Source organism: Lentilitoribacter sp. JB5-8 (genome assembly GCF_055693385.1).
The window spans coordinates 525,695-756,380 of record NZ_CM146332.1; the positions used below are offsets into that span (position 1 = coordinate 525,695).

Annotated in this window: 217 protein-coding genes, 1 tRNA gene, 1 other RNA gene and 2 pseudogenes (2 of these 221 cut by a window edge); 103 read left to right on the forward strand and 118 right to left on the reverse strand. The window is 44.5% G+C overall.

Annotated features, from left to right (window positions below; genetic code table 11):
* From ACZ1GZ_RS02520 to ACZ1GZ_RS02535, 4 genes are all read right to left on the reverse strand, one after another.
* Positions 1-442, reverse strand: the 5' portion of a protein-coding gene (locus ACZ1GZ_RS02520; RefSeq protein ID WP_472666852.1) for a branched-chain amino acid ABC transporter permease. Its footprint begins 485 nt before the window's first position; 442 of the gene's 927 nt are visible here — the first part of the coding sequence; its start codon is at positions 440-442; its stop codon lies beyond the left edge, outside the window.
* Positions 443-476: 34 nt separating this feature from the next.
* On the reverse strand, positions 477-1,775 hold the full coding sequence (locus ACZ1GZ_RS02525) for an ABC transporter substrate-binding protein (protein WP_472666853.1): 1,299 nt from the start codon (positions 1,773-1,775) through the stop codon (positions 477-479).
* A gap of 108 nt (positions 1,776-1,883) precedes the next feature.
* Positions 1,884-2,342, reverse strand: a complete 459-nt coding sequence (locus ACZ1GZ_RS02530) for a hypothetical protein (RefSeq protein WP_472666854.1) — start codon at positions 2,340-2,342, stop codon at positions 1,884-1,886.
* Between the two features lie 17 nt (positions 2,343-2,359).
* A complete protein-coding gene (locus ACZ1GZ_RS02535) occupies positions 2,360-3,340 on the reverse strand; it encodes a hypothetical protein (protein ID WP_472666855.1) in 981 nt (326 codons plus the stop codon).
* A 77-nt stretch (positions 3,341-3,417) separates the two neighbouring features.
* On the opposite strand from ACZ1GZ_RS02535, the gene ACZ1GZ_RS02540 reads away from it, so the two are divergent.
* Positions 3,418-4,242, forward strand: a complete 825-nt coding sequence (locus ACZ1GZ_RS02540) for a hypothetical protein (RefSeq protein ID WP_472666856.1) — start codon at positions 3,418-3,420, stop codon at positions 4,240-4,242.
* 20 nt (positions 4,243-4,262) lie between these two features.
* Positions 4,263-5,636, forward strand: a complete 1,374-nt coding sequence (gene hglS / locus ACZ1GZ_RS02545) for a 2-oxoadipate dioxygenase/decarboxylase HglS (protein WP_472666857.1) — start codon at positions 4,263-4,265, stop codon at positions 5,634-5,636.
* Here hglS and ACZ1GZ_RS02550 read toward each other — a convergent pair.
* On the reverse strand, positions 5,626-6,675 hold the full coding sequence (locus ACZ1GZ_RS02550) for an AraC family transcriptional regulator (protein WP_472666858.1): 1,050 nt from the start codon (positions 6,673-6,675) through the stop codon (positions 5,626-5,628). The two genes, hglS and ACZ1GZ_RS02550, sit on opposite strands and share 11 nt — an antisense overlap.
* Positions 6,676-6,788: 113 nt before the next feature.
* Here ACZ1GZ_RS02550 and ACZ1GZ_RS02555 point away from each other — a divergent pair, with 113 nt between their 5' ends.
* The 6 genes from ACZ1GZ_RS02555 to ACZ1GZ_RS02580 all read left to right on the forward strand — a co-directional run bounded on the left by ACZ1GZ_RS02555 (position 6,789) and on the right by ACZ1GZ_RS02580 (position 13,575).
* Positions 6,789-8,573, forward strand: a complete 1,785-nt coding sequence (locus ACZ1GZ_RS02555) for an acyl-CoA dehydrogenase (RefSeq protein ID WP_472666859.1) — start codon at positions 6,789-6,791, stop codon at positions 8,571-8,573.
* Between the two features lie 45 nt (positions 8,574-8,618).
* Positions 8,619-9,416: a methylthioacryloyl-CoA hydratase gene (gene dmdD / locus ACZ1GZ_RS02560; RefSeq protein ID WP_472668213.1), complete on the forward strand. Its 798-nt coding sequence runs from the start codon at positions 8,619-8,621 to the stop codon at positions 9,414-9,416.
* A gap of 52 nt (positions 9,417-9,468) precedes the next feature.
* The gene (locus ACZ1GZ_RS02565; RefSeq protein WP_472666860.1) at positions 9,469-11,094 is read left to right on the forward strand and encodes an AMP-binding protein; all 1,626 of its coding nucleotides are present in this window, start codon (positions 9,469-9,471) and stop codon (positions 11,092-11,094) included.
* A 4-nt stretch (positions 11,095-11,098) separates the two neighbouring features.
* Complete coding sequence (locus ACZ1GZ_RS02570) at positions 11,099-12,205, forward strand: dimethylsulfoniopropionate demethylase (protein ID WP_472666861.1); 1,107 nt, start codon at positions 11,099-11,101, stop codon at positions 12,203-12,205.
* Positions 12,206-12,281: 76 nt separating this feature from the next.
* A complete protein-coding gene (locus tag ACZ1GZ_RS02575) occupies positions 12,282-12,569 on the forward strand; it encodes a hypothetical protein (protein WP_472666862.1) in 288 nt (95 codons plus the stop codon).
* 100 nt (positions 12,570-12,669) lie between these two features.
* Complete coding sequence (locus ACZ1GZ_RS02580; RefSeq protein WP_472666863.1) at positions 12,670-13,575, forward strand: SMP-30/gluconolactonase/LRE family protein; 906 nt, start codon at positions 12,670-12,672, stop codon at positions 13,573-13,575.
* A 27-nt stretch (positions 13,576-13,602) separates the two neighbouring features.
* Here the strand turns inward: ACZ1GZ_RS02580 and ACZ1GZ_RS02585 are convergent, their stop codons facing one another.
* The 13 genes and pseudogenes from ACZ1GZ_RS02585 to ACZ1GZ_RS02645 form a co-directional block, all read right to left on the reverse strand.
* Positions 13,603-13,908 carry a hypothetical protein gene (locus ACZ1GZ_RS02585; RefSeq protein ID WP_472668364.1) on the reverse strand — a complete coding sequence of 102 codons (306 nt, stop codon included), beginning with the start codon at positions 13,906-13,908 and terminating at the stop codon, positions 13,603-13,605.
* Positions 13,909-13,977: 69 nt separating this feature from the next.
* Positions 13,978-14,100, reverse strand: a pseudogene (locus tag ACZ1GZ_RS02590) (hypothetical protein); the annotation flags it as partial.
* 627 nt (positions 14,101-14,727) lie between these two features.
* Positions 14,728-15,123: a BlaI/MecI/CopY family transcriptional regulator gene (locus tag ACZ1GZ_RS02595; protein WP_472666864.1), complete on the reverse strand. Its 396-nt coding sequence runs from the start codon at positions 15,121-15,123 to the stop codon at positions 14,728-14,730.
* An 84-nt stretch (positions 15,124-15,207) separates the two neighbouring features.
* Positions 15,208-15,483 carry a DUF2160 domain-containing protein gene (locus tag ACZ1GZ_RS02600; protein ID WP_472666865.1) on the reverse strand — a complete coding sequence of 92 codons (276 nt, stop codon included), beginning with the start codon at positions 15,481-15,483 and terminating at the stop codon, positions 15,208-15,210.
* 2 nt (positions 15,484-15,485) lie between these two features.
* On the reverse strand, positions 15,486-16,283 hold the full coding sequence (locus tag ACZ1GZ_RS02605; RefSeq protein ID WP_472666866.1) for a carbohydrate ABC transporter permease: 798 nt from the start codon (positions 16,281-16,283) through the stop codon (positions 15,486-15,488).
* Complete coding sequence (locus ACZ1GZ_RS02610; protein ID WP_472666867.1) at positions 16,283-17,161, reverse strand: carbohydrate ABC transporter permease; 879 nt, start codon at positions 17,159-17,161, stop codon at positions 16,283-16,285. Before ACZ1GZ_RS02610 ends, ACZ1GZ_RS02605 begins: the two co-directional genes overlap by 1 nt.
* Positions 17,161-18,243: an ABC transporter ATP-binding protein gene (locus tag ACZ1GZ_RS02615; RefSeq protein WP_472666868.1), complete on the reverse strand. Its 1,083-nt coding sequence runs from the start codon at positions 18,241-18,243 to the stop codon at positions 17,161-17,163. The genes ACZ1GZ_RS02610 and ACZ1GZ_RS02615 overlap by 1 nt, the downstream gene beginning before the upstream one ends.
* A 9-nt stretch (positions 18,244-18,252) precedes the next feature.
* Positions 18,253-19,314: an ABC transporter ATP-binding protein gene (locus ACZ1GZ_RS02620; protein ID WP_472666869.1), complete on the reverse strand. Its 1,062-nt coding sequence runs from the start codon at positions 19,312-19,314 to the stop codon at positions 18,253-18,255.
* 107 nt (positions 19,315-19,421) lie between these two features.
* Complete coding sequence (locus ACZ1GZ_RS02625; RefSeq protein ID WP_472666870.1) at positions 19,422-21,158, reverse strand: ABC transporter substrate-binding protein; 1,737 nt, start codon at positions 21,156-21,158, stop codon at positions 19,422-19,424.
* Positions 21,159-21,508: 350 nt separating this feature from the next.
* Complete coding sequence (cueR, locus tag ACZ1GZ_RS02630) at positions 21,509-21,904, reverse strand: Cu(I)-responsive transcriptional regulator (protein ID WP_472666871.1); 396 nt, start codon at positions 21,902-21,904, stop codon at positions 21,509-21,511.
* Entirely contained in the window at positions 21,901-22,062 is a 162-nt protein-coding gene (locus tag ACZ1GZ_RS02635) for a hypothetical protein (protein WP_472666872.1), read from the reverse strand. The genes cueR and ACZ1GZ_RS02635 overlap by 4 nt, the downstream gene beginning before the upstream one ends.
* 61 nt (positions 22,063-22,123) lie before the next feature.
* Entirely contained in the window at positions 22,124-24,550 is a 2,427-nt protein-coding gene (locus ACZ1GZ_RS02640) for a heavy metal translocating P-type ATPase (RefSeq protein ID WP_472666873.1), read from the reverse strand.
* Positions 24,551-24,624: 74 nt separating this feature from the next.
* The gene (locus ACZ1GZ_RS02645; protein ID WP_472666874.1) at positions 24,625-26,154 is read right to left on the reverse strand and encodes a trimethylamine methyltransferase family protein; all 1,530 of its coding nucleotides are present in this window, start codon (positions 26,152-26,154) and stop codon (positions 24,625-24,627) included.
* A gap of 97 nt (positions 26,155-26,251) precedes the next feature.
* Here ACZ1GZ_RS02645 and ACZ1GZ_RS02650 point away from each other — a divergent pair, with 97 nt between their 5' ends.
* Both ACZ1GZ_RS02650 and ACZ1GZ_RS02655 read left to right on the forward strand, forming a co-directional pair.
* Positions 26,252-27,226: a LysR family transcriptional regulator gene (locus tag ACZ1GZ_RS02650; RefSeq protein ID WP_472666875.1), complete on the forward strand. Its 975-nt coding sequence runs from the start codon at positions 26,252-26,254 to the stop codon at positions 27,224-27,226.
* Between the two features lie 108 nt (positions 27,227-27,334).
* The gene (locus ACZ1GZ_RS02655) at positions 27,335-29,761 is read left to right on the forward strand and encodes a GcvT family protein (RefSeq protein ID WP_472666876.1); all 2,427 of its coding nucleotides are present in this window, start codon (positions 27,335-27,337) and stop codon (positions 29,759-29,761) included.
* Here the strand turns inward: ACZ1GZ_RS02655 and ACZ1GZ_RS02660 are convergent.
* From ACZ1GZ_RS02660 to ACZ1GZ_RS02675, 4 genes are all read right to left on the reverse strand, one after another.
* Complete coding sequence (locus ACZ1GZ_RS02660) at positions 29,758-31,026, reverse strand: sensor histidine kinase (protein WP_472666877.1); 1,269 nt, start codon at positions 31,024-31,026, stop codon at positions 29,758-29,760. The two genes, ACZ1GZ_RS02655 and ACZ1GZ_RS02660, sit on opposite strands and share 4 nt — an antisense overlap.
* 3 nt (positions 31,027-31,029) lie before the next feature.
* Positions 31,030-31,719 carry a response regulator gene (locus ACZ1GZ_RS02665; protein ID WP_472666878.1) on the reverse strand — a complete coding sequence of 230 codons (690 nt, stop codon included), beginning with the start codon at positions 31,717-31,719 and terminating at the stop codon, positions 31,030-31,032.
* Positions 31,720-31,868: 149 nt separating this feature from the next.
* Positions 31,869-32,453, reverse strand: coding sequence for a Spy/CpxP family protein refolding chaperone (locus ACZ1GZ_RS02670; protein WP_472666879.1), 585 nt, complete (start codon positions 32,451-32,453; stop codon positions 31,869-31,871).
* A 173-nt stretch (positions 32,454-32,626) separates the two neighbouring features.
* Positions 32,627-32,800, reverse strand: a complete 174-nt coding sequence (locus ACZ1GZ_RS02675) for a hypothetical protein (RefSeq protein WP_472666880.1) — start codon at positions 32,798-32,800, stop codon at positions 32,627-32,629.
* Positions 32,801-32,966: 166 nt separating this feature from the next.
* Here ACZ1GZ_RS02675 and ACZ1GZ_RS02680 point away from each other — a divergent pair, with 166 nt between their 5' ends.
* Positions 32,967-33,290: a TraR/DksA family transcriptional regulator gene (locus ACZ1GZ_RS02680; RefSeq protein ID WP_472666881.1), complete on the forward strand. Its 324-nt coding sequence runs from the start codon at positions 32,967-32,969 to the stop codon at positions 33,288-33,290.
* A 6-nt stretch (positions 33,291-33,296) separates the two neighbouring features.
* Here the strand turns inward: ACZ1GZ_RS02680 and uxaC are convergent, their stop codons facing one another.
* On the reverse strand, positions 33,297-34,703 hold the full coding sequence (gene uxaC, locus ACZ1GZ_RS02685; protein WP_472666882.1) for a glucuronate isomerase: 1,407 nt from the start codon (positions 34,701-34,703) through the stop codon (positions 33,297-33,299).
* Positions 34,704-34,819: 116 nt separating this feature from the next.
* Between uxaC and ACZ1GZ_RS02690 the strand changes: the two genes are divergently transcribed.
* Complete coding sequence (locus tag ACZ1GZ_RS02690; protein ID WP_472666883.1) at positions 34,820-35,653, forward strand: alpha/beta hydrolase; 834 nt, start codon at positions 34,820-34,822, stop codon at positions 35,651-35,653.
* Positions 35,654-35,673: 20 nt separating this feature from the next.
* Here ACZ1GZ_RS02690 and ACZ1GZ_RS02695 read toward each other — a convergent pair whose 3' ends face one another.
* The 5 genes from ACZ1GZ_RS02695 to ACZ1GZ_RS02715 form a co-directional block, all read right to left on the reverse strand.
* Positions 35,674-36,273: a pyridoxamine 5'-phosphate oxidase family protein gene (locus tag ACZ1GZ_RS02695; RefSeq protein ID WP_472666884.1), complete on the reverse strand. Its 600-nt coding sequence runs from the start codon at positions 36,271-36,273 to the stop codon at positions 35,674-35,676.
* 42 nt (positions 36,274-36,315) lie between these two features.
* The gene (locus ACZ1GZ_RS02700) at positions 36,316-38,037 is read right to left on the reverse strand and encodes a SulP family inorganic anion transporter (RefSeq protein WP_472666885.1); all 1,722 of its coding nucleotides are present in this window, start codon (positions 38,035-38,037) and stop codon (positions 36,316-36,318) included.
* A 103-nt stretch (positions 38,038-38,140) separates the two neighbouring features.
* Positions 38,141-39,025 carry an MBL fold metallo-hydrolase gene (locus tag ACZ1GZ_RS02705; RefSeq protein WP_472666886.1) on the reverse strand — a complete coding sequence of 295 codons (885 nt, stop codon included), beginning with the start codon at positions 39,023-39,025 and terminating at the stop codon, positions 38,141-38,143.
* Between the two features lie 57 nt (positions 39,026-39,082).
* Complete coding sequence (locus tag ACZ1GZ_RS02710) at positions 39,083-39,514, reverse strand: DUF6691 family protein (protein WP_472666887.1); 432 nt, start codon at positions 39,512-39,514, stop codon at positions 39,083-39,085.
* A 4-nt stretch (positions 39,515-39,518) separates the two neighbouring features.
* Positions 39,519-39,950 (reverse strand): YeeE/YedE family protein, encoded by a 432-nt coding sequence (locus ACZ1GZ_RS02715; protein WP_472666888.1) that lies wholly within the window; start codon positions 39,948-39,950, stop codon positions 39,519-39,521.
* Between the two features lie 101 nt (positions 39,951-40,051).
* On the opposite strand from ACZ1GZ_RS02715, the gene ACZ1GZ_RS02720 reads away from it, so the two are divergent.
* Positions 40,052-40,351, forward strand: a complete 300-nt coding sequence (locus ACZ1GZ_RS02720) for an ArsR/SmtB family transcription factor (protein WP_472666889.1) — start codon at positions 40,052-40,054, stop codon at positions 40,349-40,351.
* Positions 40,352-40,379: 28 nt separating this feature from the next.
* Here ACZ1GZ_RS02720 and ACZ1GZ_RS02725 read toward each other — a convergent pair whose 3' ends face one another.
* The 5 genes from ACZ1GZ_RS02725 to ACZ1GZ_RS02745 form a co-directional block, all read right to left on the reverse strand.
* Positions 40,380-41,207 carry a sulfite exporter TauE/SafE family protein gene (locus ACZ1GZ_RS02725; protein WP_472666890.1) on the reverse strand — a complete coding sequence of 276 codons (828 nt, stop codon included), beginning with the start codon at positions 41,205-41,207 and terminating at the stop codon, positions 40,380-40,382.
* Positions 41,208-41,241: 34 nt separating this feature from the next.
* Entirely contained in the window at positions 41,242-41,478 is a 237-nt protein-coding gene (locus ACZ1GZ_RS02730) for an Lrp/AsnC ligand binding domain-containing protein (protein ID WP_472666891.1), read from the reverse strand.
* 69 nt (positions 41,479-41,547) lie between these two features.
* On the reverse strand, positions 41,548-41,805 hold the full coding sequence (locus ACZ1GZ_RS02735) for a hypothetical protein (protein ID WP_472666892.1): 258 nt from the start codon (positions 41,803-41,805) through the stop codon (positions 41,548-41,550).
* 35 nt (positions 41,806-41,840) lie between these two features.
* Entirely contained in the window at positions 41,841-43,238 is a 1,398-nt protein-coding gene (locus ACZ1GZ_RS02740; RefSeq protein WP_472666893.1) for a sensor histidine kinase, read from the reverse strand.
* 1 nt (position 43,239) lies between these two features.
* The gene (locus ACZ1GZ_RS02745; protein ID WP_472666894.1) at positions 43,240-43,911 is read right to left on the reverse strand and encodes a response regulator transcription factor; all 672 of its coding nucleotides are present in this window, start codon (positions 43,909-43,911) and stop codon (positions 43,240-43,242) included.
* A gap of 69 nt (positions 43,912-43,980) precedes the next feature.
* Here ACZ1GZ_RS02745 and ACZ1GZ_RS02750 point away from each other — a divergent pair, with 69 nt between their 5' ends.
* The 7 genes from ACZ1GZ_RS02750 (at position 43,981) to ACZ1GZ_RS02780 (ending at position 50,564) form a co-directional block, all read left to right on the forward strand.
* A complete protein-coding gene (locus tag ACZ1GZ_RS02750; RefSeq protein WP_472666895.1) occupies positions 43,981-45,048 on the forward strand; it encodes an ABC transporter substrate-binding protein in 1,068 nt (355 codons plus the stop codon).
* A 123-nt stretch (positions 45,049-45,171) separates the two neighbouring features.
* Positions 45,172-46,140 (forward strand): Bug family tripartite tricarboxylate transporter substrate binding protein, encoded by a 969-nt coding sequence (locus tag ACZ1GZ_RS02755; protein ID WP_472666896.1) that lies wholly within the window; start codon positions 45,172-45,174, stop codon positions 46,138-46,140.
* A complete protein-coding gene (locus tag ACZ1GZ_RS02760; protein ID WP_472666897.1) occupies positions 46,140-46,631 on the forward strand; it encodes a tripartite tricarboxylate transporter TctB family protein in 492 nt (163 codons plus the stop codon). The genes ACZ1GZ_RS02755 and ACZ1GZ_RS02760 overlap by 1 nt, the downstream gene beginning before the upstream one ends.
* A gap of 1 nt (position 46,632) precedes the next feature.
* On the forward strand, positions 46,633-48,138 hold the full coding sequence (locus ACZ1GZ_RS02765) for a tripartite tricarboxylate transporter permease (RefSeq protein WP_472666898.1): 1,506 nt from the start codon (positions 46,633-46,635) through the stop codon (positions 48,136-48,138).
* A 3-nt stretch (positions 48,139-48,141) separates the two neighbouring features.
* A complete protein-coding gene (locus tag ACZ1GZ_RS02770) occupies positions 48,142-49,509 on the forward strand; it encodes an acyclic terpene utilization AtuA family protein (RefSeq protein WP_472666899.1) in 1,368 nt (455 codons plus the stop codon).
* Entirely contained in the window at positions 49,496-49,795 is a 300-nt protein-coding gene (locus tag ACZ1GZ_RS02775; RefSeq protein ID WP_472666900.1) for a DUF4387 family protein, read from the forward strand. The genes ACZ1GZ_RS02770 and ACZ1GZ_RS02775 overlap by 14 nt, the downstream gene beginning before the upstream one ends.
* Before the next feature lie 82 nt (positions 49,796-49,877).
* Positions 49,878-50,564: a fumarylacetoacetate hydrolase family protein gene (locus ACZ1GZ_RS02780; RefSeq protein ID WP_472668214.1), complete on the forward strand. Its 687-nt coding sequence runs from the start codon at positions 49,878-49,880 to the stop codon at positions 50,562-50,564.
* 6 nt (positions 50,565-50,570) lie between these two features.
* On the opposite strand, the gene ACZ1GZ_RS02785 is transcribed toward ACZ1GZ_RS02780, so the two are convergent.
* The 4 genes from ACZ1GZ_RS02785 to ACZ1GZ_RS02800 form a co-directional block, all read right to left on the reverse strand.
* Positions 50,571-51,374: an ABC transporter permease gene (locus ACZ1GZ_RS02785; protein ID WP_472666901.1), complete on the reverse strand. Its 804-nt coding sequence runs from the start codon at positions 51,372-51,374 to the stop codon at positions 50,571-50,573.
* Positions 51,371-52,156, reverse strand: a complete 786-nt coding sequence (locus ACZ1GZ_RS02790; RefSeq protein WP_472666902.1) for an ABC transporter permease — start codon at positions 52,154-52,156, stop codon at positions 51,371-51,373. Before ACZ1GZ_RS02790 ends, ACZ1GZ_RS02785 begins: the two co-directional genes overlap by 4 nt.
* 136 nt (positions 52,157-52,292) lie before the next feature.
* Entirely contained in the window at positions 52,293-53,030 is a 738-nt protein-coding gene (locus ACZ1GZ_RS02795) for a transporter substrate-binding domain-containing protein (RefSeq protein ID WP_472666903.1), read from the reverse strand.
* A 25-nt stretch (positions 53,031-53,055) separates the two neighbouring features.
* Positions 53,056-53,829, reverse strand: a complete 774-nt coding sequence (locus tag ACZ1GZ_RS02800) for an ABC transporter ATP-binding protein (protein ID WP_472666904.1) — start codon at positions 53,827-53,829, stop codon at positions 53,056-53,058.
* A gap of 272 nt (positions 53,830-54,101) precedes the next feature.
* Here ACZ1GZ_RS02800 and ACZ1GZ_RS02805 point away from each other — a divergent pair, with 272 nt between their 5' ends.
* On the forward strand, positions 54,102-54,704 hold the full coding sequence (locus ACZ1GZ_RS02805) for an HAD family hydrolase (RefSeq protein ID WP_472666905.1): 603 nt from the start codon (positions 54,102-54,104) through the stop codon (positions 54,702-54,704).
* 2 nt (positions 54,705-54,706) lie between these two features.
* Here the strand turns inward: ACZ1GZ_RS02805 and ACZ1GZ_RS02810 are convergent, their stop codons facing one another.
* The 5 genes from ACZ1GZ_RS02810 to ACZ1GZ_RS02830 all read right to left on the reverse strand — a co-directional run bounded on the left by ACZ1GZ_RS02810 (position 54,707) and on the right by ACZ1GZ_RS02830 (position 62,303).
* Positions 54,707-58,024 carry an error-prone DNA polymerase gene (locus tag ACZ1GZ_RS02810; RefSeq protein ID WP_472666906.1) on the reverse strand — a complete coding sequence of 1,106 codons (3,318 nt, stop codon included), beginning with the start codon at positions 58,022-58,024 and terminating at the stop codon, positions 54,707-54,709.
* Complete coding sequence (locus ACZ1GZ_RS02815) at positions 58,021-59,631, reverse strand: Y-family DNA polymerase (protein WP_472666907.1); 1,611 nt, start codon at positions 59,629-59,631, stop codon at positions 58,021-58,023. The genes ACZ1GZ_RS02810 and ACZ1GZ_RS02815 overlap by 4 nt, the downstream gene beginning before the upstream one ends.
* Positions 59,561-60,559 (reverse strand): ImuA family protein, encoded by a 999-nt coding sequence (locus tag ACZ1GZ_RS02820; protein ID WP_472666908.1) that lies wholly within the window; start codon positions 60,557-60,559, stop codon positions 59,561-59,563. The genes ACZ1GZ_RS02815 and ACZ1GZ_RS02820 overlap by 71 nt, the downstream gene beginning before the upstream one ends.
* A 114-nt stretch (positions 60,560-60,673) precedes the next feature.
* Positions 60,674-60,910 (reverse strand): DUF2164 domain-containing protein, encoded by a 237-nt coding sequence (locus tag ACZ1GZ_RS02825; protein ID WP_472666909.1) that lies wholly within the window; start codon positions 60,908-60,910, stop codon positions 60,674-60,676.
* 37 nt (positions 60,911-60,947) lie between these two features.
* Positions 60,948-62,303 (reverse strand): CoA transferase, encoded by a 1,356-nt coding sequence (locus tag ACZ1GZ_RS02830; RefSeq protein WP_472666910.1) that lies wholly within the window; start codon positions 62,301-62,303, stop codon positions 60,948-60,950.
* Positions 62,304-62,386: 83 nt separating this feature from the next.
* Here ACZ1GZ_RS02830 and ACZ1GZ_RS02835 point away from each other — a divergent pair, with 83 nt between their 5' ends.
* Positions 62,387-63,511 (forward strand): citrate/2-methylcitrate synthase, encoded by a 1,125-nt coding sequence (locus ACZ1GZ_RS02835; protein WP_472666911.1) that lies wholly within the window; start codon positions 62,387-62,389, stop codon positions 63,509-63,511.
* A 10-nt stretch (positions 63,512-63,521) separates the two neighbouring features.
* Here the strand turns inward: ACZ1GZ_RS02835 and ACZ1GZ_RS02840 are convergent, their stop codons facing one another.
* Entirely contained in the window at positions 63,522-64,115 is a 594-nt protein-coding gene (locus ACZ1GZ_RS02840; protein ID WP_472666912.1) for a TetR/AcrR family transcriptional regulator, read from the reverse strand.
* Between the two features lie 81 nt (positions 64,116-64,196).
* On the opposite strand from ACZ1GZ_RS02840, the gene ACZ1GZ_RS02845 reads away from it, so the two are divergent.
* Positions 64,197-64,709: an anthrone oxygenase family protein gene (locus tag ACZ1GZ_RS02845; protein ID WP_472666913.1), complete on the forward strand. Its 513-nt coding sequence runs from the start codon at positions 64,197-64,199 to the stop codon at positions 64,707-64,709.
* Here ACZ1GZ_RS02845 and ACZ1GZ_RS02850 read toward each other — a convergent pair.
* The 4 genes from ACZ1GZ_RS02850 to ACZ1GZ_RS02865 all read right to left on the reverse strand — a co-directional run bounded on the left by ACZ1GZ_RS02850 (position 64,706) and on the right by ACZ1GZ_RS02865 (position 67,241).
* Positions 64,706-65,125, reverse strand: coding sequence for a hypothetical protein (locus tag ACZ1GZ_RS02850; RefSeq protein ID WP_472666914.1), 420 nt, complete (start codon positions 65,123-65,125; stop codon positions 64,706-64,708). The genes ACZ1GZ_RS02845 and ACZ1GZ_RS02850 overlap by 4 nt on opposite strands.
* A gap of 15 nt (positions 65,126-65,140) precedes the next feature.
* Positions 65,141-66,007 (reverse strand): AraC family transcriptional regulator, encoded by an 867-nt coding sequence (locus ACZ1GZ_RS02855; protein ID WP_472666915.1) that lies wholly within the window; start codon positions 66,005-66,007, stop codon positions 65,141-65,143.
* An 84-nt stretch (positions 66,008-66,091) separates the two neighbouring features.
* Entirely contained in the window at positions 66,092-66,298 is a 207-nt protein-coding gene (locus tag ACZ1GZ_RS02860; protein ID WP_472666916.1) for a DUF1737 domain-containing protein, read from the reverse strand.
* Between the two features lie 10 nt (positions 66,299-66,308).
* Complete coding sequence (locus ACZ1GZ_RS02865) at positions 66,309-67,241, reverse strand: HpcH/HpaI aldolase/citrate lyase family protein (protein ID WP_472666918.1); 933 nt, start codon at positions 67,239-67,241, stop codon at positions 66,309-66,311.
* Positions 67,242-67,367: 126 nt separating this feature from the next.
* Here ACZ1GZ_RS02865 and leuD point away from each other — a divergent pair, with 126 nt between their 5' ends.
* The 5 genes from leuD to ACZ1GZ_RS02890 all read left to right on the forward strand — a co-directional run bounded on the left by leuD (position 67,368) and on the right by ACZ1GZ_RS02890 (position 71,832).
* Positions 67,368-67,973 carry a 3-isopropylmalate dehydratase small subunit gene (gene leuD, locus ACZ1GZ_RS02870; RefSeq protein ID WP_472666919.1) on the forward strand — a complete coding sequence of 202 codons (606 nt, stop codon included), beginning with the start codon at positions 67,368-67,370 and terminating at the stop codon, positions 67,971-67,973.
* Between the two features lie 55 nt (positions 67,974-68,028).
* Positions 68,029-68,415: a RidA family protein gene (locus tag ACZ1GZ_RS02875; protein ID WP_472666920.1), complete on the forward strand. Its 387-nt coding sequence runs from the start codon at positions 68,029-68,031 to the stop codon at positions 68,413-68,415.
* A gap of 36 nt (positions 68,416-68,451) precedes the next feature.
* A complete protein-coding gene (gene leuB, locus ACZ1GZ_RS02880) occupies positions 68,452-69,561 on the forward strand; it encodes a 3-isopropylmalate dehydrogenase (protein WP_472666921.1) in 1,110 nt (369 codons plus the stop codon).
* A 301-nt stretch (positions 69,562-69,862) separates the two neighbouring features.
* Complete coding sequence (locus ACZ1GZ_RS02885; RefSeq protein ID WP_472666922.1) at positions 69,863-70,888, forward strand: aspartate-semialdehyde dehydrogenase; 1,026 nt, start codon at positions 69,863-69,865, stop codon at positions 70,886-70,888.
* 137 nt (positions 70,889-71,025) lie between these two features.
* Positions 71,026-71,832 (forward strand): lytic murein transglycosylase, encoded by an 807-nt coding sequence (locus tag ACZ1GZ_RS02890; protein WP_472666923.1) that lies wholly within the window; start codon positions 71,026-71,028, stop codon positions 71,830-71,832.
* Positions 71,833-71,847: 15 nt separating this feature from the next.
* On the opposite strand, the gene ACZ1GZ_RS02895 is transcribed toward ACZ1GZ_RS02890, so the two are convergent.
* The 3 genes from ACZ1GZ_RS02895 to ACZ1GZ_RS02905 form a co-directional block, all read right to left on the reverse strand.
* Positions 71,848-72,270, reverse strand: a complete 423-nt coding sequence (locus ACZ1GZ_RS02895) for a hypothetical protein (RefSeq protein ID WP_472666924.1) — start codon at positions 72,268-72,270, stop codon at positions 71,848-71,850.
* Between the two features lie 153 nt (positions 72,271-72,423).
* Positions 72,424-73,323, reverse strand: coding sequence for a pyridoxal kinase PdxY (gene pdxY, locus ACZ1GZ_RS02900; protein ID WP_472666925.1), 900 nt, complete (start codon positions 73,321-73,323; stop codon positions 72,424-72,426).
* Between the two features lie 9 nt (positions 73,324-73,332).
* The gene (locus ACZ1GZ_RS02905) at positions 73,333-73,608 is read right to left on the reverse strand and encodes a hypothetical protein (RefSeq protein WP_472666926.1); all 276 of its coding nucleotides are present in this window, start codon (positions 73,606-73,608) and stop codon (positions 73,333-73,335) included.
* Positions 73,609-73,851: 243 nt separating this feature from the next.
* Between ACZ1GZ_RS02905 and ACZ1GZ_RS02910 the strand changes: the two genes are divergently transcribed.
* Positions 73,852-78,624, forward strand: a complete 4,773-nt coding sequence (locus ACZ1GZ_RS02910; protein ID WP_472668215.1) for an NAD-glutamate dehydrogenase — start codon at positions 73,852-73,854, stop codon at positions 78,622-78,624.
* A 61-nt stretch (positions 78,625-78,685) separates the two neighbouring features.
* Here ACZ1GZ_RS02910 and purH read toward each other — a convergent pair whose 3' ends face one another.
* The 4 genes from purH to htpX form a co-directional block, all read right to left on the reverse strand.
* Positions 78,686-80,302: a bifunctional phosphoribosylaminoimidazolecarboxamide formyltransferase/IMP cyclohydrolase gene (purH, locus tag ACZ1GZ_RS02915; protein WP_472666927.1), complete on the reverse strand. Its 1,617-nt coding sequence runs from the start codon at positions 80,300-80,302 to the stop codon at positions 78,686-78,688.
* Positions 80,303-80,452: 150 nt separating this feature from the next.
* On the reverse strand, positions 80,453-82,144 hold the full coding sequence (locus ACZ1GZ_RS02920; RefSeq protein WP_472666928.1) for a heparinase II/III family protein: 1,692 nt from the start codon (positions 82,142-82,144) through the stop codon (positions 80,453-80,455).
* Between the two features lie 147 nt (positions 82,145-82,291).
* Entirely contained in the window at positions 82,292-83,638 is a 1,347-nt protein-coding gene (locus tag ACZ1GZ_RS02925) for an RsmB/NOP family class I SAM-dependent RNA methyltransferase (RefSeq protein WP_472666929.1), read from the reverse strand.
* A 12-nt stretch (positions 83,639-83,650) separates the two neighbouring features.
* Positions 83,651-84,703, reverse strand: a complete 1,053-nt coding sequence (htpX, locus tag ACZ1GZ_RS02930; protein ID WP_472666930.1) for a zinc metalloprotease HtpX — start codon at positions 84,701-84,703, stop codon at positions 83,651-83,653.
* Between the two features lie 115 nt (positions 84,704-84,818).
* Between htpX and ACZ1GZ_RS02935 the strand changes: the two genes are divergently transcribed.
* Both ACZ1GZ_RS02935 and ACZ1GZ_RS02940 read left to right on the forward strand, forming a co-directional pair.
* Positions 84,819-85,061 (forward strand): DUF1674 domain-containing protein, encoded by a 243-nt coding sequence (locus ACZ1GZ_RS02935; RefSeq protein ID WP_315946373.1) that lies wholly within the window; start codon positions 84,819-84,821, stop codon positions 85,059-85,061.
* 182 nt (positions 85,062-85,243) lie between these two features.
* Entirely contained in the window at positions 85,244-85,963 is a 720-nt protein-coding gene (locus ACZ1GZ_RS02940) for a DUF1013 domain-containing protein (RefSeq protein ID WP_472666931.1), read from the forward strand.
* A gap of 76 nt (positions 85,964-86,039) precedes the next feature.
* Here ACZ1GZ_RS02940 and ACZ1GZ_RS02945 read toward each other — a convergent pair whose 3' ends face one another.
* The 3 genes from ACZ1GZ_RS02945 to ACZ1GZ_RS02955 form a co-directional block, all read right to left on the reverse strand.
* Positions 86,040-86,822, reverse strand: coding sequence for an SDR family NAD(P)-dependent oxidoreductase (locus tag ACZ1GZ_RS02945; protein WP_315946375.1), 783 nt, complete (start codon positions 86,820-86,822; stop codon positions 86,040-86,042).
* Positions 86,823-86,882: 60 nt separating this feature from the next.
* Positions 86,883-88,778, reverse strand: coding sequence for a propionyl-CoA synthetase (locus ACZ1GZ_RS02950; protein ID WP_472666932.1), 1,896 nt, complete (start codon positions 88,776-88,778; stop codon positions 86,883-86,885).
* Positions 88,779-88,870: 92 nt separating this feature from the next.
* Positions 88,871-89,539: a YggS family pyridoxal phosphate-dependent enzyme gene (locus ACZ1GZ_RS02955; RefSeq protein WP_472666933.1), complete on the reverse strand. Its 669-nt coding sequence runs from the start codon at positions 89,537-89,539 to the stop codon at positions 88,871-88,873.
* A 218-nt stretch (positions 89,540-89,757) separates the two neighbouring features.
* Here ACZ1GZ_RS02955 and leuS point away from each other — a divergent pair, with 218 nt between their 5' ends.
* Genes leuS through holA form a run of 3 tightly spaced genes read left to right on the forward strand, consistent with a single transcriptional unit; the run spans position 89,758 to position 93,919 of the window.
* The gene (gene leuS, locus ACZ1GZ_RS02960) at positions 89,758-92,376 is read left to right on the forward strand and encodes a leucine--tRNA ligase (protein ID WP_472666934.1); all 2,619 of its coding nucleotides are present in this window, start codon (positions 89,758-89,760) and stop codon (positions 92,374-92,376) included.
* A complete protein-coding gene (locus ACZ1GZ_RS02965; protein WP_472666935.1) occupies positions 92,366-92,875 on the forward strand; it encodes a hypothetical protein in 510 nt (169 codons plus the stop codon). The genes leuS and ACZ1GZ_RS02965 overlap by 11 nt, the downstream gene beginning before the upstream one ends.
* 15 nt (positions 92,876-92,890) lie before the next feature.
* Positions 92,891-93,919: a DNA polymerase III subunit delta gene (gene holA / locus ACZ1GZ_RS02970; RefSeq protein WP_472666937.1), complete on the forward strand. Its 1,029-nt coding sequence runs from the start codon at positions 92,891-92,893 to the stop codon at positions 93,917-93,919.
* 9 nt (positions 93,920-93,928) lie between these two features.
* Here holA and ACZ1GZ_RS02975 read toward each other — a convergent pair whose 3' ends face one another.
* The 8 genes from ACZ1GZ_RS02975 to hemE all read right to left on the reverse strand — a co-directional run bounded on the left by ACZ1GZ_RS02975 (position 93,929) and on the right by hemE (position 102,603).
* On the reverse strand, positions 93,929-94,813 hold the full coding sequence (locus ACZ1GZ_RS02975; protein ID WP_472666938.1) for a ParB/RepB/Spo0J family partition protein: 885 nt from the start codon (positions 94,811-94,813) through the stop codon (positions 93,929-93,931).
* Positions 94,814-94,845: 32 nt separating this feature from the next.
* Positions 94,846-95,640, reverse strand: coding sequence for a ParA family protein (locus ACZ1GZ_RS02980; RefSeq protein WP_472666939.1), 795 nt, complete (start codon positions 95,638-95,640; stop codon positions 94,846-94,848).
* 37 nt (positions 95,641-95,677) lie between these two features.
* Entirely contained in the window at positions 95,678-96,301 is a 624-nt protein-coding gene (rsmG, locus tag ACZ1GZ_RS02985; RefSeq protein WP_472666940.1) for a 16S rRNA (guanine(527)-N(7))-methyltransferase RsmG, read from the reverse strand.
* Between the two features lie 10 nt (positions 96,302-96,311).
* Complete coding sequence (gene mnmG, locus ACZ1GZ_RS02990) at positions 96,312-98,180, reverse strand: tRNA uridine-5-carboxymethylaminomethyl(34) synthesis enzyme MnmG (RefSeq protein ID WP_472666941.1); 1,869 nt, start codon at positions 98,178-98,180, stop codon at positions 96,312-96,314.
* 99 nt (positions 98,181-98,279) lie between these two features.
* Positions 98,280-99,605, reverse strand: coding sequence for a tRNA uridine-5-carboxymethylaminomethyl(34) synthesis GTPase MnmE (mnmE, locus tag ACZ1GZ_RS02995; protein WP_472666942.1), 1,326 nt, complete (start codon positions 99,603-99,605; stop codon positions 98,280-98,282).
* A gap of 38 nt (positions 99,606-99,643) precedes the next feature.
* Positions 99,644-100,909: a transcription termination factor Rho gene (gene rho / locus ACZ1GZ_RS03000; protein ID WP_472666943.1), complete on the reverse strand. Its 1,266-nt coding sequence runs from the start codon at positions 100,907-100,909 to the stop codon at positions 99,644-99,646.
* Positions 100,910-101,053: 144 nt separating this feature from the next.
* Positions 101,054-101,575 carry a protoporphyrinogen oxidase HemJ gene (hemJ, locus tag ACZ1GZ_RS03005; protein WP_472666945.1) on the reverse strand — a complete coding sequence of 174 codons (522 nt, stop codon included), beginning with the start codon at positions 101,573-101,575 and terminating at the stop codon, positions 101,054-101,056.
* A complete protein-coding gene (gene hemE, locus ACZ1GZ_RS03010) occupies positions 101,572-102,603 on the reverse strand; it encodes a uroporphyrinogen decarboxylase (RefSeq protein WP_472666946.1) in 1,032 nt (343 codons plus the stop codon). The genes hemJ and hemE overlap by 4 nt, the downstream gene beginning before the upstream one ends.
* 448 nt (positions 102,604-103,051) lie before the next feature.
* On the opposite strand from hemE, the gene ACZ1GZ_RS03015 reads away from it, so the two are divergent.
* The 4 genes from ACZ1GZ_RS03015 to dnaQ are packed head-to-tail and all read left to right on the forward strand — an operon-like array spanning position 103,052 to position 105,827.
* The gene (locus ACZ1GZ_RS03015; RefSeq protein WP_472666947.1) at positions 103,052-103,651 is read left to right on the forward strand and encodes a Maf-like protein; all 600 of its coding nucleotides are present in this window, start codon (positions 103,052-103,054) and stop codon (positions 103,649-103,651) included.
* A 3-nt stretch (positions 103,652-103,654) separates the two neighbouring features.
* Positions 103,655-104,500 (forward strand): shikimate dehydrogenase, encoded by an 846-nt coding sequence (locus ACZ1GZ_RS03020; RefSeq protein ID WP_472666948.1) that lies wholly within the window; start codon positions 103,655-103,657, stop codon positions 104,498-104,500.
* 7 nt (positions 104,501-104,507) lie between these two features.
* Positions 104,508-105,092 (forward strand): dephospho-CoA kinase, encoded by a 585-nt coding sequence (gene coaE / locus ACZ1GZ_RS03025; protein ID WP_472668216.1) that lies wholly within the window; start codon positions 104,508-104,510, stop codon positions 105,090-105,092.
* Between the two features lie 30 nt (positions 105,093-105,122).
* Positions 105,123-105,827 (forward strand): DNA polymerase III subunit epsilon, encoded by a 705-nt coding sequence (gene dnaQ, locus ACZ1GZ_RS03030; protein WP_472666949.1) that lies wholly within the window; start codon positions 105,123-105,125, stop codon positions 105,825-105,827.
* A 59-nt stretch (positions 105,828-105,886) separates the two neighbouring features.
* On the opposite strand, the gene secB is transcribed toward dnaQ, so the two are convergent.
* Positions 105,887-106,393, reverse strand: a complete 507-nt coding sequence (secB, locus tag ACZ1GZ_RS03035; RefSeq protein ID WP_472666951.1) for a protein-export chaperone SecB — start codon at positions 106,391-106,393, stop codon at positions 105,887-105,889.
* A 118-nt stretch (positions 106,394-106,511) separates the two neighbouring features.
* Positions 106,512-107,048 carry an FxsA family protein gene (locus tag ACZ1GZ_RS03040; RefSeq protein WP_472666952.1) on the reverse strand — a complete coding sequence of 179 codons (537 nt, stop codon included), beginning with the start codon at positions 107,046-107,048 and terminating at the stop codon, positions 106,512-106,514.
* Between the two features lie 188 nt (positions 107,049-107,236).
* On the opposite strand from ACZ1GZ_RS03040, the gene ACZ1GZ_RS03045 reads away from it, so the two are divergent.
* Genes ACZ1GZ_RS03045 through ACZ1GZ_RS03060 form a run of 4 tightly spaced genes read left to right on the forward strand, consistent with a single transcriptional unit; the run spans position 107,237 to position 110,007 of the window.
* Positions 107,237-107,947 carry a Tim44/TimA family putative adaptor protein gene (locus ACZ1GZ_RS03045; RefSeq protein WP_472666953.1) on the forward strand — a complete coding sequence of 237 codons (711 nt, stop codon included), beginning with the start codon at positions 107,237-107,239 and terminating at the stop codon, positions 107,945-107,947.
* Between the two features lie 15 nt (positions 107,948-107,962).
* Positions 107,963-109,045, forward strand: a complete 1,083-nt coding sequence (gene mltA, locus ACZ1GZ_RS03050; RefSeq protein ID WP_472666954.1) for a murein transglycosylase A — start codon at positions 107,963-107,965, stop codon at positions 109,043-109,045.
* Between the two features lie 17 nt (positions 109,046-109,062).
* A complete protein-coding gene (locus ACZ1GZ_RS03055) occupies positions 109,063-109,635 on the forward strand; it encodes a Smr/MutS family protein (protein ID WP_472666955.1) in 573 nt (190 codons plus the stop codon).
* An 18-nt stretch (positions 109,636-109,653) separates the two neighbouring features.
* Positions 109,654-110,007 carry a helix-turn-helix domain-containing protein gene (locus ACZ1GZ_RS03060; RefSeq protein ID WP_472666956.1) on the forward strand — a complete coding sequence of 118 codons (354 nt, stop codon included), beginning with the start codon at positions 109,654-109,656 and terminating at the stop codon, positions 110,005-110,007.
* Between the two features lie 26 nt (positions 110,008-110,033).
* Here the strand turns inward: ACZ1GZ_RS03060 and ACZ1GZ_RS03065 are convergent, their stop codons facing one another.
* The 3 genes from ACZ1GZ_RS03065 to hslV are packed head-to-tail and all read right to left on the reverse strand — an operon-like array spanning position 110,034 to position 112,954.
* On the reverse strand, positions 110,034-110,978 hold the full coding sequence (locus tag ACZ1GZ_RS03065; RefSeq protein ID WP_472666957.1) for a DUF1402 family protein: 945 nt from the start codon (positions 110,976-110,978) through the stop codon (positions 110,034-110,036).
* Positions 110,979-111,015: 37 nt separating this feature from the next.
* Positions 111,016-112,323, reverse strand: a complete 1,308-nt coding sequence (gene hslU / locus ACZ1GZ_RS03070; RefSeq protein WP_472666958.1) for an ATP-dependent protease ATPase subunit HslU — start codon at positions 112,321-112,323, stop codon at positions 111,016-111,018.
* Between the two features lie 55 nt (positions 112,324-112,378).
* Entirely contained in the window at positions 112,379-112,954 is a 576-nt protein-coding gene (gene hslV / locus ACZ1GZ_RS03075) for an ATP-dependent protease subunit HslV (RefSeq protein ID WP_472666960.1), read from the reverse strand.
* Positions 112,955-113,137: 183 nt separating this feature from the next.
* On the opposite strand from hslV, the gene hisB reads away from it, so the two are divergent.
* From hisB to coaA, 7 genes are all read left to right on the forward strand, one after another.
* The gene (gene hisB / locus ACZ1GZ_RS03080; protein ID WP_472666961.1) at positions 113,138-113,746 is read left to right on the forward strand and encodes an imidazoleglycerol-phosphate dehydratase HisB; all 609 of its coding nucleotides are present in this window, start codon (positions 113,138-113,140) and stop codon (positions 113,744-113,746) included.
* Positions 113,747-113,758: 12 nt separating this feature from the next.
* Complete coding sequence (locus tag ACZ1GZ_RS03085; RefSeq protein ID WP_472666962.1) at positions 113,759-114,208, forward strand: DUF2628 domain-containing protein; 450 nt, start codon at positions 113,759-113,761, stop codon at positions 114,206-114,208.
* Between the two features lie 8 nt (positions 114,209-114,216).
* The gene (gene hisH / locus ACZ1GZ_RS03090; RefSeq protein ID WP_472666963.1) at positions 114,217-114,867 is read left to right on the forward strand and encodes an imidazole glycerol phosphate synthase subunit HisH; all 651 of its coding nucleotides are present in this window, start codon (positions 114,217-114,219) and stop codon (positions 114,865-114,867) included.
* 1 nt (position 114,868) lies between these two features.
* A complete protein-coding gene (gene hisA, locus ACZ1GZ_RS03095; protein WP_472666964.1) occupies positions 114,869-115,609 on the forward strand; it encodes a 1-(5-phosphoribosyl)-5-[(5-phosphoribosylamino)methylideneamino]imidazole-4-carboxamide isomerase in 741 nt (246 codons plus the stop codon).
* A gap of 3 nt (positions 115,610-115,612) precedes the next feature.
* Complete coding sequence (gene hisF / locus ACZ1GZ_RS03100; RefSeq protein ID WP_472666966.1) at positions 115,613-116,386, forward strand: imidazole glycerol phosphate synthase subunit HisF; 774 nt, start codon at positions 115,613-115,615, stop codon at positions 116,384-116,386.
* An 83-nt stretch (positions 116,387-116,469) separates the two neighbouring features.
* Complete coding sequence (locus ACZ1GZ_RS03105) at positions 116,470-116,793, forward strand: phosphoribosyl-ATP diphosphatase (protein WP_472666967.1); 324 nt, start codon at positions 116,470-116,472, stop codon at positions 116,791-116,793.
* A gap of 27 nt (positions 116,794-116,820) precedes the next feature.
* Positions 116,821-117,798, forward strand: a complete 978-nt coding sequence (gene coaA / locus ACZ1GZ_RS03110) for a type I pantothenate kinase (RefSeq protein WP_472668217.1) — start codon at positions 116,821-116,823, stop codon at positions 117,796-117,798.
* A 1-nt stretch (position 117,799) separates the two neighbouring features.
* Here coaA and ACZ1GZ_RS03115 read toward each other — a convergent pair whose 3' ends face one another.
* From ACZ1GZ_RS03115 to arfB, 3 genes are all read right to left on the reverse strand, one after another.
* On the reverse strand, positions 117,800-118,417 hold the full coding sequence (locus ACZ1GZ_RS03115) for an alpha-ketoglutarate-dependent dioxygenase AlkB (RefSeq protein WP_472666968.1): 618 nt from the start codon (positions 118,415-118,417) through the stop codon (positions 117,800-117,802).
* A 30-nt stretch (positions 118,418-118,447) separates the two neighbouring features.
* Positions 118,448-118,897 carry a peptidoglycan-binding protein LysM gene (lysM, locus tag ACZ1GZ_RS03120; RefSeq protein WP_472666969.1) on the reverse strand — a complete coding sequence of 150 codons (450 nt, stop codon included), beginning with the start codon at positions 118,895-118,897 and terminating at the stop codon, positions 118,448-118,450.
* A 105-nt stretch (positions 118,898-119,002) separates the two neighbouring features.
* Entirely contained in the window at positions 119,003-119,437 is a 435-nt protein-coding gene (gene arfB, locus ACZ1GZ_RS03125; RefSeq protein WP_472666970.1) for an alternative ribosome rescue aminoacyl-tRNA hydrolase ArfB, read from the reverse strand.
* Between the two features lie 146 nt (positions 119,438-119,583).
* On the opposite strand from arfB, the gene ACZ1GZ_RS03130 reads away from it, so the two are divergent.
* On the forward strand, positions 119,584-119,958 hold the full coding sequence (locus tag ACZ1GZ_RS03130) for a response regulator (RefSeq protein ID WP_472666971.1): 375 nt from the start codon (positions 119,584-119,586) through the stop codon (positions 119,956-119,958).
* A gap of 79 nt (positions 119,959-120,037) precedes the next feature.
* Here ACZ1GZ_RS03130 and ACZ1GZ_RS03135 read toward each other — a convergent pair whose 3' ends face one another.
* Complete coding sequence (locus tag ACZ1GZ_RS03135; protein WP_472666972.1) at positions 120,038-121,651, reverse strand: phosphoenolpyruvate carboxykinase; 1,614 nt, start codon at positions 121,649-121,651, stop codon at positions 120,038-120,040.
* A gap of 326 nt (positions 121,652-121,977) precedes the next feature.
* Here ACZ1GZ_RS03135 and ACZ1GZ_RS03140 point away from each other — a divergent pair, with 326 nt between their 5' ends.
* The 11 genes from ACZ1GZ_RS03140 (at position 121,978) to trxA (ending at position 139,156) form a co-directional block, all read left to right on the forward strand.
* Positions 121,978-122,685, forward strand: a complete 708-nt coding sequence (locus tag ACZ1GZ_RS03140) for a response regulator transcription factor (protein WP_472666973.1) — start codon at positions 121,978-121,980, stop codon at positions 122,683-122,685.
* Between the two features lie 140 nt (positions 122,686-122,825).
* Positions 122,826-124,574: a stimulus-sensing domain-containing protein gene (locus ACZ1GZ_RS03145; protein ID WP_472668218.1), complete on the forward strand. Its 1,749-nt coding sequence runs from the start codon at positions 122,826-122,828 to the stop codon at positions 124,572-124,574.
* A 171-nt stretch (positions 124,575-124,745) separates the two neighbouring features.
* On the forward strand, positions 124,746-125,147 hold the full coding sequence (locus tag ACZ1GZ_RS03150; RefSeq protein ID WP_472666974.1) for a PTS sugar transporter subunit IIA: 402 nt from the start codon (positions 124,746-124,748) through the stop codon (positions 125,145-125,147).
* A gap of 3 nt (positions 125,148-125,150) precedes the next feature.
* Complete coding sequence (locus ACZ1GZ_RS03155) at positions 125,151-125,423, forward strand: HPr family phosphocarrier protein (protein ID WP_472666975.1); 273 nt, start codon at positions 125,151-125,153, stop codon at positions 125,421-125,423.
* A gap of 118 nt (positions 125,424-125,541) precedes the next feature.
* The gene (gene ahcY / locus ACZ1GZ_RS03160; RefSeq protein WP_472666976.1) at positions 125,542-126,942 is read left to right on the forward strand and encodes an adenosylhomocysteinase; all 1,401 of its coding nucleotides are present in this window, start codon (positions 125,542-125,544) and stop codon (positions 126,940-126,942) included.
* Between the two features lie 193 nt (positions 126,943-127,135).
* The gene (locus tag ACZ1GZ_RS03165) at positions 127,136-129,715 is read left to right on the forward strand and encodes a sensor histidine kinase (protein ID WP_472666977.1); all 2,580 of its coding nucleotides are present in this window, start codon (positions 127,136-127,138) and stop codon (positions 129,713-129,715) included.
* 12 nt (positions 129,716-129,727) lie between these two features.
* Positions 129,728-131,233, forward strand: coding sequence for a tRNA (adenosine(37)-N6)-threonylcarbamoyltransferase complex ATPase subunit type 1 TsaE (tsaE, locus tag ACZ1GZ_RS03170; RefSeq protein WP_472666978.1), 1,506 nt, complete (start codon positions 129,728-129,730; stop codon positions 131,231-131,233).
* 38 nt (positions 131,234-131,271) lie between these two features.
* A complete protein-coding gene (locus tag ACZ1GZ_RS03175; RefSeq protein WP_472666979.1) occupies positions 131,272-131,997 on the forward strand; it encodes a nucleotidyltransferase family protein in 726 nt (241 codons plus the stop codon).
* On the forward strand, positions 131,990-135,223 hold the full coding sequence (gene addB / locus ACZ1GZ_RS03180; protein WP_472666980.1) for a double-strand break repair protein AddB: 3,234 nt from the start codon (positions 131,990-131,992) through the stop codon (positions 135,221-135,223). Before ACZ1GZ_RS03175 ends, addB begins: the two co-directional genes overlap by 8 nt.
* A complete protein-coding gene (gene addA / locus ACZ1GZ_RS03185) occupies positions 135,216-138,764 on the forward strand; it encodes a double-strand break repair helicase AddA (protein ID WP_472666981.1) in 3,549 nt (1,182 codons plus the stop codon). The genes addB and addA overlap by 8 nt, the downstream gene beginning before the upstream one ends.
* Positions 138,765-138,835: 71 nt before the next feature.
* The gene (gene trxA / locus ACZ1GZ_RS03190) at positions 138,836-139,156 is read left to right on the forward strand and encodes a thioredoxin (protein ID WP_472666982.1); all 321 of its coding nucleotides are present in this window, start codon (positions 138,836-138,838) and stop codon (positions 139,154-139,156) included.
* Between the two features lie 56 nt (positions 139,157-139,212).
* Here the strand turns inward: trxA and ACZ1GZ_RS03195 are convergent, their stop codons facing one another.
* The 8 genes from ACZ1GZ_RS03195 to ACZ1GZ_RS03230 form a co-directional block, all read right to left on the reverse strand.
* Positions 139,213-140,553 carry a bifunctional folylpolyglutamate synthase/dihydrofolate synthase gene (locus tag ACZ1GZ_RS03195; protein WP_472666983.1) on the reverse strand — a complete coding sequence of 447 codons (1,341 nt, stop codon included), beginning with the start codon at positions 140,551-140,553 and terminating at the stop codon, positions 139,213-139,215.
* 3 nt (positions 140,554-140,556) lie between these two features.
* On the reverse strand, positions 140,557-141,549 hold the full coding sequence (gene accD / locus ACZ1GZ_RS03200) for an acetyl-CoA carboxylase, carboxyltransferase subunit beta (RefSeq protein ID WP_472666984.1): 993 nt from the start codon (positions 141,547-141,549) through the stop codon (positions 140,557-140,559).
* A 38-nt stretch (positions 141,550-141,587) separates the two neighbouring features.
* On the reverse strand, positions 141,588-142,427 hold the full coding sequence (gene trpA, locus ACZ1GZ_RS03205; protein ID WP_472666985.1) for a tryptophan synthase subunit alpha: 840 nt from the start codon (positions 142,425-142,427) through the stop codon (positions 141,588-141,590).
* A 2-nt stretch (positions 142,428-142,429) separates the two neighbouring features.
* Positions 142,430-143,650, reverse strand: a complete 1,221-nt coding sequence (gene trpB / locus ACZ1GZ_RS03210; protein WP_472666986.1) for a tryptophan synthase subunit beta — start codon at positions 143,648-143,650, stop codon at positions 142,430-142,432.
* Positions 143,651-143,671: 21 nt separating this feature from the next.
* Entirely contained in the window at positions 143,672-144,316 is a 645-nt protein-coding gene (locus tag ACZ1GZ_RS03215; protein ID WP_472666987.1) for a phosphoribosylanthranilate isomerase, read from the reverse strand.
* 87 nt (positions 144,317-144,403) lie between these two features.
* Entirely contained in the window at positions 144,404-145,150 is a 747-nt protein-coding gene (locus ACZ1GZ_RS03220; protein ID WP_472666988.1) for a M48 family metallopeptidase, read from the reverse strand.
* Between the two features lie 98 nt (positions 145,151-145,248).
* The gene (locus ACZ1GZ_RS03225) at positions 145,249-145,698 is read right to left on the reverse strand and encodes a DUF2852 domain-containing protein (protein WP_472666989.1); all 450 of its coding nucleotides are present in this window, start codon (positions 145,696-145,698) and stop codon (positions 145,249-145,251) included.
* Positions 145,699-145,896: 198 nt separating this feature from the next.
* On the reverse strand, positions 145,897-147,135 hold the full coding sequence (locus tag ACZ1GZ_RS03230) for a polyhydroxyalkanoate depolymerase (protein ID WP_472666990.1): 1,239 nt from the start codon (positions 147,133-147,135) through the stop codon (positions 145,897-145,899).
* Between the two features lie 300 nt (positions 147,136-147,435).
* Here ACZ1GZ_RS03230 and grpE point away from each other — a divergent pair, with 300 nt between their 5' ends.
* Complete coding sequence (grpE, locus tag ACZ1GZ_RS03235; protein WP_472666991.1) at positions 147,436-148,101, forward strand: nucleotide exchange factor GrpE; 666 nt, start codon at positions 147,436-147,438, stop codon at positions 148,099-148,101.
* A 70-nt stretch (positions 148,102-148,171) separates the two neighbouring features.
* On the opposite strand, the gene ACZ1GZ_RS03240 is transcribed toward grpE, so the two are convergent.
* Both ACZ1GZ_RS03240 and mutS read right to left on the reverse strand, forming a co-directional pair.
* Complete coding sequence (locus tag ACZ1GZ_RS03240) at positions 148,172-149,167, reverse strand: adenosine kinase (RefSeq protein WP_472666992.1); 996 nt, start codon at positions 149,165-149,167, stop codon at positions 148,172-148,174.
* A gap of 1 nt (position 149,168) precedes the next feature.
* Positions 149,169-151,829, reverse strand: a complete 2,661-nt coding sequence (mutS, locus tag ACZ1GZ_RS03245; protein ID WP_472668219.1) for a DNA mismatch repair protein MutS — start codon at positions 151,827-151,829, stop codon at positions 149,169-149,171.
* Positions 151,830-152,087: 258 nt separating this feature from the next.
* On the opposite strand from mutS, the gene ACZ1GZ_RS03250 reads away from it, so the two are divergent.
* The gene (locus ACZ1GZ_RS03250) at positions 152,088-154,373 is read left to right on the forward strand and encodes an NADP-dependent malic enzyme (RefSeq protein WP_472666993.1); all 2,286 of its coding nucleotides are present in this window, start codon (positions 152,088-152,090) and stop codon (positions 154,371-154,373) included.
* 15 nt (positions 154,374-154,388) lie between these two features.
* On the opposite strand, the gene msrA is transcribed toward ACZ1GZ_RS03250, so the two are convergent.
* A complete protein-coding gene (gene msrA / locus ACZ1GZ_RS03255) occupies positions 154,389-155,045 on the reverse strand; it encodes a peptide-methionine (S)-S-oxide reductase MsrA (protein ID WP_472666994.1) in 657 nt (218 codons plus the stop codon).
* Between the two features lie 28 nt (positions 155,046-155,073).
* Entirely contained in the window at positions 155,074-155,394 is a 321-nt protein-coding gene (locus ACZ1GZ_RS03260; RefSeq protein WP_472666995.1) for a hypothetical protein, read from the reverse strand.
* Positions 155,395-155,618: 224 nt separating this feature from the next.
* Between ACZ1GZ_RS03260 and ACZ1GZ_RS03265 the strand changes: the two genes are divergently transcribed.
* The 4 genes from ACZ1GZ_RS03265 to ACZ1GZ_RS03280 all read left to right on the forward strand — a co-directional run bounded on the left by ACZ1GZ_RS03265 (position 155,619) and on the right by ACZ1GZ_RS03280 (position 157,707).
* Positions 155,619-155,708: transfer RNA gene (locus ACZ1GZ_RS03265), tRNA-Ser, on the forward strand.
* Between the two features lie 84 nt (positions 155,709-155,792).
* Positions 155,793-156,005 (forward strand): DUF6538 domain-containing protein, encoded by a 213-nt coding sequence (locus ACZ1GZ_RS03270; protein ID WP_472666996.1) that lies wholly within the window; start codon positions 155,793-155,795, stop codon positions 156,003-156,005.
* A gap of 39 nt (positions 156,006-156,044) precedes the next feature.
* Positions 156,045-157,121 (forward strand): phage integrase SAM-like domain-containing protein, encoded by a 1,077-nt coding sequence (locus ACZ1GZ_RS03275; protein WP_472666997.1) that lies wholly within the window; start codon positions 156,045-156,047, stop codon positions 157,119-157,121.
* Positions 157,122-157,203: 82 nt separating this feature from the next.
* Complete coding sequence (locus ACZ1GZ_RS03280) at positions 157,204-157,707, forward strand: hypothetical protein (protein ID WP_472666998.1); 504 nt, start codon at positions 157,204-157,206, stop codon at positions 157,705-157,707.
* Positions 157,708-157,760: 53 nt separating this feature from the next.
* On the opposite strand, the gene ACZ1GZ_RS03285 is transcribed toward ACZ1GZ_RS03280, so the two are convergent.
* Complete coding sequence (locus ACZ1GZ_RS03285) at positions 157,761-158,195, reverse strand: helix-turn-helix domain-containing protein (protein ID WP_472667000.1); 435 nt, start codon at positions 158,193-158,195, stop codon at positions 157,761-157,763.
* Positions 158,196-158,424: 229 nt separating this feature from the next.
* Between ACZ1GZ_RS03285 and ACZ1GZ_RS03290 the strand changes: the two genes are divergently transcribed.
* From ACZ1GZ_RS03290 to ACZ1GZ_RS03310, 5 genes and pseudogenes are all read left to right on the forward strand, one after another.
* Positions 158,425-159,141 (forward strand): hypothetical protein, encoded by a 717-nt coding sequence (locus tag ACZ1GZ_RS03290; protein WP_472667001.1) that lies wholly within the window; start codon positions 158,425-158,427, stop codon positions 159,139-159,141.
* A 427-nt stretch (positions 159,142-159,568) separates the two neighbouring features.
* Positions 159,569-160,450 (forward strand): annotated as a pseudogene (locus ACZ1GZ_RS03295) (FAD-dependent oxidoreductase); the annotation flags it as partial.
* A gap of 9 nt (positions 160,451-160,459) precedes the next feature.
* Complete coding sequence (locus ACZ1GZ_RS03300; RefSeq protein WP_472667002.1) at positions 160,460-160,744, forward strand: sarcosine oxidase subunit delta; 285 nt, start codon at positions 160,460-160,462, stop codon at positions 160,742-160,744.
* Positions 160,741-163,719: a sarcosine oxidase subunit alpha family protein gene (locus ACZ1GZ_RS03305; RefSeq protein WP_472667004.1), complete on the forward strand. Its 2,979-nt coding sequence runs from the start codon at positions 160,741-160,743 to the stop codon at positions 163,717-163,719. The genes ACZ1GZ_RS03300 and ACZ1GZ_RS03305 overlap by 4 nt, the downstream gene beginning before the upstream one ends.
* Positions 163,712-164,284, forward strand: coding sequence for a sarcosine oxidase subunit gamma (locus ACZ1GZ_RS03310; RefSeq protein ID WP_472667005.1), 573 nt, complete (start codon positions 163,712-163,714; stop codon positions 164,282-164,284). Before ACZ1GZ_RS03305 ends, ACZ1GZ_RS03310 begins: the two co-directional genes overlap by 8 nt.
* A 170-nt stretch (positions 164,285-164,454) precedes the next feature.
* Here ACZ1GZ_RS03310 and ACZ1GZ_RS03315 read toward each other — a convergent pair whose 3' ends face one another.
* Positions 164,455-164,928, reverse strand: a complete 474-nt coding sequence (locus ACZ1GZ_RS03315; protein WP_472667006.1) for an MmcB family DNA repair protein — start codon at positions 164,926-164,928, stop codon at positions 164,455-164,457.
* A 68-nt stretch (positions 164,929-164,996) separates the two neighbouring features.
* Positions 164,997-165,094: signal recognition particle sRNA small type (gene ffs / locus ACZ1GZ_RS03320), an RNA gene on the reverse strand.
* 136 nt (positions 165,095-165,230) lie between these two features.
* Here ffs and nudC point away from each other — a divergent pair.
* The gene (gene nudC / locus ACZ1GZ_RS03325; RefSeq protein ID WP_472667007.1) at positions 165,231-166,175 is read left to right on the forward strand and encodes an NAD(+) diphosphatase; all 945 of its coding nucleotides are present in this window, start codon (positions 165,231-165,233) and stop codon (positions 166,173-166,175) included.
* Between the two features lie 21 nt (positions 166,176-166,196).
* Here nudC and ACZ1GZ_RS03330 read toward each other — a convergent pair whose 3' ends face one another.
* Positions 166,197-167,045, reverse strand: coding sequence for a prephenate dehydratase (locus tag ACZ1GZ_RS03330; RefSeq protein WP_472668220.1), 849 nt, complete (start codon positions 167,043-167,045; stop codon positions 166,197-166,199).
* Between the two features lie 253 nt (positions 167,046-167,298).
* Here ACZ1GZ_RS03330 and ACZ1GZ_RS03335 point away from each other — a divergent pair, with 253 nt between their 5' ends.
* Entirely contained in the window at positions 167,299-167,847 is a 549-nt protein-coding gene (locus ACZ1GZ_RS03335) for a c-type cytochrome (RefSeq protein ID WP_472667008.1), read from the forward strand.
* Between the two features lie 102 nt (positions 167,848-167,949).
* Here ACZ1GZ_RS03335 and ACZ1GZ_RS03340 read toward each other — a convergent pair whose 3' ends face one another.
* Complete coding sequence (locus ACZ1GZ_RS03340) at positions 167,950-168,501, reverse strand: DUF924 family protein (protein WP_472667010.1); 552 nt, start codon at positions 168,499-168,501, stop codon at positions 167,950-167,952.
* Positions 168,502-168,596: 95 nt separating this feature from the next.
* Here ACZ1GZ_RS03340 and ACZ1GZ_RS03345 point away from each other — a divergent pair, with 95 nt between their 5' ends.
* The 5 genes from ACZ1GZ_RS03345 (at position 168,597) to ACZ1GZ_RS03365 (ending at position 175,384) form a co-directional block, all read left to right on the forward strand.
* Positions 168,597-170,444 (forward strand): extracellular solute-binding protein, encoded by a 1,848-nt coding sequence (locus tag ACZ1GZ_RS03345; protein WP_472667012.1) that lies wholly within the window; start codon positions 168,597-168,599, stop codon positions 170,442-170,444.
* A gap of 123 nt (positions 170,445-170,567) precedes the next feature.
* Positions 170,568-171,665: a microcin C ABC transporter permease YejB gene (locus ACZ1GZ_RS03350; protein WP_472667013.1), complete on the forward strand. Its 1,098-nt coding sequence runs from the start codon at positions 170,568-170,570 to the stop codon at positions 171,663-171,665.
* A gap of 5 nt (positions 171,666-171,670) precedes the next feature.
* Positions 171,671-172,807 carry an ABC transporter permease gene (locus ACZ1GZ_RS03355; protein WP_472668221.1) on the forward strand — a complete coding sequence of 379 codons (1,137 nt, stop codon included), beginning with the start codon at positions 171,671-171,673 and terminating at the stop codon, positions 172,805-172,807.
* On the forward strand, positions 172,804-174,438 hold the full coding sequence (locus ACZ1GZ_RS03360; protein WP_472667014.1) for an ABC transporter ATP-binding protein: 1,635 nt from the start codon (positions 172,804-172,806) through the stop codon (positions 174,436-174,438). The genes ACZ1GZ_RS03355 and ACZ1GZ_RS03360 overlap by 4 nt, the downstream gene beginning before the upstream one ends.
* Positions 174,431-175,384, forward strand: a complete 954-nt coding sequence (locus tag ACZ1GZ_RS03365) for a 2-hydroxyacid dehydrogenase (protein ID WP_472667015.1) — start codon at positions 174,431-174,433, stop codon at positions 175,382-175,384. The genes ACZ1GZ_RS03360 and ACZ1GZ_RS03365 overlap by 8 nt, the downstream gene beginning before the upstream one ends.
* Here ACZ1GZ_RS03365 and ACZ1GZ_RS03370 read toward each other — a convergent pair.
* The 3 genes from ACZ1GZ_RS03370 to ACZ1GZ_RS03380 all read right to left on the reverse strand — a co-directional run bounded on the left by ACZ1GZ_RS03370 (position 175,381) and on the right by ACZ1GZ_RS03380 (position 178,075).
* Positions 175,381-176,247 carry a C40 family peptidase gene (locus ACZ1GZ_RS03370; RefSeq protein ID WP_472667016.1) on the reverse strand — a complete coding sequence of 289 codons (867 nt, stop codon included), beginning with the start codon at positions 176,245-176,247 and terminating at the stop codon, positions 175,381-175,383. The genes ACZ1GZ_RS03365 and ACZ1GZ_RS03370 overlap by 4 nt on opposite strands.
* An 11-nt stretch (positions 176,248-176,258) precedes the next feature.
* Positions 176,259-176,609: a MarR family transcriptional regulator gene (locus tag ACZ1GZ_RS03375; protein WP_472667017.1), complete on the reverse strand. Its 351-nt coding sequence runs from the start codon at positions 176,607-176,609 to the stop codon at positions 176,259-176,261.
* 68 nt (positions 176,610-176,677) lie between these two features.
* The gene (locus ACZ1GZ_RS03380; RefSeq protein WP_472667018.1) at positions 176,678-178,075 is read right to left on the reverse strand and encodes a leucyl aminopeptidase family protein; all 1,398 of its coding nucleotides are present in this window, start codon (positions 178,073-178,075) and stop codon (positions 176,678-176,680) included.
* A gap of 165 nt (positions 178,076-178,240) precedes the next feature.
* Here ACZ1GZ_RS03380 and ACZ1GZ_RS03385 point away from each other — a divergent pair, with 165 nt between their 5' ends.
* Positions 178,241-179,038: a tetratricopeptide repeat protein gene (locus ACZ1GZ_RS03385; RefSeq protein ID WP_472667019.1), complete on the forward strand. Its 798-nt coding sequence runs from the start codon at positions 178,241-178,243 to the stop codon at positions 179,036-179,038.
* 11 nt (positions 179,039-179,049) lie between these two features.
* On the opposite strand, the gene ACZ1GZ_RS03390 is transcribed toward ACZ1GZ_RS03385, so the two are convergent.
* Positions 179,050-180,465, reverse strand: a complete 1,416-nt coding sequence (locus tag ACZ1GZ_RS03390) for a helix-turn-helix domain-containing protein (RefSeq protein ID WP_472667020.1) — start codon at positions 180,463-180,465, stop codon at positions 179,050-179,052.
* A 116-nt stretch (positions 180,466-180,581) separates the two neighbouring features.
* Here ACZ1GZ_RS03390 and ACZ1GZ_RS03395 point away from each other — a divergent pair, with 116 nt between their 5' ends.
* The 6 genes from ACZ1GZ_RS03395 to ACZ1GZ_RS03420 all read left to right on the forward strand — a co-directional run bounded on the left by ACZ1GZ_RS03395 (position 180,582) and on the right by ACZ1GZ_RS03420 (position 188,485).
* Entirely contained in the window at positions 180,582-182,114 is a 1,533-nt protein-coding gene (locus ACZ1GZ_RS03395; RefSeq protein WP_472667021.1) for an acyl-CoA carboxylase subunit beta, read from the forward strand.
* 424 nt (positions 182,115-182,538) lie between these two features.
* Positions 182,539-182,913 carry a hypothetical protein gene (locus ACZ1GZ_RS03400; protein WP_472667022.1) on the forward strand — a complete coding sequence of 125 codons (375 nt, stop codon included), beginning with the start codon at positions 182,539-182,541 and terminating at the stop codon, positions 182,911-182,913.
* Positions 182,910-184,943: an acetyl-CoA carboxylase biotin carboxylase subunit gene (locus ACZ1GZ_RS03405; protein WP_472667023.1), complete on the forward strand. Its 2,034-nt coding sequence runs from the start codon at positions 182,910-182,912 to the stop codon at positions 184,941-184,943. The genes ACZ1GZ_RS03400 and ACZ1GZ_RS03405 overlap by 4 nt, the downstream gene beginning before the upstream one ends.
* A complete protein-coding gene (scpA, locus tag ACZ1GZ_RS03410) occupies positions 184,943-187,087 on the forward strand; it encodes a methylmalonyl-CoA mutase (RefSeq protein WP_472668222.1) in 2,145 nt (714 codons plus the stop codon). The genes ACZ1GZ_RS03405 and scpA overlap by 1 nt, the downstream gene beginning before the upstream one ends.
* A gap of 118 nt (positions 187,088-187,205) precedes the next feature.
* Positions 187,206-187,625, forward strand: a complete 420-nt coding sequence (locus ACZ1GZ_RS03415) for a PilZ domain-containing protein (protein WP_472667024.1) — start codon at positions 187,206-187,208, stop codon at positions 187,623-187,625.
* Positions 187,626-187,804: 179 nt separating this feature from the next.
* Complete coding sequence (locus ACZ1GZ_RS03420; RefSeq protein ID WP_472667025.1) at positions 187,805-188,485, forward strand: L,D-transpeptidase; 681 nt, start codon at positions 187,805-187,807, stop codon at positions 188,483-188,485.
* A gap of 78 nt (positions 188,486-188,563) precedes the next feature.
* Here the strand turns inward: ACZ1GZ_RS03420 and ACZ1GZ_RS03425 are convergent, their stop codons facing one another.
* Positions 188,564-190,723, reverse strand: coding sequence for a malate synthase G (locus ACZ1GZ_RS03425; protein WP_472667026.1), 2,160 nt, complete (start codon positions 190,721-190,723; stop codon positions 188,564-188,566).
* 118 nt (positions 190,724-190,841) lie between these two features.
* A complete protein-coding gene (locus tag ACZ1GZ_RS03430) occupies positions 190,842-192,251 on the reverse strand; it encodes a cytochrome P450 (RefSeq protein WP_472668223.1) in 1,410 nt (469 codons plus the stop codon).
* Positions 192,252-192,450: 199 nt separating this feature from the next.
* Between ACZ1GZ_RS03430 and gyrB the strand changes: the two genes are divergently transcribed.
* Both gyrB and xseA read left to right on the forward strand, forming a co-directional pair.
* Entirely contained in the window at positions 192,451-194,883 is a 2,433-nt protein-coding gene (gene gyrB, locus ACZ1GZ_RS03435) for a DNA topoisomerase (ATP-hydrolyzing) subunit B (protein WP_472667027.1), read from the forward strand.
* A gap of 61 nt (positions 194,884-194,944) precedes the next feature.
* Positions 194,945-196,528 (forward strand): exodeoxyribonuclease VII large subunit, encoded by a 1,584-nt coding sequence (xseA, locus tag ACZ1GZ_RS03440; protein WP_472668224.1) that lies wholly within the window; start codon positions 194,945-194,947, stop codon positions 196,526-196,528.
* 18 nt (positions 196,529-196,546) lie between these two features.
* On the opposite strand, the gene ACZ1GZ_RS03445 is transcribed toward xseA, so the two are convergent.
* From ACZ1GZ_RS03445 to ACZ1GZ_RS03500, 12 genes are all read right to left on the reverse strand, one after another.
* Positions 196,547-197,119 (reverse strand): cysteine hydrolase family protein, encoded by a 573-nt coding sequence (locus tag ACZ1GZ_RS03445; protein ID WP_472667028.1) that lies wholly within the window; start codon positions 197,117-197,119, stop codon positions 196,547-196,549.
* Between the two features lie 13 nt (positions 197,120-197,132).
* On the reverse strand, positions 197,133-198,092 hold the full coding sequence (locus tag ACZ1GZ_RS03450; RefSeq protein WP_472667029.1) for a class I SAM-dependent methyltransferase: 960 nt from the start codon (positions 198,090-198,092) through the stop codon (positions 197,133-197,135).
* Positions 198,093-198,134: 42 nt separating this feature from the next.
* Positions 198,135-199,703, reverse strand: a complete 1,569-nt coding sequence (gene guaA / locus ACZ1GZ_RS03455) for a glutamine-hydrolyzing GMP synthase (protein WP_472667030.1) — start codon at positions 199,701-199,703, stop codon at positions 198,135-198,137.
* Between the two features lie 82 nt (positions 199,704-199,785).
* Positions 199,786-200,766, reverse strand: coding sequence for a type II secretion system F family protein (locus tag ACZ1GZ_RS03460; protein ID WP_472667031.1), 981 nt, complete (start codon positions 200,764-200,766; stop codon positions 199,786-199,788).
* A 17-nt stretch (positions 200,767-200,783) separates the two neighbouring features.
* Entirely contained in the window at positions 200,784-201,791 is a 1,008-nt protein-coding gene (locus tag ACZ1GZ_RS03465; RefSeq protein ID WP_472667032.1) for a type II secretion system F family protein, read from the reverse strand.
* A 31-nt stretch (positions 201,792-201,822) separates the two neighbouring features.
* Positions 201,823-203,307 (reverse strand): CpaF family protein, encoded by a 1,485-nt coding sequence (locus ACZ1GZ_RS03470; RefSeq protein WP_472667033.1) that lies wholly within the window; start codon positions 203,305-203,307, stop codon positions 201,823-201,825.
* A 35-nt stretch (positions 203,308-203,342) separates the two neighbouring features.
* Positions 203,343-204,632, reverse strand: a complete 1,290-nt coding sequence (locus tag ACZ1GZ_RS03475) for an AAA family ATPase (protein WP_472667034.1) — start codon at positions 204,630-204,632, stop codon at positions 203,343-203,345.
* 42 nt (positions 204,633-204,674) lie between these two features.
* Positions 204,675-205,382, reverse strand: coding sequence for a CpaD family pilus assembly protein (locus ACZ1GZ_RS03480; RefSeq protein WP_472667036.1), 708 nt, complete (start codon positions 205,380-205,382; stop codon positions 204,675-204,677).
* 10 nt (positions 205,383-205,392) lie between these two features.
* On the reverse strand, positions 205,393-206,934 hold the full coding sequence (locus ACZ1GZ_RS03485; RefSeq protein ID WP_472667038.1) for a type II and III secretion system protein family protein: 1,542 nt from the start codon (positions 206,932-206,934) through the stop codon (positions 205,393-205,395).
* A 13-nt stretch (positions 206,935-206,947) separates the two neighbouring features.
* On the reverse strand, positions 206,948-207,760 hold the full coding sequence (cpaB, locus tag ACZ1GZ_RS03490) for a Flp pilus assembly protein CpaB (protein WP_472667040.1): 813 nt from the start codon (positions 207,758-207,760) through the stop codon (positions 206,948-206,950).
* A 206-nt stretch (positions 207,761-207,966) separates the two neighbouring features.
* A complete protein-coding gene (locus ACZ1GZ_RS03495) occupies positions 207,967-208,476 on the reverse strand; it encodes an A24 family peptidase (RefSeq protein WP_472667042.1) in 510 nt (169 codons plus the stop codon).
* Positions 208,477-208,614: 138 nt separating this feature from the next.
* Positions 208,615-208,818: a Flp family type IVb pilin gene (locus ACZ1GZ_RS03500; RefSeq protein WP_472667044.1), complete on the reverse strand. Its 204-nt coding sequence runs from the start codon at positions 208,816-208,818 to the stop codon at positions 208,615-208,617.
* A 307-nt stretch (positions 208,819-209,125) separates the two neighbouring features.
* On the opposite strand from ACZ1GZ_RS03500, the gene ACZ1GZ_RS03505 reads away from it, so the two are divergent.
* The 3 genes from ACZ1GZ_RS03505 (at position 209,126) to ACZ1GZ_RS03515 (ending at position 210,878) form a co-directional block, all read left to right on the forward strand.
* Positions 209,126-209,515 (forward strand): pilus assembly protein N-terminal domain-containing protein, encoded by a 390-nt coding sequence (locus ACZ1GZ_RS03505; protein ID WP_472667046.1) that lies wholly within the window; start codon positions 209,126-209,128, stop codon positions 209,513-209,515.
* Positions 209,516-209,643: 128 nt separating this feature from the next.
* Positions 209,644-210,246, forward strand: coding sequence for a TadE/TadG family type IV pilus assembly protein (locus tag ACZ1GZ_RS03510; protein WP_472667048.1), 603 nt, complete (start codon positions 209,644-209,646; stop codon positions 210,244-210,246).
* Positions 210,243-210,878, forward strand: coding sequence for a TadE/TadG family type IV pilus assembly protein (locus ACZ1GZ_RS03515; protein WP_472667050.1), 636 nt, complete (start codon positions 210,243-210,245; stop codon positions 210,876-210,878). The genes ACZ1GZ_RS03510 and ACZ1GZ_RS03515 overlap by 4 nt, the downstream gene beginning before the upstream one ends.
* Before the next feature lie 70 nt (positions 210,879-210,948).
* Here the strand turns inward: ACZ1GZ_RS03515 and ACZ1GZ_RS03520 are convergent, their stop codons facing one another.
* Positions 210,949-211,902, reverse strand: coding sequence for a PhnD/SsuA/transferrin family substrate-binding protein (locus tag ACZ1GZ_RS03520; RefSeq protein WP_472667052.1), 954 nt, complete (start codon positions 211,900-211,902; stop codon positions 210,949-210,951).
* Positions 211,903-212,065: 163 nt separating this feature from the next.
* Here ACZ1GZ_RS03520 and ACZ1GZ_RS03525 point away from each other — a divergent pair, with 163 nt between their 5' ends.
* From ACZ1GZ_RS03525 to ACZ1GZ_RS03540, 4 genes are all read left to right on the forward strand, one after another.
* On the forward strand, positions 212,066-213,262 hold the full coding sequence (locus tag ACZ1GZ_RS03525; RefSeq protein ID WP_472667054.1) for a phosphopentomutase: 1,197 nt from the start codon (positions 212,066-212,068) through the stop codon (positions 213,260-213,262).
* Positions 213,259-214,236, forward strand: coding sequence for an adenosine deaminase (locus tag ACZ1GZ_RS03530; protein WP_472667056.1), 978 nt, complete (start codon positions 213,259-213,261; stop codon positions 214,234-214,236). Before ACZ1GZ_RS03525 ends, ACZ1GZ_RS03530 begins: the two co-directional genes overlap by 4 nt.
* 43 nt (positions 214,237-214,279) lie before the next feature.
* Positions 214,280-214,909 (forward strand): uracil phosphoribosyltransferase, encoded by a 630-nt coding sequence (gene upp / locus ACZ1GZ_RS03535; protein ID WP_472667058.1) that lies wholly within the window; start codon positions 214,280-214,282, stop codon positions 214,907-214,909.
* Between the two features lie 172 nt (positions 214,910-215,081).
* Positions 215,082-215,633, forward strand: a complete 552-nt coding sequence (locus ACZ1GZ_RS03540) for an EF-hand domain-containing protein (RefSeq protein ID WP_472667060.1) — start codon at positions 215,082-215,084, stop codon at positions 215,631-215,633.
* Between the two features lie 68 nt (positions 215,634-215,701).
* On the opposite strand, the gene ACZ1GZ_RS03545 is transcribed toward ACZ1GZ_RS03540, so the two are convergent.
* Positions 215,702-216,544: an LOG family protein gene (locus ACZ1GZ_RS03545; protein ID WP_472667062.1), complete on the reverse strand. Its 843-nt coding sequence runs from the start codon at positions 216,542-216,544 to the stop codon at positions 215,702-215,704.
* Between the two features lie 148 nt (positions 216,545-216,692).
* Here ACZ1GZ_RS03545 and dapD point away from each other — a divergent pair, with 148 nt between their 5' ends.
* From dapD to ACZ1GZ_RS03560, 3 genes are read left to right on the forward strand one after another with little or no spacing between them, the layout of a single operon-like run.
* On the forward strand, positions 216,693-217,547 hold the full coding sequence (gene dapD, locus ACZ1GZ_RS03550; RefSeq protein ID WP_472667064.1) for a 2,3,4,5-tetrahydropyridine-2,6-dicarboxylate N-succinyltransferase: 855 nt from the start codon (positions 216,693-216,695) through the stop codon (positions 217,545-217,547).
* A 1-nt stretch (position 217,548) separates the two neighbouring features.
* Positions 217,549-218,730: a succinyl-diaminopimelate desuccinylase gene (gene dapE / locus ACZ1GZ_RS03555; RefSeq protein WP_472667066.1), complete on the forward strand. Its 1,182-nt coding sequence runs from the start codon at positions 217,549-217,551 to the stop codon at positions 218,728-218,730.
* A gap of 1 nt (position 218,731) precedes the next feature.
* Complete coding sequence (locus ACZ1GZ_RS03560) at positions 218,732-219,346, forward strand: hypothetical protein (RefSeq protein ID WP_472667068.1); 615 nt, start codon at positions 218,732-218,734, stop codon at positions 219,344-219,346.
* Positions 219,347-219,392: 46 nt separating this feature from the next.
* On the opposite strand, the gene ACZ1GZ_RS03565 is transcribed toward ACZ1GZ_RS03560, so the two are convergent.
* On the reverse strand, positions 219,393-219,860 hold the full coding sequence (locus tag ACZ1GZ_RS03565; protein WP_472667070.1) for a chemotaxis protein CheW: 468 nt from the start codon (positions 219,858-219,860) through the stop codon (positions 219,393-219,395).
* Between the two features lie 291 nt (positions 219,861-220,151).
* The gene (locus ACZ1GZ_RS03570) at positions 220,152-220,751 is read right to left on the reverse strand and encodes a TetR/AcrR family transcriptional regulator (protein WP_472667072.1); all 600 of its coding nucleotides are present in this window, start codon (positions 220,749-220,751) and stop codon (positions 220,152-220,154) included.
* Positions 220,752-220,936: 185 nt separating this feature from the next.
* On the opposite strand from ACZ1GZ_RS03570, the gene ACZ1GZ_RS03575 reads away from it, so the two are divergent.
* Entirely contained in the window at positions 220,937-224,338 is a 3,402-nt protein-coding gene (locus ACZ1GZ_RS03575; RefSeq protein WP_472668225.1) for an acyl-[ACP]--phospholipid O-acyltransferase, read from the forward strand.
* Here ACZ1GZ_RS03575 and truA read toward each other — a convergent pair.
* Genes truA through def form a run of 3 tightly spaced genes read right to left on the reverse strand, consistent with a single transcriptional unit; the run spans position 224,335 to position 226,584 of the window.
* Complete coding sequence (truA, locus tag ACZ1GZ_RS03580) at positions 224,335-225,084, reverse strand: tRNA pseudouridine(38-40) synthase TruA (RefSeq protein ID WP_472667073.1); 750 nt, start codon at positions 225,082-225,084, stop codon at positions 224,335-224,337. The genes ACZ1GZ_RS03575 and truA overlap by 4 nt on opposite strands.
* A gap of 9 nt (positions 225,085-225,093) precedes the next feature.
* Complete coding sequence (gene fmt / locus ACZ1GZ_RS03585; RefSeq protein WP_472667075.1) at positions 225,094-226,029, reverse strand: methionyl-tRNA formyltransferase; 936 nt, start codon at positions 226,027-226,029, stop codon at positions 225,094-225,096.
* A 33-nt stretch (positions 226,030-226,062) separates the two neighbouring features.
* Positions 226,063-226,584 (reverse strand): peptide deformylase, encoded by a 522-nt coding sequence (def, locus tag ACZ1GZ_RS03590; RefSeq protein ID WP_472667077.1) that lies wholly within the window; start codon positions 226,582-226,584, stop codon positions 226,063-226,065.
* Positions 226,585-226,707: 123 nt separating this feature from the next.
* On the opposite strand from def, the gene rmuC reads away from it, so the two are divergent.
* From rmuC to ACZ1GZ_RS03610, 4 genes are all read left to right on the forward strand, one after another.
* Complete coding sequence (gene rmuC / locus ACZ1GZ_RS03595; RefSeq protein WP_472667079.1) at positions 226,708-227,952, forward strand: DNA recombination protein RmuC; 1,245 nt, start codon at positions 226,708-226,710, stop codon at positions 227,950-227,952.
* Between the two features lie 32 nt (positions 227,953-227,984).
* Positions 227,985-228,890 (forward strand): ribokinase, encoded by a 906-nt coding sequence (locus ACZ1GZ_RS03600; RefSeq protein ID WP_472667081.1) that lies wholly within the window; start codon positions 227,985-227,987, stop codon positions 228,888-228,890.
* A gap of 120 nt (positions 228,891-229,010) precedes the next feature.
* Complete coding sequence (locus ACZ1GZ_RS03605; RefSeq protein WP_472667082.1) at positions 229,011-229,442, forward strand: Hsp20 family protein; 432 nt, start codon at positions 229,011-229,013, stop codon at positions 229,440-229,442.
* A gap of 101 nt (positions 229,443-229,543) precedes the next feature.
* Positions 229,544-229,801: a BQ00720 family protein gene (locus ACZ1GZ_RS03610; protein WP_472667084.1), complete on the forward strand. Its 258-nt coding sequence runs from the start codon at positions 229,544-229,546 to the stop codon at positions 229,799-229,801.
* Between the two features lie 17 nt (positions 229,802-229,818).
* Here the strand turns inward: ACZ1GZ_RS03610 and ptsN are convergent, their stop codons facing one another.
* Both ptsN and hpf read right to left on the reverse strand, forming a co-directional pair.
* Entirely contained in the window at positions 229,819-230,283 is a 465-nt protein-coding gene (ptsN, locus tag ACZ1GZ_RS03615; RefSeq protein WP_472667085.1) for a PTS IIA-like nitrogen regulatory protein PtsN, read from the reverse strand.
* Between the two features lie 32 nt (positions 230,284-230,315).
* On the reverse strand, positions 230,316-230,686 hold the 3' portion of the coding sequence (gene hpf, locus ACZ1GZ_RS03620; RefSeq protein WP_472667087.1) for a ribosome hibernation-promoting factor, HPF/YfiA family. 205 nt of this gene lie beyond the right edge of the window; only the last 371 of its 576 coding nucleotides appear in the window; its start codon lies beyond the right edge, outside the window; the stop codon is at positions 230,316-230,318.

The window sequence follows — 230,686 nt, forward strand, 5'->3', positions numbered from 1 at the left end:
CAAAACCATTTTCGCCAAACTCAAACCAAGGGATCGCCAAGCGCTGATTAAATGGTGCTTCAACGGGACGCGCCTCAGGACCAAAGGTCATAAGTGTGACTTGCTGAATAATATACAAAAGCCCGATTGTGCCAACGATCGTGCGATCCGGATCATAATCAATCCTTTGCAAAACAAGCCGGTCTGCAACAGCTGCAATGACACCAACCAGGATCGGGGCAAAGATTAAAGCGGCGATAAAGCCAACTGCCGAGTGACCGCCAAGTAGGTGGGCAACCCACCAAGCAATAACTGCGCCCAACATAAAAAATTCACCATGCGCGACATTCACGACGCGCATGATGCCAAATACGATACTTAGGCCCATCGCTGTCATCGCCAAAACTGCGGCAATAACAGCACCCTCAAGGGAGGCAAGAATTAAATGCGGCCCAAATTCCATTTTGTTTTCTCAGTCTAAATTTCAAGCTCTGCGATTAGAATGGTTGTGTTGTGTAATCCACTTCGTCCTCATACAACGTGTCTTCAATTGATGTTGTATGCGACACCACAAGTTTTCCATCTGTTACTTTTGAAATGTATTGAGATCCAAATGTTTGGTGAGTTTTACCGTTAAAGCGCTTCGCACCTTGCGGATGATCATCTGACATCGGCATATCTGACATGGCTTCCACAGCTTCAATCAGTTTGGCACGATCTTCAGGGCCTTTATAGCCTGCAGATTCCATGCCTGCTTTAACGATGTTGAGTGTTTCCCAACAACCGAACATATGGGCAAATGTAGAGACGTCTTTAGCATCGGATGTCGAAGCACCGTTTTCATCAACGCCCACAGCTTCACGATAAAGCTTGTCATGCGATGTTTGATCGGCTTGCGCGTAACGCGGCATGCCTTCCCAGAAATATGTACCTTCCAAGAATTCAAGACCAGGACTGTTGATATCAACGGCTTCAAGACTGTCGATAAAGCCGAAGATTTCCGGGCGGCTTGGTCCGAAGAATTCACCCAATTCTTTCACAAATGTGAGAACAGCTGGGCCTACCATCACGTGATAAACAACTTCAGTGTCACGCGGGATTTTCGGGAAGTATTTTGTAAATGATGTTTCCGCCGGTGGCACTGCAATTTTTGCAACAACATTACCGCCCTGACGTTCAATCGCTTCACTGAAGAAATCGCGGTGATCATGACCAAACGCAAAGTCCGGATAGATCATAGTGACTTTCTTACCCAGATTGTCGCCAACAAATGGCGCCATTGCTTGCACCTGACTTTTCACATCTGTGATACCTGGCTGAAGCGTATATCTGTTGAGCTTACCACTGGCGACATGGTGTCCCTCGGACACAACAAAATACGGCAGCTTTAATTCACCCGCACGAGGGGCGGATCCGAAAACAACGTGACTGAACAATGTACCAAACGCGATATCGCAATTGTGCTGTGATGCAAATTTCTCAACCACTTCCGCGCCGCGCTTTGGATCTGTGCCATCGTCCTCAGCAACGATTTCGACCGGACGTCCATTGATACCACCCATATCGTTGATCCGCTTAACAGCAGCTTGTGTTGTACGATCATACCAACGGCCATAGGCTGCGCCGATGCCGGTTCTATGAACCTGGAAACCAATCTTGATCGGCTCTGATGTTTGCGCTTGCGCGTAGCCCATCATCTTTGGCAAACCGGTTGTTGCCAAGAGTGCACCTGCACCAATTCCCTTTAATGTATTGCGGCGGGAGATCAGTTTAGATCCCTTCTTCTTATCAGTCATTTTCGTTCCTCTCTGGAGCTAATATGGATAATCCTGCACTGGCAGTTTGTATGTATACTAATGAATTGTCCAGCCCTTTTTTTACAAAACCAAATACCGAACGAGCTGCTAAGCACCCTTCGGAGCTGCCAATAACCAAAGACCAAACCATGTATAAGTTGCCATAAATATGGCAATGGGAATATGAAAAATAACTACGTCTTTCCACGCATTAAAGTGTTTTGCGATTGCATAATGAGCCATTAACACTGCAATGATGTGACCAAAAACAACGAGGCTGGCCTGCGAAAGCCAAATACGCCTCACACTCGATATCTCATTTAGATAACCTGTTGTAACTTGATAGTTTTCCAATCCCAAAAAGTTCGATCCATTGCCCAACGGATCCGACAAAGCGGCAACTAAATACTGTCCATTGACCATTAAAGTCGTAAGATAATGCGATGCGTGATAAACCGCAGCAATAGGCAAAACAGAAATCGCCAACATTGTAAAAAGTTCTAAAAAATTTGTCCGACGTCCATCCTTGCTTTGATCGGTTAAATCAAAGCGATGAGTGAGTTTCATACCCGCCCAAATACAGGCTACAAATATACCATATAGGAGTAAATTTGCCCCCAAAATTCCGAAAGTCGACTGCCAAACCACTGCTGATCGCCCCGGAAATGCGAGCGGATTAACGTCAATTTGAACCAACCACCAGAAGGTTTCATTGACCCCATCAAAGCTACCAGAACCCAAAACTGAAAGTAAAAAAAGGCTTGCGATACAGAAATATTGCGAGCCTGCAGCGCTTGCCAGCCAGGCAATCCTATGCGCCAGCCCCTGCCATTTGGTAAAATCTTTAAAGGTGACAAATGCGATAAAAGCGAGAATAAAATGGTGAAGCATTCCACCTGATGAAGCCAGGCCTTTGCACCAAAAATAATCATGCCGATAAAGGTAAAAATCACATAGCCTAGAACAAAATTGGATAGTCGCGCCGGATCATCGGGAGCAATATCTGCAATTATAAATGCGTAAAACGCGACAAAGACGATTATAGCTGGCCAACATCCAATCCCCTTTGGAAACGAAACATTTAAACAAACATTGTGGAGGAGCCGATTAAATAAACCGCTCCATGGGTTAATCCATGCCCAAATATTTCCAAAGACACTGTGCATCATGAAAATTGCGATCCACCAAAAGGTCCAAATGGACAAGGGCAACATATTGACCAAAGGATCACGTGAACCAATTGCACCAATCACAATCAGAAACATAACCAATGCCAAGGAGAAAATACTGATAATATCTTTCAACAGAGCATTTTGAAAAATTGCATCAAATGACGGCCAAGAGATGTGAATAGGCTTAAAGAACGAAAACACCCGATCATGGGGTAAAAAAGTGACAAGCAGCATGGATGAGATAACAGCAAGACACCCGCTAATAATGTAAATATTAGTGGGAAGAAGAAGCACAATACCCTGTTCGGAAACATGGGCTGCGGCAATTTTTGTTGTCGACAAAATCACAAACCATGCCATTATGAGCACATTCAACAATGCTCTAACTCTCATTGCATTTATCCCCTTAAGCTTGACACTGATTTGCCAAAGAATAGTGACTGCTTATTTACAACAACGGATCGAGACTAATGTCAAATAGCCGAAAACTCACGATAATCGCTATATTAATTCTCGGTGCTGTTGCTTTGTTCTGGTCGCTAAACACGGTAACTTCACCAATACTGGTTTCAAACGTCAAAGCGGTAAAAATGACCGACACCATGTTTTCAGTTTATCTAAACATGCAAAATGACGGCGAGGCTGATTTCATTACCGAAATAAAAGCATCGGATCAAAATAGTGCCTTTATAATGGGCGCGCATTCAGAATTTGGAGTTGCGATACCAAAAGGTTCATCACCTAGCTTCTCATCTGACGGTGCACATATCATGGTCAATGTTCAAGGTAATACATATCACCCAGGTGAGTTTATTCCGCTTACCGTTGCCTTTAAAAATTCGGGCTCACAACAAATCAAAGCAGTTGTACAAGACCCAAATGCAAACAAAATGAACATGGGTGATGACAATAAGGAGATGGATCACTCGCAAATGGATCACTCCATGCATCAAATGGGTGCGGCGATTGAATTAAACGCAAACCAAAACCCACCAGCCATCGAAATGAACGTTTCACAGAACACCGACGAAACTTGGTCCGTTCAACTGACAACTCAGAATTTTGAATTTTTTGAGCCAGAAACAGAACCGCTTGCCCATGAAGACGGTCAAGGACACGGGCATCTTTATTTGAATGGACTAAAACTTCAACGCATGTATTCCAATACTGCAACAATCGGAAAATTACCCGAAGGACAGCATATGATTTCTGTTACATTAAACAGCAACGATCACCGGGCATTTTCAGTTAACGGAAAATCCGTTTCAGTATCATTCGAAGTCAACGTGCAATAAACTGAATCATGGGAAAAGCTATGTCAGAGTTATCATTTATTCATCCAAGTGATTTACGCGCAAAATTTTCATCAGCCATGTCACTCATGTATCGAGATGAAGTTCCTGCCTATGGCACATTGATGGATTTGGTTGCTGAGGTAAATTCATCAACACTTGGTGCAGACCAAGAACTCGCACAAACACTTAAATCAACCAATGGACTTTCTCGCATATCAGATGAAAGACACGGCGCAATCCGCCTTGGTACTGAGGCCGAATTAAAGCTCATTCGCCGGGCATATTTTCAAATGGGTATGTTCCCCGTTGGCTATTATGATTTAAGCGTTGCAGGCATTCCTGTTCATTCAACTGCATTTAGACCCATTGAGGGCGAAGCACTTTCCATCAACCCGTTTCGCGTCTTCACGTCTTTGTTGCGGTTAGATCTAATAGAAAATCAAGCTTTGAAAAAAGATGCTGAAGCCGTTCTTGCCGCGCGAAATATCTTCACCGATAGACTAATCGAAATGATCGGTCAGGCCGAAGCTCAAGGTGGTATTTATAACAAGGATGCGGATGAATTTATCACAGAAATTCTCATCACATTTAAGTGGCATCCAAAGGCTAGTATCACCCAGGAACTTTATGACCGTTTGCATCAAGAACATCGTCTGATTGCCGATGTCGTGTCGTTCAAAGGCCCGCATATTAATCACCTAACACCACGCACGCTTGATATCGATCAAGTTCAAAATTTAATGCCTTCGCGCAATATTACACCGAAGGCTGTCATCGAAGGTCCGCCCAACCGCAAATGTCCAATTTTATTGCGCCAGACATCATTTAAGGCGCTTGAAGAATCTGTCGATTTTTTAGATGTTAAAGATGGCAAACACACCGCGCGATTTGGTGAAATTGAACAACGCGGCATCGCGCTTACACCCAAAGGCCGTGCGCTCTATGATCATCTGCTAAACGAAACAAGAGCGAAATGCACCCCCGCACCTGATGGTTCTAATGCGCAAGAATATGTTCAGACTTTGCAGGAAACATTCTCAGCATTTCCCGATGATTGGGCAACAATACGCAAACAGGAACTTGGCTATTTTCACTATCAGCTTGCTGAAAACCACATTGGAACAACTAATGATCAGTCGTTTGAAGGCATGGTTGAAACCGGTCAAATTCAGTTCAGTCCCATTGTATATGAGGACTTTTTGCCCGTCAGTGCAGCCGGTATTTTTCAGTCCAATTTAGGCGATAAGAAAGCTGCCAATATCGTGCATAATTCCAATCAGGAATTATTTGAAACCCAGCTCGGCGCCAAAGTGTTGGATGAATTTGCACATTATGCAGCTTTAGAGAACGCATCAAAAGAACAATGTCTAAAGCAGTTAAAGGTCAATAATTGACTTTAAAACGGTTGGGCAAAGTTTGTTGGGAAACGGCAAATAATCGAGGTGTCGTTCCGGTCCAGCGCTTAAAGGCAATGTGAAAATTAGCAGCTGATGAGAAGCCTGTTTTTTGTGAAACTTCTTCAATGGTTTTATGGCCATTATGCAATTCACGAATGGCAATGTCGCGCCGCAATCCATCTTTTATTTCCTGAAATGATGTACCGTCATCCTTTAATCGGCGCATTAAGGTTCTGGGTTCAAGGTTTAACTCATCGGCGACATATGCCAGATTACAATTTTCCCAAGTGGAACGATACAATATCTCACGAATTTGCAATGTGCGCGTATTCTCATGCAGATTGGTAAAAATCCAGTCACGCGGTGCGCGTTTTAGAAATTCAACAAACTCTGTATCCGTACGACCAACCGGACGTTGATGTTTGGCAAGTTCAAATGAGATTGCGGAATATGGGTTGCCAAAATCAATCTGCGTTGGGAAAACCACATTATAATCTTCGACGAATTCCGGTTCATCAAACGCAAATTGAACGGACTTAACAGCAACCTCTCGTCCAGCCATCCAGGATAACAATCCATGGGCCAGTTTTAAAATCAGCATATGCCCAAATCGTTGCACGTCTTGTTCACCAACTGGCTTGAGCATAAGTGTATAAAGATCTTCATCATTATCTAACTCAAACTGATAATCATCGAGTAACAAATTCCAAAAGGTTGAAAACTTATAAAGCGCTGAAGGCAATGACTTGGCTTGACGCACAGCTGTCAAAAGATGTTGGAGTGCACGCACCCGTACCGGTCTTGACCAAAGCCCCATCATCTCATCGCTGGTTTCAATCGCAGCAATGGCATAGAGCCAAACAATTTGGTCAAGGGTAACACGTTGAAACGGCTGACCATCGCCGTCAATAAGTCCCGCTCGCTGCAGAAAAGAATCCAGCTGCTGCTTGGAACAAACCCCCTTTAAGGCATCCAGCCAATCATCAATAAATAGATATGATACTGTTGCAACGCGTGCAGATTGATAGACTTTCATACACCGATGATAATCAAATTTGTCACTTTATAAAAGGATTTTGTCACATAGAGTGTATTTTTGATTCATTACATTGATAGTATGACATTATAGAATAATTGAAGAGGTTTCACATGCCATATAAAGCGCCAATTGAAGATATCATGTTCAATATTGAGCATTTATCATCTTGGGCTGATGTTACAGCGCTTGAAACCTATTCTGATATTACCAGCCAAGATGCTGAAGCGGTTCTCGATGGCTTCGGTCGTTTTTGCTCTGAAACCATTGCTGATCTCACATCAATTGGCGACACCAAAGGTTCCAAATTTGACGGTGAAAAGGTCATCTTGCCGGATGAATTTCAAACCGCCTATGATCAGTTTGTTGAAATGGGTTGGCAAAGTCTGCCACACGATACGTCTCATGGTGGCATGGGCCTGCCGCGCGCATTGGGTGCAGCGGCAACCGAAATATTAAATTCCTCTGATCTAAGTTTCGGACTATGTCCTCTTTTAACAGACGGCGCGGTGGATGCCTTAATGCTCGCAGGGTCTGAAGCGCAAAAAGCGCTTTATCTTGAAAAGCTCATTTCCGGTCGCTGGACAGGAACTATGAACCTCACCGAACCACAAGCAGGTAGTGACCTCGGTCGGGTTCGAACCAAGGCAGTGCAAAACAACGATGGCACCTATGCTGTCAGTGGCACCAAAATTTACATCACCTATGGTGAACATGAATTATCAGAAAACATTATTCATCTGGTTCTAGCGCGTACGCCTGATGCACCTCCCGGCCCAAAAGGCCTCAGTCTCTTTATTGTGCCGAAATATCTCGTTATGGATGATGGTACACCCGGCGAGCGCAATGGTGTGAACTGCATCAGCATTGAACATAAGCTTGGCATTAAAGCGAGCCCAACAGCTGTACTTGAATATGACAACGCCACAGGCTTTCTGATCGGCGAGGAAAATCGCGGACTTCAATACATGTTTATCATGATGATGAGCGCCCGATTCTTGGTCGGCATTCAAGGTGTTGCAGTTTCTGAGCGTGCTTACCAACATGCGCTTGCATATGCCAAAGACCGCGAACAAAGCCCTCCGGTTGATCGTTCAAAAAATGAAGCAGTAACCATCGCACACCACCCGGATGTTCGTCGCATGCTCTTGCGCATGAAGGCACTGGTTGAGGGTGGCCGAGCATTGTCGGTTGCCACCGCTGGCCTGTTAGATCTGGCGAAAAACGGTAGTGAAGAACAAGCCGCAACCGCAAAACCCATGGCCGAATTTCTTGTCCCACTTGTGAAAAGCTTTTGTACTGAACGTGCATTGGAAGTTACTTCACTTGGTGTCCAAATCCACGGCGGGATGGGCTTTATTGAAGAAACTGGTGTAGCGCAGTTCTATCGCGACGCGCGCATCTTACCGATTTATGAGGGCACAACAGCCATTCAAGCCAATGATCTCTTGGGTCGGAAAATTCTGCGCGACAAAGGCGCGCTTGCCAAAGAGATCATGGCTCAGATCAAAGAGACAGAAACTAAATTGAAATCTGGAAGCGCACAGGCCGTTAGCTTTGCAAACAGTTTAGAGAAAGCCCGTGGGGCGTTTGAGACGAGTATTAATTGGCTTATTGAAAATGCCAATGACGATGTAAACGGTGTTTATTCTGGAAGTGTCCCGGTCCTTATGTTGGCAGGAAACTTGGCTGTAGGATGGCAATTCGGCAAATCGATATTAGCAGCCGAAGCAAACATGGCACGCGGCAAGAACACAGCTTTCCATGCAGAAAAAATCGCCACCGCATGTTTTTACGCGCAACATATTTTAGCGGAATGCGAGTTGGAAAAAACACGCATCGTTGAAGGTGCTGACAGCATCTATGCGGATGCGTTCAAAGACTTTGCAATCACATAAGCAGTAAAAGAGTTTGAGTTTAGAAAGGCGACATAAATGTCCGACATGAAACCACTACCAGAATATGAAAGGCTCAAACTTGAAGCTCAGGATAATGATGTTGTTATCCTCACGCTCAATCGCCCAGATAAACGCAATGCGCTTGATGTCCAATCAATCGAAGAATTGGTTGATTTCTTTTCCAACACGTCAAAGCTCGGCGTTAAAGCTGTGGTGCTAGCTGGCGCTGGCGATCATTTTTGCGCCGGTCTTGACCTTATTGAACACTGGAAGGCAGATCGCAGCCCGGACGAGTTTATGCATGTTTGCATGCGCTGGCACGAAGCTTTTAACAAAATGGAATATGGTGGTGTTCCAATCATCGCAGCACTAAAAGGTGCTGTTGTTGGCGGTGGCCTTGAGCTCGCAAGCGCAGCTCATATCCGAGTGATCGACGACACAACTTATTTTGCATTGCCTGAAGGACAACGCGGCATTTTCACAGGTGGCGGTGCCACTATTCGCGTCTCTGATATGATCGGTAAATCTCGCATGATCGATATGATCCTCATGGGGCGTGTTTATCAGGGCCAGGAAGCTGTTGATTTGGGTTTGGCTCAATATATGACCGAAGGTTCAAGCTTCGACAAAGCTATTGAACTCGCCAATAAAGCTGCCCAAAACTTGCCGCTCACAAATTTCGCTATTTGCTCAGCCATCAGCCACCTCAACAATATGTCTGGCATGGATGCAGCTTATGCAGAAGCTGTGGTCGCCGGTGTGGTCAACACGCAACCAGAAGCACGCGCACGGCTGGAAGCTTTTGCCAATAAATCAGCCGCAAGGGTGAGACCCAACGACTAAAAGGTCACGAATTAATTCAAGATAGTCATGTTTATATCGGGAGGTAACGGGCATGCAAAAAAATTTCGATGCATTCGACAAAACAAGCGCCAATTATGTGCCGCTTTCCCCAGTCTCATTTTTAAATCATGCTGAAACACTTCACCGCCAGCGCACCGCCGTTATCTACGGCGATATCAAACGAAGCTGGGCAGAAACTGCAATTCGCATACGTGGGTTCGCCAAAGGACTTGCAGCTATGGGAATTAAAAAAGGCGACACGGTCTCCGTCCTTTGTCCGAACATTCCTGAAATGCTCGAAATGCATTTTGCGCTGCCAATTTCCGGTGCTGTTTTAAATACGCTCAACACGCGATTAGAACCGGAAACAATCGCCTATATTCTTGGTCACGCCGATACGCAGCTCCTCATTGTTGATCAGGAATTGATCCCCGTGGTGGAGAAGGTGTTTGAGATCATGGGGTATTCCGTGCCTTTAATTGAAATTAGTGATCCCAATGCACCAAGTTCAAACACACTTGGCGGGAAAAACTACAATGATGTGATTGAAACAATTACCGAAGCTAACAAACAAAATGATCATCCAAATGACGAATGGAATGCCATTTGTCTCAACTATACCTCTGGTACATCTGGGCGACCAAAGGGTGTTGTCTATCACCATCGTGGCGCATATCTCATGGCATTGGGCACCATCGCCGCATGGCAAACACCGCATTACCCGATTTACCTCTCTGTCGTTCCGATGTTTCATTGCAACGGTTGGGGACACCCTTGGGTTATGGCCATGTTGGGCGGCACAGTAGTTTTCACCCGCACGATGGCCGCAGACATATTGCTCGATGCCATTGGCAAATATTCAGTCACCCATTTTGGTGCAGCACCGATTATTTTGCAGATGCTGACTGATGCGAAATCTGACGACATGAAGCCTTTTGACCCGAAGGTCAAAGTGCTAACCGCTGGTGCGCCTCCGCCCCCATCTGTTCTAGAAAAAACCAAATCAATGGGACTTGAAGTCATGCAAGTCTATGGGTTGACGGAAACTTACGGGCACATTTCTCAATGTTTATGGCAAGAAAGTTGGGATAACCTTGATGATGCCAAACAAGCACAACTGCAGGCCCAGCAGGGTATAGCCATGCCGATGGTTGATGCTGTTACCGTCATCGATAGAACTACAGGTTCACCTGTTGCATCAGACAGTCAAACTCAAGGTGAAATCGCCATTCGCGGCAACACTGTTATGAAAGGCTACTACAAAGATGTAAGAGCCACAGAAGACGCATTCGTTGGTGGCTATTTTTGGTCAGGCGACGGCGCTGTTGTTGACGAAAAAGGCTATATTCAAATCAAAGATCGCCTAAAGGATGTCATCATCTCCGGTGGTGAGAATATCTCGTCCGTTGAAGTAGAGGCTGTGCTCTTTAGGCACCCATCCGTTCAGGCCGCCGCGATTGTTGCAAAACCCGATCCAAAATGGGGTGAAGTACCCTGCGCATTTGTAGAGCTCAGGGAAGATACTGAGGCCACTGAAGATGAAATTATTGACTTTTGTCGAGAACATTTAGCTGGGTTTAAAACGCCCAAGAAAATTGTTTTTGCAGAACTACCAAAAACCTCAACAGGAAAAATTCAGAAGTTTAAGCTTCGCGAAACAGCAAAGTCACTGGACTAGAACAATGAACCAAATCATCGCACGATCATCACGCCTTCGCGCCACACCATTTACCCCACGAGTAGAAGCTGCTGGTGTGAAGGGATATTCCGTTTATAACCGGATGCTATTGCCGACAGCTTTTGTATCAATGGAAGCTGATTATCATCATTTAAAATCCCATGTGCAGGTATGGGATGTAGCAGTTGAACGGCAGGTTGAACTCAATGGCCCAGATGCGACGAAACTCATGCAAGTGTTAACACCACGTGATTTAAGCAAGATGCAGTCTGACCAATGTTATTATGTGCCAATTGTCGATGATAATGGCAAAATGCTCAATGATCCGGTCGCGCTAAAACATAGTGATACACGCTGGTGGATTTCAATTGCAGATAGCGACTTGCTACTTTGGGTCAAAGGTCTTGCTGTTGGCATGAACCTCAATGTGGATGTCTTTGAACCGGATGTCTCGCCATTAGCCGTCCAAGGGCCGAAATCAGATGAACTTATGGAACGCGTCTTTGGTTCAGAGGTCAAAGATATTCGCTTTTTCCGCAAAAAACGCCTTAAATTCGGCAATACATCCTTCATCGTCGCCCGATCAGGATATTCCAAACAAGGTGGATTTGAGATCTATGTCGAAGGTAGTCAACACGGTGTTTACATCTGGGATACATTATTTGAAGCAGGTGAAGATCTTAATGTTCGAGCTGGTTGCCCAAATCTTATTGAGCGCGTTGAAGGAGGCCTGTTAAGCTATGGCGGCGATATGAATATGAACAATACGCCACTTGAATGTGGGTTGGAAAAATTCTGCAGTCTGACACAAAACGTCGACTATATTGGTAAAGCTGCGCTTTTGCGCGAAGCCAAAAATGGCCCCTCTAAACAAATCCGGCCGATATCTATTCACGGTGATCCGATCACACCATTACAATCCCCCCACTCGATCATTAATGGCAACCGCGAAGTTGGTCAGATCACAGCTGCAGTGTGGTCTCCCGATTTTAACACAAATGTTGCAATCGGAATGGTAGACAAAGATCATTGGAATCCAGGAACAGAATTTGACATTTATACGCATGACGGCAGACGAACAGCAAGAATAGAGGAAAAATTCTGGAATTAGTTGCAATTTTGTTAAGCTTCGGGAAACTTTCGGTTTTTAAGGTCGTTGGAAAAACTCTTACGATGGGTGTTGAATAATGGTTTTACCAAGTAAACAGAATAACATCTCTAAGTTTTTAAATCCCGAAGCTGAAGAAGACAGCTATATCGATATGTATAATGCTGCTTTAGAGCTCGAACCATTTCAAAGAGCAATGATGGCGCAATATTATTATCAGCGCGTACATCTCAGGGAACTCGGACTTCGGATTTCAGCCACATGCGAATTTCATATTCTGCAACGTGTTTTCGGTAGTGGCGCAGAGATCATTTTTGAACAATCCGAAAAATATCTCAGCGATCCGGAAGCACCTACAGAAATCTAATTCCCCACAAAGCTGATAATATAATTTACTCGTAAGTGATATTGCATTAGAAAACGCGCTCGTTATCCCTTAATGACGCTTTCTTAAAATGTTGAATATCATGACGAACAATACAGACCATAGCTTTTCACTTCAGTCTTCTGACCTAAACGTGTTTTCGGACATAAAATGCCAATTGGGCGAAGGTCCTTTATGGCATCCATTGCGAGATGAATTACTTTGGTTTGATATCACCAATAACACATTGCATGCCCAAAGCGCCTCCAATCATCAGAGCTTTGAATTTGATGAAAATGTTTCTGCGGTTGCATGGATTGATGAGACTTCAGTGCTCATCAGTGGTGAAAACGGTCTTCAAACTTTATCTTTGGATAATAACACAAGACAAACCGTCATAGATATCGACAATGATAATTCCATCACCCGATCCAATGACGGTCGCGCGGATCGTCAAAATGGTTTTTGGGTCAGTACCATGGGGAAGAATGCCGAACAGGGCGCGGGTGCCATCTATAGATTTTACAAAGGTGAAGTTCGCCGTCTGCACAACAACATCACAATCCCCAACGCAATATGTTTTTCACCCGATGGTGAAACCGCATATTTCGCAGATTCAATGAATAAATGTGTCTTCAAACAAAAACTAGATCTCGAAACAGGCTGGCCAATTGCAGATGCTGAGATATTTATCGATTTTACCTCAATCGACAAAACACCTGATGGTGCGGTTGTTGATGCATTGGGCAATATCTGGATCGCTTTTTGGGGTAAAAGCATGGTGGAAGGCTATACGCGAAATGGGCAAAACATCGGTCAAATAAAGCTCCCAACACCGCACACGACTTGCCCAGCTTTTGGTGGTAGTGACACATCAACCTTGTTTGTCACAACTGCCATGCAAGGGCTTGATGATGAAGCTTTGGCAAAAGATGAAAATGCTGGCAAAACCTTTTCAGCTAAAACCAATATCCAAGGTCTTTCAGAGCCAAGCGTACTCCTGAAATAAAAGCAAAAGTACAAAGCTTATTTGGTCTTAGTAAGCTGTATAAAGATTAGCGCTACCTTGGTTACGCTTCTCCAACCGTTCAAGGTTTATGATCGTTGATAGCATTAAACGATCATGGCTCCAGTCAGCAGGTTTTTGAACCGTGAACGAAAACATGCCAGCAAACACCACCATCAAAATTGCCAATAGCGCCAAACGGATCTTGGAAAATCCTGTATCCCAACCAGTCACGGCAGATAGCAAACGATTTTCTAATAACTTTTTCGGGCGCGCAGAAAAGAAACCTGCTTGTGTTTGAATAAGAGCAACTTCCGGAACTCTTACCTTGAACAAGCTTGCACGTTTAAAACGGCCATTACATACACGTAGCAGGCATTCGCAATAGTCCCGAGCTGAGAACAATCCCCGTTTAAGAACATTCTGGTCACAGGACAACTCGCGAAGTTCTTCAATCTCGCGCTTGAAATAATGAAAAGCAGGGTTCCAAAAAATACAGGTGTAAGCAATGCAAATGCAAATTCCCAATCGACATCTTTTTGACGTAGATGCTGCAACTCATGCGCAATCGACACCTTAAGGTCCATGCTGTTCCCAAGCATGCTGGACGGTAAAACAACGTAATGATAACGCAAAGTACGCGTTGAGAACGGAATGCGAATTTTATCCGCCAAAACCAACTTTAATTGACCACAACTGCGCCAATCATGCGCTTCCTCTAAAATTCTTGATAGTTTGAACATAGTGAAGACCGCGCGCGCCAGCATCAAAAAGGCGGTTGCTGCACCTCCATATAAAACCATGGTCACAAAAATATGGTTCGGATTGGATAATTCGGTCATCATATTCTGTCTAAAGGTCAAAACGCTTTCAAGGAAACTGGCATTTAGCTCAATATTACCTTGTAAAAACTGCGCCAAGACAAGCTCGGAAAGCGTCACTGGTACAGGTAGAGCGGATGCGAAGAAATGACTATAAAGTGTAAGAACAATCGGGAATAAAAAGGTCACCAACAGGAGCGTTTTGACCAAACTGAGCTGTACGGCGAAAGCGCGTGCCGTATCAGAATTTTTGATAATTTTGCGACCCAAGAACCAAATCAGGGCCGAACCCAGCATGAGTAGATTTACATCGATATAGCTGGTTACGAGTGTTTCAACCTGAATCATCCCCCAGTTTCCTCCCTAGAAGCACCCTCAACTCCTCCAAAGCATCTTGCGTTAAATGGTCGTCATTTACAAGTGTGGCGACCAACGCTGCGGGTGTATTATCGAATAGTTTGGCTGACACATCCTTCAAAAGTCGTGATTGGTACTCATTTTTTGACAAAATTGCGGAGTAAATTAATGATTTTCCGTCTTTTTTGCTTGAAACAAACCCCTTTTGCTCCAAAATTCTTAAAATGGTTGCAGCTGAAGTATAAGCTAGGTCCCGGTCCTCATCCATTTTGGAAAGGACGTCTCGGACACTGGCATCACCCAGCTCCCAAAGTAACGTCATGAATTCCAATTCAACCTCGGTTAGGAGCTCATGCGTCTTACGTTTTCTCATATTGCGCCACCAATTTATTGTTTAACATTTGTGTTCTATCTCAATATGTCGCCACTTACTAGTAAATTAATAGATGAGTTATCATCACACCTTTAAAAAGCAAAATACAAACCAACAAATTCCCAAAAACAATGGAATCCATAACGGCATTCCAACCAATCCTAACCACGCAAGGAAGATGTATACTGTACCCAAAATGCTCAGGAACAAACGATCACCTCGGGTCGTGACAATACGCAATGCACCCATGCGTTCATCACCACCTGGTCGTTTTATTTCAATAATTGTTAGCAGAATAATTGCGGAAAAAATTCCGATAAAGATTAGCGCAGTGGGCCAAGTCCAAGCCATCCAACTCATAATTACACTCTCCCCATGGCAAAGCCTTTGGCAATATAGTTTCGAACGAAGTAGATCACGATCGCACCAGGCACAATTGTAAGCGTTCCAGCTGCCGCCAACAAACCAAGCTCATATCCAGCACTCGATGCTGTTTTAGTCATGGTCGCAGCAATCGGTTTTGCAGCAACGGCTGTGAGCGTTTTTGCAAGCAGCAGTTCAACCCATGAAAACATGAAGCAGAAAAAGGCAGTCACACCAACACCGGCTTTAATCGTTGGCAAAAAGATCTTCACAAAGAAATGCGGGAATGAATAACCATCGACATAGGCGGTTTCATCAAGCTCTTTGGGCACCCCGCCCATAAAGCCTTCTAAGATCCATACGGCGAGTGGAATATTAAACAAACAATGTGCCAACGCGACAGCTAAATGGGTATCAAACAATCCAACCGCTGAATAAAGCTGGAAGAATGGCAATGCAAAAACCGCAGCTGGTGCCATCCGGTTTGTTAAAAGCCAGAAGAATAATTGCTTATCACCCAAGAACCGATAGCGAGAGAACGCATAGGCCGCAGGTAGTGCAACACAGACCGAAATAACGGTATTGAGCGACACATAAATAATTGAATTAATGTAACCCCAATACCAAGTTGGATCCGTAAAAATCGTTACATAAGCTTCGATTGTAAACGTCTGAGGAAAGAGTGAAAATCCAGCTAGAATTTCATTCGTAGTCTTAAAACTCATCGCAACAAGCCAGTAAATTGGCAGCATTAGGAAAAGGATATAGACGATGGGAACGATAGATCGCTTTTGCATTAGCGTTCTCCCTCAGTGTTTAAATCTTCTCGGTTCATAAGTGTGTAGAACAGCCAAGAAACCAATAGTGTGATTGCAAAATAGATAAGCGACATCGCAGCGGCCGGACCTAGATCAAACTGACCCAAAGCGATTTTCACTAGATCAATAGACAACAAGGTTGTCGAGTTGCCCGGCCCGCCACCGGTAAGCACAAAAGGCTCGGTATAGATGTTAAAACTATCCATAAAGCGCAGTAGAATTGCGATCGTTAAAACGTTCTTCATTTTAGGCAATTGAATAAATCTAAAGACTGACCAGTTCGATGCGCCATCAATTTTTGCAGCTTGATAATAAGCTTCTGGAATTGACACCAAGCCGGCATATGAGAGCAACACAACAAGCGATGTCCAGTGCCAGACGTCCATGGTGATAATGGTGAACCAAGCGGCAATTGGATCCTGCGTCATATCATAATTGATACCCAAAACATGGTTGAGCGTATATCCCAACAACCCGATATCCGGCAGCGCAAAAATATTCCACATTGCGCCAACAACATTCCAAGGAATAAGCATTGGAAGTGACATCAAGACAAGACATACAGGTACCCAAAAACCTTTGCGTGGCATTGCAAGCGCAATGGCAATTCCCAATGGAACTTCGATGATTAAAATTAAGAACGTGAATAAAAATTGCCGTCCCAGCGCATTGTAAAATCGCTCGGAATTTAGCAATTGCTCGAACCAGGTCAGACCTTCCCAAAAGAACAAATTGTCTCCAAAAGTCTCCTGAACAGAGTAATTGACCACCGTCATCATGGGGATGATGGCGTTAAATGCCACCAGCAGCAAAACTGGTAAGACAAAGAACCAAGCCTTTTGATTTTCAGTTTTCATCAGCTTGCCCCTCCCATTTCGGTCGCTAACCAACCATCTCGATAAAGCCGTGTTTGATTTTGTTGAAATGACAGCTTCACATCATCGCCTTTATTTGGCAGCGCGCCTTCAATAATCGACATCACGCTAAGATCACCGATTAAAGCTTCAACAACACTATGGCGGCCAATATCGGAAACTTTCTTCACTTTAGCATCGAGACCTTTGTCGCTTAGGGACACAAATTCAGGTCGGATACCAATTTCAGATTTACCAGACATCCCAGCTTTCAATGGACCTTCCAGATCAACCTTCTGGCCATTTACAAAAGCTGCGCCATCCTTCATTTCACACGGCAAAACATTCATTCCGGGCGAGCCGATAAAATGACCAACGAATGTGTGCGCTGGGCGTTCAAAAAGTTCAACCGGAGTTCCGATCTGAACGACCTCACCTAAATCCATCACCACAACTTGGTCGGCAAAGGTCAGCGCTTCTGTCTGATCGTGCGTAACATAAATCATCGTGTGGCGAACTTTTTGGTGAAGCTCTTTAAGCTTGCTACGCAGCTTCCATTTTAGATGCGGGTCAATCACGGTGAGCGGTTCATCGAACATGACAACATTCACATCATCACGCACCAAACCGCGACCCATGGAAATTTTTTGCTTGTTGTCCGGTGTGAGGCCAGCAGCTTTGCGACCCAACATATCTGTGACTTCAAGCATATCCGCGATCTCGCGCACGCGCTTATCGATTGTCGCTTCATCCACTTTGCGATTGCGAAGTGGAAACGCTAGATTGTCATAAACCGTCATCGTGTCATAGATCACTGGGAATTGGAAAACCTGCGCGATATTACGTTGATCCGGCGGTAAAGACGTCACATCATCCTCACCAAACAAGATCTTGCCTTCAGTTGGAACAACCAGTCCGGAAATAATATTGAGTAGTGTAGATTTACCGCAACCAGATGGTCCTAAAAGCGCATATGCACCACCATCTTGCCACTCAAGATCAATCTCTTTAAGGGCAAAATCTTCAGGTCCTTTGGGATTTTGCATATAGCTGTGTCTGAGCTTTGATAAAGTAATTTTAGCCATGATCTTACCTCACGCAGCCCGGCTTCCATCAGGAGCGAAATATAAGCACTCCGATGGGTTCATATAAAATGTGTGGTCTTCACCAACCTGATAAGGATGAACGCCGTGCGAGAGCGAAACCCAAGCATGATCACCAAAGACAAAATGCGCAGAACTTTCAGATCCACTTAGTTCCGTAACACCAACTTGGCCGATAATTGCGATATTGGCCTTATCGGTTTTCATTGGCAAAATATGATGCGGGCGAATGGCGACTTGGTAATTACCATCAGCTAAGTTTGAAGCCGTCTTGCCTGCGTTCCAGGACACGTTACCCATTTCAATCTTGTCGCCTTTTTTAACAACATCAGCATGGTTGATCGGCGGATCAGAAAAGACCCTCGCAGCGATCAGACTTTCAGGATTTCTATAAAGATCGGCTGTGTTTCCGAATTGACGCACATAACCATCCTGCATCAATGCGGTTTGCCCACCCAGCAACAATGCTTCTTCAGGTTCTGATGTGGCATAAACAACAACAGCACCACGACCGGCAAAAAGCTCAGGTAGTAACTCGCGCAATTCTTCGCGCAATTTATAATCAAGGTTCGCGAGCGGCTCATCTAAAAACACCGCCTGGCTGTCCTTAGCAATCGCACGCGCAAGCGCTGTACGTTGTTGCTGACCACCGGATAATTCATGGGGTCTGCGATGAAGCATGGGGCGCAATTTTAAAATATCAGCAGCTTCTTCTACCCGGCCTTCAATTTCTGATGCAGGCATCTTTGCAACACGCAAGGGTGAAGCGATATTATCAAATACAGTCATATGCGGGTAATTGACAAAGAACTGGTGTACAAGACTAATGCGGCGCATTTGTGTGGATTGTTCGGTAATATCAACACCGTCCATGACTATGCTGCCAGAAGCAACCGAATCCAATCCTGCCATGAGCTTAATCAACGATGTTTTTCCAGCGCCTGTCTCGCCAAGCAAAACATTGAAATGACCGGATTCTAACTTAAGATTTGTCGGCTTAATATGCGTCTTGCCCTGAACGACTTTAGTTATATTTTTTAGCTCGAGCGCCATGGAGCACCATTTTCTGTAATTTGAAATCAGGAATTTTTACGGAATTGCTAGGGCCGATTTCGGCCCTAGCTCTTGTCGGAATTTATGTTTCCAACTTCGGGAGGAACTTAGTTTGCACTCCAACGTGCGACTAGCTCATCATAATTAACGGTCTCACCCTGTGGCTTCTCGTTATCAAGCTTAGCTTTCGCGCCGCCTTTACCCAGCCATTCAGAAGGGTCTTTTTCTTCGTTCAAGCGAGGACCACAACCACCGTATACATTTGCACCTTCATCAGCGCGCTGCATACGAGCCATAGTGATGTCCATTTCTTCAGCAAGACGATCCATAGCTTCTTGTGGTGTAAAGGCACCTGAGTTCACGTCACCAATTTGCTGCCACCAAATTTGAGCAAGCTTCGGATAATCAGGAACGTTAACACCTGTTGGAGACCAAGCCACACGATCTGGTGAACGATAGAACTCTACCAAACCACCAAGTTTTGATGCGCGTTCGGTGAAGCTTTCGTGGTTCACAGATGAATCACGGATAAACGTCAGACCAACATGTGATTTCTTCACATCAACAGTTTTAGATGTCACGAACTGAGCATAAAGCCATGCAGCTTGCGCACGATCTGTTGGTGTTGATTTTAAGAATGTCCACGAACCCACATCCTGGTAGCCAACTTTTTGGCCTTTTTCCCAATAAGGACCATGTGGTGATGGAGCCATGCGCCATAATGGGTTGCCCTCATCATCGACAGTGTTATTGCCTTCAGATTTTGGCTTCACCATGTCAGCTGTAAAGGCTGTGTACCAGAAGATCTGCTGAGCAACATTACCTTGGCTTAGAGCCGGTAGTGACTGATAAAAGTCAAAGCTCGCAGCACCAGGAGGCGCATAGTTACGTAGCCATTCATCCCATTTACGGATCGCATAAACCGCAGCTGGACCGTTGGCAGCACCACCGCGTGATACGGATGCACCTGCAGGGTTACAAGAACCTTGCTCCATGCGAATGCCCCATTCATCAATCGGCACACCATTTGGCTCGCCTTTTGAACCAGCACCGGCCATTGATAGCCAAGCATCCGTCATGCGCCAGCCCAAATCAGGTGCACGCTTGCCGTAATCCATGTGACCATAGATATCGACGCCATCGATGTTTTTAACGTCTTTTGAGAAGAAGTCAGCGATATCTTCATAAGCTGACCAGTTCACTGGAACACCAAGATCATAGCCATATTTCGCTTTAAAGGCTTCTTGCAGATCAGGGCGATCGAACCAGTCTTTGCGGAACCAATAAAGGTTAGCAAACTGCTGATCAGGCAACTGATAAAGTTTGCCGTCTGGACCAGTTGTAAATTGTGTGCCCATGAAATCTTCAAGATCAAGCGTCGGTGACGTCGTCCCAGACCATTCACCTGCCATTTGATCTGTTAGGTTATAAGCCAATTGCAAACGCGAGTGTGTACCGATCAAATCAGAATCGTTCACATAACCATCATATAGGTTACGTTTCGTCTGCATTTGTGTTTGCACAGCCTGCACCACTTCACCTTCGCCCAGAATCTGGTGATTAACTTTGATGCCTGTGATTTCTTCAAAAGCTTTCGTGAGAACTTCTGATTCGTATGAGTGTGTTGGAATACCTTCCGACAGTACATTAATTTCCATGCCCTTGAAAGGCTCAGCTGCGGAGATAAACCATTCCATTTCAGACATCTGCTGATCTTTTGACAGCGAAGATGGTTGAAACTCCTGGTCAATCCATTTTTTTGCAGCAGCAGAATCAGCGAATGCTGAGTTCATTCCACTCAACAATCCGATTGATGCTACCGTGCATAGCAATAATTTTTGCATTCTTTCCTCCAATCAATATGAGTCAGCCCAAACTGACCTTTATATTGAAACACCGATTGTCTCATTTATGTCAACTAATTTTTTAGTAGGTAATAGCAAAATCGAATTTTTGAGCATTTAAACTATTGTTTAATTTGAGAAATTTTATTTCGAAAAATGTTACATAGTGTAATTTTTCATCGCTTAAATTTTCTAAAGCTAATTTAAACTATGAAAAAATAGTCATACTCTAAAAAAAGAAATTTATATGTTTTATTTGCAAATCTACAACTCAATATGATCGATTATTTTAAAGAGTATCGGATAGGTGGCAAACGCTAGCGCTGCTTCTCAACCGTACAAACTCGATGCTACTGCGTGGGCTGACCGGCCAAATTATCGATGATTGGGCAATCAGGCTTATCATCGCCGTGACAGTTTTTCACCAAAGTCTTCAGCGTATTTTTAAGCGCTTGAAGCTCGTCAATCTTTCGATCGATTTCAGCTAATTTATCATTCGCAATCGTTTTAACATCTCGGCTTGAACGGTGATCATCTTCGTACAAAGACAACAACAAACGACATTCTTCAATTGTAAAACCTAATCCGCGAGCACGTTGCAAAAATATCAAACAATGAATATCAGCGTCAGAATAATCTCGATAACCATTTTCGAGGCGCTCAGGTCTTACCAATTCAATATCTTCATAATACCGGATTGTTTTCACTGATAAAGCTGAGAGCTTGGCTGCCTGCCCAATATTCATTTCTCGTCCTGATCCTCATCACAACGATACATCATCTCTAAAAGAGCGATTTCTTTTTGAGAAAATCCAATAGACTTGGCTTTTAAAAACATAGCTTCTCGGCACGAGAGTTTTTCATCTCGAGTTGCCTCTTTGCCTAGTTCTATATCGTCAGTCATTTTCTTTGTCATTTCATTATTACATAAAGTGATCAATGCCTTTAGGATCAAGTATTGTGCGTTATTTTTCAATCAACGCTTTATCAAGATTAAGTGATCTTAAGCGCAATGCATTAGAGATAACAGATACAGATGATAGACTCATTGCCGCAGCAGCCAGCATAGGTGAAAGCAATAGTCCTGTTATTGGATATAATATCCCAGCCGCAATCGGCACACCAAGGCTGTTATAAGCAAATGCGAAAAATAAGTTCTGTTTAATATTACTAATTGTTGACTGAGATAATATTCGCGCATGAGCCACGCCCATCAAATCTCCATAAAGCAAGGTAATCGATGCGCTTTCAACCGCAACATCCGCACCGGTTCCCATGGCGATCCCAACTTCAGAGGCCGCCAATGCAGGTGCGTCATTAATCCCATCACCGGCCATTGCGACCTTAAAGCCTTTGGCATGTAGTTCATCCACCAGAGCTTTCTTATCCTCTGGCAATATTTCTGCACGAATATCTGAAATGCCAAGTTTTGTGGCAACAGATTCCGCTGTCACACGGTTATCACCCGTTGCCATAATGACATTTATGCCAAGGTTTTGAATACGCGAAACAGCCTCATGTGCGTTTGATTTAATCGGATCCGCGACAGATAAAAGACCAGCTAGCTCGCCAGCAATAGCGATAAACATCACAGTATTCCCACCTTCGCGCAACTTATTGGCCTGATCTGAGACATGCGCAACATCGATCGCATGGGCTTGCATCATAGCCATATTCCCAATTGCTACGTCCTTGCCATTAATTTGCGCCTTCACACCTTTTCCTGTGACAGAGGAAAATCCGTTAATTTGCGCAGGTTTTATCCCGCGGTCCTGCGCTGCGCTCACAATCGATTCTGCCAAAGGGTGCTCGGATGCATATTCTAACCCAGCGGCAAATTCCAAAATTTTATCTTCATCGATCTTCTCGCTTAAAACGAGGATCTGATTTAGCTCTGGATTACCCAATGTCAGTGTACCGGTTTTATCAACGACCAACACATCTACGTTTGCTAGCCGTTCAAGCGCCTCAGCGTCCTTTATCAAAATGCCCGCCTGTGCACCGCGCCCTGTTGCCGTCATAATCGACATAGGAGTAGCCAGTCCCAGAGCACATGGACAGGCAATAATAAGAACAGACACCGCTGAAACAATTGCAAAAACAAACGAAGGTTCCGGTCCGACGATGAGCCAGATCACAAACGCAATAATTGCGACCAGTACCACTGTCGGCACAAAATAAGAGGCAACCTTATCGGCAAGGCCCTGAATTGGTGCACGTGATCTTTGCGCTGAAGCAACCATGGACACAATCTTAGCCAGAACGGTTTCATCACCCACTTTCATGGCCTTTATAATCATCGTACCATTTTTATTAATAGTGCCGCCGGTGACATGATCACCGATAGATTTTTCAACTGGTATAGCTTCACCGGTCATCATGCTTTCATCTATACTTGATTGTCCATCGGTGATGACACCATCGACCGGTATGGCCTCGCCTGGACGAACACGCAGCACGTCACCTTGTATGATATTCTCTAGCGGTGCATCATATTCTTCGCCATTTTCTAACACGCGACGCGCAGTTTTAGGAGACAAATCAAGCAGCGCTTTAATTGCATCACCTGTTCGTTCACGCGCACGCAATTCCAAAACTTGCCCGACAAAAACAAGCGCGATAATGACCACTGAGGCTTCAAAATAGACCGGCAAATGCCCACCTTGCATCTGCAAACCATCGGGGAACAGATTTGGGAAAAAGGTTGCAATTGTGGAATATAGGTAAGCGGCACCCACCCCGATCATAATCAGGGTCCACATATTTAAGTTCCATGTTTTAATCGAGGTCAAACCACGTGCAAAAAACGGAAACGCTGCCCATAGCACAACAGGTGTTGCGAGCAAAAATTCCAAATAAAGCGAGTTTTGTTCCCCAAAAAATTGACGAATTGGAAGCCCTAGCATTGGCCCCATAGTTAAAATCATCAGTGGTACAGCCGCGATTAAACTCACCCACAATCGCCTGGTGAAATCTATCAATTCATGATTGGGACCATCAGATATTCCATCCGCCGGTTCAAGCGCCATCCCACAAATTGGGCAGGTTCCTGGTCCTTCCTGAACAATTTCAGGATCCATTGGGCAAGTATATATCGCGTTTTTTGGAGCAGATTGAGATTGTTTGGCTTTGTTGCCAGAGAGATAAAAATATGGATCAACCTCAAATTTATCGTGGCATTTTGGATTACAAAAATGAAACTCATCACCATTATATTTAAGCGATGGTTTGTTATTCCCCAGCTTAACACTCATGCCACACACAGGGTCTCTCACAGTCCCATCAACTGCAATTGTTGCTGCTTCAAAAAGATCCGTAACGGTTTGTGAAACCGAGCCGTCATCATGATGGTGGTGATCACATGTATGTTCTGAGGAATTTATATCTGTCATATCCAATTATCCAGTTTCTTAACCCCGTTATAAGGGTTACAGTGACTGGAAGGTCAAGCAGATTTTAAATCATCCTAATCAAGCAGGATATTAAAACGTTCGCGAATTTTCTGATCCGCCTCAAACGATAGATAATCCGGGTGATGGCTATCTAAAATCGATAGAGCTTTTTGTTTTGCAGCACACCAAGCATCAACGCGTCCATTATCTGCCCAACTGCGAGGGTCATCGCGGTTGGCTATTTTTGGATAGTAATAATCTCGTTGCATCGCATCCATCGTGTGAGAGCCACCCAGAAAATGCCCCTCTCCGTAAACGGCTTCTTTGATAGCCTCAAAGCCCAGCGTTTCTTCATTAACTTCAATGCCACGTATCGTGCGATGCACATGGCTGAGCATTTCATTATCAAGCACGAATGCCTCAAATGAAGCACCTAAAAGACTGGCCATCATGCCAGAGCTTTCATAAACCATATTCGCACCTGATAACCCCGCAGCTAATGCGCTCAACGCTTTTTCAGCACCCATCTGAGCATCTACAGATTTTGCATCACTCATCGAAGATGCAACACCCGATGGCAAACCAAGGTAATTTGAAATCTGTGCTGCTGCAGCATTCATAACTGAGATCTCGCCACCACCACCACAAAAAGCACCAGTACGCAAATCAATCACCAACGGCCAGTTTGAAAAGATCATCGGATAACCAGGTTCAAGCAAATTCACCAGCGCAAGACCAGCAAGTGTTTCTGCGGTTGTTTGCGCAAGCATTCCTGCAAGCGTTGCCGGTGCAGTGGCACCAGATTGTGCCGCGATGATCGAATTAATTGGAACACCACGTTTTATGCAAGCAATCGTCACATCAACAGCATCTTCGCCATAGCGCAAAGGCGAAATCACCGGAGAAATATGCGCTTTACAAAATGGCCGTTTTGCAAATGCACCTTCACCACCCATCGCAATATCAAACATATCAATGATGGGGTCTACGCTGTTTGCAAGCGTAAAACTTGTTCCAACTGGCTTGGTTGTGCCGCGCAGCAAGGCATAGGCCGTATTGATATCAAGATCGAAATTATCTGGCACATCTGTTGCCACACAGCAGCGTGTAAACCAGCTGACATTTTCGAGCGTGTCGATCAGCCGTGTAAAATCATAAAGATCATTGAGCGTCGAAGGACGGTATACCCCCTCCTGCAGATCAAGCGTCTGAACAGCTGCGCCGCCCGTTCCGAAATAGACTTTATCGCCGCCAACCTCAAAATCGTGTTTTGGATCCCGACCGCAATATATGAAGCTTTTAGCCGCGCCAACAATAATGTCTTCCATCATCGATCTGGAAAAACATAAACGTCCGCGATCATTAAGGTAAGCACCCTTTGATAGGGCCAAGTCTTCGATGACTTGTGGCACCTCAGCCATGCCAATTTCGGCGAGTATCTTATAAGCCGTATTAAGGGTTTGAAGGAGCTGGTGCTCATTTAGGGGTCGATATTGCCCACCGATTTGACCGGGTGCGCTTGGATCAAATTCTGATTGCGGTGCCTGCCGTGCCGCAACGCGGCTTGCACGACCACCTGCTCGTTTGAGTTTGCGTTCAACCATCATTACTCCTTGGTCAAAACTATTACGCTTGCGCTTTGTTTCGACAAGCGCAATAAATATGGTTCAAGTAATTCGATTTTTAGATTTGAGAAAACCGATGCAAAAGAACGATAAATCACGATTATCATTCAGAGCCGTTGAAGTGTTTGTGGCCGCAATTGAAGAGCAATCGATTTCAAAGGCAGCGAAACGATTGGGCTCAAGTCCATCATCTGTTTCGTTACAACTCTCAAATCTAGAACAAATACTCGACGCCCGGCTTATTGAGCGATCAGCAAGGCGGTTTCAATTAACAGCTGCTGGTGAAATTTTTGCGCCACGTGCTCGGGCAATTTTAGACGAAGTGACTGTTGCTAAAGTCGAATTATCCAGCGCCAAACATGCACCAAAAATGGATATTCGCATTGGCGCTATTGAAGACTTTGATAATGAAGTTTTGCCAACTCTACTTGCCAAATTGCGAAAGACATATCCGCAATCCAATTTTTATATCAATAGCGGCGCAAGCCATGAAAGCCATGCGACCTTATCAAGCCGCGGTGCCGACATAATCATCGCTGCGGACAAAACCAGTGATATAGATTGGGTAGAGGCCCATACCATCTTGCATGATCCTTTTATTCTGGTGACCGCATCTGAAAAACTCGCCAAGGCTCCAATTGATGAGCTTATGCAGCATCCATTTATGCGGTATTCGCAAGAACAATTAATCGGACGCCAAATCGAAGCACAGTTAAGGCGGACAAAAAATGTTCCGAAATTTGGCTTTGAATGCTCAACAAATCATGCCTTGCTTTCAATGATTAAACAGTTTGACGGTTGGGCGATCACCACTGCGATGGCTTATCTTGGTTCATTCAAACAAGACTATCCTGTAGATGATTGTTTTATCGCTTCACCCTTGCCCATACCAAATTTTGCACGGACGATATCGGTCTATGCAAGACGCGATACGCTCGGTGAAATACCTTTGGCATTTACCAATCATCTTAAAGCGACCTTGACGGATATTATGCTGGAACGCGTCGCGAAAGAATTGGCTTTTGCCGATGGTGCAGTGCGCGTTTTATAATTCTATTTTCCTTAAACTTAAATTTAGTTATTCTAAATAAAGAGCAATCCAATTGACCTTATCAGGTCGTCTCTTCAATAGTTTTTGTAACAAATTTTGGAGATTGACATGAAGCAACATACTCAAGTTGTCGTAATTGGTGGTGGCATTGGCGGATGTTCAACACTTTATCACCTAACGCAAGAAGGTATTACCGATTGTGTGATGGTCGAACGGGATGAACTCACATCAGGAACAACTTGGCATTCTGCAGCCCAAGTGACCAATTTCGGTGCCAACCAAACAATGATCGGTCTGAAGACGCATTCGATAAATCTATACAAAGAAATGGCGGATGATCCAGATTATCCGATCAATTATCATCACGGTACAGGCGGATTGCGCCTCGCATCTACACAAGATCACATGGATGGCTATGCGCATTTTTTATCGGTCGCAAAAGGCATGGATGTCGACTGGGAAATTATCGATCCGGAAGAATGTAAAAAACGACATCCACTCATAACCACTGACAATTTATTAGGTGCATTATGGGATCCGCTTGATGGCGATATCGATCCGGCACAATTATGTCAGGCGCTGGCACGACGTGCGCGCAATGCAGGGGCGGAGATCTATCGATTTAACCCCGTGGAAGATCTCACGCAAAAAGACGACGGGACTTGGATTGTTCATACCAAAGATGGTGACATTTCCTGTGAGATGATCGTCAATGCTGGCGGCTATCGCTGCAACGAAATCGGCAAAATGATGGGCGTCGAGCATCCGGTCGCATCGATGGAACATCAATATATGCTCACCGAAGACATCCCGGAAATCGTTGCGCTTGGCGATGAATTCCGCACACCACTCATTCGTTGCCCTACAGATGATTTTTATCAAAGAGCAGAAAAGAAAGGTCTTCTGATCGGGTTTTATGAGCAAGACTGCCGGACCTGGGGTCTTGATGGTATTGATCCAAATTTCACAATGGCTTTATGCCCGGATGATCTAGATCGTGTGGTTGATGTGATGGAAGGCGCGTTTGCACGACTACCGTGCTTACAAACCGCGGGCATTAAATCCATCGTCAATGGACCGATCACCTATACACCAGATGGTCTGCCGCTTGTGGGTAAAATCCCAGGCAAAAGAAACGCCTATTGTATTACTGGTCTCAGAGCCGGTCTTGGCGAAGGTGGTGGGCATGGCTGGCTACTTGCGCAGATCATCGCCCATGGTGAAGCATGCTATGACACATGGTGCCTCGATCCGCGCCGCTTTACACGTTATGCAACCGAAGAATATACAGCCCTGAAATCTATTGAAGACTATCAAAACGAATTTCGTTTCCACATGCCGCACGAACATCGACCAGCAGGGCGACCAATCAAGACAACACAACTTACCTCCAAGCTTGCAGACATGGGTGCTGAATTTGGAACGGTTAATGGTTGGGAACGCGCGCTTTTTTACAAACCAGAAGGTGATTTTGTTGAAAAGCACTCATTTAAGTTCACCAACGCATTTGATATTGTGCGCAGTGAAATTGAAAACCTGCAAGATAATGTCGGCATTATGGAAGTATGCGGCTTTAACCGATATGAAATCTGCGGTGAGGATGCTCACGAATGGTTGGATAAAATCATGTGCAGCCGCGTTCCCAAAAAAGTTGGCCGGGTTGGTTTGACATATTTCCTCAATCACGATGGGAATGTAAAAGGTGAAGCTACGCTCGCTAATATTGAAGACAACAAAATTTGGTATGGATCGGCTGCCGCATCTGAATACCATGACTGGGATTGGCTTCATGAACACTTGCCAGAAAACAGTGATATTACGATCAAAAGCCTGACAAACACGCACAATATTCTTGTCGTGGCAGGACCGAAATCGCGAAATGTTTTGCAAAAAGCTGCCCCGCGCACCGACTGGTCAAAAGATAGTTTTAAATGGCTCTCCTGTCAGAAAGTTCATATCGGACATGTCGAAGCCATTGCCATGGCAGTTTCATTTTCCGGTGAACTTGCATGGGAGCTTCATATTGCCAATGAACAATTAGCCTATGCCTTTGATGTCCTGCAGAACGCAGGACAAGAGTTTGGCATGAAACCATTCGGCCTTTACGCAACAGAGAGCATGCGATTGGAAAAGGGTTATCGTCACTGGAAAGCGGACTTAATTACTGAGTTTGACCCAATGGAAAGCGATTTGGCCAGATTTGTGAAAATGGACAAGGAGTTCATCGGCAAAGAGGGGCTTGAGAAGAATATGAAACAAGGCCCACGCCGTGAATTCGTTTCGCTCACAATCGACGATTATAAAGCACCTGCCCAACCCGGCGATTCAATCATTTACAATGATAAGGTTGTTGGCACAATCACATCAGCTGCCTGGGGGTATCGTACTGGTGAGAACATAGCACTTGGCTTTATAAACCCTGAACATAATAAGCCGGATGCTGAGCTAATCGTTCAACATATTGATAAGTTGTCACCTGCGAAAATTGCCGACATGTGCCGTTATGATCCGCAAAATGAGAAGGTGCGCAGTTAAGCTTTAACGTGGTTGATCGGCAAGGTGACCTTGATCACAAAACCCTTGCCATCAACAACCTCAATCGTGCCCTTATGTGCATCGATGATCTGCTTCACCAGCGATAGACCCAAACCATAGCCTTCGACATTTTGCCGATCAGCACCGCGATAAAAGCGCTCGAAAATCTTCTGCTTATCAGCTTGAGAAACCCCGTCTCCATGATCGGTAACAATAAACATCACATGATTATCTGATTGACCAAGTTCGACAATCACGGGTGGCTTGCCATGTTTAAATGCATTACCGATCAGATTTCGGACAACACGCTTGAGCAAACCGGCATTGCCATCAATCATCGGCGCAGAGCCATTTAATTTGATATCCGTGTACCGCTCGCATTCCTCATCGATAATTTGTTCTAAATCGACAGCCTCGGTCACAAGCGTTGAATTGGCGCTATCAAGACGGCTCATCAACAAGATCTCTTCAATCAAACCATCAAGTTCTTCAATATCTGAGCGCAAGGCATCAAGACGTTTTTGCTCATGGCCGGATTGATACATTTCAAGACCTAAGCGAATACGAGACAACGGCGTACGCAATTCATGCGATGCATTGGCAAGGAGTGTTTTGTGGGAAGCAACAAGGTTTTCGATCTGCGCCGTTGCATGATTAAAACTCTCAGCAAGGCTAGCAATCTCGTCTTTGCCCTCAACGACCACGCGGGTTTTCAGATCACCCATTCCCACTTGCTCAACACCAGTTTTGAGATTTTCCAACCGGCGCGTTAAGCGCTTGACTAAAGGATAAGATGCCAAACCAATGCCCAACGCAATTGAACTTAGTACCAAAAGCAATTTCACAAAACCATTGTCAGAAAATCGCTCACTTTGACGACCGGTAAATAGCCAGCGGCCATCTGGTAATTTTGCTAAAAAACCTTGATTAGTTCCCTGATGATGCATGCCTTGTTTATCATCTTCATCAAACGGAAATTCAAATGCTTCGCCAATAGAGGTCACAAGCTGACCATCTTCGTTAAACAGGCTCACATTCACATCAATATCTTTAAACAACTCCTGCAAAGCACTATTTTGCTGTGCGACAGGCTGATCTGCATGCGGCAAAATATTAATCGCGAGCTGACCTGCAGCGCGTTTAAACTCAAAATCAGTATCATCGCGATTACCAATCCAAAAGAACATGGATGTCAGCAAAACAACGAGAATCAAACTGAAGATAATCGTTGCGTAAATCTGTAAATGAAGGCGGCGTCTGATCATGGCTTAATCCTGCTTCAACGCAAACACATAGCCCGCACCACGTATTGTTAGAATACGTTTGGGATGTTTAGGATCATCTTCAATCTGGTTGCGAATGCGCGAAATATGAACGTCAATCGAACGATCAAAAGCATCAAATTCTTGTCCCTTTAAACGATCAATCAGCATATCACGCGAAAGAACTCGACCAGCGGATTCAGCCAATGTGTGCAAAAGCGTAAATTGATGAGAGGTCAATTCACATGGTTTTTGATCAAGTGAGCAAATCATTGCATCAGGGTCAATTTCAAGACGTCCAAATTGCAAACTGTTTTGGGTCGTTTGTTTGGTTTGACCACGGCGCATAACCGCTTTAATTCGGGCCAAAAGTTCACGTGGCTCAAACGGCTTACCCATATAGTCATCGGCGCCAAGTTCTAATCCAACAACTCGATCCATAGGGTCACCTTTGGCAGTGAGCATGATAATGGGTATGTCCGAGCGCGCTTTTATCACCCGGCAAATATCTAAACCATCCATATCCGGCAGCATGAGATCTAAAATGATCACGTCAAAATTCTTATCACCTTCAAGCTGAATACCGCTCGCGCCATTGGGAGCAATCTGCACATGATAACCATTGCTTTGCAGATAATCACTGACCATATCCGCCAAGCGGTTGTCATCTTCAATTAAGAGAATGGATTGTGACATATCAAGCCTTTGATTTTGATTTATATTCAACATGGACTGTTACATAAAATGACCAGCCAACGGAACCCTTTGAGCGGATAATTCGCTTTCAGAGTGCCCGTTGGTTAGTCTTGGGAGAGAGATAAATGATCTGTTTTTAACCAGTTAAACTAGTCGTTAAAACGCTTTTGCATACGCTCAACACGCTCAGCCAATCCTTGACGTTGTTCAACTGTTAGGATTTCTGATACTTCGGACACAGCATCCAACATCGTTTTACTAATTGTATCAGCTGCCGCTAGGCGTTCTGCTCGAAGCGCTTCAATCGCAGCACGATCAACTGTGTCCGATGTCAGCAAGTTTACAAGTTCAAATCCTGCAGCTTTAAACTCGTCACGCAATGGCTGCATCTCTTTTGCTGTTGCGAGAGCAATCTCGATGATCTGCTTTTCCTGCGCATCTGTTGCATCAATTTCAACTGACATATGACGTGCGATTTTTGTAACACGTTTTTCAAGTTCAGCTTCGCTCATTTGCGAAAAGCCTGATCTCTTGCCACCCCAACCCGCTTTATAAACATCATTGCTGTCCATATCGGTCATCGCGATTTTTGCATGCTGTGCAACATTGCTATTCGCAATCGCTGGAACAGCAATTGCTGATCCTAAAATGGCAACCGCGCCAACACTCAGCGCGATGATTTTACCGCGTGTCATTTCAAATGCGTTCTTTTGTGTTTCATTTTCCTTCGTCATAATAAGCTCCTTTTTAAATTTCATTTACGAGATTTGGAGAGCTCTTTTTCCTGTTTGCCGCTGCTCCGTGGTCTCAACATGATGAGAATTTAGCAAGGCATTGTTTCTGACGTTTGTCGTTTATGTAAAGAATTGTAAAGGATATAAAATATATAAAAATCAATATCTTATTACTAGCTAATCTTCTTAGAAACAAGATAGGTAACGGGAATTGCAATGATAATACCTATCAGAAAACACCCAATGAGATAAGGCCATGAAAACATATCGGCGACAATGATTGCAATCAAGCCAACCCACGTAATCAGCATTGCCACAAGCGAGTGTATAATCAGATGAAGTGTCATGACATGTCCTATCCGTCTTCAGTTCACGCTTATAATAAAGACTATTTTCGGCAAATTCATTGAGCTGAATCAAATACAGCGACTTTTCTGATCTTTATGATTTTCTCATCAAATAATCGTGCAGGTTCTAACAAGATCCGCACATTAAATATGAAGGGACCTCACAATGGTTGATATCGCACATTTTAAATCTCGCCTTCAAAAGCGTCGCCGTGAATTAGCAAACATGATCGAGACTTATGAAGATCGCCTAGATGATCCAAAACCAAATGACAGCGAAGATCGCGCAACAGCCAGTGAGGGTGATGAAGTGATGGAAGCGCAGATTGAAGCAGAATACACTGAGATCAAAGCAATAGACACCGCACTCAGCCGCATCGACAATGATGTCTATGGCATTTGTCTGTCTTGCGAAGGTCCAATCTCAGATGAACGCTTGGAAGCTGTATTACACACAACTTTATGCCGGCGTTGTATGGAAGCAGCATAACAAGACCTAAAGACGATAGGCTTCCTTGGCCAATCGATAAGTTAGATCATGCGCGAGTTCAAATGCGTCTGCCTTGCGAAGGCGACCAGTTAAAACAAGTTCGGCGAGATACGCACAATCAGACCTGCGCGCCACATCATGACGTGCAGGTATGGAACAAAATGCCCGCGTGTCATCATTAAACCCAACCGTATTATAAAAACCGCAAGTTTCAGTCACAGCTTCACGATATCGCTTCATGCCCTCATAGCTATCAAAGAACCACCATGCAGGACCCAGCTTTAGCGCCGGATAGGCACCTGCAAGTGGCGCTAATTCGCGGCTATAAACCGTTTCATCCAGTGTAAATATGATGATTGTAAGATCAGGCTCCATGCCAACAGCGTCGAGCATCGGCTTAAGTGCTGTAACATAGTTTGTTGACGTTGGGATATCAAAACCTTTATCGCGACCATGTGTTTGAAAAACTGTTTTAGAATGATTGCGATAAGAGCCAGCATGAATTTGCATCACCAATCCATCTTCCAAACTCATCCGTGCCATTTCTGTTAGCATATGTCCTCTGAAACAATCCGCTTCATCAGCAGTAAATTTGCCCGACATGATTTTATCAAACAACGCTTCAATCTCAGCCAATGGCAGATCTTCAGTTCTCGCCGTTACATGACCATGATCTGTTGCTGTTGCACCGATTTCTTTAAAGTAAGCGCGTCTTAATTGATGCGCTTTTAAGTAACCCTGCCAGCTTGTTGCATCTTGCCCGGTGAGTTGACCCAATTGGCGCACATTATCCGCAAAGCCTTCAAACTCGGGATCCACCGTTGCATCGGGTCGATAGGTGGTGATCACCCTTCCATTCCAATCACTGTCATTGATTTGTTGATGCCATTTAAGATCATCAAGCGCGGATTCCGTTGTGGCAATCGCCTCAATGCCAAAGCGCTCAAATAATTGTCTTGGGCGGTAAGCATCATCCTTAAGCTTTGCATCAATGTGATCATAATATTGATCGGCGGTATCTTCTGACAAGACTTCATCAATTCCAAAAACATGCTCAAACGAATGATCAAGCCACATTTGCGATGGCGTACCACGAAACAGATGATAGTTTTTAGCAAAAAGCTGCCAGATATCGCGCGGGTCTTTGTTTTCTGATGCGCCATCTGAATATGGCACCCCGAGATCAGGCAATTTGACACCTTGCGACACTAGCATGCGAAACACATAGTGATCAGGCACGACAAAAAGCTGTGCTGGATCAATAAAATGTTCGTTCAGTGCAAACCAGCTGGGATCGGTGTGCCCATGCGGACTAATAATGGGAAGATCACTAATCGCCTCATAAAGTTCGCGCGTTAGTTTTCGCGCAGAAGATTCGATCGGGAATAAGCGGTCAGGATCAGTCAATGCCATTGAGATAATTCTTTTCATGTCTGTAATTTACACAAGTAACTTGTTCTATGTTGTTGCCAATAATTGGTCAACAACGCTAATTTGACTATGAATTCTTCAAGGAGGCAGTGTGAATTATGTCAACACATCACAAAATCCAGTTTCCAATTCTTGATTGGGATCAGGCTTATGACAATCGTGGATATGTGCCAAATGTTGACGATTTAGTTGCTAATCTGCCAATTGAAGCGGCTGAATATCGTTCCAAAACCATCTGCAAATTGGATGTGTCCTACGGCCCATCAGAACGCATGGTCTACGATGTTTTCTTGCCCGACAGCGTACCAAAAGGACTCGTGGTTTTTGTTCACGGCGGGTATTGGCACCGAACCAGTAAATCGGTCTGGTCACATCTCGCCGAAGGTGCGGTCAAACGAGGTTGGGCGGTTTGTATGCCAAGCTACGAATTATGCCCCGATGTAACCATCAACGAGATAACTCAAATGATCGGGCAAGCCATAAATCAGGTTGCCAAAGAAATAGAAGGCCCCATTATCTTGTCAGGACATTCCGCTGGTGGTCATCTTGTATGTGAAATGATGAGTGAAGGTTCACCACTTGAAGAAAGCGTGCGTTTACGCCTTCAAAAAGTGGTATCTATTTCGGGATTAAGTGATCTGCGCCCACTCTTAAACACCAAAATGAATGAGATTTTAGGTCTTGATCTGATTAGCGCGAGCGCTGCAAGCCCAGCACTTAAAAGACCCTATCAAAATATTCCATTGGTCGCGTGGGTGGGCGGTGCAGAACTGTCAGAGTTTCTGCGCCAAAATGCGCTAATAGCCAATATGTGGTACGGATTAGGCGCCAAAGTTACCATCGTCGAAGAACCCGACAAAAACCACTTCAATGTGATCGATGGATTAAAGGTTCCCAACTCACCACTCATTGATACATTACTTGCGATCTAAATACAGATTTTCACGACTCGCTACGGGTTAATCCATTTAGACGATTTTGTATCGCCTTGATCAGCATAGAAGAAGATCGCCCTTCGATTGTCCGAACGCTTAAGCTGGAACCAATCCAAGCTGTCGGCTTTAAACAAAATCACCCCAAATCGCGCTCGACCTTTTACCAATTGTTCTGGTGTTGGCGACATTGCTTCCTTGGCATTTTCACCAGATTGGGGCGCCCGTGTTTCTTCGCCAGGTGGGCCACCACAATAGGTATTTTTGGTCCATACAGACAACTTATCCCATTCAATCTGATTGATATCAGAATTTGGCGCTAGCAATTCCGCGTGGCCATTAAAGCGATATTGCTGACCAGCTCGTTCGCTAAATCCCAAAATGGATGCTTTGGGATGCGCAGTAAGTTCCGCCCATTTGTCGCTTTTAATATCGGTGTGAAACATTAGCTGGCGTTCTTGCACATTCACGCCGCGCAACACAAGCAAGCGGCTGACAGGCACTTGATCATGGGACAAAGTTGCAAGCGATAAATAGCGTAGATCATGATCACGCTCTTCGCAGGCATTCTTAAAACACTGCCAAACATCTTTGTCGATCAATGCTAAATCAAGATCCATAAAACCCTCTGCAATCAGACAGTATAATAGAGCATAAATATATCAAGTTACGCCCATGCGTCTTAGTTCTTTAACAGCGCAATGTTGCGAAAGATATATCTTTCCAGTTAAGTGCGATGTGAAATCTGTCCGCTCCAAACGATCCATCACCGGACCTTTTACTTCCGTTAGATGAAACGTCACACCATTATCTTTTAGACGTTCATTCAAGGCTTCCATCGATTCAAATGCACTCATATCGATTGCGTTAATTGCTGAGCATTGCAGCAAGACATGGCGGATGTCTTCATTTTGCGCCACTAAATCATAAACCGCATCTTCTAAAAATCGCGCATTGGCAAAATATAAGCTTTCATCAACGCGTACAGAAAGAATATGCGGATCAGTGATTACCTCATGCCGAAGCACATTTCTGTAATGTTCCGAACCGGGCACCTGACCCACAACCGCCATATGAGGGCGCGATGATTTATAAAGATGGATAAAAATAGAAATCACCACGCCTGCGGTCACACCTGCTTCAATACCCAAAACAAGCGTGATCAGAATTGTTGTTAAAACGGCAATGAAATCAGCTTTTGAATAATTCCAGGTTTTCTTCAAAATCGAAAAATCTACTAAGGATAAAACCGCGATGATAATCGTTGCGGCCAGCGTCGCCTTTGGAAGAAAGAAAATCAGTGGCGTGAGAAAAATAGACGCAAAGGCCAATCCAAGTGCTGTAAACGCACCAGCGGCTGGGGTATCTGCACCCGCATCAAAGTTCACCACAGATCGAGAAAATCCACCTGTCACAGGAAATCCACCCGAGAAAGATGCACCGATATTGGCAGCGCCTAATCCCACCAATTCCTGATCAGGTGAAATGCGCTGACGTTTTTTTGCTGCAAGGGTTTGCGCAACGGAAATCGATTCAACAAATCCAATCACAGAAATCAGCATTGCAGAACCAATGAGCGATATCCAAAGATCGAGAGAAAATGACGGCGCAGTAAGCGGTGGCAAGCCTTGCGGCACGTTGCCAACCAGCGCAACGTCATAACGCGACAGATCAAAAACCCATGCGACAACAATCGTTGCAATAACCGCAAAGACTGGACCAATCTTGGCGCTCACGTCAGCAATTCTAGGCGATACTCCGAGCTTAACCAAATAAGGTTTGAGATAACCACGCATCAAAAACAAAAAAGCCAGCACGAAAATACCGATAGAAAATGTGTACCAATTCATTTGATGTAAATTGTCGCCAAGTGAGATCAGCAACTCAACGAAATTATGCCCTTCAGCTGAAATCCCAAATATGTGCTTAAGTTGACTGGCAGCAATGATCGTACCTGATGCTGTGATAAAGCCCGCAATCACGGGATGCGATAAGAAATTCACCAAAAAACCCAAACGGAACATTCCCATAAAAACCAGAAACACACCGGATAAGAATGCCAGCGTGATCGCCGCTATGATATAATCTGCTGACCCAGGGTCAGCAATCCGGCTAACAGCTGCTGCGGTCATAAGCGATACGACTGCAACCGGCCCAACAGCCAATGCATTACTGGTGCCAAAAATAGCGTATAAAACAATGGGAATGATCGATGCATAAAGACCCATTTCCGCAGGCAGTCCTGCCAACAAAGCATAGGCCAACGATTGCGGAATGAGCATGATCGTCACAATCACCGCCGCCATCATATCATTGGTAAAATTTGTCGAATTATAGGTTCTACCCCATTTTAAAATGGGTAGATATTTAGATAGTCCAAGCATCAAAAATCACAACATTCAGAAAGATATTATTCGACAAGACAAAGCCGTTTGGGTGACTATGCCACCACAAAGCCTTTTAAACTATAAAAATTAGCTTTGTCGGCTAAAGCTTGTTAACTGGCACTTTGATAATGGGGTCACCATCATCATCACGCGGGATTTCACCAGCACGCATGTTGACCTGCAAGGAAGGAATAATCAGTTTTGGCATGGCCAATTGCGCGTCTCGTTCGGTCCGAAACTTCACAAATTCTTCTTTTGTTTTGCCACTCCCGACATGAATGTTATCACGCTTCTCATCGCCAACAGTTGTTTCCCACATAATCTCGCGACCATTGGGACCGTAATCATGACACATAAAGAGCCGCGTTTCTTCAGGAAGGCTCAGAACTTTCATGATTGAATCATAAAGTTCACCAGCATCACCGCCCGGGAAATCTGCCCGCGCGGAACCGCCATCAGGCATAAACAACGTATCACCCACAAAGGCTGCATCACCCATGACATGAACCATACAAGCCGGCGTATGGCCGGGCGTATAGATAGTGAATGCCTGCATGTTTCCTATTGTGTAAGTATCGCCATCTTTAAACAAAGCATCAAATTGCGAGCCGTCTCTTTGAAACTCAGTGCCTTCATTAAAGACCTTGCCGAACGTTTCCTGAACGACCATGATCTTATCACCGATACCAACCTTGCCGCCCAATTTATTTTGAATATAAGGCGCAGCTGATAGATGATCCGCATGCACATGGGTTTCGATAATCCATTCAAGCTGCAGCGAGTTTTCTTCAATATATGATATCATCCTATCGGCATGTTCATAGGTGATACGCCCGGCCGCATAATCAATATCCATAACCGAATCGACAATCGCACATGATGAGGACGAGGGATCTTTCACCACATAGCTGATCGTATTCGTCGCCTCATCAAAAAACGCCTTAACCTCAGGCTTAATGCTGATATCAATCGGGTATGAACTCATTTATCTGTCCTCAATTCGTCAATTTTACGTCGACTTACGAATAGTTTATCGCAAGGTTTAAGCAGCCTGTGCAGTTATTTTAGTGTTGAGCAATCTGGCAACAAAAATACCAGCAATTAAAGCAAACATGAACATAAATGTTTCGCTATAGCCAAGACCAATTGCCGGGATTGCGCCGCCCGGGCAAAATCCCGCAATACCCCAACCAACACCAAATGTGGCTGAGCCAATGACAAGACGCGTGTCGATATCCTTACTTGATGGCACCATATAAGCGACATCCAATAATGGCGATGTACGCGTTTTAAAGATGATTTGATAGCCAATGGCTGTCGTGATCAGCGCGCCACCCATGACAAAAATCAAACTTGGATCCCAAGTTCCAGCCAGATCGAAAAAGTTTAAGACCTTCGCTGGATTTGCCATGCCAGAAATAGCAATCCCCAAGCCGAAAATCATTCCAATAAGTAAAGTGATAAATAGTTTCATGACATTAACCCCCAAGCACGTGGCGAATAACAAAAACGGTGATGAAACAGGCGATCATGAAAACAACGGTTGCCGCTATGGATCGCGGAGATAAACGCGCCATACCGCACACACCATGCCCTGATGTACAGCCGGATCCATAATAAACCCCAACGCCTACAATGAACCCACCAAAGGCAAGCGCTGTAGTTGAGACCGGAACTGCAAATGGCACAATACCGCCTGCTAATATATATCCCATTGGTGCAATGATAGCCCCGATGAGAAAAGCAGCACGCCAAGACCAGTCCGATGAAAATGGAGGAATGAGGCCTGATAATATGCCGGTCATACCAGCAATTCGTCCTCGAACGGCCATCAATAATACGGCGGAAATTCCAATGAGAACACCACCGCCTAGTGATGCCCATGGTGTAAATTCTGTTGAGTAATCCAATATGCACCTATAATAAATCTAAAACGCAAATACAAAATTGTTGTTGCCAATATATAAAACATCTTTTATATAAACAATCACAAATATGCAAGGGATTTTTTATGCAGTTCGACATGACCGAAATGGAGCCCAAATTTGAACAGGCGTCCAAACTCATGGAAATGCTATCGCAACCCGCGCGATTGCGAATTTTGTGCATCTTATTGTCGGGTGAAAAAAGTGTACTCGAATTATCTCGAGAGGTCGGCATGTCGCAACCTGGCATGTCACATCATTTAAAAAAATTACGTGACGCGGAACTTGTTGAAACAAGGCGTGACGGCCAAACAATATATTATTCGCTGCAAGGACGCGAAGTCTCTGCCGTTATGCAAACGCTTTACGAATTGTACTGCGCTTAATACGTATCTAAGTTTGACTTTGAGCTCATTAGCTCAACCCAACCCACAACATGCGTAGTGACGTGATGAACAAAAACAGCGCAAAAGCTTTTTTCAAATTGGCTGGATTAAGGCTGTGAGCAAGTTTTGCACCCAAAGGTGCGGTAAATACGCTTACCGAAAAGATCAAAACAGCCGCTGGAATGCTGACATATCCAAACGAATAGGGTGGTCGGAGATCTGCTGACCAACCGGACCAAATAAATCCAATCACGGCCGGGATTGCAATCACCAAACCAAAAGCAGATGCAGTGCCCACCGCCCGGTGAATTGGAAATGAAAACGCCGATAAGATCGGTACAGACAATGTCCCTCCACCAATTCCCATAAGGGCTGAAAACCCGCCAATAAAACTCGGTAACAATCCCTTACCCAAAACACCTTTTGGCAGAGTTTCTGAAATTACGAGCTTCTTGGGTAAAGCCATATTAATGGATACCAGCAATGCGATCACGCCAAAAATCAGCGTCAAACTGGATGAGGCCAAATATTTAGACAAGATCCCACCGATCGCAGCGCCGATGAAAATCAATGGTGCCCATGATTTTAACATATCGATATCGATCGAGCCCTTTTTATGGTGAGACCTGGCCGAAGAAATCGAAGTAGGAATAATAGTCGCAAGCGACGTTGCAACAGCAACATGCATGCTGATCTGCGCTGGAATATCCAAATAATCGAATAAAATAAATAAAACTGGCACGATGACAATTCCGCCACCAACACCCAATAAACCCGCCAGAACGCCTGCAATCGCACCCGTGCACAACATGGCAACAGCCAAAACGAGGAGAAAGGCCAGAGTATAATCAGCCATTACATAAAGCCTTTATTTTGTTGGATGCCTAGAATTAAAACGTCTTGAACGTCAGCGTTGTTAAGGTGCGTTCGATACCTTCAATGTCGAGCAAATTATCATTGATATATTTACCAATATCGACATCTTTATCGACATAGAGTTTGACGAGTAGGTCATAATCACCACTGGTCGAATATAACTCCGAATGAACCTCTCGAGCGACAATTTCGTCAGCCACTTTGTACCCCGTACCGGGCTTGCATCTAATTTGCACAAAGACACACTGCATCTATTTGCTCCTCAAAAAGTCCATCTGATTATTTCTTTGTCTCACCCATAAATCGGATTGACCCGCGCATCAAGTCAAAGCGGACTTTATCTCAAGCCATTCTTCGTCGAAACTGCCATCAAACGGCGGCTTGCCAGCACGTTTATACCAATAATCAGCATTGAAGCTATCGCCTTCAATTCGGTGAACATAAGCATGAACCCAATCATATTCTGCCATGCCTTCCCCAGCCTGACAGATCGCATGGGCCGCCTCAAGATCAGCACCCGTTTGATAATTTCCAGATTTTATAAAATCCAGCGCTTTCAAAAGGTCCGTATTCACCATGATTTATTCCTTAAAGATTTTACCAAGCCCTTATATCAAGCCTCAGTATAAAGCGGAAATTTAAGCGCTACAACGAGACCTGATCCCATATCGCGATCCTTAAGCTCCATCACTCCACCAAACAAGTGAGCAATATCTCGGGCAATGGGCAAACCCAAACCCGATCCATTTTTCGAATATTCGCCACTTGAAAAGCGTTGCATTAAATCAATTTTTTGCTGCGCCGACATGCCGATACCATCATCTTCAATATCAAGGTGGCACGTTCCCTCAACATTAAGGCACCGCACGGTGATATGAATATCATTACCGCCATATTTTACCGCATTTTCCACCAAATTACGGAGCATTTCGCGATATAATACCGGATCACCTTTGATTAAAAGATGATCGATACCTTCATAACCTAAATCGATATTGCCGATATTCTGCAGGGCAATAATATCAGCACAAACCATTTTACAGGTTTCAGCAATATCGCAATTAAGATCTGGCAAGTTCTCCAACTCACCGGAATCAATGCGCGCTAAAACCATAAGGCGTGAAATCATTTTTTCAGAATCTTTAATCGCATCATCCACCTGGGTAAGCGCCTTATCCCGATCAACTTCTGATTTTGCGCGACGCGCAATTTCAGCCTGCGTTCGCATAACAGCAAGTGGTGTGCGCAATTGATGACTGGCATTGGAAGTAAAATTTCGCATCGCGGAAATACTTGTGCCAATCCGGCTCAAAAGATCGTTTGTTGTTGTCACCAACCCTTTAATCTCGTTTGGCACTGCATGTAATATTGGCCGCAAGTCATCGGAGCTGCGCCGCCCTATTGCATCGCGAACTGTGTAAAGCGGCCGTAACGCACGGGTCACCGCAAACCAAACCGCTATTGCTGCGGTTAGGATAAGAAACCCTTGGCGGATCGCTGATCTTATTAAAATTTCCTGCGCCATTTTATTGCGTGCATTGGTCGTTTCAGCAATCGCCAACCGATAACCAAGCGAATGTTGACTTGAAGATGCAGCCCCTTCCAAAACTGCAATTCTAATTGGGAAATTTCGAAATTCTGCATCTGAAAATTTAAGACTGCTCTCCGAACTATCGACAGATTGCGGCAAATCTAAATTTCTGTATCCGGTAATAAAATCTCCAGCTTCACCTTCAATTTTATAAAACACCCGATCATCTTCTGCCGATGTGAGCATCTCTAAGGCAACATATGGGATGTCGACATCTAAATCGCCATCATCATTGACGAAAATACGTTCAGCAATAGCAAGCGCGGAACCTGCAAGCACCCTGTCGGAAATATCATCCGCGGTAAGGCGTGCGGAATTATAAGCATCAATCAACGAAATAAGGCCAATGATTAACAGCGGTAGTAGCAGCCAAACCAACAACCTTTGACGCAGTGAATATGCTTTCGATTGCCCGCTCATATTATTCGTCTAGCGTCTGCAAGTAATAGCCCAACCCGCGCGCTGCCTTGATGGTCAACCGGTATGTCACCAGACGCTTTCTCAAACGTGAAATATATTGTTCAATAGCGTTTTCGCTGATGTCTTCATCAAAACTTGATAGCGTTTCGATCAAGCGGGACTTAGATAAAATTCGCCCGTTTGCAATCAACAATTCACGCAAGACATTGGTTTCACGAGCGGGTAACTCAATGGATTTTTCATTGGCAAATACCTGATTAGTTTTTAAATCTAGACTGATTTGACCAAATTCTAACTGCGAGGTTTTAACGGCCTGCGCCCGACGCAACAAGGCGCGGATACGAGCCTCTAACTCACTCCATTCAAACGGCTTTGACATATAATCGTCTGCACCTATATCAAGCCCTTTAATGCGATCATCAAGCCCGCCTCTTGCAGTTAATATAAGCACAGGAACGAGGCTTCTTTTCGCACGAATTTCTTTCAAAACCTGCAAACCATCGATATCAGGCAAGCTCAAATCTAATATAATTAGATCATAATTAAACGCAGCTGCAGCTGATAAAGCCCCATCGCCATCCTCCACCAGATCCGCAACAAAACTGCTATCATTGAGCAAGTGTTTTAAACCTTGTCCAAGTTTTTTATTGTCTTCAACGACTAAAATACGCATTCTCTCTCCCGAACTTGCAATAAAACACATATTTTTTGAATGTAAAATTGATTTTTGAAGGGGTTTTTCTTGAAAACCAAATTTTTATTCGTCATCGCGAGCCTTCTTGCTTTTTCACCTGCAGCAGCTCAAACCTTGTTTCCAGCCGTCAGTGAAAGCCCCAATGTTCAGACACTTGTTGTGTATTCGTCTTTGGATGAAGATGCCTCCAAGCCTTTGATTGCGGCATTTCAACAACAAAACCCAAACGTTGCCATCTTGTATGAAGACCTACAATCTCTTGATATTTATGAGCGCGTTATTCGCGAGACCGATAATGGTGAGAAAACCGCTGATCTGGTCTTATCTTCTGCAATGGATCTTCAAGTGAAATTGGTCAATGACGGATATGCACAAACCAGTTTTAATGCAGATACCGAGAATTGGCCAAGCTGGGCGAAATGGCGAAATTCAGCGTTCGGGTTAACATATGAACCATCGGTGCTTGTTTATCACAAGCCAAGCTTTGAAGAAATTTCCCCACCAAAAAATAGATCCGATCTTGTTGCCTTGCTTAAAAACAATGATGATAAAATCTACGGTAAAATCGCAACCTATGACATTGAACGATCTGGATTTGGATTTTTGATCCTCGCCCGTGATCAAGAACATAATCGCAATATCTGGGATCTGGTCAGCGCAATGGGTTCAACGGGGGTCAAACTATATTCAAACTCTTCATCTATCTTAGAGCGCGTATCAGATGGTCGATTTGTTTTAGGCTATAACATTGTAGGCTCTTACGCAGAGAATTGGGTGCGGCAAAATCCTGATCTGGGTATCATTATGCTAGAAGACTACACAATCGTTATGTCACGCATTGCGCTCATTCCTCAAGCTGCTGCAAATCCAGAACTTGGCAAGACGCTTTTGTCTTTTTTAATGTCCAAAGACGGACAAACTGTCATGGCAAGTGATGTGAAACTACCTGCATTACATCCAGATGTATTCGGCAACAACACAGCAACAACGCTGCGAGAAAAGATGGGAAGCCAACTTAGACCAATATCAATTGGGCCGGGCTTAATCGCCTATCTCGATCAGGTCAAACGCTCTCGCTTCATCTCCCAATGGAACACAGCCCTGCGCGGAAACTGACATATAGACCCCGACAATTTTCTTCAAAATGATTCTTTTGGGTCTTGTCAGCTAGATGACAGTTTTGTGTGTTTAGCTTCGTCAGCTCCGCGAAACCGCGGTGCCTATCATTGGGAGGAAACAATGAACCTTAAATTTATGAAAACCGCGGCATACGGCGCGGTTCTAAGTGCTGCAATGCTAACAACTTCAATTGCAGCTGAATGTATTGCTCCAGCTAACCCAGGTGGTGGTTGGGATTTCACATGTCGCCAAATCGGTAAGATCATGTATGACATCAAAGCTGTCGATAAACCTGTTCAAGTCACCAATATGCCTGGTGCCGGTGGTGGTTTGGCTTACAACCACGTTGTGGGTGAGCGCGGAAGCGATGCAGATTTGATCGTTGCTGCATCTTCTGCAACAACAACACGCCTCGCACAAAACGCATATGCTGGTATGACAGCTGACCAAGTTCGCTTCGTTGGTGCTATCGGTGCTGACCCGGGGGTAATTGCAGTTGCTGCTGATAGCAAATACCAGTCTTTAAACGATCTTGTAGACGCTATTTTGGCAGATCCGGGTTCTGTGGCCTTTGCTGGCGGTTCAGCTGTTGGCGGATTTGACCACCTAAAACCACTTATGGTTCTTAAAGAAGCTGGCTTCACTGACATCACCAAAGTCAAATATATCGGTGTTGATGGTGGTGCAGATGCGATCACGCAAACAGTTGGTGGCTTTACACAAGCAATGACTGGTGACATGTCTGAAATCGTAAGCTTCCTTGCAAATGGCGACATTCGTGTGATTGCTGTTCTAACAGACGAGCGCGTTCCTGGTTTTGAGGACATCCCAACAGCGAAAGAACAAGGTTATGACGTTGTTGCTGTGAACTGGCGTGGTCTTTATGTGCCAAAAGGCATCTCTGATGACCAGTTCAATGATTGGGCAGGGAAATTGCAACAAGTTGCTGACAGCCCAGAATGGGCAGAAGCTATGGCTGCAAATGGTCTAGCACCATTTACAAAAGTTGGTGGCGACTTCCAGTCCTATGTTGACGGTCTGGTTTCTGACATCAATGCAATGTCCAAAGAATTGGGAGTTATCCAGTAATGGCCTCAGACCGTATTTTTGGTCTGATAACCCTGATCACTGCAGTCGCGTATATCGCGGCTGCCACTCAGATTCAGACAAATCTGTTTTCGGGTCAGTTTCTTCCGAAACTTTTTCCATTCTTAATCGGTGCAGTTGCCGCTATCTCATCTTTGGTATTGATCTTTAAGCCAGATCCCAATCCAGAATGGCCGCAATCTCAAACATGGATAAATATGGCAATCGCGGTCGCAGTGCTTTCTGTTTATGCTGTTATGATTACGCCTTTAGGATTTATTTTACCAACCATCTTCGCGGCCGGAATTATCAGCTATCAAATTTCTCCTAACGCTAAAAACGCAATTTTGAGCGGCATCGGCTTGGCACTGGTATTATTTGCGCTGTTTAAATACGCATTAGGACTTGGCAACATCGTGGCATATAAGATTCCCACGCTTGCTGGTCTTTGGGACGCACTGACAATTCTCATTCCATTTGTAGGCGGACACTAGCATGGATATTCTTTCCAATCTCGCGCTTGGATTCTCAGTAGCGCTCTCGCCCTATACGCTTATGTTGGCGATTATTGGTTGCTTCTTGGGAACCATTATCGGCGCACTTCCTGGCTTAGGGCCATCAAATGGTGTGGCCATTCTCATACCGATCACATTTACCCTGGGTCTTGACGCCACAGCCGCGCTTGTCCTTATGACATCAGTTTATTATGGCGCCATGTATGGTGGTCGCATCAGCTCCATTCTTTTAAACATTCCCGGTGACGAACCGGCATTGATGACCACGCTAGATGGTTACCCTATGGCCAAAGCAGGCCGCGCGGGAGATGCGCTTGTGCTGTCAGGTGTTGCATCTTTTGTGGGTGCATTTTTGGCAACCATTGGCTTGATGCTGCTTGCACCAGTTCTAGCGCGTGTCGCATTTTTGTTTGGGCCAGCTGAATATTTTGCACTTTATCTTTTGGCCTTTTGTACCTTGGGTGGCATGGCATCCAACAATCAGGCAAAAAGCGCGATCGCTGCCTGTATTGGTCTAGGTATCGCAATGATTGGCGTTGATAGCTCATCTGGTTTACCACGTTTAACCGGGGGCAATCTGCACCTATTTGATGGAATTGACTTCCTTGTTGCAATTGTTGGTTTGTTCGCAATTGCAGAAGTATTCTTCTTCATTGAAAGCCACGGCAAAGGTTCAGCCATTGGTGTTGTGTTAGATAAAGTCCGCATTCCGTGGAAAGACATCATGGCGACACGATGGACCATGTTACGTGCATCACTTGTTGGCTTTATCGCGGGTGTGCTCCCGGGCGCAGGTGCATCATTAGGCTCTTTCATGGCCTATATGTCGGAAAAATCAATCGCTGGCGAAAAAGGTGGATTTGGCACCGGGGTTCCAAAAGGTGTTGCCGCTCCTGAAGCTGGTAACAACTCCGCAGCGGGCGGTGCATTGGTACCTATGTTGACGTTGGGTGTACCGGGCTCAGGCACAACGGCCGTATTGCTCGCGCTGCTTATGACGCTCAACATTACACCCGGACCAACACTCTTCCGCGAAAATCCAGATGTAGTTTGGGGTCTGATCGCATCACTCCTCATCGCCAATATTGTATTGCTCTTGATGAATGTCCCAATGGTGAAAATATTCGTCAAAGTGCTCACGGTTCCGGCATGGGTTCTGTTGCCAGGCGTTACGATGATTTCTTTCGTCGGGATCTACTCGCTATCTGGAAGCTATTTTGATCTGTTGCTGATGATTGGCTTTGGTGTCCTTGGATATTTCCTACGAAAACTCGATGTACCAACGGTACCTGTGATCCTCGGTATTCTGCTTGGCGGAAACATGGAAGATGCATTGCGTCGCGCCATGACATTGTCTGATGGCGATGCCACTTACCTCTTCTCAAGTTGGATCGCAATTGGTCTTTGGGTTGCAGCCTTTGCAGGTTTCATTGCACCCATGTTCCTACGCAATATCTTGAAAAAACCACAGGCGGTTACGGATTAAATTATGACAAAAGTCGTCGTACCATCAGGTGCACTAGGCCTGAATTATGACAAAGAGGCCCTGCAGCGCGCGATCGCTGCAGGGCCTGATATTATCGCTATTGATGGCGGATCTACTGATTCCGGCCCTTCTTATTTAGGGCGCGGTATCTCAAAATATTCCAGAAGCTCGACCAAGATCGAATGGAAAGGTTTGATGGAGGCACGCGCAAAAGCCAATGTGCCGCTTGTCATCGGAACTGCAGGCACTTGCGGTGCAGATAGCGCTGTCGATTGGCTGGTTGATATTACCAAAGAAATCGCTCAAGAACTCGGCCAGAACGTTAAAATCGCTGTTTTAAAATCATCTCAAGATAAAGACAAAATTCAAAACGCCTTTACCGACAATAAAATTTCACCCCTCGAACACGCACCAGATTTAAACGCAAACGACATAAGTTCGTTTGAAAACATCGTGGCACTAGCTGGTGTTGAACAGATCACCGAAGCACTCAACACTGGCGCTGATATCATCATTGCTGGGCGCACAACCGATACGGCCATCATCGCCGCATTGCCGATCAAAAATAATTGCCATACCGGCGCTGCTTGGCATGGAGCCAAAATTGCCGAATGCGGTGCGCTTTGCGCAACCAACCCACAATCGGGTGTCATTCTCGTTGACTTTGATCATGAAGGTTTCACCGTCACACCAATGGCAGACAACGCAAAAGCAACACCTCATACAGTGTCAGCGCATATGCTTTATGAAAATTCAAACCCATTTATCCTTTATGAACCCGGTGGGCATTTGGATGTGACAGACGCAGGCTATTCGGCCATTGATCAAAAGTCCGTGCGGGTTGAAGGTGCCAAATGGGTGCCGTCTGAAGACTATACAGTTAAGCTCGAAGGCTCGCGCATTACCGGTTATCAAGTCATGATCATGGCGTTGGTTAGAGACAGTCACTATGTGGAACATGTTGAGCAATGGACATCAGATATTCACGATTTATGCACGTCAAAGGTAAAAGATCGCTTGGCTTTAAGCGATGCTGATTTTGATATTGAACTTCGACTAATCGGCAAAAATGCAACCCTTGGCGCAATTGATAAAAACACCAAAGATGCTTCTGAAATCGGTGTAATGGGGATTGTCACAGCCAAAACGTCAGAGCTCGCCAAAGAAATCGGCAAAATTTTAAATCCCTATCTCTTGCATCACCCACTCACCAAAGAAGAAGAAGTGCCAACATTTGCATTTCCATTTTCACCGGCTGAAATCGAGGTTGGTCCAATTTACGAATTTGGCCTCAATCATGTTCTCCAACTCGATCATCCAATGGATGCGTTTTCGCTTGATGTTATTGAGGTGAAAAATGGCACGGCTTAGAGATAAGGTTGAAAAGGTCCGTTCGAAAAACGCAGGACCTTTTTGGCTGACAATTGATATTTTTTGTGGCGAGAAATCAGTCTATCAAGACGTTTGCGAAAAGTTGAACAATCTCGATATTGCAAAGGTTCTAGACGTTGACGAAGCCAATTTGAAAAGATTTGAAATCGCTTCGCTCAACGTATTGAAAATAAGCCTGCCACGTCCACAGATCCAGGGTTCAATGCGCGATCGCGATATGCATGGTGCAGGTTGGGCAGCGATCATCGGCGAGATGGAAATCTAAACCTACAGCGACTTGATTGTTTTCCTAATCTTGAATTGATGCTATGGCAGCAGATATTACCAACAAGGACTTATCTGCATTCATGGATTACATTTTCGAACCCGCGCCACAGAGCTTTATTCCTATCAAAGGATCGGATCAAAAATTTCCAATCCGGCGTATTTATTGTGTGGGTCGAAATTATGCAGATCACGCGCGCGAGATGGGTCATGATCCTGATCGCGATCCTCCGTTCTTTTTCCAAAAGAACCCAAACAACGTTCTTCTTGGGAATGCAGATTTTCCCTATCCAGATAAGACCTCAGATGTTCATCACGAGATCGAACTCGTAGTCGCACTCAAACAAGGCGGCAAGGATATTTCATTAAGCGACGCGAAATCCTGCATCTTTGGTTATGCAGTTGGCATTGATATGACACGGCGAGATTTACAAGGCGAGATGAAAAAGCTCGGCCGCCCTTGGGAAATTGGCAAAGCTTTTGAACATTCAGCCCCTTGCTCAGATTTGGTTCCAGTTGAAAAAAGCAGGCTCATTGAAAAGGGTGAGATCTGGCTTGATGTAAACGGAGAGCGAAAGCAATCTGGCGACGTGAACCAGATGATCTGGAATATTGAAGAAACAATTTCCTATCTGTCAGGCCTATTTGAACTAACCGCCGGCGACATCATTATGACAGGGACCCCTGCCGGTGTTGGCCCGGTCAACAAAGGCGATGAGATGCGTGGTCATGTCGAAGGTGTTGGCAGCATCACCTGCAAAGTGGTTTAAACTCTGCTAGTGATTTTTGCTGATATGACGATTTAATCGACGGTTGAACCACCCAAAAATGAAAATCACAATCAGCGTTAAAACGATAAAGTAACCTGCGATAATCGGATAAGGCACAAACGGGTTGAACGTTTTATCGGCGAAATAACTCGCGAAATAAAGCGCGTCACCTTGTTGGCGCCAAGCGGGAAAACTCGAAAAGAACACCAGCGCCGTGGCATGGAGCAAAAATATCGCTTCATTGGTATAAGATGCCCATGACAAACGTAGCATTGTCGGCCAGATAATCCGCTTGTTAATTTGCGATTTGGTCATGCCAATGGCTTTGCCTGCCTCAATCTCCCCTTTGGGAACTGATCGTAATGCTCCGTAGAAAATCTGCGCTGTATATGCCGTTGTGTTTAAAAACAGCACAATAGTTGCGCCAAGCCAGGCGCGTGTGAGCCAGCGTGTTTCTATCGTTATTTCGATGAACCCCAAATTGATGTCAAAGCCAAGTTTTGGCAATAAAACGAACGCTTCATATAAAAGGAAGAATTGAATGAATAATGGTGAACCGCGAATGACAAAAATGAAAAACGCGGCGGGCCGCCAAACATAAGGATTGGAACTATTGCGGGCAAAAGCCACAGACGAGGCTAGAAAGAAACCCAAGCCCAATGCGATCACCGCAAAATAAACATTCCAGATGAGCCCCGAACCGATCAACACCACTTGTTCGCAAAGCGTAATATCGGCACGCGGCAAGGCGCGCTCACCCAAACCAATCGCACGTAATCCATAATCGGTAATCGTTTGCGCACAACTCATGCTTGGCCTCCAATCATGGCCTGACCTTTTGATACTCTAAAGTTTAGCCGTGCAAAAACCTTTTCGCTGACCCATGACAGCAACAAGTAAAAAACAAGTAATACGAGGAAATAACCCAAGCGCCAGTCGCCATGGGGATAATCAAAACGTTCGGTTTTTGAACCGCCTAACTCGCGCGCCCAATAAACAATATCTTCCACACCAAGCAAGAACAAAAGCGGCGTCGCCTTGATCAATATCATCCAGAGATTGGATAAACCCGGTAACGCATAAACCCACATTTGTGGCAAGTGAATGCGCCAGAATATCTGCTTTCGCGACATGCCGAAGGCAGCAGCTGTTTCCAACTGATTTTTGGGTACCGCGCCCATTGCACCATGGAGAGTGTTGGCTGCAAATGCGCCAAACACAATTGAAAAAGCCAAGGCAGCAAGAAAAAACCCGTAAGTTTCGTGCACCCATTGCGGGGATGGACCAAGCGGCATTTTTGCCGCCGCACACACAACAAAATCATTTCCCTGCCGAATGGGTTCAGTCCATTCCGAGCATTTTGCATGGTGACGTAAATATTCAATGCCTTGATCGAGCGCGATCGGAACAAATAAGAAAAAGATGATATCTGGAATGCCGCGCACCATTGATGTGTATGCAAGGCCAAACCAGCGAAAGGGTGCAATTCGCGAACGTCGCGCTAAAGCACCGGTAAATCCAAATAATAAAATAAACGGCACGCAAATGGCCAAAAGCGAAAAGACCACTAAAAAACTGAAATAGAAATTCATGTGTTTTCCGGTTGTCAAATAACAGGACCACCAGGAGAAACCTTCTAGAATTTTAGGATCTGCGCAGTATTCAAACATAAAAGCGAGCCATTTTAGAAGAAAGGCCGCTAAAATAGCGGCCCATCAATTCGTTATATTAGTATTTGACCATACGGCCATCGAACCATTTGGCAATCATTGTCGACAATGTGCCATCAGCTTTGATGGAATCAATTGCAGCATTCAGCTTATCCTTCAATTCAGTGTCAGACTCGCGAATACCCATGCCGATACCGCCGCCAATTGCAATTGGTTCACCGATAAAGACAAGCTCACCATTTGAAGCTTTCACAATGTCCTGCCAGAAAGCATCATCAGCAAGTGCTGCATCAACTTCACCGTTTTTCACAGCTGCAACAACTTCATCCGGTGTTGAAAATTCAACAAGTGTTGCACCGCTATCAGACACATAGCTTGCTTGGATAGTTGCTGTTTGTGCAGCAACGCTGCCTTTGATCGCATCCATGCTTGCACCAGCAGCTGCAACATATGTTGATGGATCCGGTGGGAAATATTCCTGCGTGAAGTCAATCACTTCATCACGTTCTGCAGTGATAGACATACCAGCGATAATCGCATCATAGTTACCAGATACAAGGTTTGGAATAATGCTATCCCACTCATTGGTCACCCATGTGCAATCAAGTTCGGCGCGCTTACAAAGCTCATCACCAACTTCACGCTCAAAACCATCAACTTCGCCAGCATCATTGATGAAGTTATATGGTGCATAAGCGCCTTCTGTTCCCAAACGAACTGCATGGCCATCAGCCATTGCAGATGTTGTAAATGCCGCAGCAAGTGCAACTCCGCCCAAAAGTTTAATCAATTTCATGTTTTTCTCCTTTATTATTTTCCCGTTAATAAGAGCTCGCCAGAAATTCTCTGCATCGCTCCGATTTCGGATTATTAAACACCTCTTCAGGTGATCCTTCTTCTTCAACCATCCCTTTGTGAAGAAATAATACTCTGTTACTCACATCTCGTGCAAAACCCATTTCATGGGTCACAACAATCATGGTTCGACCTTCCTCGGCCAAACCCTGCATGACATGCAGAACTTCACCAACCAGTTCAGGATCAAGCGCTGATGTCGGCTCATCAAACAATAAAGCTTTCGGCTCCATCGCCAGCGCACGGGCTATCGCCACACGTTGTTGTTGGCCGCCTGACAATTGACTGGCATATGAATTGGCTTTGTCGGCGATACCAACTTTGCTCAAATAGTCCATCGCTCGCGCTTCAGCTTCATCTTTGTCCACTTTTAGCACTTGAACCGGACCTTCAATCAGGTTTTGCAAAACAGTCATATGCGACCACAAATTAAAGCCCTGAAACACCATGCCCAATTGGCTGCGCAATCTTTGAATTTGTTTCTCATCCACACCAAGCGCTTTGTTGTTCTTATCTTTGCGGATGATCACCTCTTCACCATCCAAAACAACGCGTCCTTTATCCGGCATTTCCAAGAAATTGATACAGCGCAAAAATGTACTTTTGCCGGAACCCGAACTGCCTATGATCGACACTACATCACCAAGTTTGGCATGAAGTGAAATGCCTTTCAGCACATCTAATTTTCCAAAGCTTTTGTGAATGTTGTCAGCGATTAAGCTGTAGTCCGCGTCGCTCATATATAGGCATGCCCATTTCTATGAGGTTCATTTAAGTAAAGGCACATGACTAGAACTCCGTACAAGATATATCGCAGCATCATAAATACATAGCATCTTGTCAATAGGAACTTGTGCTACAGATCTGTCGAGACGCGAAATTGATATACCATTGTTTCAAGCGCTACCAGCATATTTTACTTGTGATTACGTATTTTTTCGAAATTGTTTTATATCTGACACATGATAGTGATAGTTGATCCTATCTTTTTGTCTTTATTATTTGGTCTTTCATGAAAAACATTATCTTTGACGTCGGCAAGGTTCTCATCCAATGGGATGTGCGCCCTTTCTTCTTAAAACACTTTAATAATCAAGAAGCGGTTGAAACCTTCCTTGAGGAAGTTGATTTCTTTAGTTGGAATCTTGAGCTGGATCGTGGCCTAAGTTTTATAGATGGTGTTAAAGAACATAGCGCCAAATTTCCGCATTATACAGAAGCCTTCAAAGTGTTTAACGAAAATTGGTCTGATACGGTTCCCGGTCCAATTGCTGGAACTGTTGATATATTATCCGAACTTAAATCAAAGAATGTCCCGCTTTATGCAATTACCAATTTCTCTCATGAAAAATGGCCCATCGCGTGCGAAAGGTTCCCTTATCTTGGCGACAGCTTTATTGACACAATCGTCTCCGGTGAACACAAAATGATCAAACCCAATCCTGCTATTTACCAGCTTCTGCTTGATCGCAATCAACTCAAACCAGAGGATTGTATTTTCATCGACGACACTTTGGACAATGTCAAAGCTGCGAACGACCTTGGTATTGACGGTTTATTGTTCACTTCGCCCGAGCAATTTGCCAAAGACCTAAAAGAGCGAGACATCCTTTAAGCTTAATGGAAATTTCGACCCTTTGGCATAACCTGACCAGCTTGCTTTGAACGCAAGCCATGATGTTGTGCTAAGGCAGTGCTGGTGACGCCTTTTAAGTTTCGCCGTCTAATAAAGTCGAGATCCTTTTCACCATCTTCATCATGGTTTGTTTCAAGACTTTCCATTTCAAATGTCAGGTCTTCAATTTTATGAGCAACAATGTGAATAACACCTGATTCATTTTGTAACTTGCCATGAACCCGTAAAAGCCTACCGCCTAAAATCAACTTTCGAAAACGCTCAAAAACCTTGGGCCAGACAATCACATTGGCAACACCGGTTTCATCTTCCAGCGTTAAAAAGATAACCCCCTTAGCTGAACCCGGACGCTGGCGCACAAGCACCAGACCCGACACAGAAATATTCCGCCCGCTTCTCACCTGCGGCAAGTCTTCATGCAGCACAGCATTCTTAACCGCCAATCGATGGCGAATAAACGAAAGCGGATGGGCTTTCAGTGATAATTTTAGATAGCGATAATCATTGATAACCTGCTCGCTTAACCGCATGCGTGGCAGATTAAGTTCGGCCTCTTTATCGATTAACGCATGGTCTTTCTTAAAGAGCGACCCTTCATCATCAAGCACAGTTGGATCAAGCGCTTTAACAGCCCATAACGCTTCGCGCCGATCAAGACCAATAGATCGAAATGCATCCGCTTCTGCCAGACGCTCTATGATTTTGGGTGAAAGCCCGGTGCGTAACCACAAGTCTCGCACTGAATCATACGGACCCTGATCAGCACCATCACGACATTCAGATATCTTATCCATATCATTTTCGCGCAAGCCTTTAATCTGCTTAAACCCTAAACGAAGCGCATAGTCTGTCCGAATGGTTTTGGCCATTGATCGCCGCGGTTTTGCCATGGCCGATGGCTCAAATGAACCCTCTTCTAAGATCGAATTCCAAGTGGAATAATTGATATCGATCGGCCTTATATCAACACCATGTTCGCGCGCGTCCCGAATAAGCTGTGATGGTGCATAAAACCCCATGGGTTGGGAGTTCAAAATAGCGGCGCCAAAAATATCCGGGTAATAGGCTTTAAACCAGCAAGACGCGTAAACCAGTAACGCAAAAGATGCAGCATGGCTTTCGGGAAATCCATATTCGCCAAAGCCTTCAATTTGCTTGAAACATCGCTCGGCAAATTCCTCTTCATATCCATTTCTAACCATGCCTTTAATCATCTTCATCTTAAAAGTATGGATGGTTCCAACCCGGCGGAACGTTGCCATAGCGCGCCGTAATTTATCCGCTTCTCCGGGGGTAAAATCAGCCGCAACAATGGCGATTTTCATCGCTTGTTCTTGGAAAAGTGGCACGCCTAATGTGCGACCCAAAACCTCTTCCAATTCTTTCTTTGGGAAAGTTACCGGCTCTAACCCCTGCCGACGACGCAAATATGGGTGAACCATGTCACCCTGAATAGGACCGGGCCTGACAATCGCAACCTCAATCACAAGGTCATAAAACTCACGTGGTTTTAATCGCGGCAACATGGTCATTTGCGCCCGGCTCTCAATTTGGAAAACACCAATTGTATCCGCCGCACAGATCATGTCGTAAACTGTTTGATCTTCATCTTGCAGATCCGCCAGCGTTTTATGAATACCGTATTTGGTCCTTAATAGATCAAATGCTTTGGCCAGACACGACAGCATACCAAGCGCCAAAATATCAATTTTTAATATGCCCAAAGCTTCCAGATCATCTTTGTCCCATTCCACCATCGTCCGGCCTTCCATGGCCGTATTCATCAATGGCACCACCTCATCAAGTCGGTCTTTGGTAATAACAAAACCGCCGACATGTTGTGATAAATGACGCGGGAAACCAATCAGCTGCGAGGCATAATCAAGCACCCGCCGCGTCGTCATATCTCTGATATCAAGCCCTGCTTCTTTAGCTTCGCGCTCGGTGAGACTTTTCGACGACCAACCCCAAACAAGACCGGACAATCCTGAAATGGCGTCATCCGACAAACCAAATGCTTTGCCGGCTTCGCGCGCGGCCATACGTGCACGATAGGTGACAACTGTTGCAGCAAGTCCTGCGCGGTCATGACCGTATTTGCGATAGATATATTGAATAACCTCTTCGCGTCGTTCATGTTCAAAATCAACATCAATATCGGGTGGTTCATTGCGCTCTGGTGAAATAAAACGTTCAAACAGAAGATCAACTTTGTTGGGGTTCACATCGGTGATCTGTAGGCAATAGCAAACGGTGGAATTTGCAGCAGAACCGCGTCCCTGACATAGAATATTTTGGCTGCGCGCATAACGCACAATATCCCATACGGTCAGAAAGTAAGGTGCATAATCAAGCTCTTTGATCAATGCCAATTCATGTTTGATCTGATCGATAATGCTTTGCGGAACTTTGTCAGGATAACGCTCTTGAGCGCCTTGATAGGCAAGTTCTGTCAAAGTTTCTTGTGGTGTCCCCTTACCAAATTTCTCATCCGGATATTGGTATTTCAATTCATCAAGCGAAAAACTTAACTGCTCCGCAAATTGAATTGAATGCGCAATAGCTTCAGGATAAGCTTTTAAAATATGGCTCATTTCCGAATTTGGTTTTAGATGGCGCTCTGCATTTTTTGCCAATAAAAATCCCATATCGTAAACGGGTTGGTGATGCTCAATCGATGATAAAACATCGCGCAATGGGCGCCGACCATGCTCATGCATAAACACATCATTTGTCGCCATTAAAAAAGCTGACACCTGAATAGATAATTCAGATAAACAGGCAAAGCGATAAGTATCATGCCCATCATAATATGGGATAAGCGCTAGGTATAACCTGTCATCGAAATGCTCTTTTAAAAAGGTTAGCTCATCACTCAATCGCACGGGATCATTATGCGCTTCTGGACAGGGCAATACACATATCAATAAATCAGATGACCAATCTGCTAAATCTTCTCGCGTTAGCTGACAATCACCCTTCTCAGATCGCAAATTCCCCACTGTTAAAAGACGGCATAAATTGCCCCAACCTTTACGGTTTTTTGGGTAAGCTAAAATATCAGATGTGCCATCGCTAAACACAATGCGAGATCCGGGATGGTAGATAATGTCAGCTTCTTTAGCCGCCATATGCGCACGCACCACACCCGCAACCGTATTTTGATCTGCCAAACCAATATGCGTTAACCCAAGCTTAGCTGCACGAACAATAAATTCCTCTGGGTGCGAAGCACCTTTTAGAAAGGAAAAATTACTCGCAACACCAAGTTCTGCATAAGGGGTGGTGGTGCTATTCACGCAAACAATCCATGCATAAACCACTTTGGCAAAAGGCCTTGTGACAAATGCGTTTCACGCTCATAAAGACCCTGACGGAAAATCCAGAAGCGACGCCCTGATTTATCTTCAACGCGATAATAGTCGCGCGTTTGCGCGCTTTCGCCATCAATCCACCATTCAGCACCAATACGCTCTGGTCCTTCCGCGCGCGCCACCTGATATTGACTGCGGCGCCATTTAAAACGGATAGGTGGCCCTTCAGGAACTTCCGCAATTGCAGTAACAGGTTCAGGGTTTGAAAATAACCGAATTGGACGGTCGCAATATTGGTTTTGAGCAATCTGATCATCATATTTGAAATGTCGGATCACCGGCATAAAAGATGCAGCACGCTCAGGGATAAAACTCTGATGAAACACAGATTTGACCACACTATCTTCACCCAATCGCGCAGTAATTTGGTCGGCTAATTGATGCATGCTTGTTTGCACATTCCGACCATCAACAAATGAATCTTGAACATCGGATTTTAAAACAGCCTGCAAAACGCAAAGTCTGATTGTTTCAAACCCCATACCCGCATCTGCCTCATCATAGATCGCGGCTAACTTTTGCGAAAATAAAGCTCTTATGCGTTTAGCATCGCGAGACGGAGCAGAAAGGCCAATCATAATTTTGCGCACAACGCCATCCATGCGAAACAACATGAGCATAAATTCTTGCCCCGCCTGACCTCGCTTTTCCAAATCCGATCGCAGCGCATTTGATAATTGCTCAATACAAGTTTCAATATCCTCCTGCCGCCCAATAGGTTCAGCCAATCGCCGCTCAACTGATAAATCAGAGACAGGCAAACGCGGAGAGACCGGTTCTTCTTCCTGCCCCAAAGCCTGATCAAGACGTTTTAAAAGCAAAGGACCAAATCGGCGCATCAAGGGTTTGCGCGGCGCGGATAATATATCTTTAACTTTTTTGAGCCCAACACGATCAAGCGCTAACAACATATCAAGCGGTAAACGCAAAGCGGCCATTGGAAACTGACGAAATCGCGCTTCAAAATTATCCCAATTCATGATCGCAGTTTCTGCTTTATGCTCATGCAGCGCATATTGACTGCTAAATTCTCGGGCCATTTCTCGAGCAAGCCCCCACGCTAAACCAGGCGTGGGAGCAATCGAGCCTTGGGCGTAAATTCCCATTTGATCAAACCGCGAAATAATATCTTTCAGCATCTCAGCTTCACCGCCAAATAAATGCGCGCAGCCAGTAATATCCAAGAACAACCCTTGCGGCTTTCCAAAGGGTGCATCAAGACCAATGAGAGGCGTATAGCGATCCGCCCAATCAGCCAACGCATTTAGAAAGGCTAAATCCGCCGCATCATCGCTGGCAATGATATCAAGGTCGGGGCATATCGCCCGTGCTTCGGTGACACCTTGGCCTTCGCGCAATTTATGCGCCTGAGCAGTCATATCAAGAGCTGCCAACCGCATGGCACCCTTTTGCTTTGCCACACATACCATGGGCGCAAATTTGGCTATCTCACTTTGTGTTTTATCCGAACGCCACGACGCGCCCCATCTCAGCCGCTTGATCCGATCCGTTGCCAGATAGGGAAATGCCACCGCCAATATCCGGCGGTTGCTCTTGATAAAAATCGACTGGGTTGGAAGAGATGTCCTTGGGTCTTGCGGTGAAAGAGTGGCTGTCATTGTTCCATTCCAAAATGAATGATTGCGGTGCTGGGTTTTTGCTTTTTTCTAAGGTGATCTGAAAGGCTGGGTTTGAAAGACTGTTTGAAAACGCCCTTTTTGATGGCAGAGCCCGCAATGCTGCCGGTGCGGATTGCACACCAATGCGCAAACGCGCAGCTGTTGCCTCTTCTTCTCCGGCTTGCCGCAATAAGAAAAACGGACGTCCCGAACTTTGTGCGCGTAAATGCAAACGCCGCGTACCGGCCATATCAAGACTTTGCGGATTGCCCCTCACTTCCAAAATGGTTGCCGCAACAGATTTTTGTTTAGCCGTCAATTCAGCAACCCAAAGCGCATCATGTAATGAGCGCGGCTGGATAAAAAGACATGTCGCAGGGTTAATGCCGAGCGAGATCAAACCTGGTGGATATATTTGCCCACCTTCAAGACGCGATGATGTTTCGCTGATAAAGATAATCGGCAAATCTTCATTATGCTTTTGCTTTAAAAAGCTCTGCATTTGATGCGCCAAAATCCAGGTAAAGGCACTTGCCGCACCTGTTTGTCGCGTTTCCTGGGATCTAAGTTCTGTTAACGCACCAAGATTAATTCCACCTGATAAAGCGGTATCTAAAGCTGGGTCATCAAATTTAAGAATGTCCTCATTATGCCTATTACTTTCATATTGTTTTGGTAGCGTAACGAGATTTTGTGCATTATCTTTGTCTGACTTAACGGATTGCGCAAACGAGGTATTATCAAAGCGAGCTGTAGATCGCTTTTCAATTTTAGCTATCTTGTGTCGAAGACAATTTAAATCTTCACGCGCCAGACTTTCGCGCATTTGATGCTGTCGCATTGCACGTTCACCCCGTTTTATAATGTTCACTATTTGTTCTAATATAGATTCCAGAAGATCAAAAAAGAGTCAAGCATATTTTAAGGAATAAATTCCTTGCTGTATTTTGCGAACTTAGCGGATCTCAGGTTCATAAAGCGTGACATCAAGCTCTTCGATCTTCTCCATCAGAAAGTTTCGCGCATCCCCAATAGCTTGATTATATTGACTGGGACCAATGTGTTTAAGCATGAAATCAACAACTTCTGATGATTGAAATTCGCTCAACTCATGATCAAACTCATCTGCGAAAAACCCACATAAGGCACGCGCAATATCTGTTTTCCGCTCATCGCTTAATTCTAAGCCCATATCATTCACTCCCTGAGATCAACCATCAAAACGCTACTTAAAACTCAGCGCGTGATTGATGCAAGAGGCCAGTAGGTTTTGACCAGAAAGGTTTGATCTCATCTATATGAAGCGGCGATTTTAATCGTCTAACAGGACCCAAAGGTGTTTTTTCAATATCAGGCGAAAAATCTTCAATGGTCTCAGTCATCGGATCAGCACCAAACTGATCTTGTGCTGTGGTTTTCAAAAGTTCCGCTGTACGCGCTAGGGATAAACGCGCAGAAGAGGCTTCACCAAAATCGCGCAATCGAGACAAACCACGTAAGGCACTAGCCGCAATGAGATAGCCCGTCGCATGATCAAGTGCCTGCACGCTCATAGGACGAGGTTTAGGACCATGAGATATTTCCATGCCTTTTGCAGCTATTCCGCAACTCATCTGCACCAAACTGTCAAATCCGCGCCTGTTGCGCCAAGGGCCTGACCAGCCATAAGCATTGTGAGCAATATCAATCAAAGACGGATTAAGCGCTCTTAAGCTTGGTCCATCAAGACCAAGACGTTCCAGTGCATCCGCGCGATAACCATGAATAAACACATCGGCCTGTGAAAGCAGAGTTTTTAAATGCGTAAGATCTTCCAAAGACTTCAAATCTAACGTTGCGCAATTTTTCCCCGGGATCATATCAATAATATGTTCGCCCTCATCCCAACCTTTGGGGTCAATGCGCAAAACATTGGCGCCATAATGAGCCAAAAAACGCGTCGCCACTGGCCCGGCAATGATCCGCGTTAGATCAAGAACCTTTAAACCTTCCAATGGGCGCGCTGGACGTGGTTTATGATCAAGTTCACCACCGATAAAATGCTGCCAAGCGATTAACGGCTCTTCAGACAATGCCACACCTTGCGGATGGATTGCCCAATCGTCAGAACTCATCATCCTTGCCGCCGCACCGCCATTTTCAACAATCATGGTTTCAAGTTCATCGCCTTGATAATTTGCAACCTTATTCGCAATCCCTGCGCGATCCAAATCACCCAGAACTTTTGTAACGACCTGGCGATGATGCGGCGCATTGGTATGTAAACGAATAAATCCACCGCGGGTTTGATAATCTCCCGCCAAATCATCCCAAGGCGATGACAACGCCCAACCCTTTGGTCGCACAGAACTCGAAAACCAGCGATAGGCCAGATGCTGATCAACATGAATTCGACCCCGATATTGCGCGCCAAAAGCATAATGCGCGAGTGCAAGACCAGCCGCAGCAATAGAACTGGAGGCAAGGGATGTCACCGAAAACACGTCAGATGACATGGCATGAGCGTTTTTCACGTGAATCATTTCGCCTTGTCGCCAATCATCGGCAAAATTCAAAGCATCTAAAATGGGTTTCATCAGAGCCATGAGAGCACCTTTCATAAACTGAACTGTTGATGAAAAAATCGTCGTAACTTGACAGATCGTCAAGATTGATCAACATAATCAACATGAAAAAAGATCAAGATGTCTTTACACTCAGCGCCAAAGAGGTGTGTGAAACCCTTAATATTTCACGCCAAACGCTCTATGCATATGTGAGCCGCGGCAAGGTGCGGGCCAATGCGCAACAAGGCGATGCACGCAAAAGTCTTTATCACGCGCATGATGTTGAAACACTGCTAGCGAGCAAAAAACGTGGTCGATCACGCAGGGCAATTGCAAAATCAACCCAAAGCTGGGGTGAACCGGTTCTGCGATCAGAGATTAGTCACATTGATCAGGGAAAGCTCTATTACAGAGGGTATGATGCGATAGAGATGTCCAAAGAGGCAACTTATGAAAATGTCGCCAAGCTCTTAATCAACACTGATCTGAAATTTGATCCAGACTTCAAATTTGTCCCTATCGAGGGCAAAAATGCCTTTGTGCGGATGTTAGCGGCAGCGACACATATTTTAACGACGAATTATCCGCTAGAAGAAACAGAGCGCAACGGGTTTATCCTTAAATCTCTGCTTGCAGCCATTTGCCAGATCGAAACGCTGGCAGACGAACCATTTCATGTTCAACTCGCAAAATATTTCTCTCAAGATGATGATTTTGCTGACATTGCACGGCGTTGCCTGGTTTTATGCGCCGATCACGAGCTTAATCCCTCAGCTTACACCGCACGTGTTGCAGCCTCAGCACATGCAAGCACCGAAGCCTGTATCTTAGCAGCGCTAGCAAGTTTTTCTGGAACACGGCATGGGTCCATGACCTCAATGACAAGATGGTGGGTGGGGCGAGCTGCGATGAAAACCGGCGACGAAAAGGCTGAATTTATCAAAACCATCAAAAACCCACCGGGTTTTGGTCATCCGATTTATCCCAAAACAGATCCGCGCGCTGAGGAATTGCTTAAATATTTTGATTTGCCAGAAGGTTGGGGTGAGATCGTATCAGAAGTTGAAAAAACATATGGGCTATATCCTAATATTGATTTCGCACTGGCCGCCATGGAAAAAAGCCTCGGATTGCGACCCAAAACCGGCCAAACACTGTTTGGCTTTGGGCGCGTGATCGGCTGGATCGCACATACCGAAGAACAGCGCGAAAGCGGCAAGCTCATCCGGCCACGCGCATGGCGTTAGCGTTGATAGTTCAAGCAAATTTGAGAAGATGATCCAAGGCCTTTCGCGTTGTGGTCTTCAATTCTGTTTCATTTGGTGCAGGCATCACACCAATGGCACGCCGAATTTGTAGATCTCCAATGAGCAAATTCATGTAAAGACGTGTAACTTCATCTAAAGATAGATCACCGAATGTGCCCTGATCTTTGATCTGACCAAGGACCTTTGAGATCAGCGGCAAAACACGTTCGCGCCCAACCTTTGATAAGGCAATTCCAAGTTCTCCGCTCGCATCCGCAGCCGCAGCACGATTGAGCGCAATCGCACGATCACTTGTTACAAGCCTTACAAGTTTGAGGCTGATATCTTCTAATATTTGCATAGGATCGCGATGGGCTTCGAGGTCTTGGGTCAAACTCGCATAAACATCATCTGCATTGCGGATCACCATCGCCTGAAATAAGCCTTTCTTATCACCATACCAGCGATAGAGCGTTTCGTTTGATGCTTTTGCACGTTTGGCAATCGCGAGCATTGAAATATTATCATAGCCTTTTTCATCAATTAGCGCATAAGCCGCTTCTTCAATTAATCGCCGTCGTTCTTTTTGTGCACTTTCACGCATAATCACCTCGCTTGACAATTATCGTACACTAAATTACGGATATGTAAATACGTACATATAATTACGCTTTTTGAGGAAATTATGAAACATCTATTGAAAACTACGGCTTTCACATCCACGCTTTTATCCGCCGCAATATTTGGATTTTTCTATGCCTGGGTCAGCTCAACTATGTGGGGGCTCGACCAAATTGACAGCGAAGTTGCCATTCAAGCTATGCAAGGCATGAACGCATCCGTCCGAAATGCCATATTCGGCCTCATCTTTTTCGGAACAACGCCAGCTTTGCTCATCACATCTGGCATTGCTGCCTCTCTAAAACTCAAAAAACTTGCGCTGATATTCGCGTTATCAGGCATGATCTATTTATTCGGTGGTGCAGTGCTCACATTTACAATCAACGTGCCGATGAATGAGCAGCTTGCGCTGCTTCAAATGCCGCTTGCACCACAGGAAGCGCAGGAAATCTGGAAAGATTACTCAAACGAATGGCAATTCTGGAACCAGACACGCACAATATTTTCAGGGTTAGCATGTCTGATCGCCTGCTACGGAATTTATGTTCTGGGGCAGATAAATGCGACGAAAGCCTAAGCAGCTTCTAACGATTGCTGCGTTAAATAAGGCTCAAGATCAAAAGACAGTTTTTTGCGGATTGGAGCCTTTTCACCCAAAACCCGCCAGAAAGGTACAAGATCGGATAAATTAGCACCATTTTGGTAATCTTCATTTGAGGCTTCACAGATAATTCTGACAAAAATTCCAGTAGTGACTGGGCATGTCACATCAGTCTCGGATTGCTTGGCAAGTTCAGCGCGTAAAAATCCCGTGTCTTTGATCTCACCTTCGGGGATGGTGGCAATAATATCTGCCACCATTTTAGGTGTAGCAATGAGCATTAACTGACCAGCCTTCATACCCATCATGTCCTTGTTGACGCGTTTGATTTCATGACCTTTCGCATTGGCGATGTCATATTTTTCATTCCAGCTTTTTGTTGATTTACTCATTGCATTAATTCCAATCTAGTTCTTCAACGGCACATGAATCTCAGTGATCAAATCACCAGGTGCTGTGTCTCTTGGACTATTAAGATATTTCTCAAATGGGGGTGCATCAGCAAATTCATGCCCGGCTTCTGGGATCCAACTCCCATAGAACCAGGTATAAGCTTTGGACAATTCACCATATGGACCTTTATGGGTCAAAACAGCGTATTTCCCGCCATCAATTTTCGAAATCTCAAGCGGCGCCTCAACGCTTTGGTCATCATTTACTACTGCGCCGGCAAAAGACCGCAATTCATCAACGGCAACAGAGCCCGGATCATCGTAATAAATACCAACCATGGCAATCATATCTTTAATCGCGCCCTGGCCAATACAAAGCCCAACCGCTTGTTCAAACTTACCTCCGATTTCCATATAGGACCCTTTATGCGGAAGGCCCGCAAGGGTTACAGGGTCAATTGATTTAATCTCTACATCATACATTTTTGCATCTCTTTCAGTACTTGGAACATCATAAACCGTATGATAGCCACGATGACGATATTCGCCCGGCGGCATTTCAAAATGGTCTGCGAAAATGCGCGTGAAAGATTGCAAATTTGGATAGCCGCAACGCTTACCAATTTCGTCAATCGGCAAATCGGTTGAAATCAATTGTTGACCAGCAAGCTGCAACCGAAGCCGTTTAACAGTTTGCGTAATCGTTTCGCCGGTCATACCAGCGTATACCCGGTGCCAATGATAGGGTGATAAACACGCAATATCTGCTAACACCATCAAATCCAGATCTTTATCAAGATTGTGAAGGATGTAATCGGTGACCCGCTCCATCCGATCATGATAATTAACCCACAAATGTTGAGCATTTTTTCGTTTGTTCATAGCAATTATCCTATCGCAATTTTCACACGCAAATAAGATGTAACATCACCCGGTTTGACAAATCTTGTTGACTTGAAGATAGGTTTATTGTTCACCGAGCTTCATATCCGGCGAATAGGTTTTACCTTCAACTTCTTTGCAAACCGCTTGCCCGCATTGCATACGATTTTCTGCCTGATTAAATGTATAAACAGGCGATCCGTGAAGGGTCCATCCCTTATTCAAGGCATCGGTTATACGATGGCAAAAGCTTGAATCATCCGGTCCGGACAAAAAACGGTAAAGTTTCATAATAATAACCCTAATTTGATATCAATTTCGATTTTTCAACGAGTTTCTCAGCCATTTCTAAGTGAAGGCGCTCAACCATTTTGCCATTCACTTGGATAACGCCCGCATCTTTGTTTATAGCATCAGCGAATGCATCGATAATCTCATGCGCTTCGCTCAAAGCATCGGCTTTAATCCCAAATGCTTCATTTGCAAAGTCGATCTGGTTGGGATGAATAAGCGATTTGCCATCAAAACCCATCGCGCGCCCATCTAAGCTTTCAAGCTCAAACCCAGATGCATCTTTAAAATCATTATAAACGCCATCGATCACATCAAGGCCGTAAGCGCGCGCCGAGAGCACAATTTGACTAAGCCAATTGGACAAATATGGGCGCCCTTTTTGCGGCATCACGCCTGTTTCCTTGACCAGATCATTCGTTCCGGCAACAAAACAATCTAGTCTTGTGCCTGGTGTTCGGGCATATCTAGCAATCGAAGCAACATTTAAAATACCGCGTGGGGTTTCGATCATCGCCCATAGACGTAGCTCATGCGGAGTATCCATTTCAACCAAAGCATCATTGACCTCGATAATATCATCGGCTTCTGAAACCTTTGGCAGCAATATACCAGACGGCATGATGGCGCGCACGGCCATAAGGTCTTCACTACCCCATACACTTGAAAGTGCATTTATCCGGATTAAGATCTCTTTCTTGCTGTCTTTTATGCCGTTTGGAAACTTTTCCTTTAAAAAAGCCCGCAAAGTCTCACGCGCATTTTCCTTTTGTGCGGGTAAGATCGCATCTTCCAAATCATAGATAATGACATCGGACAACAATGTGAGCGACTTCTCTAAAGCGCGTTCATTATTTGCCGGAACATATAAGACCGACCTTCTTGGCCGCACAGGCCTGATAGCTTCCGGGATTTTAATATTAGACAGGTCTTTATCACTCATATCGCTCTATTTCTTTGGTTCTTGGCGGCATCAAAACGCAGCAAATCGCTATTTCTTACAAAAAACACTTCTTTTTCTCACATATGTTTGGTAAACGCAGCTACAAACTTCATATGGATGAAAATAATGGAAAAATTCACAACGCTCACAGGTGTTGCAGCACCTTATCCTGTCATCAACATTGACACGGACATGATCATTCCAAAAGACTACCTTAAAACTATCAAGCGCACTGGCCTTTCTGTTGGTCTTTTTGCAGAATCTCGTTTTAACGAAGATGGTTCTGAAAAACCTGATTTTGTGCTCAATAAACCAGCCTATCGCAATGCAGAGATTTTGGTTGCTGGTGATAATTTTGGTTGCGGTTCATCACGTGAACATGCGCCATGGGCCTTGCTCGACTTCGGTATCCGCTGCGTAATCTCAACCAGCTTCGCTGATATTTTCTATAACAATTGCTTCAAAAACGGCATTTTGCCGATTGTTGTCACACCTGAAGAACTTGAAAAACTTCTTGATGATGCTGATCGCGGTTCTAACTCAACAATGACAATTGATTTGGAAAATCAAGAAATCAAGGGGCCTGATGGCGGCGTGATCTCATTTGATATCGACCCATTCCGCAAGCATTGTTTGCTCAACGGTCTCGACGATATTGCCCTTACCCTGGAAAAAGCAGCCGCAATCGACACATATGAAGGCAAATTGGATGACACGCGTCCTTGGGCGTAAGCAAGCAAAATTGATCCAACAACTTCATGTAAGACAATCACCTTGAGGACTTAAGATGCGAAATCTCATCTCAACAGGATCGGATTTTGAGAAAACAGCAGGTTATTCACGTGCTGTCGTTCAAGGTGATTTTTGCTTTGTTTCTGGCACCACCGGGTATGACTACAAAACTATGGTCATGCCGGATGAGGTGTCTAAACAAACCGCCAATTGCCTAGCAACAATTGATAAAGCAATCATTGATGCAGGTTTTAAACGCTCAGACATCATCAAAGCCAATTACATTATCACCAAGGCCGAATATTCAGACATTGTATTCCCGATACTGGGAAACTTCTTCAAAGGCATTCAACCTGCCGCAACGATGATAGTCGCCGGCCTTATTAAACCCGAGATGAAAGTTGAAATTGAGGTTACAGCCTTACGCCAGATAAACTCTTAATCAACTTAATCAATCAAAAAAGAACAGGTATTTTCCATGACACGCAAACTATTCCTTCTGCCCGGTGACGGCATTGGCCCAGAAGCCATGAACGAAGTTCGTAAGCTCATTGCTTTTATGAACGAAAAGCAAAATTCAGGCTTTGAAACAGATGAAGGTCTTGTTGGCGGATCCGCCTATGATGCGCATGGCGAATCTATCTCAGATGCTGACATGGAAAAAGCTATGGCAGCTGATGCTGTGCTATTTGGTGCTGTTGGCGGACCAAAATGGGATGATGTTCCTTATGAAGCGCGCCCTGAAGCTGGTTTGTTACGTTTGCGTAAAGATATGGAGCTTTTCGCCAATCTTCGCCCTGCTATTTGCTACCCAGCGCTAGCTAATTCATCTTCCTTGAAGCCTGAAGTCGTTGAAGGCTTGGATATTTTGATTGTTCGCGAATTGACCGGTGGTGTTTATTTCGGTGAGCCAAAAGAAATCATCGATCTTGGTAACGGCCAGAAACGCGGCATTGATACGCAAGTTTACGACACTTACGAAATCGAGCGTATTTCAGGTGTGGCATTTGAGATGGCACGCACACGCCAAAACAAAGTTTGCTCGATGGAAAAACGCAATGTGATGAAATCCGGCGTTCTTTGGAACGAAGTGGTCACTGCAACACACGGTGCAAACTATTCAGACGTTGAACTAAGCCACATGTTAGCCGACGCAGGCGGCATGCAGCTCGTTCGCTGGCCAAAACAGTTTGACGTAATTGTCTGTGATAACCTGTTTGGTGATATGTTGTCTGATATCGCTGCAATGCTCACAGGTTCACTTGGCATGTTGCCATCTGCATCATTGGGTGCACCGGATGCAAAAACTGGCAGTCGCAAAGCGCTATATGAACCAGTTCACGGTTCAGCACCTGATATTGCAGGCCAAGGCATTGCCAACCCGATTGCGATGATCTCATCTTTTGCCATGTGTCTTCGTTATTCGTTCAACATGGTTGATGAAGCAAACATGGTTGAAAAAGCCATTGCCAACGTTCTAGACACTGGCAAACGTACTGGCGACATCATGTCAGATGGCTGCACACAAATCTCAACAAGCGAGATGGGTGATGCAATTTTGGCTGAATATTCAGCTCTATTGGGTTAATCGTTCATTTAACGCATTAAGCTAGATTGACTCTTGGGAAAAATCGGGGCATTAACCGCCCCGATAGATCCAAATTGGAATTGTAATGATTTTTAGTGAATTGCAAAATTTAAGTTTGATGAATGCGGCGGGTGTAAACCTGTCTGCAGCGCAATTCGCATATGCAAATTCTATCGCCAAAACGGCAATCAAGACGACAAAAACAACGTAACACCTCTCGTCTGCCGCACTCTCCCCGGTAGTCGGGGATGAGGCCACGTTGAAAGTGGTCAAAAATGCGGAGAGAGACAGGACATTCAAAATGAGTTTTAAAATTGCAATCGCCGGTGCAACTGGCAATGTTGGGCGCGAAATGCTCAATATTCTCGAAGAGCGCGGCTTTCCCGCATCTGAAATTATCCCGCTAGCGTCTTCGCGTTCAGTAGGCCGAGAAGTTTCTTACGGCGATAAGACGCTTGTTGTAAAAAATCTTGAAGCTCACGACTTTTCAACAACAGACATCTGTTTGATGTCAGCTGGTGGTTCTGTATCTAAAAAGATGTCGCCAAAAATTGGTGCGCAGGGTTGCGTAGTCATCGATAACTCTTCTGCTTGGCGTTATGATGCTGAAGTTCCTTTGATTGTGCCGGAAGTAAACCCGGAAGCTATCGACGGATTTACCAAAAAGAACATTATCGCTAATCCAAACTGTTCGACAGCACAATTGGTTGTGGCATTAAAACCACTTCACGACAAAGCAAATATCAAACGTATTGTGGTTTCAACTTACCAGTCTGTATCGGGCGCAGGTAAAGACGGCATGGACGAGTTATTCAACCAAAGCCGCGCTGTATTCGTTGCAGATCCGATTGAAAACAACGTGTTTACAAAACGCATTGCATTCAACGCCATTCCGCATATCGATGTCTTCATGGAAGATGGATATACCAAAGAAGAATGGAAAGTTCTGGCAGAAACTAAAAAGATGCTGGACCCGAAAATCAAAGTGACTTGCACAGCGGTTCGCGTTCCGGTCTTCATTGGTCATGCTGAATCTGTCAACATTGAGTTTGAAAACGAAATCACAGCCGATGAAGCGCGCGATATCCTGCGCGAAGCTCCAGGTTGTTTGGTCGTTGATAAGCATGAAGATGGTGGCTATGTCACACCATATGAATGCGCTGGTGAAGATGCGACCTACATCTCTCGTATTCGCGAAGATGCAACCGTTGAAAATGGTCTAAACATCTGGGTTGTCTCAGACAACTTGCGCAAAGGTGCTGCATTGAACACAGTGCAAATTGCCGAACTATTGGTCAATCGCGGTTTGATTAAAGCAAAATCATAAAACCAATTAATTCTGAATTTACATCAAAACGACACCTTTTATCAATCAGATGGAGGTGTCGTTTTTTTATTTTCTAGGTTAGGTTATGCTCGTTCCAAATTGATTCGATAAGATTTAGACCTCGCGGGGAGCGTTCGATGATGAAGAAATCTACCATTACAGTTGCAGTTTTGGCCGCATTAACATTTTCAACACCGGCATTGGCGTTAAGTTGCTCAAATACATCTGGCAATTTTTCAAAATGGGTTGGTGAATTTAAAAAGGAAGCAGCCAAGAAGGGCGTTTCCAAAAGAACGTTGGATCGCGCTTTTGCAAATGCATCCTATGCGAAGAAAACAATTAGCCTTGATCGCAACCAGCGCAGCTTCAAGCTATCATTCAATCAGTTCATGCAAAAACGCGGCGCACCTGCAATAATCTCGCGCGGCAAAAAACTAAAGAAGACCAATGCTGCTTTGTTTAATCGCCTGGAGAAAAAATATGGTGTTCCCGCAGGCGTGTTAATCGCGATTTGGGGTATGGAATCCGGATTTGGTCGCTTTAGCGGCAATCAACATACCGTGTCAGCTGTTGCGACGCTTGCTTATGATTGCCGACGTTCCGAATTTTTCACGACACAACTCTACGCACTTTTAAAATTGATCGATAAGGGTTGGCTGGATCCAAACTTTAAAGGTGCAGCACATGGTGAAATTGGTCAAACGCAATTTCTCCCAGCGAATGTTTTAAAATATGGTGCAAATGGTGATGGCAATCGTCGCCTAAACCTTGGCACAAAAGCAGATGCGCTTGCCTCAACTGCAAACTTTTTAAAAGGAAAAGGTTGGAAACGTGGCGCCGGATACCAAGTTGGCCAAACAAACTTCCGCGCCATTAAAGCTTGGAATGCAGCCGGGGTTTACCAAAAAGCTATTGCCGCAATCGGTGCTGAAATCGATAAATAAAGGCGGCACTACCTTTTAAAAATCAGCACAATTTTCAGCGACGGTTTTCTGAATAGATTTTACAATCATACCGTCGTTGAATTCAAAAGTTTCAACAGTCATCAGCTCATTTGATGGAAATTTATAACATACAGTTGTTGTTATGTTTTCTTCACTTGATGCGTCTTCATCAATTTTATAGGCGATAGATCCATTTTCGATTGCTTCTTCCCAATTGTCCAAAGCTTCAACAAACTCATCCTTAGACTGGGTAATATCAAAGTCTTTCAACTCAATTTGAGCATTATCCGCCAATAATTCTGAAATAACTTCGCGATCAACAGGCGATAAAGCCTGAAACCACGGCTTAATAGCGGTTTTATTATTTTGTGCGAAAGCAGTCATACAAACACTACTCAATGCACTCGCTAAAACAATTGTATTAATAGTGCGGCGCATAAGTTTTCCCCTCAAACTATTTAACGCTAATCATATACTAAAAGGTTAGGACTTCTTTTAGACCATATTAGGGCGATGAGCAGTGCAATAATTCCATCCATAAGGAAGATCAATTAAAAACGTGTTCTCCCACAATATTTCTACAAATCAGCGTTAATTTTTGTCATGAAGCTTACGCATTTGAACCATAGCTTGTGGACGAACAAGGCTCGAAATATCTTGTTCAAGCACCAATTCATTGTGACCAAGCTTATTTGTCTGGCTTAAAATTTCAAAAACACTCGACGTAACCCACTGCAAAGTCATCTCATCATCAAAACCTGAAAGCGTCCGCGCAAGCAACAATGCTGCGGTCAAATCACCAGCACCGTTAATCGCTGTATTAAACAATCTATGCTCTGAAAGGATATTATCATTTTCATGGTGCAATAAATTAGCCATCGAATTTCGCATCATTGCAAAAGCTGATGTCGTTAATACGGTATTTGGCCCCAAATTTTTAGATGCATCGATAATATCCTGATTATCGGAAATCTCTTGCCCACTCAGCCAAGCCAATTCATATTGATTTGGCGTTGTGATATCCGCCAATGGCAACAATTCATCTTTAATTGCATGTGCTGTTGCTTCCGGCACATAAAGACCACCTAAATCTCCGATTACCGGATCACAAACATAAAGTGCATCATCTGTTTTTGCTTTGACTGCGTTCACAAGCTTCCCAATTGAGGCCGCCTGAGACGCTTCACCTAAATACCCTGATAAAATCGCACCCACTTCATGAAGCCATGGTACTGAGCAAAGATCATCTATAACTGCATCAAACTGCTGAGCATCTGGAACAATTCGAGTTGAGGGACCATGACCAGGATGCCAGGGAAGGGTAACAGTTTGTAAAGCCCAAACAGGAAACCCAAGCGCTTCCAACGCAAAAACTGCAGCACGGTTGCCAACAGATCCCCGAACCACATGACTGGAAATCACTATGACAGCTTTTTTAGCCGCTGGATTTTGAAAAGATTGAGCATTGGTATTAGCTGAGCGATCGGACACTTAACCCACCTAGTTCTGGAAATATTTAAGATAAAGCCATATCGCTAGCGCAATAAAAGCAATCAATGATAAACTGCGCGCTATTCTTGTTCCCCACAATTCAACCGGGTCATCGGCATCAACATCATCGGCACTGAAGTGACCGGCTACAGTTTTTGATTTCTTCTTTAAACGAGGCGCATTTAATAACCCGCCATCTTCAGATAATTTCTCAAGCTCTCGTTTGGCTTTACGCGATACGTCATCATCTTCCATCATAAACTCCCAACGGTTCTGGATGATCATGAGTTTATCTACGCTGAAGCCGAAGTGAATACCAATAAAAAATTTGATTCGAAATTAGTCAGAAGAAGACTAACTCGATAATTTTGACGCAAAAATTACCTCATTTTGATCAAAAATACCCATTTCGAAACTAAAAATCCTCAAGAAGTGAAAAAAACACAAAGTTTGTGAGGAATAGGGTCGCCATTTTCATATCTTTTGTTAGGCTCTGATTTGTCGGTCGCAGATTGGGAGATTGCAAAAATGACATCGGGCACGAGCTTCAAACAGTTAATCTTAGAAACTGAAAAAGCACTCAGGTCAAAAAAAGCCAAACGCCACTTACCAATAGAAATTTTTGCCCCCACAAACAGCGACGATATATCATTATTTTTACCGAAAATGCTTGCCGACATTGCCATATTTGGGGCTGCCGAAATTGATAACTGGTCAGGCAAAGCACCCAAGGTCAATATTCGCCAAAGTGACGATATCCATGTTGATGGAAAACCAACGTCTATAATCTCTATCACTTCGGTCAACAAACCGTTTTTATATGATTCCATAATCTCGGAGGTCACTGCGGGCGGGCGCCAGATCTATATGTCCCTGCATCCAATTATCCTTTGGGATGAGAAGGGTAATTTAAAGCTACGCAATGCCAATAATAAAGAAGGTGACGAACTACAGGTTAGCCACATTCAAATTGTCTTGCCGCAGTTTACAAAATCAGAAGCCGCTGAGTTTAAGTCGCGCATCGCCAATGTTCTTAAACAAGTCAACAATGCCGTTCGTGATTGGCGCCCAATGCTATCTGCAATTGATAAAGCCATTGCCGATATTGAAAATATTCCAAGCAAGAAAGACTACAAAGGCCGCCAAGAAGCAATTGCTTATCTTGAATGGTTGAAAGATCGGAACTTCACCTTTTTGGGCATGCGAGAATACACCTATTCAAGCACTGCCAAAGTTTCAAAACTCAAACATGATGGTAAAAAAGGACTAGGTATTCTTTCAGACCCAGATCTGGCTGTATTGCGTTTAGGCAAAGAAAAGGTCACCACAACGCCCGAGATCATTGCTTTCTTGGAAGGCAAAGACCATATCATCGTTACAAAAGCCAATATGCGTTCGGTCGTCCATCGCCGCACATATATGGATTACATTGGGGTTAAAAGATACAATTCTAAAGGCGAAGTGACCGGTGAATTGCGTATTATAGGCCTGTTTACATCCAGCGCATATGCAACATCGGTCACAAAAATTCCGTTGCTTCGCACAAAAATCAACAAAGTTATTGCCAAATTTGGCTTTGATGAAGACAGTCATTCCGGTAAAAACCTGCTCAATACGCTTGAATCTTACCCACGTGATGACCTGTTTCAAATCGATACAAAATTGCTATACGAGTTTTGTGTTCAGATTAATGATATGGAAGATAGACCGCGCGTAAGGGTTCTGCCGCGGATCGACCGTTTTGATCGTTATGTCTCAATTTTAGTTTACGTTCCCCGTCATCAATATAACTCGATTGTCCGCGAAAAAATCGGCCATTACTTAAAATCCGTTTATGGTGACCGGGTCTCAGCGTTTTATCCAGCTTTCCCAAATGAAAGCATTACGCGCGTTCATTTCATCATCGGTCGTTCAGGCGGCAAAACACCAAAATTTGACCAAAAACAGCTCGAACATGATGTTCAAATTATCGTAACCCGCTGGGAAGATCAATTTAACGAGTTAGCTGGATTAGACGCTGCGCGTTTAACAGTCAATCAATCTTACAAAGAACATTTCTCCGCCGATGAAAGCTATGCGGATTTAGAAAATTTGATTGCCTGCACCAAAACAGATGAGATGCGCATTACGTTTTTAAAACGTGATGATAACCTGGATGATCACATCTCAATGAAGATTTTCCATGCGCGCGAAACACTTAGTTTATCGCGTCGCGTACCATTGTTGGAAAATTTGGGCTTTGGTGTCATCAGCGAACAAACCTACGAGGTAGATGTAAAAAATGACAACGGCACACCTAAACCCGTTATCATCCACGATATGGAATTAAATCTTCCTGCAAACACTGATCTTGATCTTGAACGCGACCACGATCGCCTTGAAGCAGCATTTAAAAATGTATGGCGCGGTTTAAGCGATAATGACCTTTATAACCATCTCGTCGTTTCTAGCGGTCTTACAGTGCGCGAAGCAAAAGTTATGCGCGCCTATGCCCGATATTTGCGTCAAGCCGGTATCACATATTCGCAACGCTATATCGCTGAAACTTTAGTGAAATATCCTGACATTTCCAAAAATCTGTTCGAACTATTCCAAAACAGGTTTGATCCTCAACTCAGCGAAGAAGATCGGGCCAGCGTTCAAAATAATATTCTGACAGAAATTAATTCTGCGCTTGAAAATGTTCCGAGCCTTGATGACGACCGTATTATCACACGCATGTCCAATGCGATTTTAGGAACTCTGCGCTGCAACTATTTCCAAATTATGGAAAACGGCCGGCCAAATCCTATTTTAGCATTTAAATTCAATCCACGCGAACTCGATGGATTACCTGAGCCTGTACCTTTCCGCGAGATCTTTGTATATGGCGCGGATGTGGAAGGGGTTCACTTACGCTTTGGCCCCGTTGCCCGCGGCGGTTTGCGCTGGTCTGATCGAGCAGAGGATTATCGAACGGAAGTTTTGGGACTTGTAAAAGCACAACAGGTCAAAAATGCGGTGATTGTTCCGGTGGGATCAAAAGGTGGTTTTTATCCAAAACAATTGCCAACAGGCGGAGATCGTGAAGCCTTTATCCACGCTGGTCGTGAAGCTTACAAACTGTTCATCGGCACGATGTTGTCGATCACTGACAATTTGCGCGGTGATGATGTTATCCCGCCGCAAAATACTGTGCGTCATGATGGCGATGATCCATATTTTGTGGTTGCAGCGGACAAAGGCACTGCAACATTTTCAGATACTGCCAATGCGATCAGTCAGGATCAGGGTTTCTGGCTTGATGACGCCTTTGCATCCGGTGGATCTGCTGGTTACGACCATAAGAAAATGGGCATTACCGCAAAAGGTGGCTGGGAGGCTGTAAAACGACACTTCCGCGAGATGAATATCGACATTCAAAACGAGCCATTTACGGTCGCAGGTGTTGGCGATATGTCTGGCGATGTTTTTGGTAATGGTATGTTGCTGTCAGAAAAGATCAAACTTGTTGCAGCATTTGATCATCGAGATATTTTCATCGATCCAGATCCCGATTGTGCAACAAGCTTTGCTGAACGCAAACGCCTATTTGAACTCGATCGCTCATCCTGGCAATCCTATAATAAAGAGCTGATGTCTCAGGGCGGCATGATTATTTCTCGTCAGGAAAAATCCGTCACGCTAACCTCGGAAGTCGCAAAATTATTGGGTATGGACGCAAAAATAGCGTCACCTCATCAAATCCTAACGGCAATCTTAAAGGCACAAGTTGACCTTTTATGGTTTGGCGGTATCGGCACTTATATCCGAGATGAAAGCGAAAGTGATGCGGATGTTGGCGATCGTGCCAATGACCCAATTCGTGTGACAGCAAAACAAGTTGGTGCAAAAGTAATTGGCGAAGGTGCAAATTTAGGGATCACCCAAAGCGCACGTATTTCCTACGCACAAAATGGCGGTAGATGTAACTCTGATGCGATCGATAATTCCGCTGGGGTAAATTCATCCGATGTGGAAGTAAATATTAAGATCGCACTTGCAAATGCAATCCGTGATGACCGTCTTGATCTGCCAAAACGCAATAGACTGTTGTCTTCCATGACCAATGACGTGTCTAAACTGGTTTTGCGCAATAACTACCTGCAAACACTTGCAATCTCACTGGTACAACAACAAGGAGTGACGGCCGGTGGCGAACTTGCGCGCCTCATGACGATTTTGGAAGGCAATGGTCAATTAAATCGCCAAGTGGAAACACTTCCTGATGATGTGACGCTGCAAGAAAGACTGGCAAGTGGCAATTCGCTTACAAGACCAGAGATCGGTGTCTTATTATCATATGCTAAGATCGTGCTGTTTGACGATGTTATTGATAGCTCACTACCAGATGAAGACTATTTCAAAGATACGCTGGTGAGCTATTTCCCAGGTAAAATGCTCAAAGCACATGAGCAAGATATCATGTCGCATCGATTGCGCCGCGAAATTATCTCAACACTAATCGTCAATGACGCAATAAACCGCGGCGGACCTGCAACAATCGTTCAGATGCAGGATAAAACCGGCGCATCACCAGATGACATTGTCAAAGCCTATATCTTATCCCGTGATGGATTGTTTTTTGATACAATTTTCAATGCGATTGATGGCTTGGACAATAAGATCGATGGTGCGCTTCAAAACCAATTATATGGCAAAACCTGTGACGCGTTGATTAAAACCACAGGGTGGGCACTTAAAACCAACGCCATCCATAGTGATTTGTCATCGTCCGTTCCGCGATTGCAAAGCGCATGTGAGGAATTAAGCCCAAAACTTGGTCATTACCTACCTCAGTTTATGCAAAACCACATCAACCAGGTGCAGGAACAGTTAATCGAACAATCTGTTCCCAAAAAGCTCGCCAAAGATATTGCAGAACTTAACATCCGCACCTTGATCCCTGAGATCAACCAGATTTCAGCACTAACTCAGACGAGCCTTGATGAAGCATCTACTGCCTTCTTCCGGGTGACAGAAGCTTTGATCATTGGTCGATTACTCAACGCTGCGGATCAAGTCGTGGTTTCAGACTTTTATGATAAACTTGCACTTTCTCGTAGCTTGGATGAAATCTCTCAGGCACGACGGGTATTATCAACGTCTGCATTGGTGAAATTTAGAGATAGTGATAACCCGGTGGATGCTTGGCAAAGCGAGAACAATCTTCGAATTGCTCAGGTTCAAAGCCAGGTAAATGATTTAATCAGCTCAAGCGATGCAAGTGTTGCAAAACTCACCATTGCAGCTGGATTAATCACAGATCTTTCCCGCGGATAAACAAACAGGCGAGGCAAATATCACATTGCCTCGTCCTTATCATTTTGAAATAATTAGCCGACTAATGACGGAAGTGGCGCATTCCGGTAAAGACCATTGCAATGCCTGCTTTATCAGCAGCTTCGATCACTTCATCATCGCGCATAGAACCACCTGGTTGAATAACAGCGGTTGCACCAGCTTCAACTGCTGAGATCAAGCCATCAGCAAATGGGAAAAACGCATCAGATGCAACAACGCTGCCATTGGTTAGAACATTATCTGATCCGATAGCATCGGCTGCATCCTGCGCTTTTCGTGCTGCGATACGAGATGAATCAACACGGCTCATTTGACCCGCGCCAACACCAACTGTCGCACCATCTTTTACATAAACAATCGCATTTGACTTAACATGTTTGGCAACACGGAATGCAAATTTTAAATCATTTAGTTCAGCTTCACTTGGCGCACGTTTGGTAACAACCTTAAGATCTAAGTCATCCACACAACCATTATCGCGGTTTTGAACAAGCATGCCGCCAGCAACAGTTTTAGCTGTCATGCCATCCGCACGCGGATCAGGTAAACCGCCTGTCACAAGAAGTCTTAGGTTTTTCTTTGCTGATATAATCTCACGGGCCTCATCACTTACAGATGGCGCGATGATAACTTCGGTAAAGATTTTAATCACAGCTTGTGCTGTTTCAGCATCCAATTCGCGGTTAAATGCAACAATGCCACCGAACGCTGATGTAGAATCGCAAGCAAATGCTTTTTCATAAGCGTCTTTAAGATTATCACCCTCTGCAACACCGCAAGGATTGGCATGTTTGATAATTGCACATGCCGCAACTCGGGTCGGATCAAATTCACCGACAAGTTCAAATGCTGCATCAGTATCATTGATGTTGTTGTAAGATAATTGCTTACCTTGCAATAGCTCAGCTGTCGCAACACCTGGGCGTTTTTCACCCGTGACATAAAAACCAGCAGATTGATGTGGGTTTTCACCATAACGCATAACATCTTTTAGCGTGCCACCTACCGCGCGATAACGCGGATTTTCAAGTCCAAGTTCTGATGCAAACCATGTCGCAATCGCCGCATCATAAGAAGCTGTGCGTGCGTATGCCAATGCTGCTAGTTCCTGGCGCAATTTATAGGGTGTTTGGCCATCATTTTCGCTGATAGCATCTGCAACCCGATCATAATCATCAGGATGCGTCACAATAGTAACATAAGCATGATTTTTTGATGCTGCTCGGATCATAGCAGGACCACCGATGTCGATATTTTCAACAATGGATGGATAATCTCCACCTGAAAAGCGGACCTCTTCGAACGGATAAAGATTAATCACGGCTAGATCGATATCTGGGATATTATGTTCTGATTGTGCCTGTTGATGCTCTTCATCATCACGAATGGACAAAAGACCGCCATGCACACTTGGATGTAATGTTTTAACCCGTCCATCCATAACTTCCGGGAATTTAGTAATATCGGAAACATCAGAACACGCTAAGCCTGCATCCTTCAAGGCTTTAGCTGTTCCGCCCGTGGAAATAAGTTCAACACCTTGTTCGGTCAGTTTTTTAGCAAAATCAATAAGACCAGTTTTATCAAAAACAGACAACAATGCGCGCTTAATTTTAACTTGATCGGGTGCAGGATATTTTTTGGATTGAATGCTCATCGCTATTCCAGACTACTTGAGATTTCGTTCGGTACCAGCGCCGATAAATTCAAAAATCTGGCGGAACCGGTAAAATATGAAGGTGATGGCGATCCGTTAACATGAAAACATGCAGAAAGAAAACAGCTGGACTTATAAAAGGGGTAAAAACTAGCTGACTTCAACAGCCTTTAAGATCCAAGCTATGCGGTGATGTTCGCTGGAATTGAAAGAAACACAAATTTGTTCGCTTCTGCGCGTGCCTAAGACATCAGCAAAAAAGATGTCCTGCTCTATCTTCGGCTTAACCGTTGCATTAAATATCCAGCGATCTCCATCATGGGTATTAAGTAAAATGGAACCATCGGTAAGTTGTTCAAGTTGAACTGAGGGGTGGATATGAAAACGAATATCAACTTCGCGTCCAATAGAAGCCTTATGTTCAGCACCGCCTGCCGCCTCTAAAATATCGAGCCCAGAAAGCAATTTTCCATCTCGATCTAGCCTGATCTGTCTTTGATGAACAAGACCAAAAGCATTTCGGTACCCATCATGAGACGCACGAATACCCATATGATCTTCATTACTAAGATCTTCTAAAACAATCTCTTTGGGACCATGCACAAAAATAGGTCCCAAATAATCCGATCCAGACACGCGCGAAGAGGATGTGTTTTCGATAACCAGCGCTGAATGTGCAGCTGTTAATCGCGCAAATTCTCCAAATCGTGAGACTTGAAATCTTGGCGCACCTGAATTGACAATTAATCGATTGGCACCATTTGAAAATTCAAATGACAAACAACCCGCATGTGCTTTGCGCGAAACGGTACCCTTTGGACTATAGCCATTATCCATAAGCACAATACTTTTAGCGGCTTCTAAGCGCGTAAATCCGCTTTGTGATAGGTTGACCGGCAATTGCGCACCTGTTTCATCATTTTGCAAAATAGACATCAAAAAATTTGCTGATGTATGTGTTGCGCCATTAAACAGCGCTATTTCGCCACTGGAATGACGGAAAAAGCGCAATGCAACAAACATACGGTCAATTGCAGGCAGCATCGACAATGGCAATGCTGACCCCAGATTGATATAAGTTTGGCGCAACGGCAACAGATCAGCTAAGATGTTTAAGACCACTTGCGGGTTTCGCGACACATGACCACCATCTGCAAAGATCTGATTATCCAACTCCTCGTCAAGTGCATTGGAGGCTGATTTAAGCAAAGTATTTGATGAGGGTAGGCAAAGGCTCGCCATTGCAACGGCGATACGCGCTTGTAATCGCCAGGTCGGATTTCTATGAGAAGGTGCTGAACGCCGTAAGAACCTGATATGAAGCGCAATGTTTGCCATAAATCTTCTATAAAAATCATGATCTGCATCAGCCAAAATAATTGGCGAATGAGATAGCCAAGATATCAAACGTTTTGAAGCGATATCCAATTCCCACGCCGGCCCTTTTAAACGCTTTGAATGGTGAACCATCCAGCTGGCAACTAGTCTTTGGGCCAGAAATCTTGTGTCCTCATCATCACTGGCACGCAAATGTCGAAGCCATCTAAAACCATGCAGTTCGTTGAAAAATTCATCGTGAGGCAGCTGTATTTCAAAAGGGGATTTATCCTCGATCTCAAAAACCTTATCGGCCAAGGGATAACGGCCTGACGCCATTTCCTTTGCAATGAACGCATCAGATGTGCGAAGATCAACCGGCGCAAGCATAAGCCTATCAGGCGATGCCCCACTAAATCTAAGTGGCGACATCCATCCCAACATAATCCGCCGATTAAACCGTTTCCACGTTTCCGTAAAATACAGTCTGAACGGCGCTCCGACATTTGTCGATTTTGCGACCAATCCCATCCCCTATCGGTTTTGTCCGATATTTCCCAAATTACTGGCCTTGTTCAAAAGCCAGCAACTCATCCAGAGGGTAAGCTTAACGAATTACCAAATGTTTTAAAATAGCCCTAAATAGTGATTGGAATATAAAAATCTGATGATTTAGTGTTTTTTACGAAGAATTGCAGCAAAAAAGCCGTCGACCCCCTGCAATTGAGCATCTTCTTTCACACAAAAGTCGGGTGTCGTGCGCACAAAACCTTCTTGAGTAATTGCTGTTTCAAAGCCCTGACAGTTTTCACGATCAGCTGGCACAAGCTCAACTTTATCTAAGTTTTCTTCAATATAGCGTAAGATCATGTCTTCGCCTTCATCAGGTTCAAGAGAACAGTTTGAAAAGACAACCACACCGCCAGGCTTAATCAAACTAATCGCATGGTCAAGCAGACCCTTTTGAACACCTGCAAGATAGGTAATATCATCTAAGTCTTTGGTCCAAACGACGTCTGGATGCCGCCTTATCGTACCTGTCGATGAACATGGCGCATCTAACAACGCCATATCAAATAATTCTTCAACTTCGTATTTTTCCATGCGGGACAATTGTGTATCGGCTTTGAGTTTAAGGCGCGCTAAATTTTCGTTTAAGCGGTTCAAGCGACTTTTTGAGCGATCAAGAGCCGTCACATCAGCGCCAGCAAGAATTAGCTGAGCTGTTTTCCCACCTGGTGCCGCGCAAAGGTCAATCACACGTTTATTACTCAGATCACCAAATAAACGCGCTGGCAAAGAGGCCGCGGCATCCTGCACCCACCATTCACCATCCTCAAAACCTTCTAGAGACTGAATTGGTCCTTCAAGCTTTTCTAGTCTCACAGACCAATCTGTGAGTTTCGTTCCACCTAGTTTTTCAGCCCATTTATCTGCATCTGATTTAACCGTGATATCGACAGGTGCTGGTTTGGACATTAATGCCATCATACCGCGCGCTCGGTTAAAACCATATGATTTTGATAATTTCTTAGCATACCAATCTGGCAGCATTGCTGTCTTTTCGCCAAGCTTTGGCAGCATTTTGTCTTTCTCACGCGCCATACGGCGCAAGATCGCGTTGACCAGATTAGCAAATCTTCTATTACGAGGATCGATATTGGCCTGCTCAACCGCCAAATCTACTGCTGAATGATCTGGAACATCGAGATATAAAATCTGTGCGGCACCAATTCGCAAAATGTGACGAAGCGATACAGCCCCCGATGGCAACGGCTTTTCCAATAAATGGTCCAGGAACTTTTCAATGATCTGATAGTTCCGCAACGTGCTCAGCAATATTGCTTTTACTAACAAACGGTCTTGATCTGTAAGATCCAGATATGCGGGATTGCCACCTTTTAAATCTAGCAAGCCATCCATAGATGTTTTCTTATCAATGATAGCTGATAATAACTTACTTGCAGCCTGGCGCGAAGATAACCCGGGCTTATCATAACGTCTTTGGTGATCAGTCAAAAAATCCGAACCTTATTTTTTAGCGCCCTTTCGGCCCCAAGGTCCGGGTAGATCAGTTGATTTTGGCGCGGGCTCAGGTTTTACATCCTTTTCCGGGCGCTTATTCTCATACTGCTCACGCTGGTGTTCCCAAGGTGTCGTTGTAGATGGCGTCGTTGTAGATCGCATATGCGCGTCTCGATCGGAATTGTCAAATCTATCATCTTCATATTGATCATATTGGCTTGAAAACTCTGCTTCCATCTGACGAAGTGCTTTAATTCGGTTCTCTGTTGCAGGGTGCGTTGAAAATAGATTATCAGCCCGCTGACCATTAAGCGGATTGATAATAAACATATGAGCTGTTGCGGGATTACGTTCCGCATCCTCATTGACTGTGCGACCGCTCGCGGCTGCAATCTTTTCCAGCGCTGAGGCCAACCACATCGGATTATCGCAAATTTCTGCACCTCGACGATCCGCTGAATACTCACGCGTGCGGCTGATCGCCATTTGAACGATCATCGCAGCAAATGGTGCGACAATCATCGCAGCCAAGACGCCGATAAATCCAAGTGGGTTATTTCTATTGCCACCAAAGAACATGGCAAAATTCCCAAGCATCGAAATCGCACCTGCAAGCGTTGCCGTTATCGTCATCGTCAACGTGTCTCGATTTTGAATATGGGCCAATTCATGCGCCATAACCCCGGCGACTTCTTCGCGAGTTAAGGCGTTTAAAAGTCCGGTTGTTGCGGCAACAGCTGAATTTTCTGGATTGCGACCGGTGGCAAATGCATTGGGTTGCGGATTATCAATGATATAAACCTTAGGCATCGGCAATCCAGCACGTTGAGCCAATTGTTCAACAATCCCATAATATTCAGGCGCGTTCTTGCGGTTCACCTCTTTAGCGCGGTGCATGGAAAGCACCATTTTATCCGATTTCCAATAGGAGAACAGGTTCATACAAGCCGCAATCACCAGCGCGATCATCATGCCGCCAGTTCCACCAATCATGAAACCAACACCCATAAAGAGTGCCGTCATAAAAGCGATCAGCATTGCTGTTTTGACCATATTCATTTCAATTTTACTCCATTGATCGATCTAGACGATGATATATATACGTAAAGATGGTAGTAAATTACGTCAGTTTCAACATTAATATGACAAACACGGATTACGAAAGGTCAGATCCATGAGTGCCGATCAGCAAGATCACAGCAATGAAGAAAACGCTAAACCTTCTGAACAAGAAGCCGTTGTTGTGAAAAAAGAATTGTCTGATGTTGCTAAACGCGCATTGGCTGAGGCTGAAGAACGCCGCAAGTTAGCCGATGAAAAACGCGAAGAAATAGCCAAAGAATATGGTGGCCGTGGCGGGGCTGATCCTTCACGATTTGGCGACTGGGAAATTGATGGCAGAGCCATCGATTTTTGATCTATTGGCTCAGCGATGAATTAGAAGTTTTAACGTAGCAAGAAGCGAAAACTTTTCTTTAATTCTGCACAATTGCATTTTGTTAAAAATCTAGCTATAAGCTCAAACAATTCTCCGGAAATTGTGGTAAACTACCCCACGGCTCGCGTAACCGGCGCGATGCTTAAGAAAAGGATTCGTCTATGGCACAGCAGCTACTCATGCCAAAAGCAACAGCGATTTGGCTCGTTGATAACACGGCACTAACATTTGATCAGATTGCGCTTTTTTGTAAGCTTCATCCGCTCGAAGTTAAAGCGATTGCTGACGGCGAAGCTTCACAAGGCATTAAGGGTTTGGATCCAATCTCAACGGGTCAGCTGACACGTGAAGAGATTAAAAAAGGTGAAGAAACGCCAACACATAAATTGGTGCTTTCAACATCGAAAGTTCACTTGCCTGAGAAAAAGCGCAAAGGCCCACGTTACACACCATTGTCAAAACGTCAGGATCGCCCAAATGCGATTTTGTGGTTGGTACGTAATCACCCAGAACTTAAAGACGCTCAAATCTCTCGTCTGGCTGGAACAACCAAAAACACAATTGCTCAAATTCGCGATCGTACACACTGGAACTCAGCTAACCTTACACCAATGGATCCGGTATCTCTTGGTTTGTGTTCGCAGATTGATCTGGACATGGAAGTTGAGAAAGCTGCGAAAAACCGTCCTGCAATGGAACCTGCAGCTCAAGGTGAAACACTAATGCCTGCTGAGCAGACACAAACATTTGCTGGTGATTTGAACACACCTGCAGAACCTGCTGAAAATGATATGGACAAAGAATACGATGCTGATTCGGTCTTTGCGAGCCTCTCATCCCTTAAAGGCGATGAAGATGAAGCTGGTGAAGAAAACAGCTAATCAGCTGGCACGATTCACGTGAAACATTTAAGGCTGGTATTCAATAAGAGTACCAGCCTTTTTCTATTGTGCTATACTAACTATCGTCATCCATCTGCATGGAATAGCCAAGTGGCATCCGACCGCCATCTGTATAGATAATCTCACCCGTAATATAACTTGCATCTTTAGACGCCAGAAAAGCTGCAACAGAAGCGATCTCAGATGGATCACCAATACGGCCCATCGGTGTGCGTTCTAAAATTCGTTTCTCAGCTGACTTATCAGCCAGAACAGTAGCAAGCATTTCAGTTTTAATCGAACCAGGTCCGATGCCATTAACGCGAATACCATAAGGCGCAAGAGCCACGGCCATCACGCGGGTTAACTGTTTCACGGCACCTTTAGAGACGGTGTAAGCGATCTGCGAAGGCAAAACCATAGTGTCATTCACAGATGAAATATTGATGATAGAGCCCGGGTTCTCCCCCTGCTCCACACGTGAGACAAGATGCTTTGCAACGGCTTGGCTTGCTAAGAACATACCCTTGATATTGATATCCATGACCTGATCAAAATCTTCTTCGGTCATTTCAAGAAACTCGCCAGCTTTAACAACACCGGCATTATTGACCAACAGATCAATCTTGCCAAAGGCACTTAGTGTTTCAGCTATCAAATTATGCACATCGATGCGATCACCAATATTGCCAACAAAGACCTCGACCTCTCCCAAAGGGGATAGCTTGGTTTGAGCCTCAAGGACTTTTGCCTCATTGATGTCACTGATCATGACCTGAGCGCCATCTTTAATAAATCGCTCGGCAATAGCAAAACCGATGCCTTGTGCGGCACCGGTAACGATAACTGACTTTACCAAGGTATTCTCCCTTTGGTGTGTTTAGCAATGAAGTGGGTCTGGTTAGACCCAATTTAGACCCTAGCTGCGATAAACATCAATGGCTGATTTGATCTCATCCAAGATCGCAGGATCATCAATCGTTGCTGGCATCTTCCACTCAAGACCATCATAGATCTTCTGCATGGTGCCTCGCAGAATTTTACCTGATCTGGTTTTCGGCAAACGCGGCACCAGAATAACAGATTTAAACGCAGCAACCGGACCAATCAAAGATCGAACCTGCGCGACAATTTCTGCTTCAACTTCCTGAGCTGATTTTTCAACGGCTGAATTTACGACAACAAATCCAATTGGCAATTGACCCTTGAGCTTATCGGTCACACCAACAACTGCGCATTCAGCAACGCTTTCATGAGAGGCAATCGCCTCTTCGATACCGCCCGTTGAAAGTCTGTGGCCTGCAACATTAATAATGTCATCCGTACGAGCCATAATATAAAGATAGCCGTCTTCATCGATGTAGCCCGCATCCGCCGTTTTATAATAGCCAGGGAATTCAGCCATATAGGCATCAATGAAGCGTTCTTCCGCATTCCATAATGTCGGCATAGAACCCGGTGGCAATGGCAATTTTACAACAATGTTACCAAGCTCATTTGCCTCAATCTGCTCACCTTCGTCATTAACGATCTGAACGTCATAACCTGGCATCGGAACCGCCGGCGATCCATATTTAACTGGCAAGAAACCAAGACCCATTGGGTTACCCGCAATTGTCCAACCCGTTTCGGTTTGCCACCAATGATCAATCACTGGAACTTTTAGAACATCTTCCGCCCATTTAATTGTATCAGGGTCTGCGCGCTCACCTGCAAGGAACAAAGCCTCAAAATGCGAGAGGTCATATTTCTTGATGAACTCTGCATTAGGATCTTCTTTCCGAATAGCGCGAAATGCGGTTGGCGCTGTAAACAGCGATTTAACTTTATGCTCTGAGATAATGCGCCAGAACGTCCCTGCATCAGGTGTTCCAATTGGCTTGCCTTCAAACAGGATACCAGGATTTCCTGATAGGAGCGGACCGTAGATAATATATGAGTGGCCAACCACCCAACCCACATCAGACGCTGCCCAGAAAACTTCACCAGGTTTCACGCCGTAAATATTATGCATCGTCCAATTTAGCGCAACAAGGTGTCCACCATTATCGCGAACCACACCTTTAGGCTGACCAGTCGTGCCAGACGTATAAAGGATATAAAGCGGGTCGGTTGCCTTCATCGGCTCGCACGGAACTTCAGCACCTTTGTTGTCTAATAGCGCCTGATCGAAATCAAAGTCGCGCCCTTCAACCATATCTGCAGCTAGCTGTTCGCGCTGATAAATGATCGTCGCTTCTGGCTTATGTTTGGAAAGCTCAATCGCATCATCAAGCAAAGGCTTATACGCAATCGTACGTGCGCCTTCGATACCGCATGATGCAGAGACAACAAGTTTTGCTTCGCAATCATCAATACGCGTTGCCAATTCATTTGCTGCAAATCCGCCAAACACCACAGAGTGGATCGCACCGATGCGCGCGCATGCAAGAACCGCGACAACTGTTTGCGGGATCATCGGCATGTAAATGATAACGCGATCACCCTTGCCAATACCTTTAGCTTTTAGCGCAGCTGAGAATGCTGATACATCGGCCAACAAATCATTATAGGTAAATTTCTTAACTGTGTTGGTAACGGGGCTGTCGTAGATTAGCGCAACATTATCACCCTTGTTATCTTGAACATGTCGATCGAGACAATTGTAACAAGTATTGACCACACCATCGGTGAACCAACGGCCATAGACACCCATGTCTTCATCAAAGATTTTCGTCGGCTCTTCAAACCAATCAATGGCTTTACTTTCTTCCGCCCAAAAGCCCTCAGGGTCTTTTTTCCACGCCTCGTAAACTGAGTGATACATACTAGTCAAATGCTCTCTCCCGCAATTCATGCTCATTTAATCTTATGTTGCAGCACACAATTGAACGAAAATGAGAACGGTTTCAAGCTTTGATATGGAATTTAGGTATAGTCGCGCGCGCCAAAAATAGCTGATCCAACACGCACATGTGTTGCACCAAAAGCAATTGCCGTTTCATAATCACCGCTCATTCCCATAGAGATTGCTGGTAATTCAGCCTTTTGCGCAAGCTTATGCAGCAGAGCAAAATGTGGCCCAGGATTTTCATCAGCTGGCGGAATACACATAAGACCAATGACAGGCAGCGACAATTCGTCTTTGCAAAATTGCACAAACTCAACCGCTTTTGCTGGTTCGATACCCGCCTTTTGAGGCTCTAACCCCGTATTGACCTGAACAAACAATTTCGGACATTTGCCGATCTTTTGAGATTCTTTTGCAATGGAGCGCGCTATCTTTTCGCGGTCTACACTTTCAATCACGTCGAATAATTCGAGCGCATCTGCTGTTTTATTAGATTGCAAGGGTCCTATGAGATGAAGCTCAATACCTGCATTTTTGGATTTTAGTTCTGGCCATTTGCCCTGTGCTTCTTGGACACGGTTTTCACCGAAAACACGCTGACCTTCATCAATCACCTCTTGAATGATCTCAGCGCCATATGTTTTAGAAACTGCAACAAGCTCAAGACTATCAGATGGTTTAAGGGCACCCGCTTTGGCTTTATCAATGTTCTGGCGAACGGTTTGCAGATTTTCCTGAACAGACATTTAAGACCTCATAAGCGATTCACGTGAAACATTTAGCAAATCTACACGTGGGGCATGACAATAGATATTCAGCTATTTAGCGCATCTTTTATCAAATATGAACCGCTTAGCTGTTGACGATTGGAAAGTTTCACGGCTATTGCTCGACAAAATATTTTCAGCAATTGCGCTGAAACAATATCTAAGCCGAATAATACGAGATACTACAGGACAATTTAATGGCCGTTGAACGTTATAATCCGCGACAATCCGAACCGCATTGGCAAAAGGTTTGGGACGAGCATAAAATCTATGAAACAGATAATGCTGACAAGCGCGAAAAATATTATGTCCTGGAAATGTTCCCCTACCCGTCAGGGCGCATCCATATGGGGCATGTTCGCAACTATGCTATGGGCGATGTTGTCGCGCGTTATCGTCGCGCCAAAGGTTTTAATGTTCTTCACCCGATGGGTTGGGATGCGTTTGGTATGCCAGCGGAAAACGCTGCAATGCAAAACAAAACACATCCAAAATCCTGGACCTATGAAAATATCGACACCATGCGTCGCCAGCTTAAATCTATGGGCTTGTCATTGGATTGGTCGCGTGAATTTGCCACTTGCGATGTTGAATATTATCACAAGCAACAACAGCTTTTTGTCGACTTCTTAGACAAAGGTTTGGTTTACCGCAAAAACGCGAAAGTAAACTGGGATCCGGAAGACATGACCGTGCTTGCCAATGAGCAAGTGATCGATGGTCGTGGCTGGCGTTCAGGCGCGCTTGTTGAGCAACGCGATTTGACCCAGTGGTTCTTTAACATCACTGATTATTCGCAGGATTTATTGGACTCTCTTGAAACGCTAGATAACTGGCCTGACAAAGTTCGCCTTATGCAAAAGAACTGGATCGGCAAATCTGAAGGCTTGCAAATTCGCTGGGAGTTGGATGCGCAAACAGCCCCTGAAGGCTTCACCGAATTGGAAGTTTATACAACGCGTCCCGATACCTTGTTTGGCGCATCCTTTATGGCAATCGCCGCTGATCATCCATTGGCGCTTGAAGCAGCCAAGTCAAATCCAGAATTACATGAATTCTGCGAAGAATGTCGCCGAGTTGGTACATCAGCCGCTGCATTGGAAACGATTGAAAAGCATGGGTTTGATACAGGCTTTGAAGTTGTTCATCCGTTTAACAAAGACTGGAAACTAAAAGTCTTCGTCGCAAACTTCGTGTTGATGGAATACGGAACAGGCGCGATCTTTGGTTGCCCATCAGGTGACCAGCGCGATTTGGACTTTGCCAACAAATATGGTCTGCAGGTCACACCTGTTGTCATGCCAGAAGATGGCGATGCAGCAAGCTTCCAAATCACGGAAGAGGCCTATACCGGCGACGGCATCATGATCAATTCCGAGTTCTTAAATGGCATGAAGCCAAAAGAGGCATTTGACACAGTTGCAAAGAAGCTAGATGAAATCGAGTTTAATGGTGCGCCACAAGCTGAATTGAAAACTCAGTTCAAGCTGCGTGACTGGGGCGTTTCGCGCCAACGCTATTGGGGTTGTCCTATTCCGGTTATTCATTGCGATGATTGCGGAGCGGTTCCTGTACCTAAAGCTGATCTTCCGGTCATTCTTCCAGATGATATCAATTTCGATAAACCTGGTAATCCGCTTGATCGCCACCCAACATGGCGTCATGTCGCCTGCCCGTCATGCGGAAAAGATGCAAGACGTGAAACGGATACGATGGATACATTTGTAGATTCATCGTGGTATTTCGCGCGCTTTACCGATCCAAACAACGACAATCCAACGGATCCTGATATGGCAAACCATTGGTTGCCTGTTGATCAATATATCGGCGGTATCGAACACGCGATCTTGCATTTGCTATATTCACGCTTCTTTACCAGAGCGATGCAAAAAGCTGGACATTTGGATATCAAAGAACCTTTTAAAGGTCTGTTCACCCAAGGCATGGTGGTTCACGAAACTTATAAAGGTCCTAATGGATGGATCACACCAGCTGAAATCAACATTAAAGATAACGATGGTATTCGTTCAGCAACAATGATCGACACGGGTGAAACCGTAGAGATTGGCTCCATTGAAAAAATGTCTAAATCTAAAAAGAATGTTGTTGATCCAGATGATATTATTGCATCTTACGGCGCTGATACTGCTCGTTTCTTTATGTTGTCAGATTCGCCACCTGAGCGTGATGTAATTTGGACGGAAGCTGGCGTTGAAGCTGCGCATAAATTCGTTCAACGTATTTGGCGTATTATTGCTGAAGCTGCACCGGAACTGAGCGATGTAAAAGCAGCTTCCGCTATGGAAGGGGAAGCTAATGCAGTTTCAAAAGCAGCGCACAAAACACTTAAACTTGTTGGCGAAGATCTTGAAAAACTCGGGTTTAATAAATCCGTCGCGCGTATTTACGAATATGTGAACACCATCTCACCGATGCTTGCCAAAGTTTCCAAGGGTGAAGCGGATGACACTGTTAAATCAGCATGTCGCGAAGCGAGTGAAATCCTAATTCAATTGATCGCACCGATGATGCCACATTTGGCGGAAGCATGTTGGAGTGAGTTAAATTGTGAAGGAATGGTCGCAAATGCAGCTTGGCCTCAATTTAATCCTGATCTTGTGGCAGAAAATTCGTTTACCTACCCTGTGCAAATTAATGGTAAGAGGCGTGGTGAATTAACCATAGCTGTCGATGCGGACAAAGAGACAATCGAAAAAGCTGTTCTGGCACTTGATTTTGTTGCCGATAAAATCAATGGTCAACCAGTACGAAAATTGATTGTCGTTCCAAAGAGGATTGTGAATATTGTTATTTAGTATCCAAAAGATCAAATCAATCGTTAAGCCGCTTGCTTTGGCGGCGGTTATACCTGTGGCTTTGGCCGGTTGTCAGGTAAAGCCGCTCTATAGTTCGGTATCAACAAACCCAATTGCAGTTTTAGATATTTCACAAGCTGACTCGCGCATTGAACAGGTCACACGAAATCAATTGGTGTTCTTAAATGGTGGTGCACAGCCAGGTGCAGCAGAATATCGTTTGGATTTGAATGTGAGCAGATCTGCTGCGGGCGTGCTTGGGTCTGGCACAGATAATTTGTTCACGGCCGGACGTATGACTGTTTCAGGAAGTTTTACGCTTACAAGATTGTCTGATGGTGAAGTTATTCGCAAAGCAAAGCGTCAAGTGACATCGCAATATGACCTCTCTAATCAGGAATTTTCTAAAATTCGGGCCCTGCAAGATGCAGAAAACCGCGCTGGTCGAGAGCTGGCTGAAGTTATTTACGCTGATATTTCTGCAGCATTACGAAAATAGCCTCACAAATCGCTTATGGGACAGATAAAAGCTCACGAATTTGACGGATTTATTAAAAGGGCCGATCTGCCTTATCGTGTTTTTCTTATATATGGACTAGACACAGGTTTAGTTTCAGAACGTGCATCTGAGATTTCTAAAATATCCGGCGTAGATCTAACAGATGATTTCAATCTTGTTCGTCTCGACGCCGGTGAAATTTCAGCTGATCCAGGACGCTTAGCCGATGAAGCTGGGTCCATCGGGCTTTTTGGAGGCTCCAGGCTGATTTGGATTAAAAATGCCGCCAACGACAAGAAGCTTGTTAGCGCTCTGGATGGCATTTTAGAAGACGTTAGCGACAGTGTTAGTATCATCATTGAGGCTGGCGATCTTAAAAAATCATCCTCTTTACGCAAAACGGTAGAAAAATCTGGTCCGGCTGTTGCCATTCCTTGTTATGCGGATGATGGGCGAGCGTTACAAAACCTTATAGATCAAGAGCTTACCCAAGCAAATATGCGTATAGATATAGATGCGCGCCAATTATTGTTGACATTCTTAGGTGGTGATCGATTGGCAAGTCGCGGTGAGATTCAAAAACTCATCCTTTACTGCCACGGTCAGGAACAAATCCATATTGATGATGTAATTGCTGCTATTGGGGATGCGTCCTCTATATCTGTTGATGAAACAGTCGATGCTATTTTATCTGGAAATATCAATGAGTTAGACAATTCTTTCAATCGAATTATCTCATCAAAAACACCAGTATTCCTAATTCTAAGGTCCTGTCTAATTCAGCTCCAACAGCTAGATTTGATGCGGTCTGAAGTTGAAACTAAGAATAAACGCGCAAGTCAGGTAATGGCCGAACAAGGTCGGTTTATTCATTTCAAACGCAAACCCGTGTTTGAAAAAGCTTTAAATAAATGGAATTGCCAAAAACTCAGGCTAGAAATGGACAAGATATCAAACGCAATTTTAGAGACACGACGAAACGCAACACTTGAAACAAGCATTGCTCGCCAAGCTTTGATGCGCGTTTGTTTGTTAAGTAGATAAAAGCCTTAATTAACCGGCTACGCCAAGCAGTTTACAAATAGAATCAAGCTGTTCTAAAGATTTATAACTAATTTGCAACTTTCCCTTTTCACCCTTGTGATCAAGCTGAACTTTTAGTCCTAGAACATCTGTTAAGCTTTTTTCCAACGCAAGAGTATCAGCATCTTTCTGCACTGGGTCTTTTTTAGAAGTTTGAGTAACGCCATTGATGTCTTCTTGTGCTAATCGTTCTGCATCGCGAACAGATAAACCTTTTTCGACGATAAGTTTTGCAAGTGCGAGCGGATCCGATGTCGAAACCAGCGCACGCGCATGACCCGCTGATAAACTCCCATCAACCAGCATTTCGCGAACACTATCTGGTAGTTTTAACAAGCGAAGGCTATTTGCGACATGTGAACGGCTTTTACCAATCACTTCACCCAAATCATTTTGGGTATAACCGTAATGCGACATTAACTGCTCATAACCAAGTGCTTCTTCAAGCGGATTAAGATCAGCACGTTGAACATTTTCAACAATTGCAATCTCAAGCGCAGTTTTATCATCAACATCACGAACCAGAACCGGAATTTCAGTTAATTCAGCTTGTTGAGCCGCACGCCAACGACGTTCACCAGCAATAATTTCAAATCGATCATTGTTCAATTTACGCACTACAATTGGCTGCACGATACCGTGTTTGCGAATTGAACGCGCTAGATCGACCAGATCGTCATGATCAAAGTTTTGGCGCGGATTTTCTGCATTTCGTACGACAAACTCAATCGGAACCTTTTGGTCAGGATTAATTTTTGGCTCACTTGCTGGCTTATTATTATCGACGTTATCCATCTCGCCAATTAGTGCCGCCAAGCCCCGACCTAAACGTTTTTTTGATTGTTCATCACTCATAAAACAAACCTATCTCTATCAATGGCGCAAAACTATGCAGCTTTGTGGCTTCTTTCTCGTTGAATAACTTCGGATGCCAATTTTAAGTAAGCTTGACTGCCTGAACAGGCCAAATCATACAAAATGGCTGGCTTACCGTAAGATGGCGCCTCTGAAACACGAACATTTCGTGGAATAAGGGTGTGGTAAACCTTTTCTCCCAAGTTTTCTCGCACATCAGCGACAACCTGGTGAGCAAGTTTGTTACGCGAATCATACATCGTCATAACAATACCCTGTATTTCAAGGTCCGGATTGAGGGTATCACGTACTTGTCCAACAGTTTCAAGCAGTTGACTTAAACCTTCAAGCGCAAAAAACTCGCATTGAAGCGGAACCAACACAGAATGTGCTGCTGCCATCGCATTCATTGTCAAAAGGTTTAATGATGGCGGACAATCTATCAATATATAATCATATTGGCTCGCATCTGGCGTATTGAGCACTTTTTTCAATCGAAAAGCTCGCTGACTATCATTTGATATTTCCATCTCAAGACCCAGCAAATCCATTGTAGACGGCACGATATCTAAATTTGGCACCGCTGTTTTCTTGCAAGCTTGGGAAAGCTCAGCTTCATACATAAGTACATCATAAGAAGATAGATCACGATTCGCCCGCTCGATGCCCAAGCCAGTACTTGCATTGCCTTGAGGATCAAGATCCACAATCAGTACATTCTCGCCAATCGCAGCCAAAGCCGTTGCCAAATTGATTGCTGTCGTTGTTTTACCAACTCCACCCTTTTGATTGGCAACTGTAATAATCCGGTTCTTAATCTGAGACATTGCACCCAACTTTTATCAAAAACCACAAAATACTAATCTAAAGTCTCTTGAGGTTATCAATTTGCAAAACAACTGATCCATCCTGAATCTGACTATCATATTTTACCAGATTAAAGTCCCACCGACTACGGGCAAGTTCAATTTCCGACTGATAATCCCGACCTTTATGAAGGTATGTGGATAAATTTTTGTTCTGATGAAACCAAGGTTCCGACATCTCGAGCAAATCATCCAAAGACGCCAGTGCACGGGCTGAAATTGCCTCAATTTCCGGTGCAATATCAAAGGCATCTGCGACTCGAACCGGGTGAACACTTGCTCTCGCCCCAGTTTCAACAATAGCGCTTCGCAAAAATGCAGCTTTCTTTTGATTGCTTTCAATCAAATGCACCCAGCCATCGCCATGTTCCGCCAAACAAATACCTGTCACAATACCTGGAAAGCCAGCACCGCTGCCCATATCTAACCAAACCTTGGGACGTGGGTTTAATGTCCATATTTGAAGACTATCGAGAACATGGCGCTCCCATAGATTGGTCACAGTGGTCGGGGAAACAAGATTGATGGTTTTTTGCCATTTTCGAACGATATCGCCATACTGGCGCAATCTCGCCCATGTTTCACGTGAAACATTCACGGACTCTTCAAAACTTTTAGACATAAGTAACTCGTTAAGACGCAATAGTTGCGCTCTTCCCATTGTGTCTTTTTAAGTAAGTTAAAATCAATGCAATAGCAGCTGGCGTCATACCATCTATCTTATTTGCATGAGCGATAGATTTCGGACGATTAGACTTTAATTTCTGCTTCAGTTCATTAGATAAACCAGGAAGCACGTCAAAATCAAAGTCCCCAGGGATCAATCGCCCCTCCTCGCGTTGCTGTATACGAATATCATTCTTCTGACGATCCATGTAAACTGCATAAGTCGCGTCAATTTCAACTGTTTCTAAAACATTGCGATCAAATTCGGTCAATTCTGGCCAAATCTTCAAAATATCGTCCAATTTAATTTGAGGGTAAGACAAAAGCTTGAACGCTGAGCGACGAATTCCGTCCTTATTCAACTTAAATCCATAAGTTTCTGCCTCATTCGGTGTGAGCGAAAGAGATTCGAAAGATTTTTTACAATCTTCGATGCCTCTCTGCCAGTTTTCAAACCGTGCGCGACGTTCATCTGAGACACAACCGATTTCAATACCTAACGGTGTTAAACGCAAATCAGCATTATCAGCTCGCAAAGTTAGACGAAATTCAGCGCGCGACGTAAACATACGATAAGGCTCTGTTACGCCATGGGTTGTTAAATCATCAATCATCACACCGATATATGATGTACTACGACTGAAAACAATTTCGTCACCGCCCACCGCCTTACGCGCAGCGTTAAGGCCAGCGACTAGCCCTTGAGCACCGGCTTCTTCATACCCGGTGGTACCATTAATTTGACCTGCCAAAAAGAAATTCGGTAGTTTCTTTAATTCTAAAGTTTGCTTCAACTCTCTTGGATCAACATAATCATATTCAATCGCATATCCTGGCTGCAAAATGGTGACATTCTCCAAACCAGGGATCGTACGAATGAAACTATCCTGCACATCTTCCGGTAAAGACGTGGAAATACCGTTTGGATAAACCGTATCATCATCCAAACCCTCAGGCTCCAAAAAGATCTGATGACCGTCGCGATCACCAAATTTAACGATCTTATCCTCAATTGATGGGCAATAACGGGGTCCAACACCTTCGATTTGGCCTGAATACATCGCAGATTTTGAGATATTTTCTTCAATTATCTTATGAGTTGCCATGGTCGTGCGGGTAATCCCACAAGGAATTTGTTTTTGCTTAATCCCATCGGTCATGAAAGAAAATGGCACTGGATCTTCATCTGGTCCCTGTTCCTCAAGTTGGTCCCATGCAATGGTCTTTCCATCTAGCCGAGCTGGTGTACCGGTTTTAAGCCGCTCAAGCTTTAATCCCAAAGCTTCTAGCCTATCAGATAACCCTAATGCCGGCGCTTCATTCATCCGCCCTGCTGGTATTTTTTTATCACCAATATGGATCAATCCGCGTAAAAATGTGCCAGTGGTCAAAACCACGGCTTTACATTTAAAAGAGCGACCGTCTTTGGTTTTTACGCCTGATATTTCATCATTAGACAATTCAAGATCATCAACCTCACCCTCAATAACATCTAAATTATTGATAAGGCTGATATTTTTCTGCATTGATTCTCGATAAAGACGACGATCTGCTTGCGTTCTGGGGCCGCGAACAGCTGGGCCTTTACGTCGATTGAGCATCCGATATTGAATAGCTGCGTCATCAGTGACACGACCCATCAGACCATCCATAGCGTCAATTTCACGAACAAGATGGCCTTTGCCTAAGCCGCCAATGGCAGGATTACACGACATGACACCGATGGTATCAAATTTGTGAGTGATTAAAGCAGTTTTTACACCCAAACGCGCTGAAGCTGACGCAGCTTCACAGCCTGCATGTCCACCACCAATAACGATCACATCGTAACCCATAAATCACCTAATATAATAATGATACTTGTGTTTCACGTGGAACTCTTCTTCAATGTTTCACGTGAGTCATTCATTAAGTACTAAATTGTTTCACGTGAATCATTTACCCACACAAAACTCATTAAAAATAACTCCGAGTAGGTCTTCTACATCAACGCGCCCTGTAATTCTACCCAAATTATGTTGAGATATTCGCAAGTGCTCGCTTCTTAACTCAATGGGTAAATCAGAACTTGAAAGTGCGTATTCAAGCTCTGACACAGCAGACTTTAACAGCTCAACATGCCTACGCCGAGTTGGAACAACCAAATCATCTCGAATACCAGATAATGCTAATTTAGATTTGATAAGGTCTAACAAAGCATCAACATCAGCCGTAGATCGAGTGGAAAGGGAAATATCCGTCTCTTTCTGCCAATGTGCGCCTGAAATATCAGACTTCGTGCCGATAGTAATCAAACTAGAAACATCAACAAAATCATTGGCATATGTATTCGCCACCCGCCCGGGTTCAATCAGATAAAGCACCAGATCAGCTTGAGCAAGTTCACTCTTAGCTTTTCTAATCCCCTCGCGTTCAACTTTACTTTCCGTCTCCCGCAGACCCGCGGTATCCTTTAAAACAACTAGAAACCCTTCAAGATCAAGACGAACTTCCAGAATATCACGGGTCGTACCTTGTTCATCTGATACAATAGCTACTTCTCGACCTGCAATCGCATTCATTAAGGACGACTTTCCCGCGTTAGGCGCGCCAGCAATAACGATAGAAAACCCCGAGCGAGAAATTTCACCAATTTTAGATTTCACAAGATGGTCATTCATTTCATCGATTAATGACGAAATATCACTCCAAATCTGATCAGATACAGATCCCGGTATATCTTCTTCATCCGAAAAGTCGAGCTCAGCCTCAATTAGTGCACGAGATCGCAATATTTGAGCGTTCCATTGCTCATAGAGCCGGCGCAAACCACCATCTGCCTGTTCAACAGCGAGTTTTCGCTGCATTTCGGTTTCAGAAGATAATAGATCTGCTAAACCCTCGGTCTCTGTAAGATCCATTTTTCCATTGTCATAAGCGCGTTTTGTAAATTCGCCCGCTTCCGCAAAACGAAATCCATCTAACGCGCCTAATTCATCAAAAATTGAATCAACAACAGCCCGGCCGCCATGAATATGCAGCTCAGCGCAATCTTCTCCAGTGAATGAATGTGGATCTGGGAAAAATAGCACCAAACCCTTATCAATTAACTGATTGTTTTGTTTCCGAATCGATTTAAGAGAAGCCATCCGCGGCTCCAATTCACCAATTCCAAGCGTTTCGAGAGCGAATCGAACTTGCGAACCCGAAATGCGTATAACCGCTACACCTGCAGGAACAGACCCAGATGATAAGGCAAAGATTGTGTCAAATTCATTCAATTTCACACGCCTTTACATAAAAATAAAGCTAAGCCATTCTAAGTATTCATAGAATCGAAGAATTCTTGGTTGCTTTTCGTCTGTTTGAACTTATCAATTAGGAATTCAATCGCATCGGTTGTTCCCATTGGAGACAGAATACGGCGCAATACAAAGATTTTCTGCAGATCTTGTTTTGGAACAAGCAAATCTTCTTTCCGCGTACCTGATTTCAAGATATCCATTGAAGGATAAATACGTTTATCGGAAACCTTACGATCAAGAACCATCTCTGAGTTACCAGTACCTTTAAACTCTTCAAAGATAACTTCGTCCATACGAGACCCTGTATCAATCAGCGCTGTAGCGATGATTGTGAGCGAACCGCCTTCTTCGATATTACGCGCTGCACCAAAGAAACGTTTCGGGCGTTGCAATGCATTGGCATCAACACCACCTGTTAGAACCTTACCTGATGACGGAACCACTGTGTTATATGCTCGGCCAAGTCTGGTAATTGAATCAAGCAGGATCACCACATCGCGGCCATGCTCGACAAGGCGTTTCGCCTTTTCGATAACCATTTCAGCTACTTGCACGTGACGAACAGCCGGTTCATCAAAAGTTGAAGACACAACTTCACCCTTCACCGAACGCTGCATATCTGTAACTTCTTCAGGACGCTCGTCGATAAGCAGCACAATGAGGTAACATTCAGGATGATTTGCTGTGATAGAATGTGCGATATTCTGTAAAAGAACTGTTTTACCCGTACGAGGCGGCGCAACAATCAAGCCACGCTGACCTTTGCCAAGTGGTGCTACCAGATCAATCACACGACCAGACATGTCTTTATTGGTCGGATCATTAAGCTCCATATTAAAGCGTTCGTCTGGATATAAAGGTGTCAGATTATCAAAATGCACTTTGTGTCTGATCTTTTCAGGATCATCAAAGTTAATTGTGCTGACTTTTAGCAAAGCAAAATAACGTTCGCCGTCTTTTGGGCTGCGAATTGGACCCTCAACAGTATCACCGGTTTTTAATGAAAACTTACGGATCTGCGATGGTGAGATATAAATATCATCAGGACCAGGAAGATAGTTCGCACTTGCTGAGCGCATAAATCCAAAACCATCCTGAAGAACTTCAACAACGCCCTGACCAATGATTTCAACATCTTGTTCAGCGAGTTTCTTCAAAATAGCAAACATCAATTCCTGTTTGCGCATTACACTCGCATTTTCAACTTCAACGCTTTCAGCGAATTCCAAAAGTTCTGTTGGTGTTTTGCTTTTAAGCTCTTGCAGCTTCATTTCTTGCATGAAAAATCCAGATAATATGAATGAGAACGCATCCGCGAGGTAAAACCGAAGGACTCGGGCGGATAAATATAGCTTCTAAATAGCCATTATTGTTCAAAACTGCAAGGGGTTAGCATATTTTAGCTGATCACGTTTCAATTCAGACTAAAACGGTCGGACGATAACCATTACAACGATACCAACCATCAATACAGTTGGTATTTCATTTGCCATGCGCCACTGCTTTTCAGAAAGTTGGTTTTCATCAGCTGCAAAACGCTTTTGCGATTTAGATAACCAACCATGTGCACCTGACATAGCTAAAACCAAAATAAACTTAACCCAGAACCACCCAGCTAGATCAACCAGACCACTGAACATAAGCCATAAACCCGCACCCCAAGTCACCATCATTGCGGGATTTATAATAACTTTCAGTAACTTAAACTCCATGGTCTTCAATTTTTCCGAAACAGGAGAACCCGCTTCTTCACTTGCGTGATACACAAATAATCTGGGTAGATATAACATCCCGGCCATCCAGGAAATGACGGCAATTATATGAAGGGCCTTGATCCAGAGATAGAAGTTCTCATTTTTCCAGGTAAGAGCCAGAAATGCCACAAACAAAATGGAAGCAATTGCCATTAAAGGTTTTTTCGATGATTTAGCTGTAGCTTCACTCATTTTTTAAAGTTCCTAACACGTTCAATCAAACGGGTAACATTTTCAGGATCAGCCTGCGGGGTAATCCCATGACCAAGATTAAAGATCAGCGGTCCATCTGACAAAGTTTCCATAATCCGATCAATACCATCATCGAGCGCCTTACCACCAGTAATCATAAGCATTGGATCTAAATTGCCTTGCACGGCACCTTGTTTTTGCAATTCCTTGGCAAAGCTTAATGGAACAGACCAATCAAGGCCAATCCCGTCTGAACCGACAGCCGTCCGATAATTTCGCAATAAAATTCCAGCACCCTTCGCAAACGCGATGATTTTCGCATTTGGTCTTTGAGCTCTAACTAGATCAATAATTCGCTTCACCGGCCGGATAGCAAACTTTTCAAACTCTGTTTCACCCAAGACACCAGCCCAAGAGTCAAAGATTTGCACAGCATCCGCACCTGCATCTATTTGAGCAATAAGATATTCAGCTGACATATCAGCGAGCAGATCGAGTAGCTTTACAAAAGAAGCTTCATGCTCATAAGCAAATAAACGTGCTGGTGCTTGGTCAGGTGTCCCATGGCCGGCAATCATATAAGTCGCAACCGTCCAAGGCGCACCGCAAAAGCCTAATAAAGTTGTTTCAGCAGGTAATTCAGCTCGTAAACGACGAACTGTCTCAAATACAGGTGCTAGATGCTCTAAAAATCCATCAGCTTGCAACTCTTCAATGCCTTTCACATCTATAGGATCCATTTTTGGACCTTCACCTGCTACAAATCTTACATTACGATCTAAAGCATCAGGAATGACCAAAATATCAGAAAATAAGATAGATGCATCAAATCCATAGCGTCTTATGGGCTGCATAGTTACCTCAACCGCTAAGTCAGGTGTGTAGCACAAATCTAAAAAGTTCGGAGCTTTGGTTCTTGTGGCACGATATTCCGGTAAATAACGTCCTGCTTGTCTCATTAGCCATATGGGTGGTGGGAAAACGGTTTCACCGTCTAATACTCTTAGCAATTTACGCGTTTCGGACACTTATCCACCCCTGCCTATATATAAGAAATGTTTGTATATTTATTTATTGTTATTAGAGTCTGTGAAGATCGGTTATTATATATAACGCACAATCTATCAACAGCCTATCCACATTCTTGTCGCATGACATTTGTAATCTAGATTTGAAAACTATCTGCAAAACAATATATTTTTCAATGTCTTGCTAGAATCCATAAATTTATCCCCAAAACCAGATGATAATTTCAAATTCAAAGCTGATTTAATTCACAGCTATGCCAATTGTGTATAACTTCCGACTTATTCATACGAGTTTTCCAAAATTTTTTCGAAATCTAAGTTATCCAAAGCGGTCAACAGGTGATAAAGAAAAGTGTGGTTAAGAAACTGTTAAAAATTGACTCTGTCAAAGAATCAGATGCGGGAGAAGAATCACACAAGCGGATATAAAACTTGGGTATTCTAAACTATGAATAACAAAATCATACTTGCCTCTCAAAGCATTCACCGCAGTAACTTGATGGAAAATGCAGGCCTAACTTTCATCTCTCAACCGGCTGAGATTGATGAACGCGCAATCGAACTAGCTGTAAAAGGTACCGGCACAACGCCTAAGGAATTAGCGCTTATTCTTGCAAGCGCCAAAGCACTTGATGTGTCGCAGAAAAACCCGGATGCATATGTGATCGGATCAGATCAGACTTTGTCGTTAGATGATGAATTATTTCACAAACCCAAAGATATGGAAGCGGCCCGCCGAACATTGCTAAAATTATCGGGTAAAACGCATGAACTTAATAGCGGAATTTCAATTGCGAAAAATGGTGAAAGTATCTGGCAACATGTTTCTATTGCGGAACTCACGATGCGAGATTTAAGCCCTGAATTTATTGGCAGGCAGTTATCAGATGCAGGCGATGATGTTTTATCTTCAGTGGGCGCTTATCAACTTGAAAAAACTGGTGTGCAATTATTTGAAAAAATCGACGGTGATTTCTTTACAATAGTTGGTCTTCCTATGTTGCCTCTGCTGGCCAAACTCCGCGAACTTAAAGTGATTGAGACTTAATCCATGAAAAATGCATCGAAAAACGCTTTTGTTACCGGGTTTCCCATAAAGCAGTCCAAATCGCCTTTAATACATGGCTTTTGGCTTAACGAACTTAAAATAGATGGATCTTATGACGCCGTCGAACTTGCAGAAGATGGCTTTTCAGAATTTATCGCGCAGCTCAAATCAGGCGAAGCTGATTTTGAAGGCGGTAATGTCACCATGCCTTTTAAAGAAGAAGCTTTTCAATTGGTCGATGAACGCGATGCCATTGCTGAAAAAATCGGTGCGGTGAATACCATCTATCGCAAAGAATGCAAATTGTATGGAACCAATACCGATGCTTATGGTTTTGCCGCAAATCTGGATGATTTGGTACCGCAATGGCGCCCCAAAAAAGATATTGAAAGTAAAGCTGTGGTTTTTGGTGCAGGTGGGGCAAGCCGCGCCATTTTATATGCATTAATAGAGGCTGGGTTTAATGAAATCGCGCTCTATAATCGTACGTTATCACGCGCTGAAACATTGGCTGAAGAATTTGGACGCAGTGTTACAGCATATCAGATTAATGATGTTGATCATGGGCTTAAAAATGCAAACCTTTTCGTCAATACGTCTTCATTAGGAATGCATGGTACGCCTGTTCCTGATTTAAACTTTGCTGCAATGGCAGATGGCGCAATAGCAACAGATATTGTTTACCACCCATTAAAGACCAAATTTTTAGAAAATGCTGAGCTGCAGGGCATAATGATTGCCGACGGTTTTGGCATGTTGTTACACCAAGCCGTGCCTGGTTTTGAGCATTGGTTTGGCAAACGACCAAATGTGACGAAAATCCTGCGTGAAAAGATTCTCAATGGATAATCACGATATGAAAATCATTGGATTAACTGGCTCAATTGGAATGGGGAAAACCACAACAGCGCAAATGTTTGAAAAACACGGTGTTCCCACCATTGATGCAGATGAAATAGTTCATGATCTTTATCAAAATGAAGCGGTTGCTCTGATTGAAGAGGCGTTTCCTGGAACCACAGATGCAAACAGTGTTGATCGGGTAAAATTATCGCAAGCAGTAATCGGAAAATCAGACAATTTTGCAAAACTTGAAGCGATCATCCATCCGCTTGTGCGTCAAAAACAAAATGAATTTATAGATTACCATCGAAAGCAAGGAACGGATCTGGTTTTACTGGATATACCGCTTTTATTTGAGACAAATGCACAGTCGCGTGTAGATATTATTGTCGTTGTCACATGTGATGCAGATATTCAAAAACAACGTGTTTTAGCGCGCAAAAATATGAGCGAGGAAAAATTCGCGGCAATTTTAGAAAAACAGATACCGGACGCAGAAAAACGCAAATTAGCTGACCATATTGTGGATACTTCGGAGAGTTTTGAAAAAACCGAAGCGCAAGTTGTGGCGTTGTTAGAGACCTTAAGGCTAAACTGAGAAACCAAATCACATCTTTAAAGGTACGATATGCGTGAAATTATCTTCGATACTGAAACGACCGGACTTAGCAACAAAGATGATCGGATAGTTGAATTCGGCGGTGTTGAACTTGAAAATAAGTTTCCGACAGGGAAGTTTCTGCATATTTATATTAATCCAGAAGGCAAAAAAGTGCATCCAGATGCATTGGAAGTGCACGGGATTACAGATGAATTTTTGCTCGATAAACCAGCCTTTAAAGAGATAGCAGATGAATTGCTGGAATTTGTGCAAGGTGCAAAACTGGTCGCGCATAACGCAAATTTTGATATGGGCTTCTTAAACGCAGAGCTTGCCAGATTGGATAAATTACCAATCGGCAATGAACATGTCATAGATACATTGGCCATCGCTCGGCGCAAACACCCAATGGGTCCTAACAGCCTTGATGCCTTGTGTCGTCGCTATGGCATCGATAATTCCAAGCGTGAAAAACACGGCGCATTGCTTGATGCGGAATTGTTGGCTGAAGTTTACATCGAACTATCTGGTGGTAAACAAACAGCGTTGAGTTTAGTGAATAATAATGGGAATTCTGATAAAGAAAATTCAGATGTTACGGTGCAAACAGCGCGGATTAAAGAGCGTGCAAACCCATTGCCAGCGCGCATAACCGAAGCAGAAAAGTTAGCTCATGAAAAACTGGTTGCCGATCTTGGTGAAGATTCGATCTGGGCTAAATCAGCAACATAAAAAACCGGCCTAAATCAACAAAGATCTAAGCCGGCTCTAAAAATTAAAATCTAACGCTATTAGTTAGTTTTCGGTGCTTCGACCTTAGCTTTTGCTTGCTCTTCAGCCATACGCTGTTGGAACATTTGCGCAAAATCGATTGGGTCGATCATCAATGGTGGGAAGCCACCGTTGCGTGTAGCATCTGCAACGATTTGACGTGCAAATGGGAATAGCAAACGTGGGCATTCAATAAATAGAACAGGTAAAACGTGTTCTTGTGGGAAGTTTGCCACACGGAAGATACCGCCATAAACCAATTCGATATGGAAAAGCTGCTCGTCGCCATTTTTAGCATCAGCTGTTAGGTTCAACACAACATCAAAATCTGTTTGTGACATTGGGTTTGCGTTGACATTCACGTTGATATTGATGTCAGGAGCTTTTTCTTTTGGTCCAAGGGATTTAGGTGCACCTGGATTTTCAAAAGAAAGATCTTTGATATATTGCGTTAGAATATTCAAAGAAGGTGGTGCAGAAGCTTCGCCGTTTGATCCCGCAGCGTTGTTATCAGCTTTATCTGACATATTAATTTCCTTTATTTCCTCGAAGGCTGTGATTTCTCTGACAGCCGATAAATTGAAAAATCTTGTCGGTGAGCTAGCATCTCAAACCATGGCTTACAACCAAAAAAAGGTAAAAACTCTATTTCGGCTTGTTTTCGCCCTCAATCCATGGCGAATCTGGATTGGGTTCTGTGCTGGGGTTTGGTTCTGGATCGCGTGAATATTCATCTTCATTAAGGTCCACAAACGGTTCTCCCTGATAGTTTGGACCTCTTGGTGAGCCTTGACCCTGACCAAAACCGTTGCCACCAACATTGATAACGTTGATGCGTGTTTTCATAAAATTCCAAGCCAAATCTCGAAACGGGGGAAAAAAGAGCAAAAACCCTATTGAGTCAGTTACAAAACCAGGCGTTAACAACAAAACACCAGCAATCATGATCATGGCGCCATGCACCAGTTCCCGACCTGGAATATTTCCTGAGCGACTTTCAGCCTGCAGTTTTTGCAAAATTGATAAGCCCTGTTGCCGTAAGAAAAATGTACCTAAAATTGCTGTGACCAAAATCATGCCTAAAGTTGGAAATACGCCTATCTGCCCTCCAACAAGTATGAAAACGGTGATTTCCAGGATAGGAACAACCAATAAAAGAAATGGGATGAGTGAAAAGGGCATAATTGCGGGTTCGTTCTAATGTGATTAAACTTTAGTGATGGTCAAATAAATGCAAATTAACGATCTGAAATGACGTTGTTTCGTATAGATAATGCATGTTCTTGCATTTTTAAAGGTAAATGGATTTGAATGCGCGGCATAAGCACTCTATATGCTAGTATAGACAAATAATTTAGATGGCGATTCTGATGGGTTCTTTTGATTTTACAACTTTGTTCTTTTTTGTTGTCGCAGTGATTGTATTCATTCAGCTGCGCGGCGTTTTGGGTAAACGGACTGGACATGAGAAAGAGCATCATCAACATCAGCGTGAAATTAATGATATGTATTCAGAACCTGAATCAGATTCAGATTCAAATGTTGTTACGCTGCCACGTCGCGATGATAATGAAGAACCAATCAATAAATATCTTAATGTTGATAGCTATGCCGAACCCGGTACGCCGCTGAATAATCAATTGCGCGATGTTATCCAGGCAGATCCAAATTTTGCACCAAAGCAATTTGTAGATGGTGCCAAAATGGCTTATGAAATGATTGTTACAGCTTATGCATATGGTAATCGCAAAGAACTTAAAAATCTTTTATCCCGCGATGTATATGATAGCTATGTTGCAGCAATTAATGAGCGCGAGTCGCGTAAGGAAACAGTCAGATTTGATTTCGTCGGTGTTGATAAAGCGGAAATTGTTCAAGCCGAAGTTATTGGCCGCGATGTAAACGTCACGGTGCGTCTCGTCAGTCAGATTATTTCTGCTACTTTAGACAGTGGTGAAGATGTAATCGAAGGCGATTTAGAAGAAATAGCCGAAGTGATCGATATCTGGACCTTCTCTCGAGATGTTAAATCACGTGATCCGAACTGGCGTTTGGTGGCATCAGAGCCAGATAACGGCTAATTCAATAATCTGTTTATGATGGATAAGTTTCAGCCGGTTCCGTATTCCAAAGTACCCGGCTGGACAACAGATGATCATAAATTTGCTTTTAAAGCATTTCTTCAAACAGCAAAATTTCATCTTGATGTTAAATCCTATCGAGAAAAATTATTACCAGTTGATCAAAAAAACTTCCAACAGGTTTGTTCAGATGCGTTGCGCCTTATGGATAATGTTGATTTTTCCAACACCGATGCGCGCGCGTTTTTTGAACAAAATTTCTCCCCGTTTTCAGTTGAAGAAACAGGCTTTGTGACAGGCTATTATGAGCCTGAAGTGGATGTTCGTTATGAAAAAGATGAACAATACAAATATCCATTTTACAAAAGACCGATCGATTTAGTTGATATTGACGACCCCGCAAACCCGCCAAATGGGGTATCAGTGGGATATGCATTTGCGAAAAAAACAGCGCAAGGTTATTCCAGTTATCCAACACGACAGGACATCGATCAGGGATATTTAGATCAAGACTTGCTTGAAATAGCCTACGCAAAAAACAAAGCAGATGTTTATTTTACGCATATTCAAGGCTCAGCGAGACTAAAAGATGCCAAGGATCATATCAAACGCATTTCTTATGCGGCAAAATCTGGTCATCCTTACACGTCTATCGGAAAGATCCTAATTAAACGCGGTGATATTGCACAAAGTGACATGTCAATGGATAGAATTCGGCAATGGATGGAAGAAAATCCTTCATTGGTGGATGAACTTTTATGGCAAAATGAATCCTATATCTTTTTTAAAGAGCTTGACGAGTTAGACCCAACATTTGGGCCAGTTGGCGCTGCAAAAGTGCAGCTAACCAATGAGCGCTCGCTGGCTGTCGATAAGTCAATTTACCAGTTTGGATTACCTATTTTTATTTCAGCGAAAGACCTAGATATATCATCAACACAAAAACAGTTTCAAAAACTGATGATTGCGCAAGACACTGGATCGGCAATTTTAGGTGCTTCAAGGGGTGATATTTTTGTCGGATCTGGTTTAAAAGCAGGGCGAACAGCCGGTAGCATTTCTCACAAAGCAAAGTTTTATGTACTGTTACCAAAATAAGAGATCTAACAAGTGCAATGTCTAAACGGGTAAAAAAACTATCTTTAGATGATCAAAAGGTTTGGCGTCATGTGACGCAAACCGTGATTCCGTATGGCGATCCGTTAGAATTCGATGAATTTGAAGATGAGAGCGAACAAGAAGAAGCGCTAAAGAGCGTGAAGCCCGAAAAAGCGAGACTTCGATCAACGGCGGATAGTTATTCACCGCCTGTGCAAACACCTAAATCAAAAGTGAAATCGACCGATTTACACCCTATTGAACGGCCGGTGCACAAAAAAATATCTAAAGGTCGCGTCGCCATTGATGCGCGTATTGACCTTCATGGAATGACACAGCAGATTGCCCATCGGGCACTTTATAATTTTCTAACCGACGCATATTTGTGTGGTGATCGCCATGTTTTGGTTATCACAGGTAAAGGAAACTCATCAGGAGGACGCGGAATATTGCGTCAGGTCGTACCCGAATGGTTTAAAAACCCCGAATTTAAAGAGTTGGTGTCCGGGTTTCGTTCGTCAGCACAACATCATGGTGGCGATGGGGCGTTATATGTCCGCTTGCGACGAAAACATGATCCGCGTAGTTAGATAATGGTTGAATAAGCAATGACACCTTTTGGAAAAGCTATTCGAGACCTTCGAAATGAGCGAGGGATTACACAAAAGCAAATGGCGCAAGCGCTAAATGTAACACCGGCATATCTATCTGCGTTGGAACATGGACATAGATCAAAACCAAACTGGCATTTCGTGCAACGTATCATTGGCTATTTTAACATTATTTGGGATGACGCTGAAGAATTGATGAAACTGGCAGGCTTGTCCGATCCAAAAATAAGTATCGATACATCTGGATTATCACCGCAGGCGACAGAGACAGCTAATCAATTAGCTAAGAAGATCGCAAAGCTTTCCGATGACGATTTAAACCAGATTAAGAAAATTATCGATGACGCTTAAAAATGTCATCTATGCGATGTTCAGCATTACCACTTAGCAATGATGCTGCGCAGCTCTTTTTCATGCTCATTTACAAACCAGCCGTAGTAATTTTCGCGCGGATATTTGCGTCCGCTACGACGGAACTTGCGCGCACGTTCATCCGGCTTGCCCAAATTATATAAAGTAGCTGTTAAACCAGGGTTTTTTGAAATATCAACCCGGCCTGCTTTCTTATATTCATCGATCGCAACGCGAATGGAAGCGGCCATATAGGTAAGCGTTGTATTAGGATCCATAATGGCTTCGTAAACACCGCGCGCATCAGACGCTTTGATCTTTTTATGCTTGGTTGTCGCATTAACTTTGTCAGTCAATTTCAGCGCTGTGAGCGGATTGATTTGTCCTAGACCAAAAGTTTGACCGGCATAAAATGGTTGGAAAAAGATCGCGCTAAAACGGCCCTTTGGATATTTTTTACCATCGACTTTTTTCCCGCTAAATTTCTTGTTCCATACATTTTCACGGCAGGACCAGAGTTCAAATGAACCGTTTGCTTTGCCACAAGTTTCAAACTCGTCGCGTTGGACAAAATCCACCACATTTTCACCATCATATTTAAAATCAAATTTCGTATTGGTATAAGCAGCTACTTTGACCAAATAGGATTGAAAAGTATCGTAAATATCAACGTTAAATGTGTGCTCTCCAACGATCGCACCAACCATATGCATGGGATCAATTTTATACGCGGCAGAATATTTTTTAATGCCGCGCTGTAATTTTCGGTCTCGCTCAAGTAGTTTTTTGACCTTTTCATACTTCGCGTCAAATGAGGTTTTTTTAGCAGAAGTACGACGACTAGATGCAGACGGTATTTTTGGTTGCTTGGAATAACGATTTCCACTGGGCACAACGCGGGTCGAAGCCGCAGCAGCAATGTCTACTGACAATAGACCAAATATTGCCCCAATAGCGATCAGTCCCCGCATCTCACCAAATTCCTGTCTGCCCATTTCTATGATTTGTTTATAGTATGAATTTAGACAAATCTGTGTCTTGTGCAAGATCGCCAACGTTTTTTCGGACATATTCTGCATCAATTGTGACAGTTGTGCCACTGGTATCGGGTGCAGAGAACGAAATTTCGTCCAAAACGCGCTCCATAACCGTTTGCAAACGACGCGCACCGATGTTTTCAACGGTTGAATTTAGATGAACAGCAACATCAGCTAATTCGTCAATTGCATCATCGGTAAACTCAAGTGTTACCTCCTCAGTTTTCATCAGAGCAACATATTGCTTGATTAAACTGGCCTCTGTTTCTGTTAAAATACGGCGGAAATCATCTTTTTCCAGTGCGCGTAATTCAACGCGAATCGGTAAGCGACCCTGCAATTCAGGTAAGAGGTCCGATGGCTTGGCCACATGGAACGCGCCCGATGCCACAAACAAAATGTGATCCGTTTTTATAGGTCCATATTTTGTTGAGACCGTCGTGCCTTCCACAAGTGGCAACAAATCTCGTTGCACACCTTCGCGAGAAACACCAACACCTGCTCCACCATCTTTCGCTGCGATCTTATCGATCTCGTCAATGAATACGATTCCATCATTTTGTGCCGAACGCATGGCTTCTTGCTGGATTTGCTCATCGTCAAGCAGCTTGTCGGATTCATCGTTGATCAACTGTTCATAAGAATCTTTCACCGTGGTTTTGACCTTTTTGGTCTGGCCACCCATAGCTTTGCCAAACATATCGCTCAGGTTTAGAACGCCAACATTGGCTCCGGGCATGCCTGGGATTTCAAAATTTGGCATGCCTGATTGGTTGTCAGACAATTCAATCTCAATCTCGGTGTCGTCAATCAAACCTTCACGCAATTTTTTGCGGAATGAATCGCGTGTTTTGGGTGATGCTGTGTTGCCGCAAAGTGCATCAAGCACGCGTTCTTCGGCATTTAAATGCGCTTTTGCTTTCACTTCAGCTCGTTTTTTCTCTTTGACGATTGAAATACCTGCTTCAACAAGATCACGGATGATTTGCTCAACATCGCGTCCGACATAACCCACTTCGGTAAATTTAGTTGCTTCAACTTTGATGAAGGGCGCGCCGGCTAATTTTGCTAAACGGCGTGAAATTTCGGTTTTACCCACACCAGTTGGTCCAATCATCAAAATATTTTTCGGCATCACTTCGTCGCGAAGATCTTCAGGCAGTTGTTGACGACGCCAGCGATTTCGCATGGCAATAGCAACAGCGCGTTTCGCATCTTTTTGCCCGATGATATAGCGATCAAGTTCTGATACGGTTTCACGTGGTGAAAATGTGGTCATTTATTTATTATTCCATATTCTTAAGTTTGTTGTGAAAAGCAGAGTTTCTCTAAAACTAGTTTTCAGTTTTAAGCGTTTCCACAACGAAATTCTGATTGGTGTATACACAAATATCACCAGCAATTTCCATTGCCTTTCTGGCAATTTCTTCCGCGGACATATCTGTATCCATTAAAGCGCGTGCCGCTGCATAGGCATAATTTCCACCAGAACCGATGGCCATCGTGCCATGTTCAGGTTCTAAAACATCACCATTACCGGTTATCGCAAGCGTAACGTCTTTATCTGCAACCAGCATCATAGCTTCCAGGCGACGCAAGTAGCGATCCGTGCGCCAATCTTTGGCGAGTTCTACAGACGCGCGCATTAATTGACCCGGATATTGTTCAAGCTTAGCTTCAAGACGTTCAAGCAGTGTAAAAGCATCAGCTGTTGCACCTGCAAAACCAGCAATCACATTACCGCCTTTACCAATACGGCGCACTTTGCGAGCATTTCCCTTCATCACAGTCTGGCCAAGGCTCACTTGCCCGTCACCTGCCATAACAGAAACACCGTCTTTTTTAACCGTGATAATTGTGGTTGCGTGCATTGGCGCATAAGGCGCAGCGGCTGGGTTTTGATCACTCATAAATATTCCTAACTTCCTGCCAATATTGAGATTTGGCGCATAAAAGCAATTCATTGATCCCATATGTAGGTGCGAAATGTAGAAAATCAAAAGGTAATTTTTATAAAACCATCATCTCACTTATGGAAATTTGTGCCTTGGCCTGTTATTGAGCACATATTATTTTATCACTTGGAGCGGCCTATGGCTCAAGATATATCAAAAAGATCAGCGTCCATTGAACGTAAAACCAATGAAACGGATATCTCTGTTTCAGTGAACATCGATGGCACAGGCGTTAACAATATCAAAACAGGCGTTGGTTTTTTCGACCATATGCTTGATCAATTATCACGCCATTCTTTGATTGATATGGATATACATGCAGACGGCGATCTGCATATTGATGATCACCACACAGTAGAAGATGTTGGTATCGCGATTGGTCAGGCTTTGTCGAAAGCCCTTGGTGATCGCAAGGGGATTACCCGCTATGCAAGTTTGGACCTTGTGATGGATGAAACCATGACAAAAGCTGGCATTGATATTTCAGGTCGACCATTTTTGGTTTGGAATGTAGAGTTTTCAGCACCAAAAATTGGAACCTTTGATACAGAACTCGTACGTGAGTTTTTCCAAGCTCTTGCGCAAAACTCTGGCATGACATTACATGTGAAAAACTATTATGGTGCAAATAACCACCATATTGCCGAAACCTGTTTTAAAGCCGTTGCGCGCGTATTGCGCACAGCGTGCGAGATTGATCCCCGTCAGGCGGATAAAATCCCGTCGACCAAGGGAACATTGGGTTAAACGAGGAACCAAATGAAACCGTATTTAATACTCGGTTCAAAAGCTGCCAATAACGTGGGCGAACTTATGGTGGTGGGCGATAAGTTCTCTTGGCTTGCCGCTCTTTTTGCGCCATTTTGGTTTTTATGGCGCGGAATGTGGTTGCATGCCTTGTTATCGTTTGTAGCCTTTACGGTGATCGGCGGCGCGCTGTCCGAATTGGAAAACCCTGCGATATCAATCATTGTTCAACTAGCAATGTCGTTATCGTTTGGATTGGAAGCGCGATATTTTTATATCGAGCATTTAAAAAGACAAGGCGCTTCTGTCTTGGGCATTCATATGGCATTTGATGAGCAAATGGCGATGGAATTGCATTTAGATGCACATCCGTTTCCAAGTCAGGATCCAAAGCAGGCATCCAATATCATCACCTCTTACGATAAAGCATATCATGCAGACATGATATTTGGCAGTAATTAGGAAAAATCATGAAAGTTGCTGTAATTGATTATGGATCGGGCAATCTTCGGTCCGCGGTAAAATCATTTGAGCGCGCAGCGCGTGAATCTAATATTTCAGCTGAAATTAATTTGGTTGATACACCTGAAGCTGTGCTCGCCGCTGATCGTATTGTCCTACCTGGTGTTGGCGCATATGCAGATTGTCGCCGTGGCCTAGGCGCTGTGCCGGGCATGGTTGACGCTTTGCATGAAGCTGTAATTAAAAAAGCCAAGCCGTTTTTTGGGATTTGTGTTGGAATGCAGCTTATGTCCACGCGTGGATTAGAGAAAGAGACCATCGATGGCCTTAATTGGGTTTCAGGGGATGTTGCTGAGATTAAGATCGATGATCCAAATCTTAAAATCCCGCAAATGGGTTGGAACACAATCGATCTAACACGTGAACATCCATTATTTGATGGTATAAAAACAGGTGCCGATGGCAAACACGCTTATTTCGTTCACTCCTATCATTTTGTGCCTGAAAATCCCGATGATGTTTTGGCCACGGTCCAATATGGCGGCACTGTGACGGCCGTTATTGCCAAAGACAATATGATTGGTACGCAATTTCACCCTGAGAAAAGCCAGGAACTTGGTCTTTCACTGATAACAAACTTTCTAAAATGGTCCGTGTAATATGATCCTGTTTCCTGCAATTGATTTAAAAGACGGCCAATGTGTGCGTTTAAAACTGGGTGATATGGATCAGGCTACTGTCTATAATGATAGCCCAGGTGCACAGGCAAAAGCCTTTGAAGAGCAAGGCTTTGATTGGCTCCATGTTGTAGATCTTAACGGCGCGTTTGCGGGTGAAAGTGTCAATGGTGCTGCCGTTGAGGAAATTTTGGCATCAACCAAAAATCCCGTGCAGCTTGGTGGCGGCATTCGTAATCTTGATCATATCGCTTCCTGGCTGGATAAAGGTTTGGCGCGCGTGATCTTGGGAACAGTTGCGGTTCGCGAACCCGAACTGGTCAAGCAAGCCTGTCGAGAATTTCCAGGTAAGATCGCCGTTGGTATCGATGCGAAAGGCGGCAAAGTAGCCGTTGAAGGTTGGGCAGAAGCATCAGAGCTTGGCGTTGTCGAATTGGCAAAAGAGTTTGAAGGTGCGGGTGTATCCGCCATTATCTATACAGATATTGATCGCGACGGCGTGCTTAAAGGCATTAATTGGGAATCAACGCTTCATCTTGCTCAATCTGTCTCCATTCCGGTCATCGCTTCAGGCGGTTTAGCCTCCATGGATGATATTAACATGATGGCAAGCGATGAAGCGCAGATCCTTGAGGGCGCTATTTCTGGTCGTGCGCTTTATGATGGTCGTATTGATCCCAATGAAGCACTTAGCGTGTTAAAAAATGCGAAAAACAAAGGATAAAACATGCTGAAATCTCGTGTCATTCCATGTTTAGACGTAAAAGACGGCCGCGTCGTAAAAGGCGTCAACTTTGTTGATCTTGTTGATGCAGGTGATCCGGTTGAAGCTGCAAAAGCCTATGATGCCGCAGGCGCGGATGAATTGTGCTTCTTAGATATCACAGCATCTTCGGGCAATCGTGAGACGATTTACGATGTTGTTGCGCAAACAGCAGAACATTGCTTCATGCCGCTCACAGTTGGCGGCGGTGTACGTGAAGTAAAAGACATCCGCAAACTTTTGCTATCGGGTGCTGATAAAGTGTCGATCAATACGGCAGCGGTTAATAATCCCGATTTTGTCGGAGAAGCAGCAGATAAATTTGGAAATCAGTGCATTGTGGTCTCAATTGATGCGAAAAAGACATCCAAGCCCGGCGAAGAGAACCGTTGGGAGATCTTTACCCATGGTGGTCGCAATGAAACGGGTATCAACGCCATTGAATTTGCCATTCGGATGACTAAATTGGGTGCGGGTGAACTTTTAGTCACGTCAATGGATCGCGATGGATCCAAAATTGGCTATGATATTGAGTTAACACGCGCAATTGCTGATGCAACATCCGTTCCGGTCATTGCGTCTGGCGGTGTAGGTGATCTTGATCACTTGGTTGAAGGTATCCGAGATGGTCATGCAACAGCGGTTCTTGCAGCTTCCATTTTCCATTTTGGAACCTATACAATTGGTGAGGCTAAACAATACATGGCTGACGCTGGGCTCGCCATGCGACTTGATTAACAGAAGATAATCCTCACTTTGCAGCTGACTTGACCGAAGAGGCGCAGGCTGCTTAAAGGTATTATACGAGGGGAAGATCGATCATGAGTGAATTTGATCTCAAAGATCTTGAAAAGATAGTAAGCGCGCGCGCTAATGCGTCGCCGGATGAATCTTGGACAGCAAAGCTCGTCTCCAAAGGACAGGAAAAAGCTGCAAAAAAGCTGGGTGAAGAAGCTGTTGAAGCTGTAATAGCTGCTGTGAGCAATGATCGGGGTGAACTGATTAAAGAGTCAGCCGATGTTTTGTTCCACCTTTTAGTTGTTTTAAAAATAGCAGACATTCCGCTTTCAGACGTTATGGCAGAGCTTGAAAATCGCACATCGCAATCAGGTATTGTTGAAAAAGCATCGAGACCGAGTGGATAAGCGCTTTTGGATATCATTAACCGCATGATGAACGAAGACTTAGATAGCCAAGATCACATTGGTCGAGAAAAGTATTCTCCGTTTCGGGCGTTTAGTGCTGAAAGATGGTCCGAATTTCGCGCCAATACTCCACTGACACTTTCAGAAGATGATGTAAAACGCCTTCGCTCTCTCAATGATCCGGTGGATCTCAATGAGATCGAGCGTATTTATCTGTCTTTATCACGTATGTTATCTGCGCATGTTGAAATGTCACAGGGGCTTTTTGCACAGCGCCGTCAGTTTCTTAACTTAGAACGTGCAACGCAAAGCCCGTTTATCATCGGAATTGCTGGTTCGGTTGCGGTGGGTAAGTCGACCACAGCACGTGTTTTGAAAGAACTGTTAAGCCGTTGGCCGTCCCATCCAAAGGTGGATCTCGTCACAACAGACGGGTTTTTGCATTCAAATGCATATTTAAATGAACATGGCATTATGGACCGGAAAGGCTTTCCAGATAGCTATGATATCGGTGCTGTCCTGCGGTTTTTATCAGATATTAAGTCGGGAAAAAAACGCGTTGATGCGCCTTTATATTCTCATATGGTGTACGATGTTTTGCCGGGTAAGTATCAAACGATCGAAAAACCAGATATTCTTATTTTTGAGGGAATTAATGTACTTCAAGTAAGAGATTTGCCGGCTCATGGTCGAATGGTTCCATTCGTATCTGACTTCTTTGATTTTTCAATCTATATCGATGCTGAAGAAGAAAAAATCGAGCAATGGTATATCGAACGATTTTTGCGCTTAAGGGAAACCGCTTTTAAAAGTCCGGAATCATTTTTCCATCGTTATTCTGAAATCTCCGAAGACGAAGCGTTGGAGATTGCAAAGGGTCTTTGGCAGAATATCAATATGAAAAATCTCTATGAGAATATCTTGCCAACGCGTCCACGTGCAGATTTGATACTCCGAAAAGGCGATAATCATTTAATTGAAGAAGTATTGCTGCGCCGACTTTGAATTAAGTAAGCGGTGTAACGCGCCTTAACGTTAAATTTATCCGACCGCCATTTTTCAAAAGCGGTGATGTGTCAGGATAAATCTTATCAACACCATGATAAATTAAACGGGACTCGCCTCCCAGGACAACGATATCGCCAGAATTCAATTTAAAGCTCTTGGTTTGACCACCGCGTGTTGTTTGGCCAACTCGAAATAAACAGGTATCCCCCAAGGATATGGACACAACAGGCGCATCAAAAGTGGCTTCATCTTTATCCTGGTGCAAACCCATGCGGGCTGATTGATCATAAAAATTGATCAAACAGGCTTCAGGTTGCTGATCAATTCCAGATGTTTCATTCCAGATTGTTAAAAGTTCTTGCGGAATTTCAGGCCAAGGCAAACTGGTTTTTGGATGGGTGTTTTGATACCGATAACCGCTTTTTTGATCAGATACCCAGCCCAATGGGCCGCAATTGGTCATTCTGACAGAAAATGGTTTGCCATTATTGGGCATTTCGGGCCTAAAAAGCGGCGCTTGTTCAACAACAGAACGTATGGTTTCAACCAGCGCTTTTTGTGCGGAAAAATCGAGGAAATTTGGAATGTGTTGGAAGCCCTTGGGGAGCACCTGCATTGGATTTTACCTTCCCAAGGGCAGTTTTAATTAATCAAGCGGCGGAATACGAAGAACTTGACCTGGATAGATAAGGTCAGGGTCTTTCAACATTGGCTTATTGGCTTCGAAAATGACGGTATATTTGCCGCCTTTACCTTTGCCATATGCAGCTTCTGCGACTTTCCATAGATTGTCACCTTTTTGCACAGTGTGGAATGTGGGTTCCGCAGCTGGTGTTTCAGCAACTTTAAGCTCGGCAGCTTCCACTTTTGAAATACCAAGAGTGTTGCCGACAGCAAGAATAGCTTTTTCAAACACGGATTGGTCTTCAACTGTACCTTCTAGTACAATGGTATCGCCTTTAACGGCGACTTTCACGTCGTCTGTACCTAGTTTGTGCGACGCAAGTTCTTCTTTCACTGCTTCTTCCGTTGGTTCTTCATCATCACCAATTCCGAGTTTTTTACCCGCAGATTTAATAAAATCAAAAAAGCTCATTCTATGCTCCCAAATTGAGTTTCTTTCCAACAAAACTGTTGGTTGGTTGAGATATAGGAATTTTAAGACACTTTGACAAAGGTTTTCATCAAATTAGAGGATAATTTAATCATCAACGACGCGATTACGCATCTTCTTAATCCCGGATCTGTTGGCTTTTTCTTTTAAGCGACGTTCTATCGACCCCCGTGTGGGTTTTGTTTTTCGCCGCGGTGGTGGCGGTGGTTTGCACGCTTCTTTTAACAGCTCAGCAAGCCGTTTACGTGCATCTTCACGGTTTCGCTCTTGTGACCGATGTTTGCTCGCTTCCAACACGATGACCCCGTCTTTATTGATGCGGCGCCCGGCAATTTTTTTGGCGCGGGATTTTATGTGAGGCGGGACGGATGGTGAGTTTAATAAATCAAACCGAAGTTGAACGCTTGTAGCAACTTTATTGACATTCTGGCCGCCAGGTCCTGCAGAATGGATAAACTGCTCGATAAGTTCCCACGGCTCGATCATGATTTTGTCATTGATGTAAAGCCGTTTGTCGACCACTTTTCATTCCTTTAGGTGTAAATCGCCCAGCGCTTTTACACTTTTTTCATAAAAGTTAACAAAGTATTAAGAAATCGTAAATTTCTCAAGTTTCGCGCAAGGCGCGACATATTAAACAAAGTCATACATAAATTAGGAGCTAAGTCATGCCTGGTTCAAAAGTATTACTCATTGATGACAATGTACATCAACACGAATTGTTTAATTGTTATGCCGCAACAGCTGAAAAAATTGAGTTAAAATCAGCTATGGATATTAATGAGGGAATGGTGTCCATGATGGACAAGCAGCCTGATGTCATCCTTTTAGATAATCAGCTAGAGTTTGATGAGACTTATAAAGACAGTGTCCCGCAACTCAGAGCGTTTGGATATAACGGTCCCATTGTTGTGATATCATCTGATACGAGCACTTTATCTAAAGAAGAGCTTGAAGATTATTCTGTGATCAATTGTGCAGATAAGTTTGATTTTGATCTGAACAACTTTGAAAACAAGATTAACGAGCTTATTGCGGCTTAATTTTGCCCATTTAAAACTAATAAACCCGCTAAGCACATAGCCTAGCGGGTTTTTGTTAACTGGAGGAAATTAACGTCATTTATTCTGCAGCAAGTCTAACGCCTGGGGCAGCGTCACGAACCGTGCCATCAACATGATTTTCGAACTTCTCAAAATTGGAAACAAACATATCAACAAGACGTATCGCCATTTGATCGTAAGCTTCTTTGTCATCCCAAGTTGAACGTGGGTCCAATATAGAGCTTTCAACACCTTCAACAGCAACCGGAACCTGGAAGCCAAAGTTTGTATCTGGTCGGAAGTCAGCATCATTTAATGTGCCATCAAGTGCAGCCGTTAAAAGTGCGCGCGTGGCTTTAATTGGCATGCGAATTCCAACACCGTATGCACCGCCAGTCCAACCAGTGTTAACCAACCAGCAATTTACACCGTGTTCTGCAATAAGCTTGCGCAACAGATTACCGTAAACGGCAGGGTGACGCGGCATAAATGGTGCACCAAAGCAAGTTGAGAAAGTAGCTTCGGGTTCGGTTACGCCTTTTTCAGTACCAGCAACTTTTGCAGTGTAGCCCGACAAGAAATGGTACATCGCTTGATCAGGTGTCAGTTTTGCAATTGGAGGTAAGATACCAAATGCATCAGCTGTTAGCATGATGATGTTTAGCGGGTGTCCAGATTTACCTGTTTCACTTGCATTAGGGATGAAATGCAGTGGGTATGCACAGCGCGTATTTTCGGTAAGCGAGCCATCGTCAAAATCAGGCTCACGGTTATCGTTTAAGACAACATTTTCAAGCACTGTGCCGAAACGGGTTGTTGTGCCGTAAATTTCCGGCTCAGCTTCCTGTGAAAGACGGATAGTTTTCGCATAGCATCCACCTTCGAAGTTAAAGATACCATCTTCACCCCAACCGTGTTCATCGTCTCCAATAAGCGTGCGGTTTGGATCAGCTGACAAGGTTGTTTTACCTGTGCCTGATAGACCAAAGAATACTGCTGAATCGCCATTTGGACCCACATTAGCTGAACAATGCATTGGCATAACGTCTTTACCAGGCAGAAGGTAGTTCAACATTGTAAAGACTGATTTCTTCATCTCACCAGCGTATGAAGTTCCGCCAATAAGAACGATACCTTTACTTACATTCAGCGCGATGACAGTTTCAGAGCGACATTCGTGACGCTCAGGATCAGCGCGGAAACTTGGCAGATCAATAATTGTGAGCTTTGCAGCAAACTCCTCAAGATCTTCGCGGCTTGGGCGAATAAGCAAATTTCGAATAAAGAGTGAGTGCCATGCAAATTCAGTCACAACGCGCGTCGGAAGCGCATTATCGCTATCAGCACCGCCAACCAGGTCTTGTACAAATAAATCCCGACCTTCAGCATGTGAGATCATATCATCGTAAAGACGCTCAAACGCTGCAGATGACATACCTTTATTATTATCCCACCAAATTTGATCTTCAGTGGTTGCATCTCGAACAGTAAATTTATCTGCCGCAGAACGACCAGTATGCTGTCCGGTAATCGCGCGCAACGCGCCATGCGCAGTCAGGGTCGCTTCTTTGCGTTGGAGGGCTTGCTCATAAAGCGCGCCTTCGGTCAAGTTGTAATAAACAGACGAATTCGTCGTTAGTCCACATTGATCGATGCCGAACGCTTTATTGCGTAAACCAAATTCCTGGGTCATAGCAGGAGCCTTTCCAATTTCAAATGACGCTTTAAACTAAGCACCGGAACATACATTTGTTTTTAAAATACACAAGGATAATCTAAAAAAAATTAATAAAAACAATAATTTAATCGTTTTAAATAAATTAAAAAAATCTAAATCGTTTTAAATCACTGAAAAATAACAATTGACAACCGCGTGCAAAAAATCAGCTTTTTTTCGCAAAAATTTAATTTGATGACTTTAATTTGCGCCTGTGCCACATTTTGTTCTCTTTTTATCCGCATTACGGCACGGCATGCAAAACGCGTGTGGGTGTAAATAATTCAATTTTGGAGATATCGATGCAGACAATTGCTTTGGTGGACGACGACAAAAATATTCTAACTTCGGTATCGATTGCTTTGGAAGCGGAAGGCTATCGGGTTGAAACTTATACCGATGGAGCATCCGCATTAGATGGCTTATTGGCCCGCCCACCGCAGCTGGCTGTTTTTGATATTAAGATGCCGCGCATGGATGGCATGGAACTATTGCGCCGTTTGCGCCAAAAATCAGATATCCCTGTAATCTTTCTAACGTCCAAAGACGAAGAGATTGATGAATTATTCGGTCTTAAGATGGGTGCAGATGATTTTATCACCAAGCCATTTTCACAAAGATTACTGGTAGAGCGTGTGAAAGCAATTCTTCGTCGTGGTGCAAACCGCGAAGCGGGCGCAGCGCAAAAGAGCGAAGGCGGAGAGCAAAAAATTCTAGAGCGCGGTCATCTCTCAATGGACCAAGAGCGTCATATCTGTACTTGGAAAGGTGAAGTTGTCACGCTAACTGTGACCGAGTTTTTAATACTCTTATCGCTTGCCCAACGAATTGGCGTGGTCAAAAGCCGCGATTCACTAATGGATGCAGCTTACGATGATCAGGTTTATGTTGATGATCGAACAATCGACAGCCACATTAAACGCTTGCGTAAAAAGTTTAAAATGGTCGATAAAGAGTTTAATATGATCGAAACACTATATGGTGTCGGCTATCGTTTTCGCGAATCGTGATAGTTCAGCGCCTAATTGTTTCGATTAAACAGTATTAGATTGTGCTTAAATTGGATGATATTACAACCAAATTCTCAGGGTCTGATGATAAGTCTGAAGAACAGATGTCTCAAAACCAATCTGGTAAGACCCAATACAGAATGAACGCGTCGCAAACACGCGTTGGCGATCATCCGCGTTTTAAGTTCACTCATCCTTTTACATTTATCCGGCGGATCTTTGGCGGCTTTATCTTTTCAAGTCTGACGCGCCGGATTTTGTTTTTAAATCTAGCAGCGCTATTAGTTCTTGTATCTGGTATTTTGTACCTTAATCAATTTCGTGAAGGCCTGATCGATGCGCGCGTTGAAAGTCTTTTAACGCAAGGTGAAATTATTTCAGGTGCGATTGCTGCGTCAGCGAGTGTTGAAACAGATTCCATAACCATCGATCCGCAAAAACTGCTTGAATTGCAAGCGGGAGAGAGCCTGTCGCCAACGGTTTCTGATGACAATGTTTTTCCATTTGATCCAAAATTGATTGCACCTGTATTACGGCGTGTGATTTCACCGACGCGCACCCGTGCGCGCATTTATGATCAGGATGCAGTTCTGCTTTTGGATTCACGGTTTTTATATACAAGCGGTCAAGTCTTGCGGTTTGATCTAGATGGACCCGATGATGAGGATACGTCCATCTGGGAACGGATTTCAAAGTTTTTTAATGGAATACTTCAGCCGGGCAATCTATCCATATATAGAGAAGCACCTGAGGCGGACGGCTCCATTTATCCAGAAGTCATGAGTGCACTAACCGGTGGTCGAGGCGCAGTAGTGCGCGTGACAGAAGATAGCGAACTTATCGTATCTGTTGCTGTACCCGTTCAAAGGTTTAGAGCTGTGTTGGGTGCATTGCTTTTGTCAACGCAAGCTGGTGATATCGATAAAATTGTTCAGGCCGAGCGCGAAGCTATTTTCCGAGTATTTGGTGTTGCAGCTTTTGTGACAATCATTTTGTCACTTTTACTGGCCAGTACGATTGCCAATCCGCTTCGTCGATTATCTGCGGCTGCTGTGCGCGTGCGGCGCGGTGTAAAAGCACGTGAGGAAATTCCTGATTTTTCTGCAAGACAGGATGAGATTGGAAACCTGTCAATTGCGCTACGTGATATGACAAGTGCGCTGTATGATCGTATTGATGCGATTGAAAGTTTTGCAGCCGATGTAAGCCATGAGCTGAAGAACCCTTTGACCTCATTGCGTAGCGCTGTTGAAACGTTGCCGTTGGTTAAAAACACAGAATCACGTGATAAATTGCTGGGTGTCATCCAACATGATGTAAAGCGGTTGGATCGATTAATTAGCGATATCTCTGACGCCTCGCGTCTCGATGCTGAACTTGCGCGAGATGATGCACGAATTGTTGATATTGCTAAGCTGCTGAAAGATTTAGTTGAAATATCTTCACAAGTCAGCCGACGTAATAAAGATGTCAAAATTAGTCTTGATATTAAGGAAATTTCAAAAGACCAAAGTTATGAAGTTTTAGGCCATGATTTACGACTAGGCCAAGTTGTTACCAACCTGATTGAGAATGCGAGAAGTTTTGTAGCTGATAAAACGGGTCATATTCAAATTCAATTATCGCAAGACGAAGACACCTTAAGTATCAAGGTGCAAGATAATGGACCAGGTATTCAGATTGAAGACATCAATCGCGTTTTTGAACGTTTTTATACCGACAGACCAGAAGGTGAAGACTTTGGCCAAAATTCTGGTTTAGGTCTTTCCATCAGCCGTCAGATTATCGAAGCACATGGTGGCGAGATTAATGTTAAAAATGCTATTTCAGAAAAAGACGGTGCAATTACTGGCGCTTGCTTTGAAATCTGCCTGCCCCTCATAGAGTAGGGACTGATACAAAATACCCATTTGGCGAGACTTTTTGGCGCAGTGCATCATTAATTGGAGTTTTTCTCAATCTTCCGATCAAATTTTGCTTGAACTTGGCGCTTGCCTGTACATGATAGCAAAACTGCAAATCAGCTTCGAATGACGAAGTTATGACGGTATGGGGTCTACATGATCGGATTGGTGCTCGTCACCCATGGCAATTTAGCCGAAGAATTTAAAAATGCGCTTGAGCATGTGGTTGGACAGCAAGACGCTGTTGAAACCATTTGTATTGGTCCTGATGATGATATGGATCGGCGCCGTGAAGATATCGTCAAAGCGGTTAAAGATGCAGATCAAGGTAATGGCGTCATTATCCTAACCGATATGTTTGGCGGAACACCGTCAAACCTCTCCATTTCAGTTATGCAGAGCGGTCAAACTGAAGTTATTGCTGGTATTAATCTACCTATGCTGATCAAACTTGCCCGCGTGCGGGAAGACAATGACATGCAAAAATCTCTTCAAGAGGCGCAAGACGCTGGCAAAAAATACATCAATGTCGCCAGCAGCCTGTTAAGTGGAAAATAATCTATGACAATTCAAAGGACGTTTGAGATCACGAATAAGCGTGGGCTTCATGCACGTGCTTCGCATAAATTTGTTCAAACCGTTGAACAATTTGATGCAAAGGTCACTGTGAGCAAAGACGGTATGGATGTTGGTGGCGATGAGATTATGGAATTGCTTATGCTAGCTGCAAGTTGTGGCTGCTCGATACAAGTTACCGCCGAAGGTGGCCAAGCCAACGAAGTACTCGATGAACTTGAAAAATTGATCGCTGATAAATTCGGCGAAGGTGAATAGTACTATAAGGATATAAACATTTCTTTATATCTTTCTTGCTAGATACTCTCCAAAATGATAAACGAAGTGCAAAATCAATTAGTGTTGGTTTAATTCCCTGACCTCATTGGAGACATTTATGAGCGAATTTAATGATTATATCGTTGCCGATATCTCGCAGGCGCCGTTTGGCCGTACAGAAATAGATATCGCCGAAACTGAAATGCCTGGTCTAATGGCATCTCGCGAAGAATACGCAAAAAGCCAGCCGTTAAAAGGCGCTCGCATTTGTGGTTCATTGCATATGACAATTCAAACAGCTGTGTTGATTGAGACACTTGTTGAACTCGGCGCAGAAGTACGTTGGGTATCTTGTAACATTTTCTCAACGCAGGATCATGCTGCTGCTGCAATTGCTGCAGCTGGCATTCCGGTCTTTGCCATTAAAGGTGAAACATTGGAAGAATACTGGACTTACACAGACCGTATGTTCCAATGGACTGATGGTGAGCCTTGCAACATGATTTTGGACGATGGTGGCGATGCAACAATGTATATCTTGTTGGGCGCGCGCGCGGAAGCTGGTGAAGATGTGCTGTCAAACCCAGGTTCTGAAGAAGAAGAGGTTCTGTTTGCACAAATTAAAAAGCGTATGGAACAAAGTCCTGGTTTCTTTGCAAAACAACGCGATGCCATCAAAGGTGTAACTGAAGAAACAACCACTGGTGTGAACCGTCTATACCAATTGCAAAAAGCTGGTCAGTTGCCATTCCCTGCAATTAACGTGAACGATTCAGTCACAAAATCAAAATTCGACAACAAATATGGCTGTAAAGAGTCGCTCGTCGACGGTATCCGCCGTGCAACAGATGTTATGATGGCTGGTAAAGTTGCTGTTGTTTGCGGTTATGGTGATGTGGGCAAAGGATCCGCAGCTTCGCTCGCAGGTGCAGGCGCACGCGTTAAAGTGACAGAAGTTGATCCAATTTGTGCGCTTCAAGCAGCGATGGACGGTTTTGAAGTTGTTCAGCTTGAAGACGTTGTTTCAACAGCTGATATCTTCATTACAACAACAGGCAACAAAGACATCATTAAAGTCGACCATATGCGTGAAATGAAAGATATGGCCATCGTTGGTAATATCGGTCACTTTGATAATGAAATTGAAGTTGCTGAACTTAAAAACTTCAAATGGAACAATGTGAAGCCTCAGGTCGACATGATCGAGTTCCCTAAAGGCAACCGCATGATCCTTCTTTCAGAAGGTCGTCTGTTGAACTTGGGTAATGCGACAGGTCACCCATCATTTGTGATGTCTGCTTCATTTACCAACCAAGTCTTGGCGCAAATTGAGCTTTATACAAAAGGCGAAGAGTATCAAAACGAAGTTTATGTTCTACCTAAGAAACTTGATGAGCACGTTGCACGCCTGCATCTTGCCAAGCTAAATGCCAACTTGAGCGAGTTGAGCAAGGATCAAGCGGACTACATCGGTGTTTCAACTGAAGGTCCATTTAAGCCTGAACACTACAGATATTAATTTAATATCAATTATACACAACATATTGTGGCCGCGTCCTTGACTTTTGGGGTGCGGCTTATTTTTTGCCTTTTCCTCTTCACGCTGATTCTCAATAAGGGTATATTTTAAGAGATGATTCGATTTGCATTTTAGGGGATGGCAATGTCGGATCTGCGATGTCTTGTATAATGGCGGCGATAAGGATCAGGACATGACGAGTTTTATCTCGAAGGTCAGACATTTCAATCATCCAACGATGAGCCTGAAGACAGGGTTCACAAAGTATGCCGTTAAAAAAGCTAAAAACATCAAGCAAATATTCTTTGTAAAGTCGTTATTGCTCGCCAGCACCTCGCTCTCGATCGCGCAAACGGAGCAAATCACAACTGAAGGATTGGAGCCAGTTAAAGCAATCGGCTTGTCCGCTTCCTCGATGGATATCCTGTACTTTTCCATGATCATTGGCGCGATCTCTGCGACTATGATCTCAGCGGTTTGGTTAATCCGAGAACGAGCAAAAATAGAAAGCGAGAATAATAAACTTCGGGCCCAACTTCGCGAGGCACAGGCCGGTAAAAATCGCTATAGCGCGCTTATTTCAGATTCCAATCAACGTTTGATTGTTTGGGATGGCGAAAACGGACCGGCGGAAGCACTAGGTGGATTGCCAGACAGCGTGGCAGCGCCTGTCGATTTGGATGATTTTTTAAAGTTCGGCCAATGGCTCGATTTACAATGCGCCGATAAACTCACCAAGGCCTTGCAAAAATTGAAGTCCAACGCAGTACGTTTTGACGAGTTTGTTGAAACAGTTCGCGGCGATATGCTTGAAGTTCAGGGCCGTGTATCAGGTGGCAGTGCTTTTGTCAGGTTTGTTGCGCTTAATGATGTGCGAGAAGAACGCGCAGCGTTAAAGTCAGAGCGTGATCGTTTAGTGGGTGCTCTTGAGACATTCCAAAACTTGCTGGATATCATTGAAATGCCTGTTTGGATGCGTGGATCTGATGGGAAGCTTGTCTGGGTTAATGAAGCATTTGCCCATGCTACAGAGGCTAAAAACCGTCAGGACGCGATTGACCGAAATCTTGAATTACTTGGTATTCAAGCGCGGGAAAAAATCAAAGCGGAATCAACCCCGGAACGGCCATTTTATGACAAAGTCTCTACGGTTGTTCGCGGCGCGCGCAAATTTTTTGATGTTGCTGATACAAAAAGCGCAACTGGTTCTGCCGGTCTAGCAGTTGATGTGAGCGCGGAGGAAGCTATCCGCAGTGAGCTTGAAAGTACGCTTCAAAGTCACATCAGTGTTCTGAATTCATTATCAACACCAGTGGCTATTTTTGATAAAAACCAACAATTGCATTTTTATAATCAAGCCTTTCAACAATTGTGGGAGCTTGGAACTGATTTCTTAGCCTCAAAACCTGACAATAATGCGTTTTTCGAGCGTTTACGTGCGGATAGTAAATTACCAGATCAACCCGGTTGGCATGACTGGAAAGAAGAGATGTTGGCCGTTTATCGTACCGTTGAACCAAGCCAACACCTTTGGTATCTCGCCGATGGGCAAACCGTGCATGTGGTTGCCAATGCAAATGCTCAGGGCGGCGCGATTTGGGTCTTTGAAAATCTCACTGAAAAAGTTGATCTGGAAACACGCTATAATCGTTTGCAACAGGTACAGGGCCAGACAATTGATAATCTGGCTGAAGGTGTGTGCGTATTTGCCTCCGATGGAACACTTGCGCTTGTAAATCCTGCGTTTCGCGCGCTATGGGCCGTATCTGAAGAGGATGTGCCGCAAGGAACTCATATCAGAGCCGTGGCTCGAGCATGCGAGACATCATACGATAAGCCCGATGGCTGGCAACAATTTGCAGATATTATCACAAGCCTGGATGATACGCGACATAATCACGACGGTCGCCTGGAGCTTGATACTGGACTTATTCTTGATTTCGCGCTTGTGCCGTTAGCAGGCGGCTTAACCATGCTCACCTTTGTGAATATGTCCGACAGTGTCCGCGCGGAGCGTATGCTAACGGAGAAAAACGAAGCGCTGGTGAAAGCTGAATCATTGAAGAATGACTTCGTGCATCATGTGTCATATGAACTGCGCTCACCGCTGACCAATATTATGGGCTTTACTGATCTGGTGAGAACACCAGAAATTGGCACGCTTAACGAACGCCAATCAGAATATCTCGATCATATTGCTACTTCTTCATCTGTTTTACTTACCATTGTGAATGATATCTTAGATCTGGCGACGGTCGATGCGGGCGTGATGAAACTTGATGTCGATCAAGTTGAGATTTCAGAACTGTTCGCAGAAACATGCGAGCAAGTTGCTGATCGAATGAAAGAAAATTCACTTAACCTGAAGGTTGATCTATCCAAAGCACCAGAACACATAAAGGGTGATTATCAACGCCTTAAACAAATCCTGGTTAAGCTTTTAGGTAATGCGGCTAATGCATCACCAAAAGGTGCTGATATTCAGCTTGATTGCATGGTTGAGAAAGACAATGTCATTTTCCAGGTGAAAGATTTTGGTGCCGGTATTCCAAAAGATGAGATTGATAAGGTTTTTGCAAGATTTGAATCCAAAGGCAAAAATGGTCATCGCGGTGGTGCGGGATTAGGCCTTTCCATTGTAAAAAGCTTCGTGGGATTGCATCATGGCGATGTGAAGATCGATAGCGTCTTAGAAGAAGGCACAACGGTAACATGTGTGTTGCCCGTTGATTTTGAAAACCAAACAGAGGCTTCGCGCCGCGAAATTGGCTAAGGTAGGATCATTTTGACTACCAAAAATCAAACTATAACCATCAATCTTGACAATGAACGTGCAACAATACGATTTGCACAGGACCTCGCGCTAGCAATTTCAGTTGGCGATTGCATAACATTGTCCGGTGATTTGGGTGCGGGGAAAACAACACTTGCTCGTGCTATCTTAAGATCAGTGGCAAATGACGCCAATCTTGAAGTACCAAGCCCAACCTTCACACTGGTTCAAAATTACGAATTACGGTTCACAATGGGCCATTTTGACCTTTACCGAATTGGTGATCCGGAAGAGATTTTTGAGCTGGGTCTTGATGATGTCTTAGAACAAGGTGTTGCGCTCATTGAATGGCCGGAAATGGCAGATGGTCAACTCCCAAATGAGGTGATTGAGATAAAGCTGTCTGGCTTAGATGATGCGCGCACATTACAAATTTCAGGTCCTTTGCCTTTTATGGAGCGCCTTAAACGATCGATGACAATTCGTGGTTTTGTTAACGATGTGGACCTTGTTAACGCCGATCGGTTTTTTCTTTTGGGTGATGCATCAACACGCACATATGAGCGTTTAAAGAACGCGGGTTCGGATGATATGATCTTAATGAACTCGCCAAGACAGTCGGATGGTCCGATTATCAAAGATGGTAAGACCTATTCAGAGATTGCCCACCTTGCGGAAGATGTTGTTCCGTTTGTTGCAATTGCAAATTTGCTAAGCGGCTATGGGTTAACCAGCCCTAATATCTTACATGCATCCATTGAAGATGGGATACTAATTGTTGAAGATCTAGGTCATGAGAAGCCAATAGATAATCAGAATGTTCCGATACCGGAACGATATATCGCATCGGCTGAATTGCTCGCTTTTCTACATAATCAGCCTTTGCCAGATACAATTAAAATTGATGGTGGGTATACACATAACCTTTCAAATTATGATCACGACATCATGCAAATGGAGATTGAGTTATTACCAGATTGGTATTTGCCATTTAAGACGGGTCGCCCCACTGATAGTTCAGTCAAAAATGAGTTCATTGCGATTTGGCGCGCGCTTTTTGACCAGCTTCGCAATGCGGAACTATCACTGGTCTTGCGAGATTTTCATTCGCCAAACATAATTTGGCAATCAGATAAACAAGGAATCGAACGCGTTGGTTTGATTGATTTTCAAGACGCTCTAATTGGTCCTGCTGCCTATGATCTTGCTTCAATAGCGCAAGACGCACGAGTTTTGGTTTCCGAAGAATTAGAACAAGATATCCTTAAAAAGTATAGATCAATTCGGATTCAGAACGATAAGAATTTTGATGTTGAGGGTTTTAATGCCGCTTATGCCATTATCGCAACGCAGCGTGCCTCGAAGGTTATTGGGATCTTTGTGCGATTAAAAGAGCGTGACGGAAAAGCGCAATATCTGCAGCATATTCCTCGTATAGAAACCTATTTGCGACGACTTTGTCATTATCCAGTTCTCAAACCATTGCGAGATTGGCTAGAGAAGTACCAGGTCCTATAATCAAAGTATCGGCAACGAATCAGCAGGGCTATCCGACTTTGAAAACAGCGATTATATTGGCAGCAGGTCTTGGCACGCGCATGCGGCCATTGACGGAAACAATACCAAAACCTTTGGTTCGTGTTGGTGGTAAACCGCTTTTGCAATATTGTTTTGATAGTCTGGAAGCTGCTGACTTTGATAAAGCGGTGGTCAATGTCCACTATCTTCCCGATCAAATTTTGGATTATATTGATCAGGTTGAACAATCCTTCGAAATTCTTGTTTCCGATGAACGTGATGAATTGCTTGATTCCGGAGGCGGTATTGTCAAAGCATTGGATCAGATTGGTCATGCGCCATTTTTGCTGTTAAATGCCGACACGTTTTGGCTTGAAGATCAAACCCAAGACAAAAACAATGTTGCGCTGCTCTCAGAGGCCTTTGATCTCGATGAAATGGACATCTTGCTATTGGTTGTTCCCTTAGCGCGCACCACAGGTCACCACGGAACCAGTGATTTTAATATTGATGCAAACGGTCGGCTAGAACGGTTTCGGGGAACGACGCCTGAATCAGTTATTTATGCAGGTGCTGCCATCATCAACCCAGATATTTTCAAGCATATCTCAGAACGCAAATTTTCTATCAATCAATGCTTTGATGAAGCGATTGAAAAGGGCCGTTTATTTGGACATGTTATGGACGGGCATTGGATCACGGTTGGCACAGTAGATGCCATAGATGATGCAGAAAGATCGATGAAAGCTTTTGCGAGTGGGTGACATTAGCGCAATCCAAACGCGGGAAAACCCTAATCTGTTCACCATTCCGCCAGGTGTGCCTTTTCTTGAAACTTTTGCGCAAAGCCTCATGCGAGGTGAGTTGCTGCCTGATTTTATATATGAAGCTGATCAACCCCACAAATTAGCGCAATGTCGAATTTATGTGCCAACGCGGAGAGCTGCGCGCGCTTTAAGGTCAGAATTTGCCGACCAGATAGGGCACCAATCTGTCATATTGCCCGATATTCGAGCGCTTGGTGAGGTTGATGATGATCTCGGCTTCTTTGATAGTGCATCTGCCGCCGATTTGTCGCAGGATGATCCTATCTCACAGGTCCAAGCCATGCTTATTCTTGGTGATCTTATTCTTGCCTGGAAGAAAGCGCTACCAAAAGCATTTAGTGAACAATTGCAGTCTGTGCCATTGGTTGCACCTGCAAACCCTTCGGATGCTTTATGGCTAGCGGCGGAATTATTATCGTTGTTAGAATCCTCCGAAAGTGAAGAGATTGATCTTGGCAAAATAGACGGGATAAATCAGCAAGAGCACGCTGAGTGGTGGCAATTGACACTCGAATTTTTAAAGATTGTTCGCCAGTACTGGCCTGAGCGTTTAAAAGAACTTAGACGGCAAAGTAATGCGCGACATCAAGTTCAATTGTTAGATCGACAGACGAAAGATTTGATCGACAATGGTCATGATGGTCCAGTGATTGTTGCCGGATCCACGGGTTCTTTGCCTGCAACAGCGCGATTAATCAAAGCTGTTTCAATGCTCAGGCAGGGTGCTGTAGTGTTGCCTGGTTTAGACCAAGCCATGCGCTTACAAGATTGGTCTTATATTTTTCATTATGCGGATGATCAAAAGAAGTTTGCACCTTCGGATCAACTTACCGCAGTTGTGACCCAGGGGCATCCGCAATTTGGCTTGGCAAGATTGTTATTTCGCATTGGGCTAGGTGTTTCTGACATTTATCAAATACCACATTTGGGATCGCATAGCAGTAAGCTTCAACATCGAAGCAAAATAATAACTAGATCAATGTTGCCTTCGGCAATGACGACGAATTGGGCAGATAATACGCACATAAATCGCGAGCAAGAGATATCAGCATTTGAAAATGTCAGCTTGCTAGAAGCAGGAAATGACCGTGAGGAAGCTGCTGCTATAGCTGTGGCAATGCGGTTGGCCTTACAAGGATCGACAAAGACGAACAAGCGAGATGTGGCGCTGGTCACTCCGGACAGAAATTTGGCACTCAAAGTTTCAATCGAGTTGCAAAAATTCGGCATCAACGCCGATGATTCAGGTGGCGTTTCTCTTGCACGATCACAAATCGGCACTTTGTTAATGCTCATGTTAGATGCAGCTCTGGGTATTCCTGATCATGCCGTGCTTGCATCTTTTTTAAAGCATCCGTTTGCCTGTTTTGGATTAAAAGACTCTCAACGTGTGGAGGCGATTTCGGTAATTGAGCGTGTGATTTTGCGGGGCGCAGCGCGTAGTTTTCGCCCACATGAAATTTCAGATGCATTAAATAGCTACATGGCCGGTTTAGATCAGCAGGTCCACACTCCGATTTGGCGTCAAAATATAGATGAAATTGATATCAAAACAGCAAAGTTATTTGCCGACAAATTAAATAATGGATTTGCCGAATTCTATACAATGCAAGATGGTCAAACGATTGAATTTAATACACTTTTATCTGTTTCAGACTGGACGAAGAAAACAATCAAACTGCTTGAATCAGTCACGTTGTCATCAGACGAAAATTATCTGATTTGGGATAGTGAAGCGGGTAAAAAACTTGTGTCCCTTTTGGAAGAAATTGTTTCCTGTCCGACGGAAATGCAGGTAACGGGACAAGAATGGTTACAAATGCTGGAGCCATTACTAAGTGGGCAAGTGGTGAAGCCAAAAACAGGGAGCCACCCGCAAGTTATGATCTGGGGAGCTCTTGAAGCACGATTACAGGATGTTGATACAATTATCCTTGCAGGATTGAATGAGGGGAACTGGCCCAGCACGTCTTCTAATGAGCCGTTTTTATCAAGATCGATGAAGTCGGAAATTGGACTTGAGCCGCCCGAACGACGTATTGGTTTGGCGGCGCACGATTTTCAGATGGGTATGGGCGCAAAAAATGTTGTTCTCAGTCGATCCAAAAAGTCCAATGGCGCGCCGACGGTTGCGTCTCGTTGGGTGCAAAGATTATGTGCGGTCTTAGATGATGAAACTGTCAACGCCATCCAATCGCGGGGCAATGATCTGATATCATTTTCAAATGCACACATTAAAGGTACTGCAGGTCAGATTGCAAAACGGCCCGACCCTAAACCTCCATCTTTATCGCAACCCAAAAGCTATTCTTTCAGTGAAATATCGACATTGCGTCGTGATCCCTATGCGGTTTATGCCAAGCGCATTTTAAAATTACAGCCATTTGAAAGTTTTTCAAATGAAGCAGATCTGCGCATGCGGGGTACAATTTTCCATGCAGTTTTGGAAGATTTCTCGCGTTTGATATCAAATCAAACTTCGGATCAATTAGAGCAGAGTTTAACCGAAATATTAGATCGTCATTTTTCTAATAGTGGATTACCGGCCGAAATTTCTATTTTATGGAAAGATCGTTTCTCACGCTTAATTAAACCGCTTGTCGTCTGGGAGCTTAACCGGGGTGAAAATCTGGTCTCACGAAATATCGAAGCTTCAGCAAGATGTCGCCTGCCGGGTGAAACTGAATTTATGTTAACTGGGCGAGCAGATCGCATTGATGTGTCCAAAGATGGAACTGTCGATATTATAGATTTTAAAACCGGCCTAAGTCCCTCAGCAAAGGAAGCGCGGAGTTTATTAGATCCTCAACTGCCGTTGGAGGCTTATGCTCTGATGAAGTCGGGCTTTAAGACAATCAATGCCAATTCTGTAAGAAGCTTAAAATATGTTCGATTAAAACCGGCTGACGAGCTTATTGTAGATCAAGTAGAAGCGCGGCCGACACGAAAAGAACCAGAACCACTAACGGCAGAACAACTGGGCCAAAAGGCGGCGGATGAATTATCGTTGTTGCTGCAAGAGCTTTACGACAACAAAATTGGCTTTAAGTCGCGAACAATCCCTAAAATGGATCGAGATTACACAGGAGATTATAACCATCTAGCACGCGTATCAGAATGGTCTGTGGTTGATGTTTCAAGTGATGATGGTGAACATGGTTGAGCAATCCCAAGCCACTAAATTAATCGGCGAAACAACCAGTAAACAGATGCGGGCAGCAACACCAGGCATCTCGGCTTGGGTATCTGCAAATGCCGGTTCAGGTAAGACACATGTTCTATCGCAGCGCGTCGTGCGGTTATTGCTTAATGGTACGCCACCATCGGCAATTTTGTGTTTAACTTATACAAAAGCAGCCGCAGCTGAGATGTCGCTACGTATCTTTGATATTCTGGCAAATTGGTCACAGATGACCGATGACGTGCTGCATGAAGAAATTTCTAAAATAGAAGACAAGGGCGCAAACCTTAAAAAAATCGCTTTTGCCAGAACATTGTTTGCTTCTGCACTTGAAACACCAGGCGGCTTAAAAATCCAAACCATTCACGCGTTTTGTGAATCATTGCTGCATCGGTTTCCGCTTGAGGCAAATGTCGCTGGTCATTTTCAGGTTTTAGATGATGCCGCAGCAGAAGATTTGCAAAATGAAGCACGTAGCATTTTGCTCAACAAAGCTGCCAAAGAGCCAACAAGTTCGGTGGCACTTGCTGTTGATCAGGTACTCGAACAAGGTGGTGAAACCGCTTTGGATGATTTAATCGGCAAATTCATATCCATGCGTCATGCATTGTCCGATTTTATCGCATTCTCTCATGCAAAACATGATCTGAGATCAGAAATTGCCGGTCGGCTTGACATTAATGCAACAGATCAAGATCCATATGGCGATTTTTGGCCATTGCCATCCATGCCGGATGATCAGATCGAGGCTTATTACAGCGCAGCCCTAGATGGGAAGAACAAATCTCCTAAGGACTTTGCTACCTGTTTGATGGAATGTAAAAAAGCATTATCAAGTGAGCGAAAATTTGAAATTCTGTGTGGTGGGTTTTTAACACAAGCCGGCAAACCCAAAAGCTTAAAATATGCGGTTTCGAAAGATATTGCGATTATGCTTCCCGACATGGCCGAGCGCCTGGAAGCTCTTAATGAGCATATTGCCGCCCAGATTGATTATCTTAAGCGAAGACTTTGTCTTAAAGTTACAGAGCAAGCGCTCATTCTTGCTGAGCAATATATTCAAACCTATGAAGGTTTAAAGCGCCGTAAGGCCATGCTGGATTATGAAGATCTCATTGTAAAAACTGAGCAGCTTCTATCAAATAATGGCGCAGGACCGTGGGTGCACTACAAATTAGATCGAGGCATCGATCATATATTGGTTGATGAAGCTCAGGATACAAGCCCTGTGCAATGGGCCGTAATCCAATCCTTAGCCGACGAATTTTATGCTGGCGCCTCAGCCCGCGATCTAAACCGATCAATGTTTGCGGTGGGAGATGAGAAGCAGTCCATCTATTCGTTTCAAGGGGCACGTCCGGAACGATTTGATCAAGAACGGAGACAGACCCAAAAGCGTGCGAAGAGCGCAGAAAAAGCATTTGAATCCATATCATTGCGCGTGTCATTCCGATCGACAGCTGAGGTTTTGGATCTCGTTGATCTGGTATTTGCAGATTACGATGCCAAACGAGGCCTCACCTATTCCGAAGATGATGTCTTGCATGAAACTGTTCGTCAAAATGCACCGGGTCAAGTTGAGTTGTGGCCGGTCTTAGCAAAAGAGCCAAGCCAGGAAATGGATAGCTGGCTAGAGCCCTTTGATGCTGTTGCTGAGCGTGATCCCATAAATATCTTATCCCAGCAAATTACATCTGTTCTTGATAGTTGGATTGGTAAAGAAGATGTGCTTGATCATAAAACGAGAGCATTTCGGAAAATACGTGCGGGCGACATCTTAGTTCTGGTTCGTAAGCGTGATGCATTTGTCCCGACATTAATGCGCACGATAAAATCAACAACAAGCATTGCAGTTGCTGGAGCTGACCGATTAAAACTAACCGATCATATCGCTGTTCAAGACCTTATGGCTTTGGGTCGTGTTGTTTTGCAGTTAGAGGATGATTTGTCGCTGGCATCACTATTAAAAAGCGCGTTCTTTAATGTGAATGAAGAACAGTTATTTGAATTATGCGCGCAGCGATCAAAAGACTTATCTGTTTGGTCGCAACTCAAAATCGAGAGTGAGACGAGCAATTTTTGGATGGAAATACATAACCGGATTGCCAAGTTCCAAGACCTTTCGCAGCAAACCTCGGTTCATGGTTTTTACAGCCAAGTGCTGGAAGTCATGGGAATGCGTGAGCATTTCTTGTTAAGGCTGGGACATGAAGTCATTGACGTATTGGATGAGTTTTTGGCGCTGGCGCTCGATCATGATCAAAACGGCATCTCAAGCCTTCAAATATTTCTTGATCAACTAGAAAACACCGAGCCTGAGATTAAACGTGAGCAGGAACAAAGTCTCGATGCTGTGCGGATAATGACGGTTCATGCATCAAAAGGTTTAGAAGCGCCGATTGTGTTTTTAGTTGATCCTGGAAGTGCTGCGTTTCATTCATCCCATATGCCATCGATTAGGTTGTTGGATCCGCCGGATCATCTCTCAGATAGTCCTAAATGTCCGCTTTGGGTGCCAGGCTCTGCGGTGGAGAATTCTAAAACGGATGAAATTAAGCAAGCCGCTGAATATATGGCTGAGGAAGAATATCGGCGTTTGTTATATGTAGGTTTGACCCGCGCCGCGGACCGGTTAGTCGTATGCGGTTATCGAGGAACACGCGAACCTTCCAAACCAACTTGGCACATGCTGGTCGAAGGTGGTTTTGATCGTGCCGAACCGGAAATGAAACGGGATATTACCTACGATATGGGCGGTATTTCATGGAATATTCAGCGATTTAGCCGTAACCTGCCCATAGATAATATATCTGCTGAAGATGAAAAGATCGCCGTCGCTGATGGTGTTAAAAAACGTCCAGATAGTTTGGATCACCCAATTGAAAAGGTGGAAGATTTGCCACGACCTTTGGTGCCATCTGGCGCATCTGTTTTAATTAATGGTGATGAAAGTGCACATTTTATAGCTTCTCCATTTGCAAAGGATGCGGGTGGAAATATTGATGCGATCGAATATGGCAAATCTATTCATCGGTTACTGCAAGTCTTACCGACATTGCCATACGAGCGTTGGCATGAGAGTGCCGATAATTATCTTAAAAATAGATTGCCACATAGTTCCAGCGATATTCGCACTGAGATGATCAACAGCGTCATAAATGTTATGACTGATGATAAATTTGCCCCAATTTTTACAACACAAAGCGCTTCTGAGTTTTCCATTATGGGAAGTTTGATGGTCAAAGATGAAGAGCGAATTGTCTCCGGGCGTATTGATCGACTTGTCGTGCAGGATGATCGACTTTTGATCGTAGATTATAAAACCAACTATATAGCCCCTTCTGGAATTGCAGAAATTTCGCCATCATATATTGCGCAATTAGCAATTTATCGAGCTGTTCTTCAGCCATTATATCCAGATAAGGTAATTGAAGCTGGATTATTATATACTCGGGCACCCAAAATTATTGAGGTTCCAGCGCATATGTTAGACAAAGCAATGCAAGAATTAAGTTCAAAATAAAGTGAGCCACTTGAAACGAGAACTAGAATAGATCACATATAGACCACGAAATAAGTTTAAAGGAGCGCCAAATGGCTACCGTGACAGTCACGAATGACAATTTTCAGTCAGAAGTATTAGAATCAACAACACCTGTTGTTGTAGATTTTTGGGCAGAATGGTGTGGCCCATGTAAAATGATCGCACCTAGCTTGGAAGAAATCTCCAATGAAATGGGCGATAAAGTCAAAATCGCTAAACTGAATATCGATGAGAACCCAGACCTTGCTGCGCAGTTTGGTGTTCGTTCAATTCCAACTTTGGCAATGTTCAAAGGTGGTGAAGTGTCAGACATCAAAGTTGGCGCATTGCCAAAAACTGGTTTGTCATCATGGATTGGCGAAGCCATCTAAACCACTTTTTATAGATCTTGATAAAACCCGCGATGAGAATTGCGGGTTTTTTGTGCCTATTGCGGCGGTGTTCCGTTTTGCGCCAACGTATCGCCAACAAGATAGAGTGAGCCGCAGATCAAAATACGCGGTGGCTTGTCATGATCTGTTGCGTGATAAAGTTCAGCCACAGTTTTTAGCGCGCTAACCAAATCCACATCAGCCCGCGCCTTTAAGCCTGATTCATTCGCGATCTCAGCCAATTTAGCTGCTGGAATACCGGCATCTGACGTTACAACATCAATTGTGATGAGATGTTCGATATGACCAGAAAATTTTTCAAAAAAGTCATGTGGTTCTTTGGTATTGAGCATCGCAGAAATGAGATATAGCGGTCGCGTATCCATCTGTTCAATCGAATTAACAATGATATTCGCAGCATCGGGATTATGCCCGCCATCTATATAGATCTCTGCATCCAAACCTGAGATCATATCTACCAAGTTACCTTTCGGTAATGGCTGCATACGACCGGGCCAGTAAACGCTTTTCATCGCAGTTTCCGCGGAAGACTGCGTGACAGTAAACCCAGCATCCTTAACCGCGCGGATTGCTGTTGCCGCGTTTGCATATTGATGTTGCCCAATAAGATTAGGTTTCGGTAGGTCCATTAATCCAGCGTCATCTTGATAGACAAAGCGGCCATGTTCTTCAAATCCGGCAAAGTCCTGACCAAATACGGAATAAGCGCTGCGGTTCTTCTCAGCTTGGGCGATGATAACATCTAAAGCATCGTCAAAAGGCTGTGCACTTATCACAGTTGGACAACCTTGCTTAATGATGCCGGCTTTTTCAAATGCGATTTTTGCTGGCGTGTCGCCGAGCAACATTTGGTGATCAAGTGATACGGGCATAATAACACTCGCCGCAGGTGAAGTAATCACATTGGTCGCATCAAAACGTCCACCCAGACCAACTTCAATGATGGCAACATCAGCTTCATGCTCTGAAAACAACAAGAACATAACGACCGATAAAATTTCAAAAACTGTAATTGCCGCGCCGTCATTAGCTTCGGCAACGCGTGCAATCGCATTGGCTAGCACATGATCTTCAACGAGCCTGCCGCCATCCTCATGGGCTAACCTAAAACGCTCATGCCAGGATACGAGATGAGGGGATGTATGAACGTGGACTTTATAACCTTCAGCCTCCAAAAGCGCGCGTGCAAAAGCGGTAAAGGACCCTTTGCCGTTGGTGCCTGCTACATGCAGCACAGGCGGCAATTTGTCTTGCGGGTTATCAAGTTTTGCTAAAAGCCCGGTAATTCGATCTAATGACAGATCATACCCTTTCGGGTGCAAGGACATCAGCTGATCAATAAGTTGATCAGCTGTCATAAGATTATGATTGTTCATAATTTATGCCTTGGCGTCTTCACCCGCATTTTCAGAAACCTCGGTAGTCGCCTGATCACCATCTGTCACCACAGCTTCATCCGCAACTGTTTCAGCTGACACAGCGTCTTCGCTTTCATCTGGTAATGCAAGAAACTCTTCAGGCTTTGCGGGCTCTTTAGCCAACATACGTAGAATACGAGCGAGTGTTTTTGGCAATTCATGACGATGAACAACCATATCCACCATGCCATGCTCAACTAAATATTCAGCGGTTTGGAAACCTTCAGGCAATTTCTCACGGATCGTTTGCTCAATCACACGTTTGCCGGCAAATCCAATTTCAGCACCTGGTTCCGCAATGTGGATATCACCAAGCATCGCATAAGATGCTGATACACCACCTGTTGTTGGGTTGGTAAGCACCACGATATAAGGAAGACCAGCTTCTTTGAGCATTTCAACCGCAACCGTTGTGCGCGGGAGCTGCATTAAGGACAAAATACCTTCCTGCATGCGTGCACCACCTGAAGCCGGGAACATCACCAAGGGGCATTTTTCTGCGATGGCGCGTTCAAAAGCCTGAATAATGGCTTCGCCCGCAGCAATACCAAGTGACCCGCCCATGAAATTAAAATCATGTACACATGCAACAAGTTTAACACCATCGACGTGGCCTAAACCTGAAACAATAGTATCCTCAAGATCAGTTCGAGCACGATAATCGCGCAAACGATCGGTGTATTTCTTTGAGTCTCTGAACTTAAGTGGATCTTGGACAACTGTTACGTCGGCTAATTGTTCGTAACCATCATCAAATAAATGGGCCAAACGCTCTTTGGCCTTCATTTTCATGTGGTATTCAGACCCTGGAACAACAAAGTGGTTCTCTTCAAGGTCTTTGTGAAAAACCATTTCGCCAGTCGTAGGACATTTGATCCAGAGATTTTCAGGTACATCACGACGACCCAACATAGAGCTGATTTTTGGTCGGACGTAGTTTGTAATCCAGTTCACGCTTAATTCTCCAATTTCGTCTCGTTTAATTGGTGTTTTTATGAGACTTTTTCAATACGTGCGTTTGCAACACCCTGTGCAAGCTCTTTAATCAGCGTTGAAACATTTGTCACTGTATCAGCTGTTGCCGCACCATTTTCATCCAATGAATCTGCTATCTGGCTGACAATCGCAGAACCAACGACGACACCGTCAGCGTCCGCACCAATCACTTGTGCTTGTTCTGCAGTTTTCACACCAAAGCCGACACAAATTGGCAATTCGGTATGCGATTTAATGCGTTTCACCGCATCGGTCACATTTGCCGTTTCAGTAAGTGATGATCCGGTAATACCGTTCATCGACACATAATAAACAAAACCTGATGTGTTGTTGAGCACAGTTGGCAATCGTTTATCGTCTGTTGTTGGCGTTGCAAGGCGAATGAAATTGATGCCTTTGTCTAGCGCTGGAATGCACAATTCATCATCCATTTCTGGCGGCAGATCAACAACGATCAAGCCATCAATGCCAGCATCAAGCGCGGCATCTAAAAACCTGTCGACGCCATAAATATAGATAGGATTATAATAACCCATCAAAACAATCGGCGTATCTTGATCGTCCTTGCGAAATTCCTTGGCAATATCCAAAGTCTTCTGCAAAGTTTGACCACCTTTTAGCGATCTGCGCGCAGCCATCTGAATAGCTGGACCATCGGCCATTGGATCTGAAAATGGCATGCCGAGTTCGATAACATCTGCACCTGATTGCGCAAGCGCCTTCATAATGCCAACAGAGCTGTCAAAATCAGGATCGCCACCCATGAAATATGTCACAAGTGCAGGGCGGTTTTGCGCTTTTAAATCCGCAAAGCGTTTATCCATACGTGCTGTCATTTTTATAGCTCCACACCCAAATGCTTACCCACGGTGAAGACGTCTTTATCGCCGCGTCCACATAGGTTCATCACGATGATTTTGTCTTTATCCATTTTTGGTGCGCGTTTCATCACTTCCGCCAAAGCATGGCTTGGCTCAAGTGCCGGAATGATACCTTCAATACGTGTGAGAAGCTGGAATGCTTCCAAGGCTTCATGGTCCATGATTGGCACATATTCAACACGACCGGTATCTTTAAGCCATGAATGTTCAGGGCCAATACCCGGATAATCAAGACCGGCAGAGATCGAGTGACCTTCTTCAATCTGGCCATCATTATCTTGCAGCAGATATGTTCTGTTGCCGTGAAGGACCCCAGGGTTACCTGCAGTTAGTGATGCACAATGCTCGTCTGTATCAAGACCCTTACCACCAGCTTCAACGCCAACGATTTCGATATCTTTGTCATCAAGGAATGGGTGGAAGAGACCAATCGCGTTCGAACCGCCACCGACGGCTGCAACAAGCATGTCGGGCACACGACCTTCAAGTGCGATCATTTGTTCGCGTGTTTCCTGACCAATCACAGATTGGAAGTCACGCACCATTTCTGGATAAGGATGCGGGCCTGCGGCGGTACCAATGATATAATAAGTATCTTCAACATTGGTCACCCAATCGCGCAAGGCTTCGTTCATCGCGTCCTTGAGCGTGCCATTACCGGCAGTGACCGGAATAACTTCTGCGCCCAATAGTTTCATACGAAATACATTTGGTGCCTGACGTTCAACATCGGTTGCACCCATGTAAACAACGCAAGGCAAACCAAAACGCGCTGCAACGGTTGCTGATGCTACACCGTGCTGCCCAGCACCAGTTTCAGCGATAATGCGTTTTTTACCCATACGCTTGGCGAGCAAAATCTGCCCAAGGCAGTTATTGATCTTGTGAGAACCAGTGTGATTGAGCTCATCGCGTTTGAAATAGATTTTCGCGCCACCAAGTTCTTCGGTTAACCGTTCAGCAAAATAGAGTGGGCTCGGACGCCCAGTATAATGTGTATTCAGCGCTTCCAACTCTTGTTTAAAAGACGCATCCGTTTTTGCAAAATCCCAATGCTCTTGCAAATCCAGAATAAGTGGCATGAGTGTTTCAGCGACAAAGCGCCCACCATAAATGCCAAAGCGCCCATCTTCGTCAGGGCCTTCCCTGAGTGAGTTAGGTAATGATTGTTGGTTCACGCGTTTCTCCTAGGATCCAAATTACGAACATGATTTGATAGCGTCAAAAAAGCCATCCATCAATTTTTTATCTTTTACGCCCGGTTTTATTTCTATCCCCGAAGAGACATCCATTCCAATTGCATGTGTGTTGCTTATTCCTTCACACACATTTTGAGCATTTAGCCCACCTGATAACATATATTCAACACTTTCATCTAAGCTTTCTAATAAGCTCCAATCGAAGGAAACACCATTGCCTCCAGGTAGCTCGGAACCTTTCGGTGCTTTGGCGTCAAATAATAAACGATCGGCGACACCGATATAAGCTTTGATCTTTTCCAGATCATCCGCATCGCGAATAGAAAATGCCTTCATGACAGGTAGGTTATATCGTGCCTTGACCTCTCGAACGCGCGCAGGTGTTTCAGAACCATGCAGTTGCATTATGTCAGGTTTAAGAACATTATTGATTTCATCTAGATCTTCATCACTTGCATTAACACTAACGGCAACGATTTGGGATTTTCCACGCGCTGGAGCAGCTGCTTGTGCTGCCTCTTGTGGCGATACATGCCGCGGGCTTTTCTCAAAGAAAATAAAACCAATCTGATGTGCACCATTCTGTGTAGAATGGGCCACCATATCAGCTGTTTTCAAGCCGCAAGTTTTGATCAACATAGTCATAGTTTCGCAAGTGCCATGAATTTAGCTCAGAGTCGAGAGTTTTGATGAAATTGCGGCAATTAGCTCGCATTATCACGCCGCATTTTGTCAGTTAAAATCGATTGCGTGCAATAAGCTGCCATTTTTCTTGAGCCACTTTTTACCTTCATGCATATGTGGGCACAAACTTTCGCATAATTGCCAAAATTGCGGTTCGTGGTTCATCTCAACCAAATGCGATACTTCATGGGCTGTCAGATAGTCCAAAACATAAGAGGGCGCCATGATGATGCGCCAGGAATAGGACAATTTACCATCTGATGAACAGGAACCCCAACGGCTGCGTGTATCGCGCAATGTGATGGATTTGTAAGGTTTTCCAAGTTTCTCTGCGTGATAGCTTGAGAACTTTTCTAAGTCTTGTCGCGCTTCCTTCTTCAAGAAATCAGAAATTCGTCTCCGTAAATGTTCCTCACCGCCAGAAACTCGCAGGATATGCCTATCATCTACGCTTACGGTTTCAGTTATACCGCGAATTTCACCGGTACGCTCGATAATGTGATCAATTCCGCGAATGGGAATGGTATCTCCCTCGCTAAGACCACTTTCCTTCGGGAATTTGGCAAGCTTCGTTAGGATCCAGCCGTGATATTTGTCGAGAAATTCAGAAATTTCATTTTCGTCCAAATGTGGCGGAACAGTTAAACTTAGGCCGCGACCACCTGGATCGATACGAAGCGTAATACGTTTCGCGCGTTTGTTGGGTTTTATTTTCAACGGCAAGACACGATCACCCACTTCCAGCATTCGACTGGTTGCTAATGGTGCTGGTCTCTTTTTTGCAAATGAAAACATATTGTTATTTTATCTGATTCGCTTTTGTTTCGAAAAATACTTTCACGCATGAAAAAACGGCGCTGTGAAGCGCCGTTAAAGGACATTACTTAATAAAACTACTTGGTAGTCTTCGGAACCGAACTTTTCTTCTTCGATTTCTCTTCAGACTGCTTGCGGCTTTTCATAAAGGCATCAAACTCTTCGCGGTCACGAGCGCGGCGCAAGTCTCGCATATGTGCATCAAATTCTTCACGCATGGCATCTAGTTTACGACGTTCTTCATCTAGGCGGTCAAGCTCCTGCTCACGCCATTCATCAAAGGCAACATTGCCTGAGCGACAATGCGCACCCGAACGACCATAGTAATTATTGGTTGAACGGCGACAAGATTTGAAAAAACCATCAGTTGCGTGATTAACCTCGGTTTTAAATTCGTTTAGCCGATCGCCCCACAAAATATAAGCAAGCATTGCAAGACCCAATGGCCAAAAGACCATAAAGCCCAACACCATTAACGCAATCGTTGCAGGCGTCCATGCAGGTCGAATTAAGGCAGACTGTGTCATTTCTTGGTAATCCTCATCAGCTTTAGAGCACAAATATTGTTCTCTTACTGCAAAAGATGTGGTGAGAATTTTATGTTATTTCAAGATAAATTGAACAAAATTTCAGTGATTTTAATCAGTTTCACACTGAAAAAGATCAGAAATCGAACGAAATTCAGTTACTTAGGCAAAAATCATGAAATCCAAGAAATTTGAAGCTTAAGCGCTTTTCTTATCCAAATTACCGATGAAATCCAAAATCATTGGAGCAATTTCTGCGCGGAATCTTGAGCCGTTAAACACACCATAATGACCAACATTAGGTTGCACATAATGTTTGCGTTTGGCCTTTGGAATATTAGGGCAAATTTTCTGAGCAGCCTCTGTTTGGCCAACCCCAGAAATATCATCGTTTTCACCTTCAACCGTCAAAAGCGCGCATGTTTTGATCGCTGATGTATCAATCAATTCACCGCGATGCATCATCTCGCCTTTCGGGAGCGAATGTTTGATGAATACGGTTTCAACCGTTTGAAGATAAAACTCTTCCGTTAAATCCATCACCGCAAGATATTCATCATAAAAGTCACGATGTTTTTCCGCCGTTTCACCGTCGCCTTTGACAAGGTTGAGGAAAAAACCTTGCTGCGCTTCCATGTGCTTGTCGAGGTTCATAGACATAAAACCTGATAATTGCAGGAAGCCAGGATAAACACGGCGTCCGACACCTTTCAGCGGCCAAGGCACAGTCATGATCACGTTATCTTTGAACCAAGATAGTGGTTTTGATTCAGCCAGTTCATTTACCGCAGTTGGATTTACGCGTGTATCAATTGGTCCGCCCATCAATGTCATGGAACGCGGGATGTTTTTTTCTTTTCTGCTTTCCATCAATGAAATTGCTGCAAGAACAGGAACAGACGGCTGGCAAACAGCCATCACATGTGTATCAGGACCTAAGGTGTTGAACATATCAATGAGATAATCAACGTAATCATCAAGATCAAAAGTACCGCTTGATTGGGGGACAATACGCGCATCGGTCCAGTCGGTGATGTAAATCTCGGCATTTGGCAATAAAGTTTCAACAGTGCCGCGTAGCAAAGTGGCATAGTGACCAGACATCGGCGCGACAATCAAAATTTTTGATTGTGCTTTATGATTTTTCGGAAGATCCCGTTTGAAATGAATAAGATCACAAAATGGCTTAGACCAGACGACATTTTCCTCAACAGCAACCGCGCCGGATTCTAATTCGGTGGTTTCAATACCAAAATCAGGCTTGCCGTAGCGGCGTGTAGAACGTTCGAAAACTTCAAAGCCTGCATTCATGGCGCGGCCCATAGGCGTGTTTGATAGTGGATTGGCAGGATTTACGTATGTAAAACGCATGGCGTCGGCAAATGCGCGAACCGGTGCAATCGCTGCATGGTTCATCTCATAAAGTTTATAGTACATATACTTACCGCCTATCCTTGAAACTGAACTAAATTCGGCCCTCGTAAACGGACGCAAACTACCACGCTGATTTTGCATTGCAACATGTGTGCCATTATTTTTGCATCTATTGTCATTAAATAAGTTAATACTGGTGCGAAAATGACCAATATTGTGGATTATTGAGACAATATTTAATTTAAATTGAGAACAACTCGCTATTTTTTAAAATAGTAAGACTTCCTCTTGATTTTTTTCTAAAATATATCGATATGCACTCTGGAATTCCTAATTAAGTAATGAGAGTGAGATTTCTGCGATATGAGCCAGGAAAAACCCGACGAGAATCTAGACCAAAAAGACGTAGATAATGATCTGAATGATATTCTCGACGCACTGAACAACGCTGAAGACAAGGTTGCTGACATCCCAGTCGATTATGACGTGGGTGAAATTGATGATCAGCCAAGCGATCACGAAGTGCTTGAAAAGCTCCTAATTGAAAACGAAACATTAAAAGAAGATGTTTTGCGTGTTGCTGCTGATATGCAAAATTTGCGCAAGCGTACGCAACGCGAGATCGCCGATGCGAAAACATTTTCTGTTTCTAACTTTGCGCGTGATATGTTGGGTGTGTCAGACAATTTACGCCGCACAATTGATGCTGCTCCCAAACAGGAAGATGGCAGTGTCGATGAAAATCTTAAAACCTTGTTAGAAGGCGTTGAGATGACCGAGCGCTCAATGTTGTCTGCCATGGAACGTCACGGTGTTAAAAAGCTTGATGTATTGCAAAAGAAATTTGATCCTAATTTTCATCAAGCGATGTTTGAAGTTCCAGACAAGGAAACACCAAACAACACAGTTGTTCAGGTTGTACAGGATGGATACATCATTGGATCGCGAGTTTTGCGTCCAGCCATGGTCGGTGTAGCAAAAGGCGGTCCAAAGATCGTTGAAGCAGAGCAAAACTCTGACGAAGAATAAACGATTAGAATTTTTATGAAAAAAAGCCGGGCATGCCCGGCTTTTTTAATTGGTGATTGAAGCTCTAGATTTAGCTGATAAGGCCTGCTTCTTTCGCAAGGTCAGCAACAGAGACCTGCAAACGTGGACCGAGTTGCTGGATAATTTTGCCGGCTACAAAATTGCCAAGCTGTGCGCAAGATTTAAGGTCTTTGCCTTGTGTATAGCCGTATAAGAAACCAGCGGCATATAAATCACCTGCGCCTGATGTATCGACGATATTGTCCACTTTATCAATCGCAACCTCGATCATCTCACCGCCTGAGACAACAACAGAACCTTTTGATCCACGGGTGACGGTTGCAAGTTTGCAGTCTTCGCCAAGCTGTTTGATCGCCTCATCAAAATTATCAGTTTGATATAATGATTTTGCTTCATCTTCATTGGCAAAAATCATGTCGACAGTACCAGTTCTTAAAAGCTCCAAAAATTCACTGCGATAACGATCAACACAGAATGAATCAGACAAAGACCCAGCAACAATGCGGCCATTTTCATGGGCGATTTTAGCGGCTAGCTGGATCGCATCTTTTGCACGTGGTGGATCCCATAAATAACCTTCAAAATATGTCACTTTGGAATCAGCAACAATTTTCTCGTCGATATCTTCAGGTCCAATTTCAACACAAGCACCCAAATATGTGTTCATCGAACGCTCGGCATCAGGCGTTACAAAAACCATGGAACGGGCTGTTGGTGGATCACCATCAAGCGGTGTGCTTTCAAAATGTGTACCGATGGCGCGAATATCATGCGTAAAAATCTTTCCAAGTTCGTCATCTGAGATTTTTGCAAATAATGCAGTTTTTGCACCAAATCCTGCAACGCCGGCTGCGGTATTACATGCACTGCCACCGGATGTTTCAATCGCAGGTCCCATACGCTCATATAAAAGTTCAGCACGTTCTGCATCAATCAGGTTCATAGCACCTTTGATGATCTCATTATCGTTGAGGAACTTGTCATCACATTTTGCGATAATGTCCACGATAGCATTTCCAATGCATACAACGTCGATGGATGGCATATTAGTTTTCTTTCTTGGCTAAACTGCGCTTTAAGTCGTAAAGAGCTTCGAGAGCTTCGCGTGGGGACATATCATCAGGATTGATGTTTTGCAAAAGATTCTCAACTTCACTCTCTTTTGCCGCCGAATTTAGATTGTTCGCATCTGCATGGGCTGAAAATAGTGGCAAATCATCGACCAATTGTTGAGCTGGATTTTGGCGGTCGCTTTCTTCCAGCTGGGTCAATACATCTCGTGCGCGGTTTACGACAATTTCCGGCAATCCTGCAAGCTTAGCAACTTGAATGCCATAAGAGCGATCAGCAGTTCCAGGGCCAACTTCGTGTAAGAAGACGACATCCCCGTCCCATTCTTTAACTTTCATTGTTGCGCTTGAAAGACGAGCAAGTTTTTCCGATAGCGCAGTAAGTTCATGGAAATGCGTGGCAAATAAACCGCGGCATTTGTTGATTTCGTGCAAATGCTCAACTGCAGCCCATGCAATTGACAAGCCATCAAATGTGGATGTCCCGCGTCCAATTTCATCCAAAATCACCAAAGATTTCTCTGTTGCTTGATTGAGGATAGCAGCGGTTTCCACCATCTCGACCATAAATGTTGAGCGCCCACGCGCAAGATCGTCAGATGCACCAACACGTGAGAACAAGCGATCCACGACACCAATATGGGCTTGACCCGCTGGTACGTAAGACCCCATTTGCGCCATGATAGCGATTAACGCATTCTGGCGAAGAAAGGTCGATTTACCGCCCATATTAGGTCCAGTAAGTAGCCATATTGCGGCATTCTTCTCGTTATTGGGCGGTGACAATTCGCAATCATTGGCCACAAATGGATCTGCAGACTGTTTACGTAGCGCTTGCTCGACCACTGGGTGTCGTCCAGCGATTATTTTAAACTCTGTTGATTGGTCAACAACGGGTCGGCAATAGCCTTGCTCTTGCGCAAGATCAGCATTGGCTTGTGCGACATCAATGATTGAAATCGCATCAGCTGCGTTTTTAATGATCGAAGCGTAATGCACTGCCCGTTCGGATAATTCGTCAAATAATCGCAGTTCGATCTTTAGGGCTTCACCTGCTGCATTTGCAATCTTGCTCTCCAAATCGGCCAGTTCCGTTGTAGTAAATCGCATCGCATTGGCCAAAGATTGGCGATGAATATATTGCGCTTTTGCTTCATCATTATCCGTCAGCGCATTACCATATTGTGCGGTTACTTCAATGAAATATCCCAACACATTATTGTGTTTGATTTTAAGCGTTTTTACACCGGTATCTTCCGCATATTTAAGCTGCAGCTGGGCTATAATTTGTCGGGACTGATCACGAAGAGCCCGGAATTCATCAAGTTCAGTATGACAACCCTCTTTGATAAATCCACCATCGCGTTTTAACAAAGGTAGTTCATCCATGAGTGAATTTTTCAATAAATTGATGAGATCGCTGGGTAATTTTAGAAGATGTTTTACAGCATCATCAATTTCTTCAGGCATCAGCTTGTCTTTAAACAAATCCGCAATTTCACGCGCCGCTAATAATCCGCCTTTTAGCGTACCAAGATCACGGGGGCCACCACGGTTAAGAGAAATTCGTGATAATGCGCGTTGCATATCCGGGACAGATTTAAGCGCTGTCTGCACGTCATCAGATAATAAACTGTCGTTCATAAACCAACTTACGGCATCTAACCGTGTATTGATCAAATGCTGATCGGTTAGTGGTGACATCAAGCGCTCTGATAATAACCGTCCGCCGCCACCTGTAACCGTTCGATCGATGGTTTTTAACAAGCTACCTTTTTTCTCGCCTGATAGTGTTCGAATAAGTTCTAAATTGGTGCGTGTTGCCGGGTCGATAAACAGACTTTGACCAGCACCATCATATTCAGGATATTCAAGAACAGGGCGCTCGCTCAATTGTGTTTTTTCAATATAGGCAATAGCGGCGGCGATCGCTGAAAGTTCAGCACGTTCAAAATTTCCTCTGCCATCTAGTGCCGATAAATTATAATATAGTTTAATACGATCTTCAGCCACGGTGCTGTCAAATAAAACGGCTGATTGCGGAACAACTGCCCGACCCAAAATATCGAATGTCCCGCGCATATCTTCATCTTGAAACAGTGTTTCTGAAACAACGATTTCACTGGGTTCAACCCGCATAATATCAGCAAGCAGACGCGTTTGTGTTGATTTGGCCACCCGAAAGTGCCCGGTGGAAATATCAACCCATGCCAAACCAAATTGTTGGCCTTCTGCGGATTTCACGCGCGAAACCATCATCAAGTAATTGGACTGTGATGGATCTAATAGTTTTTCTTCTGTAATTGTTCCAGGCGTCACCAACCGCACGACGTCACGTTTGACGACCGCTTTGGAACCGCGCTTTTTGGCTTCCGCTGGATCTTCTAATTGTTCGCAAACAGAGACACGAAATCCAAGTGCGATGAGTTTTTGCAAATAGTCATCTGCCGCGTGAACCGGTACCCCGCACATAGGGATATCTTGTCCCATATGCTGACCACGTTTTGTTAAAGTGATCCCAAGCGCGCGCGAAGCGTCAATTGCATCATCAAAAAACAACTCGTAGAAATCACCCATCCGGTAGAACAAAATCGAATCTGGATTGGCAGCCTTGATCTCGATGAATTGCTCCATCATCGGCGTGGCTTTTGCGCGACCTTTCGCACTGGAAAGTGACCCGGGAAGTGTCTGTGGTTTTTCTTTGATACTCTGCTCTGTCACAATTTAACCGATTAAATAAAGTTTTCCATCCTATCGGACATAGCCAGAATGAAAAATACGATCTAAAACTCTCCACTACCCTACTCGTGCACGGTGAAATAACAACCAAAAACACATCGCGAGTAGCTACTTACCACAGGCTCGTGCATGCGAGCCGCATTTTCTGGAGGAAAAATGCCCGCTACCGATAAATCAGACCGCGGTTCAACTGCTGTCACCGATCAAGAAGCCCTCGATTTCCATTCACAAGGTCGCCCGGGAAAGCTTGAAATAACACCGACGAAACCAATGTCATCGCAACGTGATCTTTCACTGGCCTATTCTCCGGGTGTTGCAGTGCCCGTAAAAGCAATTTCTGAAGATCCGCAAACCGCTTTTGATTATACATCGCGCGGAAACATGGTTGCTGTTATTTCAAATGGGACCGCGATCCTTGGCTTGGGGAATTTAGGTGCGCTTGCCTCTAAGCCTGTCATGGAAGGCAAATCTGTTTTGTTTAAGCGATTTGCTGATGTTGATTCTATTGATTTGGAAATTGATACCGAAGATGCAGACAAATTTATCAATTGCGTGAAATTTCTTGGGCCAAGCTTTGGCGGGATTAATCTTGAAGATATCAAAGCGCCAGAGTGTTTTATCATCGAGCAAAGATTGCGCGAAATTATGGACATCCCGGTTTTTCATGATGATCAACATGGAACGGCTATCATCGCAGCAGCAGGCTTGATTAATGCGTTGCATCTAACGGGCCGGGATCAGAAAGAAATCAAAATCGTTTGTAACGGTGCCGGCGCTGCAGCAATTGCCTGTATTGAATTAATTAAAGCCATGGGCGTGCCGGCGCAAAATATTACTTTGTGCGATACCAAAGGCGTAATCTATCAAGGCCGCACCAAGGGTATGAACCAATGGAAATCAGCCCATGCAATTAAGACGGATAAGCGCACATTGGCTGAAGCCATGGATGGTGCAGATGTATTTTTAGGCCTGTCGGTAAAAGGTGCGCTCACCACCGAGATGCTGCGCTCAATGGCCCCGCAGCCGATCATTTTTGCGATGGCAAACCCTGATCCAGAGATCACACCGGAAGAAGTGGCCGAGGTGCGCGATGATGCGATTATGGCAACCGGTCGATCTGACTATCCAAATCAGGTGAATAACGTACTTGGGTTTCCTTATATCTTCCGCGGCGCATTGGATGTGCGCGCAACCACCATTAATGATGATATGAAAATTGCTGCCGTGAATGCATTGGCCGCACTCGCACGCCAGGAAGTGCCTGATGATGTGGCAGCGGCATACAAGGGATCGCGCCCAAAATTTGGACCAAACTATATTATCCCAGTGCCTTTTGATCCGCGTCTTATTTCAGACGTGCCTTTGGCGGTGGCAAAGGCTGCGATGGATTCAGGCGTTGCACAAAAGCCAATTGAAAGCTTTAGCGAATATCGTAAGCAACTATCAGCACGCAAAGATCCAATAGCGTCATCTTTGCAGCAGATTTTTGATCGTGTGCGCCGTCATCCGCGTCGTGTGGTCTTTGCCGAAGGCGAAGAAGAAAAAGTAATGCGCGCAGCGCTTTCCTATGCCAATCAGGAGCTTGGTACAGCGATGTTATTGGGCCGTGAAGAGCAAATTCGCCAAACGGCTAATATTGCTGGCATTGATCTGGAACATGAAAATTTGGAAATCGTCAATGCGCGCCTCTCTCGCCGAGTAGAAGCCTATACTGATTACCTTTATTCAAGGCTGCAGCGAGAAGGTTATTTGCTGCGCGATTGTCAACGCCTCATCAATACGGATCGTAACCATTTTGCCAGCTGCATGGTCGCGCTTGGTGATGCAGATGCTATGGTCACAGGGATCACGCGAAACTACGCAACTGCGCTTAATGATGTGCGCCGCTGTATTGATACCCGTCCCGGCCACCGTGTGGTGGGTGTGTCGCTGGTGTTATCAAGAGGGCGCACTGTGTTTGTTGCCGATACATCTGTGACGGACATGCCAACATCTGAGGAGCTTGCCGACATAGCTGAAGAAGCGGCCAGAACTGCAAAACGTATGGGCTATACACCGCGCGTTGCAATGTTGTCGTATTCCACCTTTGGTCAACCGGTTGGCGAACGATCACTTAAAATGCGCAATGCGGTAAAAGTTTTGGAAGAGCGCAAAGTTGACTTTGAATTTGATGGCGAAATGGCAGCAGATATCGCGTTAAACCCAGAGCTTCGCGACCAATACTCATTTTGCAAGCTTTCAGGACCTGCAAATGTTTTAGTAATGCCGGCTATTCATTCAGCATCGATATCCACTAAAATGCTTGAGGAGCTTGGAGGGTCAACATTGATTGGCCCATTATTGGTGGGATTAAACAAATCTGTTCAGATTGCATCCATGGGTGCGAAAGATTCAGATATTGTGAATATGGCGGCAATCGCAGCCTATAATTCAACGGTTTAAAACAACGATCTGGCGTTAGCCAACGCAGGCGACGCCAGTTCCTTTGAGACCGCAATAACCGCCGGGATTTTTCGCAAGATATTGCTGATGATAGTCCTCGCCATAATAAAATACATCAAGCGGCTCAATCTCTGTCGTGATCTTGTGAGTGACGCCCGCTTTTTCAAGATTGCCTTGATACGTATTGCGGCTTTCAATGGCTTTTTCAAGTTGCGCAGCTGAGGTTGTGTAGATCGCAGATCTATACGTTGTTCCAACATCATTTCCCTGGCGCATGCCTTGCGTTGGATCATGCTCTTCCCAAAAGGTTTTAAGTAAGCTTTCATATGAAACTTTTGCAGGGTCATAAACCACCATTACGATTTCAGTATGGCCGGTTTTACCCGTTACAGTTTCTTCATAAGTCGGATTAGGTGTCAAACCGCCAGCATAGCCAGATGCTGTGACATAAACACCCTCAATATTCCAATAAAGGCGTTCAACACCCCAAAAACAGCCCATACCAAAATAAGCAATTTCCAAGCCTTCTGGTCCCTCTTTCCAAGGCCCTTTCAAAGGACGTCCATTTATAAAATGCGTGGCCGAGGTTGCGATAGCTTCGTTTCGACCTTTCAGGGCGGTCTCAGGTGTCGGCATTTCAGTTTTTTTCGAAAATAAATCTTGAAACAACATATCCGTCATACCTTCTTTTTGAGATCAATTACCTGGCTAAGAAACGATCTTCTGGTCGTTTGCGTTTGTAGCTTAAGGTATAAAACACAAATGAAAGCGCCAAAAATACGGCGATAGTAGGTTGAAGAAGCACCCACGCCATAATCGGGTCCCACATGAAGCCGCCAATATTTTCAACGATCAGTGTTTCAGTTGCGGCTAATGAATTTGCGTTAAAGCTTGCCCAAGTTTGCCCGAGCGGCGTTAGCTTTAGCGCGCTGGAGCCGACGGATTCCAGAGCATCTACAACAGCTGCGATAATAGCGATTGCGAGAAAAATGAGGCTAAATATGCGGGATATAAATCTCATGTTATGATCCAGGCTTTCATTATTTATGAAATATAAGAAGTCACACATAAGTCTTGTAACGGGTCAAAGCAATCCCAAGGGCAATGTAAAAGAAACCAAACTTTGCTCAATCGCTCGAAATTTGCCTTGCTAAAACGTTGGCCATGGTTATATTGCGCGCAAATTCGAAGCAGATTTTCCTTTGTTTCAAGTTTTTCTTATCATCAGTAGATGCAATAAGAAACGGAGAGGTGGCCGAGTGGTCGAAGGCGCACGCCTGGAAAGTGTGTAGGCGGGGAACCGTCTCGAGGGTTCGAATCCCTTCCTCTCCGCCATGATCATAATTGGCACCCCATTTGACACCCTAACCCCTTGAAATCTATAGTTCTCAGTAGGTTAGCGAGTCGCAGGGAACTAAAATGGGCACTACTTTGGGCACTACATTCTACCCTCCGAAGCTAATACAGATACCTTCAAAGGGTAATAAATGGTTCGTTGTTGTGACGAAACCGGAAGAGCTTCGGATATATTCCAAAGGCAAACAGGTGCGACGATCAACTGGAACTTCTGACAAGAAGCTTGCCGAAACTAGAAGTGTTCAGATTGCAAATGAGATTTACAAAGAATTTTAAAAAGAGATCGATGATATACATCTGAAGGCAAGGGCGCGTTTGTACGATCCCGCTGCAAGACTTACAACCCAAATATCAGCCGATCCGAATACCTGCATCACTACAGACGCCTTTACCATCAAACATTTTGGCCTCGACAAAGACCCAAAATTAAAATTTAGCCGGCTAATTCCTCAGTATATCGAACATCTTGAGATGTTGCATAGGGAGTCACGCAAGGAACGCACTACAAAACTATCAAAACTCAAAGAATTTCTCAAAGTGGTGGATGAAAATCAAGAGTTGCAAATTGAAGATGTGAAGAAAGTCCATGCATATAAATATGCAGAATGGATGGCGCTTCAGGGCAGAGCAAATAAAACGATCAGAGGTAACGTATCTCGTATCTCAGCAATGTTGGGCTGGGCAGAGCGAAAAGGATACATTGAGCTAAACCCATTCGTACAACTTGATCTAAAGGAATATGGTTCTTCTTCTAAGTCATGGCTACCGTTTAGTTGGCAAGAGCTTGCTGATATATTCGCTCTGGACATGCTTAAAGAAGACAGACTCGCTCTGACGTTATTGGCGACCAAAGGTGCAAGGCTTGATGAGATTGCGTTACTGAAATGGTCGCAGGTTAAACATAAGTTTGGCATTACATATATTGACCTCACTGATGCCTTGGTGAAAAATGAATCCTCCCGCCGACTTATACCTATCCATTCTCAAGTTGTGCCGCTGTTTGAAGAGGGTGGAGACGGACGTATTTTTAGTTATACACTAGATCAGGATGGTAAGGCTCAAAATGATGCTAGTAAAAAACTTTCGCGATACATCGATCAAATAACTGTACATCCTCAGAAGGTAATTCATTCCTTCAGAGGTTCTTTTAAAGATTTAGTGCGTAACGCCGGATTGACAAAAACGATGAAGGATAAGCTGGAAAGTGGAGAAATTACTCTCGAAGAGGTGTCAGATGTTCTTGATGAAAATAGCGTTTCTAAAGAGCTTAATGATCGGATTACGGGACATGCTCAGTCAGATGTGGCAGGTAGATATGGTAAAGGGCATCATTTGGTACATCGAGCAACAGCTATTGAGAAAATTGATGTCTCGTTTTTATCAAACAGTTGAACTCAATTCACAGAGTTTTGAGTTTAAGGTGTTGAGTCTCTAATAATTTGTTTTTATTCTAAAGGTTGTTGGATAATACTAAATGCACTTATCTCCTGCTGAAGTAAACATCTCATATATTGTAACTTATCTTCTACATAGACCACCGACAGTACCTATGCGAACTTTTCTGGATGAATGGTTTGCATATTGCAACGGGGAGCCTTTTTTGAATCGGAATGGCAAGCCACGTTGGTTTAATAATCCAAATCCGGCAACCGATCGTGATGCTTTAGAAAAGATGCATTTCATATCTGAAGGTGCGCGGTCCGTTTTAAATGGTGAACTAAGTGCTGATTTGATAAAAGAGCATGTGGTGCCAGTCAAAGTTTTGCAACAATTGCTTATTGAGATAGATGACCCAACCTTTGACAAAGTTCGAAACGTTCTTCTCGCTTCATATCGAGTGGGAGTTCTAACAAAGGATGAGGATCAGAAACTCCGTAATTTGAAGTTAACTTCTAAAATGCCTGCTGGTTGGGATGGTTCAAACGTTTGGGCTAGGTACGAGGCCGCCGAAATTAATGGAAAAAAGCAGTCCCTCTAATTTGGCTGAACAATAGATCATGCTGTGATTTGATCACATTACTGAGTATTCGTTTATTTCATAGACCGTTTGAGGAAAGTCTCGTACTTGGCGACTTTGACATCCTCAGGTGATAAGTCTGCGGCTTTGATGCAATCAGCTTCAAGGCGGTAAAGTTCAATGGTGAAGTCCGCCCTGTCTTCCGCGCTTATTCTGAAGCCTTTGTCTTCGAGCCACTCGTCGAGTTGTTTGACCACATGATGAAGAATATCCAGATTAATCTCTCCCTCGTTCGGCGAGGTGATAAACAAATCCTGCGGCTCTATATCCAGTGCCGTGGCTATCTTGGTCATCATGCTTTGTGTAAGTGACGAATCCCCTGTTTCGATCCGAGATACGTGCGTGGTGGACGTACCGACCCTTTCCGCGAACTCTGACTGTGTGAGACCCCGTTCTTTTCGAATGGCTGCAATTGCGTTCTGAACTCTGGGCTTGGCTTTGGGTGGCATGAATGGGTGCTCGATCTACTGTGTAATAGCCCCCATGTTGATGTGATTTGCCTTGAATTTTGAATATACCTCGATGTTGTATATATTGTGTTTTATAACATATTACGTTATATATTGATTCTATATTCAACACAATATGACTTGAATTACGTCAATTATCGGAGGCAGCTTGCGCTTACATTCACTCATTCTTTCACTTCTATGCCTAGTTCTGGTCCTGACAGGGACGATGATTACATCATCTTTTGCAGCATCACAGACTGACACTGACTGGAACTGGTCGGGTAAACGGGATTGCAAACACCCACGGAAGGACAGTACACAGTGGATAGAAGAAGGTGATCGACGGTTTGTGCGCTTTCAGCTTCGCGACGGTGACATCGGTGGCTGTCCCACGGATAATGATAAGAAGCACAGTGCCAAGTATGGCAAACCATTCTCGGAACGTGTTGAATGGGCTGGTCGTGTATTTAAGAACACGGGTAAGACTTACCACATATCTTTCGATGTTCGTTTCGTTCAAGGCTTCGACAGCAATGGAATGAGCGAAACATTCTTCCAGATCAAAGACTGTCCAACGAGCCGTGTACCATTAATGGCCAAGCTCGGCGGCTATCAAAAGAAACAAGGTGGGTCTGCACGCTTCGGGTTCAATCTTGCAACACAAACATCAAACTCTGTCTGGTCTACATATCCCATGTTCGATGATCCGGTTGATAATGAATGGCATCGTGTAGACGCTTATTACAAAACAGGCAGATCACATAGCCTAGAGATTAAGTTCGATGATGAAGTCATCCTTCCCAAGACTGAGTTTAAGAATGTCTTTGATTGTGGTCGGCCCACACTTCGAATTGGCATTTATCGATCAGGTTCACGCTTGGGAAACAACAGCCATTCCATCGTTGATTATGATCGAATTAGAATCGAAGAGGTGAACAAATAAATCCGATTGATCATTCTGGAACAGAACGGCTTCTGGGCTTCGTTATAAAATGAATGGCTGGCCTGATCGCTGCCAGTATCAGGAAGAACCCAATCGCAAGGATGAACACTTGTCCAAGACTTCCCAAGTCTTTGCATTCCCCGCTGTGGTAATATCCACCGTCACGTCCACATACGAGGTCCATCTCAGTGTCTATGTAGATCATTAGAGCGACAAGCCCTATAACAAGTGCGGCTGAAATAGCTGTGATGACCCAACCAAAAATGCTCAATCCACGACGTAACAACCTACATTCCCTTTGTCTAATTCCAGCGTATCATACTAAACAGAGAAAGTTCGTCACGAACTAAAAAGAGGAATCCCGTAATACTAGGATTCCTCTTCATCGAAACACAAAAACTACACGATCCGACTAACAGATCAACTAGATGCGCAACGTGATGCATTTGCCCGACGAGGGAATGCCATGCGGTTAGCTGGTGTTGACGCTGAATTATTGTCGCCTGAACAATTACGTCAACAAATACCAATTCTTGATTTTGACAATGCCCGATTTCCAATAAAAGGCGGCCTATTACAAAAACGTGGCGGGACCGTTCGCCATGATGCTGTTGCATGGGGGTATGCCCGTGGTGCCGATAGTCGCGGCGTGGATATCATCCAAAACTGCGAAGTAAAGGACATCATTGTTGAGGGTGGAAAAGTCGTTGGCGTTGAAACCTCTAAAGGTCAAATTAAAGCGAATAAAATTGGCATGGCAGTGGCTGGACACACGTCACAAGTGGCAAAGATGGCAGGCATCAAACTTCCCATAGAAAGTCACGTGTTACAGGCGTTTGTATCGGAAGGCATAAAGCCGTTTCTTGATACCGTTGTAACCTTCGGCGCTGGGCATTTTTACATCAGCCAATCAGACAAAGGCGGGTTGGTTTTTGGCGGTGATCTTGATGGGTATAACACCTATGCACAACGCGGCAATCTGCCGATGATGGAGCACGTTATGGCCGGTGGAATGGCAATTATGCCCGCTATTGGTCGGGTTCGCCTCTTGCGTCACTGGGGTGGAATTATGGATATGAGTTTTGATGGCAGTCCATTCATCTGCAAAACAGGAATTGAACATCTCTATCTCAATGGAGGTTGGTGTTACGGCGGGTTTAAAGCAACGCCAGCATCGGGTTGGTGCTTTGCCCATACGATAGCTAAAGATCAACCACATAAGCTCAATGAGAAGTTCACCATTGAACGTTTCCGCGAAGGTAAAATGATTGATGAAAAGGGCGTAGGCCCCAATCCGTGGATACAGTAGGAGGTAAATATGCATCAAATTAATTGCCCCTGGTGTGGGAAGCGTGACGAAGCTGAATTTCAATATCAGGGCGACGCCAGTGCGAAACGACCCGAACCCGATGCTAGCCAGGATGAGTTTTTCAATTACGTTTATATGCGTGATAATCCCAGAGGTTGGCACACAGAATGGTGGCACCATATTGGCGGATGTCGACAATGGATCAAGGTTGTTCGCAATACTCTAACTCACGAAATTCACTCAACGGGTAGCCCGCAAGATGATCTTGATTTACCGAAGGCTAATATGAAATGAGCAATAGATTTCGAACTTCAAAAGCCGGGGTGCGTCTTAATCGAGACAAGAAAATTGCGTTTAAATTTGATGGCAAAACATATTATGGTTTTGAGGGTGACACACTTGCATCTGCATTGATTGCAAATGGTGTTAAGCTTATGGGGCGATCATTTAAATATCATCGTCCACGGGGTTGTTTATCCGCTGGTTCAGAGGAACCAAATGCCATTGTTGAACTTCGTACTGGCACCAATCGCGAACCCAATACTCGTGCAACAATGATCGAAATTTTCGATGGATTAGAAGCGCGCTCGCAAAATCGTTTCCCATCTTTAAAATTCGATATTCAGAGCATCAATCAACTTTTGAGCCCGTTTTTAACCGCCGGGTTCTACTATAAAACTTTCATGTGGCCTGCTTCATTTTGGGAGCCACTGTACGAAAAATTTATTCGCAGATCTGCAGGATTAGGAAAGGCTGCGACAGAACCTGATCCCGATACATATGAACATGCTCACTTGCACTGTGACATCTTGATTGTTGGCGCGGGACCTTCAGGCCTAGCAGCGGCAAAAGCTGCAGCAAGTTCTGGTGCTCGCGTTGTCATTGCAGAAGAACAATCAGACATTGGTGGCATGGTTTCGTCAGAACTTGATCAGATTGATGGGGTTTCAGCGATCTCATGGTGTCAAAAAACTCTGGCGGAATTGCGCACGCACCAAAATGTAACATTTATGCCAAGGACGGTTGTGTTTGGTTATTATGATCACAATGTAATGGCCGCGTTAGAGCGTGTAAGTGATCATCTTTTAAAACCAGATCAAAACCAACCTCGGCAACGACTTTGGACCATCCGCGCCAAGCAAGTCATCTTGGCATGCGGCTCGCAAGAACGCCCTTTGGTGTTTGATAACAATGATCTGCCAGGCATAGTATTATCCACCGCAGCAAGTGCTTTTGCCGAGCGTTATGCTGCACTCCCTGGAAAACGCATTGTTATTTCAACCAATAACGATGATGCATATCGCACCGCGGAAGTTCTCAAAAACTTCGGTGTTGAGATTGTCGCAATTATTGATGCACGAACCTATATGACTGCGAAAATGCAGCACCTTGAAGACATGGGCGTTCGCGTTTTAAGGGGTGCAATTCCGCAAAAAGCACATGGTTGGCAGCAAGTTTCAAGCCTATCTGTGCAATCTGTTTCAGGTGAGTTCATTGAGAAGATTGATTGTGATTGCGTGGCTGTTTCAGGTGGCTTTTCAGCTGATGTTCATCTGGCAAGTCAAACTGGTGCAGCGCCAATTTGGAATAATGACTTGCAAAGTTTTGTCCCTGCAAAACCCATCAGAGCAGAGCGATCTGTTGGGGCAGGACATGGATCGTTTGGGTTAGCTGAATGCCTGATCGAGGGCCATAAAGCGGGTCTAGATGTTGCAGAATTGCTTGGTTTTGAGACTGCAGTAACAAAACCACCCAAAACAGAAAAAGGCGAACCTTATACGATAAGTTCAGTTTGGCGTTGCCCGGGTACTGGCAAAGCTTTTGTTGATTTTCAAAATGATGTGACGGCAAAGGATATTGCTCTTTCTGCTCAGGAAGGATTTATCTCGGTTGAACATACCAAACGTTACACAACACTTGGCATGGCGACAGATCAAGGTAAAACTTCGAACGTAAACGGTCTTGCACTTTTGGCTGCTGCACGTGGGGAAACCATCGAAAAAGTTGGTACCACGAGATTTAGGCCACCATATTCGCCCGTCGCAATTGGAGCATTTGCCGGTCGCGAACGGGGTTTAGAGTTTCAGCCAACGCGACGAACCGCATTGCATGAATGTGGCGAAAAACTAGGGGCGGTATTTGTTGAGGCTGGTCAATGGCTACGACCTCAATATTATCCCAAGCCTGGTGAAGACATCATGGCTACAATTTACCGCGAGGCAAAACTAGTTCGAGAGACAGCTGGTATTTGTGATGTGTCTACGCTTGGGAAAATTGAAATATTTGGGACAGATGCAGCGGAGTTTTTAAACAGATTATATATCAACGGATGGAAAATGCTCGCACCCGGAAAAGCACGATATGGTGTGATGCTGCGCGAAGATGGCTATGTATTTGATGATGGCACAACTTCCCGATTATCCGATGATCATTTCCTAATGACAACGACAACGGCCAATGCGGGACGCGTGCTTGCCCATATGGAACATGCATCACAAGTCTTATGGCCGGAGTTGGATATTCATTTTTGTTCAGCAACAGAACAATGGTGTGGTGTTGCCGTTGCCGGGCCCAATGCACGAAAAATACTCGCCGATGCGTTCGGTGACGCATTAGATATATCCAATGATGCGCTGCCCTTTATGGGTGTTAGAACATTTAATTGGCTCGGCACTACGGCTCGAATTTTCCGCATTAGTTTTTCTGGAGAACTCGCATTTGAAGTAAATGTCCCGTGGTCATCGGGTGAAAACATGTGGAACGCTATATGGGACGCTGGCCAAGAGCATGGTTTGGTTCCTTATGGGACCGAGGCTCTTAGCGTCTTACGCATTGAAAAAGGCCATGTTGCTGGAAATGAACTTGATGGCCGCACAACAGCGGCTGATATGGGACTTGGCAAAATGATGTCGAGCAAAAAAGAATTCATCGGTAAGACATTGTCTCAACGCGAAGGAATGATTGCCAAAGATCGAGCGACAATGGTTGGATTAAAATTGAAAGACGCTAACGCCCGTCTAAGAGGTGGTGCGCATTTGTTTGAAAACAGACAAGGAGCCAATAGCGAAACAGATCTTGGCTGGGTCACATCAGTTGCGGATAGTCCCGCAATCAACGGTTGGATTGCACTTGCATATGTCAAAGGTGGATTAGATGAACATGAGGGTAAAACACTCTATGCCGTGAACCCACTTTATGGTGAAGCGCCTGCTGTTGAGGTGTGTTCCCCGCACTTTTTCGATGCCAAAGGAGAGCGACTTCATGTTTGAGCTGACAACCTCACATCCTTTGCACAAAGTCATATCCACGCATAAAATTGGTTATGACAACGCAGATATTTCTATTTCTGTTCGTAGGTTGCCTGCACTCATTCAGCTATTTGCAAAAAAGGAGCACGAGGCAGAGCTATGTAAGAAACTTAACTTTCAAACAAGCGCTGGTATGGGAGCTGAGACGGACCGATTTACAGCATTACCAATCGCACCAAGACAATGGATTTTAATTTCAAAGAATGAAAAAGCGCCAAATTTCTCTCGTTCGATTGCGCAAGAGATTATCGAACATGGTTATGTTTCAGAACAAAGTGATAGCCGTGTATGCATTAGAATTTCAGGAAAATATGCGCGTGATCTGTTATCGCGAGGTTGCAGATTAGATTTGCATCCTTCCGTTGCGTCACCAGGTTTTTGTGCACAAACCCAAATAGCTCAAATAAGCGTTTTACTGCACCAAGTTGATGCGCTTCCGACGTATGATCTTTATTTATATTCCGGTTTTGCCCGTTCGTTTTGGCATTGGCTCAATGACACTGCAAAGCAATTTGGAGAAAGCTAAGAGCCGATATGGTCCGGACCAATACCCTATGGCATGACGGGTTTAGCTACGATAGGCGCAATCCTGTTTATCTGTGTAATGTCCGCTCCGGGCCAAGAGCGGAATTTACAAAGCCTAAAGATCATGTCTGCTTTGCTGAATTTCGTAGTGAAATAACGAATTCTTTTTCACTAGGGATTTGCAGCAAGTTCAGCTGCCAGCAGGCGATCTGCCGCAGCGCGGGCAAATCTAAGCATCAAAGCTTTACGACGTGCGCCTGATAATTTGTGTTCAGGCGCTTCACGCAAGACATGTCCACCAAAACCATCGGCCAGAATAAAACCGCAATCTTCAGGGAAAATTTCCTGAGGCACGTCTTGAAGCGTTGCGAAAAATAAGCGGTCGCAAAAATCACGATATTCCGGCCATTTATTATCGACACGAAAATCTTCAATTGATGATTTGATCTCGACGATCCAGATCTCACCTTTTTCACCAACGGCAATGATATCGGTTCTGCGGCCTGATACCAAAGTCAGCTCTGGCAACATCGAAAACCTGTGATCACGCAACAATCTTTGCACCCCACGACGAATGGTCATGGCGCGATCTGACTGGCGTCCGTCAATTAATGGGTTCGAATCATGCGGCGATACAATAGGCATAATGCGATCATGCCATGCAGGTTTTGCGATGACAACAAAATCAAAAACGAGAATTAGCGGAAGAATAAGTAGGAGGCTGGCACGATGACCCGTGCCGGATCTCGTTAGGGCTGCTTCCTTCCGGACCTGACCCGGTTGGCGAGTGGCTCGTCCACCACCAACCTCCCAAGGTCTATATCGTCTTTTGTGACGCAAATTGCAAGAGACTATTTTTATATGGTTGATAGCATAAAGGTGTTTTCTGATCTCGCGAACGTGTATAGATTGCCCCAACTTGCTAATTAAATTTTCCTAAGGTCCTTATGTCCGCTTCAATTTTCGATACTGCTTCCCCCCATGACGAACCCAGTCAATTGACAGCTTTTTCCATCAACACGCTTGATAGAAGATCAGAACATCGCAATGAAGGCGAATTGCAAGAGGCACTAAAGTCAGACAACACGCGCTATTTTGCATTCGCGCAGGGCAATGCGTTGGTGAAAAATGGCCAAACGATCCTCACATTGAGTGATATTGAGCCATTTGAACCAGATTTTGAAAATGCTGCGATTATCGGTTGGACAGATAATGGCGATGCAAGGGTTTCAGTTTCAATTCGTCTAGAAGAAGACGAGCTAGCTGATGGTTTGCAAATGTTAAATCCGCGCAGCATTTATGCGGACAATCTGCTTGAAGGTGATTTATTGGGGCAACTTGCGCAAGCAGCAAGCATTAATGCCTGGATTAGCTCGGCAATATTTTGCGGCAAATGTGGCGCGAAAACCATGCCAAAAGCGGGTGGTTATAATCGCCAATGTACATCATGCGAGCGTCCGCATTTTCCGCGCACTGATCCCGTCGTGATCATGCTGATCATTGATGAAAAAGGCGATCAGTGCTTGATGGGCCGCAGCCCGCATTTTGCAACGCAAATGTATTCAACGCTTGCAGGTTTTGTTGAACCGGGTGAAACAATTGAAGATGCTGTACGCCGCGAAACTCTTGAAGAATCTGGGCTTAAGATTGGCCGCGTTCGTTATCACGCCAGCCAACCTTGGCCAATGCCTCATACGTTGATGATTGGATGTATTGCAGAAGCTCTGACAACCGAAATTAGTTATGACACAGAAGAACTAGATGATTGTCGATGGTTTTCGCGAGAAGAAGTCGCACATCGATTACAACATAGCGAAGGCGAGGACAGATTATCTCCACCCAAGGGCGCAATTGCGCACCGTTTGTTGCAGGACTGGCTCGACTGGCGGTAAAGCCAACCGCAATTATCCTCTTTAAGTTCTGCTGGGATGCCCTTTGTAAACACCTAGAATATTTACATATTCTGAGAAGTAATCCAATTCTGATAGCGCACGCTTTACCGCGATATCTTCTGGATGACCTTGTATATCGGCATAAAACTGAGTTGCTACAAATGTGCCGCCAATCTGATAAGATTCAAGCTTGGTCATGTTGATGCCGTTGGTTGCAAATCCGCCCATGCATTTATATAGAGCAGCCGGCAAGTTGCGTACTCTGAACACAAATGTTGTAACCCAGATCTCATCATCATCATTGCGTTTAGGAGATGTGGCTTCACGCGATAGAACCACAAAACGTGTGATGTTATTCTCGTGATCTTCCACATCCTCTTCCATGATCTCAAGACCATAAAGATCAGCGGCCAGCCTTGGTGAAAGCGCCGCCATGGATTTGTCACCAGCTTCCGAAACCTGGCGTGCGGCACCTGCAGTATCGCCAGCAACAATTGCGCGCCAGCCGTTTTCGCGCACTATGTTCCGGCACTGACCAATAGCATGTACATGACTGTGCACCGTCTTAATATCTTCCTTTTTTGTGCCAGGCAGCACCATTAACTGAAAGCGGATCGGCATAAAATATTCGCCAATGATATGCAGATTAGACTCTGGCAAGAGGTGATGAATGTCAGCAACACGCCCCGCGATCGTATTTTCAATCGGGATCATCGCAAGATCGGCTTTTTCCGATACCAGCGCATTAAACGCATCTTCAAATGTTGGACACGGCAATGGTTCCATATCTGGAAACATATCCCGACAAGCCATATCAGAATTTGCACCAAATTCACCTTGGAAAGAAATACGATTTGTTGGATTTGCCATGTTTGTAATACCGATCTGTGTGTTTACGGAGGTTTTAACACCGTCAAAAGCCAAGTCAACGATTTCTATCGGTGGAATTGCGCCCAATCTAAGTTCGAATTCCCATGAATCGATAAAAAATCGCAAAGGTGTCAAAAAGTCTCAGCATTAAGCGTCGAATCAGTATTGCAAGATGCGCATAAAACAAATAGGTTCCGCGAAAATTGGTCCGCCCGAATCGTAGGGCACAAGCATAGGAAGCGGAGCAAAACGTATGAATTCCTCTTATTTTAACATGATCTCTAGCGCCTTTTTGGGCACAGTGTTCGTAGTGTTAACAATTAGTTTTTTGTCAGAGGCGCTCTACCACTCAGATGTTCCTGAGCAAGAAGGCTTTGTCATCGAAGTTGCGGAAGGAAGCGCACCTGCTGGTGGCGCTGCTGAAGAAGAAGTTATTCCAGATATCGGACCACTATTGGCAAGTGCTGATATTGGCGCTGGTGAAAAAGTATTTAAGAAATGTGCTGCATGTCACACAATTGAAGATGGTGGCGCAAACAAAGTTGGTCCTGGTCTTTGGGACATTGTTGGCCATCCGGTTGGCGCTAAAGATGGCTTTGGCTATTCAGCTGCGATGACTGAATACGCAGCTGGTGGAACAACTTGGGATTATGAGAACCTAAACAAGTTCTTCCTGAAGCCAAAAGCATATATCAAAGGAACTGCAATGGGCTTTGCTGGATTGAAAAAAGAGAAAGATCGCGCGAACCTAATCGCTTACATGCGTACATTCTCTGGCAACCCAGTAGCGCTTCCAGAATAGGCGTTAATTGAAATCTGATTTTCAGATTTAACGATTTTTAAAACCGGCCGACTTAATTGTTCGCCGGTTTTTTTGTTGCCTGAAACTGCTAGCTAAAACCTGTTATTGGCCAAACCGTTGCGCATCTTTGAGATATTCAAGCTCTTCAGGCGTACTTTGACGCCCAAGACATTCATTGCGATGCGGGTAACGTCCATATTTCTCTATAATGTCGTGGTGATCCTGCGCAAATTTGAATATGTCATCATCAAAAGCTCTAAACACCACAAGCGATTGTTTTTGAATATTTATATCCTCTGAATGCATAAGCGGCATATAGGTAAATTGCTTGTGCGGATTATCCATTTCTTTATCCCAACCCATCTCAATGATGTGCTGAGATAACGACAAAGCCAAATGATCAAAGGAAAACGCTTGCGCCTGGCTTCGGAAAATATTGCGGGTAAACTGGTCAAAACATAGGATTGCGGCGAGCGACTTATCAGCGGATGATTTTGTATCTTCAGGCAGATGATCAGCAAGTTTAAGAACCCAATCCTTAAATCGAGTTTTGATCAGTTCATCGCCCTCTGGACTTGAGACGAACCATTGCTTGGGCGTTAATTCATTGAACCAAAAGTTTAAAACTTCGCCATGCCAGTTTTCCAAATCCATACGATACCTCCAATATGACAAAAAATTCATGTGACTTTTTGTTTGGTTTCAGCTTATCCTGTATCTGGAAATTCGCAATAAAAAGGTAGACTTAGATGCTCAATCGCCTGACAAAAACAGCTCTTATTTCTCTCAGCTTAATCACAAGCGCACAGATAGCAATTGCAGAAGACAAAATCTGGCGACATGGAGCATCCGCGGTAGGCGAATTAAAATACCCGAAAGATTTCACCCATTTCGATTATGTAAATCCAAATGCGCCAAAAGGCGGTGAGTTAAATTTAGCGGCATCAATTACCTTTGACACACTTAATCCCGCCTTGGCAAAAGGTGATCTAGGTGCAGGATTGGACCCCGTCGCACGTAGCCAATGGCTTTTTGAAACTCTTTTAACGACTTCTGAGGATGAGATTTCATCTGAATATGGATTGCTTGCAGAAGAGTTTTGGTACCCTGAAGATTATTCCTCGGTGACTTATAAATTACGCCCCGAAGCCAAATGGCACGATGGCATGCCGGTTACGCCTGAAGATGTGATCTTCTCTTATGAGAGCTTCATCAAATATGATCCTCAGCGGGAAAACTATTACAAACATGTCGAGAAAGCGGAGAAAACCGGCCCGCTTGAAGTGACATTTACATTTGACGAAGTGGGCAATCAGGAATTGCCGCAAATTGTTGGTCAGTTAATGGTGATGCCAAAGCATTGGTGGGAAGGTACCGGTAAAGACGGCAAACAACGCGATATTTCGGCAACTACACTTGAAGCGCCTTTGGGTTCAGGTCCTTATCGCATTTCGGATGTTAATCCTGGTTCGAGCATCACCTACGAGCGTGTTGATAATTATTGGGGCGAGAACCTAAACGTCAATATCGGGCGATATAACATTGATAAAATCAAATATAACTATTTTGCAGATCGAAATGTGATGTTTGAGGCCTTTAAAGCCGATGAGATTGACTTTTGGTCCGAAAATGAAGCCAAACGCTGGGCAACGGGATATGATTTCCCCGCATTTAACGACGGCAAGGTCAAACGTGAAGTATTGCCAAATGCTTATCGAAGCTCAGGCGTGATGATTGGCTTTATGCCAAATTTACGTCGAGAAAAGTTCCAAGACATGAAAGTTCGTAAAGCGCTTAATCTCGCCTATGATTTTGAAGAGCAAAATCGCACGCTATTCTTCGGAGCGTATCAGCGCATCAACAGCTATTTCTTTGGCTCAGAACTTGCTTCATCTGGACTACCTACAGGACGTGAGCTTGAAATTTTAGAAGAATTACGCGGCGAAGTTCCTGAAAGCGTTTTTACCACGGAATACGCCAATCCGATCGGCGGTACACCGCAGAAATCGCGCGGCAATTTACGCGAAGCCGTGAAGCTTCTTCAGGAAGCAGGTTATGTGATCCAGTCAGGTAAACTCATCAACAAAGAGACCAACGAGCAGCTGACAATTGAACTTTTACTCGGATCACCCATTATCGAAAAAGTCGCGCTTCCTTATGCCCAAGCACTTAAAAAGATTGGTATTGATGCAAGTGTTCGTGTTGTTGATCAATCACAATATACAAATCGGATTCGATCGCGCGATTACGATGTAATTTATTCAGGCTGGGCGCAAAGCCTGCGTCCAGGCAATGAACAACATAGTTATTGGGGGTCTCGCTCGGTGGATCAAAATGGTTCGCAAAACTATATGGGCGTTTCAGATTCTGGGATCGACAAACTAATAAATAAAATCATCTTTTCTGAAAATCGCGATGAACTCATCGCTGCGACCAAAGCCATGGACCGTGTTTTATTGGCCAACAACTTCATCGTGCCAACTTATACATTGCGTGCATCGCGCATCGCATATTGGGATAGATTTTCCCATCCGGAGGAATTACCTACCTATTCTATAGGTTTTCCAGATGTTTGGTGGTCAAAATCGGCGAATTAGGCTTGCTTTCTAGGCCTTTTCAGATTCCAAATTGCTTATGAGCGAATCAATAATCATTCGACATCTGACCCTTTTGGGTTACGGGGATAAAAGGTCGTCCAAAACAAATAGGACTATGTGCTAATGGGAGCATATATCCTCAGACGCATTTTGCTTATTATTCCTACCATCCTTGGTATTATGGCGATTTCATTTGCTGTCGTGCAATTTGCACCCGGCGGGCCGGTTGAACAGGTCATCGCCGAACTCACTGGTCAAGGCGATTCCACAACAGAACGTTTGACTGGTGGTGGCGATAATCTGGGTGCGGATGAAGGATTAGATGGCGAGTTCTCTGCCAAATATCGTGGTGCACAAGGTTTGGACCCTGAATTTATCGCGCAGCTTGAAAAGCAATTTGGTTTTGATAAACCCGCGCTGCAACGCTTTGGGATTATGCTTTGGAACTATGTTCGTTTTGATTTTGGTGAGAGCTATTTTAGAGACATTACTGTTATTGATCTCATCGTTGAAAAAATGCCCGTCTCGATCTCACTTGGCTTCTGGATATTAATTCTCTCCTACATCATCTCCATACCGCTGGGGATAAAAAAAGCTGTGAGCGACGGATCGCGCTTTGATGTCTGGACGTCAGGGATCATTATTGTCGCCTATGCAGTTCCGGGCTTCTTGTTTGGTATTTTGCTGATCGTTGTTTTTGCTGGCGGCTCATTTTTAGATTGGTTCCCGTTACGAGGATTGGTGTCAGAAAATTTTGACGAGCTCAATTGGTTTGAGAAGATCATCGATTACTTCTGGCATCTAGCCTTGCCGCTTATTGCGCTTTCATTGGCTGCTTTTGCGACAACAACTTTGCTCACTAAAAACTCATTTATCGATGAAATTGGCAAGCAATATGTGGTCAGCGCGCGCGCCAAAGGCTTAGCTGAACGTCAAGTGCTTTATAAGCACGTGTTCCGCAACGCGATGCTGATTATCATTGCGGGGTTTCCAGGTGCATTTATCACAGCGTTTTTCTCCGGTTCACTGCTGATTGAGACAATTTTCTCGCTTGATGGATTGGGACGGCTTGGTTTTGAAAGCATCGTAAAGCGCGATTATCCAGTTGTCTTTGCAACGCTTTATATTTTCTCGCTAATGGGGCTCTTGGTGGGTCTGTTATCTGATCTGGTTTATACTTGGGTTGACCCGCGCATCGATTTTGAACGGAGGGATGTCTGATGGACATGTCACAAGTTCAAAACCACGATCACACGATGCCGAAGCGATCTTTTTTATCGCCGATTAATCAACGAAGATGGCAGAATTTTAAAGCCAATCGACGTGGTTATTGGTCGCTTTGGGTTTTTCTTGTTCTGTTTGTGTTGAGCCTAGCCGCTGAATTCGTTGCCAATGACAAGCCAATTATCGCCTCATATAAAGACGAGTTATTGGTCCCTGTTTTGGTGGACTATCCAGAAGAAAAATTCGGTGGATTTTTAGCGCAAACCGATTATCGCGATCCATTTATCGCAGAAGAAATCAACGCCAATGGCTGGATGATTTGGCCTCCTATTCGCTATTCTTTTGATACAGCCAATTCGTTTATTCCGCATTCCGCACCAACCGCGCCATTTTGGTCAATGGAAGAGGGTTTGGCGTGTTCTGCCTATCCTAATCAGGGTGAAGATGTTGATTGTAATTGGGGCAATCTCAACTGGCTCGGCACTGATGATCAGGCAAGGGACGTTATGGCTCGGTTGATCTATGGTTTCCGAATTTCGGTGCTATTTGGATTAATCCTTACGATTTTTTCCGCTGTCATTGGCATAGCAGCCGGTGCTGTTCAGGGATATTTTGGCGGCTGGACTGATTTGATTATGCAACGGTTTATTGAGATCTGGTCGTCCATGCCGGTGCTTTACATTCTCTTGATTATCGCAGCTGTGCTGCCACCGGGGTTCTGGATATTGCTCTTTATTATGTTGCTCTTTTCCTGGGTATCATTTGTTGGCATCGTGCGCGCTGAATTCCTACGCGCAAGGAATTTTGAATATGTTAACGCTGCGCGCGCCCTTGGTGTGGGTAACGCCACCATCATGTTCCGGCATCTGTTACCAAATGCAATGGTTGCCACTCTCACATTCTTGCCATTCATTTTATCAGGTTCAATCACCACATTAACATCGTTGGACTTTTTGGGCTTTGGCCTCCCACCTGGTTCTCCTTCATTGGGCGAACTAATCGCACAAGGAAAGCGTAATCTGGGGGCGCCATGGCTTGGGTTAACCGCCTTTATCGTCATTTCGCTGATGCTCTCGTTGTTGATCTTCATTGGGGAAGCCACCCGCGACGCATTTGATCCAAGAAAGACCTTCAAATGAGTGGCGCTGAAAAACTACTTCAGGTCCGCAATTTATCGGTGGACTTCACCCAATCTGGACGCGTAACCCATGCGGCAAGAAACGTCTCATTTGATATTCACAAAGGTGAAACCATTGCACTAGTAGGCGAATCTGGTTCAGGGAAATCTGTTTCGGCACTTTCTGTGCTTAAACTATTATCCTATCCTGCAGCGAGCCATCCGAGTGGCGAGATTTTATTTAAGGGACAAGATCTGATGCAAGCCAGCGAGCGCGAATTGCGCGCGGTACGTGGCAATGACATCACAATGATTTTCCAAGAGCCTATGACATCGCTCAATCCGCTGCACACCATTGAGCGGCAAATCGCGGAAATACTTCATCTGCACCAGATGTTAGATCCTAAGGAGGCACAAAACGGTGTTTTGAAGCTTCTTCAGCAAGTTGGCATTCGTAATGCTGAGCAACGCCTTAGCGCCTATCCGCATGAATTGTCCGGTGGACAGAGACAGCGAGTGATGATTGCGATGGCGCTCGCCAACAGGCCCGAGCTTTTAATTGCCGATGAACCGACAACAGCGCTAGATGTGACCGTACAAGCGCAAATTCTTGAGCTGCTAGCAGATCTTAAAAAACAACATGGCATGTCGATGTTATTCATCACACATGATTTAGGTATTGTTCGTAGGATTGCTGATCGTGTGTGCGTAATGACCAACGGGGAAATTGTTGAAACGGGCCCGGTCGAAGAGATATTTGAAAACCCGCAGCATGAATATACCAAGCATCTTTTGGCGGCTGAACCCAAAGGCGCACCACCCAAAAGCTATCCAAGTGCACCTATTGTGCTTGAAGGCAAAGATGTCAAAGTCTGGTTCCCAATTAAAACTGGATTTTTGCGCAAAACAACGGATCACGTCAAAGCGGTAGATGGCATTGATTTGGTTCTGCGAGCAGGACACACACTCGGTGTGGTTGGCGAATCCGGTTCGGGGAAAACTACTTTGGGTCTGGCGCTATCGCGTATGATCTCATCGCAGGGTAAAATCGCCTATATTGGCAAGGATATCGATAGCTATTCGTTTAAACAAATGCGCGCGCTTCGTAACGAAATGCAAATCGTATTCCAAGACCCCTATGGTTCGCTTAGCCCGCGCATGTCTATCGCACAAATCATTGGCGAAGGGCTTGCTATTCATGAACCGCAGCTGTCAACTGAAGAACGAGACAAGAGAGTGGTCAACGCACTCGAAGAAGTGGGACTTAGCCCTGATTTAAGATGGCGCTACCCGCATGAATTTTCAGGTGGTCAAAGACAACGCATCGCGATTGCGCGTGCGATGGTGCTTAAACCGAAATTTGTCATGTTGGACGAACCGACATCGGCGCTAGATATGAGCGTTCAGGCGCAAGTTGTTGATCTCCTGCGCGATTTACAAAAACGCTATGATCTGGCGTATTTGTTCATCAGCCACGATTTGAAAGTTGTCCGTGCGTTGGCTAATGATGTGATGGTGATGCAGCTCGGCAAGGTCGTGGAACACGGCCCATCTGAGCAGATATTTGATGCTCCACAAACCGATTACACAAAAGCGCTGATGTCAGCCGCTTTTGAAATCAAAGCGACAAGTGATTTAAGTGTGAATGAGTAATCAATCATCAAAGGGTGCAATTCTCTTTTCCAGCACTACATTTAACGAAGACGAATGGGTTTCTCGCATTAAAGCACTCGCGCCAGATCGGGAAGTTTACACCCAACCGCATCCATCTGTTGAATATGCATTTTTGTGGAAACACCCGCATGGGCAACTTAAAAGCCTGCCTAATTTGAAGGTTTTATTTTCGCTAGGCGCAGGCGTTGATCATATCTTATCAGACAAAGATATCCCCGATCTTCCTATCGTCCGGGCGATCTCTGGAAATTTGACCGCCCGCATGAGCGAATTTGTCATTTGGCAAGTGCTTGATCATCATCGTCACGGTTCGTTTTATCGGCAAAATCAACGCGATAATCACTGGAATGATATCGGCTATCAACCGGCGGCGAACCAAATCAAAGTTGGCATTTTGGGCTTGGGTGAATTGGGACGCGATGCAGCTTTAAAACTTAATAATATTGGTTTTGACTTATCTGGCTGGTCACAATCGCAGAAGCAAATAGAAAATGTTACTTGTTATGCTGGTCGCGAAAACCTACCCAACTTCCTAAATGAACTCGACATTGTCGTTTGTCTGCTGCCGCATACGCGTGAAACTGAGAATATTTTGGATAAAAAACTCTTTTCACATTTTAAACCATCAGGTCCTTTAGGCGCGCCATATCTGATTAATGCGGGACGTGGCGCGCTACAAAACGAAGATGACATTGTTGAAGCGATCACAACCGGCACAATGTCTGGCGCGAGTTTGGATGTATTTCAAAAAGAACCGCTTGCATCAGATCATCCATTTTGGAAAATGTCTAACGTGACCGTAACACCGCATATTGCCGCTGATTCTGATCCCGATGCCTTGCTCTCGAAAATCATTGAGCAGATTGAGAACTTTGAAGCTGGCAAAGAATTGGTTGATTTAGTTGATTTAAAGCGCGGTTATTAAGGGCGACGGCATAAAGTTGGCAAACCGTATAGCGGCTCAATGCGCTGAACAGCTTGTTTTAATGGTTCACGCGATACACTCATGGAAAAGCCGTTAGCGTGGATGATAGTTTGGCTATCTTCTGCGATAGCTACATGTCCCTTCCAGAAGATTAAATCACCACGTTGCAGCCCGCTGAAATCCTCACCCGGGTCAAGAACTTCACCAATGGATGCTGCTTGCATGTCTGAATCTCGTTTTACATAGTTCCCAGCCATGAACATTGTCAATTGTACCAGCCCTGAACAATCTATTCCGAATGCAGATGCACCGCCCCAACGATAAGGTGTTTCCAGCAAACGACCTGCATGATTGACAAAATCTGGCCCGCTAAAGGCTTTAAAATGGCGGCAATGTCGCTCGACAATCGCCTCACCATCACGGGTCAATAAAAAGCGAATACCATTGCCTTCTGTTTCATCGACGATATCAAGGCGAGAACCCATCGAGAGACAGGCTAACGGGCGTTTTTTCATATCAGCTTCTGGGTATAAAAAAGTGCGAGGATGATCGACAATATGAGAGATTTTCTTAAATCCCTCAACGACTGCATCAATGGGGACATAACCAACATAGCTATCTTTTAACAATTGGATCCAAGCCCAGCCATCAGCCTTTTCATATATATAAATTTCTTCGCCAAATAACGCTTCCGTTTCAACGCCTAACTCTCTGTCTGGCGCGGACCGCAAGGTGATAGATGGAACACGGATGGTGCCTAGTTCACCTTTGACAAATCGAACAGCATTTACCTTGCCTTCCAAACGCGCATCCGCAAGATCAGCACGATAGGCGTGAAGTCTTTTATCCAATTCGTCACTCATATTATTGCCTTTTAGCGCTCAACATTGCGTCCTTGCTCAATGATCAAATCGCCGAGCTTTTCAACAAAAAGCGCCCCTTCCACCGTCCGCTTGATAATAACATTTCTGCGGTCTCTTTCATCACGCACACGCTTTACAAAACCCAGACTACCCATAGTATCAAGCGCCCGAGTGATCACGGGTTTTGTCACGTTCAATGTCTTAGCTAACCCACGAACCGTGTGCGGAGGTGGTTGCAGATAAATTTCAAGCAGGATTGCCATTTGACGAAGGGTTAAATCCGGCCCTTCTTTGCGAACTTGTTCGCTGGCCACCGAATGCCAGAGTGCGAGAGCTTGGTAAGGACGCATCTGTATAGACATCCGTATAACCTTTGTTCGTTTCGGATGCGTTATCTATACTATGGTTGCCACGCGTTTGTAAATACCACCTATAGCGCGGGGTATCTGTCTTTTAATACACGATAGAGCGAACGAATGGCTTGCGCTTCTCCACCCACAGGAGCATGGGCACGCTCTTTAGGATTCCAGCCATAAATATCGAAATGCACCCAGGGAATATCTGCATCCACAAATCGCTTCAAAAACAATGCAGCGGTGATTGAACCGGCAAACCCTCCAGAGGGCGCATTGGTTAGATCTGTGATCTTTGTCGTCACATCGGCCTCATACCCTTTATAAAGTGGCATGCGCCATACATGATCTGTTTCGCTTTCACTTGCGCTATATATCTCGCTCGCGAGTGTTTCATCATCTGTATAAAATGGTGGTAAATCAGGACCAAGTGCAACGCGTGCGGCGCCCGTTAACGTTGCCATATCGATCATTAGTTCGGGTTTTTCTTCAGATGCAAGCGCCAGAGCATCAGCGAGCACCAAACGGCCTTCGGCATCGGTATTATCAATCTGGATGCTTAGACCTTTTCGACTAATGAGAATATCACTAGGGCGGAATGCGCTTGCTGAGATTGAGTTTTCAACGGCTGGGATTAAAACCCGAAGATTTACCGACAAATTGGCGTCCATGATCATAAGTGCCAGAGCCAACACATTGGCGGCACCACCCATGTCTTTTTTCATAAGGCTCATGGCAGAACCCGGCTTGATATTCAGCCCGCCCGTGTCAAAACATACACCTTTACCGACCAAGGTGATTTTCGGATCTGAAGGCTTGCCCCATTTCATTTCAAGTAAACGCGGCGCTTCTGCAGAGGCTCTTCCCACTGTGTGGATGAGCGGGAAGTTTTGCTCCAGTAATTCATCCCCCAAAGTTACGTTCACATCAGCATGGTAATGATTAGCAAGCGTTCTAAATACACGCTCCAGCGCTTCTGGCCCCATATCATTGGTTGGAATGTTAATGAGGTCTCGAGCGAGATAAACGCCAGACAGCTGTCTCTGTAAATCAACAGAATCAACTGAGCTATCCTGAACAAGGTTAGGCTTTTGCTTGGATGACTTTTTATAATATGAGAACTGGTAAGCCCCCATGCCGAAGCCTAAAAGTAATTTTTCCATAGCAGCGCTCGGACCTGCCAATTGCCAATTCCCTTCCGGAAGAGATTTCGCCAATTTCCCACTGACAAAAGGATTGTCGTCTGGGTTATCTCCTAAACCGAGCAATGCACCTGCGAGCTCGCCGTCTTCGCCAGGTATTAGCAGGAAACTACCCGACTTCGCATCAAAGCCCGCCGAAACAGCCCACTTCTTTACGTATGGCGGCAGATCTTCCCCTTCAAACTGCTCTATTGTAACCGCCCAAATTGGCTTTGCATCTTCATTATCCGTTGAAAAAGGTAATACGCGGTTTTCGAGCAAAAATGCAGTCATAAAAGTCCTCACTAAAAATCAAACAGGTGCTGATCAAGAATCAGTTGTTAACCATCCGTTAGGGTTAACAGATTATTTATAACGCATCGAATAGGACACGCAAACTAATTGCAATTCCTCTTCAAACCAAAGATTTAGCACCGATATGGTGTATTGGAGCCCGATATGACAAACCTTGCAGATACAAGATCTATGTATGGTAAGTTAAACCGTTTGTTAGCAATTTCAGTGATTGCCATCGGTGTTACGGGCTGTGCATCTAAGGGCAGCATTACAACAGGTTCGGTCTCTAGTTTTAACAAACCACTATCACAAATGAATGCAAGTGAATTGGGTACTGCGGCCAATACGGTTGGCGCACGATATTCAAAAAACCCAAAAGATGCGGCAACGGCTATGCAATACGCGTCTATTTTGCAAATGAACGGGCAAAGCAAACAATCGCTGGCGGTTATGCAACAAGCCGCTATCCATAATCCTGAGGATCGCACTGTTTTGGCAGCCTACGGTAAATCACTTGCCAGTGCAGGTCATTTGGAACAAGCGTTAACCACTATCCGCCGTGCTCAAACACCGGATCAGCCGGATTGGAAGCTTTTATCAGCGGAAGGTGCAATTCTTGATCAATTGGGGCAAACAGTAGAAGCCCGCCGTAAATATCGCGAAGCACTGGATCGTAGACCAAACGAGCCATCAATATTGTCTAATATCGGCATGTCATATCTTCTTGCTGGTGATTTACGTACGGCCGAAACATATTTGCGCAATGCATCCAACCAACCCACCGCTGATAGCCGTGTGCGCCAGAACCTTGCACTTGTCATAGGTCTGCAAGGCAGATTTGAAGAAGCTGAACGTGTGGCACGCAACGAGCTTTCCAGCCAACAAGCAGAAGCAAATGTGACATATCTTAAACGCATGATCGCGCAAAATAATTCGTGGAAGAAGCTGAAAAAGACTTAAAACGTCTTTTATCAAAACCCGTAGGGTATTGTTCGACGCTTATTCGGATCGATTTCCAATTTTCGCTTGAGCGGTGGAACAGCTCGCTGGTGACAATCTGATCGATCGCAAATACGACACGAAATCCCAATGGGTTCAAAGGCTGTATCGCGATTGATATCCAAATCATCTGCATAAACCAGATCACCTGCATGAATAATCTCGCAACCCAACGCCAAAGCGTGACGTTGCACGGGTTTGCGAAACCCACCACTGCGTTTTGTCACAGCGGTTGATAAACATAAATATCGCACCCCATCGGGTGTTTCAGCAAGTTGGCGCAATATTTGATCGGGTGTTTCAAAGGCGCGGTGCGCATTCCACAGCGGGCAAGCCGAACCAAATCTGGCAAATTGAAGTTTTGTTGCACTATGACGTTTGGTAATGTTTCCAGCTTGATCAAGGCGCGCAAAAAAGAATGGGATACCTTTCGCGCCGGACCTTTGTAACGTGCTTAACCGATGCGCGACTTGCTCTAAACTTGCTCCAAAATAATCCGCGAGCATTTCAAGGTCATGGCGATATTCGCGCGCCGTTTCTAAAAATGCTCCGTATGGCAGCGTCGCAGCACCAGCGAAATAATTCGCCAATCCAATGCGGCAAATATCACGCGCATCTTCTGATCTAAATTCAGCCTGAGCGATGATATCATCCATGACCGTCTTATGTTCCAACAACGCAATTTGATGAGCGATCTGAAACGTGTTTGTTGCGTGATTGGCCTGGCTATTAAGGCGTAGTATCCGGGCGCTTTCATCATAAGACCTAATCATGCGGTCGGTAACATCATCATTTGACAAAGACACATGAACACGGTGTTTGCGCTCAATATGATCGGCAAACGCACGTAAATTTTTCTGACCACGATGATCAAAGCTACTTGAGAGCTTTTCGGCAAGTACATCCAGATCATGAACATAATTATCTAAGTAATGGAAGAAATCGCGCACTTCTTCATAAGGTGTCGGATCAGTGAGCGCGCCGCTACGTTCTAAAGTGTCGTCCAGTTCTGCTAATTGTTCGCCAGCATGCCGAAGTGCCTGATGCATCGATAAAAAAGCTTTGGCGACTGCAGGCGCGTTTTGTGAAACGAGTTTTAGATCCTGCACGCTCGGTGCCTCCCCGCCAAATAGCGGATCGGCGAGTGCTTCGGCCATGTCCGCCAACAAACGGTCACTGTCATCTTCCGACAATGTGGTGATATCAACGGCAAATTTTTCAGCAAGCGCAAGCAATACCGTTGCCGTTAGATGGCGCTGATTATTTTCAATCTGATTGAGATAGCTTGTTGAAATACCCAATTGATCGGCAAAACTTGCCTGCGTCAGCTTATTCTCTTCACGAATAGCTTTGATATTTCGGCCAACGAATAGTTTACGTCCACGCATATTTACAACTTTGCAAATTTAAATATGCAATATTTGCTAAACTGACTATGTTGCATTTTCAAGTCTTATTTTTCACGGAAAGTGCTTTATAAGCGTAGGTTAACAAAGGGGTTGATATGCAGCATATACTTGATGAACTTGAAAAACGCCGTGAAGAAGCAAGGCTTGGCGGTGGCCAGCGCCGTATTGATGCGCAACATAAAAAGGGCAAATTAACAGCCCGCGAACGTATCGATGTACTTCTTGATGAAGGCTCGTTTGAAGAATACGATATGTATAAAACCCACCGTTGCACTGATTTCGGCATGGGCGAAAGCCAACCGCCTGGGGATGGTGTTGTCACAGGCTGGGGTACGATTAATGGTCGCCCTGTTTATCTATATGCGCAAGATTTTACAGTTTTCGGCGGATCGTTATCTGAAACCCATGCTGAGAAGATCTGTAAGATCATGGATCTTGCCATGCAAAATGGCGTGCCGGTAATCGGCCTTTGCGATTCAGGTGGTGCGCGTATTCAAGAAGGTGTGGCATCCCTTGGTGGTTATGCCGAAGTATTTTGGCGCAATGCGCAAGCTTCTGGTGTTGTTCCGCAAATTTCCGTCATTATGGGACCTTGCGCAGGTGGCGCGGTTTATTCCCCTGCCATGACCGATTTCATCTTCATGGTCAAAGACACAAGCTACATGTTTGTGACCGGCCCTGATGTGGTGAAAACCGTGACAAATGAAATTGTCACTGCTGAAGAATTAGGTGGCGCGTCCACCCATACAAAGAAATCCTCCGTCGCAGATGGCGCATTCGACAATGATGTCGAAGCGCTGCTGCAAATCAGAGAATTCTATGATTTTCTTCCTCTATCGAACCGAGCGAATGCGCCAACACTTCCAACCCCGGATGAGATTGAGCGCGCTGAAGAATCACTTGATACCTTGGTGCCTGAAAACCCAAATATGCCTTATGATATGCGTGAGGTGATTGAGAAAGTTGCTGATGAAGGCAATTTCTATGAGCTGCAAAAGGATTTTGCCGGCAATATTCTGACCGGCTTTGTCCGCATTAATGGCGAAAGCATTGGCGTGATCGCTAACCAACCGATGGTGCTTGCTGGTTGCTTGGATATTGATTCATCGAAAAAAGCTGCTCGTTTCATCCGTTTCTGTAACGCCTTTAACATTCCGCTTCTCACATTTGTTGATGTGCCGGGCTTCTTACCGGGTGTCAGCCAGGAATATGGTGGCATCATCAAACATGGTGCAAAACTATTATTTGCCTATGCGCAGGCGACCGTTCCAATGGTAACCGTCATTACCCGTAAAGCCTATGGCGGCGCTTATGATGTGATGGCGTCTAAACACATTCGCGCTGATGTGAATTACGCTTGGCCAACAGCTGAAATTGCGGTGATGGGTGCGAAAGGCGCGACCGAAATTTTGTATCGCTCCGAGCTTGGTGATCCAGACAAAATCGCAGCGCGCACCAAAGAATATGAGGATCGCTTTGCTAATCCATTTATCGCCGCTCAACGCGGGTTCGTGGATGAAGTGATCATGCCGCGCAACACACGCCGTCGCGTAGCCCGCGCATTTGAAATGCTGAAAAATAAGGACGCCAATGAGCCTTATAAAAAGCATGACAACATGCCGCTATAGGGGAAAACAGATAAATGAAGCGACCCCTGCTAATCTACCGATCCTCATTGACTGCATTATTTATATCAAGTCTTACTTGCAGTTTGGCAATCGCAAAAGCACCAAACTATCAGCTTGTGGATACGGGTATACTGACCCACTCTAATTGGGGATTTGGTTATGACCTAGTGTTTGAAATAGATGACCTCCCCGAAGACGGTCTTGGTGGCGAAATTATGCAAAGGGATATGTCCATCCTTTGCCAGACATGGGCCCCACATCAAGTCAGACACATTAAGTCATTCTCAGGCAGAAATGAACAACCTAACTTTATCGCTGTAACGATAAAGTTAGGTACAGGCATCCTGGGAATCAAGGCTGGTAGATTTTTCAGAAGAGCATTCGCTACCGATGGAATAACATGTTTTGATGGATTGAGAGACTAATGCCTAAACTACCTTATATGCTTAAACATCGCGGTTTCCCATCACGTCTGCCTGGGACTGATTTTCAGTTTACCATTCGTCGTGCAGCACCTGTTGCAACGAAGATCGAAAAACGCGAACGGCATCCAGATCGCAAGAAAATTCTAACCGAAGCGGACACCAATTTTCTTGCCTGTTTATGGAAGGCCTTTGGCAATGAACCCTTTGAGCGCGGCAATTTAGATGCCGGTCGATTGGGCACATTGTTTATGCGCGAAGTTCTACCAGCCGACGATAATTTTGATCCGCAAGATTATGAAGCCATGCTGGTGATTAATGAGCCTGTTGCCCGCGCAAGTTTCCCAGAAAGTTTTGAAGAGGACAATTACAGATGATCACGAAAATCCTCGTTGCCAATCGCGGCGAAATTGCCTGCCGTGTATTTAAATCAGCAAAGAAAATGGGAATAGCAACCGTCGCGGTTTATTCCGATGCAGATAAAAACGCGCTGCATACCTCCATGGCAGATGAAGCTGTACATATTGGTGCAGCACCTGCGGCTGAAAGTTACTTGATCATCGATAAAATTATTGATGCTTGTAAACAAACTGGCGCTAATGCTGTGCATCCTGGATATGGCTTTTTATCTGAGCGGGCAGAATTTGCCGAGCGCTTAAAGCAAGAAGGTATCGTTTTTGTTGGCCCACCTCAGGGTGCGATTGAAAAAATGGGGGATAAGATCACCTCCAAAAAGATCGCCGATGACGCAGGTGTTTCCACTGTGCCGGGCCATATGGGTTTGATTGATGACGCAGAACATGCGGTTAAAATTTCAAGCGAAATCGGCTATCCCGTGATGATCAAAGCCTCCGCCGGTGGTGGTGGTAAAGGCATGCGTATTGCTTGGAATGATGATGAAGCACGTGAAGGTTTTGAACGCTCAAAATCTGAAGCTGCAAGCTCGTTTGGTGATGATCGTATTTTCATTGAAAAGTTCGTTGAAGAACCGCGCCATATTGAAATTCAGGTGCTTGCAGATACGCATGGCAATTGCATTTATTTAGGTGAGCGTGAATGTTCGATCCAGCGCCGCAATCAAAAAGTTATCGAAGAAGCCCCTAGCCCGTTTTTGGATGAAGCAACACGTACAGCCATGGGTGAGCAAGCCTGTGCGCTTGCACAAGCTGTGGGCTATACCAGCGCTGGTACTGTTGAATTTATCGTTGATAAAAACAGAAACTTTTATTTTCTGGAAATGAATACCCGTTTGCAGGTGGAGCATCCTGTCACCGAGTTGATCACGAATGTTGATCTTGTAGAGCAAATGATCAATGTGGCTGCAGGTGAAAAATTATCGCTTGCCCAAGATGATATTCAATTGAATGGCTGGGCTATGGAAAGCCGCCTTTATGCGGAAGATCCTTATCGTAAATTCCTGCCATCAATTGGTCGTTTAACGCGCTACCGCCCGCCGGCTGAAGGTGACATTGGTGATGGTAATATCATTCGCAATGATACCGGTGTTTATGAAGGCGGCGAGATCTCGATGTATTACGATCCGATGATCGCCAAGTTGTGCACATGGGGTGAAACGCGCGATGATGCGATCCAAACAATGTGCGAAGCGCTTGATATGTTTGAGCTTGAAGGCATCGGCCATAACCTGCCGTTCCTATCAGCGGTGATGGGGCATGATCGCTTCCGCTCAGGCAATATCACAACCGCCTTTATTGCCGAGGAATATCCAGAAGGCTTTAAAGGTGTGGAGCTAACGGAAGGCGAGCTTAATTCAATTGCATCAGGTGCGGCTGCAATGATGTTGGTCGAAGCTGAACGTCGTGAAGCACTGCAAAGTATCGATCTCGGCGCGACCAATCACGGTGAATATGAGTATGTGGTTCAGATCGGCGAAACTCCGATACCGGTCCAAGTTTCTCGCAGCGATGATAAGGTCGAAGGCACGTTTGATATTTCCGTCAATGAAGGCCCCGATCAACAGATATTTTGCACGTATACCCCCGGCGATACGCTGACGGTGTTCAGCTCTGCGGAAGATAAAAGCACGCAAGGTGTGAACTATTATTTGAAGACAAATCGCACCGCAGACGGATTTCGTATCCGCACCAGAGGCGCTGATTTGGACGTGAAAGTTCTAACGCCTCGTGTGGCGGAACTTTTAGCATTGATGCCAGTCAAAGAAGCCGCAGATACATCGAAATATCTGCTATGCCCAATGCCAGGACTGGTGATTGATCTTAAAGTTTCAGTTGGCGATAGCATTGAGGAAGGCCAGCCATTGGCAATCGTCGAAGCGATGAAAATGGAAAATGTCCTCAAAGCTGAGAAATCCGGCAAGGTGAAGGAGATCCCAGTGCAAACTGGCGATAGTCTCGCTGTTGACGCAGTGATTATGGAGTTTGAATGATGGCAGATCATGAGAGCAATAAACGCGATTGGCTTGATCTTGCCACCAAAGAAATGAAGGGCAAAGACCCTGAAACCTTGGATTGGCATACGCCTGAGAACATCGTTGTCAAACCTGTTTATACCGGTGATGATATCCCGGAAACTGCAAAAAATGATATGCCGGGATTTGCGCCGTTTACCAGAGGTATCAAGGCAACAATGTATGCGGGTCGTCCTTGGACAATTCGTCAATATGCCGGATTTTCAACCGCAGAAGAAAGTAACGCATTTTATCGTAAAAACTTAGCAGCTGGCCAAAAAGGGCTTTCTGTTGCTTTTGATCTTGCAACACACCGAGGTTATGATTCAGATCATCCACGTGTTGTCGGTGATGTGGGTAAAGCCGGTGTTGCGATCGACAGCGTTGAAGATATGAAAATTCTCTTTGACGGCATTCCGCTTGATGAGATGTCGGTTTCGATGACAATGAATGGTGCCGTCATCCCAGTGTTGGCAATGTTTATTGTTGCAGGTGAAGAGCAAGGGGTAGATCGCGCCAAACTTTCAGGAACCATTCAAAACGATATCCTGAAAGAATTTATGGTGCGCAACACCTATATCTATCCGCCTGAACCATCGATGCGCATTATCGCAGATATTATTGATTACACTGCGCGCGAAATGCCGAAATTCAATTCGATTTCTATCTCTGGCTATCACATGCAAGAAGCGGGTGCGACGCTCGCACAGGAGCTGGCTTATACGCTCGCTGATGGAATGGAATATGTCAGAGCTGCGATGGCAAAAGGTCTTGATGTCGATGCCTTTGCCGGCCGGTTATCTTTCTTTTTCTGCATCGGCATGAACATCTTCATGGAAGCGTCTAAACTTCGCGCCGCGCGAAAACTTTGGGCGAAAATCATGACGGATTTTGGTGCGAAAGCTGATCGCTCTAAAATGCTGCGTACCCATTGCCAAACCTCAGGCGTTTCATTGACCGAGCAGGATCCATACAACAACATCGTACGCACGACAGTTGAGGCGATGGCTGCAACATTAGGCGGGACCCAATCACTCCACACCAATTCTTTTGATGAAGCGATTGCGCTTCCGACAGAGTTTTCCGCTCGAATTGCCAGAAATACGCAATTAATTTTGCAGCATGAAACTGGCATTACAAATGTGGTCGATCCTCTTGGCGGTTCATATTATGTGGAAGCGCTCACCAATGATCTCGCGGATGAAGCATGGCGCTTAATTGAAGAGGTTGAATCGCTTGGTGGAATGACAAAAGCCGTTGAGCAGGGATTGCCGAAAATGCGGATTGAAGAATCAGCCGCGAAGCGACAGGCGCGCATTGATAAAGGCGAAGATGTGATCGTTGGCGTAAACAAATATCGTTTGGATGATGAAGCACCAATTGATATTCTTGATATTGATAATGCAAAGGTTCGAAAAGCACAGATCGCGCGTCTTGAAAAAATGAAATCGCATCGCAATGAGAAGGCTCATGGCGCGGCCATTGAAAATCTAAAACAAGTGGCCGCATCAGGTTCAGGCAATCTGCTTGAAGCTGCGGTGGAAGCTGCCCGCGCGCGCGCGTCGCTTGGCGAGATTTCAGATGCCATGGAAAATGCATTTTCACGTCACAAGGCAACGACACGGATTATTTCAGGTGTTTACCAGTCAGATTATGATGGTGATCCAGAATACGAAAACCTTAAGCAGAAAATCTCAGACATTACGGTTCAACGCGATAAACAACCACATATTCTCGTTGCCAAAATGGGACAGGATGGTCACGACAGAGGTGCCAAAATCATTTCAACTGCATTTGCAGATATGGGTTTTAATGTTGAATTATCTGATATGTTTGAAACACCGGTGGAAATTGCCGATAAAGCAGTTTCGAGTAAAGTCGATGTGATAGGTGTATCTTCGCTTGCAGCTGGTCACAAAACGCTCATCCCTGAGCTTATTCAAATGCTGAGGGATCGAGATGCCGACGATATCATCGTTGTATGCGGTGGCGTTATCCCCGAGCAGGACTACCAGATGCTAAAAGATGCAGGTGTTGCGGAAATTTTCGGACCTGGCTCAAATGTTCTGGATGCAGCAAATGCTGTTTTGGGTCAAATCTCAGGTCAGTTGCGTAATAATTAGTATAAAAATTCAACTGCTTAAACTAAAGGCATACCCGTGCCTGAGAGTATTAAACAGAATTTTAATAGAATCGGCCCATTATTATACCTAGTATTTTCACTGTATTGGGGCATATGTAATGACTGGACAAAAACCGTCCAAGAGTCAAATCAAAGGAACTGAGGGAAACTTTCTTTCTCGATTAATTGTCGAAGAGAAACGTGAGCATGTGCGTCGTCAGATGTATGCGCCATGTAAAGTTGGCTATATGAAAGACGGACTGCGCGGTTATAGCGTGATGAAGGGCATGATCGTCGACTTATCTGAAGGTGGCGCGCAGTTAAAACTCCCATTTATGTTAACACGAGGTCAGGATTTATATCTGCTACTACAGAATTTCCCCTTTAAGCTTGCAGCTGTAGTGGTGGAAGTGACCGACGTTGGAACACACTTAAAATTTGCTAATACTATCCCACCAGAGGCAGTGCATCAAATTGCATCTGGTCGACCTTATGTGAAACCAACAAAAGCCAAAGCTCCCAAAAAGGCACAAAAGTAATACTTTTGTGTTATGGACAGTTGCAAAGCGTTGCACAAACGCCATAGCCGCCCAATTAATGATAACATTCACGTTATTAATCCGTTTAAGACTTGCAAGTCGTTATTAATACAAAATAAACCATACCCATGAGATTTGCCTTTTGTGGCAAATTACGATTGGGGACATTAAGAATTATCATGCAGCGTCGCAAATTTCTTCAGCTTGGACTAGTTTCAACATCTGCACTGTTGGTTGGGTGTACAACCTCAAGTGAGACTTCAAATAAGGTTTCAAACGTACCAGCGAAAAACAAAGTTGGAACAATATACTCTGACGCATATGGTTCAGTAAATGACGGGGGCTTTCGCGTTCCTGCTGTTCCAATCGAAAAATTAGATACAAAATATCATCGCCAGATCGTGCGATTTAAAACGCGCCACCCGAAAAATACGGTTATCGTCAATACTAGACAACGACACCTTTATTACGTTCTTGGCGCTGGAAAAGCAGTACGTTACGGCATTGGTGTTGGCCGCGCCGGCTTTGCATGGGAAGGTGAAGCCTATGTGGCTTGGAAACGCCCATGGCCAACCTGGACACCGCCAAAAGAAATGATCCAACGTCAGCCACACCTGCGCAAATATGCCGATGGGGGCATGGAGCCAGGTCTTCGCAATCCACTTGGTGCGCGTGCGCTTTATTTATTCGATAGTGAAACCAAGCAGGACACTTTATATCGGTTGCACGGTACTCCGGAGTGGAAATCGATTGGCACCGCTGCATCGTCCGGGTGCATTCGCTTAATTAACCAGGATATTATCGATCTTTATCAGCGCGTGAAGCCAGGACGTCGTACAAAAGTTATCGTTATTCAATAAGCTAAAAAACAAGTTTCGAAATAAAAAGCCTCGAAGATGAAGTCATCCTCCGAGGCTTTTTTATTGTGCGGTGCTTTGTTAGCTGGCTTTTAGCTCCAAACGACGGCGATGCAAAACAGGCTCGGTGTATCCGCTTGGCTGGGCCCGACCATCAAGAACGAGTTCAAGCGCTGCTTGGAATGCGATGGATCCATCAAAGTTACCAGCCATATTTGTGTAATTGGCGTCACCCGCATTTTGACCATCAACGACAGCTGCCATTTTCTCCAAAGTACTGACAATCTGCTCTTTGGTGACCACACCATGGTGTAACCAATTTGCCATATGCTGGGCTGAAATACGCAAGGTGGCGCGATCTTCCATCAAACCAATATTATTGATGTCCGGCACTTTTGAACAACCAACCCCCTGGTCAACCCAGCGCACAACATAACCCAAAATGCCTTGCGCGTTGTTATCAAGTTCGTTCTGAATATCTTCAGGCGTCCAGTTTGGATTTTGTGCCACCGGAATGGATAAAATATCGTCTATATTAGCACGCCCACGGGATGCAATTTCTGACTGAACGTCTTTCACACTAACCTGATGATAGTGCGTTGCGTGCAATGTTGCCGCCGTTGGTGAAGGCACCCAAGCCGTGTTTGCCCCTGCTTTTGGATGGCCAATTTTCTGCACCAACATTTCAGCCATCATGTCTGGCATAGCCCACATACCTTTACCAATTTGAGCGTGACCTGCCAGGCCGCATTCAAGACCGATATCCACATTCCAATTCTCATAGGCAGAAATCCAAGCGGCCTGTTTCATATCCCCTTTACGGATCATTGGACCGGCCTCCATAGAGGTGTGCATTTCATCACCTGTACGGTCTAAGAAGCCTGTATTAATGAATACAACGCGTTCTTTTGCAGCACGGATACATTCTTTAAGGTTTACCGTTGTGCGGCGCTCCTCATCCATAATGCCCATTTTAAGTGTGTTCGGTGCCATACCAAGTGTTTGTTCGACACGGGTGAAAATCTCACTGGCAAAAGCAACTTCATCCGGACCATGCATTTTTGGCTTCACGATATACATTGAGCCTTTTTTGGAATTTGCAAAACGTCCATCAGGACCAATATCGCGCAGCGCAATTAAAGCTGTGATCATGGCATCCATCATGCCTTCAGGTGCTTCATTGCCATCTTTATCGATAATTGCAGGATTGGTCATTAGGTGACCAACATTGCGGATCAGCATAAGTACGCGGCCTGACAAAGTAAGATCTGATCCGTCAGGTTTTGTATATTCGCGATCTGGATTTAATTTTCTGACAATCGTTTTGCCATTTTTCTCAAGGGTTTCTTCAAGATCACCCTTCATCAAACCGAGCCAATTGCGATAAACAACTGTTTTATCTTCACCATCAACTGCAGCAATAGAATCTTCGCAATCCATGATGGATGTCAGAGCGGATTCTAACACAACATCTGAGATACCAGCTGGATCGGTGTTTCCGATCTGGCTGTTTGGATCGATGGAAATTTCGACATGCATACCATTTTTTACAAGCAAAATTTTAGATGGTGTTTCAGCTGAACCAGCATAACCTGCAAATTGGCTGTCATCTTTTAGGCCAACACGATCGCCGTTTGATAACTCAACGCTTAAAGCGCTATCCACCACAGACAAGGCTTTAATCTCGTTCCAGTCTCCATTGAGCGGTGCACTTTGATTAAGGAAGTTTCGTGCCCATGCAATGGCCTTTGCGCCGCGGACAGGATTGTAGCCTTTACCTTTTTCAGCGCCATCATCTTCTGAGATAGCATCTGTTCCGTAAAGTGCGTCATATAATGAACCCCAGCGGGCATTGGCAGCATTAAGGGCAAATCGCGCATTCATAATGGGTACAACGAGCTGAGGGCCAGCGATTTCGCAAATTTCGCTATCTACATTGCTCGTAGAGACTGAAAACTTATCACCTTCTGGAACAAGATATCCGATATCTTTTAAGAAGCTTTTGTACGCTTCAAGATCGTGTGGTGCGCCATTTTCGCGATGCCAATCATCAATTTTGCTTTGTAAATCTTCACGCTTTGCAAGAAGCTCTTTGTTCTTTGGTCCAAGGTCATGAATAAGCGCTGAGAACTGCTCAAAGAACTTATCTTCATCGACACCCGATCCCGGTAGGGCTTCATTGACGAGAAAATCATAGAGTTCGGAATGAATTTTAAGACCGTTTCGTTCTTGCATGGCCATATGTTGCTCCACTTATTATATGATCGAATTTTTCTATCGTTATTAAAGAGAGTCAATTATTTGTCAATTAGACCTTAAAGAATAAGATTGTTTCTATTTTGGAAACAATCTTATTCTACTAAACGTCGCGTTTACTAACAATCATCGGCAAGCCACCTTGTGGCTGCACGGTTAGTTTTTGGACTGGCCATGGATTTGTGTCTTTAGTGACATCAAATTGGTATTTCCGAAACAATACACCAAGCACAATAATAGCCTCTTGCAATGCAAAGGTCGCACCGATGCACACTCTTGGGCCTGCACCAAAGGGAAGGTATTGAAATTTATGGATTTTTGATTTGTTGTTGGGCATAAACCGCTCAGGTCGAAACACTCTTGGATCGTCCCACAACTCCTCATGCCGGTGCAATGTCCAAGGCATAACCAATACCGTGGTATCCTTTTCAATTGTCACCTCTTCCCCATTTGGCGATGTCCATTTATCATCAATTAGGGGTGCCCTATTGATGGAAGGTGCAGGGGGATAAAGCCTCATCGTTTCTTCAAAAACAGCCCGCGTCCAAGGCATTTCATCAAGCCAATCAACAGGATCAACATTATTTTCATGAACTTTATCAGCTTCTTCTTCCAGTAAGTTCCGATGCTTGGGCGAGTTTGCCACACAATAAAGCGCCCAACCTAAAGCACGTGCGGTGGTTTCATGACCTGCCCCAATAAACGTGATGATATTATCTTCAATCTCCGACCGTTTAAGTCCGTCAGGAGCTTCCTGTCGCAACAGCAATGTTAAAAAGTCTTCCGGCACATCTTCTTTGCCGCTTTTCATTGCGTCTCGGCGTTTATCAGCGGTATCAGACACAATTTTGCGAAATTTACGCATGATTGGAATGCCAAGCATACGTCGAAAGCGTGGGACCCATCGTGGTGCTTTGATTAAATCTAATGGATCAACACGTCCCATTGTATGCAGCAATCGATCAACGTCATTTGACAAATCATCTGTCTGCGAAACGATATCATTTGAAAACAAGGTTTCTGCGAGAATTTCATAGGTCATTTCGGTCATGTCTGTTGAGATATCAACCGTGCCATTTTCCAATGCAACGGGTTCATATTTTACCGCATATTGAACCGCACGCTGATGCATCAATTTAGCGAATCCTTTGGCGTGTCTTGGTGCGAAAACCGGTGCAACAGACTTTCGCGAACGCTTCCAAACCGGACCTTCAGCCGTTAACAATCCATCCCGCAATATCGGCCTTAAGATTAATTGACGAACAGTTGCCATGCGGTAGTTTTTGGCATTTTCGACCAAAACATAGTGCACAAGATCGGGATCATTGGCGATGAGAATGCGCTCATTTAAAAATTTCGTTTTAATCCAAGGCAAAGTGTAGGAAGGCTGCCCCCAAACCTCTAGAGGATTGGATAGCGTTGCCTTTATCACCTCAAAAATCGAAGGGATTGTCGTACGCGGTATCGGCGCTGGGGGCACAAATTCAACATTTTTATCAGGCATATTGTCCATATTCACATTTACGTTGTCTAACATTTGGGTCAATAATACTCCAAGGCACTGAATTATCGAAAAAATCCGTGAAAATCCTCACGAAATAGACTGGCAAATTTGGCATTCAAAGCACTTGCGATTATAGATTAAGCATATGATTTTTGCGTGATTCGCACGTCTAATTATACATACGCAACCAAACGGGATTTGGGTTTTAATGAACGATACTCCAATGGACGAAAATGGCGCTGAATATGGTGCCGATTCTATTAAAGTTTTAAAAGGGCTCGATGCGGTTCGCAAACGCCCTGGTATGTATATCGGCGATACAGACGATGGTTCCGGCTTGCACCACATGGTTTATGAGGTTGTTGATAACGCGATTGATGAAGCGTTGGCAGGTCACGCTGATATCGTGACCGTTACGCTGAATGCTGACGGCTCTTGCACAGTTACAGATAACGGGCGCGGTATCCCAACAGGTATCCACGAAGAAGAAGGCGTTTCAGCTGCTGAATTGATCATGACACAGCTTCATGCCGGCGGTAAATTTGATCAAAACTCATATAAAGTTTCAGGTGGCCTCCATGGTGTGGGCGTTTCGGTGGTGAATGCGCTCTCTGTTTGGCTTAAAATGAAAATTCACCGCGACAATGAAATTCATGAAATGAGCTTCACCCATGGTGTTGCAGATGCGCCTCTTGTAAAAACTGGAGACCGTGAGGGCCGTTCGGGTACAGAAGTAACATTCTTGCCATCATCTGAAACTTTCACAATGACCGAATTTAAGTATGAAACGCTTGAGCATCGTTTGCGCGAGCTTGCATTTTTGAATTCAGGTGTTCGTATCGTGCTTACCGACAACCGCCATTCCGATGTTCGTAGCGACGAACTTTACTACGAAGGTGGCTTAGAAGCCTTTGTGCGTTATTTAGATCGCACCAAAAAACCACTGGTCGATGATCCAATTACAATTACCAGCGAACGCGATGGTATTACAGTTGAAGTGGCGATGTGGTGGAATGAAAGCTACCACGAAAATGTATTATGCTTTACCAACAATATCCCACAACGTGATGGTGGGACACACTTGGCTGGATTTAGAGGCGCTCTAACACGTCAGGTCACAGGATACGCAGATCAATCAGGTTTGACCAAGAAGCAAAAGGTATCGCTCACAGGTGATGATTGCCGCGAAGGCCTAACTGCGGTTCTATCCGTTAAAGTGCCGGATCCGAAATTCTCCTCTCAAACCAAAGATAAGCTGGTTTCGTCCGAGGTGCGCCCTGTTGTGGAAAGTCAGATGAACGAGGCTTTGGGGATGTGGCTTGAAGAGCATCCGAATGAAGCGAAAATTCTTGTTGGCAAAGTATGTGAAGCGGCCCATGCGCGTGAAGCTGCCCGTCGCGCACGTGAGTTAACACGCCGCAAAGGTGCTCTGGATATTGCCTCGTTGCCTGGCAAGCTCGCTGATTGTTCAGAACGCGATCCAGCGAAATCTGAAGTCTTCCTAGTGGAGGGTGATTCTGCGGGTGGATCAGCAAAACAAGGTCGTTCGCGTGACAATCAGGCCATTTTGCCATTACGCGGTAAGATTTTGAATGTTGAACGTGCGCGTTTTGACAAGATGTTATCTTCGCAAGAGATTGGTACACTCATTACAGCGCTTGGCACAGGCATCGGCAAAGACGAATTTAACGCTGACAAACTTCGCTATCACAAGATCATTATCATGACTGATGCGGACGTTGATGGTGCGCATATTCGTACATTGCTTTTGACATTTTTCTTCCGTCAAATGCCGGAGTTAATTGAGCGTGGTCATTTGTATATTGCCCAGCCGCCGCTTTATAAAGTGGCTAGAGGTAAGTCTTCGCGCTACTTGAAAGATCAGGCAGCACTGGAAGATTATCTCATTACATCTGGCCTTGAAGAGGCAGCACTGGAAATTGCATCTGGTGAAGTGCGTGCAGGTTTGGATCTACGTTCGGTTGTTGATGATGCTTTGCGTTTACGCACACTGCTTGATGGTCTTCACTCAAGATATGATAGATCCTTAGTTGAACAAGCCGCCATTGCAGGCGCGTTGTCTGCGGAGACTTTTGCTGATCCTGCGCAAGCTGCTGCACTGGCGACACGGGTTGCCGAACGCATGGATATGATTTCCGATGAGACCGAACGCGGTTGGAGCGGAAAAGTGACCGATACTGGCGGGTTGTTACTTGAACGCGTTGTGCGCGGTGTGACTGAAATTGCACTTTTAGATGCAGCACTTCTTGCCAGCCAAGATGCGCAAGCTATTCATCAATTGAACGAGCGTTTGAAGGAAGTTTATGACGAACCGGCGACTTTAAAGCGTAAAGCTGCGGTTGAAACTATCGGCGGACCGATGGCGCTGCTTGATAGTGTGTTCTCCATGGGACGCAAAGGTTTGACCGACATCCAACGTTATAAAGGGTTGGGTGAGATGAACGCAGACCAACTTTGGGAAACCACGCTTGATCCAAATGTTCGTTCATTGCTGCAGGTGAAAATTAGCGATGCGATCAATGCTGATGATCTATTCTCTCGCCTTATGGGTGATGAAGTGGAACCTCGTCGTGAGTTCATCCAGGACAATGCGCTTAGCGTTGCAAACTTGGATATCTAATGCAAAGCGGATTTGGATATAAAGGCGAGGTCAAATTGTGAGCTCGCAACAAATATCCAATATGGCGGAATATACCGTCACAGAGATTTCTGGTTCGATTAAAAAGACAGTCGAGACGGCATTTACTCATGTGCGCGTTCGCGGTGAAATATCCGGATTTCGCGGTCCACACTCGTCAGGTCATGCATATTTTTCCATAAAAGACCAAAAAGCGCGCATGGATGCCGTGGTTTGGAAGGGCGTTTTTAATCGACTGAAGTTCAAGCCCGAAGAAGGCATGGAAATGATAGCGACTGGGAAAATCACAACTTTCCCAGGTTCGTCAAAATATCAAATTGTCATCGAACAGCTTGAGCCTGCAGGTGCAGGTGCGTTGATGGCGCTGCTTGAAGAACGAAAGAAAAAACTAGCTGCCGAAGGCCTGTTTGATGCCAATCGCAAACAGTTGCTGCCTTATCTACCCAAAACCATTGGCGTCGTGACATCTCCAACAGGTGCAGTTATCCGCGATATTTTGCATCGGATATCTGATCGTTTTCCGGTTCATGTGATCGTTTGGCCTGTACGTGTGCAAGGGGAAACAAGCGGTGATGAAGTCGCTGCTGCAATTAACGGATTTAGTGCGCTTGATGATGCATCGAACATTACAAAGCCTGATTTAATTATTGTAGCGCGCGGTGGTGGCAGTCTTGAGGATTTATGGGGTTTTAATGACGAAGCCGTTGTTAGAGCAGCGGATCAATCTGATATACCTTTAATTTCAGCTGTTGGTCACGAAACTGATTGGACGCTACTTGATCTTGTGGCTGATGAGCGCGCGCCAACGCCAACAGGTGCTGCCGAAATGTCTGTTCCTGTGAAAGCAGATCTTGAAGCAAGCGTATCAAATTTATCAGCACGTTTACGTTCGGCGAGTTCTCGAAATGTCGATCAAAGGCGGCAAAACTTCATCGCATTATCTCGCGGGCTACCCTCACTGGATAACCTCTTAGCACTTCCCAGACGCCGAATAGATGAAGCAACCAGCAACCTGTCAAAAGCTATTCATTTAAACACAATCAACAAACGTCGTGGTTTTGATCTGGCGGTTAATCGCTTAACGCCCATTGCTCTTCTCGCAGCATTGCGCGACCGCAATGCTCGTGTGCAACAAATTGGTCAGCGCTTAAGCACGAGCTTTGAGCGCATCGGTGATCGCAAGAAAACAAGTCTTGAACGTTTGGATCGTACGCTGCAACCTGTCCCGCAGCAGATCTTAAAAAGGATTGGTCAAAACCGGTCTCAGATTAATCAATATTCAGCACGCAATGATAATGCGGTCAAAAGCCTCGCTGGACGTTTGTCACAGCAATTACAAGCGCACGATCGCATAATGCAATCTCTTGCCTATACCAATGTTCTAAAACGTGGCTTTGCACTGGTGCGAGATGAGAACAATAAACCCATAACCTTAGCCGGCAATGTAGCAAACGGTCAGGCTTTGAATATCCAGTTTGCTGACGGAAATATCAACGCAAAAGCATCAGGCGAAGGTTCTACGGGAACACCTCCAGCTGCAAGTAAAGTGGATACTAAGCCGGCTAAGCCTTTAAAGAAAACCGGGAAACCTAAAGCCCCATCAAAAGATCAAGGCTCTCTTTTTTGATACAAAACAAGCATGGATTTAGCCTAGTTTTTGCAATAATTCATCACTGCTCATAACAGTCGCAAATTCATCATTTAGGCTTGCCAAAGCCGTTTCGTGAATAAGGTCCGCTGGATAAACCGTGCCATCAAGTCCAGTTTTATCAAAGGTAGCGGTCGCATCAGAAACTAAGAAAACTTGATAACCAAAATTGCCTGCCATTCTTGTGGTCGTTGAAACACAATGGTCTGTCGTTAAACCAATAATGACGATTGATGAGACATCCCGGTCATCTAAAATCTCTTTTAAATTTGTCCCGATGAATGCGCTATTGACGTTTTTTTCAATGACCAATTCATCTGATAGAGGCATCGCGTGATCATTAAACTGATGCCCGGTATGAGACGGATGTAATGGCGAATTTGCATTAGTAGAGGCATGTTTTACATGAATTATCGGGTATTTTTTCTCACGCCATTGCACAATAAGTTCGCCGCAGATTTGTTCTGCATTTTTGTTGTTTCTTCCACCACCCCATGACAGCTCATCCAAAAACCCTTTTTGAACATCAATCACCAGTAAGGTCGGGCTTTTATCGTCAAAAATTGTCATTTGGGCTTCCAAACTACTTAACAAACTCGCCGTAATGGGACAGATGCGGCTCGGTGGTGTCGAAGACTTCGATATTTTTAAATGGGTCAGCAAGTGATTGACCGCGATAAAAAGGCATATATGCACTAAATCCGGCTTTTACCGAGGCTTCTTTTAGTTTTTCCTGCCCCCAAAACGTCACATGACGTTCGGGTCCTTCAGGATTGAAATCTATCGAGATACCTCTTTTGGCGCATAATGCATGAAATTCTTCCGCACTAAACCCACTTTCTTGCACAATTTTGATAGTCTCATCATCTGGTAAAGTGGATGAGCTCCACAAAACAGTATAAGCGGCTAACAACATCACTTTATGTTTTGTTTCCAACGGAACAGCATCCTGATCGAACAAAATTTTTGCGAAATTGAAACTCTCTTGCGTCGTTGGCACCGCAACACGCATAACGCCACCAGGCTTTAGAATACGGGCGCATTCTTTTAAGAATACATGCGCTTTTTCCTCGGTGAGATGTTCAAGCGTATGGGCACAATAAATAAGGCTTGCGCTGTTATCTGGGATATTAAGTTCTAGATCGTCCTGACAAAGATCAATCGCGGTAAAATCTTCCCCCTCCTTGCCCTGAATGGCCTTATAGAAATCACTGTTTCCAGGAAAGTCAAAGTTTTGCCAACGCGGATGATGGAACGCACCAGAGCCGAAATTATAAAATGTATCGGTAGGAGAATAATCCGAGTAGAGTTTCTTGTCATTTTTGGATGAGAAAAATGTAAGGCTCGCATCATAGCGATTGATTGCCGCGCCAAAACCAAATCGATAAAGACGCTTGTTGATAAACTTCACCAATTTAGGTGCGAATTTCGAACCTGCGATGCGCGAGAAGGTCACTTTGAATGCACCAATTGAATTGATGCGGAGCGATCTATGTCCAACCACGTCTAAATCTTGAATGTCGATCGTACTTGATTTGTCCATGAAGCGCCTTGTTTTTGGTATAACCTGGTGAAACGCGAGTTCTTATTCCCACTCAATCGTGCCTGGTGGTTTTGATGTCACATCATAAACAACGCGATTAATACCGCGAATTTCATTGATGATGCGTGTCGCAGCCTTACCCAAAAACGCCATATCATAAGGGTAGAAATCAGCTGTCATGCCATCAACAGATGTCACTGCTCGTAGCGCGCAGACAAATTCATACGTACGGCCATCGCCCATAACGCCAACTGTCTGGACCGGAAGCAGAACAGCAAAAGCTTGCCAGATTTCATCATACAAACCGGCTTTGCGAATCTCATCAAGATAAATCGCATCAGCTTCACGCAAAATCTCAAGCTTATCGCGTGTAATACCGCCCGGGCATCTGATTGCCAAACCCGGACCGGGGAACGGATGTCGACCAATGAAGGATTGTGGCAATCCCAATTCTAAACCCAACGCCCGCACTTCGTCTTTAAACAATTCACGTAGCGGCTCAACCAGATCCATATTCATGCGTTCAGGTAAACCGCCCACATTGTGGTGTGATTTAATCGTAACAGACGGGCCACCACTATAGGACACACTTTCAATCACATCCGGATATAAAGTCCCTTGTGCGAGGAAATCGGCACCGCCTAACTTGCCGGCCTCTTCTTCAAACAATTCAATAAATAACCGACCAATTGTTTTGCGTTTTGTCTCAGGATCAGCTTCGCCCTCGAGCGCTGAAATAAATGTTTCGGATGCGTCACAATGCAATAACTTTAAGTCTGGATAATGCTCATTGAACATAGCAACAACGTCATTTGCCTCGTTCTTACGCATTAAACCGTGATCAACCAAAATACATGTGAGCTGCGCGCCTACGGCTTCATGAATAAGAAGTGCGGCAACGGAAGAGTCCACGCCGCCCGACAAAGCACAAATCACTTTTTTATCACCAACCTGTTCGCGAATAGCGGCAACGGCACGCTCACGATAAGCGGACATGTTCCAGTCGCCTTTAAGGCCAGCAATATTGTGAACAAAATTTGCGAGCAATTTTGAACCATCAGGGGTATGCACCACTTCGGGGTGGAACATTGTTGAATAATATTTACGCGCTTCATCAGCAGCAATAGCAAACGGTGCATTTGGAGAGACTGCAATCACCTCAAACCCATCTGGAAGCTGGGTAACGCGATCACCATGGCTCATCCACACAGTGTATTGCGAGCCAACATCCCAAAATCCATCAAACAATGGACTTGATTTTAAAATTTCAACATCAGCACGACCAAATTCTCGGTGATGGCCGCCTTCAACCTTGCCGCCTAGTTGCGTGCACAAAGTTTGCTGCCCATAACATATTGCTAAAATCGGTAATTTTGAATCAAAGACGATTTGCGGCGCGCGCGGTGAGTTTTCTTCAAGAACAGATGCTGGCCCGCCTGAAAATATCACTGCCTTTGGATTGACCCGTTTGAAACCTTCTTCAGCGGATTGAAACGGTACTATCTCACAATAAACACCAGTTTCTCGGACCCGCCTTGCAATCAACTGAGTGACTTGCGAACCAAAATCGATGATTAAAATACTGTCGGTAGGGGAAGATATATTGCTCATATATGGGCAATACGAAATAAAGAGAAATTTCGCAAGTGCGAGATAACGCTTTGTCCGGGTCTTTAACGACTATTTCAATGGATTAGAAACGGTCCATCACCTGGAATGCCGCAGGTCCCAAAATAACACCAAACAGAACTGGCAAGAAGAACAGGATCATTGGTACTGTTAATTTTGGTGGCAAGGCTGCTGCTTTTTCTTCCGCACGTGACATTCTAAGGTCACGACTTTCTTGCGCCAATACCCGCAAAGCCTGCGCGACAGGTGTACCATAACGCTCTGACTGGATAAGCGCCTGACAAATCGCTTGTACAGAATCAAGCCCGGTACGTTTGCCTAAGTTTTCAAATGCGGTCTTGCGCTCTTGCAGGTAAGACAATTCAGCGGTTGTGAGAATAAACTCTTCTGCCAATGCAGGAGACTGGTTTGCAATCTCTTCAGCGGCACGTTTCATCGCGTGTTCGATCGAAATACCTGATTCAACACAAATCAGCATGAGATCAAGTGCATCTGGCCAGGTTTGCTGGATAGATGTTTTACGTTTTCCAGCCTGGTTTGTGATAAAGATATTTGGCAAATAAAAGCCAAAATAAGCAGCACCCACCGACGTCAATATTTTAATGCCATTTGATTGTTCAGGCATGCCACCCAAAACAAACACATATAACAGGGCGACACCTAAGAATAAAAACGGCAACGAAAAGCGTGCAAACAGAAATACGTTTAGCGCGTTCTGGCTGCGATAACCTGCTGAACGAAGATTATTGACGGTATTTTCATCGGCAAGCGCATTTTTCAGATTTAGCTGCTCAACAATTTGTCGTACCGACTTATTATTTTCACTTCGCAGATTGACCTTTTGATTGGCTTTGGCGTTTTCTGCCTGCATACGCGCGCGTTCCCGCGCTCTGATCTCGTCACGCTCAAGGGCAACAGACTTCATACGTGCTTCTGTTTCATTTCGCTCAAGATATGGCATGAGCAATGTCACACAAGTTGCAAAAACAGCTATGGCAACACAAACAGGAATTAAGACCTGCGGATCAGTAATAATATCTAACATTACGTTCTACCTTTCCACTAAAGATCAAAATTGATCATTTTACGCATCACCAAGACACCAATTGTCATCCACAACAGCGACACACCAATGATGAGATGACCACGAGGATCAGTAAACAAAAGCATGATATAATCAGGAGCGGTAATATAAACCAAACCTGTTACAATGAATGGCAATGCACCAATAATCGCCGCAGACGCCTTGGCTTCCATAGACAGAGCCTTAACTTTAGCCTTCATTTGCTTGCGTGCGCGGAGAACCGCTGACAAGTTGCCCAAGGCTTCGGATAAATTGCCACCCGCTTGCGCTTGAATATTAATCACAACTGAGAAGAAGTTCACCTCGGGCAAGGGAACTCGCAAAAACATACGATCACAGGCTTCGGGTATACTTAGACCAACTTGCTGTGCTTCTACCACACGAATGAATTCACCTTTTACAGGTTCTGCGCCTTCTGACGCGATCAACCGAACTGCATCATTTAAAGGCAAACCAGATTTAATCGAACGAACCATAACATCCAGCGCGTTTGGCAATTCGTTCAAAAAGGCTTTGAACCTGCGATTTCGGATAACGGATAAAACCCATGCCGGCAAGCCAAAGGAAGATACAAAAAATACCCCAAAGGCGATGAGTGGCTCACCAGAGGCAACAAAGGCCGCACCGCCAATAAATATGCCGGCAAGAACACCGAAGATATAATATTGCTTTACGCTGATAGATAATCCGGCCTGTGCCAGCTTATCTTTTAGCTTTGTGCTAGGTGCTTTTGATGACTTTTGCTTCTCTTCAAGTTCTTTGAGCGAATCTTGAACTGATTTTTTTCGCTTGCTCATTTCATTCAAGCGGTCGTTTGCGGCTTTCTTTTGAGCAACATTATGCTCTCCGGAAGACATTCTGGATAATCGCGATTCAGTTTTTCGCTCAGTATCGATGCTGTTGAACAATAAGGTATAGGCCAATGCACCAACGGCAATAGCGACCAATATGATCAGAAGAATAGCTTTGGGTTCTAAACCAAACATGTCTTAAACTCCGAAATTAACCGAAAAGCGATCATGAAGCGCGTTCCATTTCATCCAAAGCAGATGCCAAACGTTCCTCTTCATTATACATGCGCGCACGATCCCAGAAATTGGGCTTACCAATGCCTGTTGATCTATGTTCACCGATAAGGCGTCCGTTTGCGTCTTCACCGTCAATCTCAAACTTCATAAGATCTTGCGTAACAATAACATCACCTTCCATACCTGTGACTTCGGTGATGTGTGTAATACGGCGTGAACCATCTCTCAAACGTGCTGCTTGAATGATGACATCAACTGAACCGGCGAGAATTTCACGTACTGTTTTAGCCGGCAAAGAATATCCACCCATCGCAATCATCGATTCCATTCTGCTCAAACACTCACGTGGTGAGTTGGAGTGAATGGTGCCCATGGAACCATCGTGACCTGTGTTCATTGCTTGAAGCAAATCAAATACTTCAGGTCCACGAACCTCACCCACAATGATGCGTTCAGGTCTCATCCGCAGACAGTTTTTGATCAAATCGGTCATTGTGATTTGACCTTCGCCTTCAATATTTGGCGGACGGGTTTCCAGCCTCACAACATGTGGCTGCTGCAATTGAAGTTCGGCGGAATCTTCGCAGGTAATTACGCGTTCATCTGTATCAATATAGCCGGTTAAGCAATTAAGAAGAGTTGTTTTACCGGAACCTGTACCTCCGGAAATGACAATGTTACATCTTACGCGGCCAATGATCTGCAACAGTGTTGCACCTGCTGGGGTGATGGATCCAAAATTCACCAGTTGATCGAGCGTCAGCTTGTCTTTTTTAAATTTACGGATTGTGAGCGCTGTACCATCAATCGCCAAAGGCGGTGCAATCACGTTCACACGAGAACCATCGGGCAGACGCGCATCACAAATTGGGCTGGATTCATCTACACGACGACCCACCTGGCTCACAATTCGCTGACAGATGGAGAGCAGTTGACCGTTGTCACGAAAACGAATGCGGGATTCTTCTACCTTACCATTGACCTCAATGTAGGTTTTGCCTGCACCATTGACCATGATATCAGCAATATCATCTCTCGCGAGAAGCGGCTCTAAAGGTCCATAGCCTAGAACATCGTTACAAATATCGTCGAGCAGCTCTTCTTGCTCGGCAATAGAAAGAGCAAAGTTTTTAATCGCGATAATATCATTAACGATATCGCGGATTTCCTCTCGCGCACTTTCGACATCGAGCTTAGCCAATTGAGACAAATCAATGGTGTCGATGAGTGCCGAAAACACTTGGGACTTTGTATCGTAGTAATTCTCATCCCGCTCAGGCTCAACACTTGGCGCGGGTGCTGTTGGCGGCGTGACTTTAATTTTTTTAACAGGTGCTTTCGACGTATCTGCGGCCCCCACTGAAGGCTTTTGAGCTGGACCACCAGATTGCGGCACAGCTTCTGCCCGGTCCATCACATTAATTGAACCAGATGAAGGCTTTCCGCCATTTCCACCGCTACGTTTACCAAACATATAACTGCCTCAGAACCATGCAAATTTGCTTTAAATTACCGACCAAGTTTCGCCAACAAACCAGATAATGCTCCACCCTTTTGCTTCTTGATCTGCGAGCGACCCGTTAGCACATGGGCAATTTGTGAAAATGTCTCAGCTGTTGGAGATTTTGCGTCCATCTCAGCGATCATGCGCCCACTATTGGCAGCATTGCCAAACAAAGCTGCATCAAACGGGATCACCGCTAACGGATCAACATCAAATGGATTACAGAAATCTGAAACGCTGATCTCAGGTCTTTTCGGCATACCAACCTGATTAAGAATCAAATGTGGAACAGGATCATTTGGACGTGCCTGCGCTAAAACGTCGAAAATATTTTTCGCATTTCGAAGGTTCGCCAAGTCTGGTGATGCAACGACAACCACTTCATCAACCGCGGATAAAAGATTGAGCGTCCAGGAATTCCAACTGTGAGGCACATCAAATACCGTCATTGGTGCTGAGCGCTGCAAAATATCCAAAATCGGCATATATGCATCTTCATCAAGGTCAAATGTTCGATCCATCATCGATGGCGCGGCCAATAGCGACAAGTGTTCAGAACATTTTTCCAGCAGACGATCCATGAACACATCGTCAATTCTGTTTTGTGAATACACAGCCTCTGCTGTGCCTTGAAGAGGATCGCGATCAAGGTTCAAGTTCGCTGTTCCATATGCAAGATCTAGATCTGCAAGAATAACGCCCGATGAAAACAAATCTGAAATGCCCCAGCCGCAATTATGGGCAAGTGTTGAGGAGCCAACACCACCTTTTGCACCAAAATATGCAACCGTTTTCCCGACAGGATCAGCATCAGGATCGACAAAGATTGATGCCATTGTGTCGATAAGATCAGACATTGAAACCGGCTTGACCATATATTCTGCGATGCCGTTTTTAATCAGCTCGCGGTAAAGACCAATGTCGTTGTTATCGCCAACGATCACAACATGGGTATCGCGATCACAAACATCCGCCAGTTTTTGCAAATCTCCCATCAATTCGCCACGGCCACCTGATGCTTCAATGATCAATAAATTTGGCGTCGGCGATGTTGAAAACATACTTGATGCCGCCAATATGCTGCCCTGATTAGCTCGCATATTTACATTTAAAAGCCTACGATCATTAGCGCATTGGTCCATAAGATCCAGCAAGCTAGAACTTTCACAAAATGCATGCACTGAGATGCGCGGTAACGGACGAAGCTCTTTTAATTCTTCACCACTTGGCGCAACAGCGTCAGGTCCGAGATTTTCATCATCCATACTCGGTTGAGCGTAATCAATACTGGTCATTTACGACCTCCAATACAAGAACTTTCAACATTATCAATCACCCTATAGATCCGCCCCATTTGTCTGGTAATTTCCGATGGCTGTCGCACGACGTGCAGCATCAACAGGCATCTGACCTCGTGGGCGAACCAGATCTAATGGATTAGCGATTTGATTGGCGATATTGCTTTGAGTTGCGCAGCCAAAGTTGGAATATTGTTTATTCTGCGAGCTATTGGCGAATATATCTTCTTCCCATTTTCCACATTGCTCAGTTGAGGCAGAAATTGCGCTGTAAACCAAACGAATTGGCGCTTGATCACCGTAAGCTGCAGCTTCGTATGGAACGATGGTAACATTCTTGCTTGAAACACCATAGTGGGACAATTTTTTCAGCACTTTTTGCGCATAAGTTTGAGCTGTATGCGCGTTGCCAGAGCCAGCGGGACGCATAATCGTCATATAACTTGCGTTAGAGTTCAAATATTGCTGGGCAAAGCCCTGAATAATGTCACCTGTCGCAGGTGTTAAACGATGCGAATATTTGCCAACAGGAAGATCCAAAGTTTTATCCTGCTCGGAAATAATAATTGGATGGCGTGTGCGATAATCATCAGGTACAGCGCCCACATCAATATGTTGCACGCGACCCGCACAGCTCGTTAGAGCCATTGTCAAACACAACACAAAAGGTGTGACGAATTTCGGCATCGAGCGCTTTTTAGCACTGTGTTCAGGTGTTGGAATATCTAGTTGTTCAACAAAAATCATAATCCAACTCCTACTTAAAAATAAATCCGACAGAGCCATGATATCGACCCTCTGGAAGTTCGGTTTCAACTTGCCCATAAACCCGGTTCACCTTGCCCAGGAAGAAGCCAGCACCATCGCTTGCGGGATTGAAATTGTCATCCGGTCTTGAAAGCTCTTGTCGTGAGACTGGCTTTACAAGATAAGGTGTTGCGATAATGACAAGCTCATTCTCACTGCGCACAAAATCGCGACTTTTAAATAGTGTTCCCAAAACAGGGATCTTAGAAAATCCAGGATATCCGGACATTGCTTGGCGGATATCGTCTTTAATCAAACCAGCGATTACAATTGAACCACCTGATGGTAACTCAACAGAGGTTTCAGCTTCGCGTTTGCGGATCGACATGAATGTCGAGCCAGGCAATGCGCCACCGCCTGCAAGTGCTGTCGCTTCTTCGAAGGTAGGTTCAGAAACTTCAGTTCTAATTTTTAAGCTGATTCGACCAGGTCCCAAGACCAAAGGTGTAAAGTTTAGTCTGATGCCATATTCAATACGCTCGTTTTCATATGAGAGCGCGTTGTTTTCCTGATCGTAGTTTTGGCTTGTCGTTAAGTTAAACTCGCCACCAACGTAAAACGTTGCAGCTTCGCCAGAAATTGCCGTCAGGCTTGGTTCAGCGAGCGTACGCATAACACCTGCGCGTTCCATTGCATTGATGTAGCTTGCAATGTCCAGCCCACCGATTGAACCCGTAATCCGGCCAAAGTTTCCATTTACAAGCGCCTTGCCCAAATTGGCAGGATTGTTGGAGCTAAATACCGTGCTACCGCCAAATGTGCTTGTCGAATTCACACCTAATTGTTTAAGGATTTGACGGCTCACTTCAGCAACGGTGACTTTTAGTGTCACCTGATCTTCACCATCGATATTGAGCAGATTTACAATCTGGGACAATTGTCGATCTTCAGCCGAAATAGCTGCATCACCTGTTTCACTAGTCAGTGAAGTTACCCGTGTTGTAGCTTCACCACCTTTAAGGAAGATTTCTGCAAGTTGTGCAGCACGTGCTGCATCCTGCGGAGTGCGTACAGATCCGGTTAGGACAATGTTATCTGAGATGATTTCAACATTAATATCCGAATCTGGAATGAAACGGGCCAATTGTTGTTGCAAGTTGGCGACATCACGCTCAATGCGCAGATCAATGTTGATGATTTCTTCACCGCCGGCACCAAAAATAAAGATATTGGTTTGGCCAACAGATTTACCAAAAAGATAAATACGGCGAGATGTACGTGTAACCGCATCAGCAAGTGATGGGTCTGCAACCAAAATATCATGTGCGTTTTTTGGTAGATCGATCACGATGGCTTTATTAAGCCCTAACGCTACGGACCGCGAAACTCCTGGGCCTGTTTTCTTGATTTTCAAAATAGAATTGTTCTTGGCATAGGCTTGTAAACCTAGTCCGAGATCCGGGCCGGATAAAGCGAAACCCGTGAGGGCAAAACTAGATAATAAGGCCAGTTTAGCAACTGAAGCACAAAGTTTCTTGGATGATTTAAACACTTAATATCTCCAACTATTCTCTAATAATGTCGGCTGTGCCGACTTTGCCTGAACGAATGACTTGCACGTCATCAGTCCCGGAACCACTGTTTACAAGATAATTTGCGCCACCGTCGTCTTGTGTATCTACATCTGCGACAGAACGTAAAGCGAGCGTTATGCGATCAGCCATTTGCTGCGCGACAGCTATAATGTGAGTTTGTTCTGGAGTTAATTCCAAGGTTGCCGTTGAACCAACAGCGGTTCGGTTGCCTTCCTTGTCCTCTTCAATGCGTTGATCAATGGCTAAGATGCGAATATTTTCCAAAACATTTTCAGTGAGAAAACCACCTTTATCTGACCTTCTTACCATAATGACATCCACGCGATCATTTGGAAGAATAAAGCCACCCGCACCTGTGGCAACGCTGATCTCAGTTGAAACCGCTCTTTTACCTGCAGGGAGCAACGATGACATGATACGAGATGAGGAGCTTACAATTTTTTCAGCGCGGATTGGTTCGCCTTTGAAAATTGGCAAACGCACAATAATACCGGAAACATCTTTGATAGCGTCCGGATGGGCATCTTCATTGTAATAACCTTCAACAATTGCATCTTCCGGCCAATTCGCCCATTCGACAACCTCGTTATTTAGTCGAGCGCCAACAGGGATCCCTTCTTTGGCGACCAGCACTTTAACGGTTGGGATACGAACAGTATTTTCAATAACCTGATTTTGAATTTGTACGACCTGCTTCTCACCACCAAGACCGGTGGCAACCCAAGCGGCTACACCTGCTGCCAGCAGCGCAATTACCATGACCAATATTCGCGTTTTCTTCATTGCGATTCCTCAAAAACCATTCGCGTCTAACCTACAATTGCACTGCAATGGTGTATTTATGGTTAACGAATGCTTCTCAAGTATGGTTAATTTTCTATATATCCGGCAAAATAACGGCTTTAACGGTGCAGAACGACATACACCCAAGACATTAGATATCTTGGGTGCGCATTAAAAATAGCTAAAATGGATAGATTGGGTGGCGTTTAAGCGCCAATAGCAAATGTAAACAAGGCAGTTTTTGGGAACGTCATTAATGCAGCAATGCCGATAGCAATGCCGTAAGGAACACCGACCGATGAATTATAAACATAAACCGGCATTGGGAGGCGTGTGAGCATTAAGGTATTTGAATTCGCACGCAACAAAATCACAACAATTGTTAGAACCGCACCGAACAGCCCTACATAACCCAGATATCCAACCAATTCTGCGCCAAAACCGAACCATAATGAGCTGGCTGCAAGAATTTTTGCATCGCCGCCACCCATTGCGTTAATTGCAAATAATGCAAAACATCCAGCAAATACAGATGCGCCCGCAACCAAATGCCATCCAAATGTTGAAAGATCCATTCCTGTTAAAGGTGCGATGACGCAGAACGATGCCGCAAGTAAAATACTAATGCGGTTAGGAATTGTCATTGATATCAGATCTGTCATTGCTCCTAATGCCATACACATTGGGAAGATAACGATAATTGCGGCTTCAAGCATGCCATTCTCCATGTTTCTTAAAACAGATTAGCCTCATTCATTTAAGAAATCGTAATTTCTACTCAAACAAACAAAAAAAGGCTGCCCGGTAGGCAGCCTTCAAAACCAGTAAATGGTTTAAACGGTAAGTGGCTAAGATTAGCCTTCTTCACCACCAGCTTCTTCAGCTGTTGGAACACCGTCGATTGTCGTAGCAAGTTCACCGAACATTGTGTCCAAGCTGTCGCCAAGTGATGTTGCGCCAGTGATGATTGCAACAGCGATAAGACCAGCAATTAGGCCGTATTCAATAGCAGTTGCACCAGATTCGTCGTTCATAAAACGTGCAAAAAGATTTTTCATAATATAACTCCTAGTTTCCATATATGGTATTTAGCACCCCGCCAGCTTTTTACTGATCGGTTGAGCACAAACTACAAAAAGGGGTTTTCGATCTGCTTAAAAAACTTGGTTAGCGTATTATTAATGTGACTTTTTACTGATTATTCTTGCCATTGAAGCGCTTTACCCCGTCGGCGCCGGATATTTTTACAAGCATAACCCATTGATAAATATCATGTTTTTAAAACTTTGTGTTTTCTTTAACGCTTCATTCACCATTAAGGGGGATTTTAGATGCAACATAAACGTTTAAGCTGATGGCCGAAAAATGAAACTGACACTTTGTAAACATATCGCGTTGAGCACAGCTTTAGTTCTGCTCTCTAGTTCGACATTCGTAAATATGGCCCATTCAAGCGAGCTATTACGTGTCTTTATGAATCACGCGCGCATATTGAAGTTTGAAAACCCAGTTTCAAGCGTTATCGTTGGCAATTCAGAAATCGCGGACATTACAGTTAGTGATCCACAAACAGTGGTTCTGACCGGCAAAGCTTATGGCAGTACTAATCTTGTCATTTTAAATGATGAGGGCGAAGCTGTCGTTGATAAACGCATTGTGGTATCTGTTGACGAGGAGAATTCAGTTCGGATTTTCCGTCAGATCGACCGCACTGTTCTATCTTGTTCACCAATCTGCGAACAGCAATCGAATTAAAGCCCTAATTTACGCAATTTCGTCGTTGCTCGTTAGAAGATGATAAAAATTTAAACATTTCGCGTTACTTTTACTAAACCTATTGAAGCTAGGCTTTAATAACTTGTGTTTGTATTTGGAGTAACAAGGTGAAATTTCCTAGATTAATTGCGTTGAAGCGACCGATTAAGCGCATTCGAAAATCGGAAAGCGGCAGTACCGCCATCGAGTTTGGCATTTTGGCCATTCCATTTTTCATGATTATCGTTGCAACAGTTGAAACGCTGGTAGCTTTTGCTGGCGAACAAATGCTTGTGAATGCCGTCGATAAGATGTCTCGTCAATTGAAAACTGGTGAAATCACATTCAATATGGGGCGCTCAACTGATCTAACTGAAACTGAGTTCAGAGAGTTATTTTGCAATGAAATCAGTGTAGTACTGGAATGCAGCCCGGAAATTACTTCAGACCAGAAGCTATTTATTGATCTTAAAAGCGTGACAAACTTTAGCGACATCGACGTGGGTATCCCAAAGGTCAGCGCAGACGAACATGCGGAATTAGACACTTCCGGATTTGTCTATCAGCCAGGTGCTAATGCGTCGATCAATGTGTTGCGCGTCTACTATAAATGGGAAGTAACAGTGGACATGATCCGACCTTATATCACCAATATCAGGCCTGGCCCGGAAGGTTCTGAATATTATCTAATGGTGTCCACAACCGCATTTAGAAACGAGGACTATCCATGATAAATTTGATCGAAAAAATCGACGATAGCCAAGTTGAAAGTAAAAAATCAGACTTTTTTGGCAATAAATTCGTAAAGTCGTTTTCACGGTTAACAAAATCTGAAGATGGTGTCGGCGCTGTGGAATTTGCCCTCATCGTACCTGTGCTTTTAATTTTATATGTGGGTGCTTTAGAATTATCTGTTGCAATGTCTGTCGATAAAAAAGTTGCCAAAGCAACGTCGATTACAGCCGACCTGATCACACAGGGTACCAGCACAGATAAGACGACTTTACAGGAAATGATGGGTGTAGCCCAAAGCATTATCGCCCCATTTGATAGCTCTGAGCTGAATATGGAAGTTGTTGGTATTCAAGTTGATGCAGCTGGCACTGCAACAATCGCATGGTCTTGGGATGAAACAAACACAAGTCCTTATGTGGTCGGGGATCCGATTGAAATCCCAACGGCCTACGAGATCGCGGATACATTTCTTCTCCAAACCACAGTTGATCTAGATTATGACTTATTGATGCTTGTTCCTGAGACTGAAGGTGCCGGTAATGGCATTCTTGAGAGAACAGTCAACTTAAACAATGTTTATTATCTTCACCAACGTGAAGCTGAGCCAATTGTTTGCTCTGACTGCTAAACTAAAGACAAGTTGCTTACAAAATTAAATTTCGCCGCAAACTTCAAACAAAACGAGTTTGCGGCGATTTTTATTTAATAATCGTTGGTCTAAGGCTCAATTCAAGCTCAATTTCGGGTACGGAAATTCCTGCTTTTATCGCAAGAGCCTTTGAAATAGCGTCATAGTCGCTCTTATTCGACTTGGTAAATCCGCCTGAATAGTAAGGTTCGACAATGTCCAGCAAATTTGGTTGTTGGCTGTCCATATTCAAAAGCAAATCAGTAAGGTCTTGCTTGAGTTGCTCTGGCACATCTTTATGAACAGCATGTGGGCCGAAATAAACGATATTTGACCACCATGAGAGATCAATATCCGACTGCGCGTTGAGCGCGTCATTGAAATTGCCATTAAACAAATCGGACTGCGTGAATTCAACATCGGTTGACGCCACCGGCAGCCAACCAAAAAAGCCATGCAATTGGTTATTGCCAAAGGCCGAAATCATGGTGGCAACATCACCCATTTCCGCTAAATCGAATTGTCCAAGCTGCCCGAGTGATAAAGCCATGTTGGGCATGAGCCAACCCGATACAGATTCTTTGCGAGAATAGCCAATCTTTAAATTGGCCTTTGCAGTATGCCCTCTTACATCAAGGTCCTTTTTGGAAACCAAAATAGAACGAAACCCGACAGCACCTGTCTGGGATACCGGTCGCGCTACAGCATCAACACAATTGCAGATGCTTTGGGTTGTCGCAAATGATCGTGCTGTATGCATTGCATAGTGAATACGACCGCTTGCATGCGCATCAATTAGTGATCCGAGCGTTTTAAATCCGGTAACCTTGACATTAACACCAAGCAAATTTGAATAATTAAAGATAAATGCATCTCTATAGTCTGCGCGTTTTGCCATTGGATGGCTATCCAAAACACCAACTCTCAACGTTGCAAATTCCCCATCCGCGTCAGCAGATTTTGCTGATAGAGAAACAAACATAGATAGAATTAGAACTGTTAGGAATTGGGTGATTAGTTTCATTTCATACGCTCTACATAATGATGCGAACAATATATCATGAAACCAGTCTGCTCGGTGGAAATGGTTACTTTAGGGTTAATAGATAAAATTGTTCAAAACCCTATCCATAGCAGTAATATTCCACTAGATTTCCAGCTTTGTTATATCAACGTGTGGAGTTCTTTTGGCGCGCGCATTTATTCTTATTTTGGATTCTTTTGGCATTGGCGGTGCAAATGATGCTGCAAATTATGGTGATGAAGGCGCAAATACGCTTGGCCATATCGCAGCGTATTTCAATAAGGGCTTAAATCCACTATCCCTGCCCAATTTGCAAAAACTAGGCTTAATCAACGCCGCGGAATTAGCTTGCGGGCAAATCCCGCATGGAATGTCGAAAAACAAGGCCCCTATTGCTGCTTTTGGTGCTTCTGATGAACGCTCCCGTGGCAAAGACACACCATCGGGGCACTGGGAAATTGCAGGGCAACCCGTCATGTTTGACTGGGGGTATTTCCCAAATCAAATTCCGGCATTTCCAGATGATCTAACGCGTAAAATATGCGCCTATCTAGAGATTGACGATATTTTAGCTAACTGCCACGGATCAGGAACAGATATGCTTGTCAGGTTTGGCGAAAATCATATTAAATCAGGGCAACCCATCTGTTACACCTCAGCAGATTCAGTTTTACAAATAGCTGCCCATGAAGAAATATTCGGATTGGAGAAACTTTATGGTCTTTGCGCTTTTGTCCGCAAAGAAATCATGGACCTTAACATTGGTCGTGTGATTGCGCGGCCATTTATTGGTACAAACAAAGACGATTTTGAACGCACTGGAAATCGAAAAGATTATTCCGTTTTACCCCCAAAACCGACCTTGCTGGATATTGCAAAAGATAATGGCCGCGAGGTTTTTTCCATCGGCAAGATTTCTGACATCTACGCGCATCAAGGCATTACACATGCGCAAAAGGCCAATGGGAATATGGCATTGTTTGATGAGACACTAAATACCGCACAAAATGCGCCTGATGGCAGTATAATCATGACAAATTTTGTTGATTTTGACATGCTATATGGACATCGACGCGATATCGAAGGCTATGGTAAAGCGCTAGAGGCTTTTGACAAAAGATTACCTGAATTGTCGCCCTATTTACAAAAAGATGATCTGGTTATCATAACCGCAGACCATGGCTGTGATCCAAGTTGGGCTGGCACCGATCACACACGCGAGCGCGTACCCATTCTTGCCTATGGGCCCAATGTTACATCTAACAACATCGGTGTGCGAACCAGCTTCTCTGATATTGGCGCAAGCGTTGCACAACATCTTTCCCTGCCTGCCACGCAATATGGAGCAAGTTTTTTATGACCAGCAGCATCCCAAAAGCAGAACTCCATTGCCATATTGAAGGTGCAGTGCCCGTTCAACTTGCTAAACAACAAGCAGCCAAATACGGGATCGACATCGACAGCATTATCGATGGCGCGCATTATAAATGGCATGATTTCACATCCTTTATTACCGCATATGATACGGTTGCCAACCTGTTTAAAACTGAAGATGATTATCACAAGCTTGCATATGAATATTTGGCGAGTATTGCAAAAGATGGTGCTGTTTATAGCGAAATTTTTGTCTCCCCAGATCATGCAATGGAAGCGGGCATATCACCGCAAGCCTATTTTGATGGCCTCGCAGCCGGCATAAGTGATGCTGAAGATAAATTTGGCATTGTCTGTCGCATGATCATCGTCGGTGTGCGGCATTTAGGTATCGAAAAAGTTGAACAGGCTGCAAAAATTGCTGCTAGCCGACCGCATCCTTATATCACTGGTTTTGGTATGGCGGGTGATGAGCGGTCCGGAGCCGTTGCAGATTTTTCCCGCGCATTTGATATTGCACGAGATGCTGATTTGGGCATTACAGTTCATGCAGGTGAATTGGTTGGATCGCAAAGTGTGAAAGATGCACTTGATCATCTTAGACCATCGCGCATTGGTCATGGAGTGCGCGCGATTGAAGATACGGATTTGGTAAAGCGCATTGCAGATGAAGAGATTGTTTTGGAAATCTGTCCATGTTCAAATATATCATTATCTGTATTTGAAACCATGACGCAGCATCCATTTAAAAAGCTCGTTGATGCTGGAATTAATGTAACCATCAGCTCAGATGATCCGCCATTTTTTGCAACTGATCTTGCCAATGACTATGCTCAAATCGCACACACCTTTGAATATTCCAATGCGCAGATGAAACAATTCACCAAGAATGCGATCGAAGCAGCATTTGTGGATAATGAGACAAAAACGAAAATACTTACTCAACTTAACGCTGAATGAAGCTATAGTTTTAAACAAAGAGATTATCACAAAAGGCAGTAAAATGAGCAAAGCAACGGTTATCGATCATCCATTGGTCCAGCATAAGCTTACCATCATGCGTAAGAAAGACACGTCAACTGGCGGATTCCGCAGATTATTGCGCGAGATTTCAACTTTGCTTTGCTATGAAGTTACACGTGATTTGAAACTAACGACTGAAACCATTCAAACTCCGATGGTCGAAATGCAAGCACCTACTCTTGAAGGAAAAAAGCTGGTTTTTGCCTCAATTTTGCGTGCAGGAAATGGCCTTTTGGAAGGCATGTTAGATCTTGTACCATCCGCACGGGTTGCGCATGTTGGTGTATATCGCGACCATGATACGCTTGAAGCCATCGAGTATTTCTTCAAATCGCCTGAGCTTTTGGAAGACCGTCTCACGATCGTTGTTGATCCAATGCTAGCAACGGGGAATTCATCCATCGCAGCGGTTGATAAACTGAAAGAACGTGGCGCTAAGAATTTACGCTTCCTTTGCTTGCTCGCTGCACCTGAAGGAATTGAGAATTTTGAAAAAGCGCATCCCGATGTTCCCATTTATACTGCAGCCATCGACAGCCACCTTAATGAACAAGGTTATATCATTCCAGGGCTTGGCGATGCAGGTGATCGCATTTACGGCACGAAATAAGCTACCAAATTCTTAATTACAACGAACTAAATTAGACATTGCTTTTCTGTAATAAAGCAGTGTCTTTTCATTGCTAAAGCTTAATGCAGATGAACGCATTGTAAGTGGTTTTTCTTCGTCTTTGCCTCCAAATTGAGGATGCAACAGGAAACAAAACGAAGGAAATTCTAAAATGTATAAATCAATTATCTCAGCTGTCACTGCAGCAACTATCCTAGCATCCGCATCAACAGTCGCTTTTGCTGCATCAGACGATGGTAAAGGAAAACGTGGCGGTAAGCGCGGCGGTCCAAATATCGAACGCATGCTTGAACGCCTTGATACCAACAAAGATGGCGGCATCACACTTGAAGAGGTTAAAGCTTATCAAGGTACAGTCTTTGCTTCAGTCGACGCGAATTCTGACAGCTCTTTGACACAAGAAGAATTCGACATGATTAAAGAAATGCGTAAAGCTGAGCGTGAAGCGAAAAAAGCTGAAAACGCAGATCAAACAACTGAAACTGCGCAATCTGATGATAAAGACGGCAAAAAACGCAAGGGCAAACGCGGCGGAAAACGTGGTGATATGCGCGGCATGGGCTTTGATCGTCTTGATGCCGATAATTCAGGTGCTGTGAGCCTAGAAGAATTTACAGCTCATTCGGACAAAATGTTTGAACGCATGGATCGCAATGATGATGGTGTTGTCAATGCTGATGATGTGAAACGTAAAAGAAGCTAATCTTTATCGATTTTTACCAAATCAAGGCCGGAACATCCGGCCTTTTTTTGTTTTTCGTGTTGGGATGATTAGTCCGCGTAGTGTTTTTCGATGATATCCCAGGCTTCTTCTGCTGTTTCAACGATCTTAAACAGATCAACATCATCAGGTGAGATGGTGCCGTAATCGGCCAGTGCTTGGAAATTAAACATCGTATTCCAAAAATCTGTTCCAAAGAGTATGACTGGAACTCGTTCCATTCTACCCGTTTGAATGAGCGTGAGTGTCTCAAACAATTCATCCATTGTGCCAAAACCACCCGGAAACACCGTAATTGCTTTTGCCCGCAGAAGAAAATGCATTTTACGAATGGCAAAATAGTGGAAGTTCAATGAAAGATCAGGCGTGACATATTCATTAGGTGCTTGCTCGTGAGGCAATACAATATTCAAACCAATAGACGGCGCGTCCACATCATTGGCCCCGCGATTGCCAGCTTCCATAACACCAGGCCCGCCCCCGGTTACCACAACATATTCTGAATAATCTGTATCTTTGGACGCAATTGAACAAAGCTGCGCAAATTTACGGGCTTCCTCATAATATTTAGAAGACTTGGTCAGATTTTCTTTCTGCACATCGTTCTTTGCGGCCCACGGGTCTTTACCCGGTTCAGGAATACGCGCACCACCAAACATGACAACAGTTGAGCAAATACCATATTCACCCAATGTCATTTCTGGTTTGAGCAATTCTAGTTGTAACCGAACAGGACGCAATTCCTCACGACACAAAAAATCTTCATCTGCATAAGCTAAGCGATATGCAGGCGCTTGTGTTTGTGGTGTTACTGGAACTTCTTGAGCCCGTTTTTTGTCAACGCCGCTGCTTGCGAGCGGATCCCAAATTTCGCGAATACGTTTAACCCACATTCTATTCCCCATTGATTCGAATATTTACATATATGGGACCTATCATAGTTTGTTCATTATTGACCATGGCGGTTTGCTGCAATAGGACTGCATCGAGAAGTTTTATGCGATAAAGCAAAACGTAAGATACGCTAATCTGAGGAAAGACATGAGCCAGAACCTTACTGATCTTGAAAAAACAATCGAAGCGGCCTTTGAAGCACGCGATGAAATCTCACCTTCAACAAAAGGTGAAACACGCGAAGCCATCGAAGAAGCTTTGGAAATACTTGATAATGGGACTGCCCGTGTGGCAGCTCGTCAGGACAATGGTGATTGGCACGTAAATCAGTGGCTTAAAAAAGCCGTTCTCTTGGGTTTCCGCATCAAGGATATGGAGCCACAATCAGGTGGACCGCAAGGCACAACCTGGTGGGATAAAGTTGATAGCAAATTTAAAGGTTGGAATGACGAGAATTGGAAATCAGCTGGTTTCCGCGCTGTACCCAACGCTGTTGTGCGTAAATCTGCTTTTATTGCGCCAAATGTTGTTTTGATGCCATCTTTTGTAAACTTGGGCGCATATGTCGACGAAGGTACAATGGTTGATACATGGGCAACGGTTGGTTCTTGCGCGCAAATCGGTAAAAACGTGCATCTTTCAGGCGGTGTTGGCATCGGTGGTGTTTTAGAACCAATGCAAGCTGGCCCAACAATTATTGAAGATAATTGCTTTATTGGTGCACGTTCCGAGGTTGTTGAAGGCTGTATTGTTCGCGAAGGTTCTGTTTTGGGCATGGGTGTGTTCATTGGCAAATCAACGAAAATCGTAAATCGCGCAACTGGCGAGATTACCTATGGTGAAGTGCCGCCATATTCTGTTGTGGTTGCTGGGTCATTGGCGTCCGATAAAACTATGGGCAATGGTCAACCTGCGCCAAATCTATATTGCGCAGTGATTGTGAAACAAGTGGATGCACAGACACGCTCGAAAACTGGCATCAACGAGCTGCTAAGAGACTAAAATGCCTGAACTCAATGCGGTCACGCTTCTTCAAGAATTGATAAAATGCCCTTCTGTAACGCCTGCGGAAGGAGGGGCACTTCAATATCTGGAAGATGTTTTAACTCCTTTGGGATTTAAAGTTGAGCGCATTGTCTTTAGCGAACCAGGCGAGCCTGATGTTGAGAACCTTTACGCCAGATATGGCGATAAAGGTCCTCATTTAATGTTTGCCGGTCATACCGATGTGGTACCAACTGGCGATGAAGCCGGTTGGACACATGCGCCATTTTCAGCTGAAATAGATAATGGCGAGATCTATGGCCGAGGTGCTGTGGATATGAAGGGCGGTATTGCTTGCTTTATCGCTGCATTTTCAAGCTACCTTGCTGAAAATCCTGATTTTGATGGATCTGTATCGCTTTTGATCACAGGTGATGAAGAGGGCCCTGCGGTTAATGGCACCGATAAACTCCTCAAACATGCAGCCGGAAAAGGTGAGGCCTGGAATGCATGTATTGTGGGAGAACCAACCAATCCCAATGAGCTTGGTGATATGATCAAAATTGGTCGTCGTGGTTCAATGTCAGCGCGTGTCACGGTGAGCGGTAAGCAAGGCCATGTTGCTTATCCGCATCTGGCAGATAATCCGGTGAGAGGTGCTACCGCCCTAATGAGCGCGTTGCTGCACCCGACGCTTGATGACGGAACACCCGAATTCCCGCCAACAAATTTGGAAATAACCAGCGTTGATACAGGAAACCCTGCACTTAATGTTATTCCAGGATCCACGCAGTTTCAGTTTAATATCCGCTTTAATGATACGTGGAACGAAGAAAGCCTTAAGGGCGAGCTGCAGAAACGCTTAAAAGAAGCATCTGAAGATACATCACTTCGCCAAAAGCCTGATCCAATTGAATATGAGATCGAGTTTATCAACCGCGTTAGCCCGGTATTTTTGACTAAGGATGAGAAGCTCATCCAGACCATGCAATCAGCTGTTACTACGGCAATTGGCAAAACACCTGATATCTCAACAACCGGCGGTACATCTGATGCGCGGTTTATCAAAGACTATTGCCCGGTGATTGAATTTGGCCTTGTGGGTCAAACCATGCATATGATTGACGAACGCGCTGCCGTTTCGGATGTTGAGGGCTTAGCTGAAATATACCAAGAGTTCATCAAGCAATGGTTTGGCTAACATGACCGATAATAATCCAGCAAAAATTACCCGTTTGGCAGAGGCCGGTTATTTTTTGCGAATTATCTTGCTCGTTTTGCAAAACAAACCTGAAAACGCCAGTGGCTTTTATTTGCCAAATGCGAATATTCTCCGCTCATTTTATGCATTTATTTGGTGCCTTCCGGCGCAGCTATTCATGTGGTCTTCACTTTGGAGCAAACTTGCTGAACAAAGTAATAACCAGGTGATCAGCAAGCCCGCTTTTCTCATGCAAGTCGCAACATTTGATATACTTGGCTGGATTATATCCGCTTGTGCGATCTTCATCATCCTGTCTGCGGTCAACATGAAGAGGGCAATCGGACCTGCCATTATTGCATCAAACTGGTTCAGTCTTTTAGCTGTTTATGTGTTTTTTATCCCGGATACATTATCATTTTTCTTACCGGCTTTGCGGGACTTCATAGATGTAATTGATTTTGTCGTTTATTTCACAGTTGTTGGGTTATATTTCAGGTTGATGAAACATGTGCTTGGTGATCAAAAAATGATCGCCTTTGCCATCACATTGGCAAGCGTTGTTATGGGACTATTTTTATCCAGCATGGTCTTTCAGTCGGTCATGCAGACATAAAAAAGCCCGCTGGAAGCGGGCTTTAAAATTTTTATTTTCGCTTATATTAAGCAGCTAACTCTTCTACATCTGGGAAGAGTGAATCAAGTTCAAGGTAACAGATCATCTGATCATCAACTGGGATGATTGCACGTGTGAGCGAACGCTCAGCTTCTGGCAACACATCCGGAGCAGGCTGCAAGCTATCTTCTTTGACAGTGATCATGTCTGATACGTTTTCTACCAAAAGACCTACAAGCTTGTCGGCGATGTTTGTCACGATGATCGCAGAACGCTCTGTTGGTTTGATCGGTGGTAGACCAAGACGGATCGCCATATCGATCACAGGAATAACGGAACCACGAAGGTTGATTACGCCCAATACATGTTTCGGCGAATGCGGTAGCATGGTCGATGGTGCCCAGCCACGAATTTCGCGAACAGCCATGATATTGACGCAGAAAACCTGGTCGCCGAGGTGGAACGAGATAATCTCGATTTGGCCAGATTCTTTTACATCTGTTTGTTCGTTCATAATGAAATCTCCAAAATTGAATTCGTTTACCGAGCTATATTTTATAAAGCGCATGCTCGGGATCTAATTTAAATTGCCACCATTACTATCTTTGGATACGCGAAAAAGCAGACACCTAAAATTTCATATGGGAAACTTGCATGCTGGAATATCAGCCGTCCGTTGAGCGTCATGCTTGGGTCTCAGTTTCGACAACGAGCCCCCGGATTAACTCATAATGCAGTCACACAGTTTCAAATTTATTAATTTTGTAAACTAATTTTTATGACTGGTGCGAAGCTGGATTTGCGTTCAGGCCTTGTTTTGCAAGCCTTTGGCGTAAGTTTGGACGAACTCGATAAGCTGTATCTGGAGCATGTCTTTGGGAATGGAAATAAAACGTTCCTGGAGATTGATCGTGATGATGCCATGAACGGCAGAAAATAGCGTACGGACTAATATAAAAGCCTCAGCTTCATCCAATTCTGGACGCAATTTTAATAGCGGTGCGACAAGCGTTAAAAACGTCGCATTGGTTTGTTCGGTATACCATTCCGGAATGGGTGCATTATCCTGCATCGTATGACCAAATACCGATGACCAAAGATTATTATTCTCATAGGCAAAGTTCATATAATTTACCGCTAAGCGCACAAGTGCTGCTTCTGCATTTTCTTCATCATCCACATTGCTAGAAATGGTTTCCTTGAGCATTTCAAGCACACGGCTGTTCACGTTTAGAATAAGATCATCCAAATCCTGATAGGCGTTATATAATGAACCTAATGAGCAACCCGCGTCTTTTGCTATATCTCGTGCGCGCAATCCAACAAGGCCATCCTGCTCGATACGCTTAAATGCGGCATCAAATACCTTTTGTTTGAGTAACCCACGTTTTTCATCTTGCTTCATAACATTAACCAAATAATTGAACGTCGTTCATTTTATGCTTGAACAGTGTTCATTTTTCATTTAATAGATAATTGAACACTGTTCATAAAGTGAATTTATAACCTTTGCAAGGTAATTAGCGGATGATCAAGGCGATAACCCAGATTTTACTTGCATCAGGTCAAATTAAACGGAAAGCTAAAGTGATGAAACATAATTTGATGTCCTCAAAATGGTTTGCACCTTTGTTCTGGACCCAGTTTTTATCAGCATTTAATGATAATCTGGTCAAAAACACCCTGATTTTTCTCATTCTATTTCAATTACCGGCTGAACAGGCCGGATCGATGGTAACAATAGCGAGTGCTGTTTTAATCCTACCATTTTTATTTTTCTCAGCCATTGGCGGTGAAATTGCCGATAAATATGACAAGGGAAAGGTCGCCGAACGGCTCAAATTTGTTGAGATCGGAGCCGCTATTGTTGCCGTCACCGGCATTGCACTTTCTTCCATCCCTATCCTCATGACAGCTTTGTTCCTCTTTGGTTTTGTCTCTGCATTATTCGGACCTGTTAAATATGGAATTTTGCCTGACCACATTGAGACCTATGCGCTTCCCAAAGCAAATGCCTGGGTTGAAGCAGGAACATTCCTAGCCATTTTAGGCGGCACGATTGTCGCTGGTATCGCTTTTGACGGCGAAGCTGGGATATGGATTTTTGGTCCGATGATGATGGTTTTTTCGATCTCATGTTGGATTTTTAGCCGATACATTCCGCAAACTGGACCTGCAGAACCTGAGCTGAAGATTGATCGCAATATCTTGCGTTCAACCAAACGCCTTTTGAAAGAGCTCAAACAAGATAACCGCATTCTCCATGCTGCTTGGATGGTGTCGTGGTTTTGGGTGATCGGCGCAATTGTATTGTCGCTTATGCCGACATTTGTAAAGCAAATTTTGGGTGGCCATGAAATTGCCGTGACCGCGTATTTGGCAATCTTTGCGATCTTTATCGGTATCGGCTCAGCGCTTGCTGCCTGGATGTCAGCGGGCCGGATTAACCTCATCCTCGCGCCGATTGGCACATTCTTACTTGCGGTATTTTTAATCGATCTTTCTTTCGTTTTATGGAATTTAGAACCTCAAACTCCCGTTAATACGCTGCGTGAATTCTTTGCCAAAGATAATACGATCCATATTGCGGTTGATTTGGCTGGTCTTGCGATTGCCGGTGCATTTTTGGTGGTCCCAACCTTCACCGCTGTGCAGGCATGGGCACCGGTTAAAAACCGTGCACGTATCGTAGCTGCGGTGAATGTTTTAAATTCGCTCTTTATTGTGACAGGTATCGCGATCATCGCTGGTTTGCAGGCTGCAGGCATTGGAATTGCTACGCTTTTGATTGCGCTTGGTATGATTAACTTCATCGTTGCGGTTTTGATGCTGATCTATCTTCCAACCAATCCTTTGCGTGATTTGATCTCCGTTATCCTGCGCGCATTCCACCGCATGGAAGTTAAAGGGCTAGAGAACGTTGAAAAAGCCGGCAAAGCACCAATTATCGCACTTAATCATGTAAGCTATTTAGATGGTGGCTTAGCACTGGCGTTAACGGATAAAGACCCAATGTTTGCGGTTGATGCTAAAGTTGCGCAAAGATGGTGGGTGAAGCCATTCTTAAAGCTATGCAATTTTATGCCGCTTGATCCAACCAAGCCTATGGCAACCCGCACCTTGATTAACTCGGTCAGCAGCGGCAATCCGCTTGTGATCTTCCCCGAAGGCCGCATTACGGTGACAGGAAGCTTGATGAAGGTTTATGATGGCGCTGCAATGGTTGCTGATAAAACAGGGGCTCAAGTGTTACCTGTGCGCATTGATGGGTTAGAGCGGAGTTTTTTCTCTCGCCTGTCGAAACACGGGATCAAACGTTCGCTGTTCCCGAAAGTAAAGGTTACGATCCTGGAGCCGCGTAAGCTTGAAGTTGACGAAAACCTGAAAGGCAAACAACGCCGCATGGCAGCGGGCGCTGCGCTTTATGAAATCATGTCTGAATTGGTGTTTGAAACGACAGATATGACGCAATCAATTCCTGAAAAACTGATCCAGTCAGCAAAACAAATTGGCATGCGAAAGCTTGCTGTTCAGGATCCAATCACAGGTGATCTAAGCTTTGGTAAATTACTCACGGGCGCCAAAGTTTTGGCCAATAAATTTGAGCAAATCTTGCCAGATCAAACCAATATTGGCGTCATGTTACCCAATGCCAACGGCTCAGCGGCGACCGTGTTTGGATTGATGTATGCTGGTAAAGTACCCGCAATGATCAACTTTTCAGGTGGCGCAACAAATATCATATCAGCGTGTCAGGCTGCAGAAGTGAAAACTGTTTTATCTTCACGTGCTTTCATCAGTCAGGCGAAGCTTGAAGATGTCGTGGCTGCGATTGAAAAGCACGTTAAAATTATCTGGCTCGATGATCTGCGCAAAGACATTACCGCACTTGATAAAATACGCGGACTTTTGACTAAAACCCGTGTGTTGCACAAACGCGAAGTTGATGATGCAGCGGTGATTTTGTTTACTTCAGGTTCTGAAGGACGTCCAAAGGGCGTTATGCTCACACACCGCAATATTTTGACCAATGTTGCGCAAGCGGCAGCTCGGATTGATTTTAATCCATCTGACAAGCTCTTTAATGTACTACCGATATTCCATTCCTTTGGCATGACCGCAGGTTTGATCTTGCCATTGGTATCAGGTGTTCCGGTTTATATGTATCCATCACCGCTGCATTATCGCGTGGTGCCAGAGCTGATCTATGCATCTAACGCAACAATCCTGTTTGGCACTGATACGTTCCTCACTGGCTATGCGAGAACTGCAAATTCTTACGATTTCAGATCATTGCGATATTGTTTTTCAGGTGCTGAGCCTGTGAAAGCAGCAACACAATCGCTTTATATGGAAAAATTCGGCGTACGTATCCTGGAAGGTTACGGCGTGACTGAAACAGCGCCTGTAATTGCGCTTAACACCCCAATGCACAATCGCATGGGCACGGTTGGGCGCCTTATTCCAGGGATTGAATATCGTATTGAACCCGTTCCTGGGATCGAAGAAGGTGGCCGCCTGTTCGTCAAAGGTGGAAACATCATGGCGGGTTATTTGCATAGCGAAAACCCGGGCGTATTAGAGCCAACACCAGGCGGCTGGCATGATACTGGTGATATTGTCACAATGGATGATGAAGGTTTTATCACCATCCGCGGCCGCGCAAAACGTTTTGCGAAAATTGCTGGCGAAATGGTGTCATTGGCGGCTGTTGAAAAATTAGCCGGGGAATTATGGCCAAATGATTTAAACGTCGTCGTCTCAGTGCCGGATGCGAAAAAAGGTGAGCGCCTGATCCTGATCACAGAAGCGGAAAATGCTGATCGACCAAGCTTTATAGCATTTGCCAAGGAGCAACATGCGATGGATCTAATGATCCCGGCAGAGGTAAGAGTTGGCAAAGTTCCTATTCTTGGCAGCGGCAAAATGGACTTTGTCAAAGCACGTGAATGGGCTTTAAATCCAGAAATTGCTGAGCAAATGGACGCCTAATAGTCCACTTGCATGAAGTATAACCCATAGGGCGGAGCAACTGGTCCACAGGCGCTCCGCTCTTTTGCTTCTAGCGCTTGTGTGACATCATCTGGGGTCCAGCGGTTCTCACCAACTTTGCGCAAAGTCCCCGCAAATGATCGTATTTGGTTATGCAAGAACCCACGCGCGGATGCATGCAATTCCACTAAGGCACCATCATCTGAGGCAATCACATCCAATCGATCCATTGTGCGAATAGGGCTTTTTGCCTGACATTGAACTGATCGAAAGGTGGTAAAATCATGTTGTCCGACCAATCTTTGTGCCGCTTCATGCATTTTAGCCACATCCAATTGATGCGAAACCTGCCACATGCGATTGCGTTCTAATGTCAACGGCGCGCGGCGACACCAGAATTTATAGATGTAGTGCCGTTTTTTGGCTGAAAATCTCGCATCAAAATCATCTGATACCGTTTCAGAGGATAAAATTGCGACGCGATCATCTTGTCCACGCAAATGCGCATTAATCGCGCCTTCGACCGTGTCATTGGAATAGTCTTTTTCGAGCGAAAAATGCGCGACTTGCCCTCGCGCATGAACCCCTGCATCTGTTCGTCCTGAGCCTGAAACCGTTACGCTTTGGCCGGAAAACTTAAAGATCGCCTGTTCAATTGCTTCTTGAATAGTCGGAACATCAGGCTGTCGTTGCCAACCAGCATATCCTGTTCCATCATATTCAATTGTGATTTTATATTTAGGCATAGACCCGCTTTAGCTTAGTTTTGTGCCTTTTGGAATGGAATTGCCACGCAAAAACTCATCAACCATCATCGGTTTTGATCCGGCTTTTTGCAATTTAAGTAATCGGATGGCGCCATTCTCACACGCTATCGTCAATTCATCATCCATAACGGTTCCAGCAGCATCACCATCAACATGATCAACATATTCGCAAGCTAAAACTTTCACACGGGCTGCCTTTTTGCCTTCCCCCAGCTCAAACCAAGCACCGGGGAAAGGTGATAATCCCATAATGTGCTTATGAACACTTGCACCAGCTTGCGAGAAATCGATCCGGGTTTCGGATTTCTCGATCTTTTTGGCATAGGTGACACCCTCTTCTGACTGCTCCGTTAGCGTGAGTTCACCTGCTTGCAGCAATTCCATCGCTTTAACGGCAAGTGGGCCACTAACAGACATTAATTGGTCATGTAATATGCCTGCAGTTGTAGTGTCAGTAATCGCGACTTTTTCAACCAGTGCAACAGGGCCTGTGTCCAGACCTTCACCCATTTGCATGATCATCATGCCAGTTTCTTTATCGCCCGCCATAATCGCGCGCTGAATGGGTGCAGCACCACGCCAGCGCGGTAGAAGCGACGCATGACCGTTAAAACAGCCATGTTTAGGGCTTTCCAAAATTGCTTTTGGCAATAGCATGCCATAAGCCACAACGACCGCAACATCGGCCTCTAATGCGTCAAACTTTGCTTGCTCTTCTTCGCTTTTTAAACTTGTTGGAATTCGAACCTCAATCCCATGCTCTTCTGCTTTTAACTGAACAGGAGATGGCTTAAGTTCTAACCCACGACGCCCTGCAGGTCGGGGTGGCTGGGTATATACACAGACAATATCGTGGTCAGCATCGATTAAAGCCTGGAGCGTTGCAACGGAGAATTCCGGCGTACCCATGAAAACAATACGCATTGGTTGCTTCCTCCAATTAAATAGATATTAAAACTAAAGCACAGCGGCTTTTTGTTTGGCCATTTTGGTGAATTTTTTTATCACCATATTTTGCTTTAATTTAGACAGATAATCGATGAACAAAACGCCATTGAGATGGTCAATTTCGTGCTGCAAACATGTTGCCATCAAACCATCAGCCTCAATGAACTTCTCTTTGCCAGAGAGATCCAAGTATTTCACCTTGATTGCAGCTGGTCGTTCAACCTCTGCGTAATATTCCGGAATGGACAGGCAGCCCTCTTCATAAACGCTGCGCTCATCGCTTGATTCCACGATTTCCGGATTAATAAAGACTTCCGGATTTTTGTTTTCCTCATCCTTGGACACATCAACAACCAGCATCTGACGCAAGACGCCAACCTGTACCGCCGCTAAGCCAATTCCAGGCGCGTCATACATGGTTTCAGTCATATCGGCTGCGAATTTGGCGAGTTCGTCGTCAAAACGCTCAATCGGTTCGGATTTCTTGCGCAACACAGCGTCAGGGAGGAGTACAATAGGTTTAATAGTCATAAAGCTGGAGATAAGGGCTAGTCGGAGGAAGGTCAATAAAAAGATGTGGTCCTCAGAGTAGAAAGCTGAAAAATGTTCACCTTTTGATCTGACAAATGCGCCAGAATCAGTTAGCATCTGGAAATGGATATAAATACTGACTTCTTATCGAGCCCTTTGCTGACCTTTGGCGACACGGTTTTTTCCATCGGCAATGTGGCATTTGCTTTTGTCATTGCCTTGTTTGTGCTCTTATTTTTAATTGTCTATTTGTTGTGGCGTTCATCCAATTCCAGAATATTGGCAAAAGCCCAATCAGATGAAGCTGCGCAAAACGCACAGGCCCAATTGAACGAGCTTTTAAAAACGCAAAGCGAGATGCAGGGTCGTATGAGCACGATGGCGGAGCTTTTTGGTTCTCGCCAATCTGAACTTAATCAAAACATCAATCAACGTTTGGATGGCATGACGCAGAAACTGGGAAACTCACTTGTTGAGCAAACCAAGACGACGCATGAAAATTTGTCCAAACTGCAAGAGCGTTTGGCGGTGATTGATACTGCGCAAAACAACATTCAGGCATTGGCGCAAAATGTGGTGGGCTTGCAAGCGATCTTATCGGATAAGCAGACCCGCGGCGCTTATGGTCAGGCGCGCATGGAAACCATCATCAAAGACGGTTTGCCAATGGGTGCTTATAATTTTCAAACCACATTATCCAATGGAACCCGCCCCGATTGCACGGTGACCATGCCCAATGATTCACCTGATTTGGTGATTGATGCAAAATTTCCGCTTGAAGCTTGGAACGCGATTAAAAAAGCCGATGATGATCGTCTGGCGGCCGATGCTGCACGCCAATTCCGGACCGATATGGAAAAACATATCAAGGATATTTCCGATAAATATTTAATTGCCGGCGAAACTCAGGACACCGCTTTTATGTTTGTTCCATCGGAATCTATTTTCGCAGAAGTGCATGAGAATTTTGAAGGGGTTGTTCAACGCGCCCATAAAGCACGTGTGGTTATCGTATCGCCATCTTTATTGATGCTCTCTATTCAAGTTATCCAAGCAGTGTTGAAAGATGCCCGCATGCGCGAGCAAGCCCATCTTATTCAAGGCGAGGTCATTCGCCTCATGGAAGACATCGGACGTCTGGATGATCGGGTGCGGAAATTGCAAACTCATTTTGGCCAGAGCCAAAAAGATATCGATCAGATTTTGACCTCGACCGATAAGATCACCAAGCGCAGTTCTAAGATTGAATCGATGGATTTTCAGGACAGTTTGCCTGATGTGGAGAAAGCTGAAAAAACCAGCGACCCTGAGCCATTATCTGTGGTAAAACCCATAGGTTCATCGGGTCGACTTAACCTAAGGCCTTGATGAAACAGTAATTTGTCTATCGAGGAGTTATCATGATCAGCATTCTTGGCTCAATAAACATGGATTTAATTGCCAATACCGAGCGTTTGCCTGGACCAGGTGAAACGGTTTCTGGCAGCCATTTTGCAACAGCCCCTGGCGGCAAAGGGGCAAATCAAGCCCTTGCTGCACGACGCGCTGGTGCTGAGGTCAAAATGGCGGGCGCTGTTGGTTCTGATAATTTTGCTGACATGGCGCTTGAACTACTTAAATCATCCGGCGCTGATTTAGAAAATGTCAAAACAACTGATGAAGCAACCGGAACTGCACTTATTCTTGTCGGCGGTGACGGCGAAAACATGATTGCCGTTGTTGCAGGCGCCAATGGCAAGGTCAATTCTGACGATGCTCGCACAATCATCAGCCAGATGAGTGCAGGTGATAGCTTACTTTTACAGATGGAAATTGATGCTGATACCGTTAAAACAGCGCTCGAAGCTGCACGGGAGCAAGGTGTGCGATCTGTATTCAACATTGCGCCAATGACGGATGCTGCGGCTAAGCTAGCACCCCTTGCTGACATTGTTGTCGCTAATGAAACAGAGTTTGATCTGCTGATCGGTAAGGGCACTTTATCTGATGATGATCGCGATGCTGAGATGGTAAAATTTGCTGAAACACATAATCGCTCTGTTGTCATCACGCTCGGTGGCGATGGGGTCATTGCCTATCATCAAGGTGCTAGATATTCGGCAAAAGGACTTAAAATAACGCCAGTGGACACAGTTGGCGCGGGCGACACATTTTGCGGTTATTTAACTCAAGGATTGGATGCTAACCTCAGTTTTAAAGAGGCTTTATCGCAAGCTGCTGTTGCTGGATCTTTGGCATGCTTAAAGCCCGGTGCGCAACCTGCCATCCCGACAATTTCTGACGTCAGGAACGCGTTATCAAGTTAAAGTGATGTTTTTCTGCCCCTATTTGGTCTTGTAACAAGGTTATTTTGACACCATATCTAACCCAAGTCGACGCCAAATTGGGTCTGACTATATATTTGTTGCTTGGTTTTTGAGGACGAAATGACACGAATGGCACCATTTTCCAGCCCATTATTGTTGGGCTTTGAATCGATGGAAAAAACCTTAGAACGCGTTGCAAAAGGCGCTGAGGGCTATCCCCCATATAATATTGAGCGTCTACATGGCCAAACCGCGGGTGCGCGCGCTGAAAAACTTCGCATAACACTAGCTGTGGCTGGGTTTAGCGAAGAAGAGTTGGAAGTGACAACTGAGGAAAACCAATTGGTGATCCGTGGACGTCAAACGGATAATAAAGAGCGCGATTTTTTATATCGAGGTATTGCCGCAAGACAGTTTCAACGCGTCTTTATCTTGGCAGATGGTATGCAAGTTGATGCAGCAGAACTTAAAAACGGAATGCTCTCTGTAGATCTCATTCGTCCTGAACCAGAACGGTTGATAAAGAAAATTAACATTTCTGTAGCAGACTAATAATTGACCATGAATCACTAGGTTGCAAACGCCTAATTGGGTGTGGGTTACGCGTGTTTTTTGCCAATGAAAGGCAAATTTCACCGATATAGGAGGCAAATATGCTTTCAATTTTAACAAATGACATCAATTCAGCTGAAGATCTGGCGCTTATAGGTGAGGGTGAAGTTGCCTATATCCGGCAAATTAGTTCTGAAGAGGTCAACGAACGTTTTCCACTGGAGCAAAAACTTGAGCCGGGTCAGGCGTTGTGGGCATTGTTCGCAGCCGACGGGACACCAATTTACCTCAGCGACGATAGAACAAGCACGTTCTTTCGCGCCGCAGAAGATGATTTATCACCTGCGACGTTACACTGATTTGGTAATCTGAAATCTTAGGCAGCGTTGGACGCTGAACCTTGTGTCAATAATGAATAAATCGCTGAATCCGATTGCGCACCTCGGATTTTGTCGACGGTGTCGTCATTACGCAATACCCGCGCAATGCGAGACAATGCTTTTAAATGATCTGCGCCAGCGCCTTCAGGTGCCAAAAGCATGAATACCAGGTCAACTGGCTGATCATCTAGGGCTTCAAAATCAACGGGCGCTTCCAGTTTTGCGCAAAACCCAACAATTGTATCAAGTTTTTGCAATTTTCCATGCGGGATCGCAATTCCATTGCCAACGCCGGTTGAACCCAATCGCTCACGTTGCAAAATTACGTCGAAAATTTCGCGCTCTGGCAAACCAGTTTCTTGCGCAGCGCATTCAGCAAGCTCTTGTAAAACTTGTTTTTTTGAACTTGCTTTTAGCGCGTGCAGAATTGAGCTCTGCGCGATAACATCAGCGAGTGACATTTTTGTACCTCTTGATTGGTCAATTAAACCAATTAGCTTTTGATATCCCCTGCATCAATCCAACCAACATTGCCATCGTTACGACGATAAACAACGTTAAGCGCATCATTGCCTGCATTTTTAAATATCAATAATGGCTCATCCGTCAGGTCCAGCGACATAACCGCATCAGCAACTGACATGACATTTAATTGTTTGGTGCTCTCAGCAACAATAGCCGGGGCGTAATCTTCTGAAACTTCTTCCTCAACATTATCATTTGTGCCCATAACACTGTAGGCAACTTCAGAGAATATATCAGGATTTGTATTAATTTGATGACTTTTAAGTTTGCGCTTGTAACGACGCAAACGTTTTTCAATTCGTTCTGCGGCAGCAACAAAAGACTGCAGCGGATCTTGCG

Bases quoted from the DNA above. Each gene is read 5' to 3' on its own strand.
- ACZ1GZ_RS02525 (WP_472666853.1), bottom strand. From the start codon at position 1,775: ATGACTGATAAGAAGAAGGGATCTAAACTGATCTCCCGCCGCAATACA.
- ACZ1GZ_RS02530 (WP_472666854.1), bottom strand. From the start codon at position 2,342: ATGAAACTCACTCATCGCTTTGATTTAACCGATCAAAGCAAGGATGGA.
- ACZ1GZ_RS02535 (WP_472666855.1), bottom strand. From the start codon at position 3,340: ATGAGAGTTAGAGCATTGTTGAATGTGCTCATAATGGCATGGTTTGTG.
- ACZ1GZ_RS02540 (WP_472666856.1), top strand. From the start codon at position 3,418: ATGTCAAATAGCCGAAAACTCACGATAATCGCTATATTAATTCTCGGT.
- hglS (WP_472666857.1), top strand. From the start codon at position 4,263: ATGTCAGAGTTATCATTTATTCATCCAAGTGATTTACGCGCAAAATTT.
- ACZ1GZ_RS02550 (WP_472666858.1), bottom strand. From the start codon at position 6,675: ATGAAAGTCTATCAATCTGCACGCGTTGCAACAGTATCATATCTATTT.
- ACZ1GZ_RS02555 (WP_472666859.1), top strand. From the start codon at position 6,789: ATGCCATATAAAGCGCCAATTGAAGATATCATGTTCAATATTGAGCAT.
- dmdD (WP_472668213.1), top strand. From the start codon at position 8,619: ATGAAACCACTACCAGAATATGAAAGGCTCAAACTTGAAGCTCAGGAT.
- ACZ1GZ_RS02565 (WP_472666860.1), top strand. From the start codon at position 9,469: ATGCAAAAAAATTTCGATGCATTCGACAAAACAAGCGCCAATTATGTG.
- ACZ1GZ_RS02570 (WP_472666861.1), top strand. From the start codon at position 11,099: ATGAACCAAATCATCGCACGATCATCACGCCTTCGCGCCACACCATTT.
- ACZ1GZ_RS02575 (WP_472666862.1), top strand. From the start codon at position 12,282: ATGGTTTTACCAAGTAAACAGAATAACATCTCTAAGTTTTTAAATCCC.
- ACZ1GZ_RS02580 (WP_472666863.1), top strand. From the start codon at position 12,670: ATGACGAACAATACAGACCATAGCTTTTCACTTCAGTCTTCTGACCTA.
- ACZ1GZ_RS02595 (WP_472666864.1), bottom strand. From the start codon at position 15,123: ATGAGAAAACGTAAGACGCATGAGCTCCTAACCGAGGTTGAATTGGAA.
- ACZ1GZ_RS02600 (WP_472666865.1), bottom strand. From the start codon at position 15,483: ATGAGTTGGATGGCTTGGACTTGGCCCACTGCGCTAATCTTTATCGGA.
- ACZ1GZ_RS02605 (WP_472666866.1), bottom strand. From the start codon at position 16,283: ATGCAAAAGCGATCTATCGTTCCCATCGTCTATATCCTTTTCCTAATG.
- ACZ1GZ_RS02610 (WP_472666867.1), bottom strand. From the start codon at position 17,161: ATGAAAACTGAAAATCAAAAGGCTTGGTTCTTTGTCTTACCAGTTTTG.
- ACZ1GZ_RS02615 (WP_472666868.1), bottom strand. From the start codon at position 18,243: ATGGCTAAAATTACTTTATCAAAGCTCAGACACAGCTATATGCAAAAT.
- ACZ1GZ_RS02620 (WP_472666869.1), bottom strand. From the start codon at position 19,314: ATGGCGCTCGAGCTAAAAAATATAACTAAAGTCGTTCAGGGCAAGACG.
- ACZ1GZ_RS02625 (WP_472666870.1), bottom strand. From the start codon at position 21,158: ATGCAAAAATTATTGCTATGCACGGTAGCATCAATCGGATTGTTGAGT.
- cueR (WP_472666871.1), bottom strand. From the start codon at position 21,904: ATGAATATTGGGCAGGCAGCCAAGCTCTCAGCTTTATCAGTGAAAACA.
- ACZ1GZ_RS02635 (WP_472666872.1), bottom strand. From the start codon at position 22,062: ATGACTGACGATATAGAACTAGGCAAAGAGGCAACTCGAGATGAAAAA.
- ACZ1GZ_RS02640 (WP_472666873.1), bottom strand. From the start codon at position 24,550: ATGACAGATATAAATTCCTCAGAACATACATGTGATCACCACCATCAT.
- ACZ1GZ_RS02645 (WP_472666874.1), bottom strand. From the start codon at position 26,154: ATGGTTGAACGCAAACTCAAACGAGCAGGTGGTCGTGCAAGCCGCGTT.
- ACZ1GZ_RS02650 (WP_472666875.1), top strand. From the start codon at position 26,252: ATGCAAAAGAACGATAAATCACGATTATCATTCAGAGCCGTTGAAGTG.
- ACZ1GZ_RS02655 (WP_472666876.1), top strand. From the start codon at position 27,335: ATGAAGCAACATACTCAAGTTGTCGTAATTGGTGGTGGCATTGGCGGA.
- ACZ1GZ_RS02660 (WP_472666877.1), bottom strand. From the start codon at position 31,026: ATGATCAGACGCCGCCTTCATTTACAGATTTACGCAACGATTATCTTC.
- ACZ1GZ_RS02665 (WP_472666878.1), bottom strand. From the start codon at position 31,719: ATGTCACAATCCATTCTCTTAATTGAAGATGACAACCGCTTGGCGGAT.
- ACZ1GZ_RS02670 (WP_472666879.1), bottom strand. From the start codon at position 32,453: ATGACGAAGGAAAATGAAACACAAAAGAACGCATTTGAAATGACACGC.
- ACZ1GZ_RS02675 (WP_472666880.1), bottom strand. From the start codon at position 32,800: ATGACACTTCATCTGATTATACACTCGCTTGTGGCAATGCTGATTACG.
- ACZ1GZ_RS02680 (WP_472666881.1), top strand. From the start codon at position 32,967: ATGGTTGATATCGCACATTTTAAATCTCGCCTTCAAAAGCGTCGCCGT.
- uxaC (WP_472666882.1), bottom strand. From the start codon at position 34,703: ATGGCATTGACTGATCCTGACCGCTTATTCCCGATCGAATCTTCTGCG.
- ACZ1GZ_RS02690 (WP_472666883.1), top strand. From the start codon at position 34,820: ATGTCAACACATCACAAAATCCAGTTTCCAATTCTTGATTGGGATCAG.
- ACZ1GZ_RS02695 (WP_472666884.1), bottom strand. From the start codon at position 36,273: ATGGATCTTGATTTAGCATTGATCGACAAAGATGTTTGGCAGTGTTTT.
- ACZ1GZ_RS02700 (WP_472666885.1), bottom strand. From the start codon at position 38,037: ATGCTTGGACTATCTAAATATCTACCCATTTTAAAATGGGGTAGAACC.
- ACZ1GZ_RS02705 (WP_472666886.1), bottom strand. From the start codon at position 39,025: ATGAGTTCATACCCGATTGATATCAGCATTAAGCCTGAGGTTAAGGCG.
- ACZ1GZ_RS02710 (WP_472666887.1), bottom strand. From the start codon at position 39,514: ATGAAACTATTTATCACTTTACTTATTGGAATGATTTTCGGCTTGGGG.
- ACZ1GZ_RS02720 (WP_472666889.1), top strand. From the start codon at position 40,052: ATGCAGTTCGACATGACCGAAATGGAGCCCAAATTTGAACAGGCGTCC.
- ACZ1GZ_RS02725 (WP_472666890.1), bottom strand. From the start codon at position 41,207: ATGGCTGATTATACTCTGGCCTTTCTCCTCGTTTTGGCTGTTGCCATG.
- ACZ1GZ_RS02730 (WP_472666891.1), bottom strand. From the start codon at position 41,478: ATGCAGTGTGTCTTTGTGCAAATTAGATGCAAGCCCGGTACGGGGTAC.
- ACZ1GZ_RS02735 (WP_472666892.1), bottom strand. From the start codon at position 41,805: ATGGTGAATACGGACCTTTTGAAAGCGCTGGATTTTATAAAATCTGGA.
- ACZ1GZ_RS02740 (WP_472666893.1), bottom strand. From the start codon at position 43,238: ATGAGCGGGCAATCGAAAGCATATTCACTGCGTCAAAGGTTGTTGGTT.
- ACZ1GZ_RS02745 (WP_472666894.1), bottom strand. From the start codon at position 43,911: ATGCGTATTTTAGTCGTTGAAGACAATAAAAAACTTGGACAAGGTTTA.
- ACZ1GZ_RS02755 (WP_472666896.1), top strand. From the start codon at position 45,172: ATGAACCTTAAATTTATGAAAACCGCGGCATACGGCGCGGTTCTAAGT.
- ACZ1GZ_RS02760 (WP_472666897.1), top strand. From the start codon at position 46,140: ATGGCCTCAGACCGTATTTTTGGTCTGATAACCCTGATCACTGCAGTC.
- ACZ1GZ_RS02765 (WP_472666898.1), top strand. From the start codon at position 46,633: ATGGATATTCTTTCCAATCTCGCGCTTGGATTCTCAGTAGCGCTCTCG.
- ACZ1GZ_RS02770 (WP_472666899.1), top strand. From the start codon at position 48,142: ATGACAAAAGTCGTCGTACCATCAGGTGCACTAGGCCTGAATTATGAC.
- ACZ1GZ_RS02775 (WP_472666900.1), top strand. From the start codon at position 49,496: ATGGCACGGCTTAGAGATAAGGTTGAAAAGGTCCGTTCGAAAAACGCA.
- ACZ1GZ_RS02780 (WP_472668214.1), top strand. From the start codon at position 49,878: ATGGATTACATTTTCGAACCCGCGCCACAGAGCTTTATTCCTATCAAA.
- ACZ1GZ_RS02785 (WP_472666901.1), bottom strand. From the start codon at position 51,374: ATGAGTTGTGCGCAAACGATTACCGATTATGGATTACGTGCGATTGGT.
- ACZ1GZ_RS02790 (WP_472666902.1), bottom strand. From the start codon at position 52,156: ATGAATTTCTATTTCAGTTTTTTAGTGGTCTTTTCGCTTTTGGCCATT.
- ACZ1GZ_RS02795 (WP_472666903.1), bottom strand. From the start codon at position 53,030: ATGAAATTGATTAAACTTTTGGGCGGAGTTGCACTTGCTGCGGCATTT.
- ACZ1GZ_RS02800 (WP_472666904.1), bottom strand. From the start codon at position 53,829: ATGAGCGACGCGGACTACAGCTTAATCGCTGACAACATTCACAAAAGC.
- ACZ1GZ_RS02805 (WP_472666905.1), top strand. From the start codon at position 54,102: ATGAAAAACATTATCTTTGACGTCGGCAAGGTTCTCATCCAATGGGAT.
- ACZ1GZ_RS02820 (WP_472666908.1), bottom strand. From the start codon at position 60,559: ATGCGACAGCATCAAATGCGCGAAAGTCTGGCGCGTGAAGATTTAAAT.
- ACZ1GZ_RS02825 (WP_472666909.1), bottom strand. From the start codon at position 60,910: ATGGGCTTAGAATTAAGCGATGAGCGGAAAACAGATATTGCGCGTGCC.
- ACZ1GZ_RS02830 (WP_472666910.1), bottom strand. From the start codon at position 62,303: ATGGCTCTGATGAAACCCATTTTAGATGCTTTGAATTTTGCCGATGAT.
- ACZ1GZ_RS02835 (WP_472666911.1), top strand. From the start codon at position 62,387: ATGAAAAAAGATCAAGATGTCTTTACACTCAGCGCCAAAGAGGTGTGT.
- ACZ1GZ_RS02840 (WP_472666912.1), bottom strand. From the start codon at position 64,115: ATGCGTGAAAGTGCACAAAAAGAACGACGGCGATTAATTGAAGAAGCG.
- ACZ1GZ_RS02845 (WP_472666913.1), top strand. From the start codon at position 64,197: ATGAAACATCTATTGAAAACTACGGCTTTCACATCCACGCTTTTATCC.
- ACZ1GZ_RS02850 (WP_472666914.1), bottom strand. From the start codon at position 65,125: ATGAGTAAATCAACAAAAAGCTGGAATGAAAAATATGACATCGCCAAT.
- ACZ1GZ_RS02855 (WP_472666915.1), bottom strand. From the start codon at position 66,007: ATGAACAAACGAAAAAATGCTCAACATTTGTGGGTTAATTATCATGAT.
- ACZ1GZ_RS02860 (WP_472666916.1), bottom strand. From the start codon at position 66,298: ATGAAACTTTACCGTTTTTTGTCCGGACCGGATGATTCAAGCTTTTGC.
- ACZ1GZ_RS02865 (WP_472666918.1), bottom strand. From the start codon at position 67,241: ATGAGTGATAAAGACCTGTCTAATATTAAAATCCCGGAAGCTATCAGG.
- leuD (WP_472666919.1), top strand. From the start codon at position 67,368: ATGGAAAAATTCACAACGCTCACAGGTGTTGCAGCACCTTATCCTGTC.
- ACZ1GZ_RS02875 (WP_472666920.1), top strand. From the start codon at position 68,029: ATGCGAAATCTCATCTCAACAGGATCGGATTTTGAGAAAACAGCAGGT.
- leuB (WP_472666921.1), top strand. From the start codon at position 68,452: ATGACACGCAAACTATTCCTTCTGCCCGGTGACGGCATTGGCCCAGAA.
- ACZ1GZ_RS02885 (WP_472666922.1), top strand. From the start codon at position 69,863: ATGAGTTTTAAAATTGCAATCGCCGGTGCAACTGGCAATGTTGGGCGC.
- ACZ1GZ_RS02890 (WP_472666923.1), top strand. From the start codon at position 71,026: ATGATGAAGAAATCTACCATTACAGTTGCAGTTTTGGCCGCATTAACA.
- ACZ1GZ_RS02895 (WP_472666924.1), bottom strand. From the start codon at position 72,270: ATGCGCCGCACTATTAATACAATTGTTTTAGCGAGTGCATTGAGTAGT.
- ACZ1GZ_RS02905 (WP_472666926.1), bottom strand. From the start codon at position 73,608: ATGATCATCCAGAACCGTTGGGAGTTTATGATGGAAGATGATGACGTA.
- ACZ1GZ_RS02910 (WP_472668215.1), top strand. From the start codon at position 73,852: ATGACATCGGGCACGAGCTTCAAACAGTTAATCTTAGAAACTGAAAAA.
- purH (WP_472666927.1), bottom strand. From the start codon at position 80,302: ATGAGCATTCAATCCAAAAAATATCCTGCACCCGATCAAGTTAAAATT.
- htpX (WP_472666930.1), bottom strand. From the start codon at position 84,703: ATGAATATGGTCAAAACAGCAATGCTGATCGCTTTTATGACGGCACTC.
- ACZ1GZ_RS02935 (WP_315946373.1), top strand. From the start codon at position 84,819: ATGAGTGCCGATCAGCAAGATCACAGCAATGAAGAAAACGCTAAACCT.
- ACZ1GZ_RS02940 (WP_472666931.1), top strand. From the start codon at position 85,244: ATGGCACAGCAGCTACTCATGCCAAAAGCAACAGCGATTTGGCTCGTT.
- ACZ1GZ_RS02955 (WP_472666933.1), bottom strand. From the start codon at position 89,539: ATGTCTGTTCAGGAAAATCTGCAAACCGTTCGCCAGAACATTGATAAA.
- leuS (WP_472666934.1), top strand. From the start codon at position 89,758: ATGGCCGTTGAACGTTATAATCCGCGACAATCCGAACCGCATTGGCAA.
- holA (WP_472666937.1), top strand. From the start codon at position 92,891: ATGGGACAGATAAAAGCTCACGAATTTGACGGATTTATTAAAAGGGCC.
- ACZ1GZ_RS02975 (WP_472666938.1), bottom strand. From the start codon at position 94,813: ATGAGTGATGAACAATCAAAAAAACGTTTAGGTCGGGGCTTGGCGGCA.
- ACZ1GZ_RS02980 (WP_472666939.1), bottom strand. From the start codon at position 95,640: ATGTCTCAGATTAAGAACCGGATTATTACAGTTGCCAATCAAAAGGGT.
- rsmG (WP_472666940.1), bottom strand. From the start codon at position 96,301: ATGTCTAAAAGTTTTGAAGAGTCCGTGAATGTTTCACGTGAAACATGG.
- mnmG (WP_472666941.1), bottom strand. From the start codon at position 98,180: ATGGGTTACGATGTGATCGTTATTGGTGGTGGACATGCAGGCTGTGAA.
- rho (WP_472666943.1), bottom strand. From the start codon at position 100,909: ATGCAAGAAATGAAGCTGCAAGAGCTTAAAAGCAAAACACCAACAGAA.
- hemJ (WP_472666945.1), bottom strand. From the start codon at position 101,575: ATGAGTGAAGCTACAGCTAAATCATCGAAAAAACCTTTAATGGCAATT.
- ACZ1GZ_RS03015 (WP_472666947.1), top strand. From the start codon at position 103,052: ATGAATAACAAAATCATACTTGCCTCTCAAAGCATTCACCGCAGTAAC.
- ACZ1GZ_RS03020 (WP_472666948.1), top strand. From the start codon at position 103,655: ATGAAAAATGCATCGAAAAACGCTTTTGTTACCGGGTTTCCCATAAAG.
- coaE (WP_472668216.1), top strand. From the start codon at position 104,508: ATGAAAATCATTGGATTAACTGGCTCAATTGGAATGGGGAAAACCACA.
- dnaQ (WP_472666949.1), top strand. From the start codon at position 105,123: ATGCGTGAAATTATCTTCGATACTGAAACGACCGGACTTAGCAACAAA.
- secB (WP_472666951.1), bottom strand. From the start codon at position 106,393: ATGTCAGATAAAGCTGATAACAACGCTGCGGGATCAAACGGCGAAGCT.
- ACZ1GZ_RS03040 (WP_472666952.1), bottom strand. From the start codon at position 107,048: ATGCCCTTTTCACTCATCCCATTTCTTTTATTGGTTGTTCCTATCCTG.
- ACZ1GZ_RS03045 (WP_472666953.1), top strand. From the start codon at position 107,237: ATGGGTTCTTTTGATTTTACAACTTTGTTCTTTTTTGTTGTCGCAGTG.
- mltA (WP_472666954.1), top strand. From the start codon at position 107,963: ATGATGGATAAGTTTCAGCCGGTTCCGTATTCCAAAGTACCCGGCTGG.
- ACZ1GZ_RS03055 (WP_472666955.1), top strand. From the start codon at position 109,063: ATGTCTAAACGGGTAAAAAAACTATCTTTAGATGATCAAAAGGTTTGG.
- ACZ1GZ_RS03060 (WP_472666956.1), top strand. From the start codon at position 109,654: ATGACACCTTTTGGAAAAGCTATTCGAGACCTTCGAAATGAGCGAGGG.
- ACZ1GZ_RS03065 (WP_472666957.1), bottom strand. From the start codon at position 110,978: ATGCGGGGACTGATCGCTATTGGGGCAATATTTGGTCTATTGTCAGTA.
- hslU (WP_472666958.1), bottom strand. From the start codon at position 112,323: ATGACCACATTTTCACCACGTGAAACCGTATCAGAACTTGATCGCTAT.
- hslV (WP_472666960.1), bottom strand. From the start codon at position 112,954: ATGAGTGATCAAAACCCAGCCGCTGCGCCTTATGCGCCAATGCACGCA.
- hisB (WP_472666961.1), top strand. From the start codon at position 113,138: ATGGCTCAAGATATATCAAAAAGATCAGCGTCCATTGAACGTAAAACC.
- ACZ1GZ_RS03085 (WP_472666962.1), top strand. From the start codon at position 113,759: ATGAAACCGTATTTAATACTCGGTTCAAAAGCTGCCAATAACGTGGGC.
- hisH (WP_472666963.1), top strand. From the start codon at position 114,217: ATGAAAGTTGCTGTAATTGATTATGGATCGGGCAATCTTCGGTCCGCG.
- hisA (WP_472666964.1), top strand. From the start codon at position 114,869: ATGATCCTGTTTCCTGCAATTGATTTAAAAGACGGCCAATGTGTGCGT.
- hisF (WP_472666966.1), top strand. From the start codon at position 115,613: ATGCTGAAATCTCGTGTCATTCCATGTTTAGACGTAAAAGACGGCCGC.
- ACZ1GZ_RS03105 (WP_472666967.1), top strand. From the start codon at position 116,470: ATGAGTGAATTTGATCTCAAAGATCTTGAAAAGATAGTAAGCGCGCGC.
- coaA (WP_472668217.1), top strand. From the start codon at position 116,821: ATGAACGAAGACTTAGATAGCCAAGATCACATTGGTCGAGAAAAGTAT.
- ACZ1GZ_RS03115 (WP_472666968.1), bottom strand. From the start codon at position 118,417: ATGCAGGTGCTCCCCAAGGGCTTCCAACACATTCCAAATTTCCTCGAT.
- lysM (WP_472666969.1), bottom strand. From the start codon at position 118,897: ATGAGCTTTTTTGATTTTATTAAATCTGCGGGTAAAAAACTCGGAATT.
- ACZ1GZ_RS03130 (WP_472666971.1), top strand. From the start codon at position 119,584: ATGCCTGGTTCAAAAGTATTACTCATTGATGACAATGTACATCAACAC.
- ACZ1GZ_RS03135 (WP_472666972.1), bottom strand. From the start codon at position 121,651: ATGACCCAGGAATTTGGTTTACGCAATAAAGCGTTCGGCATCGATCAA.
- ACZ1GZ_RS03140 (WP_472666973.1), top strand. From the start codon at position 121,978: ATGCAGACAATTGCTTTGGTGGACGACGACAAAAATATTCTAACTTCG.
- ACZ1GZ_RS03145 (WP_472668218.1), top strand. From the start codon at position 122,826: ATGAACGCGTCGCAAACACGCGTTGGCGATCATCCGCGTTTTAAGTTC.
- ACZ1GZ_RS03150 (WP_472666974.1), top strand. From the start codon at position 124,746: ATGATCGGATTGGTGCTCGTCACCCATGGCAATTTAGCCGAAGAATTT.
- ACZ1GZ_RS03155 (WP_472666975.1), top strand. From the start codon at position 125,151: ATGACAATTCAAAGGACGTTTGAGATCACGAATAAGCGTGGGCTTCAT.
- ahcY (WP_472666976.1), top strand. From the start codon at position 125,542: ATGAGCGAATTTAATGATTATATCGTTGCCGATATCTCGCAGGCGCCG.
- ACZ1GZ_RS03165 (WP_472666977.1), top strand. From the start codon at position 127,136: ATGACGAGTTTTATCTCGAAGGTCAGACATTTCAATCATCCAACGATG.
- addA (WP_472666981.1), top strand. From the start codon at position 135,216: ATGGTTGAGCAATCCCAAGCCACTAAATTAATCGGCGAAACAACCAGT.
- trxA (WP_472666982.1), top strand. From the start codon at position 138,836: ATGGCTACCGTGACAGTCACGAATGACAATTTTCAGTCAGAAGTATTA.
- ACZ1GZ_RS03195 (WP_472666983.1), bottom strand. From the start codon at position 140,553: ATGAACAATCATAATCTTATGACAGCTGATCAACTTATTGATCAGCTG.
- trpA (WP_472666985.1), bottom strand. From the start codon at position 142,427: ATGACAGCACGTATGGATAAACGCTTTGCGGATTTAAAAGCGCAAAAC.
- ACZ1GZ_RS03215 (WP_472666987.1), bottom strand. From the start codon at position 144,316: ATGACTATGTTGATCAAAACTTGCGGCTTGAAAACAGCTGATATGGTG.
- ACZ1GZ_RS03220 (WP_472666988.1), bottom strand. From the start codon at position 145,150: ATGTTTTCATTTGCAAAAAAGAGACCAGCACCATTAGCAACCAGTCGA.
- ACZ1GZ_RS03225 (WP_472666989.1), bottom strand. From the start codon at position 145,698: ATGACACAGTCTGCCTTAATTCGACCTGCATGGACGCCTGCAACGATT.
- ACZ1GZ_RS03230 (WP_472666990.1), bottom strand. From the start codon at position 147,135: ATGTACTATAAACTTTATGAGATGAACCATGCAGCGATTGCACCGGTT.
- grpE (WP_472666991.1), top strand. From the start codon at position 147,436: ATGAGCCAGGAAAAACCCGACGAGAATCTAGACCAAAAAGACGTAGAT.
- ACZ1GZ_RS03240 (WP_472666992.1), bottom strand. From the start codon at position 149,167: ATGCCATCCATCGACGTTGTATGCATTGGAAATGCTATCGTGGACATT.
- mutS (WP_472668219.1), bottom strand. From the start codon at position 151,829: ATGATGGAGCAATTCATCGAGATCAAGGCTGCCAATCCAGATTCGATT.
- ACZ1GZ_RS03250 (WP_472666993.1), top strand. From the start codon at position 152,088: ATGCCCGCTACCGATAAATCAGACCGCGGTTCAACTGCTGTCACCGAT.
- msrA (WP_472666994.1), bottom strand. From the start codon at position 155,045: ATGTTGTTTCAAGATTTATTTTCGAAAAAAACTGAAATGCCGACACCT.
- ACZ1GZ_RS03260 (WP_472666995.1), bottom strand. From the start codon at position 155,394: ATGAGATTTATATCCCGCATATTTAGCCTCATTTTTCTCGCAATCGCT.
- ACZ1GZ_RS03270 (WP_472666996.1), top strand. From the start codon at position 155,793: ATGGGCACTACTTTGGGCACTACATTCTACCCTCCGAAGCTAATACAG.
- ACZ1GZ_RS03280 (WP_472666998.1), top strand. From the start codon at position 157,204: ATGCACTTATCTCCTGCTGAAGTAAACATCTCATATATTGTAACTTAT.
- ACZ1GZ_RS03285 (WP_472667000.1), bottom strand. From the start codon at position 158,195: ATGCCACCCAAAGCCAAGCCCAGAGTTCAGAACGCAATTGCAGCCATT.
- ACZ1GZ_RS03290 (WP_472667001.1), top strand. From the start codon at position 158,425: ATGATTACATCATCTTTTGCAGCATCACAGACTGACACTGACTGGAAC.
- ACZ1GZ_RS03300 (WP_472667002.1), top strand. From the start codon at position 160,460: ATGCATCAAATTAATTGCCCCTGGTGTGGGAAGCGTGACGAAGCTGAA.
- ACZ1GZ_RS03305 (WP_472667004.1), top strand. From the start codon at position 160,741: ATGAGCAATAGATTTCGAACTTCAAAAGCCGGGGTGCGTCTTAATCGA.
- ACZ1GZ_RS03310 (WP_472667005.1), top strand. From the start codon at position 163,712: ATGTTTGAGCTGACAACCTCACATCCTTTGCACAAAGTCATATCCACG.
- ACZ1GZ_RS03315 (WP_472667006.1), bottom strand. From the start codon at position 164,928: ATGCCTATTGTATCGCCGCATGATTCGAACCCATTAATTGACGGACGC.
- nudC (WP_472667007.1), top strand. From the start codon at position 165,231: ATGTCCGCTTCAATTTTCGATACTGCTTCCCCCCATGACGAACCCAGT.
- ACZ1GZ_RS03330 (WP_472668220.1), bottom strand. From the start codon at position 167,045: ATGGCAAATCCAACAAATCGTATTTCTTTCCAAGGTGAATTTGGTGCA.
- ACZ1GZ_RS03335 (WP_472667008.1), top strand. From the start codon at position 167,299: ATGAATTCCTCTTATTTTAACATGATCTCTAGCGCCTTTTTGGGCACA.
- ACZ1GZ_RS03340 (WP_472667010.1), bottom strand. From the start codon at position 168,501: ATGGATTTGGAAAACTGGCATGGCGAAGTTTTAAACTTTTGGTTCAAT.
- ACZ1GZ_RS03345 (WP_472667012.1), top strand. From the start codon at position 168,597: ATGCTCAATCGCCTGACAAAAACAGCTCTTATTTCTCTCAGCTTAATC.
- ACZ1GZ_RS03350 (WP_472667013.1), top strand. From the start codon at position 170,568: ATGGGAGCATATATCCTCAGACGCATTTTGCTTATTATTCCTACCATC.
- ACZ1GZ_RS03355 (WP_472668221.1), top strand. From the start codon at position 171,671: ATGTCACAAGTTCAAAACCACGATCACACGATGCCGAAGCGATCTTTT.
- ACZ1GZ_RS03360 (WP_472667014.1), top strand. From the start codon at position 172,804: ATGAGTGGCGCTGAAAAACTACTTCAGGTCCGCAATTTATCGGTGGAC.
- ACZ1GZ_RS03365 (WP_472667015.1), top strand. From the start codon at position 174,431: ATGAGTAATCAATCATCAAAGGGTGCAATTCTCTTTTCCAGCACTACA.
- ACZ1GZ_RS03370 (WP_472667016.1), bottom strand. From the start codon at position 176,247: ATGAGTGACGAATTGGATAAAAGACTTCACGCCTATCGTGCTGATCTT.
- ACZ1GZ_RS03375 (WP_472667017.1), bottom strand. From the start codon at position 176,609: ATGTCTATACAGATGCGTCCTTACCAAGCTCTCGCACTCTGGCATTCG.
- ACZ1GZ_RS03380 (WP_472667018.1), bottom strand. From the start codon at position 178,075: ATGACTGCATTTTTGCTCGAAAACCGCGTATTACCTTTTTCAACGGAT.
- ACZ1GZ_RS03385 (WP_472667019.1), top strand. From the start codon at position 178,241: ATGACAAACCTTGCAGATACAAGATCTATGTATGGTAAGTTAAACCGT.
- ACZ1GZ_RS03390 (WP_472667020.1), bottom strand. From the start codon at position 180,465: ATGCGTGGACGTAAACTATTCGTTGGCCGAAATATCAAAGCTATTCGT.
- ACZ1GZ_RS03395 (WP_472667021.1), top strand. From the start codon at position 180,582: ATGCAGCATATACTTGATGAACTTGAAAAACGCCGTGAAGAAGCAAGG.
- ACZ1GZ_RS03400 (WP_472667022.1), top strand. From the start codon at position 182,539: ATGCCTAAACTACCTTATATGCTTAAACATCGCGGTTTCCCATCACGT.
- ACZ1GZ_RS03405 (WP_472667023.1), top strand. From the start codon at position 182,910: ATGATCACGAAAATCCTCGTTGCCAATCGCGGCGAAATTGCCTGCCGT.
- scpA (WP_472668222.1), top strand. From the start codon at position 184,943: ATGGCAGATCATGAGAGCAATAAACGCGATTGGCTTGATCTTGCCACC.
- ACZ1GZ_RS03415 (WP_472667024.1), top strand. From the start codon at position 187,206: ATGACTGGACAAAAACCGTCCAAGAGTCAAATCAAAGGAACTGAGGGA.
- ACZ1GZ_RS03420 (WP_472667025.1), top strand. From the start codon at position 187,805: ATGCAGCGTCGCAAATTTCTTCAGCTTGGACTAGTTTCAACATCTGCA.
- ACZ1GZ_RS03425 (WP_472667026.1), bottom strand. From the start codon at position 190,723: ATGGCCATGCAAGAACGAAACGGTCTTAAAATTCATTCCGAACTCTAT.
- ACZ1GZ_RS03430 (WP_472668223.1), bottom strand. From the start codon at position 192,251: ATGGACAATATGCCTGATAAAAATGTTGAATTTGTGCCCCCAGCGCCG.
- gyrB (WP_472667027.1), top strand. From the start codon at position 192,451: ATGAACGATACTCCAATGGACGAAAATGGCGCTGAATATGGTGCCGAT.
- xseA (WP_472668224.1), top strand. From the start codon at position 194,945: ATGGCGGAATATACCGTCACAGAGATTTCTGGTTCGATTAAAAAGACA.
- ACZ1GZ_RS03445 (WP_472667028.1), bottom strand. From the start codon at position 197,119: ATGACAATTTTTGACGATAAAAGCCCGACCTTACTGGTGATTGATGTT.
- ACZ1GZ_RS03450 (WP_472667029.1), bottom strand. From the start codon at position 198,092: ATGGACAAATCAAGTACGATCGACATTCAAGATTTAGACGTGGTTGGA.
- guaA (WP_472667030.1), bottom strand. From the start codon at position 199,703: ATGAGCAATATATCTTCCCCTACCGACAGTATTTTAATCATCGATTTT.
- ACZ1GZ_RS03460 (WP_472667031.1), bottom strand. From the start codon at position 200,766: ATGTTAGATATTATTACTGATCCGCAGGTCTTAATTCCTGTTTGTGTT.
- ACZ1GZ_RS03465 (WP_472667032.1), bottom strand. From the start codon at position 201,791: ATGTTTGGTTTAGAACCCAAAGCTATTCTTCTGATCATATTGGTCGCT.
- ACZ1GZ_RS03470 (WP_472667033.1), bottom strand. From the start codon at position 203,307: ATGTTTGGTAAACGTAGCGGTGGAAATGGCGGAAAGCCTTCATCTGGT.
- ACZ1GZ_RS03475 (WP_472667034.1), bottom strand. From the start codon at position 204,632: ATGACCAGTATTGATTACGCTCAACCGAGTATGGATGATGAAAATCTC.
- ACZ1GZ_RS03480 (WP_472667036.1), bottom strand. From the start codon at position 205,382: ATGATTTTTGTTGAACAACTAGATATTCCAACACCTGAACACAGTGCT.
- cpaB (WP_472667040.1), bottom strand. From the start codon at position 207,760: ATGAAGAAAACGCGAATATTGGTCATGGTAATTGCGCTGCTGGCAGCA.
- ACZ1GZ_RS03495 (WP_472667042.1), bottom strand. From the start codon at position 208,476: ATGCTTGAAGCCGCAATTATCGTTATCTTCCCAATGTGTATGGCATTA.
- ACZ1GZ_RS03500 (WP_472667044.1), bottom strand. From the start codon at position 208,818: ATGAAAAATCTTTTTGCACGTTTTATGAACGACGAATCTGGTGCAACT.
- ACZ1GZ_RS03505 (WP_472667046.1), top strand. From the start codon at position 209,126: ATGAAACTGACACTTTGTAAACATATCGCGTTGAGCACAGCTTTAGTT.
- ACZ1GZ_RS03515 (WP_472667050.1), top strand. From the start codon at position 210,243: ATGATAAATTTGATCGAAAAAATCGACGATAGCCAAGTTGAAAGTAAA.
- ACZ1GZ_RS03520 (WP_472667052.1), bottom strand. From the start codon at position 211,902: ATGAAACTAATCACCCAATTCCTAACAGTTCTAATTCTATCTATGTTT.
- ACZ1GZ_RS03530 (WP_472667056.1), top strand. From the start codon at position 213,259: ATGACCAGCAGCATCCCAAAAGCAGAACTCCATTGCCATATTGAAGGT.
- upp (WP_472667058.1), top strand. From the start codon at position 214,280: ATGAGCAAAGCAACGGTTATCGATCATCCATTGGTCCAGCATAAGCTT.
- ACZ1GZ_RS03540 (WP_472667060.1), top strand. From the start codon at position 215,082: ATGTATAAATCAATTATCTCAGCTGTCACTGCAGCAACTATCCTAGCA.
- ACZ1GZ_RS03545 (WP_472667062.1), bottom strand. From the start codon at position 216,544: ATGTGGGTTAAACGTATTCGCGAAATTTGGGATCCGCTCGCAAGCAGC.
- dapD (WP_472667064.1), top strand. From the start codon at position 216,693: ATGAGCCAGAACCTTACTGATCTTGAAAAAACAATCGAAGCGGCCTTT.
- dapE (WP_472667066.1), top strand. From the start codon at position 217,549: ATGCCTGAACTCAATGCGGTCACGCTTCTTCAAGAATTGATAAAATGC.
- ACZ1GZ_RS03560 (WP_472667068.1), top strand. From the start codon at position 218,732: ATGACCGATAATAATCCAGCAAAAATTACCCGTTTGGCAGAGGCCGGT.
- ACZ1GZ_RS03565 (WP_472667070.1), bottom strand. From the start codon at position 219,860: ATGAACGAACAAACAGATGTAAAAGAATCTGGCCAAATCGAGATTATC.
- ACZ1GZ_RS03570 (WP_472667072.1), bottom strand. From the start codon at position 220,751: ATGAAGCAAGATGAAAAACGTGGGTTACTCAAACAAAAGGTATTTGAT.
- ACZ1GZ_RS03575 (WP_472668225.1), top strand. From the start codon at position 220,937: ATGAAACATAATTTGATGTCCTCAAAATGGTTTGCACCTTTGTTCTGG.
- truA (WP_472667073.1), bottom strand. From the start codon at position 225,084: ATGCCTAAATATAAAATCACAATTGAATATGATGGAACAGGATATGCT.
- fmt (WP_472667075.1), bottom strand. From the start codon at position 226,029: ATGCGTATTGTTTTCATGGGTACGCCGGAATTCTCCGTTGCAACGCTC.
- def (WP_472667077.1), bottom strand. From the start codon at position 226,584: ATGACTATTAAACCTATTGTACTCCTCCCTGACGCTGTGTTGCGCAAG.
- rmuC (WP_472667079.1), top strand. From the start codon at position 226,708: ATGGATATAAATACTGACTTCTTATCGAGCCCTTTGCTGACCTTTGGC.
- ACZ1GZ_RS03600 (WP_472667081.1), top strand. From the start codon at position 227,985: ATGATCAGCATTCTTGGCTCAATAAACATGGATTTAATTGCCAATACC.
- ACZ1GZ_RS03605 (WP_472667082.1), top strand. From the start codon at position 229,011: ATGACACGAATGGCACCATTTTCCAGCCCATTATTGTTGGGCTTTGAA.
- ACZ1GZ_RS03610 (WP_472667084.1), top strand. From the start codon at position 229,544: ATGCTTTCAATTTTAACAAATGACATCAATTCAGCTGAAGATCTGGCG.
- ptsN (WP_472667085.1), bottom strand. From the start codon at position 230,283: ATGTCACTCGCTGATGTTATCGCGCAGAGCTCAATTCTGCACGCGCTA.